At 64.2% G+C, this 230,686-nt stretch carries 190 protein-coding genes, 1 tRNA gene, 1 other RNA gene and 3 pseudogenes (2 of these 195 running past the window's edge); 90 read left to right on the forward strand and 105 right to left on the reverse strand.

Annotated elements, in window-relative coordinates; genetic code table 11:
• The 7 genes from LT988_RS13755 to LT988_RS13785 form a co-directional block, all read left to right on the forward strand.
• On the forward strand, positions 1–1,730 hold the 3' portion of the coding sequence (locus LT988_RS13755) for an OmpA family protein (protein WP_232406138.1). It extends 124 nt beyond the left edge of the window; only the last 1,730 of its 1,854 coding nucleotides appear in the window; the start codon falls outside the window, past its left edge; its stop codon occupies positions 1,728–1,730.
• A gap of 95 nt (positions 1,731–1,825) precedes the next feature.
• Positions 1,826–2,668 (forward strand): urease accessory protein UreD, encoded by an 843-nt coding sequence (locus LT988_RS13760; protein WP_232406139.1) that lies wholly within the window; start codon positions 1,826–1,828, stop codon positions 2,666–2,668.
• Between the two features lie 121 nt (positions 2,669–2,789).
• On the forward strand, positions 2,790–3,092 hold the full coding sequence (gene ureA / locus LT988_RS13765; RefSeq protein WP_093189348.1) for an urease subunit gamma: 303 nt from the start codon (positions 2,790–2,792) through the stop codon (positions 3,090–3,092).
• 217 nt (positions 3,093–3,309) lie between these two features.
• The gene (locus LT988_RS13770; RefSeq protein ID WP_232406140.1) at positions 3,310–3,630 is read left to right on the forward strand and encodes an urease subunit beta; all 321 of its coding nucleotides are present in this window, start codon (positions 3,310–3,312) and stop codon (positions 3,628–3,630) included.
• Positions 3,627–5,330 (forward strand): urease subunit alpha, encoded by a 1,704-nt coding sequence (ureC, locus tag LT988_RS13775; protein WP_232406141.1) that lies wholly within the window; start codon positions 3,627–3,629, stop codon positions 5,328–5,330. Before LT988_RS13770 ends, ureC begins: the two co-directional genes overlap by 4 nt.
• Positions 5,331–5,788: 458 nt before the next feature.
• Complete coding sequence (argS, locus tag LT988_RS13780; RefSeq protein WP_232406142.1) at positions 5,789–7,561, forward strand: arginine--tRNA ligase; 1,773 nt, start codon at positions 5,789–5,791, stop codon at positions 7,559–7,561.
• A 1-nt stretch (position 7,562) separates the two neighbouring features.
• A complete protein-coding gene (locus tag LT988_RS13785) occupies positions 7,563–8,150 on the forward strand; it encodes an SPOR domain-containing protein (RefSeq protein ID WP_232406143.1) in 588 nt (195 codons plus the stop codon).
• A 41-nt stretch (positions 8,151–8,191) separates the two neighbouring features.
• Here the strand turns inward: LT988_RS13785 and phoU are convergent, their stop codons facing one another.
• Complete coding sequence (phoU, locus tag LT988_RS13790; RefSeq protein WP_232406144.1) at positions 8,192–8,857, reverse strand: phosphate signaling complex protein PhoU; 666 nt, start codon at positions 8,855–8,857, stop codon at positions 8,192–8,194.
• Between the two features lie 273 nt (positions 8,858–9,130).
• On the opposite strand from phoU, the gene LT988_RS13795 reads away from it, so the two are divergent.
• Positions 9,131–9,799 (forward strand): histidine phosphatase family protein, encoded by a 669-nt coding sequence (locus tag LT988_RS13795; protein WP_232406145.1) that lies wholly within the window; start codon positions 9,131–9,133, stop codon positions 9,797–9,799.
• A 198-nt stretch (positions 9,800–9,997) separates the two neighbouring features.
• Here the strand turns inward: LT988_RS13795 and LT988_RS13800 are convergent, their stop codons facing one another.
• From LT988_RS13800 to LT988_RS13855, 11 genes and pseudogenes are all read right to left on the reverse strand, one after another.
• Positions 9,998–12,295 (reverse strand): bifunctional diguanylate cyclase/phosphodiesterase, encoded by a 2,298-nt coding sequence (locus LT988_RS13800; protein ID WP_232406146.1) that lies wholly within the window; start codon positions 12,293–12,295, stop codon positions 9,998–10,000.
• Positions 12,296–12,299: 4 nt separating this feature from the next.
• Positions 12,300–15,251, reverse strand: a complete 2,952-nt coding sequence (locus tag LT988_RS13805) for a chemotaxis protein CheB (protein WP_232406147.1) — start codon at positions 15,249–15,251, stop codon at positions 12,300–12,302.
• Between the two features lie 50 nt (positions 15,252–15,301).
• A complete protein-coding gene (locus LT988_RS13810) occupies positions 15,302–15,763 on the reverse strand; it encodes a PAS domain-containing protein (protein ID WP_232406148.1) in 462 nt (153 codons plus the stop codon).
• 78 nt (positions 15,764–15,841) lie between these two features.
• Entirely contained in the window at positions 15,842–17,560 is a 1,719-nt protein-coding gene (locus LT988_RS13815; RefSeq protein WP_232406149.1) for a proton-conducting transporter transmembrane domain-containing protein, read from the reverse strand.
• Positions 17,557–19,056, reverse strand: coding sequence for a complex I subunit 5 family protein (locus LT988_RS13820; protein WP_232406150.1), 1,500 nt, complete (start codon positions 19,054–19,056; stop codon positions 17,557–17,559). Before LT988_RS13820 ends, LT988_RS13815 begins: the two co-directional genes overlap by 4 nt.
• Positions 19,053–20,525 carry a complex I subunit 5 family protein gene (locus LT988_RS13825; protein WP_232406151.1) on the reverse strand — a complete coding sequence of 491 codons (1,473 nt, stop codon included), beginning with the start codon at positions 20,523–20,525 and terminating at the stop codon, positions 19,053–19,055. Before LT988_RS13825 ends, LT988_RS13820 begins: the two co-directional genes overlap by 4 nt.
• A gap of 4 nt (positions 20,526–20,529) precedes the next feature.
• Entirely contained in the window at positions 20,530–20,838 is a 309-nt protein-coding gene (locus tag LT988_RS13830; protein WP_232406152.1) for an NADH-quinone oxidoreductase subunit K, read from the reverse strand.
• Positions 20,835–21,827: pseudogene (locus LT988_RS13835) on the reverse strand (hydrogenase subunit MbhD domain-containing protein). The gene LT988_RS13830 and the pseudogene LT988_RS13835 overlap by 4 nt, the downstream one beginning before the upstream one ends.
• A 38-nt stretch (positions 21,828–21,865) precedes the next feature.
• Positions 21,866–22,162 (reverse strand): monovalent cation/H(+) antiporter subunit G, encoded by a 297-nt coding sequence (gene mnhG, locus LT988_RS13845; RefSeq protein ID WP_232406155.1) that lies wholly within the window; start codon positions 22,160–22,162, stop codon positions 21,866–21,868.
• A complete protein-coding gene (locus LT988_RS13850; protein WP_232406156.1) occupies positions 22,149–22,430 on the reverse strand; it encodes a monovalent cation/H+ antiporter complex subunit F in 282 nt (93 codons plus the stop codon). Before LT988_RS13850 ends, mnhG begins: the two co-directional genes overlap by 14 nt.
• Complete coding sequence (locus LT988_RS13855; RefSeq protein WP_232406157.1) at positions 22,427–22,948, reverse strand: Na+/H+ antiporter subunit E; 522 nt, start codon at positions 22,946–22,948, stop codon at positions 22,427–22,429. Before LT988_RS13855 ends, LT988_RS13850 begins: the two co-directional genes overlap by 4 nt.
• A gap of 201 nt (positions 22,949–23,149) precedes the next feature.
• On the opposite strand from LT988_RS13855, the gene LT988_RS13860 reads away from it, so the two are divergent.
• The 6 genes from LT988_RS13860 (at position 23,150) to LT988_RS13885 (ending at position 34,928) form a co-directional block, all read left to right on the forward strand.
• Positions 23,150–25,765, forward strand: coding sequence for a tetratricopeptide repeat protein (locus LT988_RS13860; protein ID WP_232406158.1), 2,616 nt, complete (start codon positions 23,150–23,152; stop codon positions 25,763–25,765).
• A gap of 150 nt (positions 25,766–25,915) precedes the next feature.
• The gene (locus tag LT988_RS13865) at positions 25,916–26,209 is read left to right on the forward strand and encodes a molecular chaperone DnaJ (RefSeq protein WP_232406159.1); all 294 of its coding nucleotides are present in this window, start codon (positions 25,916–25,918) and stop codon (positions 26,207–26,209) included.
• Positions 26,210–26,212: 3 nt separating this feature from the next.
• A complete protein-coding gene (locus LT988_RS13870) occupies positions 26,213–26,890 on the forward strand; it encodes a nucleotide exchange factor GrpE (protein ID WP_232406160.1) in 678 nt (225 codons plus the stop codon).
• Complete coding sequence (locus LT988_RS13875; RefSeq protein ID WP_232406161.1) at positions 26,887–28,656, forward strand: Hsp70 family protein; 1,770 nt, start codon at positions 26,887–26,889, stop codon at positions 28,654–28,656. Before LT988_RS13870 ends, LT988_RS13875 begins: the two co-directional genes overlap by 4 nt.
• 295 nt (positions 28,657–28,951) lie before the next feature.
• Positions 28,952–30,784 carry a hypothetical protein gene (locus LT988_RS13880; RefSeq protein ID WP_232406162.1) on the forward strand — a complete coding sequence of 611 codons (1,833 nt, stop codon included), beginning with the start codon at positions 28,952–28,954 and terminating at the stop codon, positions 30,782–30,784.
• Positions 30,777–34,928: a DEAD/DEAH box helicase gene (locus LT988_RS13885; protein WP_232406163.1), complete on the forward strand. Its 4,152-nt coding sequence runs from the start codon at positions 30,777–30,779 to the stop codon at positions 34,926–34,928. The genes LT988_RS13880 and LT988_RS13885 overlap by 8 nt, the downstream gene beginning before the upstream one ends.
• Positions 34,929–35,206: 278 nt before the next feature.
• Here LT988_RS13885 and lysM read toward each other — a convergent pair whose 3' ends face one another.
• The 4 genes from lysM to LT988_RS13900 all read right to left on the reverse strand — a co-directional run bounded on the left by lysM (position 35,207) and on the right by LT988_RS13900 (position 36,948).
• Positions 35,207–35,644: a peptidoglycan-binding protein LysM gene (gene lysM / locus LT988_RS13890; protein WP_232406164.1), complete on the reverse strand. Its 438-nt coding sequence runs from the start codon at positions 35,642–35,644 to the stop codon at positions 35,207–35,209.
• A 172-nt stretch (positions 35,645–35,816) separates the two neighbouring features.
• Positions 35,817–36,146 (reverse strand): DUF2845 domain-containing protein, encoded by a 330-nt coding sequence (locus tag LT988_RS13895; protein ID WP_232406165.1) that lies wholly within the window; start codon positions 36,144–36,146, stop codon positions 35,817–35,819.
• 300 nt (positions 36,147–36,446) lie between these two features.
• A complete protein-coding gene (locus LT988_RS25260; protein WP_269752045.1) occupies positions 36,447–36,575 on the reverse strand; it encodes a hypothetical protein in 129 nt (42 codons plus the stop codon).
• A gap of 73 nt (positions 36,576–36,648) precedes the next feature.
• Positions 36,649–36,948 carry a sll1863 family stress response protein gene (locus LT988_RS13900; protein ID WP_232406166.1) on the reverse strand — a complete coding sequence of 100 codons (300 nt, stop codon included), beginning with the start codon at positions 36,946–36,948 and terminating at the stop codon, positions 36,649–36,651.
• A 469-nt stretch (positions 36,949–37,417) separates the two neighbouring features.
• Between LT988_RS13900 and LT988_RS13905 the strand changes: the two genes are divergently transcribed.
• From LT988_RS13905 to LT988_RS13920, 4 genes are all read left to right on the forward strand, one after another.
• Positions 37,418–38,650 (forward strand): cell surface protein, encoded by a 1,233-nt coding sequence (locus LT988_RS13905; RefSeq protein ID WP_232406167.1) that lies wholly within the window; start codon positions 37,418–37,420, stop codon positions 38,648–38,650.
• Entirely contained in the window at positions 38,647–39,603 is a 957-nt protein-coding gene (locus tag LT988_RS13910; RefSeq protein WP_232406168.1) for a DUF6384 family protein, read from the forward strand. The genes LT988_RS13905 and LT988_RS13910 overlap by 4 nt, the downstream gene beginning before the upstream one ends.
• An 85-nt stretch (positions 39,604–39,688) precedes the next feature.
• Positions 39,689–41,176, forward strand: a complete 1,488-nt coding sequence (locus LT988_RS13915) for a coiled-coil domain-containing protein (RefSeq protein ID WP_232406169.1) — start codon at positions 39,689–39,691, stop codon at positions 41,174–41,176.
• Positions 41,177–41,339: 163 nt separating this feature from the next.
• Positions 41,340–42,125 carry an AEC family transporter gene (locus LT988_RS13920; protein ID WP_332460483.1) on the forward strand — a complete coding sequence of 262 codons (786 nt, stop codon included), beginning with the start codon at positions 41,340–41,342 and terminating at the stop codon, positions 42,123–42,125.
• A 408-nt stretch (positions 42,126–42,533) separates the two neighbouring features.
• Here the strand turns inward: LT988_RS13920 and LT988_RS13925 are convergent, their stop codons facing one another.
• Positions 42,534–43,145 (reverse strand): CIA30 family protein, encoded by a 612-nt coding sequence (locus LT988_RS13925; protein ID WP_232406170.1) that lies wholly within the window; start codon positions 43,143–43,145, stop codon positions 42,534–42,536.
• Between the two features lie 52 nt (positions 43,146–43,197).
• On the opposite strand from LT988_RS13925, the gene LT988_RS13930 reads away from it, so the two are divergent.
• A complete protein-coding gene (locus LT988_RS13930) occupies positions 43,198–43,689 on the forward strand; it encodes a DUF192 domain-containing protein (RefSeq protein WP_232406171.1) in 492 nt (163 codons plus the stop codon).
• 83 nt (positions 43,690–43,772) lie between these two features.
• On the opposite strand, the gene LT988_RS13935 is transcribed toward LT988_RS13930, so the two are convergent.
• The 11 genes from LT988_RS13935 to LT988_RS13985 form a co-directional block, all read right to left on the reverse strand.
• The gene (locus LT988_RS13935) at positions 43,773–44,369 is read right to left on the reverse strand and encodes a Uma2 family endonuclease (protein ID WP_232406172.1); all 597 of its coding nucleotides are present in this window, start codon (positions 44,367–44,369) and stop codon (positions 43,773–43,775) included.
• A 41-nt stretch (positions 44,370–44,410) separates the two neighbouring features.
• Entirely contained in the window at positions 44,411–45,487 is a 1,077-nt protein-coding gene (gene hisC / locus LT988_RS13940; protein ID WP_232406173.1) for a histidinol-phosphate transaminase, read from the reverse strand.
• A gap of 18 nt (positions 45,488–45,505) precedes the next feature.
• Positions 45,506–46,834, reverse strand: coding sequence for a histidinol dehydrogenase (gene hisD / locus LT988_RS13945; RefSeq protein ID WP_232406174.1), 1,329 nt, complete (start codon positions 46,832–46,834; stop codon positions 45,506–45,508).
• A gap of 6 nt (positions 46,835–46,840) precedes the next feature.
• Positions 46,841–47,542 carry an ATP phosphoribosyltransferase gene (gene hisG / locus LT988_RS13950; protein ID WP_232406175.1) on the reverse strand — a complete coding sequence of 234 codons (702 nt, stop codon included), beginning with the start codon at positions 47,540–47,542 and terminating at the stop codon, positions 46,841–46,843.
• Between the two features lie 42 nt (positions 47,543–47,584).
• Entirely contained in the window at positions 47,585–48,856 is a 1,272-nt protein-coding gene (gene murA, locus LT988_RS13955) for a UDP-N-acetylglucosamine 1-carboxyvinyltransferase (RefSeq protein ID WP_232406176.1), read from the reverse strand.
• A 260-nt stretch (positions 48,857–49,116) separates the two neighbouring features.
• Complete coding sequence (locus tag LT988_RS13960) at positions 49,117–49,431, reverse strand: STAS domain-containing protein (protein WP_232406177.1); 315 nt, start codon at positions 49,429–49,431, stop codon at positions 49,117–49,119.
• Complete coding sequence (locus LT988_RS13965; RefSeq protein ID WP_232406178.1) at positions 49,428–50,045, reverse strand: MlaC/ttg2D family ABC transporter substrate-binding protein; 618 nt, start codon at positions 50,043–50,045, stop codon at positions 49,428–49,430. Before LT988_RS13965 ends, LT988_RS13960 begins: the two co-directional genes overlap by 4 nt.
• Positions 50,045–50,509 (reverse strand): outer membrane lipid asymmetry maintenance protein MlaD, encoded by a 465-nt coding sequence (gene mlaD, locus LT988_RS13970; protein WP_232406179.1) that lies wholly within the window; start codon positions 50,507–50,509, stop codon positions 50,045–50,047. The genes LT988_RS13965 and mlaD overlap by 1 nt, the downstream gene beginning before the upstream one ends.
• A 5-nt stretch (positions 50,510–50,514) precedes the next feature.
• Positions 50,515–51,297 (reverse strand): lipid asymmetry maintenance ABC transporter permease subunit MlaE, encoded by a 783-nt coding sequence (gene mlaE, locus LT988_RS13975; RefSeq protein ID WP_232406180.1) that lies wholly within the window; start codon positions 51,295–51,297, stop codon positions 50,515–50,517.
• The gene (locus tag LT988_RS13980) at positions 51,297–52,226 is read right to left on the reverse strand and encodes an ABC transporter ATP-binding protein (RefSeq protein ID WP_232406181.1); all 930 of its coding nucleotides are present in this window, start codon (positions 52,224–52,226) and stop codon (positions 51,297–51,299) included. The genes mlaE and LT988_RS13980 overlap by 1 nt, the downstream gene beginning before the upstream one ends.
• Positions 52,227–52,288: 62 nt before the next feature.
• Entirely contained in the window at positions 52,289–52,864 is a 576-nt protein-coding gene (locus LT988_RS13985) for a DUF72 domain-containing protein (protein ID WP_232406182.1), read from the reverse strand.
• Positions 52,865–53,043: 179 nt separating this feature from the next.
• Between LT988_RS13985 and LT988_RS13990 the strand changes: the two genes are divergently transcribed.
• The 13 genes from LT988_RS13990 (at position 53,044) to ptsP (ending at position 63,934) form a co-directional block, all read left to right on the forward strand.
• Positions 53,044–54,063 carry a KpsF/GutQ family sugar-phosphate isomerase gene (locus LT988_RS13990; RefSeq protein WP_232406183.1) on the forward strand — a complete coding sequence of 340 codons (1,020 nt, stop codon included), beginning with the start codon at positions 53,044–53,046 and terminating at the stop codon, positions 54,061–54,063.
• A gap of 123 nt (positions 54,064–54,186) precedes the next feature.
• Complete coding sequence (kdsC, locus tag LT988_RS13995) at positions 54,187–54,708, forward strand: 3-deoxy-manno-octulosonate-8-phosphatase KdsC (protein ID WP_232406184.1); 522 nt, start codon at positions 54,187–54,189, stop codon at positions 54,706–54,708.
• A complete protein-coding gene (lptC, locus tag LT988_RS14000) occupies positions 54,705–55,331 on the forward strand; it encodes an LPS export ABC transporter periplasmic protein LptC (protein ID WP_232406185.1) in 627 nt (208 codons plus the stop codon). The genes kdsC and lptC overlap by 4 nt, the downstream gene beginning before the upstream one ends.
• A complete protein-coding gene (lptA, locus tag LT988_RS14005) occupies positions 55,328–55,846 on the forward strand; it encodes a lipopolysaccharide transport periplasmic protein LptA (RefSeq protein ID WP_232406186.1) in 519 nt (172 codons plus the stop codon). The genes lptC and lptA overlap by 4 nt, the downstream gene beginning before the upstream one ends.
• A gap of 333 nt (positions 55,847–56,179) precedes the next feature.
• Positions 56,180–56,896 (forward strand): LPS export ABC transporter ATP-binding protein, encoded by a 717-nt coding sequence (lptB, locus tag LT988_RS14010; RefSeq protein WP_232410587.1) that lies wholly within the window; start codon positions 56,180–56,182, stop codon positions 56,894–56,896.
• A gap of 182 nt (positions 56,897–57,078) precedes the next feature.
• Positions 57,079–58,563 carry an RNA polymerase factor sigma-54 gene (locus tag LT988_RS14015; RefSeq protein ID WP_232406187.1) on the forward strand — a complete coding sequence of 495 codons (1,485 nt, stop codon included), beginning with the start codon at positions 57,079–57,081 and terminating at the stop codon, positions 58,561–58,563.
• 30 nt (positions 58,564–58,593) lie between these two features.
• The gene (gene hpf / locus LT988_RS14020; RefSeq protein WP_232406188.1) at positions 58,594–58,929 is read left to right on the forward strand and encodes a ribosome hibernation-promoting factor, HPF/YfiA family; all 336 of its coding nucleotides are present in this window, start codon (positions 58,594–58,596) and stop codon (positions 58,927–58,929) included.
• Positions 58,930–59,164: 235 nt separating this feature from the next.
• Complete coding sequence (locus LT988_RS14025) at positions 59,165–59,614, forward strand: PTS sugar transporter subunit IIA (RefSeq protein ID WP_007192274.1); 450 nt, start codon at positions 59,165–59,167, stop codon at positions 59,612–59,614.
• Between the two features lie 22 nt (positions 59,615–59,636).
• Entirely contained in the window at positions 59,637–60,599 is a 963-nt protein-coding gene (gene hprK / locus LT988_RS14030; RefSeq protein ID WP_232406189.1) for an HPr(Ser) kinase/phosphatase, read from the forward strand.
• A gap of 56 nt (positions 60,600–60,655) precedes the next feature.
• Entirely contained in the window at positions 60,656–61,525 is an 870-nt protein-coding gene (rapZ, locus tag LT988_RS14035) for an RNase adapter RapZ (protein WP_232410588.1), read from the forward strand.
• The gene (locus LT988_RS14040; RefSeq protein WP_232406190.1) at positions 61,522–61,929 is read left to right on the forward strand and encodes a PTS sugar transporter subunit IIA; all 408 of its coding nucleotides are present in this window, start codon (positions 61,522–61,524) and stop codon (positions 61,927–61,929) included. The genes rapZ and LT988_RS14040 overlap by 4 nt, the downstream gene beginning before the upstream one ends.
• The gene (locus LT988_RS14045; RefSeq protein ID WP_007192278.1) at positions 61,926–62,195 is read left to right on the forward strand and encodes an HPr family phosphocarrier protein; all 270 of its coding nucleotides are present in this window, start codon (positions 61,926–61,928) and stop codon (positions 62,193–62,195) included. Before LT988_RS14040 ends, LT988_RS14045 begins: the two co-directional genes overlap by 4 nt.
• Positions 62,192–63,934, forward strand: a complete 1,743-nt coding sequence (gene ptsP, locus LT988_RS14050; RefSeq protein ID WP_232406191.1) for a phosphoenolpyruvate--protein phosphotransferase — start codon at positions 62,192–62,194, stop codon at positions 63,932–63,934. Before LT988_RS14045 ends, ptsP begins: the two co-directional genes overlap by 4 nt.
• A 209-nt stretch (positions 63,935–64,143) precedes the next feature.
• Here the strand turns inward: ptsP and LT988_RS14055 are convergent, their stop codons facing one another.
• A complete protein-coding gene (locus LT988_RS14055) occupies positions 64,144–65,631 on the reverse strand; it encodes a phosphomannomutase (RefSeq protein ID WP_232406192.1) in 1,488 nt (495 codons plus the stop codon).
• Between the two features lie 398 nt (positions 65,632–66,029).
• Between LT988_RS14055 and LT988_RS14060 the strand changes: the two genes are divergently transcribed.
• A complete protein-coding gene (locus tag LT988_RS14060) occupies positions 66,030–66,953 on the forward strand; it encodes a DUF1104 domain-containing protein (protein ID WP_232406193.1) in 924 nt (307 codons plus the stop codon).
• Positions 66,954–67,025: 72 nt separating this feature from the next.
• Here the strand turns inward: LT988_RS14060 and yihA are convergent, their stop codons facing one another.
• From yihA to LT988_RS14105, 9 genes are all read right to left on the reverse strand, one after another.
• Positions 67,026–67,670 (reverse strand): ribosome biogenesis GTP-binding protein YihA/YsxC, encoded by a 645-nt coding sequence (gene yihA, locus LT988_RS14065; RefSeq protein WP_232406194.1) that lies wholly within the window; start codon positions 67,668–67,670, stop codon positions 67,026–67,028.
• Positions 67,671–67,713: 43 nt separating this feature from the next.
• Entirely contained in the window at positions 67,714–68,199 is a 486-nt protein-coding gene (locus LT988_RS14070) for a bacteriohemerythrin (RefSeq protein WP_232406195.1), read from the reverse strand.
• 11 nt (positions 68,200–68,210) lie between these two features.
• Entirely contained in the window at positions 68,211–68,756 is a 546-nt protein-coding gene (gene moaC, locus LT988_RS14075) for a cyclic pyranopterin monophosphate synthase MoaC (RefSeq protein WP_232406196.1), read from the reverse strand.
• Positions 68,757–68,893: 137 nt separating this feature from the next.
• The gene (ppa, locus tag LT988_RS14080; RefSeq protein ID WP_007192285.1) at positions 68,894–69,442 is read right to left on the reverse strand and encodes an inorganic diphosphatase; all 549 of its coding nucleotides are present in this window, start codon (positions 69,440–69,442) and stop codon (positions 68,894–68,896) included.
• 215 nt (positions 69,443–69,657) lie between these two features.
• Positions 69,658–70,911: a 6-phosphofructokinase gene (locus tag LT988_RS14085; RefSeq protein ID WP_232406197.1), complete on the reverse strand. Its 1,254-nt coding sequence runs from the start codon at positions 70,909–70,911 to the stop codon at positions 69,658–69,660.
• 513 nt (positions 70,912–71,424) lie between these two features.
• Positions 71,425–72,687, reverse strand: a complete 1,263-nt coding sequence (locus LT988_RS14090) for a UbiH/UbiF/VisC/COQ6 family ubiquinone biosynthesis hydroxylase (RefSeq protein ID WP_232406198.1) — start codon at positions 72,685–72,687, stop codon at positions 71,425–71,427.
• A complete protein-coding gene (ubiH, locus tag LT988_RS14095) occupies positions 72,674–73,912 on the reverse strand; it encodes a 2-octaprenyl-6-methoxyphenyl hydroxylase (RefSeq protein WP_232406199.1) in 1,239 nt (412 codons plus the stop codon). Before ubiH ends, LT988_RS14090 begins: the two co-directional genes overlap by 14 nt.
• A 206-nt stretch (positions 73,913–74,118) precedes the next feature.
• On the reverse strand, positions 74,119–75,426 hold the full coding sequence (gene pepP, locus LT988_RS14100; RefSeq protein WP_232406200.1) for a Xaa-Pro aminopeptidase: 1,308 nt from the start codon (positions 75,424–75,426) through the stop codon (positions 74,119–74,121).
• Complete coding sequence (locus LT988_RS14105) at positions 75,423–76,043, reverse strand: UPF0149 family protein (RefSeq protein WP_232406201.1); 621 nt, start codon at positions 76,041–76,043, stop codon at positions 75,423–75,425. The genes pepP and LT988_RS14105 overlap by 4 nt, the downstream gene beginning before the upstream one ends.
• An 84-nt stretch (positions 76,044–76,127) precedes the next feature.
• Here LT988_RS14105 and LT988_RS14110 point away from each other — a divergent pair, with 84 nt between their 5' ends.
• From LT988_RS14110 to LT988_RS14125, 4 genes are all read left to right on the forward strand, one after another.
• Entirely contained in the window at positions 76,128–76,337 is a 210-nt protein-coding gene (locus tag LT988_RS14110; RefSeq protein ID WP_232406202.1) for a TIGR02449 family protein, read from the forward strand.
• Entirely contained in the window at positions 76,334–76,663 is a 330-nt protein-coding gene (locus LT988_RS14115) for a cell division protein ZapA (protein ID WP_232406203.1), read from the forward strand. The genes LT988_RS14110 and LT988_RS14115 overlap by 4 nt, the downstream gene beginning before the upstream one ends.
• A gap of 14 nt (positions 76,664–76,677) precedes the next feature.
• A non-coding RNA gene (ssrS, locus tag LT988_RS14120) (6S RNA) lies at positions 76,678–76,864 on the forward strand.
• Positions 76,865–76,931: 67 nt separating this feature from the next.
• A complete protein-coding gene (locus LT988_RS14125) occupies positions 76,932–77,540 on the forward strand; it encodes a 5-formyltetrahydrofolate cyclo-ligase (RefSeq protein ID WP_232406204.1) in 609 nt (202 codons plus the stop codon).
• 275 nt (positions 77,541–77,815) lie between these two features.
• Here LT988_RS14125 and ilvA read toward each other — a convergent pair whose 3' ends face one another.
• Positions 77,816–79,348, reverse strand: coding sequence for a threonine ammonia-lyase, biosynthetic (ilvA, locus tag LT988_RS14130; RefSeq protein WP_232406205.1), 1,533 nt, complete (start codon positions 79,346–79,348; stop codon positions 77,816–77,818).
• Between the two features lie 545 nt (positions 79,349–79,893).
• Here ilvA and rpiA point away from each other — a divergent pair.
• Together rpiA and LT988_RS14140 are read left to right on the forward strand one after the other, a co-directional pair.
• Positions 79,894–80,553, forward strand: coding sequence for a ribose-5-phosphate isomerase RpiA (gene rpiA, locus LT988_RS14135; protein ID WP_232406206.1), 660 nt, complete (start codon positions 79,894–79,896; stop codon positions 80,551–80,553).
• A 139-nt stretch (positions 80,554–80,692) separates the two neighbouring features.
• Entirely contained in the window at positions 80,693–81,160 is a 468-nt protein-coding gene (locus LT988_RS14140; RefSeq protein ID WP_232406207.1) for a DUF29 domain-containing protein, read from the forward strand.
• A gap of 209 nt (positions 81,161–81,369) precedes the next feature.
• Here the strand turns inward: LT988_RS14140 and LT988_RS14145 are convergent, their stop codons facing one another.
• The 5 genes from LT988_RS14145 to LT988_RS14165 all read right to left on the reverse strand — a co-directional run bounded on the left by LT988_RS14145 (position 81,370) and on the right by LT988_RS14165 (position 84,893).
• Positions 81,370–82,656: a porin gene (locus LT988_RS14145; protein ID WP_232406208.1), complete on the reverse strand. Its 1,287-nt coding sequence runs from the start codon at positions 82,654–82,656 to the stop codon at positions 81,370–81,372.
• 489 nt (positions 82,657–83,145) lie between these two features.
• Positions 83,146–83,219 (reverse strand) — tRNA-Gln (locus tag LT988_RS14150).
• A gap of 135 nt (positions 83,220–83,354) precedes the next feature.
• Positions 83,355–83,744 carry a 30S ribosomal protein S9 gene (rpsI, locus tag LT988_RS14155; protein WP_120796307.1) on the reverse strand — a complete coding sequence of 130 codons (390 nt, stop codon included), beginning with the start codon at positions 83,742–83,744 and terminating at the stop codon, positions 83,355–83,357.
• 11 nt (positions 83,745–83,755) lie between these two features.
• On the reverse strand, positions 83,756–84,193 hold the full coding sequence (gene rplM / locus LT988_RS14160; RefSeq protein WP_232406209.1) for a 50S ribosomal protein L13: 438 nt from the start codon (positions 84,191–84,193) through the stop codon (positions 83,756–83,758).
• Positions 84,194–84,581: 388 nt separating this feature from the next.
• Positions 84,582–84,893 (reverse strand): (2Fe-2S) ferredoxin domain-containing protein, encoded by a 312-nt coding sequence (locus tag LT988_RS14165; RefSeq protein ID WP_232406210.1) that lies wholly within the window; start codon positions 84,891–84,893, stop codon positions 84,582–84,584.
• A gap of 150 nt (positions 84,894–85,043) precedes the next feature.
• On the opposite strand from LT988_RS14165, the gene LT988_RS14170 reads away from it, so the two are divergent.
• Together LT988_RS14170 and coq7 are read left to right on the forward strand one after the other, a co-directional pair.
• Positions 85,044–86,291, forward strand: coding sequence for a (Fe-S)-binding protein (locus LT988_RS14170; protein ID WP_232406211.1), 1,248 nt, complete (start codon positions 85,044–85,046; stop codon positions 86,289–86,291).
• A gap of 193 nt (positions 86,292–86,484) precedes the next feature.
• The gene (gene coq7, locus LT988_RS14175; RefSeq protein ID WP_232406212.1) at positions 86,485–87,129 is read left to right on the forward strand and encodes a 2-polyprenyl-3-methyl-6-methoxy-1,4-benzoquinone monooxygenase; all 645 of its coding nucleotides are present in this window, start codon (positions 86,485–86,487) and stop codon (positions 87,127–87,129) included.
• Positions 87,130–87,337: 208 nt separating this feature from the next.
• On the opposite strand, the gene speD is transcribed toward coq7, so the two are convergent.
• Both speD and LT988_RS14185 read right to left on the reverse strand, forming a co-directional pair.
• Entirely contained in the window at positions 87,338–88,159 is an 822-nt protein-coding gene (speD, locus tag LT988_RS14180) for an adenosylmethionine decarboxylase (RefSeq protein ID WP_232406213.1), read from the reverse strand.
• 36 nt (positions 88,160–88,195) lie between these two features.
• Complete coding sequence (locus tag LT988_RS14185) at positions 88,196–88,645, reverse strand: OsmC family protein (RefSeq protein ID WP_232406214.1); 450 nt, start codon at positions 88,643–88,645, stop codon at positions 88,196–88,198.
• Positions 88,646–88,807: 162 nt separating this feature from the next.
• Between LT988_RS14185 and crp the strand changes: the two genes are divergently transcribed.
• Positions 88,808–89,464, forward strand: a complete 657-nt coding sequence (gene crp / locus LT988_RS14190; RefSeq protein ID WP_007192305.1) for a cAMP-activated global transcriptional regulator CRP — start codon at positions 88,808–88,810, stop codon at positions 89,462–89,464.
• Between the two features lie 191 nt (positions 89,465–89,655).
• On the opposite strand, the gene trpC is transcribed toward crp, so the two are convergent.
• The 10 genes from trpC to LT988_RS14240 form a co-directional block, all read right to left on the reverse strand.
• The gene (trpC, locus tag LT988_RS14195; RefSeq protein WP_232406215.1) at positions 89,656–90,462 is read right to left on the reverse strand and encodes an indole-3-glycerol phosphate synthase TrpC; all 807 of its coding nucleotides are present in this window, start codon (positions 90,460–90,462) and stop codon (positions 89,656–89,658) included.
• Positions 90,463–90,464: 2 nt separating this feature from the next.
• Complete coding sequence (trpD, locus tag LT988_RS14200; protein ID WP_232406216.1) at positions 90,465–91,505, reverse strand: anthranilate phosphoribosyltransferase; 1,041 nt, start codon at positions 91,503–91,505, stop codon at positions 90,465–90,467.
• 255 nt (positions 91,506–91,760) lie between these two features.
• Positions 91,761–92,378 (reverse strand): aminodeoxychorismate/anthranilate synthase component II, encoded by a 618-nt coding sequence (locus tag LT988_RS14205; protein ID WP_232410589.1) that lies wholly within the window; start codon positions 92,376–92,378, stop codon positions 91,761–91,763.
• A 122-nt stretch (positions 92,379–92,500) separates the two neighbouring features.
• Positions 92,501–92,830: a nucleotidyltransferase domain-containing protein gene (locus LT988_RS14210; protein WP_232406217.1), complete on the reverse strand. Its 330-nt coding sequence runs from the start codon at positions 92,828–92,830 to the stop codon at positions 92,501–92,503.
• Between the two features lie 133 nt (positions 92,831–92,963).
• A complete protein-coding gene (trpE, locus tag LT988_RS14215) occupies positions 92,964–94,457 on the reverse strand; it encodes an anthranilate synthase component I (RefSeq protein ID WP_232406218.1) in 1,494 nt (497 codons plus the stop codon).
• Positions 94,458–94,596: 139 nt separating this feature from the next.
• Positions 94,597–95,271, reverse strand: a complete 675-nt coding sequence (locus LT988_RS14220; protein ID WP_232406219.1) for a phosphoglycolate phosphatase — start codon at positions 95,269–95,271, stop codon at positions 94,597–94,599.
• Positions 95,272–95,445: 174 nt separating this feature from the next.
• Positions 95,446–96,129 carry a ribulose-phosphate 3-epimerase gene (gene rpe / locus LT988_RS14225; RefSeq protein ID WP_232406220.1) on the reverse strand — a complete coding sequence of 228 codons (684 nt, stop codon included), beginning with the start codon at positions 96,127–96,129 and terminating at the stop codon, positions 95,446–95,448.
• 136 nt (positions 96,130–96,265) lie between these two features.
• Positions 96,266–97,087 carry a co-chaperone DjlA gene (djlA, locus tag LT988_RS14230; protein ID WP_232406221.1) on the reverse strand — a complete coding sequence of 274 codons (822 nt, stop codon included), beginning with the start codon at positions 97,085–97,087 and terminating at the stop codon, positions 96,266–96,268.
• Positions 97,088–97,100: 13 nt separating this feature from the next.
• Positions 97,101–97,766: an energy-coupling factor ABC transporter permease gene (locus LT988_RS14235; protein ID WP_232406222.1), complete on the reverse strand. Its 666-nt coding sequence runs from the start codon at positions 97,764–97,766 to the stop codon at positions 97,101–97,103.
• A 269-nt stretch (positions 97,767–98,035) separates the two neighbouring features.
• Complete coding sequence (locus LT988_RS14240; RefSeq protein WP_232406223.1) at positions 98,036–98,473, reverse strand: hemerythrin domain-containing protein; 438 nt, start codon at positions 98,471–98,473, stop codon at positions 98,036–98,038.
• Positions 98,474–98,876: 403 nt separating this feature from the next.
• On the opposite strand from LT988_RS14240, the gene LT988_RS14245 reads away from it, so the two are divergent.
• From LT988_RS14245 to LT988_RS14280, 8 genes and pseudogenes are all read left to right on the forward strand, one after another.
• Positions 98,877–99,629, forward strand: a complete 753-nt coding sequence (locus tag LT988_RS14245) for a transposase (protein ID WP_232406224.1) — start codon at positions 98,877–98,879, stop codon at positions 99,627–99,629.
• Positions 99,630–99,799: 170 nt separating this feature from the next.
• On the forward strand, positions 99,800–101,617 hold the full coding sequence (locus LT988_RS14250) for an LTA synthase family protein (protein WP_232406225.1): 1,818 nt from the start codon (positions 99,800–99,802) through the stop codon (positions 101,615–101,617).
• A gap of 227 nt (positions 101,618–101,844) precedes the next feature.
• Positions 101,845–102,342: pseudogene (locus LT988_RS14255) on the forward strand (IS1634 family transposase); the annotation flags it as partial.
• 247 nt (positions 102,343–102,589) lie between these two features.
• Positions 102,590–104,122: an ATP-binding protein gene (locus LT988_RS14260; protein ID WP_232406227.1), complete on the forward strand. Its 1,533-nt coding sequence runs from the start codon at positions 102,590–102,592 to the stop codon at positions 104,120–104,122.
• Positions 104,123–104,842: a response regulator gene (locus LT988_RS14265; protein ID WP_232406228.1), complete on the forward strand. Its 720-nt coding sequence runs from the start codon at positions 104,123–104,125 to the stop codon at positions 104,840–104,842.
• A 162-nt stretch (positions 104,843–105,004) separates the two neighbouring features.
• Positions 105,005–105,562 carry a Spy/CpxP family protein refolding chaperone gene (locus tag LT988_RS14270; RefSeq protein WP_232406229.1) on the forward strand — a complete coding sequence of 186 codons (558 nt, stop codon included), beginning with the start codon at positions 105,005–105,007 and terminating at the stop codon, positions 105,560–105,562.
• A gap of 214 nt (positions 105,563–105,776) precedes the next feature.
• The gene (locus LT988_RS14275; protein WP_232406230.1) at positions 105,777–106,817 is read left to right on the forward strand and encodes an NADP(H)-dependent aldo-keto reductase; all 1,041 of its coding nucleotides are present in this window, start codon (positions 105,777–105,779) and stop codon (positions 106,815–106,817) included.
• Between the two features lie 55 nt (positions 106,818–106,872).
• The gene (locus tag LT988_RS14280) at positions 106,873–107,724 is read left to right on the forward strand and encodes a DUF429 domain-containing protein (protein ID WP_232406231.1); all 852 of its coding nucleotides are present in this window, start codon (positions 106,873–106,875) and stop codon (positions 107,722–107,724) included.
• An 87-nt stretch (positions 107,725–107,811) separates the two neighbouring features.
• Here LT988_RS14280 and LT988_RS14285 read toward each other — a convergent pair whose 3' ends face one another.
• Positions 107,812–108,738 (reverse strand): PfkB family carbohydrate kinase, encoded by a 927-nt coding sequence (locus tag LT988_RS14285; RefSeq protein ID WP_232406232.1) that lies wholly within the window; start codon positions 108,736–108,738, stop codon positions 107,812–107,814.
• The gene (locus LT988_RS14290; RefSeq protein WP_232406233.1) at positions 108,728–110,143 is read right to left on the reverse strand and encodes a formylglycine-generating enzyme family protein; all 1,416 of its coding nucleotides are present in this window, start codon (positions 110,141–110,143) and stop codon (positions 108,728–108,730) included. Before LT988_RS14290 ends, LT988_RS14285 begins: the two co-directional genes overlap by 11 nt.
• Positions 110,144–110,398: 255 nt before the next feature.
• On the opposite strand from LT988_RS14290, the gene LT988_RS14295 reads away from it, so the two are divergent.
• Positions 110,399–111,946, forward strand: a complete 1,548-nt coding sequence (locus tag LT988_RS14295; protein ID WP_232406234.1) for a gamma-glutamyltransferase family protein — start codon at positions 110,399–110,401, stop codon at positions 111,944–111,946.
• Positions 111,947–112,139: 193 nt separating this feature from the next.
• Here the strand turns inward: LT988_RS14295 and LT988_RS14300 are convergent, their stop codons facing one another.
• The 3 genes from LT988_RS14300 to LT988_RS14310 all read right to left on the reverse strand — a co-directional run bounded on the left by LT988_RS14300 (position 112,140) and on the right by LT988_RS14310 (position 114,451).
• Entirely contained in the window at positions 112,140–112,682 is a 543-nt protein-coding gene (locus LT988_RS14300; RefSeq protein WP_232406235.1) for a retropepsin-like aspartic protease family protein, read from the reverse strand.
• Positions 112,683–112,898: 216 nt separating this feature from the next.
• Complete coding sequence (locus LT988_RS14305) at positions 112,899–113,456, reverse strand: retropepsin-like aspartic protease family protein (protein WP_232406236.1); 558 nt, start codon at positions 113,454–113,456, stop codon at positions 112,899–112,901.
• Positions 113,457–113,710: 254 nt separating this feature from the next.
• Positions 113,711–114,451, reverse strand: coding sequence for an MlaC/ttg2D family ABC transporter substrate-binding protein (locus tag LT988_RS14310; RefSeq protein ID WP_232406237.1), 741 nt, complete (start codon positions 114,449–114,451; stop codon positions 113,711–113,713).
• A gap of 186 nt (positions 114,452–114,637) precedes the next feature.
• Here LT988_RS14310 and LT988_RS14315 point away from each other — a divergent pair, with 186 nt between their 5' ends.
• Both LT988_RS14315 and LT988_RS14320 read left to right on the forward strand, forming a co-directional pair.
• Complete coding sequence (locus LT988_RS14315; RefSeq protein WP_232406238.1) at positions 114,638–114,979, forward strand: hypothetical protein; 342 nt, start codon at positions 114,638–114,640, stop codon at positions 114,977–114,979.
• Positions 114,980–115,052: 73 nt separating this feature from the next.
• A complete protein-coding gene (locus LT988_RS14320) occupies positions 115,053–115,523 on the forward strand; it encodes a hotdog family protein (protein WP_232406239.1) in 471 nt (156 codons plus the stop codon).
• Positions 115,524–115,740: 217 nt separating this feature from the next.
• Here LT988_RS14320 and LT988_RS14325 read toward each other — a convergent pair whose 3' ends face one another.
• Positions 115,741–116,574, reverse strand: coding sequence for an alpha/beta fold hydrolase (locus tag LT988_RS14325; protein ID WP_232406240.1), 834 nt, complete (start codon positions 116,572–116,574; stop codon positions 115,741–115,743).
• Positions 116,575–116,726: 152 nt separating this feature from the next.
• On the reverse strand, positions 116,727–119,258 hold the full coding sequence (locus LT988_RS14330) for a mechanosensitive ion channel domain-containing protein (protein WP_232406241.1): 2,532 nt from the start codon (positions 119,256–119,258) through the stop codon (positions 116,727–116,729).
• 452 nt (positions 119,259–119,710) lie between these two features.
• Between LT988_RS14330 and LT988_RS14335 the strand changes: the two genes are divergently transcribed.
• Complete coding sequence (locus LT988_RS14335) at positions 119,711–120,274, forward strand: cytochrome b (RefSeq protein WP_232406242.1); 564 nt, start codon at positions 119,711–119,713, stop codon at positions 120,272–120,274.
• Positions 120,275–120,645: 371 nt separating this feature from the next.
• Positions 120,646–122,349, forward strand: a complete 1,704-nt coding sequence (locus tag LT988_RS14340) for an FAD-dependent oxidoreductase (protein WP_232406243.1) — start codon at positions 120,646–120,648, stop codon at positions 122,347–122,349.
• On the opposite strand, the gene LT988_RS14345 is transcribed toward LT988_RS14340, so the two are convergent.
• The 10 genes from LT988_RS14345 to LT988_RS14390 form a co-directional block, all read right to left on the reverse strand.
• On the reverse strand, positions 122,331–122,477 hold the full coding sequence (locus LT988_RS14345) for a hypothetical protein (RefSeq protein ID WP_232406244.1): 147 nt from the start codon (positions 122,475–122,477) through the stop codon (positions 122,331–122,333). The two genes, LT988_RS14340 and LT988_RS14345, sit on opposite strands and share 19 nt — an antisense overlap.
• Positions 122,478–122,508: 31 nt before the next feature.
• Positions 122,509–122,859, reverse strand: coding sequence for a hypothetical protein (locus tag LT988_RS14350; protein WP_232406245.1), 351 nt, complete (start codon positions 122,857–122,859; stop codon positions 122,509–122,511).
• An 11-nt stretch (positions 122,860–122,870) separates the two neighbouring features.
• Positions 122,871–123,209, reverse strand: coding sequence for a DUF1538 family protein (locus tag LT988_RS14355; RefSeq protein WP_232406246.1), 339 nt, complete (start codon positions 123,207–123,209; stop codon positions 122,871–122,873).
• 137 nt (positions 123,210–123,346) lie between these two features.
• Positions 123,347–124,384, reverse strand: a complete 1,038-nt coding sequence (locus tag LT988_RS14360; RefSeq protein WP_232406247.1) for an Lnb N-terminal periplasmic domain-containing protein — start codon at positions 124,382–124,384, stop codon at positions 123,347–123,349.
• A gap of 40 nt (positions 124,385–124,424) precedes the next feature.
• Positions 124,425–125,372: a class A beta-lactamase gene (bla, locus tag LT988_RS14365; protein ID WP_232406248.1), complete on the reverse strand. Its 948-nt coding sequence runs from the start codon at positions 125,370–125,372 to the stop codon at positions 124,425–124,427.
• Positions 125,369–125,563 (reverse strand): hypothetical protein, encoded by a 195-nt coding sequence (locus LT988_RS14370; protein ID WP_232406249.1) that lies wholly within the window; start codon positions 125,561–125,563, stop codon positions 125,369–125,371. Before LT988_RS14370 ends, bla begins: the two co-directional genes overlap by 4 nt.
• 131 nt (positions 125,564–125,694) lie before the next feature.
• Positions 125,695–126,207, reverse strand: coding sequence for a hypothetical protein (locus tag LT988_RS14375; protein ID WP_232406250.1), 513 nt, complete (start codon positions 126,205–126,207; stop codon positions 125,695–125,697).
• Positions 126,208–126,931: 724 nt separating this feature from the next.
• Entirely contained in the window at positions 126,932–128,152 is a 1,221-nt protein-coding gene (locus LT988_RS14380) for a vWA domain-containing protein (protein WP_232406251.1), read from the reverse strand.
• 19 nt (positions 128,153–128,171) lie between these two features.
• Positions 128,172–128,735, reverse strand: a complete 564-nt coding sequence (locus tag LT988_RS14385) for a hypothetical protein (protein ID WP_232406252.1) — start codon at positions 128,733–128,735, stop codon at positions 128,172–128,174.
• Entirely contained in the window at positions 128,732–129,265 is a 534-nt protein-coding gene (locus tag LT988_RS14390; RefSeq protein WP_232406253.1) for a PspA/IM30 family protein, read from the reverse strand. Before LT988_RS14390 ends, LT988_RS14385 begins: the two co-directional genes overlap by 4 nt.
• A 153-nt stretch (positions 129,266–129,418) precedes the next feature.
• Between LT988_RS14390 and LT988_RS14395 the strand changes: the two genes are divergently transcribed.
• The gene (locus tag LT988_RS14395) at positions 129,419–130,117 is read left to right on the forward strand and encodes a response regulator transcription factor (RefSeq protein WP_232406254.1); all 699 of its coding nucleotides are present in this window, start codon (positions 129,419–129,421) and stop codon (positions 130,115–130,117) included.
• 1 nt (position 130,118) lies between these two features.
• Positions 130,119–132,221, forward strand: a complete 2,103-nt coding sequence (locus tag LT988_RS14400) for a sensor histidine kinase (RefSeq protein ID WP_232406255.1) — start codon at positions 130,119–130,121, stop codon at positions 132,219–132,221.
• Here the strand turns inward: LT988_RS14400 and LT988_RS14405 are convergent.
• Positions 132,137–135,988, reverse strand: a complete 3,852-nt coding sequence (locus tag LT988_RS14405; RefSeq protein WP_232406256.1) for a zinc metalloprotease — start codon at positions 135,986–135,988, stop codon at positions 132,137–132,139. The two genes, LT988_RS14400 and LT988_RS14405, sit on opposite strands and share 85 nt — an antisense overlap.
• A gap of 698 nt (positions 135,989–136,686) precedes the next feature.
• Positions 136,687–139,002 carry a S8 family serine peptidase gene (locus LT988_RS14410; RefSeq protein ID WP_232406257.1) on the reverse strand — a complete coding sequence of 772 codons (2,316 nt, stop codon included), beginning with the start codon at positions 139,000–139,002 and terminating at the stop codon, positions 136,687–136,689.
• Between the two features lie 431 nt (positions 139,003–139,433).
• Here LT988_RS14410 and LT988_RS14415 point away from each other — a divergent pair, with 431 nt between their 5' ends.
• From LT988_RS14415 to LT988_RS14430, 4 genes are all read left to right on the forward strand, one after another.
• Positions 139,434–139,715, forward strand: coding sequence for a hypothetical protein (locus tag LT988_RS14415; RefSeq protein ID WP_232406258.1), 282 nt, complete (start codon positions 139,434–139,436; stop codon positions 139,713–139,715).
• The gene (locus tag LT988_RS14420; RefSeq protein WP_232406259.1) at positions 139,712–140,317 is read left to right on the forward strand and encodes a D-sedoheptulose-7-phosphate isomerase; all 606 of its coding nucleotides are present in this window, start codon (positions 139,712–139,714) and stop codon (positions 140,315–140,317) included. Before LT988_RS14415 ends, LT988_RS14420 begins: the two co-directional genes overlap by 4 nt.
• A 117-nt stretch (positions 140,318–140,434) precedes the next feature.
• Positions 140,435–140,950: an exosortase H gene (gene xrtH, locus LT988_RS14425; protein ID WP_232406260.1), complete on the forward strand. Its 516-nt coding sequence runs from the start codon at positions 140,435–140,437 to the stop codon at positions 140,948–140,950.
• Entirely contained in the window at positions 140,947–141,564 is a 618-nt protein-coding gene (locus LT988_RS14430; protein ID WP_232406261.1) for an exosortase H-associated membrane protein, read from the forward strand. Before xrtH ends, LT988_RS14430 begins: the two co-directional genes overlap by 4 nt.
• Positions 141,565–141,621: 57 nt before the next feature.
• On the opposite strand, the gene LT988_RS14435 is transcribed toward LT988_RS14430, so the two are convergent.
• Positions 141,622–144,606, reverse strand: coding sequence for a sulfotransferase (locus tag LT988_RS14435; RefSeq protein WP_332460484.1), 2,985 nt, complete (start codon positions 144,604–144,606; stop codon positions 141,622–141,624).
• Between the two features lie 413 nt (positions 144,607–145,019).
• Here LT988_RS14435 and LT988_RS14440 point away from each other — a divergent pair.
• Positions 145,020–145,743, forward strand: a pseudogene (locus tag LT988_RS14440) (IS4/Tn5 family transposase DNA-binding protein).
• Here LT988_RS14440 and LT988_RS14445 read toward each other — a convergent pair.
• Positions 145,712–146,122, reverse strand: a complete 411-nt coding sequence (locus LT988_RS14445; RefSeq protein ID WP_232406262.1) for a glycosyltransferase — start codon at positions 146,120–146,122, stop codon at positions 145,712–145,714. The pseudogene LT988_RS14440 and the gene LT988_RS14445 overlap by 32 nt on opposite strands.
• A 103-nt stretch (positions 146,123–146,225) precedes the next feature.
• Here LT988_RS14445 and LT988_RS14450 point away from each other — a divergent pair, with 103 nt between their 5' ends.
• From LT988_RS14450 to LT988_RS14460, 3 genes are read left to right on the forward strand one after another with little or no spacing between them, the layout of a single operon-like run.
• Positions 146,226–147,017 (forward strand): glycosyltransferase family 2 protein, encoded by a 792-nt coding sequence (locus LT988_RS14450; protein WP_332460485.1) that lies wholly within the window; start codon positions 146,226–146,228, stop codon positions 147,015–147,017.
• Entirely contained in the window at positions 147,014–147,409 is a 396-nt protein-coding gene (locus LT988_RS14455) for a DUF2304 domain-containing protein (protein WP_232406263.1), read from the forward strand. The genes LT988_RS14450 and LT988_RS14455 overlap by 4 nt, the downstream gene beginning before the upstream one ends.
• 5 nt (positions 147,410–147,414) lie before the next feature.
• On the forward strand, positions 147,415–148,593 hold the full coding sequence (locus LT988_RS14460; protein WP_232406264.1) for a glycosyltransferase: 1,179 nt from the start codon (positions 147,415–147,417) through the stop codon (positions 148,591–148,593).
• Here the strand turns inward: LT988_RS14460 and LT988_RS14465 are convergent.
• On the reverse strand, positions 148,590–149,963 hold the full coding sequence (locus LT988_RS14465; protein ID WP_232406265.1) for a hypothetical protein: 1,374 nt from the start codon (positions 149,961–149,963) through the stop codon (positions 148,590–148,592). The genes LT988_RS14460 and LT988_RS14465 overlap by 4 nt on opposite strands.
• A 1,379-nt stretch (positions 149,964–151,342) precedes the next feature.
• Positions 151,343–151,495 carry a hypothetical protein gene (locus LT988_RS14470; protein ID WP_232406266.1) on the reverse strand — a complete coding sequence of 51 codons (153 nt, stop codon included), beginning with the start codon at positions 151,493–151,495 and terminating at the stop codon, positions 151,343–151,345.
• 808 nt (positions 151,496–152,303) lie between these two features.
• Between LT988_RS14470 and LT988_RS14475 the strand changes: the two genes are divergently transcribed.
• Positions 152,304–153,848, forward strand: coding sequence for an FG-GAP repeat domain-containing protein (locus LT988_RS14475; protein WP_232406267.1), 1,545 nt, complete (start codon positions 152,304–152,306; stop codon positions 153,846–153,848).
• Positions 153,849–153,940: 92 nt separating this feature from the next.
• Positions 153,941–154,882: a hypothetical protein gene (locus LT988_RS14480; RefSeq protein ID WP_232406268.1), complete on the forward strand. Its 942-nt coding sequence runs from the start codon at positions 153,941–153,943 to the stop codon at positions 154,880–154,882.
• A 302-nt stretch (positions 154,883–155,184) separates the two neighbouring features.
• On the opposite strand, the gene LT988_RS14485 is transcribed toward LT988_RS14480, so the two are convergent.
• From LT988_RS14485 to LT988_RS14505, 5 genes are all read right to left on the reverse strand, one after another.
• Entirely contained in the window at positions 155,185–156,549 is a 1,365-nt protein-coding gene (locus LT988_RS14485; protein ID WP_232406269.1) for a glycosyltransferase family 4 protein, read from the reverse strand.
• 137 nt (positions 156,550–156,686) lie between these two features.
• Positions 156,687–158,798 carry a hypothetical protein gene (locus LT988_RS14490; RefSeq protein ID WP_232406270.1) on the reverse strand — a complete coding sequence of 704 codons (2,112 nt, stop codon included), beginning with the start codon at positions 158,796–158,798 and terminating at the stop codon, positions 156,687–156,689.
• Between the two features lie 436 nt (positions 158,799–159,234).
• Positions 159,235–160,137 carry a DUF4214 domain-containing protein gene (locus LT988_RS14495; protein WP_269752046.1) on the reverse strand — a complete coding sequence of 301 codons (903 nt, stop codon included), beginning with the start codon at positions 160,135–160,137 and terminating at the stop codon, positions 159,235–159,237.
• A gap of 119 nt (positions 160,138–160,256) precedes the next feature.
• Complete coding sequence (locus LT988_RS14500; RefSeq protein ID WP_232406272.1) at positions 160,257–160,523, reverse strand: hypothetical protein; 267 nt, start codon at positions 160,521–160,523, stop codon at positions 160,257–160,259.
• A gap of 638 nt (positions 160,524–161,161) precedes the next feature.
• On the reverse strand, positions 161,162–162,340 hold the full coding sequence (locus tag LT988_RS14505; protein WP_232406273.1) for a glycosyltransferase: 1,179 nt from the start codon (positions 162,338–162,340) through the stop codon (positions 161,162–161,164).
• A 699-nt stretch (positions 162,341–163,039) separates the two neighbouring features.
• Between LT988_RS14505 and LT988_RS14510 the strand changes: the two genes are divergently transcribed.
• The 8 genes from LT988_RS14510 to LT988_RS14545 all read left to right on the forward strand — a co-directional run bounded on the left by LT988_RS14510 (position 163,040) and on the right by LT988_RS14545 (position 170,547).
• Positions 163,040–163,771 carry a class I SAM-dependent methyltransferase gene (locus tag LT988_RS14510; protein WP_232406274.1) on the forward strand — a complete coding sequence of 244 codons (732 nt, stop codon included), beginning with the start codon at positions 163,040–163,042 and terminating at the stop codon, positions 163,769–163,771.
• A 204-nt stretch (positions 163,772–163,975) separates the two neighbouring features.
• Positions 163,976–165,031: a glycosyltransferase family 2 protein gene (locus tag LT988_RS14515; protein ID WP_232406275.1), complete on the forward strand. Its 1,056-nt coding sequence runs from the start codon at positions 163,976–163,978 to the stop codon at positions 165,029–165,031.
• Positions 165,013–166,257 carry a glycosyltransferase family 4 protein gene (locus LT988_RS14520; protein WP_232406276.1) on the forward strand — a complete coding sequence of 415 codons (1,245 nt, stop codon included), beginning with the start codon at positions 165,013–165,015 and terminating at the stop codon, positions 166,255–166,257. Before LT988_RS14515 ends, LT988_RS14520 begins: the two co-directional genes overlap by 19 nt.
• 70 nt (positions 166,258–166,327) lie before the next feature.
• Positions 166,328–167,191 carry a hypothetical protein gene (locus LT988_RS14525; protein ID WP_232406277.1) on the forward strand — a complete coding sequence of 288 codons (864 nt, stop codon included), beginning with the start codon at positions 166,328–166,330 and terminating at the stop codon, positions 167,189–167,191.
• 3 nt (positions 167,192–167,194) lie between these two features.
• Positions 167,195–168,007: a glycosyltransferase family 2 protein gene (locus LT988_RS14530; RefSeq protein WP_232406278.1), complete on the forward strand. Its 813-nt coding sequence runs from the start codon at positions 167,195–167,197 to the stop codon at positions 168,005–168,007.
• On the forward strand, positions 168,004–168,888 hold the full coding sequence (locus tag LT988_RS14535; RefSeq protein WP_232406279.1) for a glycosyltransferase: 885 nt from the start codon (positions 168,004–168,006) through the stop codon (positions 168,886–168,888). The genes LT988_RS14530 and LT988_RS14535 overlap by 4 nt, the downstream gene beginning before the upstream one ends.
• Positions 168,885–169,634 carry a glycosyltransferase gene (locus tag LT988_RS14540; protein WP_232406280.1) on the forward strand — a complete coding sequence of 250 codons (750 nt, stop codon included), beginning with the start codon at positions 168,885–168,887 and terminating at the stop codon, positions 169,632–169,634. The genes LT988_RS14535 and LT988_RS14540 overlap by 4 nt, the downstream gene beginning before the upstream one ends.
• Positions 169,627–170,547 carry a glycosyltransferase gene (locus LT988_RS14545; protein ID WP_232406281.1) on the forward strand — a complete coding sequence of 307 codons (921 nt, stop codon included), beginning with the start codon at positions 169,627–169,629 and terminating at the stop codon, positions 170,545–170,547. Before LT988_RS14540 ends, LT988_RS14545 begins: the two co-directional genes overlap by 8 nt.
• 153 nt (positions 170,548–170,700) lie before the next feature.
• On the opposite strand, the gene LT988_RS14550 is transcribed toward LT988_RS14545, so the two are convergent.
• Together LT988_RS14550 and LT988_RS14555 are read right to left on the reverse strand one after the other, a co-directional pair.
• Positions 170,701–172,494, reverse strand: coding sequence for an ABC transporter ATP-binding protein (locus LT988_RS14550; protein WP_232406282.1), 1,794 nt, complete (start codon positions 172,492–172,494; stop codon positions 170,701–170,703).
• An 87-nt stretch (positions 172,495–172,581) separates the two neighbouring features.
• Complete coding sequence (locus LT988_RS14555; RefSeq protein WP_232406283.1) at positions 172,582–173,097, reverse strand: LiaF transmembrane domain-containing protein; 516 nt, start codon at positions 173,095–173,097, stop codon at positions 172,582–172,584.
• 624 nt (positions 173,098–173,721) lie between these two features.
• Here LT988_RS14555 and LT988_RS14560 point away from each other — a divergent pair.
• Entirely contained in the window at positions 173,722–174,909 is a 1,188-nt protein-coding gene (locus LT988_RS14560; protein WP_232406284.1) for a glycosyltransferase, read from the forward strand.
• A gap of 41 nt (positions 174,910–174,950) precedes the next feature.
• Here the strand turns inward: LT988_RS14560 and LT988_RS14565 are convergent, their stop codons facing one another.
• Positions 174,951–175,586 carry an FkbM family methyltransferase gene (locus LT988_RS14565; protein ID WP_232406285.1) on the reverse strand — a complete coding sequence of 212 codons (636 nt, stop codon included), beginning with the start codon at positions 175,584–175,586 and terminating at the stop codon, positions 174,951–174,953.
• Positions 175,587–175,783: 197 nt separating this feature from the next.
• On the opposite strand from LT988_RS14565, the gene LT988_RS14570 reads away from it, so the two are divergent.
• A complete protein-coding gene (locus LT988_RS14570; RefSeq protein ID WP_232406286.1) occupies positions 175,784–178,150 on the forward strand; it encodes an O-linked N-acetylglucosamine transferase family protein in 2,367 nt (788 codons plus the stop codon).
• Here the strand turns inward: LT988_RS14570 and LT988_RS14575 are convergent.
• Positions 178,126–178,968 (reverse strand): hypothetical protein, encoded by an 843-nt coding sequence (locus tag LT988_RS14575; protein WP_232406287.1) that lies wholly within the window; start codon positions 178,966–178,968, stop codon positions 178,126–178,128. The genes LT988_RS14570 and LT988_RS14575 overlap by 25 nt on opposite strands.
• A 187-nt stretch (positions 178,969–179,155) precedes the next feature.
• Here LT988_RS14575 and LT988_RS14580 point away from each other — a divergent pair, with 187 nt between their 5' ends.
• From LT988_RS14580 to LT988_RS14615, 8 genes are all read left to right on the forward strand, one after another.
• On the forward strand, positions 179,156–180,376 hold the full coding sequence (locus LT988_RS14580) for a hypothetical protein (RefSeq protein WP_232406288.1): 1,221 nt from the start codon (positions 179,156–179,158) through the stop codon (positions 180,374–180,376).
• Positions 180,377–180,660: 284 nt separating this feature from the next.
• Positions 180,661–180,972 (forward strand): hypothetical protein, encoded by a 312-nt coding sequence (locus LT988_RS14585; protein WP_232406289.1) that lies wholly within the window; start codon positions 180,661–180,663, stop codon positions 180,970–180,972.
• 43 nt (positions 180,973–181,015) lie between these two features.
• A complete protein-coding gene (locus tag LT988_RS14590; RefSeq protein WP_232406290.1) occupies positions 181,016–181,804 on the forward strand; it encodes a hypothetical protein in 789 nt (262 codons plus the stop codon).
• A 248-nt stretch (positions 181,805–182,052) separates the two neighbouring features.
• On the forward strand, positions 182,053–183,288 hold the full coding sequence (locus LT988_RS14595) for an FG-GAP repeat domain-containing protein (RefSeq protein WP_232406291.1): 1,236 nt from the start codon (positions 182,053–182,055) through the stop codon (positions 183,286–183,288).
• 182 nt (positions 183,289–183,470) lie between these two features.
• Positions 183,471–184,403, forward strand: a complete 933-nt coding sequence (locus LT988_RS14600; RefSeq protein ID WP_232406292.1) for a peptidylprolyl isomerase — start codon at positions 183,471–183,473, stop codon at positions 184,401–184,403.
• A gap of 67 nt (positions 184,404–184,470) precedes the next feature.
• Positions 184,471–184,881: a hypothetical protein gene (locus LT988_RS14605; RefSeq protein WP_232406293.1), complete on the forward strand. Its 411-nt coding sequence runs from the start codon at positions 184,471–184,473 to the stop codon at positions 184,879–184,881.
• Positions 184,882–184,905: 24 nt separating this feature from the next.
• Positions 184,906–186,354, forward strand: a complete 1,449-nt coding sequence (locus LT988_RS14610) for a GNAT family N-acetyltransferase (RefSeq protein ID WP_232406294.1) — start codon at positions 184,906–184,908, stop codon at positions 186,352–186,354.
• A gap of 34 nt (positions 186,355–186,388) precedes the next feature.
• Positions 186,389–187,930, forward strand: a complete 1,542-nt coding sequence (locus tag LT988_RS14615; protein ID WP_232406295.1) for a PIG-L family deacetylase — start codon at positions 186,389–186,391, stop codon at positions 187,928–187,930.
• A gap of 128 nt (positions 187,931–188,058) precedes the next feature.
• On the opposite strand, the gene LT988_RS14620 is transcribed toward LT988_RS14615, so the two are convergent.
• The 10 genes from LT988_RS14620 to LT988_RS14665 all read right to left on the reverse strand — a co-directional run bounded on the left by LT988_RS14620 (position 188,059) and on the right by LT988_RS14665 (position 207,286).
• Positions 188,059–189,927, reverse strand: coding sequence for an ABC transporter ATP-binding protein (locus LT988_RS14620; RefSeq protein ID WP_232406296.1), 1,869 nt, complete (start codon positions 189,925–189,927; stop codon positions 188,059–188,061).
• A gap of 75 nt (positions 189,928–190,002) precedes the next feature.
• Positions 190,003–190,788: a glycosyltransferase domain-containing protein gene (locus tag LT988_RS14625; protein WP_232406297.1), complete on the reverse strand. Its 786-nt coding sequence runs from the start codon at positions 190,786–190,788 to the stop codon at positions 190,003–190,005.
• Entirely contained in the window at positions 190,781–198,277 is a 7,497-nt protein-coding gene (locus LT988_RS14630) for a type I polyketide synthase (RefSeq protein ID WP_232406298.1), read from the reverse strand. The genes LT988_RS14625 and LT988_RS14630 overlap by 8 nt, the downstream gene beginning before the upstream one ends.
• A gap of 69 nt (positions 198,278–198,346) precedes the next feature.
• Positions 198,347–198,637, reverse strand: a complete 291-nt coding sequence (locus tag LT988_RS14635; RefSeq protein ID WP_007192413.1) for a hypothetical protein — start codon at positions 198,635–198,637, stop codon at positions 198,347–198,349.
• Entirely contained in the window at positions 198,634–199,830 is a 1,197-nt protein-coding gene (locus LT988_RS14640; protein ID WP_232406299.1) for an aminotransferase class I/II-fold pyridoxal phosphate-dependent enzyme, read from the reverse strand. The genes LT988_RS14635 and LT988_RS14640 overlap by 4 nt, the downstream gene beginning before the upstream one ends.
• Positions 199,831–199,834: 4 nt before the next feature.
• Positions 199,835–200,920 (reverse strand): Gfo/Idh/MocA family protein, encoded by a 1,086-nt coding sequence (locus LT988_RS14645; RefSeq protein WP_232406300.1) that lies wholly within the window; start codon positions 200,918–200,920, stop codon positions 199,835–199,837.
• A 103-nt stretch (positions 200,921–201,023) separates the two neighbouring features.
• Positions 201,024–201,800, reverse strand: a complete 777-nt coding sequence (locus LT988_RS14650; protein ID WP_232406301.1) for a ChbG/HpnK family deacetylase — start codon at positions 201,798–201,800, stop codon at positions 201,024–201,026.
• Entirely contained in the window at positions 201,797–202,921 is a 1,125-nt protein-coding gene (locus tag LT988_RS14655) for a glycosyltransferase (protein WP_232406302.1), read from the reverse strand. Before LT988_RS14655 ends, LT988_RS14650 begins: the two co-directional genes overlap by 4 nt.
• Positions 202,922–202,973: 52 nt before the next feature.
• Entirely contained in the window at positions 202,974–203,285 is a 312-nt protein-coding gene (locus LT988_RS14660; RefSeq protein ID WP_232406303.1) for a hypothetical protein, read from the reverse strand.
• A complete protein-coding gene (locus LT988_RS14665; protein ID WP_232406304.1) occupies positions 203,273–207,286 on the reverse strand; it encodes an acyltransferase domain-containing protein in 4,014 nt (1,337 codons plus the stop codon). Before LT988_RS14665 ends, LT988_RS14660 begins: the two co-directional genes overlap by 13 nt.
• 291 nt (positions 207,287–207,577) lie before the next feature.
• On the opposite strand from LT988_RS14665, the gene LT988_RS25265 reads away from it, so the two are divergent.
• The 5 genes from LT988_RS25265 (at position 207,578) to LT988_RS14700 (ending at position 220,204) form a co-directional block, all read left to right on the forward strand.
• Positions 207,578–213,418 carry a type I polyketide synthase gene (locus LT988_RS25265; RefSeq protein WP_269752047.1) on the forward strand — a complete coding sequence of 1,947 codons (5,841 nt, stop codon included), beginning with the start codon at positions 207,578–207,580 and terminating at the stop codon, positions 213,416–213,418.
• A gap of 5 nt (positions 213,419–213,423) precedes the next feature.
• Entirely contained in the window at positions 213,424–217,590 is a 4,167-nt protein-coding gene (locus LT988_RS14685; RefSeq protein WP_232410593.1) for a non-ribosomal peptide synthetase, read from the forward strand.
• Entirely contained in the window at positions 217,587–218,603 is a 1,017-nt protein-coding gene (locus LT988_RS14690; protein WP_232406305.1) for an acetylserotonin O-methyltransferase, read from the forward strand. The genes LT988_RS14685 and LT988_RS14690 overlap by 4 nt, the downstream gene beginning before the upstream one ends.
• Before the next feature lie 13 nt (positions 218,604–218,616).
• Positions 218,617–219,444, forward strand: a complete 828-nt coding sequence (locus LT988_RS14695) for a 4'-phosphopantetheinyl transferase family protein (RefSeq protein WP_232406306.1) — start codon at positions 218,617–218,619, stop codon at positions 219,442–219,444.
• Positions 219,445–219,553: 109 nt separating this feature from the next.
• Positions 219,554–220,204: a sulfotransferase gene (locus LT988_RS14700; protein ID WP_232406307.1), complete on the forward strand. Its 651-nt coding sequence runs from the start codon at positions 219,554–219,556 to the stop codon at positions 220,202–220,204.
• 142 nt (positions 220,205–220,346) lie between these two features.
• On the opposite strand, the gene LT988_RS14705 is transcribed toward LT988_RS14700, so the two are convergent.
• The 7 genes from LT988_RS14705 to LT988_RS14735 all read right to left on the reverse strand — a co-directional run.
• Positions 220,347–222,704, reverse strand: a complete 2,358-nt coding sequence (locus tag LT988_RS14705; protein ID WP_232406308.1) for a CRTAC1 family protein — start codon at positions 222,702–222,704, stop codon at positions 220,347–220,349.
• A gap of 3 nt (positions 222,705–222,707) precedes the next feature.
• Positions 222,708–223,424: a sulfotransferase family 2 domain-containing protein gene (locus LT988_RS14710; protein ID WP_232406309.1), complete on the reverse strand. Its 717-nt coding sequence runs from the start codon at positions 223,422–223,424 to the stop codon at positions 222,708–222,710.
• 144 nt (positions 223,425–223,568) lie between these two features.
• Positions 223,569–225,491, reverse strand: a complete 1,923-nt coding sequence (locus LT988_RS14715) for a glycosyltransferase (protein ID WP_232406310.1) — start codon at positions 225,489–225,491, stop codon at positions 223,569–223,571.
• Between the two features lie 82 nt (positions 225,492–225,573).
• On the reverse strand, positions 225,574–226,395 hold the full coding sequence (locus tag LT988_RS14720; RefSeq protein ID WP_232406311.1) for a hypothetical protein: 822 nt from the start codon (positions 226,393–226,395) through the stop codon (positions 225,574–225,576).
• Positions 226,396–226,402: 7 nt separating this feature from the next.
• Positions 226,403–227,134, reverse strand: a complete 732-nt coding sequence (locus LT988_RS14725) for a glycosyltransferase family 4 protein (protein ID WP_232406312.1) — start codon at positions 227,132–227,134, stop codon at positions 226,403–226,405.
• Between the two features lie 531 nt (positions 227,135–227,665).
• Positions 227,666–229,012 (reverse strand): IS701 family transposase, encoded by a 1,347-nt coding sequence (locus LT988_RS14730; RefSeq protein ID WP_232406313.1) that lies wholly within the window; start codon positions 229,010–229,012, stop codon positions 227,666–227,668.
• Positions 229,013–229,090: 78 nt separating this feature from the next.
• A protein-coding gene (locus LT988_RS14735) for a PIG-L family deacetylase (RefSeq protein WP_232406314.1) crosses the window boundary here: on the reverse strand, positions 229,091–230,686 show its end. Its footprint extends 1,728 nt past the window's final position; the window shows 1,596 of its 3,324 coding nt (coding positions 1,729–3,324); the start codon falls outside the window, past its right edge; its stop codon occupies positions 229,091–229,093.

Genomic DNA, 230,686 nt, shown 5'->3' on the forward strand with positions numbered 1-230,686 from the left:
ACGCGCAGATCGCGGAAGCGGCCGAGCAGATCAAGGAGCGGGACGTCCGCATCGGCGACATCGGCAAACAAGTGACGCAGCTCGAGGAACGGATCACGGCGCTGACCGAGCAGCACACCGGGGAAAAGCAGCAGCTGGCCGACCTGCATTCGCAAGAGAAGCAGGGCCTGACGGATCGAATCGCGGCCCTCGAGCAGAGTAATGCGAAGCTCGAAGAGGACATCGAGGTGCTGCGACGCACCGACGCGCGCACGCTTGCCGAAGAGCAGGACAAGACCGCCGCGGCGATCGAAGAGCGTGATCGCGGCATCGCCGCCTTCAAGGCCCTGCAAGGCCAGTACGAGATGGCCGTCGCAAAGGCCGAGGACCTTCAAACCGAATTGTCCGGGCTCCAGCAGGTGATCGCCGATTCTGCGATGGAACACCGCGCGCAGATCGAGGAGCTTGAGCGCCACCTCAATGAACGGGTGAAGCTGGCAAAGTCCACCCCGAAGGACAGCGAGTTGGTGCGTGCTGCCCAGAAGGCCGGCTTGCTCCCTGAGGCCGTCGCCTTGGATGATGAGACGGCCGCGTTCTGTACGGATCTGGCCGAGACATCGGCATCGGCCCAGACGGCACTCGAGGCCTTGCAGACCGAGTTTGCGAGCGTTCGCGATGCGCAAGCCGAACGGATTGCCACGTTGGAAAGCGAGTTGGCCGAAGCCCGCGCGACGCTCGCGCAGTCCGGCGAGCAGAGCGAGTCGACGGAAGCGCCGAGCGCGCTTCAAGAGCGGCTTGCGCAGACGGAAGCCGAGCTCGAGACGGCAAGAGCCGAGGCCGCCGCTGCGCTGGAAGAGGCCAAAGCGACCGCCGCCTCCAAGTTGGCCGACGCGCAGGCGCGTATCGAGACCCTTTCCGAGGAATTGGCTCAGTCGGTTGCGCCGGATGCACTGTCTGCTCTGAAGGCGCGGAGCGAAGCCGCCGAGGCAGCGCTGGCGCAGGCGAAGGCGGATCTGGCAGGCCGGATCGAGGATGGGGAGGCTAAGATCGCCGCGCTCGCCGCGCAGCTGCAGGGCGAGCAAGCCGAGACGGCGAAGGTTGCCGAGGAGAAGGACGCGTTGGCCGTCGAGCTCAATGCGGCGCTCGACACCGCACGGTCCGAGCTGGCCGACCTTCAGGCCGAGTTGACGGCGGCACGTGAGTCCGCGACGCAAGCCGGCACCAAGGCGCTGGACGACGCCGAGACCCGGATCGCGGCGCTCGAGGCGTCGCTCGCCGAGGAACGCCGAAAAGCCGATGCGGTGCGCACATCCGTCCAGCAGGAGGCCGGCCGGAAGTTGGCCGAGGTGCGTGACCTTTACAAGCGGTTCTCGGAGCTTAACGCTGCCTACACAGATCGCGGCGTGCTGCTCAAACTCGCCGACACGGAGCTGCTGTTTCAACCCGCGATGGCAACCCTGACCGGCGAGGACCTGCCGACCCTGGATCGCATCGCAGCACTGCTCGAGACCTATCCCGACCTCAGTGTTCGCATCGAGGGACATACCGACAGCCTCGGCGACGCGGCGGCCAATCTCGCGTTGTCGCAAGAACGCGCCGAGGCGGTCGAGCAGGCGCTGATCGAACGGGGCGTCGCGCCTGAGCGCTTGACGGCTCAGGGCATCGGGCCGCAACGCCCGATTGCCGACAACGCGACGCCTGCGGGGCGTGCTCAGAATCGCCGCGTGGAGATCTATGTCAGCGAGGACTGATTCGCACGATTCCAGAGCGAGGCGCCGGCGTGCCCCCGCCGGCTAACCGCACCTCGTCGGGGCGATCGGTCGCTCCGTTCGACGCGGAAGATCCGGTGATCACGGGAGTGCCCGGAACGGCCGCGTGCGCCGGCTGGCAGGCCCGCCTGCAACTCGAGATCGCCTTGCGGCACGGGTACAGTCGAGTCGTCGCCAAGCATCAGCTCGGTCCCTTGGCGATCCAGCGCCCCTTCTATCCCGAGGGTTCGCCCTGCCATCTCTATCTCCTTCATCCGCCCGGCGGGGTCGTCGGCGGCGATGATCTCGAGGTCGACATCCGCGTCGGGAGCGGGGCACATGCCTTGGTCACGTCGCCTGGAGCCACCAAGTTCTATCGAAGCGCCGGGCCCCGAGGTCGGCAGAGACAGCGTTTCGCGATCGCGGGGGACGGTATTCTCGAATGGTTTCCGCACGAGAACATTTTCTTCCCGGGCGCCTTCTGCGCCTTGGACACGCGCATCGAGCTCGCCGAGGACGCCTGCTTCGTCGGATGGGAGATTCAATGTCTCGGCCGGCCGGCGATCGCCGAACGTTTCCGCGAAGGGCGCGCCGACCTCGCGCTGACCCTGCTGCGCAATGCGAAGCCGCTCATGACCGAGCGCCTGCGGGTGGCCGGCAACGCGAGCCTGGACGGCCCGGCCGGCTTGCGCGGTTTCCCGGTCAGCGCGACGTTCCTGGCAACCGGCGCCGACCGAGATGTCTTGGAGATCGCGCGCGGCCGTCTCGCCGACGCTGCGGGCTATCCGGTCGGGGCGACACTCATCGACGACCTCTTGCTGATCCGCGCGCTCGCCCGCGAGGTCGAGCCGGTGAGCCGTCTCTTCGTCGCGTTGTGGTCCGATCTGCGCCCGAGCCTGCTCGGCCTCGGTGCCTGCGCGCCACGGATCTGGGCGACCTGAGACACGCCGGGTAGGCCCCCGATGCAGGAAGGCGCCTGCAAGAAGCGGATCCGCTTGCTTCGGGATGCGGATCGATGCGCGTATCATTGGGCATCCAGACAGCGACGACCAGGAGCCGATCATGGATCTTAGCCCCAGAGAGAAGGACAAGCTGCTGCTATTTACCGCCGGACTGCTCGCCGAGAGGCGCAAGGCAAGAGGCGTGCGGCTGAATTATCCCGAGGCGATCGCCTACATCAGCTGCGCGATCCTGGAGGGCGCGCGCGACGGCCGTACCGTGGCCGAGCTGATGGACTACGGCCGAACCCTCTTGACCCGCGAGGATGTGATGGACGGCATCCCGGAGATGATTGACGACATCCAGGTGGAGGCGACCTTCCCGGACGGAACCAAGCTGGTCACCGTCCACGATCCGATCATCTGATGAACCGCGTCCGGTAGAACATGGCCGGTCCGTGTTCGGGATCGACCTTGAAGCGATTCGCTACCGTCTTAGTTGACGCGGTTCATGTGTTTTTCGGATTCGATATTTTTAATGTCCTAAACCGCGCCGACTCCCACGGTCATAAAGTCTGCCGGGGGCGATCTCATCCAAAAACATCTCATACCGCGCCGGGCGCGGTTTAGTCAGGAGTAGGCCCATGATTCCAGGTGAGATCATCACGGTTCCGGGCGACATCGAGTTGAACGCCGGCCGGCCCGGACTGACCATCAAGGTTGCCAATACCGGTGACCGTCCGATCCAGGTCGGCTCGCACTACCACTTCTACGAGACCAACTCGGCGCTCTCTTTCGATCGGGAGCAGACCCGAGGCTGTCGGCTCGACATCCCCGCCGGCACGGCCGTGCGCTTCGAACCGGGTCAGTCCCGCACCGTGACCCTGATTCCCTATGCCGGCGACCGCATCGTCTACGGCTTCAATGCCCAAGTCATGGGCGCACTCGACGGAGATCAGTCATGAGTAAGATCAGCAGGGCGGCTTATGCCTCCATGTACGGTCCGACCGTCGGTGATCGGGTACGTTTGGGCGACACCGAGCTCTTCATCCAGGTCGAGGAGGATCGCACCCACTACGGCGACGAGGTGACGTTCGGCGGCGGCAAGGTCATCCGCGACGGCATGGGTCAATGCCAGCGCCAGGCCGACGAGGTGGTGGATCTCGTCATCACCAATGCCTTGATTCTGGATCATTGGGGTATCGTCAAGGCCGACATCGGTATCAAGAAGGGCCGCATCGTCGGGATCGGCAAGGCCGGCAATCCGGACACGCAAGTCGGCGTGGACATCCTGGTGGGACCGGGGACCGAGGTGATCGCAGGCGAAGGTCAGATCGTGACCGCAGGCGGCATCGACGCCCACATCCACTTCATCTGCCCCCAGCAGATCGAAGAGGCGCTCATGTCCGGTGTGACGACGATGCTGGGCGGCGGTACGGGGCCGGCGACCGGCACCAATGCCACGACATGCACGCCCGGGCCATGGAATATCCGCCGCATGCTCCAAGCCGCCGAAGCGCTTCCGGTCAATCTCGGTTTCCTCGGCAAGGGCAACGGCAGTCTGCCGAATGCCCTGGAGGAGCAGGTCCGTGCCGGCGCCATGGGGCTGAAGCTGCACGAGGATTGGGGCACGACGCCGGCCGCGATCGACTGCTGTCTCGGCGTCGCCGAAAAGATGGACGTGCAGGTCGCGATCCATACCGACACACTCAACGAGTCCGGCTTCGTCGAGGACACGATCGCCGCCTTCAAGGATCGCTGCATCCACACCTACCATACCGAGGGTGCGGGCGGCGGCCATGCACCGGACATCATCAAGGCCGCCGGCCTGCCGAACGTCCTGCCGTCCTCGACCAACCCAACTCGACCCTATACGGTGAACACGGTCGACGAGCATCTCGACATGCTGATGGTCTGCCATCATCTGTCCCCGTCGATTCCGGAGGATGTCGCCTTCGCCGAGTCGCGCATCCGCCGCGAGACCATCGCTGCCGAGGACATCCTGCACGATCTGGGCGCCTTCTCGATGATCTCCTCGGATTCCCAGGCGATGGGTCGTGTCGGCGAGGTCATCTGCCGCACCTGGCAAACCGCCCACAAGATGAAGGTCCAGCGCGGCTCGCTCCCGGGCGACCCCGCCGAGCACGATAACTTCCGCGCGAAACGCTATATCGCCAAGTACACGATCAACCCCGCGATCACGCACGGCATCGCGCACGAGGTCGGCTCGGTCGAGGTCGGCAAGCTCGCGGATCTGGTGCTCTGGCGGCCCGCCTTCTTCGCGACCAAACCCAGCCTCATCATCAAAGGAGGTCTGATCGCGGCAGCCGCGATGGGCGATCCCAACGCCTCCATCCCCACACCCCAGCCGGTCCATTATCGACCGATGTTCGGTGCCTTCGGCGGTGCCTTGAGCGCGACCTGCATGACCTTTGTCTCGCAATGGGCCTTGGAGGCCGGCGAGCCGCAGCGACTGGACCTCAAGCGCCTGGTCGGGATTACGCGCGACAGTCGCCTGGTGCGCAAGTCCAACATGATCCACAACGATTATCAGCCGACCATCGAGGTGGACCCGCAGACCTATGAGGTCCGGGCCGACGGCCAGCTGTTGACCTGCGAGCCGGCGAAGGTGCTGCCGCTTGCTCAGCGGTACTTTTTGTTTTAAACCGCACCTGGGGCGGTAGGCGATGTTTCTGGATGGGATCGGCCCCGACAGACTTGACGATCGTCGGAGCCGGCGCGGTTTAAGAGATTAAAAAATAAGTTACTTTAGACCGCGGCTCCGCAAAGACCTGTGGATGCGCCAAACGTCGAGCTCACGCGGAAATCAGCATCTCGCTCGGGACGCGGCGAGACCTGGATCCGGTAGTTGAACGGCTCCTGGAGTGCCTCCCGCGCGGTGTCCGGCAAGGCGCAACGCGGCGGTGTAGCAGGCATCGGTGGATTTCGCTCTGGCTCGTCCACCCTACGGGCCGGTCTTGGGAACAACACCGGGTCGGTCGGTCCCTCCGGGGGCTCGATTCGGTTATTCTATCGCCCTGACGACGCGTCCCCTTGCGGCACGCCACCTGCCTTGCCGGCCTTTTCGCCTGCAGATCCGACCGATACTCCAATGAAGTCCCTATGAAACAGGCCATCACCGATCTGATCCGCACGGCACTCGCGAGCCTCGTCGACGCCCCGACGGGCTACGCCGACGGGCTTCCCGCCCCCCAAGTGGATCGAACCAAGGACACATCTCACGGCGATTTCGCGACCAACGTCGCGATGGTGCTCGCCAAGCGTCTGAGCGCCAAGCCGCGCGAGGTCGCGCAACGCCTCTTGGACGCCCTGCCTCCTTCCCCGCTGATCGCGCGTGCAGAGATCGCAGGCCCGGGCTTCATCAACTTCTTTCTGGCCGAGGACGCCTATCGCAGGCTGATCCCCGAGATCCTGAGCGCGGGCCCTGCCTTCGGGCTCAGCCGAATCGGTGCCGGGCGGCGCGTGCAGGTTGAGTTCGTCTCGGCCAACCCGACTGGACCTCTGCACGTCGGGCATGGTCGCGGGGCCGCCTATGGTGCGGTTGTTGCCGATCTGCTCGCGGCGGTCGGGTTCGACGTGCACCGCGAGTATTACGTCAACGACGCCGGACGGCAGATGGACATCCTCGCCAGCTCCGTCTGGCTGAGATATCTCGAGCTGTGCGGCGAGGAGCTGACCTTTCCGAGCAACGGTTACAAGGGCGACTATGTCTGGGATATCGCCGCGACGCTGCATCGCGAGCACGGCGACGCCTATCGGGTGGATGCGCCCACGGTCTTTGCCGGCCTTCCGCCCGATGCGCTGCCCGACGGACAGGGCGGCGGCGATAAGGAGGCGCATATCGACGGGGTCATCGCCGCCGCGAAACAGCTGCTGGGCGACAACCGCTACCGCTATGTCTTCGAGCTGGGGCTGAACACCATCCTGGACGACATTCGCGAGGACCTGGCTCAGTTCGGCGTCGAGTATCAGGAGTGGTACTCGGAACGCACGCTCGCCGAGAGCGGGGCCGTCACCCGGGCGATCGAGCGACTGCGCGAGGCCGGTCATGTCTACGAGCGCAACGGCGCGCTCTGGTTTCGCTCCAGCGCCTTCGGCGACGAGAAGGATCGGGTTGTGGTGCGCGAGAACGGTCAGAGCACCTATTTCGCCTCCGACATCGCCTATCATATGGACAAGCTCGAGCGCGGCTTCGAGCGCGTCATCGACATCTGGGGCGCGGATCACCACGGCTATGTCCCACGTGTAAAGGCGGCGCTCCAGGCGATGGGTGACGACGTCGAGCGCCTCGAGGTCCTCCTGGTGCAGTTCGCGATCCTCTATCGCGGGGGCGAGAAGGCGCAGATGTCGACACGCTCGGGCGAGTTCGTGACCCTGCGCCAGCTGCGCAAGGAGGTCGGGCGCGATGCCGCGCGCTTCTTCTACGTCATGCGCCGTTGCGAGCAGCATCTGGATTTCGACCTGGATCTAGCCAAGTCCGAATCCTCCGACAATCCTGTCTACTACGTCCAATACGCCCACGCCCGAGTGTGCAGCGTGCTGCGGCAGGCCGCGGAAAAGGGCATGCCGGTGGAGCCGAGCCCCGGTGTCGAGAATCTGGAGCGACTGACCGAGTCGCATGAGCTGGCACTGCAGCGTTCCCTGGCGCGCTATCCCGAAGTGGTCGAAGCGGCGGCGCTCAAGGCCGAGCCTCATCTGCTGACCCATTATCTACGCGAGCTGGCGAACGAGCTCCACACCTACTACAACGCCCATCAGTTCCTGGTCGCGGATGCGGGGCTGCGCGACGCACGGATCAAGCTGATCCTGGCGGTGCGCGAGGTACTGCGCAACGGATTGGGTCTGCTCGGCGTCTCCGCTCCGGAGGCCATGTGAGATGAGCAGGGATTATCGGCGGGCGAGCCTCGCGCGGGCGACGCCGCGGCGCGGCAAGCAGGGTCGTTCCTGTCTCTGGTGGTTCTTGTTCGGCGGGATGCTGGGAGCCTTCGGGGTCGGTCTCTATTGGACTCAGAATCCGGACGCCATGCAGACGACACCCGCCGTCGTGCCGGCCAAGATCGAACGACCCGCGGCGGCGCCTCCGAGCTTCGAGTTTCCCAACCTGCTGCGCGATACGGAGGTCGATATCGCGCCGCCGCCACCGCCGCCGCCCGCCGCGCCGCGTCCCGAGCCTCCGGCCACTGCCGACACGGTGCAGCCGACCCCGGCGGTACCGACCTCATCGAACGGCAAAGGCTACCTGGTCCAAGTCGGATCCTTCAGGCGCGCGAGCGATGCCGAGCGACTGAAGGCGGAGCTCGCGCTGCTCGGCATCTCGAGTCGTGTAGAGAAAGCGACCATCCCGAGCGGCGAGACCTATCATCGTGTGCGCACCGGTCCCTACGCCGATCAGGCTGCCCTCGACAAGGTTCGCGCCCTGTTGAAACGCAACGGCAAGGATGCGATGACGATCCCGGTCAAGTGAGCTTGATCGGCGGCGCCGGTGACCGATTCCGCCGCGCGGACCTACCCCAGCTCGAGCGTCTCGCCGGAGGCGACATAGATTGCACGCTCGGCGACGTTGGTCGCCCGATCCGCAACCCGCTCGTAGTTGTGCACGATCCATAGGAGGTAGGTCCCGGTCGCGGCGAAATCCGGATCGGCGCGCATCATGTTCAGCACGCGCTGTATGACGGCTTGCTCGTTGCTGTCGACCTGATCCTCGCGTGCGATGCTCGCCCGGGCACCCTGCTCGTCTTGACCGCAGGTGAAGGCGTCCAATGCCTCGCCGAGCATGGCGATCGCATCCCCGGCGACATCCACGATCGCCTCGACCGATTCGCTCGGGAACCGCGTCTCTCCTGCTCTGCGCAGGATGCGAGCGACATCGGCGGCATAGTCCCCGATCCGCTCAAGCTCCGAGACCAGCTCCATACAAGCGCCGATGGCACGCAAATCCGCGCCGGCCGGCTTGTACGCCGCGAGCGTCACCAGGCATTCCTGCTCAAGCACACGCCGCTGCTGATTGATCTGCGCGTCCCCTTCGATGATGCGCTCGGCCAGCTCGAGGTCATGTCGGCTTAGGCAAGCCACGGATTGGTTCAAGGCGGCGATGACCAGCTTTCCCAGGTCGCCGACCGCGCTCTGCAGCTGCGCGCGGCGGCGCTGCACCAGATTGATGTTCTCGCTCATCCATCGTCCCCTGTGTCTTGTGTCGACGCCGTCGAACGTCCGAGGGTCTCGGCGCCGGGCCTATTCCGAACGCACGCGGGTTTTTTCACCATTGCACGCGCCGCGCACGCCGGGCCGGTGTTGCGTCTCCTCGCCCCCAGAGGCCGTGATGCCTTGTCGGCATACCTCACCACACGCGCTCGGGAAACAGCCTGCGTTTTGGAACGCCGCGCGCGCTCGGTATAACATAAGCACGCCGACCCGCCTAGATTGGAATCCGACGCGCCACCCGATATGACCCTCACGACCGACATGGATTCCGCGTACGCGCCGACGACGATCTGCGTGACCCGTCACGGCGAAACCGACTGGAACATCACCGGGGTTTTGCAGGGATGGATCGATGTCCCACTCAACGAGAACGGCCGACAACAGGCACTCGAAATGGCCGATGCCTTCAGAGGCTCCGCCTTTTCGCGTGTTTGGACAAGCCCCCTGAGCAGGGCGGCCGAGACCGCGCGGATCGTCGCCGAGGTCCTGGAACTGCCCCCGCCGATCCGCTGTGAAGGCTTGAAGGAGCGGAATTTCGGCCGGATCCAGGGAATGACCAAACGGAATCTGTCGATACGGCATCCGGGTCTGCATGCGAACATCCTGCGCAGAGACCCTGACTGTCGATTCGACGACGGCGAGTCGCCGGATGAGTTCGCCGATCGGGTCGTCCGCGCATTGCACGAGATGGCCGGCCGGCATCCCGGCGAACGTGTTCTGGCCGTCACGCACGGTTGGGTCATGGATGTCATCACCCGGTATGTCAGACAATTGCCGCGGACCCTGGTGCTGGATATGAAGCGCAAGAACGGGGAGTCCCTTTGGCTTTTGGTGACGGCGGGATCGGCCTTTACGGTCTCCGATGCCGGTGGCGGTATGCAGGTCTCAAGCGGCTCGGGCGATCGAGTTTGATCGGTGCCGGTGCGCGGATCGATGCTTTTTTGCCCCTGCGACGGGCTCGGTTCGACGGAACCTCAAGCGCGGACGTCCGCCTGGGGAGCGGTCTGAGAATCAGCCAAGCAACTCGACGTGAGAATGACGGTGGGACGGTTGTTGTCATCGACAACGACAACGACTAGCGTGGGAGCTCGACGTACTGTTGGCGCGTGACTAAGTCTTTTCCGAGCGATAGCGGGATGTCAGTTCCTCCGCTCCGACCGCTTTGCCAAAGAAATAACCCTGCGCCTCGTCGCAGCCGCCGCGAATCAGCATCTCGGCCTGCGCGGATGTTTCGACGCCTTCGGCGAGCACGCCCAGTCCCAAACTGCGCGCCAGGCCGATGATCGCGTACACGATGGATTCGTCGTCGCTGCCGGTCAGCAGCCGCTCGATGAAGGAGCGATCGATCTTCAGGCGTCGAATCGCCAAGCGCTTGATGCACGCCAGCGACGAGCAGCCGGTGCCGAAGTCGTCCACCGCCAGTGCGATGCCGAGCCCGCTGAGCTGCTCCAGATTGGCGATCGTGCCTGCGGGGTGATCCATAAGGGATGCCTCGGTCAGATCCAGTTCCAAACGCCGCGGATCGATCCCGGTTCGGGCGAGGATCGATTCGACCTGCACCGCCACGTCGCTGCTCTGAATCCTGTGTGCCGAGAAATTGACGGCGAGTCGCGGTATCGAGAATCCGCATCGACCCCAGGCGGCGAACTGTGCACAGGCGTGCTCGAGGACCCAGAGATCCAGTTGATCGATCAACCCGATGTCGTTTGCCAAGGGCAGGAATTGGGCAGGAGACAGCAGGCCCAGCCTCGGATGGTTCCAACGGCACAGGACCTCGACGCCACACAGCCGGCTGTCCGCCAGGCGGACCTGGGGTTGATATTCGAGCATCAACTCGTCGCGCGGGAGCGCATTCCGCAACTCTTGCTCCAGGCGCAGGCGCTCCGCGGCTCCTTCCGACATCTCCGGATCGAAGAATCTGAAGCCGTTGCGGCCGGCCGCCTTGGCGCGGTACATGGCGATGTCGGCGTGCCTGATCAGGGTGTCGGCATCGGCTCCGTCGAGCGGGTAGATGCCGATGCCGATACTCAAGCTGAGAAAGAGCTCGCGACCTTCCACGTCGAAAGGTGTCGCAAAGAGATCGAGCAGACGTCTGGCGAGGATCGCCGCGTCGTTGGGTTCTTGAACATCCTCGGAGATGACGACGAACTCGTCGCCTCCCAATCGTGCGACGGTATCGCTCGCCCGCACGGCTTGCATCAAGCGTACGGCAACCTGTTTTAGCAGGAGGTCGCCGACGGGATGCCCGAGGGTGTCGTTGACGATCTTGAATCGGTCCAAGTCCAGGAAGAGGAGCGCCGTCTCGCCGCCGCGTCTGATCGTGCGGGGGATCGCCTCCTCCAAGCGCTGGCGGAAGAGGCTCCGGTTCGGGAGTCCGGTGAGTACGTCGTGCTGTGCCAGAAAGTGCAGCTGCTCGCGCGAGCGTTTCAGCTCGGTGATGTCGCGATTCACGCCTCGGCGTCCCAGAAAATCCCCCGATTCGCCGAAGACCGGAGTACAGGAATGCTCGATCCAGGATTCATGCCCATCAAGGTGACGGACACGCAGCTCGAGCGGTGCGATACCGCCCGACGCGTCGCCGAGATGGGCCTTGAGATGTTGTTCCCAGAGGCGGCGATCATCCGGATGAAGCAGGCGACCGAAGAGGTCCGCATCGGCGATGAAGGCCGCCGACGGATAGCCGGTGAGGCGGGTGCAGGCCGGCGACACATATCGATACTGCCCGTCCGGCCCGATCCAGTATTCCCAGTCGGAGCTGAACTCGGCGATCACGCGATAGCGCTCGCGACTCTCGCGCAATGCCTCGCGTTGCACGACAGCCTCGGTGCGGTCGACGACGGCGCAGAGGACGCGCCGCCCTTCGTTCTCGTCGGTCGGCAGCGCGGCCATGTGGAGGTCGCCGATGAAGACCTCGCCGGCCTTGGTGCGGAACTTCAGCTCCTGAAGATCGATCGGCTCCTCCGGGCACAGATGCGCGAGCGCGTGAATAGCCGGGCCGCGGTCGGGCTCCTCGATCAGCCGGACGAAGAAGTACTGGTGATAGACCGTGTCGCGAAGACCGAATAGACGTCTTGCCTCCTCGTTGGCCTCCTTGACGAGCCCCTGTCCGTCGATGACCAGCTCGGCCACGGGCAGGCTATCGAAGAAGGTCATGAAGCGGTTCAGGACGGTCTGGGTCCGATGATGACTGCGCTGCAGCTCCTCGTTTTGGATCTCCAGCTCAGCCTGATAAATGCGCAGGCTCTCCACCAGAGCCGTTTGGTCGACGTCCTTGCCGACAAGGAGTTTTTCGGCCAGATCGAAGTGACCCTGCCGCAGTGCGAGGAGCGCGCGTGTACGCAGCTCCTCGTCGGAAATCTCCAACGGATTGGCGGGGTTCGTTCCTCGGTGATCGGTTGCCGTCGTCATGTCGCTAGCCCTCGTTGCCGGCTTCGGTCCACTGACTGACATTGATATGGCTGACGATCACGCCGCCACCGACGTGTCGAATCGGTGCGACGTGCATGGAGAACCAGCGTTTCTCGTGCGGAGAGTGGCAGGGGTACTCCATTGCAAAACCGTCGCGTCGTCCATCGAGGACCGCGCGGATGCCCTCCAATGCGGTCCGCCCCCCGGGGCTATCGTCGCCCGAGCCGCCATCGCACGCGGTGAGATAGTTGGAGCCGACGCCCGAGACCTTCAGATCGGGGTCGCCGTTGGCGGCAGCGAACTCGCGCCAGGCGCGATTCACCAGCGTGATCACGCCTTTCGGATCCAGCACGGCGACATGCTCCGGGAGTGAATCGAGCACGGCCTGCATGCGCTCGACATCGTAGAGCGTGGTGATGTCGACGAAGGTCGCGACCGCACCGCGCGCCTCGTTCGGACGCACCGCGTAGGGCAAGACGCGCGCGAGATAGACGCGCCCGTTGGCGGCATGGATCTCGCGCTGGAGCATCTCGCCGCTGTCGACGGTGCGATGCAGCTCGTCGATGAAGCTCGGATACTGAAGCAGGTTCGCAAAATCGTCGATGGGCCGCCCCAGATCACCGTTGCGGATCTTGAAGAGGCTGGTCGCCTCGGGCGTGAAACGCGTCAGGCGCAGCGACGAATCGACGAAAACGGTGGCGATGGCTGCGGCCTTGGCCATGCTGTCCAGATCGGCATTGAGCCGATTGAGGATCTCGATCTTCTCCTGGTTCTCGGCGTTGACCGTGTAAAGCTCCTCGTTGACCGATTGAAGCTCCTCGTTCGAGCTTTGAAGCTCCTCGTTGGAGGCCATCAGCTCCTCGTTGGTCGCCTGCAGCTCTTCGTTTGCGGTCTCAAGCTCCTCGATCGTTGCCTGCAAGCTCTCGCGCGTCGCATTCAGCTCGCGCTCGAGCGTCTCCATACGCTGGATCGTCTCGCGATCGATGTTGATCGTCTCCATGCCCGCCGTGCTCGCGAACGTCTCGATCGGAAGCGGCTCGGGCTTAGGCTCGAAGGAGAGCAAAAGATGCGACTCGCCCTGAATCACGTCGAACGGCCGCACCACGAGACGCAGCCGCTGCGAGGAACCGTTCGCGAGTTCGATGGTTAGGATATCCGAGCGCAAGGGAGTGGCGCTGCGCATCGCCTTGTGCAGGAGTGCTTGGGCGACCGGTGCGAGCGGGGCCGCAAGCAGCTTGGCGACATCCAGGGTCGCACTGCCCTCGGCGATGCGTAGATAGTCGCCGACCGCGCCGTAGACGTGGAGCAGCTCGAAGCGATTGCTGAGCAAGAGGCTGGCAGGGGCATAGCCGCGCAGCAGCATCGACTGCCCGGCGTCGATGACTGCGGCATCGCTGGCGAGTTGATGACCGCGCCGCCCGGGCCGACGCCCCGGGGCGCCGGCAACACGCGCTGCGAGCGGTGTATTGGCCAGATCCAGCGGCAGCGACAGATGGCGCAGGATCCGGTAGATCTTGTGCTTGGAGCTCACGGCGGTGAAGTCCGACTGGAGCTCGGCCAAGGTCTCGCTCGGTCCCAGGAAGAGGAAGCCGCCGGGCGCCAACGCATACTGGATGCGGCGCAGCGCCCGCTCCTGGGCCTGGGTGCGGAAATAGATCAGGAGGTTGCGACACGAGACCAGATCCATTCGCGTAAAGGGCGGATCTTCGAGCAAGTTATGCTTGGCGAAGACGATGCTCTGGCGGATCTCGTTTTTGACGACGAAGTGGTTGCCGCGTTTGTAGAAGAAGCGCTCGATGCGCTCCGGGGAGAGCTCCGCCGTGATCGCCTCCGAGAAGACCCCGGCACCCCCGACCTCGACGTTCTGCTGCTCCACGTCGGTTGCGAACAGCTTGAAGTTCGGCCAGCGTCGCGCACGGTCGAAGGCCTCGGCAAACAAGATCGCCAGGCTATAGGCCTCTTCGCCGGTGGAGGCGCCCGCCACCCACACCCGGATCGGTTGGTTCTCGCCCCGTTCCGCAACGATGGTCTTCACGACCGTCTCGGCGAGGATGTCGAAGGTCTCCGGGTCGCGGAAGAAACTGGTCACCGGGATCAACATCTCGCGGCGCAGGACCGCCAGCTCGCCCCGATCGTTGTCGAGCAGCCGGACATAGTTGGCGAGATCCGGGGTGTGGCGGACCTGCATCCGCCGCTCGATTCGGCGCATCACGGTCGCCGGCTTGTATTCCCGAAAGTTGATGCCGCCCTGATGCTGCAACAGGTGCATCGTCTCCTCGAAGGCGTCGTCCTTATCGATGCCCAAGCCGCGATCCTCGGGCCGGACCTTGGCGCGAGGGATCTGATGGATGTGCTCTACGATGCGCGGACCCAGCTCGTCCGGGGGCAGGATGGCGTCGACCAAGCCGGTGGCGATCGCACTGCGCGGCATGCCGTCGAACTTGGCGGACTCCGGCTCTTGGGCGAGCAACAGCCCCCCGGCGTCGTTGATGGCAACAGCTCCGCGTGTGCCGTCGGAGCCGGTACCGGAGAGCACGACGCCGATGGCATGCTTGCCGAACGCCTTGGCCACCGAGGTGAAGAAGAGGTCGATCGGCAGGGTGAGTCCGCGCGGGTTTTTCGGGGTCAGGCGCAATGCATCGCCCGAGACGCTCATCATGCTGGCCGGCGGGATCAGATGGACCCGGTCGGGCAAGATGCGCATGTCGTGCTCGACCGTCACGACCGGCATCGAGGTGTGGCGGCCGAGCAGATTGGCCATCATGCTCTTGTGATCCGGCGAGAGATGCTGGATCACCACGTAGGCGGCGCCCAGATCGGTCGGCAAGGACTGAAAGAAACGTTCCAAGGCATCGAGCCCGCCGGCCGACGCGCCGATCGCCACCACATAGCCGTGGAACTGCCCCGCACGTTTGAGCTCGCCCTGCGGCTGCTCGGTTTCGATCACCTTCGACATGATGGGTATTCCTTTGGCTCCTGCGCTGCCGGGTCACGGATGCCCCGGCCCTAGCCGGTCTCTTGGTCGGCGACACGCAACATCTCCTTGAGCCGTTCCAATTCTTCCCGAGCATGAACCTGCTCGGTGACGTCGTACTGGACGCCGAGGAAATAGATCAGTTTGCCTTGGCGATCGTACAACGGACGAATGGAGAATCGGTTGTAGAAGAGCGCCCCGTCCTTACGATAGTTGCGCAACGTGACCGTGGTCCGCTTGCGCTCGCGAATCGCCTCGCGGACCTTCTCCAGCGCCTCCTGGTCGCGGTCTTGACCCTGGAGGATGCGGCAGTTGTGCCCGACGATCTCCTCGCGGCTGTAACCCGTGATCAACTCGAACGCCTCGTTGGCGTAGACGATCGGGTTATCCTCTTGATCCGGATCGGAGAGTGTGATGCCGTTGATCGAGGTATCGAGGATCTGAGACAACACGAAGGGGATCAGATCCGCATCTTTGTCGGCGACGAAATCCATGGCGTGCTCTCTGCGTTGTTTCGTATCCGCCAGAGGTTAGAGGCTTTCCGTGCGAGCGGCAATGTTTGCACGCCGACCTCAACCACCCAACCACGCCACTGTCGCCCCGAGCAGAACGAACATCGCCAAGGCGACTTCCCAGCGGATCAGCCTTGCCTCGGCCCGACGCGCGAGCGCGCCCGGAGACGCGCTCGACGCGGCTGCCGCAAGGGTGTCCAGGATCGCGTCGCGCCAACCCGGCAGATGGATCTGCGCGATGCGACGCAGCCATCCGCGCAGGGCGCGCATCCGTTCATGCACGGAGTGCAGCGGGTTCGGCCAGGCGTTCGAATCGCGCGCGGGGCGATACCGTGCGCGCAGCGACGCGAGCCAACCGAGCGAGACGCCTCCGGCGAGAGCCGCGACCGCGACAGCCGAGTTCAAGGACCAGTCGGGCGTATCGGCCTGAATCGGCGACCAAAGGCCGGTCGGGGGGTATCCGAGCAGGCTTGTCGCCGCACCCACGGCAGAGGCGACGAGTAGGGCGGCGCCGAGGGTGACTCGGCCGCGCGGAGACCTCGGCCGACTCGCGGTTCCCTTGTGCGAGGCCATCGCCCCGACAAACCGACCGAGCAGAAGCGCCGCCGCGACCGACGGCCACCAGAGCGCAAGTGCGGCAAAGGGCCCGGCATCCATCCACACCGACAAGATCGGCAGTGGTGCGAGCACGACCAGGACGACGGCGAACCAGGACATCGCCGGGCGCAACGCGCGGGGCCGGATCGGGCGGGCGTCGCCCAACAGCACGAGCGCGGCCAGCGCGACGCCTGACTGCAGCGCGAGCATCGGCAAGAGGGCCGCGATGGCGTCACCCGACTCGGGGCGTTGCAGCGCCGCAGCGAGCATCCAGAGCCATTGGGCCGTCAGCGCCATCAGGACGCTGCCTGCACGTGTGCGTTGCCCGGTCTTTGCAAAACCCGAGATGAGGGCATAGACCGCCGTCGCTAACGCCAACCAGCGCAACGCCATGCCTGCGTTGCCCCAGGCGATCTCGCCCAACGGCAGAAGACGCAACCAGCCGAGCAGGCCGGCCGCGGCGACGAAGGCGATCAGCGCGACGCGCACCCCGAGGGTCGTCGACCCGAACGCGGGCAACAGCCACAGATGAACACCGAGCACACCGGCCTTCACGCCGAACCCGAGCGTCATGAGCGTCAGGACGAATGCCGGGCTGTCGGTCGCTGCAACCGCCCCGCGCAGGGCGGTGAAGGAGGTCCCGCCGGCCGCATGGGCGAGGATCAGGAACAGCTCGAACAGCAGCAGATCACTGAGCACGAGCAGAATGACCAGCCGTCGGCCGGCGATGCGCGCCGGTCGTGTCGCCGCTTGCAGGATCAACGCATAGGTCGCATAGCCCGCAAGGGTCCCCGCGGCGAACCACAAGAGTCCGTCGTCCGCCAAGGCGAGAGCGAATCCGGCCCCTGTCGCGAGCAGCGCCGGCACGGCCGAACGCCGTTCGCCGGCATCGGCGCGGCGTTCAAGGGCCATCAGCGTACCCGCGGCCAACCAAAGCAGTGCCGTCGTCGCCAGGAAGACCCGCCCGGTCGCATCGAGCGCCAGCCCGCTTCCCAGCAGGGTCTCGGGCAGCGACAGAGTCAGGTCCGGGACCGACAACGCGACTGCCAGCGCGGGCACCGCCGACCAGGGCAAAAGCCCGATCACCCATGGACGTGCCGCGCGGATCGTCCACGTTGCCGCCGCAACGAAGGGCCAAACCAGGGCGAACAGCACCGCGGATTGAAGGAGTCCCGCACTCACGGTCGCGAGAACTCCTGCTCCGCGATGAAGCGCGCCCACTCCAGCGGACTGAACGGCAGCGCCGCGAAGAGCCCGGCCAATAGGGCGGCCACCGCCGTTACCAGTGGCGGCCACAGGAGCGCGGGTGCGATCTCGCGACGCCCGAATTCACGCTCTTCCGGCCAGGTTGCGGGTGGCTCTCGGAACCAGGCGGCATGGAGTATCGGCAGGAAATAGACTGCATTGAGCAGGCTGCTCCCCGCCAGGACCAACAGCACCCAATGTTGGCCCGCATCCAAGGCACCCAGTCCCAGGTACCACTTGGTGATGAAGCCGGCCACCGGCGGGGCGCCGATCATCCCGAAGGCCGCGACCGTGAAGGCCACCATGGTCCAGGGCATCCGACGGCCCACCCCGTTCATCTCGCTGATCTTGTGGATCCCCAAGGTCTCGGCCAGATTCCCGGCGCAGAAGAACAGTGTGATCTTCATGAGACCCTGGTGCACCAGATGTACCAGACCGCCGACGGTGGCGATGGGGCTGGCGATGGCGACCCCCAGGACGATGTAGGAGACCTGACTGACGGTCGAAAATGCGAGCCGCCGCTTCAGATCATCCTGGAAGACGGCGCGAAGCGATCCGTAAAGGATGGTTGCCGCGGCCAGGATGGCCAGCGGCATCATGACCCCGAGCAGGGCCGCGAACTCGACCCCGAAGACCTCGTAGACCACGCGCACAATCCCGAAGGCGCCGGCCTTGACGACCGCGACCGCATGCAACAGGGCGCTGACCGGCGCCGGCGCGACCATGGCCATCGGCAGCCAGGCGTGCAGCGGGATCAGTGCCGCCTTCACCCCGAGCCCAGTGATTAGGAAGACGAAGATCAGGATCAGGGCCGAATGATGCGACGGGTCCAGCTCGGAGACGAACCCGCGGGGCGTGAACTCCAGCGTCCCGGTCAGGGTGTAGAGCCAGACGATCCCGAGCAGCATCAGGGCACCGCCGCCGATCGTATAGGCCAGATAGACCTGACCGGCCCGGCGCGCGACCTCGGTGCCGCGATGCACCACCAGGGGGTAGGTCGCCAGGGTCAGCATCTCGTAGAAGAGCAGGAAGGTCAGCATGTCGGCGGCCATGGCGACCCCGACGGTTGCGGTCACGCACAGGCTGAAGAACCCGAAGAAGCGGCTGCGGTGCGGCGAGCCCTCGAGATAGCCGATGGCATAGATGGTGGTGACCAACCACAGCAGGCTCGACAGAACCAGGAAAAGAAGTGCCAGCGGCCCTGCGCGCAGGGCCAGATCCAAACCCGGCAGAAAGGTGACGCGGACCTCGTAGGTGTGCCCGTGGGCGACGCCCCAGAGCATGACCCCGACCAGCGCCAGCTTGGTCAAGGCCCCCGCCAGGTTGAGCGTGGTCCGCAGACGCACCCGCGACTCCTCCAGACCGAAGATCAGAAGACCCGGAACCAGAGAGCTGCAGAGGACCAAGAGCGGAACCCAAGCGTCCAACGTCATGGCACCGCAGCCTCCGCCCGGATCCCGAAAGGGTCGCCGATCTCGAGCAAGGCGAGCGGCTGGGAGACGATCAACCCCATCAGCACCGCCCCCACGGCCAGTGCGAAGGCGACCCACTCCATGGTTGCCGGCACCGGCTGCGCCTGATGCGGGTTCTCGGACTGGGTAAAGGCATTGCCGACGACCTTGAAGACATAGGTCGCCGCCAGAACGCCGCCGAGGACGATGACGATCGCCCAGGCCCAGCGACCCTCGGTCAGCGCCGCCTCCAGCAATAACCATTTCCCGATGAAGCCGCCGCTCGGCGGCAACCCCATGATGCTGACCCCGGCCAAGGCAAAGGCCGCCATGCTCAGCGGCAGACGCTGGACGACCCGATCAAGCTCCGCAATCCGATCATGCCCGCCGAAGCGCAGCAGATTCCCGGCGACCAGGAACATCGCCGCCTTCGCCAAGGCATGGGAGAGGGCGAGATAGAGCGCACCGCTCCAGGCCGTGATCCCGGTCCCGACGGCCAGCGGAAAGGCCAGAAACAGATAGCCGATCTGGGCCACCGTCGAATAGGCGATCAGCAGCTTCAGGCGGGTCTGAACCAGGGCCTGGATCGAGCCCCAAAGGATGGCCGCCGCGCCGAGCAGACCCAGCAGCGTCGCGACCCCGCCCGCGAGCTCGCCGAAGAGCGCGATCCAAAGTCGCAGCAGCAGATAGAAAGAGCCCTTCACGACGAGCGCCGAGAGCGCCGCACTGACCGGTGCCGCTGCGCTGGCATGCGCCGGGGGCAGCCAGAAGTGCAGCGGGAAGAGCGCCGTCTTGAGCATCAGGCCGGCGCTCATCAAGCCCATCGCGGCCCACGCGGCCGGCTCCGCGGCGATCCGCTCGGCCAGCAGGGCGATATCGACCGTCCCGTAGGCGTGATAGAGCAGTGCGACACCGAGCAGATAGGCGAGCGATCCGAGCAGGCTGACCAGCAAATAGCGCATGGCTCCGACCAGCGCATCCGCACCGCCCGCAATCGCCGTGAGCGCCACCGCCGAGAGACCCAGGATCTCGAGCGTCACATAGAGATTGAAGATATCGGCCGAGAGGAAGAGCGCATTGAGCGCCGTCAGCAGGAACAGCCAGAGCGGCCAGAATGCCTGCCCGCGGGCGGGAGTGCCCCGGAAATAGGCGGCCGCGTAGAGACTGATCCCGAGCCCGACGACGCCGCTCATGAGCAGCATCGCGATGCTCAACCCGTCCGCATAGAGATCGACGCCCAGTGGCGTACCCCAGCCGCCCACCGCAAGGCGCTGCGGGCCATCGGCAAAGAGGCTCGGGACCTGGAGGATCACGGCTCCGAGGAGTGCAACGACACTGAGCAGGCCGATCGGGGTCGCCCACCGTCGTATGACGAAGGCGAGCAGTGCGCCGATCAGGGGCACCAGGATGGGCGCAGTCAGCCCGCTTTGGAGCAATACAGCCGTATCCACCGGGTCAGCGCTCGGTCTCGTCGGGCAAGCGGGCGTGCCCGGTTGCCCCCGTCACACGCAGCATGAGACTGAGTGCCAGGGCCGTGGCGGCAACCGCCACCACGATCCCGGTAATCACCATCGCGTGGGGCACCGGATCCGGGATCCCCGAGGGCGTGCGCCCTGCCAGGCCGGCCAGGACCAGGAAGACGCCGCTGCCCATCACGTTGAACGCCAGGATCTTACGCAGCAGATGGGCATGCACGATCAAGGCGTGGAGACCGAGCACGAAGAGCCCGAGCCCCGTCAGGGCATAGAGGACCGCAGGTGTCATGGCTGCTCCTCCGGGCGTCCGCCGAGAAAGAGCGCCGCCAGCGTCGCCCCGATGGAGAGACTGGCGGTCGCCTCGATCAGCAGGATGAGCGCGCCGGCCCATTCGAGCGGATAGTCCAGCCAAACCGCGCCGAAGAAGAACGAGACCAGGCCCGCGAGGATGAAGACCGCCACGCCCGCCACCAGGATCAGCCGCAGCGGCCACCCCGCCAAGGCGACCGGCAACCGCCAGCCCGTGAGGGTCAACACCACGCCGGCCGCACCGAGCACCGCACCGGCCTGGAAGGCCCCGCCGGAGGATGCACTCCCGGCCCACAGGAGATAGCCGGCCACCATGAGCATCAGCGGCGCATAGAGCCGGCTCAGCCGGTCCAGCATGGTGCCGGGCCGCCGATCGGCGATGGGAGAGCCCTCGGCCAAGGACCAGACACCGGCCAACGCCAACAGCAAGACGACCATCTCGAGCAGGGTGTCGTAGCCGCGGAAGTCGAGCAGCACGGCCGTAACCGGATGCGTTACCCCGGTGTCGGCCATCGCCGCCTCGACCTGTGCGGAGAGTCCCGGCGCGTCGGACGGGAGCGAGAGGACGGCGAGCGCGAGCCCGCCGAAGATCACGGCCAGGAGCGCGATCAGGAGCAGATGCCCGGCGCGTGAGGCCGACCCCATTGGTTTCACGTCACAACGCCGCATCGGCGCGGGCGGTCATGTCTCGGCATCTCGACGTTCCTTCGATGGCGTGTTTTCTGTTTGGCCCGACTCGGCTCGCATCGACATGGGCAGCCGGGCGAGTGCTGCGAGCAACAAGGCGCCGGTCAAGCCCGCACCGATTGCCGCTTCGGCCAATGCGATGTCCGGGGCGTCGAGCCGGACCCAGACCAGCGCCAGGGTCAGACCGAAGCCGACGAAGAGGACCACGGCCTCCAGCAACCGCGGGCTCGACAGGGCTCGTGCCGCAAGCCAAAGGAGCAGGAGTGCGAGAAGGCCATCGATGGCCCAGGCGACCGGTGCGATCAGTTCCATGGTGCCGATCAGGTCCATGGCCGGATCCCGCGGCGCAGCGCAGCACGCGCGACCAGATGGCAGGCAAAGGCCGAGGCGACCAGGACCAGGAGCCAAATCAGCGCCAACTTGCCCGCCGCTGCCCATGACTCCGCCTGCACCGCAAGCCCGGCCACGATCAACCCAAGCCCCAGGTTGTCCGCCTTGGTCAGGGCATGCAGACGGGTGTAGACATCGGGGAAGCGCAGCAGGCCCACCGTCCCGGCGAGGAAGAAGCCTCCGCCGAGGACCAGCAGGCCGGTCGAGACGACATCAAGGATCGACATGGCTGGCCTCCTCCTCGCCGCTCCAGCTCCGGCGCACGAAGGCCACCATAGTGACGGCGGCCAGGAGGGCAAACACCAGTGCGACATCGCGCACCGCCGGGTGCCCGGAAGCCTCGGCGAGCAGCAGCAGAACCGCGACCGCAGTGGTGCCGAACAACTGGGCCGCGAGCATCCGATCCGCCGGTGTGGGTCCGCGCAGGATGCGCCAAAGCCCGGCGGCCAGCGTGAAGATCAAGACGAGGGCAAGTACGAGATACAAAAGGCTCATGATGTCTCGGCATGGGTGCTCTGCGGCGTGCTTGGCGAAACACGAAAGAGCGCGCCGACCTTGTCTTCCAAAGCCGCCAGATCCGCCTCGCTTGAAGCACGCTGATCCAAAACGTGGACGAAGAGCTCATTCCGAACGATCTCGGCGCTCAAGGTTCCCGGCAGGAGGCTGATGACGGCCGTCATGAAGACACGCGCCCGACCGGGCGGAAGGCGAAACCGATAGGTCAGGATGCCGGGTGCGATGGGCAGAGTCGGCACACAGGCCCGCCAGGCGACATCGACCCCTCCACGCAGCGACCACCAGAGAAAGAAAGGAACGAAGCGGGCAAAACCGACCACGGACCAGGGTACCGGACGCGACAGTGCCAGACTCAAGGCAGTGGCCAGCACAACAAAGAGACTGCCGAGCGGCCAAGAACCCGGCTGCCCCTCGGTCAACACCCACCACAGCAGCGAGAAGAGCGCCAGACGCAGCGCCAGTGTTCGCACAATCGGCAGGGGTCCTTGTAGTCGCATCAGTCGTTCCGAAGGGGGTTGGACGTCTGCATGGTATGAAGGATAACCCTCGGAGTGCATCGTGCGCACCTCCCCCGGGTCTGCGGTGTGGCCATCGCTCGCAATCTCGCGGCGCTCTTTCGAAGCTGAAGGTTGCCGAGGAGTCGATGTATACTGGCAGGCCAGTCGTCCCCTCCTTTCGCCCCCTTAATTCGATTCGATATGGCAAGAAAGCAGAAGCGACCATCGCTCAAGGCTCGCCAGCAGACGTCCGCGGTGACTCCCGAGTCGGCGCGTGCCGATCTCGATGCCGGGCGCTTTCGCGAGGCGATGGCGGCTTTCAAGGAGCTGCTGAAGCAGGCCCCGGAAGGCAACGACAGGGATGCGCTTCGGGGCGGTCTTGCCGATGCCTACGAGGGACGGGCCCGTCAGCTCGGCGCCAAAGGCATGCACAAGGAGGCGCTGGTGATGTGGGAGAACCGCGCCGCGTCGGGGACACTCCCTGTGCATCCGGACCATGTCGTCTGCCTGCTCCGTCTGGGCCGTGTCGCTCAGGTCATGCCGATGCTGGAGGATCCCTCCTTAAAGGCCGATCCGGGATCCGGAGCGCTGCTGCTTGGCCACCTGGCGGCCCAGACGCTCGCCGGCACCGCCGGGATTGCCGAGGCCCTGCCCGCCGAGGATCCCATCCGTGTCCAAGCGACCGTCGCCGAGGAGGCGCTCGACGCCTATTGTGTCGGCAACGATCAGGCGCTCGCGCAGGCGCTGAAGGCGATCCCGTTCCGCTCGCCCTATCGTGATCTCGTCCAGATCCTCAAGGCATTGAGCCGTCTCGACCCCGCCGCGCGCGATCATCGGGGCGACTGGACCGAGGAGGCACGCAACGAGGGGGCCAAGCTCCTGGACCGCGTCGAGGACAACTCGGGCTTCGCCCGACTGCGCGATGCGGCTCGCCTGGCGCTGCTCTCCGAGATCGAGCTGGCACCCAAGCTCCGCGAGGTCGGCCCGGCGACACGCGATCTGGTCTTCTCTCTGCGCGGCTGGCCCGCCGAGCGCGCGATCCTCTGGAACGAGCTGCAGACCCTCGGCGATTCGCCGCAACCGAAAGAGCTTCTGCGTCTGATGTTTCGGCATCGCCGGGTACTCGGCGAGACCTGGGTCCACGAGCGTGGGCTGCGTCTGCTCTTGCCGAAACCGCAGACCGACGCGAAATGGTGGATCGAGGTCAGCGGCAAGCCGCTGCGCAAGATCGACGGCTACCTTCTGGATGCCTGGGAGAGCGAGGCGGATCCCGATCCGTGGAATGTCGTCACCTACTGGCAGGACTATGCGGACCTCCTGTTGGATGCCGCAGAACATCGCGTCGAGCCGGGCAGCGAGACCGCGTTGCGGATCGCGCTCGTTCGTCGTCGCGCCGAAACCCTCTTTCAAATCCTCCAGCGGATGGAGCCGGATTCCGACCCGGAGTCATTGCCGGGAACGATTGCGGCCGAGCTGGAATCCAGCCTCGAGTACGACCCCGACGACCGCGCCACCTATCTCGGGCTGATCGCCTATTACCTGCGCGGCGGCAAGGCGCTCAAGGACGCCCGCCGGATCCTCAAGCGCGCCCAAGACCACTGGCCGACCGACAAGGCGGTTCTGGCCGCCGCCATGGATACCGCCATCGCGAGCGGGGCCTTCAAGAAGGCGGCGACCATCGCGGCCGACATCCTGGCGGTTGATCCGATCAACAGCGGTGTGCGCGAGCGGCTGGTGGAGGCGCATCTCGCCCACGCGCGCAAAAACCTGAGGGATCAGCGGCCCGACTTGGCCATGAGGGCACTGGCCTTGGCCGAGGACTGGAGCCGCACCGAGCGCACGCGTGAACGCTTGGATCTGGTGCGCGGTTTGGCCGAGTTGCTCGCGTTCGATCCGCAGGGCGAGGGACGTCTGCTCGCCCTGGCCGAGGGTCTCGGCAACGGACTGGCTGCACGCCTCATCCTCGTGCTGGAGGCGAGCGCCTGCGGTATTCTCGGGGCCCGGCTGTTGAAGCAGCTCGGGCTCTCCAAGTCACCCACACCCGACGAGGCCGACCTGCGAGCCTTCTTCTCGCGACTTAGGGCGCATCTGGACACGGGTGCCAAGCTCCCGAGCGAGGTCAGTCAACAGCTGAACGACCCGCTCAAACGCGCGGCCCGACTCAAGCTCGATCAGGCCGAGATCGAGTCGATCTGCGAAACCCTGCGACGCACCGAGCTGCACGATGCGCGGCTCGCCTTCGCGGATGCTGCCTTGAAGCGCTGGCGCGGCGAGCCGGTCTTCGAGCTGCATGCGTTCGAGGCCCGTCACCGCGGGGTTGTGCCCTGGAACATCCCGATGCGCGAGACACTGCGTTTGGAGCGGGCGCTCGAGCGCGCGCGCGACAACGGCGACTCGCGGCTGGTGCATCGGATCATCGAGGCCCTGAGCGGACCTTCGTTGCCCTTCGGTGGGCCACCGCGCGGTGGCTTCGGAGGCGGCTTCATCGACGACGTCTGGGATGACGAAGACGACGACATCGACGCCCCGCTCGTCGACGGCGACATGGACGGGAGGTCGATCGCGCTCCTCGCCGACATGGTTCGCACCCTCGGTCCAAGCGGCTTTCGCGCCCTGATGCAGATGCCGGGTCCGGTCGGCGAATCGATGCGCGCGATGGAGCGCGCAATCGGCAAGGACGCATTGGATAGGATGATCAACGCGCTGGCGGCGGACCTCGATCTCGACGATCTGCCCTTCCCGGATTCGGGCATCTTCGACACCGGGCCGTCTCCGAGCACGCGCAAACGCAACCGCGCCAAACGAAAGCGCCGCTGAGCGGGCCGGCGCGGAGAGCCCGGCCAATCCGAACCCTGACCATCTGAACCGCGCCCCTGCCGACCCCGCGGGCCCGCGCGAGATCGAACCCAAACGACAGCGCCGCATGCCCCGCCGGGCGCGGTTCAACAACCACCGGACCCTGATCGCATGACCGACCCCTTTCTCATCCTCGGCGTCCCCTCCGATGCGGACGATGCCGCCATCGAAGCGGCCTATCTCGCCGGTCTGCACCGCGCCTCCCCGGAGCGCGATCCGGCGGGTTTCGAGGCGTTGCGCGCGGCCTACGAGAAGATCCGCACGCGTCGCGATCGGCTCGCCTATACGCTCTTCGATCAGACCCCGCCGACCCCCGCGGACATCCTGGCCAAGGCCGCGCCCCTAGGCGAGCCGAGACGCCCGAAGCGGGCGACGCTGTCCGCGTTGCTGCGCGGCGAGGTCTGACGCATGGAGGACGCAAAGGCGGCGTTGCTCGAGCGGTTCCGGGCCTACCTGGAGGAGGAACCGAACGCACGCGAGGGCTCGGATGCGGGCATCGACGACACGGACGAGACCGACGCGCCCGATCTCTTCACCCTGCTCGCCGAGCTGGCCGCGCTCAAGAACGAGGTCAAGCTCGAGTCACGTCAGGTCAAGACCGCGCTCGAGCAGTTTCGCGACCTCTTCGACAGCCTCCGGCAGGCGAACGAGCATCTGTCGGCCGAACTCTCGCGGCGACAGCAGGATACCCGCGACATCGCCCTGAACGCCGAGCGCGACATCCTGCTCGAGCTCGTCGAGCTGCGCGACCGGCTACGGGACGGCCGCGGTCAGGCCGCCGCCTATCGGCCGAATTGGCTTGCGCACGCCAGCGGTGCAGCCGAGTTCATCACGGGGATGACCCAAGGCTTGAGCATGAACCTGCGCCGGCTCGACGAGACCCTGGATCGGCGCGAGGTGCGTCCGATCGAGACCGTCGGGCGGCCCTTCGATCCGCGGATCATGCGTGCACTCGAGGTCGGGCGCGATCCCGCCCTGCCGATCGGCACGGTTTTGGCGGAGCTGCGCACCGGTTATCGGCACGGCAAGTCGCTCTTGCGTCTCGCCGACGTCATCGTCAACAAATTCGAGGACCATCCCCAGTGAGCGACATCATCATCGGCATCGATCTCGGCACCACCAACTCCGAGGTCGCGGTGGTCGAGGAGGGGCGCGTCCGACTCATCCCGGTCGACGGCAACCCCATCCTGCCCTCCGTGGTCGGGATCGCCGACGACGGCGCCCTCCTGGTCGGTCAGAGCGCACGCAACCAATACGTGCTGGCCCCGGAACGCACCATCCGCTCGGTGAAGCGGCGTATGGGCGAGGACACCGTCATCGCGATGGGCGCGCAACGCTACAGCCCGCAGGAGATCTCGGCGCTCATCCTCGGCCGGCTCAAGCGCGCCGCCGAGTCCGATCTGGGCCAACCGGTGAGCAAGGCCGTCATCACGGTCCCGGCCTACTTCTCCGATGCGCAACGCCAGGCGACCCGCGATGCCGGTCAACTGGCCGGGCTCGAGGTGGTGCGCATCATCAACGAGCCGACCGCTGCGGCGCTGGCCTACGAGGTCGACCACCAGGAGCCCAAGACCATCCTGGTCTACGACCTGGGCGGCGGCACCTTCGACGTCTCGGTCGTGCGTCTCGCCAAGGAGGTGACCGAGGTCCTCTCGAGCCACGGCAACAACCAGCTCGGTGGCGACGACTTCGACGGGAGGATCCTCGATCACCTGGTCGCCCATCTCAAGGATCAGGGCACTGACCCGAGTGCGAACCGCGTCGCGATGGCGCGTCTGACCCGCGCGGCTGAAACCGCGAAGATCGCGCTCAGCGACGCCCCCTTCGTACGGATCGACGAGGAGTATCTGCTCGAGCACCAGGGCAAGCCGGTCAACCTGTCCCTGGAGCTCTCGCGCGACGACTACGAGGCGATGATCGCGCCCTATATCGACGAGACCATGGACGCGGTGCACACCGCGCTCGAGGGGGCCGGTCTGGGCATCGACGACCTTAGTGAGGTGTTGTTGGTCGGCGGCGCGACTCGCACCCCCTTGATCCAGCAGCGTCTCGAAGAGCTGCTGCGGATGCAGCCGCGCAGCGAGGTCGATCCGGATTTGTGCGTGGCGAGCGGCGCGGCCATCCAGGCGGCCGTGATCGGGGGGCAGCGCGTCTCGCGGGTGCTGGTGGACGTCACGCCCTACACCTTCGGGACCAGCGCGTTGGGCGAGCTCAACGGCGAGTTCTACCCCTTTGTCTATGTCCCTTTGATCCGCAAGAATACCCCGATCCCGGTGACCAAGAGCGAGGCCTTCTCCACCATCGAGGACGGCCAGCCCGCGATCGATGTGCGCGTCTACCAAGGTGAGGACCCGGACGCGCTCAACAACACCGAGATCGGCGCCTTCCGCATTGAGGGTCTGAGCGACGCGCCGGCCGGCAACGTCATCGTCACCACCTTTTCGCTCGACGTGAACGGCATCCTCAAGGTGACCTCGCGCGAGAAGCGCACCGGACTCGAGCAGCGCATCGTCATCGACAACGCCACCGCCCGCTTCGAGCAGGACACCATGGCCGCCGCACGCGCTCGCATCGGCGCACTCATCGACGGCGACTTCAGCAGCGAGCCGAGCGATGGGTCTGAGACCCTCGGGGAAAGCGTCGCGGCGAGTGCCGAGCGACGCGACAGCGTTCAGGCCACGGCCCTGATCGAAAAGGCCGAGCGCCTGATGGAGACCGCCAATGCGGAGGACCGCGAAGACCTGGTGAACCTGATCGAGACGCTGCGCGATGCGGTCGCGGCACACGACGATATCGCCATCCACGAGGCGATGGACGGGCTGTCCGATCTGATCTTCTATCTGGAATCCTGAGTCGGGATTTCTTGGTTCCGGCTCTGCCAGGTTAAGGTTATGGACCGTTGCCCCAATTGTCGCGCCCGCGTCGACAGCTCGGAGCAGTGCCGCCGCTGCGGGCTGGAGCTGAAGCTGCTGCAGGCAACCGATCGAGCAAGCGATGAAGCCGTCGCACGCGCCATCCGCCGTCTCGCCGATGACGACAGGGCCGGCGCCATCCGTGATCTGAAGCAGGCGCGGGCCTTGTCGGGGGGCGCGTTCGTCTCCGCCCTCCTCGACTTTGCACGTTCGACACCCTCTCGCGAGTCCGCCCATGACACTACACCAGGCCCTCTGGCTCCTGACTGCCGAGCAACTGAAACAGCGCCGCAACCTGCTGCTGAACGGGAATCGCTCGACCCGCAAAGCGGACATGGTCGAGGCGATCTCGCATGAGCTCTTGTCGGCGGATCTAAGCCAGTACTGGGGGCGGCTCTCCGAGCTCGAGCAGAACGCCGTCGCCGAGAGCGTTCATCGCTGGGGCGGGTTTTTCGATCGTGCAGGCTTCAAGGCACGATACGGCTCGCTTCCGATCGCCTTCGAGCCGCCGGCCTATTCCTATTCGCGGTCCGACCGCGACCGCCGGGAGCGGGGTTCGCTGCTGCCGCTCTTCTTCTACGACGGATCGATCCCCGAGGATCTCTGCAAACGACTGGCGTCGATCGTGGCGGTGCCGACGCCGCTCGAGATTGCGAGCTTCGCCGACGAGGACCTGCCGGCGAGCATTGCCTCGGCAAGCGTCCTGAAGCCCGATGAGGACGTGTCCGAGCCGCTGCGGCGTCTCGCCACCGAGCCCCTGATCCATCACGACCTGCCCGGCGTGTTGCGCCTGATCGGTCAGGGTCGCATCACGGTCGGCGCCAAGACGGGTCTGCCGAGCAGCGCCTCCATGACCAAACTCGAGACCGTCCTGCTCGGCGGTGACTGGTACACCGCGGACGATGACTTGGAGCAGCCCCGCTGGGCCGGTGGTCCGATTCGGCCTATTCGCCCCTTTGCCTGGCCGCTTCTGCTGCAGGCCGGCGGGCTCGCGAAGGCCGACGGCAGCAAGCTGGTCCTGACTGCCCGCGGCAACAAGGCGCTGTCTCAGCCGGTCGAGGAGGTGGTCTCGCACCTGTTCGCGCGCTGGCAACAGAAAGGCACACCCGATGAGCTGCGGCGCGTCGACCTGATCAAGGGTCAGACGGCCAAAGGCGTGCGTCTCAGTGCGGTGTCGGAACGCCGAGCGGTCATCGCCGATGCGATCCGGGACTGCTGTCCGCCGGGTCGCTGGGTGGCCATCGACGAGCTCTTCCGGCAGATGCAGTTCCGGGGTCGCCGTTTCACGGTCACCGAGAACGCCTGGGGGCTGTATTTCGTCGATCAGAACTATGGCAGCCTCGGATACAACGGCGCCGACGGATTCGAGATCCTCCAGGGTCGCTACATCCTCGCCTATCTCTTCGAGTATCTCGCCACACTCGGCATGCTCGATGTCGCCTACACCTCGCCCTACGACGCGCGGTCGGATTACGGCGACGCGTGGGGGGTCGACGAGTTTGCCTTCCTGAGCCGTTACGACGGACTCAGGTACATCCGGCTCAATGCGCTCGGCGCCTACTCTTTGGGGCTTGCCGAGACCTACGAGCCCTTGCTACCGAAACGAGCCCCGCTATGCTCGATCGGCGCCGATCTGCTCCTGACCGTCGAGCGCGAGCCCGAGCCGGCCGAGCGGCTGGTGTTGGAGCAGATCGCCAAGCCGCTCTCGGCGATGCTTTGGCAACTGGATCCCGATGCCCTACTGCGGCAGAGTGCCGACCCCGGCGAGAGAGGACGCATCCGCGCGTTCATCGAGTCGTCGACGGACGCAGGCCTGCCGGCCGAGGTCGGCCAACTGCTCCGCGACGTCGAGGAGCGCGCCAGCGCGCTCGCCGATGCCGGCCCGGCGCGGCTTGTCACATGCCGCGATCCCGCCATCGCGGTCATGCTGACATCGGATCCCGTCACGGCCCCGCACTGCACGCGCGCGGGCGAGCGCCTGGTGTGTGTCCCCGAGCCCAAGCTCGCGGCCTTCCGGAAGGGGCTTGCCAAGCTGGGCTTCGTGCTGCCGGAGACCACCAATGGCTGACGCGCTTGCCGCCTATCGCGCGCTTCCGGCAGACGAGCAGCGGATCCTGCGTGTGCTCTCGGTGATCTGCGAGCCGGTTGCACGAGACCGGCTGCAACAGATTCTGAACGCCTTGGATTGGCGCGATCGGGCAGGCGCGTCTCTGAGTCGGCACGTCGACGAGGCCCTGATCCGGCGCTTGGTCGGGTCCGGCCGGATCCAATCGGAACGCAGCGCGCTCGCCTGTCACCCCGATCTGCTCGAACCCCTAACGCGGGAGACGCTCGCCGACGGCACCTTCGAGGCGATTGTCGCTGCGGCCGAGCGGGTCCTTCCGGTCGTCCCCCCGAACGCCCCGACCTGGCTTGTGCCGAGTCCCGAGCGGCGCTTGCGGATGCTCCGTGTCGCCCTGTACGCCGGGCGTCAGGATGAGGCGCTGCGGATGTTCGCCTTGAGCGATCAGGTGTCGTTGAGCGGATTGTCCGCGGCCCATGTGATGCCGCTGACCCGGGTCATGACGTCCTCGACGGACCTCGCCTGGTTGGAAACACTCGACCCGCGGCTCAAGATCGCCGGTCTGGTTCCGCCGTTGCGCCTGGCGGCCCGCGATATGATCGAGCGCGACGACGTCTACGCCCTCATCGAGCAGCTCTTCGTCCCGCTCCTCGGCACCCATCCCGAGGCCGCCGACGCCCTGATCGAGCAGAGACTGCAGCGCGGCCGGCTTGCCGAGGTTCCGTCCTTGCTGGACGGACGCAGCGATCCTGCGGCGTCGGTTCAGCGCGGTTGGCTGCAGTTCCTGTTCGGCCACTACGAGCAGTCGCTCGACGTCTTCGATGCAGCACGGGAGACCATCCGCAAGGCGACCCGCAAGCGCAAGGTCTATCTCCCCGGGATCCCCGGGGTTCTGGCGCTGCTGACACGTTTGCGGCGCGGCGAGCGGGAGGACTTCGAGTTTGTGCAGCAGCAGGTTGCGATCGCGCTGCGCGCCGACGTGACAGACCCCGTCGAACCCGTGTATCGGCTGCTCGGCGAGTTGTCGGCCGTCTTGGCCGGACAGCGTCGAGTGGACGAGTGCGCCTGGCTGGAGCAGCGTCTGGGGTTGCGCGGCGCCTTTGTGCTCCTGTTCCAGTCCTTGATGCTCCATTGGCTCGGCGAGCGGCCGGCGCCCGAAGCGCTCGACGTGCTCGCCGGGTGGGCTGCGAAGGCGCATCAAGCCGGCTTCCTCTGGTACGCCCACGAGGCATCGGCACTCCTGGATGCCTTCGATTTCGAAGGTGAGCGCCCACAGCTCGGCAAGCCGCCCGCGGGTCTGGTGTCGATGTCTGATCTGCTCGCACGCAAGGCGACCTGGGAGATCGCGCTCGATGCGCTCAAGGGACTCGGCGTCCAGGCTGCGCCCGGTGTCGATGCGCGTGAGGGCGCAGACCGGCGCATGGCCTGGCAGATCCGTTTCATCCAAACGACAGGCATGCTCGAGCCGCGCGAGCAAAAGCGCACGAAGCGCGGCGGTTGGACCAGCGGTCGTGCCGTGTCGATTCAGAAGCTTGTCGAAGAGCCCGACAGCTTCGGCTATCTGACCCCGCAGGACCGCGAGATTTGTGCCTGTATCGTCCGCGAGCAGGGATCGACCTGGTACGGCGGATACGACCGTCTGAGCTATCGCTTCGATGCCGACCGCGCCCTGCTCGCCGCGGTCGGTCACCCGCTGCTGAGCGTTCGCCGGCGTCAGGGCGACAGTGTCACCGAGCTTCCGCTTGAGTTGGTTGTCGGCACGCCTGTCCTCTCGGTGGTTCGGCGTCATCAGGATATCCTGGTCACCATCGAGCCCTTCCCGCCGGAAGGGCGTTCGCTTCTGCCGGTCGATGAAACCCCGAAACGCGTCCGTCTGTTTCAGTTTGAGCTCGCCCATCGCGAGATCGCCCGCATCCTGGGTCCGGAAGGTCTAAAGGTTCCTCAAGGCGCCGAGAAGCGGCTGCTCGAGGGGCTGGCCGCCGTGGCCCCGATGGTCACCGTCCATTCGGATATCGCCGGGGACGACAGCGCCGCCGAGACCATGCCCGCCGACGCCCGGCCCCACCTGCATCTCATTCCCTTCGCGACCGGTCTGAGCCTGGAGCTGCGCATCCACCCGTTCGGCGACAGCGGTCCGCAGCTTCTGCCGGGGGAGGGGAGGGCAACCCTGCTCACCGAGTTCGAGGGGCGCGCCGTACGCTGCTCCCGCGACCTCGAGGGCGAGCGCACCGCGGCCCGCGAGGTGCTCGACGCCTGTCCCGCGCTCCGCGACAACGAGTCTTGGAGCTGGTCGCTCGACGACCTTGAAGTGGCGCTGACCACGCTGGAGCAGCTCCATGCGCTCGGCGAGACGGTTGTTCTGGAGTGGCCCGAGGGCAAGCGGATCGGACTGACTGCCGAGATGCAGATGGCTTCTCTACGCGTCAAGATCGAGCAGGAAGGCGACTGGCTCGACCTGCAGGGCGAGATCCGGCTCGATAGCGGTCGGATCGTCCTCATGCAGGAGCTGCTGGATCTGGCGGCTGCCGCGAAGGGGCGTTTTATCCCGCTCGGCGAGGGTGACTTTCTGGTCCTCAGCCAGGCGTTGCGGCGCAAGCTCGACGGCGTGCGTGGTCTGACCGACAACGGCCGCTTCCACCCGCTTGCCGCACCGGCCATCGCCGAGGCGATCGACGGGATGACGCTTGATGCCGACAAGGTCTGGCAAGCCCTGCTCGATCGCCTCGCCGCCGTCGAGGAGCTGGAGCCGGAGATCCCGTCCACGCTGCAGGCCGAGCTGCGCGACTACCAGGTCGAGGGTTACCGCTGGCTCGCCCGGCTCGCGCATTGGGGCGCCGGTGCCTGTCTCGCCGACGACATGGGTCTTGGCAAAACCCTCCAGGCATTGACCCTGATCCTGTCGCGCGCGCCCAAGGGTCCGACCCTCGTTTTGGCGCCCACCTCGGTCTGCGGCAACTGGGTCGACGAGGCGCAGCGTTTCGCGCCGACCCTGCAGCCGCTGCGCTTCGGCCCCGGTGATCGAGCGGCCATGCTGGACGCCGCCGGTCCCTTCGATCTGATCCTCTGCAGTTACGGCCTCCTGCAAACCGAAGGGGAGCGTCTGGCCGCGGTGTCCTGGGAGACCATCGTCGCGGACGAGGCCCAGGCGTTCAAGAATGCCCTGACGAAACGCTCCCGGGCCATCATGAAGCTCAAGGGCGGCTTCCGGATGATCACCACGGGTACGCCCGTCGAGAACCATCTCGGCGAGCTGTGGAACCTCTTCCGCTTCGTCAATCCGGGTCTGCTCGGCTCGCTGGAAACCTTCAACCGCCGTTTCGCCATCCCGATCGAGCAAAACAAGGACGCGGGCGCGCGGCATCGTCTCCGCCAGCTGCTGCGGCCCTTCATCCTGCGTAGACTCAAGAGCGAGGTCCTGAGCGAGCTGCCGCCGCGCACCGAGATCACCTTGAGGCTGGAGCTGAGCGACGGCGAGCTGGCACTCTACGAGGCGATGCGCCGACAGGCCGTCGAACGCCTGTCCGACCCGGAGGCGGCGGCCAACCCCGGCCAGCAACGCATCCAGCTCCTTGCCGAGATCATGCGTCTACGCCGCGCCTGCTGCCATCCGCGTCTGGCGCTTCCGGACAGCGATCTGTCGAGTGCCAAGCTGGATGCCTTCAATGAGATCCTCGACGAGCTCTTGGAGAACCGCCACAAGGCGCTCGTCTTCAGCCAGTTCGTCGACCATCTCGCACTGATCCGCGCCCATCTCGACGCCCGCGGCATCCGCTACCAATATCTCGACGGCTCCACCCCCGAGCCGCAGCGGCGTGCCGCCGTCGCCGCCTTCCAGGCCGGAGAAGGCGACCTTTTCCTGATCAGCCTGCGCGCCGGCGGCGTCGGTCTGAATCTCACTGCCGCCGACTATGTGATCCACATGGATCCTTGGTGGAACCCGGCCGTCGAGGATCAGGCCTCCGACCGCGCCCACCGGATCGGGCAGCAGCGTCCGGTCACCGTCTATCGGCTGGTCGCCAAGGATACGATCGAGGAGCGGATCCTGGCGTTACATGCCGCAAAGCGCGATTTGGCGGATGGCTTGCTCGAAGGCAGCGAGGGCGGGGGGCGTTTGAGTTATGCGGATATGCTGGCGTTGGTGCGCGGCTAAATCGCGTCTTGCGGTCAATCGCGTGGCTTGAGTAGCGGGCGGGGTCGGAGTAGGGCGATGTCTCGGCGGGGACGCGATTTAGGAGATTAGGATCAGGTTTGTGACTCGCGATTGTCCCGTTTCGGAGTGAGATCGAAAGCGCGTCGGACGCGTTCACCGGGATAGTCGACTTGCAGTCGACTATCCCGGTTGCTTCCCATGTACCGCATCCCGCGACGTGACCGGAGCGCCGGCGCAGGTTTCGGTGGCCTTCGCTCTCGCTCGTCCACCCTACCTGGCTAACCGGCCGACTTGGGAATGCGGATCTTCTGCCCGGGGTAGATGAGGTTGGCGTCTTTGATGACCTCTCGGTTCGCCTCGAAGATGCGCGGATAGGCGTTTGCGTCGCCGTAGTATGTCTTGGCGATGGCCGAGAGCGTGTCGCCTTTCTCGATGACGTAGAAGTCGACCTCGGCGGTCTGGGGCGGTGCGGTGAGCTGATCGGCCTTGACCTCCGCGACTCCCTTCACATTTCCGGCCATGAGCACGGCCTTCTCCATGGCCTCCGGGCTCTCTGCCTCGCCCGTCAGCGAGACAACCCCGTTGTCGTAATTCACGGTCAATCCCTTGACCCCGGGGTTGTCTTGCTCGATCTCCGCTTTGATCTTCTCCCCCGCCTCTGCGTCGTTTCCGAAGAGTTTCTTGCCGATGTCTTTCGCGAAATCGAAGAGTCCCATGATGTGCTCCGATGGTGTGATTCGGTTTAGACTGCGGGTGCCGAATGGCGTCGAAGAGGCTTGCACACGCGACGACTTTCGGCAATCTCGGATCGTTGCAGATCGATGTCGTTGGGGGTCGGAGGCAAAGCCGGACGATATCCTGCGCGCCGCGCCTATTTAGAGCGCATGATCAGAAGCCGCGGCCACCCGTTACGATGGATTTGACAACTCCGCCGCCGATCTTAACGCGCGCAATCAAACGGCGTGGGCCGAAGTTGTAGGTCCATATTTCGTAGGGATCGGCAAGTTGCTCGGTGACGTAGGTTTTGGTGAGACGGTCGTAGCGCTGAACCGCGGATTTGTTTTCGTACCGGTCGATCTGTGTCGGCGCGCCGCAGCGCTGACGCAACAGGAGGGCGGAGTCGCCTTTGGAGACAATATCACTGCCGCAACGAAGGTTTTCGGCCAAGACCGGCGCGGTCACCGCGCAGAGGCAGAGCAACGCGAGCGCACGATACACCTTGAATACCTCCGGGGGATGCTGTTTTCTGCTTGGTTGGACGACACTCCTTGATCAGCCTAGACGACGTCCTCCACTCTGTCCACGCCGCACACCCCGACCGCGTCCGCGCCTGCCGTCGACCAATACTCGTCCCGGCGACGGACGATCGTGGGATCGATCATCTCGGGGACTTGTCCGAATCCCCGATCCCGACCCGGGTCGTATGGCGCATGCCAAGCTGTCTGCCGTAGCGACAACGCCGTTGTCGTAGGTCAAGTTCAATCCCGTGATCCCGGATTGGCCCGCTCGATCTCCTCCTCAGACCCGTTCGCGAGCCTCTCCCTCGTTTCCGAAGACCTTCTTGCCGACGTCCTTCAGGAGAACAAAGAGCCCCACGGTGTTCCTCGCGGTGATCTTCAGTTGTTGCCGTCGATGCGTGTTGTTCATCGGGGTCTGTCGCAAGCACCCCTCGGGCGCTTGCGAGCGCCACAGCGAGCCGAGTTCTCTTTTGGAAAATGCCTCAGCTGAACATCGACTTGATCCGGTCGACGGACTCTTTGACACTGACCTTCAATTCCGCCCACTTGTCTTCAGCCTCGTCCTTGATGTCTTCCCATTTGTCGTCTGCGGCCTCCAGGATCTCTTGGCGACGAGCTGCGCCCTCGTCCCACTTGGCCTTCAGCTCCGCCATCTGCTCTTCGATGGCCGTCTTGACGTCTTCCGAAGCATCCCCCGCCTTGTCGCGCAGATGACCCAGATCGGTCTCCCACTCATCGAGTTGTGCCTTCAACTTGGCCAGATATTCGTCTTTCGTGCTCATCGCATCGACCCTCTTCTAAGTTGGTTTCGGGACGCGCCGCGAATGATTCGCCGGTGGTAGCCGAGACCGGCAGGACATGAGCGTGTCGGCGCGTTTCACGCTCTAAACGCTGCCCGGAGCGCATCGTCTGGGTTCGAACGAACCCTACAATCAGTGTATTCCAAAATCTCTGAGGAGACGCTGCTTCACGCGCCCGATGGGCTGGCTCGGCTTCGCGCCGACGGACCGATCGGCATCGATTCGGGTCGGCGCACGCGTCACCTTCTGCCCGAGACCGGCCATGGGGCGTGCGCTCGGCAACGTCAAGGGATCGGGGCAACCTTGAGTGACGGGTCGTTCGTCACCACGCTCATCCATCGGGGCGAAGCGATCGTCGACTCTCGCCGCGCGCCGTTCGATCTCATAATATCCAGAATACACAGACCGAACCGTCGCCGAGTCGCTCTCGGCGAGCCCACAGGAGGAAGCCATGAGCCAGACCCAATCGATTGCTGCTTCAGCGACGGCGAACGCAGATGCCATCGCGACCGCGACCCCTATGCAATATCTGGACAAGGCCATGAACGGCCTTCACGATCTAGGGCTGCTTCCGAACGAGGGCGACCGCCAAGCCGACCCGATCGTTGCGCTCTTGAATCAGATCTCGACCCTCGATGAAGGTCGCGTGACCGCCATCGCGAGGACACTAAGCCAAGCGTCGCTCTTCAACGACGTCGTGCGTCAACAGGTTCAGGCGATGGAGATCGGTAGTCGGTACGAGGACATCACCAACGCCTTCAACAGTATCCGAGACGATGCCAAGACGATGGTGGATCAGATCGAGGACGGAAAGCTCGACACCTTCGAGCGGATGAGCAACGTCTGGATGAAGGTTACACGCGGTGACATCGCAGCGCGTTTCGACAAAATCAAGAAAAGCTATCTGGATGTGACCGCCGCCACCGACGACCAGATTCAGCGCGAGCATCGGATCCTGGAAGCCTACCAAGATTTTCGCGGTGCTCTGAAGCAGTCAGAGGTGCTGGCGCTCGAGGTCCTTAAGACCGCACAAGGTCGGCTGGACGCGGCGAAGGCGGCGCTGGACGCGTCGATGAAACGGGTCGAGGCGCATACCTCGGGCGAGCCTGCCGAGCGCGCCCGTCTTGAGTTGGCCCGCGACGAACAGGTACGCGCACTGCAGCTCGAAGAGAAGCGCTATCAGATCGCCAAGGATCTGTCCGACAACCTGACCATCTCCTACAACACCTCCGAGGTGGTCATGGCGCGCCTGCTCCAGACAACCAATGCCAAGGAAAGGGTCTATGCTCAGGCCGTGAGCTTCTTCAGCACCAACGAGGTCGTCCTGACCGCGCTCACCGCATCCTTTACCGGGATGTTCGGGCTGCACGAAGGGACGCAGACGGTGGAGGCGATGAAGGAGGGCGTCAGTCAGTCGCTCGAGGTCTTGGCCGATATCGGTGGCAAGGTCCAGGAAGCGGCGGTTCGGGCTGGCTATGGGCCGACCGTGCGCGCCGACGCGGTGAAGAAGCTGGTCGACTCCGTGGTGACCTGGCAGACCCGATCGCACGAGATCATCGAGGAGATGCGCGTCCAAAGCACCCGCAATGCCGAGGAGATCCGCGACGCGGTGGAGGAAGGCAAACGCAAGCTCGCGCGCCTCGCCGAGGAGGGTAACGGGCTTGAGCTCGCAGTCGACGCATGAGCACGGAGACACTCCCGGACACCGGTGCGCGACCCGCCGCCGAAACCGCGCAGCGCGCCATGATCGCCGGCAGCACGCATCCGCTCGACGAGGTTATGCTGGCGATGGACGTCGTGGATACGCTCAGACGTCGCGAGCGCCTCGCCGAGACCGAGCTCGACGACCTGGGTCGCGAGGAGGATCTCAAAGAGCGTTTGCGTAAGATCTACGCGGCTCAAGGAATCGATGTCCCGGACCATGTGATCGCGCAAGGCGTGGCGGCACTCAAGGAAGGACGCTTCACCTACTCCCCGCCGCCACGCTCGCTGGCAACCCGGCTTGCCCGGATCTACGTCAAACGCGGCGACTGGGGAAAATGGGTCGGCGGGATCCTGGGCGTCATGATCCTCGCCGCCGTCATCCAGTATGTCTCGTTCGTGGCCCCGAATGCCGCCTTGCCCGATGATTTGGCGCGCGTTCACACGGAAGCCATCGCGCTGGCCGGAGACGACCAAGCGCGCGAAACCCTCGAACGCTACTTCGGTGCAGGTCTGTCCGCGCTGCGCAACGACGACACCGAAGGCGCCCGGCTTGCACTGCGCGAGCTTGAGACCGCCTTGACGACCTTGGGGCAGGAGTACAGCCTGCGTATCATCAACCGTCCGGGCGAGCAGACCGGTGTTTGGCGCGTTCCTGACCTGAATACGAATGCGCGCAACTATTACATCCTGGTCGAAGCCGTGGATCCGACGGGACGGGTGCTCCGTGTGCCGATCCGCAACGAAGAGACCGGTGAGACCGAGACAGTGGCCGTCTGGGGGCTTCGCGTGGACGAAGAGACCTTCAACAGCGTTGCGCGCGACAAACAGGACGATGGCATCATCGAGCGCGACCGTTTCGGCTACAAGGCACGCGGCGTGTTGGTTCCGCGGTACGACATGCGCACGACCGGCGGGGCCATCACGCGATGGTAAGAGCCGGTCCTGCGCCTGCCGGAGCGCGCCGCGCCGCGGCTCGGTCCAACTTCGCGGCAGGAACCGCTCACTCTGGAGACTGCACATGATGTCCGGCAGACAAGCCCTCGGCGAGATCGATCAGGCTGTCGACGAGGCACGCGCCCGGGTCGCTGCGGTGGAGGCCCAGGTCGAGGCCGCAGAGCAAGAATTGCAGGCGCAACGCCGTGGGCAGCTCGAAGACTACAAGGCGCTCGCACAGTTTCGCGTCGGATTGCTTGCCGACAACGGGTTGCTCGCACACTTGAACCAATCCGAGCAGCAGGTCGGGGCGTTTCTGGACCAACGCGAGACCGCGCTGACGCTGCTGAAAGAACAGATCCAATTTGCGGAGTCCGCGCTCCGAGGCCTGGAATCGGAGCGCAGCGAGCAGGCGAATCGGGTCGACGTCGCGGTTCGGGCGGCGGACGCAGCCGAGGCCCGTACGCAGGCCCGGCTCGCCGGCGACACCGCCTACAAGGCTCGGCTCGAACGGGCGACCGAGGCCGAACGCAAGGCCGCGCACGCCGCCGAGAAGGCAGACGGCAGCAACGAGGAACGCGAATCAAAGGGCGCCTCTTACCGAGAAGATCCGCTCTTCATGTATCTTTGGAAACGCCGATATGGCCAGCCCGACTACAGGTCGTGGGGGCTGACCCGATGGCTCGACGGCAAGGTTGACGGCTTGATCGGCTATGCGGACGCCAGTGCGAACTACTCCCGTTTGAACGAGATCCCCGAACGCCTGCGCGAGCACGCCACTGCGCTCGCGGCCGCCGCCGAATCCGAGATTGCAGCCCTGAAGGCAACCGACGAAGCTGCACGTGTCGAGGACGGGATCCCGGCCCTCGAAGCCGAGATCGTCGAAGCACAGGCGGCGCTCGACGCCGTTGACCAGCGTGTCGCCGAAGCGCAGAGCGACCTCCAGGGTCTGGAGGTGCGCAAAGCCTTCTACGCCGCCGGTCAGGACGAATACAGTGCCAAGGCGCTCGAGCTCATGACGTCCGAGCTGCAGCGCGAAGACCTGATGGAGCTGCGTCGCGAGGCACTGATCACCCCCTTCCCGGAAGACGACCTGATCGTCGCCCGCCTCCTGGAGCGAGAGGACGAGCGGCGTCGACTCGATGGTGCGCTGAAGACGCTGCGGGAGTCGCTCGTGCAGGCCCGCCAGCGGTTCGACGAGCTCGAAACCTTGCGGACGGACTTCAAACGCAACCGATACGACCGTGCCGACTCCCAATTCGGCAACGAGGCCATGATCGCGATGATGCTCGGGCAGTTTCTGAACGGGGTCCTGGACCGACGCAACCTCTGGCGTGTCATGCAGGAGCAACAGCGCTATCGTCCGGAGCGCTCCGATCCCGGTTTCGGCTCCGGCGCCTTCCGTCGCGGTACCGTCTGGAACGGTGGTCTCGGCGATGCACGTCGCCAAGGCGATATCTTCGGCGGTTTGGGCCGCGGCAGCGCCGGGCGCGCCGGCGGCAGGAGCGGGGGCGGGGGTGCCGGGAAGCGCGGCGGGAGCAGCGGCGGCTTTCGCACCGGCGGGGGCTTCTGATGCCATCCCTGCGGCGACGCCTTTAGGTCGCCCGGTATCGCGCCTGTTCCGGTTGTCGTGCTGACGAGATCGTATCCTGCTCGAGCGCATCCTCCTCATCGTCCTGCCGCTGTTCGCCGTCGTCGCGGTCGGGTTTTTCTATGCCCGACGTCACCGCCCGGACATGCGCGCGGCAACCGCGCTCAACATGGATGTCTTCGTACCTGCGCTTGTCTTCTCGGCGCTCGCATCGAAGGACGCCGACCTCGCCGCCTACGGACTACTGGCCTTTGCCGGCGTCGCGCTCGTGCTGGGGTCCGGTCTCATCGCGTGGCCGATCGCCCGACTGAGCGGCATCGCGGTGCGCACCTTCGTTCCGCCCATGATGTTCCTCAACTCGGGCAACATGGGCATCCCCTTGCTTGTGCTCGCCTTCGGCGAGCAGGCGATGCCGGCGGCGGTGGTGCTCTTCCTGATCGAGAACGTTCTGCACTTTTCGCTCGGCACCCGGATGCTCGACCGATATGCGGACATCCTCGGTGTTCTGCGCACCCCGGTGATGCTGGCCTGCATCGCCGGACTCGCCGTCAACCTCTCAGGCGTTTCCCTGCCGGAGGTGATCACCCGGCCGGTGGACATGCTCGGACAGGTCTCGATCCCGCTCATGCTCTTCACCCTGGGCGTGCGTCTCGTCGACGTCAACCTCGCGGACTGGCGTGTCGGACTGCTCGGCGCCGTGATCCGGCCGACCGTCGGCGCCCCGCTGGCCTGGGCGATCGCCCTTGTCCTTGCTCTGCCCCCCGAGCAGGCCAGTATCCTGATCGTGTTCGCTGCACTGCCGCCAGCGGTGCTCAACGCCATCTTCGCAGAGCGCTATGCCCAAGAGCCCGAGCGGGTCGCCTCCATCGTACTCCTCGGCAATGCCGCCGCCCTGATCACGCTTCCGGCTGTCCTGCTGTTGGTGCTCTGAACGTCGTCGTGCTCGCGACGGGCGGTGGTCGTCGGACGGCTCGGATCCAACAGATCCAACCAGAGCGGCAGGCCGTGAGACTAGGCGATCTGCGAGCCTGGCAATCACGTCCCGCTGCGGTCGGGTGTCGAGCAACTCGGCCGGGGTCACCCTCGTGCCGAGCGAAGCGCGAAGGAGTGCGCCGGCGAGACAGGCAACCGAATCCGAATCACCCCGGATCCGCGCGGCCTTCTCGATCCCCAGACCCGGATCCTCCGGCAAGAGCCGAGGCCGAGCTGCAATCGCCGACCGCGACATGGGCCGTCATGAGAAATACATCCCGTTCGGTCGAGTCAACGAGGACAACGGCGCGCTGTAGCTGGCCTTAGGAAGCTCCGCCAACACCAGCGCCCGGGTGTCGAGGTAGGATCAATCGATCTTTCGATGATAGAAACCGACCTCGGCGATACAGACATCCGCATGAAAGACCCGACCGATGCCGAGGATCCCGAGCTTGGTCAGTCGGCGGGTATCCAGCCGCTGGACCAGCCGATGTGGCTCGAAGGAGTCGAAGGGCAGATACACCTCGCGCCATTCGGGTCCGGCGACGAAGGTGGCGCGATAGGATTGCCAGGGCAGCAAGGTCGCCGTGGATTTCAGATGGAGGTTGTAGACCTCCCGATTGCCGTGTACAAGGAGCCGAATCCCGTCGAATGCGCTCGCATCCAGCCCGGTTGCGGGAGCGCCCGGCGGGGTCAGATCCAGGATCGCCTGTACGAAACCACCGTTGTTTGCAAGGCTGACCTCGCCGGCGAGACACAGCGCCTGCCGACCATCGACGACGCGCCGCCCGATGGCGCCTTCGGAGCGCCCGCCCATCACCTGATCGGTCACGGCACGCCAGGGCGTACCCAGTGCCGATAGACCGTCCGGGCGGGTGAAATCGTCGATCAGACCGTCGTCGGCAGAGGATGGATTGAGGATACCGAGCATGAGCAGCAACCCCGCGATGATGGAACCGAGAGAGTGACCTTGATACATTGACCCGTGAAAAGCTAGGTGATTCTTGACATCACCCAACCGGATGGCCCCAATGACCGCCCGACCGAGCTACCTCTACCTCGCTATGCTGTCCGCCGCTGCGGCGCTTTGGTTTTCCATGACGCTCGCGATCGGGGATGCGCCGGCGACCGAGCCCCAATACCTGCCGGTCTCGGCTAAGGCCGAGGTGGGCTCCGCGACCATCCTGCTGGAGGTCGCGCGCACTCCGCAGGAGCGCGCACGGGGCCTCATGTTCAGACCGACCCTTCCGGACGATCGCGGGATGCTCTTCCCCGCCGATCCATCGCGCCCGATCCGGATGTGGATGAAGAATGTTCCGGTTCCGCTCGACCTGATCTTCATCTACCAAGGTCGGGTCGTGGCATTGGCAGAGCAGGTGCCGCCCTGTGTCGAGGCGTCCTGTCCGAGCTACGGCCCCTTCAAGCGAGCGGTCGATCAGGTGCTCGAGCTGCGGGCGGGGCGTGCCGCCGAGTTGGGGCTGCGCGCGGGCGATCCGATTCGAATCACCGACATGGCCCCGTAGGCGAAAAGGGCCGATCTAACGTCGTCCGATCTCCTCGAGGCGTTCGAGCCTTGCGGGGCTGTGTCCGGGCTGGACTGCCGCAGTCAGTCTCCTTCACGCCCCCCATGCTCGAAATCCACCTTATCGTAGATCTCCTGCATCGCGACCCGGCACCCGAGAGAGGCAAAGACCACCTCCGTATCGAGACCCTCGGTCTCGCTCAGCACCCAACGAGCGTCGGGCTGGCGGGTAAAGATCTCGACCAGCGGCTGATCCTGGCTCACCAGTACGTGTTCTTGGAGGCTTGGCAGTCGGCGATAGGTCGCGAACTTGCCGCCGCGATCGTAGGCCTCGGTCGAACCGGACAGGACCTCGACAATCAGCGCGGGGTTCAGCAGCACATCCTGCCGATCGTCATGGAACCGAGGCGGTTCGCAGAGTGCGGTCAGATCCGGATACGTCGCGGCATTCGCCGCTTCGATGCGGACCCGCATGTCGCTCGGCAGCACATGACAGGGTCTGCCCTTCAGCCGGGCGCGCAGCTCGCTTCCCAGATTGAGCACGAGCAGGTTGTGATTGAAGGAGGCGCCCGTCATCGCGAAGACCTCGCCGTTCACATACTCGTGCTTGGCGCCGCGCGCCGCACGCTCGGCAGCGAGGTAGTCCTCGAATCCATACTGCGACTGGGTCTTAATCGTCATCGACCTTGGTCCGTTCGGTTGTCGCCGCCTGATCCTTCAGGCTACAAAAGTCCGGTCAGAGCGCTTAGAAAGGCGGCGTTCTCCTCGGCCCGACCGACTGTCACCCGCAGACATTCATCCAGCGTGGGGTGCGCGCCGTTGAGGTTCTTGATCAGGATACCCTGAGCCTTCAGCCCCTCGAAGAGGATGTCGGCGCGACCCTCGCCGACACGCATCAGGATGAAATTGGCCTCGCTCGGATAGGCGTGGACGCCGTTCAGGGTCGAGAGGGCCGTCTGGAGACGCTGGCGTTCGGCTCGAATCATCCGTGCCTGCTCGTCGAGGAGCGGTTTGTGTCTCAGGGCAAAGGCCGCGGATGCCTGGGTCAAGACGTTGATGTTGTAAGGCAGGCGCACCTTGTCGATCTGCTCGAGCCAGGCCGGCGGACCGACCAGATAACCGAGCCGGATCCCGGCCAGCCCCATCTTCGAGACCGTGCGCATGACCAGGAGGTTCTGCCAGTCGCCGAGTAGACCCAGGAAGCTGCAATCGGTGAAGGGCGCGTAGGCCTCGTCGACGATGACCAGGCCCGGTGCCGCCTCGATGATGCGCACCATGTCGTCTGAATCGAAGCGATTGCCGGTCGGGTTGTTCGGATAGGCCAGATAGATCAACGCCGGCTGCTCGCGCTCGATGGCGTCGAGCATGACCGGAAGATCGATCGAGAAGTCGTCCGAGCGCAAAGGCACGCCGACATAGTCCATGCCGGCGAAGCAGGCGATCATGCGGTACATGACGAAGCCTGGGTCGAGCGACAGGACCTTCCGACCGGGCTGGGCGACCGCGATGGCGAGCATCTGGATCAACTCGTCGGAGCCGTTGCCCAAGAGCAAACCCATGTCCGACGGAATGCCCATCGCTTGGCGCAAGGCCGCTTGGACCGCCGTACCCTGCGGGTCCGGATAGCGGTTCAGGGCGAGGTCGTGCATGCCCTCGAGCCATTCGGCCTTAAGTGTATCCGGCCAACCGTAGGGGTTCTCCATGGCATCGAGCTTGATCAGTCCCGCCGGATCGGGGACATGGTAGGCCGACAGGGCACGAATATCGGGACGAATGAGCTGGGTGATCAGGTCAATCATGGGCGTCTCGCGAAGATCCTAGGATAAACCCGGCTCGGCCGCCGGCTCCACCGCGCCGCGATATTCGGCGGAGCGTGCATGTGCGGTGAGCCCCTCCCCTCGGGCCAAGACCGAAGCCGTCTTGGCCAACTGCGCCGCGCCGGCGGCCGAGGCCATGATGAGGCTGGATCGTTTCTGAAAGTCGTAGACGCCCAGGGGGGATGAAAACCGTGCGGTGCGCGAGGTCGGCAAGACATGGTTCGGCCCGGCGCAATAGTCGCCGATGGCTTCGGCGGTGTAACGCCCCATGAAGATGGCGCCGGCATGTCGGATCCGGCCCACGATGGCCTGTGGGTCTTCGACGGACAGCTCCAGATGCTCTGGTGCGATCCGGTTGGCGACGGCGATGGCATCGTCCAGGTCTCGCGCCAGGATCATCGCACCGCGCCCGCGTAAGGCGGTCGCAATGATGGTCTCGCGCTCCATGCTCGGCAGCAGCCGTTCGATGCTCGCGGCGACCCGATCCAGGAAGTCCGCATCCCAGCTCAACAGGATGGATTGAGCATCCTCGTCGTGCTCAGCTTGCGAGAACAGGTCCATGGCGATCCAGTCCGGATCCGTCGCGCCGTCGCAGACGACCAGGATCTCCGAAGGACCGGCGACCATGTCGATGCCGACCTGCCCGAAGACGGCGCGTTTTGCCGTCGCCACATAGATGTTGCCGGGCCCGACGATCTTGTCGACACCCGGGATGGTCTCGGTCCCGAAGGCGAGTGCGGCGACCGCTTGCGCCCCGCCGACGGCGAAGGCGCGATCCGTTCCGGCGACATGGGCCGCAGCCAGGACCAGCTCGTTGAGCTCCCCATCCGGTGTGGGGACGACCATGATCAGCTCGCCGACACCGGCGACCTTGGCGGGGATGGCGTTCATGAGGACCGAGGAGGGATAGGCGGCCTTGCCGCCCGGCACGTAGAGCCCGACACGATCCAGTGGCGTGACCTGCTGACCCAGCAGGGTCCCGTCGGCCTCGGTGTAGCTCCAGCTTTCGAGCTTCTGGTGCTCGGCGTAGGCACGAATGCGCGCGGCAGCTGTTTCGAGTGCCTCGCGTTGCGCCGCCGGAATGCGCCCCCAGGCCGCTTCCAGTCGCGCCCGCGGGATCTCGAGATCGGCCGCGCACGCCGGTGTCCAGCGGTCGAAGCGCGTCGTGTAGTCGAGCAGTGCGGTATCACCGCGGGTGCGCAGATCACGGATGATGGATGCAACCGTCTCCTGGACCCGGTCGTCCGAGACCGAGTCCCAGGCGAGCAAGCCATCCAAGACGGCGTGGAAGTCAGGGTCCGTCGTCGAGAGACGTCTGATGGTGCTCACGGATGCTCAACTCCCCGGTCCACGCGACCGATCCGAATGGGTTTGGGCCGATTGGTTTGGTGTCGATCGGCCGGCGACGGCCTCGCGCAGCGCGCCCAGCAAGGCCGTCACCGCCCCATGTTTCATCTTCCAGGATGCCTTGTTCACTACCAGGCGCGAGCTGATGTCGGCGATATGCTCGAGCGGGACAAGCCCGTTGGCCTTCAGGGTGTTGCCGCTCTCGACCAGATCGACGATGCGATCCGAGAGCTGGACCAGGGGCGCCAGCTCCATCGAGCCGTAGAGCTTGATGATCTCGACCTGCTCGCCCTTGGAGGCGTAATAGCGCTCGGCGCTCTTCACATATTTGGTTGCGATGCGAAGCCGCCGTGTCGTCGGTGCCGCAACGTCCGGCAGACCGGCGACCATCAGCCGGCAGCGCGCGATACCCAGGTCGAGCGGCTCGTAGAGCCCTTCGCCCCCGTGCTCGAGCAACACATCCTTGCCCGATACGCCCAGATCCGCAGCGCCGTATTGGACATAGGTGGGCACGTCGCTCGCGCGAATAATGAGAAAGCGTACGTGCGCCATGTTGGTCTCGAGGATCAGCTTGCGGCTGGTCTCGGGGTCGTCGAGCGGCTCGATCCCGGCATGGGCCAAGAGCGGCAGGGTCTCGTCGAAGATTCGGCCCTTGGAGAGCGCGATGGTAAGCGGCGTGTCGAGACTCATGATGTCGCTGTCCTTATTGGCGCCTGTGGCCCCTATGGGTTCTTAACCTGCACCTGGTCCCGGGGTCCGGCGAATCGCCGCGCCCAAGGCCGAAAGTTTTGCCTCGATGTTGTCATAACCGCGGTCGAGGTGATAGATGCGGTCGATCAGCGTCTCGCCCGAGGCGACCAAGCCCGCCAGGACCAGACCGGCCGACGCGCGCAGATCGGTCGCCATCACGGGCGCTGCGGTCAGACGCTCCACGCCCCGGCAGATGGCCACATTGCCTTCGATACGAATGTCCGCACCCATGCGCTGCAGCTCCAGCACGTGCATGAAGCGGTTCTCGAAGATGGTTTCCGTGATGGTCCCGACCCCTTCGGCGATGCTGTTCAAGGCGCAGAATTGGGCTTGCATATCGGTCGGAAACGCGGGATGCGGCGCCGTGTGCAGATCGACCGCGCGCGGGCGTCTGCCCTGCATGTCGAGCCGGATCGAATCCGTGCCGACCTCGATCGCGGCGCCGGACTCGCGCAGCTTCTGGAGCACGGCATCCAGACAATCCGGCCGGGTGTGGGTAACGGTGATACAGCCGCCGGTCATGGCCGCGCCGACCAGGAAGGTCCCGGTCTCGATGCGATCGGGCATCACCTCGTAGTGGGCACCGCCGAGACGCTCAACACCCTGCACATGGATCCGGTCTGTTCCGGCACCCTCGATCCGCGCGCCCAGGGCGATCAAAAACTCGGCGAGATCGATCACCTCCGGCTCGCGTGCCGCATTCTCGATCACCGTCTCGCCGTTCGCCAGGCTCGCGGCCATCAGCAGGTTTTCGGTGCCTGTGACCGAGACCAGATCCATGACCAGACGCGCGCCGTGCAGGCGTTGCGCACGGGCGCGGATATAGCCGCCCTCCACATGGATCTCCGCGCCCATGGCGCGCAGTCCGTCGATATGTAGGTTCACCGGTCGCGCCCCGATCGCACAGCCGCCGGGCAAGGAGACATCGGCCTGGCCGTAGCGCGCGAGCAGGGGGCCGAGGACCAGAATCGAGGCGCGCATCGTCTTGACGAGCTCGTAGGGTGCGGCGAAGCTGGTCAGCTCGCGGGGCTGAACCTCAACCCGGCATCCGTCCTCGAGGGACAAGGAGGCCCCCATGCGTCCGAGTAGCTCCAACGTGGTCCTGATATCGCGCAGACGCGGGACGTTGCCGAGCGTCACGGGTGCATCCGCCAAGAGTGTGGCGGCAAGGATCGGCAAGGCGGCGTTCTTCGCGCCGGACGCGCGAACCTGACCCTGCAACGGGGTGCCGCCTGTGATGAGAAGCTTATCCATGAAGGCCTTAAACCGCGCACCGAGCGGTATGCGATGTTTTTGGATGGAATCGGCCCCGACAGACTTGACGACCGCCGGAGTTGGCGCGGTTTAAGATATTAAAAAATATAATCATTTTAAATAGCGTCCCCGCCGAGAGCGATGGATACACAAGATGAAGGCCCAGGAACGTTTGGGTGACGAGCTCGGAGGCGGGATTGCACAACGCGCGTTCTCGGGGCAAAGCCACCCGGCCATCGACCCCGAGCGGCTCCGGAGCCTCAGCGACCGATGGCGGATTCCATCGGCAGGAGTGTGGCGAGGTTCGACACGGCAGCGATTCGCGCCAGCGAATCCGGCAGGTTTCGATAAGTCACCCGGGCGCCGCGCGCACGGGCAACGTCAAGCCACTCCAGCAATAGGGCGAGCCCGGCGCTGTTCGCGGACTCCACGCCGGCGAGATCGATATCGACCGACGCATCACGTTTGAACAAAGCGATCCCGCTGACGGCGATACGATTGACTGTGGAGAAGTCCAAGACGCCGTTGAGAGCGTAACGCCCCTCGCCGAGGGGCGTCAGTCGCGCCTCCTTCATTCTCGCGTCCGTGTGTTCATCTCGCCGAGCTTTGCGATCAGGCCGTCGATCCCGCCTTGGCGGATCTCGTTTGCGAAGCTCGTGCGGTAGTTCCCGACCAGGCTGGCGTTGTTGATGACCACGTCGTACACCTTCCAGTTTCCGGCGTTGTTGTGCATCCGATAGTCGACCGGGATCGGCGCGGAACCGGGCGAGAGGATCTCCGTGGAGACGGTGACGGTGGAGGGCTGGCGACCCGGCTTGATCGGCAGGTAGCGGATCTCCTCACCCGAATAGCTCAGGATCGAGCGCGCATAGGTCCGAATCAGCACCTGTTTGAAGCCGTTGACCAGCGCACGCTGCTGCGCAGGTGTCGCATCGCGCCAGGATTGCCCGACCGCGCCTTGCGTAATGCGCTCGAAATCGAAATGCGGCGCGACCCCGCTCTCGATCATCCCGAAGATCAGCGAAGGATTGCGGTCGACCTCCGAGCGGCGCGCTTCGAGCGTCTTCAGCATAGTCTCGGTGGTCCGTTTGACCAGAGCCGTCGCGTCGTCGGCATAGGCAAATGAGGCGCCCGACCAAAGCACTCCAAGTAAGGTCAAGAGAAAGAGGAAGGAACGTCGAATCGGCATTAGTCGCCTCCGGCTTTACTGAATAGGAATTGTCCGATCATTTGCTCCAAAATCAGGGCCGACTGGGTCTGGGCGATCTCGTCGCCGTCGCGCAGAAACTCCATGCTTCCGCCGGGTTCGAGGGCGACGTACTGCTCCCCGAGCAGTCCGGCGGTGAAGATGTTCGCAAAGGTGTCGTCCGGGATGGTGTCGGTCGCTGCATCGATGCGCATGGTGACCACCGCCTCGTAGGTGTCTTTGTCGAAGCTCACGTCCTCGACACGCCCGACACGCACGCCGGCCATGCTCACCGGCGACCTCGCCTTGAGGCTGCCGACGTTGGAGAAACGTGCGGTCAATCGATAGCCTTCGCTGTTGACTGCCGCGCTCAGGTTGCTGACCTGCATCGCGAGGAAGAACAGGGCCACAAAGCCCACCGCCATGAAGAGGCCGACCAGGATCTCGATGCCGCGTTGTTTTCCCATACCGATCATTCCCCGAACATCAAGGCCGTCAAGACGAAATCGAGTCCCAACACCGCGAGTGCGGCGAGGACCACGGAGCGTGTCGTCGCCCGGCTCACGCCCTCGGACGTCGGAATCGAATCATGTCCCTGAAAGAGTGCAATCCAGGTCACGACGACACCGAAAACGACGCTTTTGATGACACCGTTGACGATATCCTCGTCGAAGTCGACCTTCGACTGCATCTGACTCCAAAAGGATCCCGAATCCACACCGAGCAGACCGACACCGACAAAGTAGCCGCCGAGCACGCCGACCGCGCTGAACATGGCCGCGAGCAGCGGCATCGCAAGGACCCCGCCGAGAAAACGCGGGGTCAGGATTCGGCGCACCGGATCGACCGCCATCATCTCCAGGCCCGAGAGCTGCTCGGTCGCTTTCATGAGACCGATCTCTGCGGTCAGGGCGGAGCCGGCGCGTCCGGCCACCAGTAGCGCCGTGACCACAGGGCCAAGCTCGCGCACCAGTGAGGCCGCGACCATGACGCCGAGGCTTTCCGCCGCCCCGAACTGGGACAGCACGTAATAGCCCTGCAGACCCAGCACCATGCCAACGAATAATCCCGAGACCCCGATGATCAACATCGAGAGCACGCCGATATTGAAGACCTGCGCGACGAGCAGCCCCGGGCGTCGCAGCACCTCGCCGATACCCAACACCATACCGGCGAGCAGCAGGTGCGCGCGCCCGAGTCGCTCCAGCGTGCCGAGCCCGCTGCGTCCAAGCCGTGCCAAGCCGTCAAGAAGCATCAGGCGATTCCCCGCGGCAGCAGATCATCCGTCAAGGGCGGTGCCGGGTAGTGGAAATGCACGGGTCCGTCCGGCAGCCCGTCCATAAACTGACGCACCCAGGCCGAGCGGTCGGCGGCAATCTCCTGCGGTGTTCCCTGCGCGATGACCTCTCCGTGCGAGATCACGTACAGGTGATCCGCGATACTCGCCGTCTCCTCCACGTCGTGGGACACCAATACGCTCGTCAGACCCGCTGCATCGTTGAGCTGTCGGATCAGGGTCACCAGCATCCCCTTGGAGATGGGATCCTGGCCCGTGAAGGGCTCGTCGTAGAGGATCATGTCGGGATCCAGCGCAATTGCGCGAGCCAGTGCCACGCGACGCGCCATCCCGCCCGAGAGCTCACTCGGCATCAGGTCACGCGCGCCGCGCAGACCAACCGCCTCGAGCTTCAGCAGGACGAGCTTGCGCAGCATCGAGGGGCCCAGGTCCGTATGCTCGCGCAGCGGATAAGCGACATTGTCGAAGACATTCAGGTCGGTCAACAGGGCGCCGCTCTGAAACAGCATCCCCATTCGCCGGCGCAGCCGGAACAACGCCGACTTTCCCAGCGTTTGAACGGGCTGGCCGTCGACCTCGATACTGCCGGCGTCCGGGCGCAGCTGTCCGGTGATGAGTTTGAGCAGGGTCGTCTTGCCCGTGCCGCTCGGACCCATGACGGCGGTGACGGCGCCGCGCCGGATATCCATATCGACTCGATCGAGCACGACCTGCGTCCCGCGGCGAAAAGAAAGCCCGCGAATCTTCACCAAAACATCGCCGTCGGGTCGCGAGCGTCTCTCCGGCGAAGGGCCGGAGCTTACAGCATCGGGTTGATCCGCGGGCTCGGGGGAGCCGGGCGCGGAGACTGCGGCGGGGCGCGTCGCTCGGGGGCGTCGACTTCCCATAGATCGTATCGCTGTCGGCGCGGGTGGAAAACACGCCATTCTGGCGGGCTTGCGTCGGAGCGTCAACCGCCGGATCGCCAACCTAGGCCGAGCAACTCCACGAGTGACTGCCAACGACGCACGTCCTCGAATCGCGCCCTGCCCATCAACGCGAGCGCGGGGCGACCCTGGGCCGCCGACGCAAGCTCCTCCAGCCAGCGGCGCGCCGCGCGTAGATCCCGATCGAGCCCGGCGGGTACCGCACAGGCAAGGGCCGATGCGCGAGAATCCGCTGCCGGCAGGGAGTCGAGCAGCAGGTATGCGGGCTCGTAAAGGCTGCCGGCGGCGGCTTGACCCGGACGCAGGAGCCAGCCGCCGAAACGCTCCCCGAGGAGCGCTTGAACCCCGGCAGACGTTGCGAGCACCTCTGCGGAGGGGTCAAGGTGGAGATAGAATGCGAAGGATGCCGGCACGTCGCGGGACCATTGTGCGACGCGTCCCGCATCGGCACGTCTCCAGGCGTCCGTGTCGAGCGCAATCGCGTTGAACGCGTTGGCGAAATAGGTCAACCGCCAATCCTCGGGGAGGTCGTCCGGATAGAAGTCGTCGTCGCCGGGCGACGGATTCCAGCCGGTTCTGACGGGGAGAATGCCACTCATGTTCTCGATGTGACTCCGGTTGGATCGCCTTGGGTCCCGGCGCAGCGCTGCCGTGCCGTGATGCACCCAGCCACCCACCCACGGCGATCGCCCGGCGGGACACCGGGGCGCTCATTGGTGTATTTTGCAACGCGCCGTCGCCGATGCGGATAGGGCACGATGGAGGACCTCGGAGCAGCATGACAGATCCACGCAGACTCGGCAGCCCGCAAGTGCAGCTTGCGCTTGGCGAATCGGCCAAGATCAAGGCGCTCGGGCGCGCCGTCGTCGAGACCGAGGCCGCCGCGGTCACCGCGCTGGCCGAGCGGATCGACGAGGGGTTTGTGGCCGCGTGCCGCTACATGCTGGCCTGCGAGGGCCGCATCGTCGTGCTCGGCATGGGCAAGTCCGGCCATATCGGCGGCAAGATCGCGGCAACCCTGGCAAGCACGGGCAGCCCGGCCTTCTTCGTGCATCCGGGCGAGGCCAGTCACGGGGACCTCGGCATGATTACGCCCCGAGACGTGGTCCTGGCCCTGTCAAACTCGGGCGAAACGGCCGAATTGCTGACGCTGCTGCCCCTGCTCAAACGGCTCGGCGTGCCCCTGATCAGCATGACTGGCAAGCCGAAGTCGACCTTGGCACGAGAGGGTGACGTCCATCTCGACGTGAGCGTCGCAAGCGAGGCCTGTCCGCTCGGGCTCGCCCCGACCTCGAGCACCACCGCAACCCTGGTCATGGGCGATGCCTTGGCTATCGCCCTGCTCGAGAGCCGCGGCTTTACCGCCGAGGACTTCGCCCGCTCCCATCCGGCCGGCAGTCTCGGACGGAGGCTCTTGCTGCATGTCGGAGAGGTCATGCATCGCGACGAGCAATTGCCGTCGGTCCCGTTGGGTACGACCCTGCGCGAGACGCTGGAAGAGATGTCGCGCAAAGGCTTGGGCATGAGCGCCGTCGTCGACGACGCGGGCCGTCTTGCCGGGATCTTCACCGACGGCGATCTGCGACGCGCGCTCGACCGCGGGATCGATGTCCATCGCACCGCCATCGACGCCGTGCTGACCCCCGACTGCATCACGATCAAGGCCGATGCCCTCGCCGCCGAAGCCCTGCGGCTCATGGAGTCGAGGTCCATCAACGCGCTGCTCGTCATCGACGACACCGGCCGACCCGTCGGCGCACTGAACATGCACGATCTACTGCGCGCCGGGGTCATGTGAGAAAACCGCCGGCCGCCAGCCGAAAGTTGATACCCGGAAGCTGAAAGCTGATGGCAGGAGGCTGGAAGCTAGAAACCGAAGGCTCCCCCGCCCCCCGACTCGACACCAAAGAGGACCGATCCCATGCAAGACATCCTCGAACGCGCCGCGCGGATCCGCCTGGTCATCTTCGACGTCGACGGAGTTCTGACCGACGGCAGCCTCTATCTCGGCGACGACGGCCAAGAGTATAAGGCGTTCAACTCGCGTGACGGACACGGTATGGTGATGCTCCAGGAGAGCGGGGTGCAGATCGGAATCATCACGGGCCGAACCTCGCAGGTGGTCAGTATCCGCATGAAGGGCCTCGGAGTAGAGCACCTCTTCCAAGGTTGCCGCGACAAGCTTCCGGCCTACGAGGCGCTCAAGCAGGAGCTGTCCCTCGGCGACGAGGCGATCGCCTATGTCGGAGACGACCTCATGGATCTTCCCGTCATGCGTCGGGTCGGACTCGCCGTTGCGGTCGCCGACGCCCACCATCTGGTGCGCGGTCATGCCCATCTCTGTACTCAAGCGCGCGGTGGTCGTGGGGCTGCCCGCGAGGTCTGCGAGCTGATCATGGAAGCTCAGGGCACGTGGGCGCGGATCATCGCCGGGACGCAATGAGCGGGCGTGTCCGGGTCAGCGATCTACCGGTCTGGTCCGCACGGCAGTGGACGCTCGCCGCCTTCTTCGTGACTTCAGGGCTGCTCGGGTGGTGGCAACTGCGCCCCGAGCCCGAGCCGCCGGCACCTGAAGTCGAGCGTGCTCGGCTGCCGGATTATGTGGTTTCGCGCTTCAACGCCGTAGAGACCGACGACATGGGGAAACCGAGCCGGAGCCTGGTCGCCGACCAGCTGCGCCAGTATGTCGAAGAGGATGTCTCGGAGCTCGATCGCCCGCGCATGACCCTCTATCAGCGCGAGGGCGATACCGCCGTCGAGCCGTGGCGCGCACGCGCCGACACCGGCCTCGTCCTCCCCGGCGGCGAGGAGGTTCTGCTCGAGGGGGCGGTGGAGCTCGAGCGCAAGGGCGACGCGAGCCGGCCCGACACCCACATGGAGACCGAGCTGATGCGTATCTGGCACAAGAAGGCTTTCGCGGAGACGGACCGGCCGGTCCAGGTCACCAGTGCCTTGGATCGGCTGAACGCCACCGGGATGCGCCTCTGGTACGACGAGCCCGTGCGTGCCCAATTCGACGGACGCGCATATCTTTATATTGCGCCCGAGCAGGACGAGGAGCCATGAGCGAGAGAGGATTCTACGACCGGCGGCGGGACACCGTCACGGCCGCGACCCTGGCCTTCGTCATTGGCCTCGCGAGCGCCCCGGCGGCAGCGCTCGAGGACGATGCGAACCAACCCATCTTGATCGAAGCAGACGACGTCGAGGTTCTGGAGGCGGAGAACACCAGCATTTATGTCGGAAACGTTCAAGTCGACCAAGGAAGCATGCGACTCCTCGGAGATCATGTGACCGTTTATCATCGCGACGACCGCCGCCCGCGTTTTATTATCGCACTCGGCGCCCCGGCGAGCTTCAAACAGCTCCTCGACAACGACGAGGGCGAGGTCCTGGCCTTCGCGAAGCGGATGGAATACGACGCCGACAAGGACGAGCTCACCCTCATCGAGGACGCCTTGCTGATTCAGGGGGCCGACCGCGTCGCGAGCGAGCGCATCGTCTACGATCGCGCGCGCGCCCATTTTCGCGCGGGGGGCAGCGGACGGGTCAAGATCACCATCACCCCGGAGGAGGAATGAGGCTAAACCGCGTCCGGGGCAGACGATGACCTTTGATCGGAGACCACCCTTGAACAATCCCGAGAGCCTAGGCGGCGACGCGGTTTAGGATGAGCGATCTTATCGCGGATTCCGACTCGGACTTAAACCGCGCCCGGTGCGGTATGCGTCGTTTGTTGGGGTGGCTTGGCTGCGCCAGCTCCGACAACTGTCTGAGCTGGAACGGTTTACGGTATTCAGAATATTTGATTCCAAACCGCGTCTTCTAAAAGGTCGAAAAAATCCTTGAACCCGACACAACATGAAAACGACGCGTTTCACTCTGGACGCGGTTTAGGGTCGGGCTCGACGACGCTGCGCGCGGAGCATCTGAAGAAGAGCTACCGCGGACGCCAGGTCCTGCGGGACGTCAGCGTCGGTGTGGATGCCGGCGAGGTCGTGGGCCTGCTCGGACCGAACGGCGCGGGCAAGACCACCTGTTTTTATCTGATCGTCGGCCTGATCCCGGCGGACGAGGGCCGTATCGCGCTGAGCGGGCAGGACATCACACTAAAACCGATGCATGCGAGGGCACGCTCCGGCCTGAGCTATCTGGCACAAGAGCCCTCCGTGTTTCGTAAGCTCAGCGCGCGCGACAACATCCTGGCCATCCTGGAAACACGCCGCGATCTATCCCGGGCCGACCGTAACCTGCGCTGCGAGCGCCTCCTCGAAGAGTTGGGAATCGCCCATGTCGGTGGATCGCTTGCGCTGAGCCTCTCCGGCGGGGAGCGGCGCCGCCTGGAGATCGCACGCGCGCTCGCGGTCGACCCCCTGGTGATGCTGCTCGACGAACCCTTCGCCGGGGTCGACCCGATTGCCGTCGGAGACATCAAGGCTATCGTTTCGCATCTGCGCGATCGCGGGATCGGCGTACTGATCACCGACCACAACGTGCGCGAGACGCTCGATATCTGCGACCGCGGTTACATCATCAGCTCGGGGTGCGTCATCGCGGCAGGCACCCCCGCCCAGCTCTTGGCCGATCAACAAGTGCGCGACGTCTACCTGGGCGCAGATTTCTCCATGTGAGCGCAAGCCCGCCACTTCACCGGCACGCGCATCCGTTGGATGCTCTTTCCGAGATGTTGGGTGTAAGATGGCCGGCATGCCTCGGCTGATGACGCCTTCACCGGACTCAAACGGCTGGAATCGAGCAGAATTGGCCATGGCCGCTACCTGATCGAACACATCGAAAAGCGCATCCGCGATCCATGAAGCAATCCATCCAGCTTCGGCTCGGCCAACACCTGACCATGACGCCTCAGTTGCAGCAGGCGATCCGTCTGTTGCAGCTCTCGACACTGGAGCTCCAGAAGGAGATTCAGGAGGCGCTGGACACCAACCTCATGTTGGAGGAGGGCGACGAAGCGGACCGATTCAACGTCGGCGAGCAGCCGCAAACGGGCACCATCCAGAGCGAGGATATCGAAACACCGCGCCTGGCGGTCGAGCAAACCGTCGACCGCGAGATCCACGCCGAATCCAACGAGATGCCCGACGAGCTGCCCGTCGACACGCTCTGGACCGATGTCTTCGACTCCTATCTGCCGAGCACGTCGCACGGATCCGACGACGGCTCGGACTACGATCCCTTTGCCCAACAGAGTCGCCCTCAGACCCTGCTCGACCACCTCGCTTGGCAGCTCAACCTCTGCAGGCTGAGCGAGCGCGACAATATGATCGCCCAAGCGGTTATCGATTCGATCGACGCCGACGGCTATCTGCGCATCGATATCGACGAGCTGCTCCTGACCGTCGACCATCCCGAGATCAGCGCAGAGGAGGTCGAGGCGGTTGTTCACCGCATTCAATCCTTCGACCCCCCGGGCGTGGGTGCGCGCAATCTCCCCGAGTGCCTGCTGATTCAACTGAGCCAGCTGCCTGCCCAAACGCCTTGGCGAAACGCTGCGATGGCGATCTGCCGCGACGGGTTCGAGTATCTGGCGAAGCGCGACGTCGCTTCCCTGGTCCGTCAGCTGAAGGAATCCGAGGAAGCCGTTGCCGGAGCGCTGGCCCTGATCCGACGTCTCAATCCGCGACCCGGAAGCCTGATCGCCGGCGCACCGGCCCAGTATGTCGTTCCCGATATCTTCGTGCGCAAACGCGAGGGCCGATGGTCGGTCGAGCTCAATCCCGAGTCAATGCCTAAACTCAGAGTGAACGCCGAGTATGCGCGCCTGATCCGGCGCGCCGATCAAAGCGCGGACGGCGTCACCTTGAAGAGCCATTTGCAGGAGGCACGCTGGTTCATCAAGAGCCTGGCCAGCCGCAACGACACGGTGCTGCGCGTCGGGGCGAAGATCGTCGAGATGCAGCAGGAGTTCTTCGAGCACGGAGACGAGGCGATGAGACCGATGGTTCTGCGCGATGTCGCCGAGGCTTTGGAGCTTCACGAGTCGACCGTATCGCGAGTGACGACACAGAAATACATGCACACGCCGCGGGGAACCTTTGAATTCAAGTATTTCTTTTCCTCGCACGTCAACACCGCTTCTGGCGGGGAATGCTCGTCGACCGCGATCCGTGCCCTAATCCGCAAGCTGATCGCCGGCGAGTCCGCGAGAAAGCCCATGAGCGACAGCAAGATCGCACAAGAACTCGCCGATCAGGGGATCAATGTCGCGCGGCGAACCGTCGCCAAGTACCGCGAGGCCATGGGGGTTCCACCCTCAAACGAGCGCAAGCGCCTGGATTAGCAGGCACTTTGAACAATAAGGAGTCAGCAGATGCAGATCAATTTGACGGGTCATCACATTGACGTCACCGACGCGCTGAAGGGCTACGTCGACACGAAGTTCGAGCGGCTTGCGCGGCACTTCGACCACGTCATCAACGCGCACGTCATTCTCAGCGTCGAGAAGCTCGCCCAAAAGGCCGAAGCGACACTGCATATCAACGGCAACAAGCTCTTCGCCGACTCGGTCCATGAGGACATGTACGCTGCGATCGACGGTTTGATCGACAAGCTCGATCGCCAAGTGCTTCGCCACAAGGAGAAAAAGAACGATCATCGCGCTACGAGCCCGAAGATCAGCGAGGGCGAAGAACCCGATCAGATCTGATGCACCAGGCGTCGCGAAGGCGCCTCCGAGACCCCCGATGGGCGCTCTTGCCCGTCGGAGGCATGATACGAACGGGATCGGTGAGGGTTGGCAGGCGGAATCGCCGACCCCGTCCAGACATCCGAGGATTCTCAGGATCCATGATCACATATTCTCGCCCGCCATCGCTGCGCGGGCCCCGTTTCAAGAGCCAGCCGAAGCGCCCGTTACCCGCGGCGCACGGGAGCCGATACCGATGCTCAGCCCGGAACTGATCAACGAGGCCCGAATCGGTCAGGGGCTTGAGATTTCCAGCAAGAAGCGCTTGCTCGAGACCCTTGCCGAGCTGCTCGCCAACGACCATCCGCGCTTGAGTACGGAGAACGTCTTCGAGCGCCTCCTCGAGCGCGAACGCCTCGGCAGCACCGGTCTCGGACACGGCGTGGCCCTGCCTCACGCGAGGATCAAAGAGGTCTCGCAGGTGATCGGGGCTTTCGTACAAACGACTCGGGGGGTCGATTACGACGCCGCCGACGGCGAGCCGGTCGATCTGGCCTTCGCGCTCTTGGTTCCGGAGACGGCGACCGAGGAGCACCTCCAACTGCTCGCCTATCTGGCAGGCCGCTTCAGCGAGTCCGCAACGCGGTCGCAACTGCGCGACGCCGACTCGCCCGCGGCGATTCTGGACCTTTTGAAGGCCACCTAGCGGTCAAGCCGGGCCGCCAGCGATGATCGAAAGCCTTCAATCTCTGATCGCTCAGACCGGACCCCGGCTGAAGCTGCGCTGGATCACGCCGGAGCCGACGGCCGCGCGTCCGCTGCGCGGCGACGATCCCGGAACCACCCGGCAGTCGCTCATCGGCTCACTGAACTGCATCCACCCCAATCGGCTGCAGGTGATCGGCAATGCCGAGCTGATCTATCTGGCGCACCTGGGCCGGACCGCCTTCGGCGAGACCGTGGAGAAGCTCTTCGGGGATCATCCGACCGCCGTCATCTTCTCCGACGGTATCGAACCGGAGCCCGCCTTCCGCGAGGCCGCCGAGCAGACACGCACGCCGCTCATCGGCTCCTCCCTGGGCGACGAAGAGCTGATCAACCACCTTCGCTACTTCCTGACCCATGCGCTCGCCGAGCGCCGCACGGTGCACGGCGTCTTCATCGAGGTCTTGGGCATGGGCGTCCTCTTGGTCGGTGATCCGGCCGTCGGCAAGAGCGAGCTGGCACTCGACCTGATCTCGCGCGGCCACCGGCTCATCGCCGACGACGCGCCGCGTTTCGCGCGCATCGCCCCGGAGACCTTGGAGGGGACCTGTCCCGAAGCCCTGCGCGATTTTCTCGAGGTTCGCGGTCTGGGGATCCTCAACATCCGCGCCATGTTCGGCGAGGGCGCCGTCGTGCGCAGCAAGACGCTGAACCTCATTATCGATCTCCAGCCGCTCGACCAGCAGCAGTTGGAGTGCATCGATCGACTCAGCGGCAGCCTCTCGGTACGCAACATTCTCGGGGTCGCCGTCCCCAAGATCACGATGCCGGTTGCGCCTGGCCGCAACCTGGCGATCTTGGTCGAGGCGGCCGTGCGACACCAGATACTGCGCATTCGCGGCTACGATGCCGGTGTCGACTTCGTCGACCGCCAGGCGCGCGCCATCAGTATCGATCGACCCGACCCGCCGAGATCACCGTTATGACCGGACCACCCGCAGAGGAGCACGGGCGCGAACGCGCACAGTCCGTCGGCAAGCCGATGAGGCTGGTCATCCTCAGCGGCCTGTCCGGCTCGGGAAAAAGCGTCGCGCTTCACACCCTGGAGGACGTGGGTTTCTACTGCATCGACAACCTGCCGCTCTTCTTGCTGCAGGATCTCGCTCTCGGACTGCACGAGGGGCTCGACGATGCCTTCACGATGACTGCGGTCGGGATCGACGTGCGGACCAGTCCGGGCAGCGGTCCCGAGGAGCTCCGACACCTTCCCGAGCTGGTTCGCTCGGCACGCGAGCGCGGTATCGGCTGCGACGTCCTCTTCCTCGACGCACAGACCGAAACCCTGATCAAGCGCTTCAGCGAGACCCGTCGCAAGCACCCCTTGACCGGCGGGGACCGCTCGTTGCCGGAGGCGATTGCGCTCGAGCGTCGCCTCCTCGAGCCGATTCGCAGCTGCGCGGATATTCGCATCGACACGACCCAGACCAACGTCCATGAGCTGCGCGATCTCGTGCGCAGCCGCTTGGTCGGCGGCGACTCCCCGAAGGCATCCATCCTGCTTCAGTCCTTCGGCTTCAAGCACGGTGTCCCCCACGATGTGGACTTCGTCTTCGACCTGCGCAGCTTGCCCAATCCGCATTGGCAACCCGAGCTGCGCCGCTTGACCGGACGCGATCGGCCCGTCATCGAGTTCCTCGATTCCGCCGAGGCGTTTTGCAGGATGCGCACCGACATCCAGGGGTTCTTCGACCGCTGGATCCCCAGCTTCGAAACGGACGGGCGCAGCTATCTGACGATCGCGATCGGGTGTACGGGCGGGCAGCACCGCTCGGTCTACATGACCGAATCCCTGCGGCATCATTTCGAGTCCGAGGGTCATCAGGTCATGGTGCGGCATCGGGAGCTACCTTGAGCGTCGGTCTACTCATGATCACCCATCAGCCGTTCGGCGCGGACCTGCTTCGGGTCGCGGCGGCAATCTTAGGCGGACCTCCGCCGGGGATCGAGGCGATGGAGGTCGTCAACGACGTGCCCTGCGAGATCTTGGCGGCGCAAGCCGCCGAGCGCTTGGATCGACTGGACGCGGGCGAGGGCGTCCTAATCCTGACGGATCTCTACGGCTCGACGCCGGCGAATGTCGCGGTATCGCTCCTTGGGATCCATGAGCGGCTCAGAGTGATTGCAGGACTAAATCTGCCCATGTTGTTGCGCGCTCTGACCTACGCCTCGCTCGACCTGGATACCGTCGCCGAGAAGGCGCTGCAGGGCGGGCGCGACGGTGTCGTGCTCTGCTCGCGACGAGACGACCGCACATGATTCGCAAAGAGATCGAGATCCTCAACAAGCTGGGTCTGCATGCCCGTGCGGCGGCCAAGCTCGTGCAATGCGCCGGACGCTTTGCCAGTCACGTCGAGATCGAGCGGCGCGGTCAGAGCGTCAACGGCAAGAGCATTATGGGCGTGATGATGCTGGCTGCGAGCCAGGGGACACGAATCACGGTCGAAGCGTCGGGCGAGGACGAGGATGCCGCCATGGCGGCGATCGAGGCGCTGATCGGCGAGCGCTTCGGAGAGTCCGAATGACCACCTCCTTTCAGGGGATCGGTATCTCGACGAGCCGCTCCCTGGCACTTGGACCGGCCTTCGTGGACGGGCGCGGCGGCCGAAGCGTCTCGCAGTCCTCGATCGCGGCCGACGAGGTCGCCGCCGAGATCGAGCGTCTCGACTTGGCCGTCACGGCAGCGCGCCAGGCCTTGAAGGCTGTGCGCAACCAGATCCCGCGCCACACGCCGTTGAACATCGCCGAGTTCATCGACACTCACTTGTTGATGCTCGAGGATGCCGCCCTGGTCGACGAGGTGCGCCGCATCGTTTCCGACGAGCTCTGCAATGCCGAGTGGGCGTTGCAACGCCAACGCGACACGTTGGTCGCGATTTTCAACGAGATGGACGATCCCTATCTGCGTACGCGCCGCGACGATGTCGAGCATGTCGTACAGCAGATTCAGACCTTCCTGCAGGGCGCAATCGAGCAGAGCGAGCCCTCGGCCCAGGATCTGGACGGTCGCGTCGTGGTGGCGCGCGACCTGACGCCCGCGGATGCGATCCTCCTGCACCATCGCGGTGCAGTCGCATTCGTGACCGAATTCGGCGGGCCCATGTCCCACACGGCCATTCTGGCGCGCAGTCTCGGGGTGCCCGCCGTGATGGGCATCCACAACATCACCCGCTACCTGCGCCAAGGCGAGCTCATCCTGGTGGACGGCGAGACCGGTACGGTCCTTGCCGATGCCGACCCACTCACCCTAACCTTTTTCCGCGGCCGGCTGCGCGCGGCAGAGGCCCGTCAGTTGCGTTTGCGCGGGCTGGTCGGACGCGCCTCCGTCACGCGCGACGGGGTCGACATCGATCTCCTCGCGAATCTCGAGCTTCCCGAAGACGTCGAGCTCGCGACTGCCAACGGAGCCAGCGGGGTCGGACTCTATCGCACCGAGTTCCTCTATATGAATCGCCGCGATCTCCCCGACGAGGAGGAGCATCTGGCGAACTATGCAGAGATCGTCGCAGGGCTCGGCGGGATCCCGGTGACCATTCGCACGTTGGACCTAGGGGTCGAAAAGCGCATCGAGACGGCCTCGGATCCGGGGCCCGGGGTCTCGAACCCCGCGCTCGGACTGCGCGCAATCCGCCTGTGCCTGAAGGAGCCCGACCTTTTTCGCCCGCAATTGCGGGCGATCCTGCGCGCCGCAGCGATCGGCCCGGTGCGGCTGATGTTGCCCCTCGTATCGAACGTCCATGAAGTGGATACGGTTCTCGCGCTGATCCGACAAATCAAGACTCAGCTCGACCGTGACGGGCTCGATTACGACCCGAACCTTCCGATCGGCGCCATGATCGAGGTGCCCGCCGCGGCCCTCTGCGCTCGAGCACTGGCCCGGCGTCTGGATTTTCTCTCGATCGGGACCAACGACCTCATCCAGTACACGCTTGCGATCGACCGACTCGACGACGGCGTCAACTATCTGTTCGATCCCACCCATCCGGCCATCTTGCGGTTGGTGCGCATGACCATCGAGGCCGCGCGCGACCTGAACCGACCGGTCAGCATGTGCGGCGAGATGGCCGGCGATCCACGCTTCACCCGACTCCTTCTGGGAATCGGGCTACGTGAATTCAGCATGCAGCCGGGCGCCATCCTGGACGTCAAAGAGGTCGTGCTGCAGGCCGACACACGCGATCTGAAGCGCCGCACCGCCGCGCTTTTCGCGCGTCTAGACGACATGGATCCTGGCGCCTTGATCGACGAGCTCAACGCCGCTTAAACCGCGCTTAAACCGCGTCCGACGGTCTAAATCGATGTCGGCCTGAGCATGGCGCCCTTGAGTCCACTAAGGGTCTTATCCCTGACGCGGTTTAAGAAAAAGAAAACCCAAAAAACCTCTAAATTTCTTAAACCGCGCGGCGCCGACGGTGGTTGGCAGCTGTGAGGTCGCACAGACAAACAAAGCATGCAGGTCACGCCGAGCGCGGTTTAAGCACGCCAACTGGCGAGGATGTCCATGCAGATCCGGTTCATCTCCTCCGCGCGCTGCGGACTGTCCGCCTCGGTGTAGGCCCGCAGCTCAGGGGCGTTTCCCGATGGGCGCAGGTGTGCGATCTCGCCGCTGGCGAAGGTGATCCTGAGACCGTCGGTGACATCCAGATCGGCGACCGGGCCGAAAGCGGCGCCGAACACGGACTGCGCCGCGGCCTTGTCCCCGGCCGGATCGCCGCGATGGATCTCGCCAAGATGCGCCCGAGCGATCTCGGTCGGAAAATCCTTCAGACGATCGCTCCAGGTGAAGCGGCGCGGGAGATCGGCGGACAGGGCCGACACCGGTTTCCCCTGCTCCACGGCGGCCCGCAGGATGGCGATCGCGACCAAGACCGCGTCTCGTGTCGGCAAGGCCGGCAGGATCCGGCCCTCCTGCTCGAGGTCGGTCGCGAGCAGGAAACCGCCGTTCGCCTCGTAGCCGACCACCCGGTCCAGTCCTCGGTCGACCAGATCCTGCATCCCTTCGATGACGAAGGGCGATCCGATACGGGTGCGCAGCACCGTCTCGAACCAGCCGGATCGCTCGACCGCCGTGTTGCTGCTCACGGGCGTCACCACCCCGCGGGCGCCGAGTTGATGTGCACACAGGATTCCGGCGATGTCCCCGCGCAACCAGTTTCCCGTCTCATCGCCGACCAGCGGACGGTCGCCGTCCCCGTCGGCCGAAACCAGGGCATCGAAGTTCCCCGTGGCGGCCCAGTCGCGCGCAAGCGCGACGTCGTTTGGGCGGATCGCTTCGGTATCGACAGGGACAAAGACCTCCGAGAATCCCAGCTGCGTCACACGTGCGCCGAGCCCTTCCAGCACATCGACATAAGCACCCCGAGCGACGCTCGAGTGCTCATAGACACCGACACGCAGGCCGTCCAGGCTGCCTGACGGGAAGAAGTTGAGATAGCGATCGAGGTAGTCGCGATAGGCAAGGGGATCCTCCTTGGGAAGCGCGGCGGACTGGTCTTCGACGAAGGCGCCGGCCGCATCGAAGAGCGTTTCGGCGACCTGAAGCGGCTGTCCGCGGATGCCCTCCTCGTCGCGTTTGAGGACCTCGCCCGTCGGCAGATTGAACTTGATGCCGTTGCGATCGTCCGGAATGTGGCTGCCGGTGACCATCAAGCTCGGAGCACCGCGGGTCAGTCCCCAGGCGGCAACGGCCGGACTCGGGATACGCCCCAGGTAGCGGGGTCGGCAGCCCAGATCCAGCGTCGCACGGGCGCAGGCGACCAGGATTCTGCTTGTGCTGGGTCTCAGATCGCCGCCCAAGCCGACCTCTGCATCCGGTGTGAGCCCCCCGCTCGCGCGAAGATAGCTGAGAAACCCGGCCGTATAGGCGTAGCACACCCGATCGGTCATCGCCTGCGCCAATCCGCGGGCACCGCTGGTTCCGAACGCCACACCGCTCATGTTCATCAAATCGCCGATCTGCATACACGCTCCTCGCATCGATTCCGGGAAATCGCAGCCCCGCTGCCAATCCTAACCCGGGGAACAGTTGCGTGGCGTGCGTCGGCGCATGGGATCGCTGCACGGCGAGATACGACTCCCGTTCGACTCGGTCACGGAGAATACAGTCCGGGAGGAGGGCCGGAAGGGGGTGTCGCTCGGGGCCACGGATCGGTTAAGCTCGGGGGCGCTGCTGCGTTCGTCTCGGCGCGTCCACCTGCCGCTTAAAACCAAGAACGATGTGACTCCGGACGGGCACGGCAGCAACCGGTGCAGGTTTACGGACAGGGGCTCGGCTACGTCTGACCGGTCAAACGACACCGAGCCGAAGGCGACGGATCCGCCGAACTTCCCTGACGATCACCACTTCGAGGAGTACCTCCATGCCCGACACGTCTCGCATGATCCCGCTCGTCTCGGCGGCAACGCTGGCGCTCGTCATCGGCCAAGGCGCTTTCGCCGAACCGCAGGCGAGCGAATCGAGCCAAACCGCGGTCGAGCCCGCGAACGAAGCGGCACCGGCGGCACCTGCACCGGCGGCACCGGCTGACGTGCCGGCCGATGCGTCCGCCGATGCCTCGACCGCTGCGCCCACACCCCGCGAGGCAGCCCGAGCGAAGGCCGAGGAGCGTCGCGCCGCCATGATGGCGGAGCGCGAGAAGCGCTACGAAGAGCTGCGCGCCCGTGCGGCCGAGATCGGCCTGGCGCTTCCCGAGACGCCGCCGTGGGATTCCACCGATCGGCCGCAGATGCCCGAGCCGCCAGCCCTGCCCGAGCGTCGCGGCATGTCGGCCGAGGACATGGAAGCGATGCGCGAACAACGACGTGTGATGCGTGAGCAGATGCTTTCCATGACCCCCGAAGAACGCCGTGCGATGCGCGATGCGCATTGGCAGCAAATGCGCGCCGATGCGGCGGAGCGCGGGATCGAGATGCCCGAAACGCCGCCATGGGCCGAGGCGGAGGAGCGCCGCAAGGAGATGGAGGAGCGGTTCGAGGCGTATCGCAAGACCGTCGAGGCAATGAGCGAGGAGCAGATCGAGGCGGCCCGCGCCCTGTTTGGAAGCCCTCCCCCCATGCCCGAGATGCCTCGCATGCCGCCTCAAGGCGGCTATGAGCCCCCGAGCTATGGGTACGGCTATGGTCCGCAGGGCGGCTATCCGGGCGGGATGCCCTATCCAAGCGAACGAGGGGGCATGGGGCATCCGCACATGATGCCCGATTACGGGACCCCCGGTTATGGAGCGCCCGGTTATGGCGCCCCGGGTTACGATCAGGGTCCGCCGCAGCCGGGCATGGGTTACTGATCTCGGGCAGCCGGCTCGTGGGCCGACGGGGTGCCGGCGTCGTGCGGCCGGCACCGTCGGTCCAGTTCGGCGTCAGTCGCGTATCCCAGTCTCCGAAGGACCCACGGGCTCGATCGCGGCGTCCACCCGGAGCCATCGATCGAGCAACCGCTGGACGGACTCGACGCCTTGGCGTTTCAAGGCAGAGAAGAGCATCACCTCGACCCGCCCCGCCATATCCGAGACGGCCTGCTCGACCGCATGCTGGGTTGCGCGGGCCGCCCCGGTCTTGAGCTTGTCCGCCTTGGTGAGCAGGACGAGCATCGGCAGATCGGCCCGTCCGGCCCAATGGAGCATCTGGCGATCGAACTCGGCCAGCGGATGCCGGATATCCATGACGACGACGAGACCGCCAAGCGAGCGGCGCTGCTCGAGATACCCGGCCATGTGCTGCTGCCAGTCGCGCTTGACCACATCCGGAACCTTGGCATATCCGTAGCCGGGTAGATCGACAAGGCGACGCATCTCGTCCAGCCCGAAAAAGATGAGCTGCTGCGTACGTCCGGGCGTCTTGCTCGTGCGCGCGAGCGCGTTCTGGTGACAGAGTGCATTGATCGCGCTGGACTTGCCGGCATTCGAACGCCCCGCGAATGCAACTTCGCGACCCTCGTCCGCGGGGCATTGATCGACACGCGCGGCGGCGGTCAGGAAATGAGCGCGTTGGTAGAATGGATTCATCGTAGCGGGTACCGGGGCCGAAGCCGCCGTTTCCGGACGCGGTTCAGCTCCAGCACTTGGAGCCGCAGAAGTATAAGTGGTCCCACATCCGGGTCGCCCAGGACGACTTTTGGTGTCGCGACAGTGCACCTGCGGCGAGAAAAAAACGACTGTAATCCTGATCGCTTTGCAGGATGTGATCGAGCAGCCAATGCTTGAGGTGCCGCATCAGTCCTTCGTCGATCGGTGCCTGTTCCAGGGCAAGTCGACGCTGCAAGTCCACCATGCTGCGGACGAGCCCCTCATGCTGCCCTTTGTGGCGTTCGTAATCCGGATAGCCGAAGATGCGCATCAGGCCCTCCTCGACGGCGAAATGGATCTTGGTGTACTCGGCCAGCCGGCCGAGCGCATCGAGCTGGCGCTCCCGTTCGAGTCCCCCGACGACGGCGTCCTGCACCTCGTTGATCAGGTCGATCAGGGCTTGATGCTGCGCGTCGATCTCGTCGATCCCGACGCTGAGCGCGGCGGACCACTCCACGAATTGAGTCATCGCTTTTTCCATTAGACGACGGCCTCGTTCGGGCCATCTCGGAGGGGACCGTTTGCACCGGCATTGCAGTCACCCGCAGGCGCAGCGCTACGGACCCAATGGCCGGATCGCCCTCCCTCCTTTTCGAGTAAGCGTACATCCTCGATACTCATGCCCCGATCCACCGCCTTGCACATGTCGTAAATGGTCAAGAGGCTGATCTGCACCGCACAGAGCGCCTCCATCTCGACTCCGGTCGAGCCCTTGGTCTCGACCGTGGCCGAACAATAGACGGTCGAGGTCTCGACGCGCGGCTCCAGCTCGACAGCGACCCGAGTCAAACTCAGCGGATGACACAAGGGCACCAGATCGGCGGTGCGCTTGGCACCCATGATCCCGGCGATCCGCGCGATCCCGAGCACATCGCCCTTGTGGTGCTCGCCGCCGAGGATCAGCGCAAGGGTCGATGCCTCCATCCGGATACTCCCCTCTGCGACGGCCCGACGTTTGGTGACTTCCTTGTCTCCCACATCCACCATATGGGCCGCACCCTTCTTGTCGAAATGTGTGAACGGCATCTACGATCCGCGGAGTGGAAGGTCTTAAGGAGTCGGCGAGGGCGCCGACATGGCGAGACAACAAGAGCCTCGGGGAAGGATCCGACCGAGACGCCATGTCGCTCGCTCGCCCCGAGAAAGGGCAAGCGACGGGGTCATCAGAATGCCGGCTTCTCCGGTGCCTCTTCGAACATCTTCACGCTGTTCATGATCTCTTCGCGTGCGTCTTCGCGGCCGCCCCAGCCCATGACGCGGACCCACTTTCCTTCATCCAGGTCCTTGTAATGCTCGAAGAAGTGGGAGATCTGATCGAGCAGATGGGCAGGCATGTCGCGGAAACTCTCGATCTCACGGTAGCCCTTGAAGAGCTTGTCGATCGGTAGCGCCAGGATCTTGGCATCATCCCCGGATTCGTCCGTCATCTTGAGCACACCGATCGGACGGCACTTGATGACGGATCCCGAGATCAGCGGATAAGGTGTCACCACGATCACGTCGACCGGGTCGCCATCCGCGGACAAGGTGTTCGGCACATAGCCGTAGTTGCAGGGATAGTGCATTGCCGTGGACATGAAGCGATCGACGAACATGGCGCCGGTCGCCTTGTCCATCTCGTATTTTACCGGTTCGGCATGCGACGGTATCTCGATGATAACGTTGATTTCACTCGGGATATTATCGCCGCGTGGGACGCGCTTCGGATCCATGGGTCAGCCTCTGTGGTTCGGATGGAATTGCCGAGACGCGACCGAATCGCCGATGCACGGCGAGTCGCGTTGGCGGGATCAGGTCGAATACGCCCGATTGTAGCCCATCCGGTACCGGGAAATCCCAATGATCGCGCGCGGACTGAACCGCGGCCGGCGCCGCGCCCGAGATCGTCGCGGCAGGAAGCCGGGGGCTGATTCGCCCCCGGGCCTTCTCAGATCTCGAATGCCGGCAACCGCTTCTCGACCGCGACGTTCTTGAGCGTGACGTACTTGGGCAGCCCCTTCTCGAATGGCGGATAGTCCTCGCCTTGGATCAGCGGGATCAGGTACTCCTTGCAGACCGGCGTGATCCCGAAACCGTCTTCCGAGATGAATTCGCGGGGCATGAACTTCTCGACGTTGGCGACCTCGGACAGGGGCGCCTCACCGACCTCCCAGCGGTAGGGATCCTGGCTGACCCGCTTGATGGTCGGCATGATGGCGTTGTGCCCCTCGAGGGCGAACTGAACGGCGGCCCGTCCCATCGCGTAGGCCTGCTCGACGTCGGTCTTGGAGGCCAGATGACGGGCCGCGCGCTGGAGATAATCGGCCACCGCCCAATGGAATTTATAGCCGGTGGCATCCTTGATCATATTGGCCACGACCGGCGCCGCTCCGCCCAGCTGCGCATGGCCGAAGGCATCGCGCGTGCCCTGCTCGGCGAGAAAACGTCCGTCGGGATACTTCGCGCCCTCGGAGACGACGATCGTGCAATAGCCGTGCTGCTCGACCTTCTGCTTGACCGCAGCGAGGAAGCGCTCCTGGTCGAACTCGATCTCCGGAAAGAGGATGATCACAGGGATGTCGTGGTCTTCGACCAATCCACCTGCTGCGGCGATCCAGCCCGCATGCCGACCCATGACCTCGAGCACGAAGATCTTGGTCGAGGTCTTCGCCATCGAGCGCACGTCGAACGAGGCCTCCAGGGTCGAGGTGGCGATGTATTTGGCGACCGATCCGAAGCCCGGGCAGTTGTCGGTGATCGGCAGATCGTTGTCGACCGTTTTGGGGACATGGACGGCCTGCACCGGGTAACCCATGGTTTCGGAGAGCTGGGAGATCTTGTAGCAGGTGTCGGCGGAGTCGCCGCCGCCGTTGTAGAAGAAATAGCCGATGTCGTGGGCCTTGAAGACCTCGATCAGACGTTCGTACTCGCGCTTATTGGCCTCCAGGCTCTTGAGCTTGTAGCGGCAGGAGCCGAATGCGCCCGAGGGCGTGTAGCGCAGCGCGGCGATCGCCTCGTCGGACTCGCGGCTGGTGTCAATCAGATCTTCGGTCAGGGCCCCGATGATGCCGTTGCGTCCGGCGTAGACCTTGCCGATCCGCACCGAGTGAAGACGCGCGGTCTCGATCACGCCGCAAGCCGAGGCGTTGATGACGGCGGTCACGCCGCCGGATTGTGCGTAAAACGCGTTCTTGGCTGTCATGTCTGTCCCCTTGTTTTTAGGATGCTTGTCGTTAGGTGCCGGCGCTTGTGCGACGATGCGGTCAGTGGGTGTCCGCTTTGTGCTCAGTGCTTGCGGCCAGGTAGGTCCCCGCGCTGCCCCGCGACGGCACACTCGGGCTAAGCCGTGTCACCGGCAACACGCGGGCCTTGTTGGTTGCGCAGCGCCGTGCGATCGTGGAGATCGTGCCCGGCGCGGCTTCGAATTAAGAATAACACCGATAACTGAAGTCAAGTCATTCGAACCGCTTCCGAGTGTTGCGAATCCGAGAGACTGGATGGCTAAATGCCTGTCGTTCGAACCTGGTCTAAACCGCGTCCAGAGCGAGATGCTGAATTTCGAGTGAACTCGACGTTTGATGCCCCCATGTCCCTTTGCGCGATACGGATTAAGCTTTTTATTTCTCAATACATTAAACCGCGCGGACTCCAGCGGCCGTCAAGTTTGCCAGGGCCAATCCCATCCAAAAGCATCGCATACCGCGCTGGGCGCGGTTTAAATCGGACGCGCCAGCGGCGGCAGGTCGCTCCCTAGACCGAGCGCACGCTCCATGAAGAGCGCCTTGATGGGGCCGATTCGGTCGGTCAAGGTCAATCCCAGGCTGCGTGCCGCAGCCAAAGGCGGGACGTCGTTGCTGAAGGTGCGCTTGATCAGGTCCATGGCGGCGAGCATGGCGGTGTTGTCGCCGCGACGCGCCCGCTCGTAATGGCGCAGCGCCCACAGACCGGCGATGTCGCGTCCCCGTTCCAGCGCGAGATCGATCGCCGCGGCCAGCTCGGCGGCGTCGAGGAACCCCAGGTTCACGCCCTGTCCGGCGAGCGGATGGACCGCATGGGCGGCATCGCCGACCAGGGCCAACCCGGGCAGGACGTACTGCTTGGCATGCTGGAGCCGCAGCGGAAAGGCTGCGCGCGGGCCCTCGACGACGAGCGCACCGAGCCGCGCCTCGGAGGCATCCGTCAGGGCGGCCGAGAAGGCGGCATCGCCCATCGCCAGCAACTCGGCGGCACGCTCTTCGGTGGCGGACCACACGATCGAGCAGCGCCCGTCCGCCAGCGGCAGCAATGCCAGCGGTCCGGTCGGCAGGAAGCGCTGCCAAGCGGTCTCTTGGTGCCATTCCTGCGGTCGGACGTTGGCTACGATCGCCCGCTGGTCGTAGTCCCGGCCTTCGGTCTCGATGCCCGAGAGCTCGCGCACCAGGGAATCACGCCCGTCCGCGGCGACCAGCAGGCGACCCGCAATGACCTGCCCGTCACCGAGCACCACCCGCGACTCGGTCTCCGTGCGTTCGATCTCGACGATGGATGCGGGGCAGACGAGCCGGATGTCGGGTGAGGACTCGAGCGTCTCCCACAGCGCGAGCTGGATGACGCGGTTCTCGACGATGTGTCCGAGATCGGGTTCGCCGAGCGATTGGGCATCGAAATGGATGCTCCCGCCGCCGAGTGCATCCCAGACACACATCTTGCGATAGGGGTTGGCGCCGAGGGCCGCGATGCGCTCCCACGCGCCGAGGCGCGCGAGGATCCGCTGACTGGCCCGACTCAAGGCCGAGACACGCAAGTCGATCTCGCCCGCGGGCCAATCGCGCCGCGGTTCGCGGGTCTCGATGACCGCGATCTGCAGGCCTTTGCCGGAACAGGCGCGGGCGAGCGCGGCCCCCACCATTCCGCCACCGACCACGACGAGATCGAACGCAGACCCCTCGGACGCAGTCGCTTCCGGCTCGATCGGCGACAGTAAATCAGCTTCGGGCATCGGCCTTCTCCAAAGGAACCCCGCAGGCGAGGCGAGGCAGGCGCCCGCCCACGCCCATGAAGCGCTGCGCTACGCGGTGGCGCGCCGGGGGGATGAGATCCAGACCCAACATGGCCGCGTTGCGGGCGAGCCGCAGCGGCGTCCACGGGTTGACGAAGACGCGGGCGAGCAGATCGGTCAGTCGTGCGGTGCTCGGCTGATCCGATCCACGCCAGTTGCGATAGTCCGAGAGGGCGGCCGGACCGCCGAGGTCGGCGCCGGCGCGAGCGCTCTGGGCGATGACCTCGGCAAGCGCAGCGACATCGCGCAGACCCAGATTGAAGCCTTGGCCCGCGACGGGATGGAGGGTATGTGCCGCATTGCCGATGAGCACGACACGCGGTTGCACCGGGTTGCGCGTGAGCACCAGCTTCAGGGGGTAGGCGCGACGTGGACTCACCTGCTGAAAACGCCCGAGTCGGTAGCCGAATCGGGCCTGCAGGCGCTCGAGAAAGGCGTCGTCCGAAAGCGCGAGCAGTGCGCTCGTCTCCTCGCCGCGACAGGTCCAGACCACCGAGTAGCGGCCGCCCGTCATCGGCAGAAGGGCGAGCGGCCCCGTGTCGGTGAAGCGCTCGAAGGCGACGCCGGTGCGGGGGCGATCGGGCGAAACCGTCGTGATGATGGCGTCTTGCGCGTAGCGCTCGTCGCGGGTCTCGAGGTCGAGTCGTTGGCGCACCGCCGAGTCGCCGCCGTCGGCCGCGACCAGTAGGGGGGTGGTCAGACGCAGGTGCTCGTCGCCGTGCTGCACCTCGATATCGACCCGGTCGGCCGCGACGCGATACTCCGAGAGCCGCGCAGGACAGAGCAGCTCCACATCGGGAGACAGCGCGAGCGCGGAGCGAATGGCCGCCCCCATCACGCGCGCCGGAGCGACATAGCCGAGGGCTTCCACACCGGCATCGCCCGGACCGAGCCGCGTGAACCCGCAATGCCCGCGATCGGAGACATGGACTTGGCGAATCGGCTCTGCCTCCGGGGAGATGTCCGGCCAGACGCCGATCGCTTCGAGGATGCGTCGACTGCCCCAGGACAAGGCAATGACGCGCTCGTCGTAGCTCGGCTGGTGCTCGGCGGAGGCAGGAACCGCCTCCACGACCGCGATCCGCAAACCGCAGCCGGAGAGGGCACACGCCAGACTCCCGCCCACCAAGCCTCCGCCGATAATGACCAGATCGTATTCGTGCATGCTTGCCTTTAAACCGCGCCCGGTGCGGTATGCGGTATGCGTGATGTGTTTGAGTGGTTTGGCCGCAGCAGCTCCGACGATTGTCGGAGCCGGCGCAGTTTAAAGTACTATAAAATATTAAATTCTAAACCGCGTCTCACCGAGATCGTGGACATCTCCAAAGCCAAACGCAAAATGAATATGACGCATGTCGCTCCGGACGCGGTTTAGTTGTCCGCCATGAGGGATTCGATTGCATCGGGTTCCTTTGGTGCCGCAGCAGAGAGGATCTCGTTGCCCGACTCCGTGATCAGCACATCGTCCTCGATGCGGATCCCGATCTGTCGGAAGGGTTCGGGGATCGCATCCGAATCGGCCAGATAGAGTCCCGGTTCCACCGTCAACACCATTCCGGGTTCGAAGGGCCGCCACCCACCTCCTTGTTTATAGCTTCCGACGTCGTGGACATCCATCCCCAGCCAATGTCCGGTGCGGTGCATGTAGTAGGGCTTGTGCGCTTCGTCCTTGAGTAGCTTGGCGAGCTTGCCCTTGAGCACGCCGAGATGGATCAGGCCCTTGGTCAAGACCTTGACCGCTTCGTCGTGCGGCTCGTTCCAGAGATTGCCGGGCCTGGCCTTGGCGATCGCCGCCGTCTGAGCCTCGAGCACCAGCTCGTAGAGCTCGCGCTGGGGCGCACTGAAGCGCCCGTTCACGGGAAAGGTGCGGGTGATGTCGGAGGCATACCCCTCGAGCTCGCATCCGGCATCGATCAGGACGAGATCCCCGTCGCGCAGAGGCGCTCGGTTCTCGACATAATGCAGGGTGCAGGCATTGGCTCCGCCGCCGACGATGGGCGAGTAGGCCTGGTCGCGCGCACCCGAAGCGGCGCAGACGTGGTGGAACTCGGTCTCGAGCCGCGACTCGTTCATGCCGGGCTCGCAGATCTGCATCAGCCGCCGGTGGGCCGCGGCCGAGATCTCCGCGGCTCGGCGCATCTGTTTGATCTCGGACGTGCTCTTGCGCAGCCGCATCTCGTGCAGGACCGACTCGATGGTCACGAAGGTCTCGGGCGCGGAGGCACCGGCGCGGATGTTCGCGCGAACCCGGTTGATCCAGCCCATGACCCGAGCGTCGAGCGCCGCATCGCTGCCGATCGAAAAATACAGCCGCTCGCGACCGTCGATCAGGGTCGGCATGACCGTATCGATCTCGCCCAGCGGATACGCCTGATCGGCCCCGAAATCCGCCGTCGCACCCTCGACACCGGCGCGCCGGCCATCCCACTGCTCGCGCTCCGGATCGCGAGGTCGACAAAACAACACGTACTCGCCGTCTTTGCGTTTCGGCGCAATCACGGCAAAGGCCTCGGGTTCGGCAAAGCCGGTCAGGTAGACGAAGTCGCTATTCTGGCGAAAGGGGTAATGCACATCGCGGTTGCGCACGACCTCGCGCGCGGCCGGAACGATTGCGATGCCGTTCGGGCCGATCGCTTTAGCCAGGGCGCGGCGGCGTCGTTTGTACTCGGCCGCCGTCATGATTCGGGCTGACGAGCGCGCGCGAGGACGCGCTCCAGATAGATCGTCATCGCCGCAACCCGGATGAATTCACTCACTTCGGTCAATGCCTCTTCGTTTTGCTCGTCGTCGTCGAGTCGGTCGAGATCCATTCGGGTCACGTCCGTAAAATCACGCAGAATCTCGTTCGTCTCGGCAGAGGGCTGCGCTGCGGCAGGGTCGAGCGTGCCCCAGGCGTACAGAAACCCGCGAACCCAGTCATAGAGGGCCGTCGCCCGTTCTGCAAGGGGTCGACTGTCGTCGGGCAAGAACAGCGTGAGGCCGAATTCGGACGCCTCGAGCTCCTCGCGTGTCAGTCTTGCCAGCTCCGATAGGGCCTCGCGCCCCCCGTCGATCTGCAGGTCGTCCGCCTCGGGGGCGAGCGAGAGCTGCTGCAACCAAGTAGACTCGGGGTCGGCATCGCCGCCGCACATCAGGCCACAGAGGATGCCATGTGCCTCGCTGGGCGTTGCGCAGAGTGCACCCGCCGCCAAATAACGGGCAAGCCGATCGTCGTCGATATTCGTGGCGACCTCCTCTTGAGAAAACAGGGCGGTGAACGGGGACGAGAGCCGGGAGAGCGAGCGCCCGAACGGCATTCGATAATAACATGCGGTCCCTTGCGATTGACCGCCCTCCGCACGCCTTCTATAGTGCGACGAAATTCAACGGAGTCGTGGACTTTGGCACATTTCGACCTCGACCAATTGGAGCAACAGGTGGAGGCGTTGATCCGCCTCAACCAGCGCCTGCGCGATGAAAACAAATCCCTGCGTTCTCGCCAAGAGAGCCTGGTTGCGGAGCGCGGCGAGCTGATCGAAAAGACCGAGCAAGCACGCAGCCGAGTCGAGGCCATGTTGTCGCGGTTGCGCGCGATGGAGGAGAGTCTGTGAGCGACGAGCCGATTCAGGTCAACATCAGGATCCTCGACAAGGACTACCGCATCGCTTGCGCGCCGCACGAAGAAGACGGGCTGCGCGAATCGGCACGGATGCTCGACGGCAAGATGCGCGAAATCCGCAAAACCGGTCGCGTCATCGGTACCGATCGCATCGCCGTGATGGCGGCCCTGAATATCGCCCACGATCTGTTTCAGCTTCAGAAAGCCCGCGGTGTCGATAGCGGCGAGCTTGACCCGCGGCTCGCGCTCCTGCAGGAGCGAGTCGCGCAAGCGCTGGCAGGCGAACAGGCGCTGGACGCGTCAGGCGAAAGGGTATAGCCTTCTGTCTCAGACATCCCCTGCAGTGTCCGATCGTGGCCTGGGTATTTTCTTGAGCCTAATCGCTGCCCTGGGGACATAGAAGCGAGGCCGTTGTGCATGTCCGTCTTCGAGCGGGTAGCCTGAAGCCGAGCCGAGTGTTCCCACTTGAACCTCTTGGTTCAAGAACAAAAGGCCTGCAACGGCACAGGCGGGGGGTGTCCCTTCCATTCCCGCCATGACCCACCCGAAACATCTTCGCCAAGACTTGCGCGCGAGTCGGCGAGCATTGTGCCGCCAGACCCAGCGTGAGCATGCGCATCTCGTTGCTCGACTGCTTCGTCGCGAACATCGCTACCGACGCGCCCGCCGAATCGCGGCTTATTGGCCGGCCGACGGCGAGCTCGACCCAGGCCCCTTGCTGAACGACGCACGCGAGGGCGGAAAAGCGGTCTATCTTCCGGTCTTGAGCGGAAGCATCGGGCACCGATCCAGCATCAAACTTCGCTTTGTGCGTTGGATCATCGGCGAGACGATGCGCTCGAATCGTTTCGGCATCCCCGAACCGACGCGGCGCGGCCGCCACATCCGCCCGGCTCGCCATCTCGACCTGATCCTGGTTCCGCTGGTGGGATTCGACAGCGCCTGCAATCGTATCGGCATGGGCGGCGGCTACTACGACCGCACCCTGGCCTATCTGAAGCCCCCGCGATCCTGGCGACGGCCCCGACTGATCGGTTTGGCCCATGAGTGCCAGCGCATCGAGAGGATCGAGCCTCACCCCTGGGATGTCCCGCTCGACGCCGTCGTGACCGAACGGCGAATCTATTTTAAATCGCGTTTAAATCGCGACCCGAGCGATAAATCGGGTGTGGAGATCCGCTCGGTTTCTTCTTGAGCCTGCCCCCTTTGCGCGGCGCGATTTAAAGTGAGTTCAGGAAGCAGGAGGTTGGGCACGCTGCGCTTTGCCCAACCGACGGGTATCGCCATTTCCGGGTAACCCCTTAAACCGCGCCCGGTGCAGTGTGCGTAATGAGTTGGAGTGAATTGGCCGCGCCAGCTCCGACCACCGTCGGAGCTGGCGCGGTTTAGATGGCCTTTTCATCATCTAAACCGCGCCCCGCCGAGTCCGTTGTTCGCGAAGATGCAGTGCTCATGCCGTAACCTCGCACATCACTCCGAGCGCGGTTTAGATCCGGCAAACAGCCGATAGGCCGGATTCTCGGTCTCTTCCCAGTACTGATAACCCAGGGTATCGAGCGCCTCGCGGAAGGCATCCGTTTCGTGCGGCGGAATCTGCGCGCCCATCAGGACCCGTCCGTAGGCAGCGCCGTGGTTGCGGTAGTGAAACAGGGTGATGTTCCAACGCTTCCCGAGGGCCGAGAGAAAATCCAGCAGCGCGCCCGGGCGCTCCGGAAACTCGAACCGCACCAGCGTTTCGCTCTCGATCCCTTCGGCGTGCCCGCCCACCATGTATCGGATGTGCAGCTTCGCCGTCTCGTTCTCGGTCATGTCGAGCACGCCGAAGCCTTTCTCCACGAGGCGGCCGATCAGCTCGGCGCGTTCCTCGTCGGCGCGCGCTAGCTCGACACCGACGAAGACCTGCGCCCGTACCGCATCCGAATAGCGATAGTTGAACTCGGTGATCTGGCGCCGCCCGATCACGCGGCAGAAGGCCAGAAAGCTGCCGGGACGCTCGGGGATCTCGACGGCAAGCAGGGCTTCACGCCGCTCGCCGAGCTCGGCCCGCTCGGCGATATGACGCAGTCGATCGAAGTTGACGTTGGCGCCGCTCTCGATCGCAATCAGATGCTCGCCCTTGATCTTGTGTGTCTCGACATACCGCTTCATGCCGGCAACCGCAAGCGCACCGGCCGGCTCGGCGATCCCGCGGGTGTCGTCGAAGATGTCTTTGACCGCGGCGCAGATCTCGTCGGTGCTTACGAGAACCACCTCGTCGACACGCTCTCGGGCGACGCGAAAGGTCTCCTCGCCGATGAGCTTCACGGCCACGCCGTCGGCGAACAGTCCGACCTGGGCAAGCTCCACGCGCCGCCCCGCGGCGAGCGCCGCGTGCAGCGTGGGCGCATCCTGCGGCTCCACGCCGATGATGCGCACCTCCGGCATCAGCCATTTGACGTAGGCCGCCACGCCCGCGATCAGTCCGCCGCCGCCCACCGGGACGAAGATCGCGTAGGGCGGGACCGGATGCTGGCGCAGGATCTCCATCCCGATCGTCCCCTGACCGGCAATGACGTCGGGGTCATCGAAGGGGTGCAGGAAGGTCAGTCCTTTCTCCTCGACCAAGGTCATCGCATGGGCAAAGGCCTCGTCGTAGGAGTCTCCATGCAGAACGGCCTTGCCGCCGAGACGACGCACCGCGCGTACCTTGATGGCCGGCGTTGTCCGCGGCATGACGATGGTGGCCGGCACCCCCAGCTTGGCTGCACCGAGCGCAACCCCTTGTGCGTGATTGCCTGCACTGGCCGCGATTACGCCGCGCGCGCGCACCTCCGGATCCAGATGGATCAGCTTGTTGTACGCCCCGCGCAGCTTGAACGAGAACACGGGCTGCAAGTCCTCGCGCTTGAGAAAGACCGCGTTGTCGAGCCGCGCGGAGAGCTGCGGCGCGTGAGTGAGGGGTGTCTCGTGCGCGACATCGTAGACGCGAGCACGCAGGATCCGTTCGATATAGGCGTCGGGCATCTAAACCGCGTCCGGAGTGATATGCATTGTTCTTGGATTGGAGTCGTGTTGAGTGAATACAGGAGCGTCGGAGCCGACGCGGTTTAGAACTTCAAGAATACGAACCTTTATACCGTATCTCCACCGAGGGCCGGAGGGACACTCGGCATTGGACGCACTCGAAACGAAGCATCTCACTCTCAGCGCGGTGTCACGCCGGACGGATCTGTGGGGTTTCTGGGCTCTGGTATGATACTGCCGGAGCGGCAAAAGGGCAGGTTTTACCGATCCGCGCAAGGCACAACCAACGGTCGGCGCTGAGCCGACGGCGGCTGGAAGCTAAACCGCGTCCAGCGCGAGATGCTCGTTTGCGAGCGTGTTCGACGATCGCTGCATCTACGGCCCTTAACGGGGACGCGGTTTGAAATAGTAAATTTTTTAATCTCTTAAACCGCGCCGACTCCGGCGGCCGTCAAGCCTGCCGGGACCGATCCCATCCAAATACATCGCACGCCGCTCCGAGCGCGGTTTAACGCCTCACACTAGACCAACACACCGGAGTACACATGAACACACAAGACGCCATGAAAAAACAGGCCGCCGAGGCTGCACTTGCCTATGTCGAGGACGGCATTATCGGGGTCGGTACGGGCTCGACCGTGAATCACTTCATCGATGCGCTCGCCGGCATCAAGGGGCGCATCGAGGGTGCTGTGTCCAGCTCGGTCGCCTCGACCGAACGACTCAAGGGGCACGGGATCCCGGTCTACGACCTCAACGCCGTCGGCGAGCTCTCGCTCTATGTCGACGGGGCGGACGAGTCCAACGCGCAGCTCCAGTTGATCAAGGGCGGCGGCGGTGCGCTCACCCGCGAAAAGATCGTCGCTGCGGCGAGCCGGCAGTTCGTCTGTATTGCCGACGAGAGCAAGCTGGTCAGAGTCCTGGGTGCCTTCCCGCTGCCTGTCGAGGTGATTCCGATGGCGCGCAGCTATGTTGCGCGTGAGCTGGTCCAACTGGGCGGTACCCCGGTCTGGCGCGACGGTTTCGTGACCGACAACGGCAACCTGATCCTGGACGTGCAGCATCTGGAGATCATGGAGCCCGCCAAACTGGAACAAACCATCAACAATATCGCGGGCGTGGTCACCGTCGGGATCTTTGCCCTGCGTCCGGCCGATGTGTTGATTTTGGGAACCCCGGGCGGGCCCAAGACGCTGCGGGCCTAACTAAACCGCGTCCGGAGCGGCGTGAGTCGTTCTTGGATTGGAGCTGCCTCGGTCGGAACCTGGAAACTCCGAGCTGACGCGGTTTAGGATTCTGAAAGAGAACTTTATCTCGGAGTCAACAAGAGGAGAGGCGACCGCGATGGCGCGCCAACGAAATCTGAAGTCGGCTCATGAACCCGAAGCGCCCGTATACGGGGAGGACCTCGTCGCTTGGGCGTTCGCGAATGCGCGCTTGTTGAGGGAAAGACGTTTCGACAGCCTGGACGTGGAGAACATCGCCGAGGAGCTGGAGGATATGGGAAGGAGTGAAAAACGTGCACTTGCGAGCCATCTGCGCGTCTTGCTCCTGCACCTCCTGACATGGCAAGAGCAACCGGCCAGACGCGGCCCTTCATGGCGGCGCTCGATCCGGAACGCCCGTCAAGAGATCGAAGACATCCTCGCGGAGAGCCCGAGTCTTGCGCAGCGAATCCCCGAGATGATCGAGCAGGCGTACCCCAAGGCGTTGGAATCGGCGATCGACGAGACCGGCTTGCCTTCGAGCAGCTTTCCGCCTCGATGCCTCTTTCGACAGGATGAGCTTCTGAGCTCGGCCTTCTGGCCCTAAACCGCGTCCAGAGCGACATGCGTCGTTTTTAGTGTGCGTTTGGCTTCGGAGATGTCCTCGCTCTCGGTGAGACGCGGTTTAGAATTTGATATTTTTTAATAGCTTGAACCGCGCCAGCTCCGACGGTCGTCGGAGCTGGCGCGGTTCAAGCCACAAAAAAACGGGGCCCGAAGGCCCCGTCGTGCGTTCCATGCCAAGCCGATATCGGCTTAGAAGCTGTGCATCATACCCAGCGAGAAGCCGTCCCACTGCGCGCCGTTGATCACGTCCGCGTCGTCGCTGTCGACCTGCGTGTACAGCACGTAGGCCTTGGTCCGCTTGCTGAAGTTGTGATCGAAGCCGATCGCCCAGGTGTAATAATCGCCTTCAAGCGAATTCTTGAAGGTATCGACGTTGTCGAAGCTCGCTTCGAAGTCGTTGTCGTTGTTGCCGCTGCCGTACATGGCCTTGACCATGTTGTTGCCGAAGGCGTAGCCGGCTTGGACCTGCCACAGCTCCTTCTGCTCCGGAACAGGAAAACCGACGCCGCCATTCTGAGCCCACAATTGGCCGGCCGGGAGGTTGTCCTGATTCTCGTAGATGGCGGTCAACGTGAAGCCGTTCCAGTCGAGCAAGCCCAGACCGATACGCCACTTGCTGAAATCGTCGCCGACGAAGTTCGGGTTGGCGATCGGGTCACCCGTGACCGGATCGATGGCGATCGGGTCGCCGAGCAGGACCGTGGTGGAGTCCATATAGAGGTCGTTGCCCAACGCCTCGTAAGCGGCCGAGAGATAGAACGGGCCGTTGCTGTAGATACCGGCAATCGAGTAGCCTTCAGCGATGCTGTCGGCGAAGATATTTCCGTTCGACGAGATGACGGTCGAGCCGCCGCCCGCATGCACCGCACCCATCAGCTGGAAGCCTGCGAGGCTCGGGCTGATATAGGCAATCGCGTTATCCACACGCAGATCCTGGAAGCCGACAGTGCCGTTGTAGTCGGCCATGGTGTCGGAGAAGAGGTCCAGCTTGGCGGTGGAGATCTTCAGCGGGGTATCGTGACGGCCGACCAGGAAGGTACCCCAGTCGCCGGCCAGACCCAGGAAGCTGTTACGCATGGTCGGCGAGTTGTTGGCGCCGGTGGCGGCCAGTTGACGCGTCTCTTCGGTCATCTGGATGCCGAACTCGACTTGGTAGATCGCCTTCAGGCCGTTGCCGAGATCCTCGGAGCCCTTGATACCGATGCGGTTGGCGCGACCTTCGCCGGGGATGTAACCGCCGCCGTTCAAGCCCCAGCCCTGGAAGTTTTGATCGCGATCAGGGATCGGGGGGCGGGTCTGGAAACCGGTTTCGGGGTCAATGGTGCCGGGGAACACGGAGCCCTGGGAGATGACGTTGGTCACGTCGGCCCAGTCGATGGACATGTTCAGCTTGCCGTACAGGATAGCTTCGGCCATTGCGGCGCCCGGGGCGACCAGCGCGGCAGCGACCGCGAGGCTAAGGATCTTCTTGTTCATACTCTTCTCCGCTGTTGTGAATTTGTCAGGTAGACTGCAGAAACCGACGCAATCATGCTTTGCGCACTGAACTATAGTGTAAGGCGGAGTGTTTTGCAACAGAGTGGGGCAAAAAAAGACACACATGTTTAAAGTGTTGCTTTTTAGCATCGAAAGGGGTTCGGTTCAGGTCGCTTGTGGCCTGTGTGCAGGTCCAGCCGTTCGGCAAAGTTGCCGTTTTTCCACAACGAACGTCACGTAAATCCTCGATGATCGGCGACCGCCTTGCTTGAGTGTCGCGCCGAAGCGTTCTTGATCCGGCGACCGAAACGGCACAGATGATTCGCCACACCGGATCCTTCCGGAAACCGAGGCACGCCGGGTGCTGGATTGGCGTCGATGATGTCGATGCGACAATGATTGGACGTCGCGCCGGGTGTACAGCGGGGGTCGGTTTCGGGTAATCGACAAGCCGGGGCTGGCGTGGAGGGGGTGGTGACGTGCGGGGTGTGGCTGGGGGACTAGGATTCGAACCTAGGTTGACGGAGTCAGAGTCCGCTGTCCTACCACTAGACGATCCCCCAAAATCGGATCGTGCCGCCGGCATCGGTGACGAATGATGCTCGGCGAACCGGTCGCGGCGTGAGCGTGTGTTCGCTGCGGAACCTGAGGAAGGTGGCTCGGGTGTGCCGAGTCCGCAGCCGGGCGCGACCGAGTTCTTAACGCTTCGAGAACTGAGGACGTTTACGGGCCTTGTGGAGACCGACCTTTTTGCGCTCGACCTCGCGGGCGTCGCGGGTCAGAAACCCGGCGCGCCGCATCGGCGAGCGTAGGTTCTCGTCGAAAAGCACGAGCGCACGGGCGATGCCGTGTCGAATTGCGCCGGCTTGTCCCGTATTTCCACCGCCGACGACGGTGGCCTTGATGTCCACGCGATCGAGCAATCCGGCGGTCTCGAGCGGCTGGCGCACGACCATTCGAGCCGTCTCGCGGCCGAAGAACTGATCAAGTGGGCGATCGTTGACCGTGATGTTTCCCGACCCGAGGGTCAGGAAGATCCGGGCGGCGGACGTCTTGCGTCGACCGATGGCGTGTTGTCTCTCGGACATGCGTCTGATTCCTAAACGTTGAGCTCAAGGACTTGCGGCTGTTGCGCCTGATGACCGTGTTCCGGCCCGGCGTAGACACGCAGCTTCTTGAACATGGCCCGCCCGAGCGGTCCGCGCGGCAGCATCCCCTTCACGGCGATCTCGATGGCGCGCTCGGGTTTGGACTCGAGCAGCTTGGCGAGATTCGTCGACTTGAGATTGCCGACGTAGCCGGTGTGGCGGTAATACATCTTGTCTTCGCGCTTGTTTCCGGTGACCCGGACCTTCTCGGCATTGACGACAACCATATAGTCGCCGGTGTCGACGTGAGGGGTGTACTGCGGCTTGTGCTTGCCACGCAGGCGAAGGGCCAACTCGCTCGCGAGCCGCCCGAGGGTCTTGCCGTCGGCATCGACCAGATACCAGGCTCGGCGGACTTCCGCCGGTTTTGCACTCACAGTCGTCGTCATGTCCTTCGCTCCGGGATGCCGTGCTCGCGTTGTCTCGACATCGACCAATCTGCACGGCATTGTGCCGGTGCGATTCGAGTGCCGAGGCGCGCGCGGGCCGTCGATTTCATTTTCTGTGTCGAGAAAGACCGCGAAGTCTACGTGACGAAATCGTCGCACGCAACCCGAAATTTAAGCCGCGATTCAGGCCGGTAACCTTAAACCGCGCCCGGCGCGGTATGCGACGTTTCTGGATGGGATCGGCCCCGGCAGATTTGACGAGCGTTCGAACCAGCGCGGTTTAAGGCATTAAAAACATAGTATGTTAAAACTCCGTCCCCGCCAGAGACTCTGGATGCACCGGACGTCGAGCTCACTCGAAAATTCAGCATCTCGCTATGAACGCGGTTCAGGGCAGCCGCAGTCGATTTACGACCCGTCCGCCGATGAGGTGCTCTTGGAGGATCTCCTCCAGGTCCTCGCTGTCGACGTAGGTGTACCAGGTGTCCTCTGGATAGACCACGATCACGGGTCCTTCGGCGCAACGGTCGAGACAGCCGGCGGTATTGATGCGCACCCCGCCACGTCCCGTCAGCCCCAGCTCCTTGGTGCGGCGCTTTAGGAAATCCCGCATCGCCGTCGCCCCGCACTGGTTGCAGCATTGGCTGCCGTCCTCGCGCTGGTTGGTGCAGAAGAAGACATGGTAGCGATAGTACGACATCTTAAATGACCTGAATTGAACGCAAGGCGACCGAGGAAGGGTAACATAATCAAGGTCCGCAGCGACCGAGCGCCACGTCCGAGGCAATAGGTTCGCCGGCATGGACGCACCCCGAACGAACCGACCGAGCCAGTGGACGACACCCCGCGATTGAAGACCTCGACTGGAGACCCGCGCAGCCTTTCGCAGACCGGCGCAATCCATGAGCTGCTGCAGCTTGCCGATCAGTGCGTCAAATGCGGGCTGTGCCTGCCCCACTGCCCGACGTTTCAGCAGGCACGCCAAGAGGCGGATTCGCCGCGTGGGCGGATCGCCTTGATCCAGGGATGGGCAGGCGGGGATCTGGCGATGACCGCGACCCTCGCCGGGCATCTCGACGGCTGCCTGGGCTGCCTGAACTGCCAGCGCGTCTGCCCCTCGGAGGTCGCCTACGGGCGTATCCTCGACCAGGCGAATGCACTGCGCACTGCCGCTTCACCGGCACCATGGCGGAACCTCAAGCGGCTCGCGCTCGGCGTCTTGTCCAGCGCCCGGTTGATGGGCCGATTTGCCGTGCTTCCTCGTCTGTACCGTTGTTTCGGTCTGGCCCGAGCGGTGGAGCTGATGCGGTTCGACCGGCTCCCCGCACTGCGGCCGTATCATCGCATGGCGACTGCGATGGGGGCCGTCGCGCGACCGATCGCCCCGCTGAATCTCGAGGGGCCCGAGGGCGCGGACTGCGATCTCTTCCTCGGCTGCATGGGCTCCGCCGCGGAGGGGCGTGCCGTCGAGGCGACCTTGAAGGTCGCGGCTCGACTGAATCTGCGCCTTCGCATCGTTTCGCCCGACACCTGCTGCGGGGCCATGCTCAGACACAACGGATTGCCCGCGCAGGCCGACGCACAGCGCGAGGCTTGCGTACGCATCCATGGCGACCGCCCGCTTGTCGGATTGGCGAGCGCCTGTGTGGCCGAGCTTCGAGGCGATCCGGCGTTGGGCGACACTCGGGAGCTGTGCGCCTTCCTGGATGGGGTCGCGTGGCCCGGGTCCTTGCGGATCCGACCCGATCGGCGTCGCGTCCTGGTCCACGAGCCCTGCTCGCATCGCAATCAGCTCGGCGGAAATGCAGCCGTTTATCGTCTGCTCGGGCGGATCCCCGGTCTCGCGGTCACGCCGATGCCGCCGGGTCAGGGATGCTGCGGTGCCGCCGGGACCTATCTATTCCAGCACCCGGTCATGGCCGAGGCCCTGCTTGCCGACCTGCTGGCACCGGTGCGCCTCGATCCCCCGGACGTGATCGTCACCACCAATCCGGGGTGCGCCCTGCATCTGGCCGCAGGGGTTCGCGAGGCCGGGTTGGAGATCGCGGTCCTGCATCCCGTCGAGTTGATCGCCGCTGCACTCGACCCCGCGCCTTAGAGGCCCTCTGATGGCGCCTGTTGTCGTCATCGACAACAACAACGACTGGATTCGGTGCTCCTCTAATTTCCGGCTCGTGACGTCAGAGTCGAGAAGCGCGATGGAACCGGGCCCAGCTGACCGCATACTCGTCACACGGCGGGGAATCCCCGATACTGACCGCAACGCAACACCCTTCGACCGGAGCAACCGAATGACGACACGCCGTTTGACGCCCATCGACCAGGTCCTCATCAACGCCGATCATGCCTTGCGAACCCTGTTCGGGCGCCCTCAGACCACCGAACGACCTAACCCGGCAGAGGACATCCCGGAGGCGGATCTCACCGACGAGCAGCGTCGGCATGTCGCCCGCCTGATGCGGATCAACCACACCGGCGAGGTGTGTGCCCAAGCCCTTTATCAGGGCCAGGCGCTGACCGCCAAGCTGCCGGATACGCGCAAACGCCTGGAGCGCTCCGCCAAGGAAGAGAACGATCACCTCGCCTGGTGTGCCGCGCGCCTGGAAGACCTTGGAGACCGCAAGAGCCTCTTGAACCCGCTTTGGTACGCGGGCTCCTTCGCGATGGGCGCGGCGGCCGGGCTGGCCGGCGACAAATGGAGCCTCGGATTCGTCGTCGAGACCGAACGCCAGGTCGAAGACCACCTCGACGAGCATCTGGAACAGATCCCGATCGACGACGAGAAGACACGCACGATTCTTGAGCAGATGAAGGCCGACGAGGTCCACCATGCGCAGATTGCCCATGCCGCAGGGGGTGCCGAGCTGCCGGCACCGATTCGGTCGACGATGCGTCTGACGTCGAAGGTGATGACGGGGACGGTCTACTGGGTCTGAACCGCGCTCTCAGGTGCATGAGCTTTCCGAACGATCTCGAGTCTCGGGGCCGCCAATCACCGTCGGCGCGGCGCGGTTCAGGAAATTTGGATTTTTCGGGGCGTCCAGCGACCGGGATGAGCGAGCACATCACGAACCGTGCGAGCGCCCTGGATCTGCACGACCGCACCCGATCCCAAAATCATCCTGAATTCCGCACTAGCGGAATTCAGCCTGTGAACTCGAGGTTGCGCCCCAGGTTACGTCCGTAAAAGATCTCGGTGAGCTCGCGGCGCAGCAGCTTCTGGATCCGTTGGTGCTCACGCTCCGACAGATCCTTGGCCTCGACGCAGAAGAGATAGTCGTCGAGCCGGAAGTGCTTGATGACCATCTTGGTGTGGAAGAGGTTCTCTTGGTAGACGTTCACGTCGACCATCTGATAGCGGTTCTTGGTGTCGCGCGACAGATAGTTTTGGATCGAGCTGATGTTGTGGTCGATGAAGTGCTTGCGACCGCCGACATCGCGCGTGAAGCCGCGCACCCGGTAGTCCATGATGACCACGTCGGACTCCAGCGCGTGGATCAAATAGTTCAAGGCCCGCAGCGGCGAGATCCGCCCGCAGGTCGACACATCGATATCCGCGCGAAAGGTGCTGATCCCGGTTTGAGGATTGCTTTCCGGGTAGGTGTGGACCGTGATGTGGCTCTTGTCCAGATGGGCGACGACGGCATCGGGCAAGGGGCCGGGCGAGGCGGTGTTGGAGATCTGTCCGGCCGCGATCGGCTCCTCGGAGATCAGCATCGTGACCGACGCACCCTGGGGGTCGTAGTCCTGGTGTGCCACGTTGAGAATGGTCGCGCCGATGATCTCCGCAACATCCGTCAGAATCGCAGTGAGCCGTTCCGCGTTGTAGGCCTCGTCGATATACTGGATGTAGGCCTCGCGCTGCTCGTCCGAGTCCGCATAACAGACATCGTAGATGTTGAAGCTGAGCGTCTTGGTGAGGTTGTTGAACCCCTCCAGACGCAGCTTTTTCAGAGTCATGGGCATCGGCGTGAGACCTCCTGGACAACGAGAGCGCGCACGCTACCGTTCCGGTTCCACGGATGCAAGGGCGGCATCGAGGTCGCGGATCTCGAAGTCGTGCGTGACGGTTGCGGTCGCGCCGAGCATGATGGACGCCGAGCAGTATTTTTCGGCACTGAGCTTGATCGCTCGCTCGACCCGTTGCGGGTCGAGCCCGCGTCCGGTCACGATGAAATGGACATGGATGTCGGTAAAGACCTTGGGGTCGGTCTCCGCGCGCTCCGCCGTCAACTCGACCACGCAGTCCGTCACCGCCTGCCGCGCCTTGCGCAGGATGAGCAGCACGTCGAACTGGGTGCAACCGCCCAAGCCGATCAGCAGCATCTCCATCGGGCGCACACCCATGTTCCGACCCCCAAGATCGGGTGGACCGTCCATGACGATCGCATGACCCGAGCCGGCCTCTCCGAGCATCGCGGCCCCTTCGATCCATTTCACACGCGCCTTCATGTCGAGTCTCCGCCGTCGTTCATACAAAAAAAGAAAGGTCCGACACGCAACCTGCAACCTGCAAAGCGCTTGCGCTCGGGGTTCGACCCCTCGGTGTTCGACAAGGGGCAAACGCACGCCTAGAATCCAGGCCATGTCCGCGACAGACAGGCACAGCGATCCATGACCATTCTGACGCCGCCCAAACAAGATCCCCGTTGGTTGGAGCCCTTGCTGCGTTACTGTCATGCCAAGAGCTACGACAAGAACGTGGACTTCATCCGTCAAGGCGAGGCGGCCGATACTTTGTATTATCTCATCGAAGGTTCGGTTGCCGCGATGATCGACGACCCCGAGGAGCGTCGCGAGCTGCTGCTCGCCTACATCAACAAGGGCGAGTTCATCGGCGAGATGGGGCTTTTCGTCCCTCAAAAGACACGTAGCGTGATCATCCGCACCCGGACCAAGTGCAAGGTAGCGGAGATCAGCTACCAACGGCTCGATCGCCTGCTCGACGTCGAGCTCAAAGAGTACGCGAAGGATTTTCTTTACAGCGTCGGACTCCAGCTTTCCCAGCGCCTGCGCCAGACCAGTCGCAAGGTCGGTCACCTGGCGTTCTTGGACGTCACGGGGCGGATCGCCGGCACCCTGCTGGACCTCTGCAAACAACCCGATGCCATGACCCATCCCGACGGGATGCAGATCCGTGTCACCCGACAGGAGCTCTCCCGCAACGTCGGCTGCTCGCGCGAGATGGCCGGGCGGGTGCTCAAAAGCCTGGAGGAGCAGGGACTGGTCAGCGTCAAGGGAAAGACGATCGTGGTGTTCGGGACGCGGTAGGGGCTCGCTAGCCTTGTGTTGGGCAAAGCGAAGCGTGTGCAACCTGCGCCGGCATCACAGGGAATCTTTTGGCGCCCTGCGTTTTGCTCAACCGAGCCTTCTTTGCGATGGCCTCGAGTTGCGCTCGATTCGCTGGCCGTCGGGGAGGCCGAAGAGTCGACTGCAAGTCGACGATCCCGGGGGAATCGAGCTCAGGACGCCCCGAAGAACAGCCGCGCCAACTCATCGCCCGGATCATCGGCACGCATAAAGGCTTCGCCGACGAGGAAGGCGTTCACACCGCTTGCACGCATCCGGCCGACATCGTCCGGGTTCAGGATGCCGCTCTCGGTGACGAGGAGCCGGTCGCTCGGGACCCGATCCAGCAGTCCAAGCGTCGTGTCCAGGGTCACCTCGAAGGTCCGCAGATTGCGGTTGTTGATCCCGATCAGATGCCCCGGGACCGCCAGCGCTCGCTCCAGCTCTTCCGCGTCGTGGACCTCGACCAGCACGTCCAGCCCAAGCTTTCCGGCCAGGTCACTCAGCTCGGCGAGCCGGGCATCGTCCAGGCAGGCCGCGATCAACAGAATGCAGTCCGCCCCCAAGGTTCGAGCCTCGTAGACCTGATAAGGGTCGACGATAAAGTCCTTGCGGATTACCGGAAGCGCACAGGCCACGCGCGCGACCTTAAGGTCCTCGTCGCTCCCCTGGAAAAAATCCCGGTCGGTCAACACGGAGAGACAGGCCGCACCATTGCGGGCATAGCTCTGCGCGATCTCGGCGGGCCGAAAATCCGGGCGCAGCACACCCTTGCTTGGACTGGCTTTTTTGATCTCGGAGATCACTGCAGGGGCGCCGGCCTCGACCTTGGCCAGAAGCGCGCGCGCAAATCCGCGCGGCGGATCGATCCCGTCTAATCGGGCAACGAGTCGATCGAGCGGAACACGGGCCGACCGTGCAGAGACCTCTTCGACCTTCCGATGAATGATCTTTTTGAGGATGTCGGGCGTATCGCGCATGGTCAAGCCCCGTCCTTTGCGCGATCGAAGCTCGTCGTGAGGGCGATCAAACGCTCGAGCCGACGCTGCGCCTCGCCGCTGGAGATAGCGAAGTCGGCGCGCGCCAGTCCGGCGGCGAGACTCTCGGCACGGCCGGCGGCATAGATGGCCGCGCCGGCATTCAGCTGAACGATATCCCGTGCCGGCCCCGGCCGGTTGGCGAGCACGCCGCGCAGCATCACCAGACTTTCGGACGGATCCCCGACGCGGATTGCATCCAGATCCGCTCGCACGAGACCGAAGTCCTCGGGATGAATGGCGTAGCGGTGGATCACGCCGTCCTTCAGCTCGGCCACGTCGGTGATGTCGCCGATGCTGATCTCGTCCAGTCCGTCTCGAGCATGGACCACCAGCACATGACGACTGCCGAGACGCTGCAGCACCAGTGCCAGCGGCTCGAGCAGATCCTCGCTGAAGACACCCAGGACCTGATTTGGCGCACCGGCCGGATTGGTCAGCGGACCCAGGACGTTGAAGATGGTCCGCACGCCCAGCTCCTTGCGCGGACCGATCGCATGCTTCATGGCGCTGTGGTGTCCCGGCGCGAACATGAAGCCGACGCCCACCTCACGCACGCAGCGCGCGACCTGCTCGGAGGTCAGATCCAGGCGCACCCCCGCCTCTTCGAGCACGTCGGCCGCACCGGAGCGACTCGAGACGGAACGGTTGCCGTGCTTGGCGACATGACAACCCGCTGCCGCCGCGACGAACATGCTGGTCGTCGAGACGTTGAAGGTGCCGGATGAATCGCCGCCGGTGCCGACGATGTCGACCACATGATCGAGCCCGCCGATATCGACGCCGGTCGCCAGTTCACGCATCACGGCAGCCGCCGCCGCGATCTCGGGCACCGCCTCGCCCTTCATGCGCAGCGCGATCAGGAAGCCCGCGATCTGTGCCGAGGTCGCCCCGCCGGTCATGATGGTACGCATGACCGAGGTCATCTCCTCGCCGGTCAGATCACGGTGGTCCAGGCAGCGGTTGATCGCCTCTTTCAGCTCCATGGTTAAAACGCGCTCTTCGGTTTCTGCGAGGTTTTCATGTGGGGTTGACCTTATCAGGCTCATTGATCGCCGGTGCGGCGCGTTTTAAGTGATTATTTTTTATTCTTTAAACATCCTAAACCGCGTCTCGCCAGCCCGCTGGTGGACTTCGGCGTTGACGTCGCCGCCGAGACCAGTTGTCGGGATGGAGGCGGTTTAGCGCCGTCCACCAGCGCCGCAGCGGGATTCGGTGGACTTCTCTCTCGCTCGTCCACCCTACCCGTCGGACCGGGGGCCGCGATCACCGTCAATAGGCGCGGTCTGCAAAAAGTTGCGAAGCAGATCGTGCCCGTGCTTTGTCAGGATCGATTCCGGATGGAACTGCACGCCTTCGACCGCAAGCTCGCGATGTCGCACGCCCATGATGGCCTCGCGCTCGCCCTCGGCGGTCTCGGTCCAGGCCGTGATCTCCAAACACTCCGGCAGGGTCTCCTGCTCGATCACCAACGAGTGGTATCGGGTCGCCTCGAAGGGGTTATCCAGTCCCTTGAATACACCGACACCCGTATGGTGGATCGCCGAGGTCTTTCCATGCATCACGCTCGGCGCCTTGACGATGTGTCCGCCGAACGCCTGCCCGATGGATTGATGGCCCAGGCAGACACCGAGGATGGGTACCCGCCCGGCCATCGCCTTGATGAGCGGGACCGAGATCCCGGCCTCGTTCGGCGTGCAGGGTCCCGGCGAGATCACGATCCGCTCGGGCGCCAGCGCAATCGCCTCGTCGAGACTCAGCTCGTCGTTGCGCACCACGCTCACCTCCGCACCCAGCTCTCCCAGGTATTGCACCAGGTTGTAGGTGAAGGAGTCGTAGTTGTCGATCATCAGGAGCATAATGAATGCCACGCACTCTTCAGAAACGGAAATACCATCATCCGCGGCCTAGCTCGGGGGCGCCAATAACAGCCGTGCCGAGACGAGCGCCCGCCGTGCCTTATTAAGGCCGGCATCGGGGGTCATAAGGGAATTCCGTCACGCCGAATGGTCTCGATCAGACCTTGATTGGCAAACCCCGCGGGGTGCTTCCACTCCTCCAGCCAGATCGGCAGAGGGTCGACCAGAATACCCGTGTCCAGCATGAGATCGAAGGCGATGCCTGCCATGTCCACCGCCGCATCGGCGCGATTCCCTTGCGGACCTCCGAGAAGCACCGCAAGGTCCACGTCGCTCAAATCGTCGGCATCCCCACGGGCGCGGCTGCCATAGAGCACGGCACCGGCAACGTCGTACCGCGCACGCAACCGATCGACGAATCGTCGGGCAGCGCTTTCCACGTTCGTATTCATCCAAAACCTCGCCGGCGTTTACGGGTTGCGCAATCGCTTCGACCATGCTCTGGTCAAGATTCCTGACGACGAGATTGGCCATGAGTCTGCTCCGGCGAACCAGAATGCGTGTGCGATGATCGCAAGCCGAGGTTCAAACGACCCGCCCGGCGCCGCGTTCGATCCCCGCCTCCGCCAAGGCCACGGCGCGAAACACCGCGCGGCCCTTGCTCATGGTCTCCTTCCACTCGGCGTCCGGGACCGAGTCGGCCACGATGCCGGCGCCGGCCTGTATGTGGAGCACACCGTCCTTGATCACGGCGGTGCGGATCGCGATCGCCGTGTCCATATTGCCGTTCCAGGAGAGATAACCGACCGCGCCCGAGTAGATACCGCGTTTGACGGGTTCCAGCTCGTCGATGATCTCCATCGCGCGGATCTTGGGTGCGCCCGAGACGGTCCCGGCCGGGAAGGTCGCACGCAGCACGTCGATGGCGTTCATGCCCTCGCGCAGATCACCGACCACGTTGGAGACGATGTGCATCACGTGGGAGTAGCGCTCGACGATCATCTTGTCGGTCACGCGCACGCTGCCGATCGCGGCTACGCGCCCGGCGTCGTTGCGTCCCAGGTCGATCAGCATCAGGTGCTCGGCCAGCTCCTTGGGGTCGTCCAGCAGCTCGGCTTCGAGTGCCTGGTCCTCCGCCTCGGTCTCGCCGCGGCGGCGGGTACCGGCGATCGGGCGGACCGTGAGCACGCCGTCCTCGAGCCGGGTCAGGATCTCGGGCGAAGAGCCCACGATGTGAAAATCGCCCAGGTCGAGGAAATACATGTAGGGGGACGGATTCAGTCCGCGCAGCGCCCGATAGAGATCCAGCGGCGGCGCCTGGAAGGGGATGGAGAGACGCTGCGAGATGACCACCTGCATGCAGTCGCCGGCCAGGATGTAGTCCTTGATGCGCTCGACCGCGTGTTTGAAGCCGTCTTCGGTGAAGCCGGAGACGAAGTCGGTCTCGCTCACCGTGCGTCCCTGCTCCGCGGAGCGTCGCGGCGCACCGCAGCGCATTCGTTCGCACAGCGCGTCGATGCGCGCCTCCCCGGCCTCCAGGGTATCGCCTGCGCTCGGGTCGAGGTTGAGAATGATGTACATCCGTCCGCTGAGATTGTCGAAGACGACCACCTCGTCGGAGACCATCAGCAGGACGTCCGGCGTCTGCAGCTGATCCGGGTTGGGGCAGGTCGCCAGACGCGGCTCGATATAGCGGATGGTGTCGTAGCCGAAATAGCCGACCAGACCGCCGGTGAAACGCGGCAGACAGGCGAGATCGGCAACCTTGAAACGCTGCTGGTAGGCACCGATCCAGGCCAGCGGGTCCGCCGTCTCGACCGACTCGATGACCTCGCCGTCACGCTCGACACGGATCTCTTGGCCGCTTACCCGCAGCAGGGTGCGGCAGGGCAGGCCGATGATGGAATAACGCCCCCACTTCTCCCCGCCCTGCACGGATTCGAGCAGATAGGAATAAGGCCCCTCGGCGAGCTTGAGATAGACGCTGAGCGGGGTGTCGAGGTCGGCAAGGACCTCGCGCAGGATCGGAATACGGTTGTGTCCCTGGTCGGCCAGGGCGCGAAAGGCAGCGGGGGTCATCGGGGTCTCCGGGCAATGGGATTCAAGGCAGGTCGGAACGCGGTCTCAACCTCACCATCGCCACCCGGTCATCGCTCGCCTCGTCCCGTTTCTCATGTTCTTCGTTGATTCCGGATGCCGCCATGTCGGCGTAGCCCAATTATGCCTCGGCCGCCAACAGGCCCTTGAGCTCGACCATGGAGTCGATCACCGCGTTCGGCTTGGCCTCGCGGATGTCTTGTCCGTGGTTGTAGCCATAGCTCATGCAGATGATTCCGAAGCCCGCGGCACGCGCGGCTTTCACGTCGCTCACCGAGTCGCCGATCATGAGCGCATCAGCGGGTTCCACACCGAAGTGTTTCGCCGCGTGTAGCAACGGCATCGGATCCGGCTTCTTTTTCGGTAGCGTATCACCACTGACCACCAGGCCGAAATTCTCACGGATTCCCAGATCACGCAACAGCGGTTCGGTGAATTGTGCGGCCTTGTTGGTCACGCATCCGAGCTGATACCCCGCGCCTTTCATGAAGGCGATACCCTCGATCACGCCCGGATAGAGCACCGAGCGCTTGGAGGTATTCTCCGCATAGAGTTCCAGAAAGATCGGGAGCGCCGCCTCGAAATCCGCCTCGTCGGGTTCGCCGTCGAGCTGGCCGATCAGCGCCCGGCGCACCAGCCGCTCCACTCCGTTCCCCACCCAGTTACGCACGGCCTCCTCGCCTCGGGGCGGACGGCCGAGCCGTTCCATCATGGCATCGACACAAAAGGCCAGATCCGGGACGCTGTCCACGAGCGTGCCGTCCACATCGATCAGGATCATCTTCGGTCGCAGCATGCGGGTACAACTCCACCAATCATCAATAGAGAACGCCCGTAGGCCGGATAAGCGAAGCGCAATACGGCAACCGACTCAGGCCCTTAAACACCTAAACCGCGTCGACTCAAAGCGCTGTGGGACGCTCGGACGTATCGACCAAACTCGAGTCCAGACCTTAACCCCGGACGCGGTTCAGCGCGCCATCTGCTCGCGCATCTCCCGGATAATGCTGTCGTAGCGATGCGGATCGCTCTCGCGGCCCTTTCCGAAGATCCCTGAGCCGGAGACGAAGGTGTCCGCGCCAGCCGCCTTGATCTCGCCGATGTTGTCCGCCTTCACGCCGCCGTCGATCTCGAGCCGGATGTCGAATCCGGAGGCATCGATCCTCTTGCGCGCCGCACGCAGCTTTTCCAGGGTCGCCGGGATGAAGCTCTGACCGCCGAAACCGGGGTTGACCGACATCAGGAGGATCATGTCGATCTTGTCCATCACGTAGTCGAGATAGCTCAGCGACGTCGCCGGGTTGAACACCAGACCGGCCTTGCAGCCCTCGTTGCGGATCAACTGAAGGGTGCGGTCGATGTGTTCGCTCGCCTCCGGGTGGAAGGTGATATAGGTCGCGCCTGCGGCGGCGAAGTCCGGGATGATCCGATCGACCGGCTTGACCATCAGATGCACGTCGATCGGCGCCGTCACGCCATGCTTGCGCAGCGCCTCGCAGACCAGCGGACCGATGGTGAGGTTCGGCACGTAATGGTTGTCCATCACGTCGAAGTGCACGATGTCCGCGCCGGCGGCGAGGACGTTGTCGACCTCTTCGCCGAGCCGGGCGAAATCTGCCGAGAGGATGGACGGTGCGATCAGATCAGGCGTCATGCTCTTGTCCTCTGCGATCTCGCGGACCGCGGCACACCTGCCTCGGCCCGGATCGGTTTCGATGTGGAAAGTGAGGAACTCTAACCGAAGCGGACCGGATTTTCACTCGGCGTGAGGCGGGAGCGCACGCCGACGTCTAGGCCGCTCGGGCCTCCGTGATGGTCTCGTAGGCACGCCGGATCTCCTGCGTCTTCTGCGAGGCCATCCGCATCGCCTCCTCCGGCAGACCCTTAGCCATCAGCTTGTCCGGGTGATGCTGACTCATCAGACGCCGATACGCCTTCTTGATCTCAGCATCGCTTGCCTTGGGGCCGACCCCCAGCGTCGCGTAGGCGCTGGCGAGCGGCGGCGGTCGTGTCGCCGTCGAGGACCTGCCGCGGCCGGCCTGCCCGGTCGCGCCCGCATACATTCGCTGCTGAAGCACCAAGAGGTTTTCCAGCTGTCGATAGGCGAAGGCCGAGACGTTGAGCCCGCGCCGAATGGTCTCGAGCGCGCGCCGCTGGTCCGGTGTCGGGGCGCCGTCGACGTAGGCGGTCAGGAGCTGCACCTCGAGGAACAGGTGAATCAAGGTTCCTTGGCCTGTACAGACCGCCTTGAGTGCGGCGATGGTGCCCGCCAGATCGAAGTCGGGCGACTTGCCTTTGTTGAAGAGGTCGATCGCCACCCGTCGCTGGTCGGGGCCCAATGACATCCGATCCATGACGGAGCGCGCCAGGGCGACCTCCGCCTCGCTGACGCGCCCGTCGGCCTTGGCGACATGGCCCATGACCAGGAAGGTCGTCTCGAAGAAACGCGCCTGGACCCGTGCCCGCTGCGCACCGGTCAAGGCCGGACGCCGAGCGCCGCCGATCCAGCCCCGATCCACGCCCTGACCCAAGGCCGCACCGAACACCGCGCCGACCGGACCTCCCACGACCAGACCGATGGCGCCGCCGACGGCTGTGCCGACCCAACCCATGTCGAGAACTCCCTTATTTTCCTTTCAGATATTGTTCATCGCTGAAGGAGTAGACCCACTGCGGTTTGAAGGCCACCAGCACGGCCAAGATCCAACCGTTCAGAAAGGCCTCCGGCATGAACATCAAGGGGAAGAAGGGTAGCACCGTTTCACTGAGATCCGCGAAGCTGTAAGCGCCGCTGAAGACCAGCAACCAGGCGGCCAGGTAGCCCGTCAGTACGCCCACCAGACCGGCGGTCAGAAACCCGTTCACCAGCACATAGACGAAGAACTGCTTGGGCAGATACCAACGAATCAGGATCAAGGCGACCTGGGTCAAGGTCGCCGGCACGACACCCGTGAGGAGCGCATTGATCGCAAATCCGTCCCACCCCGTTCCCGCGTTCAGGACCACCCCCAGCAGCGCCAACGCCGCCCCGATCACCGCCAAGGACCATCCGAACATCAGGGTCATGGCCGTCACCCCGAGTAGATGAAACGACAACCCGGACTGTACCTGAACGTCCATATGCCAGAGCACCAACAGCGCAACGACCGACCCGAGAAAGACGTTCAGCTGCTCCATGTCGCGAAACTTCCGCCAAGGCGTCAATCTCAGGGCGAGCAGGAGGATCAATGCAAAGAGAACGTTGACGGCCCAAAGCAGGGCTGGAGAGAACAGCGTACCGTCGATCGTCATGTCGAGCCTGTCGGAGGTGGCTTGGTCGGGGTGACCTCATCCCTCAGAAATTAGGTAGGTTTTCGGGAGGATCAACCGTGCGGCTGCGATGTCGGTCTTCGGAGAGGGCGGCGTCGGGGCATCCGAGCGTCAGTCTAAGCGTTTCAAGGGAGGAAGGTTGCGGTCGGGTCGGCAAGTGTCGCCGGCGCGATGAGCACGGTGATCGTCGAGATGACGGCCGCGTGACCGTGCGTGGTTGGCGTAGAACTCGCGAGGGTAAGCGCACCGACTCAAAGATCCGTCATCATGGCAGCCATCTCCTCCGCTCGCTCCGGCAGTGCACCGTCGGCCATCGGGTAGATGATGCCCTCTTCTTTGTAGTTGTGCTGCTGAACCAGGAAATGCAGCGTCTCGAGGATGCCGAGAAACCCGTCCTTCTGGCGCGCATCGACCGTCTCGCCGAGCTCGGCGAGGAGCTGTCGCATCTGCGCATGCTCGCTGCACATGATCTCGATCGGATTTTCCGCGACGAGAAAGACCCGGGCGAGTGCGGGGAAGACGATGTCTTCCTCAAGCGCGAAATGACGGTCCATCGCGGCGACGAGTGCGGCGGCAGCAGCGCCGATGGCAGACCAATCCGAGCCGCCGGCACTGGCTTCGGCGGCTGCGAGAAGCCGGTCGCAGCGGTGGTGATCCTCTGTGAAGGTGTTGGTGATGGCCGTCATCATTACGCTATTTTTCCCGTGCTGAATCTTGAGGTGCGGTCATTCTCTGGCGCGTTGGAGGTCGACGCCTCGACGTGAGTCAGACGACAGGCGCGGGAAAAGGGTTGTTTGTCAGATAGGTTCCGCCAACGGGTGTTCAGTGCGGATCTCGGGATCGTCGAGTGGATCTCGACGCAGCTGGCCTGACGGCCCGCTGGACTTGGAGACGCCCCTGGGGTCGCACCCGGCGAGTCGGCGCGGGCGACAGGCACCGGGCATCCGTGGGTTCTGGTGGATGGGACACGAAATCCGCGGGGCGCCACTAAAACGCATCTATGTTCAAGGAAGTTAGGCTCAGGTCTCTCATTGCACATCGGGGGGCACTGGACTATCGTTTCTCCGGGCGATCACACCCCGGAACCGGAAAATGGCCAGACCTCTGCGGCTTGAGTTTTCCGGTGCGCTCTGTCATGTCACGTTGCGAGGGAACGAGCGCTGCAGCATCTTTCTCGGAGAAGTCGACAAGGTCCGGGCGGCGTTACTCGACGTCGTTGCGGGGACCTGTAAGCGCTTCAGCTGGATCTGCCATGCCTATTGCTTCATGTCCGACCACCACCCCTTGTTGGTGGAGATGCCAGATGCCGCTCCGTCGAAGGTCATGCGACAGCTGAACGGCATCTATACCCAGCACGTCAACCCCACCCACGGCCGTGTCCGCCATCTCTTTCAGGGGAGATTCAAAGCCATATTGGTCGAGCGGGAAAGCTACCTGCTGGAACTGGCCAGCTACGCGGTACTGAACTTGGTTCGGGCCGGGATGGTGCGAACCCCCGGCGAGTGGCCCTGGAGCGGCTACCTGGCGACGGCCGGGGAAACGCCAGCCCCAGAGTTCGTGGCCACAGATCGGCTGTTGCGGGCGTTCGCCGAGACCCGGGACGATGCGGTTGTTCGGTACCGACGGTTTGTCGCCGAAGGGATCGGCGCCGCTGGTCGTCGGATGGACTTTAAAGGCCAGATCTACCTAGGTTCCGAGCCTTTCGTCGCACTCGTGCAGGCGTTGATCGATCCCAACCGACAGTTGCAGGAAATCCCGAAATGCCAGCTGCGCGCGCAGCCGCAACCCTTGGACGAATACGTCTCATGCTACCCGGATCGAGAACGCCCGCTTGCCGAAGCCTAACGCACGGGAGCTTACAGCATGCAGACACTGGCGGAGCATTGCGGCATCAGTCGCATGACTGTGAGTCGGGCGGTGCGATACAACGAGCGGACCTCCATTGGCCCGGATGCCACATGCAGTGGCTCGATGGGTTTTGGCTCACCGATCGATCTCGATAACGGGGAATAGCCGTGGAAACACCATCACGAGCCTTTCTCCGCTCTTGGCAAGCGCTGAGTCTGGCCTTCTGCACCTTCCTGCTTGGTGCATTCGTGGCCCGCGCCTGGTTGCTTCAGGATCTAGCGGGCCAATTCATGAATTGTCGGCTGTGCATTCTTCCGGGGGTCGTGAAGGCGGACGCCCCCTTTCTGACGGTGCTCGCCTGGATCTTTCTAATCGCGTTGGCAAGGGCAACGATCTGGTGGTCCCTCCCATTGCGCGCCCTCGCGGTCGCGGGCCTGCTGATCTACCTAGCAGATCTCACGGTGATGTCGCAATTCTTCACGCGACTGACCGTTCCTGATCTGCGCATCTATCTTGCGCAACCCGAGATCGTGTTACGACATCTAACCGCCTTTTCATTACATCAATTGATTGTAGGGATCCTCATTCTCGTGTCACTCGCGACCTTGACTTTTCGGCGACTGGCGACACGACCTTCTCGTCGTCATCTCCAGATCTGGACGATCTCTATCCTTGTCTTGATCTCGCTCAATGAGTTCGCGATCCCAGCGCCGAATCTCGTTCATGAGTGGGCCATTCGGAACGTCCTGCTAGTTAACCAATCATCCGGCGTGTCACGCGATTACAGTGACGACACTCGCCAGCGGCAACACGAGATCGCCATGGCCGCCGCGCAAAATCAGAGATGCCGGGAGGGGCGTCATCGTCGAGACACTATCGTCATCCTGATCCTCGAATCCTGGTCCACCTACCATAGCGCTTACTGGTCTGGATTCAATGATTGGACGCCTCGATTGGACGAGCTCGCCAAAACTGGCTTAAATTTCTCCCGATTTCATGCAGGTGGGCCGAACACGAACGAAGGGCTAATCGCGATTTTGACCGGACGCGACTTCTCGTTGCCGATCTCCAGACCCCATGAGGTTCAACCATTCGAGACGGCTTGGGGGCTTATCGAAACACTGCCACGCCAGATCGGAAAACAGGGTTACCACACCGCCTTCTTGACCTCCGCGAACCTCGCGTTTACCCGGAAGGGGGAATGGCTTCGTGACATCGGCTTCGAGTATGTCGAGGGTCATGAGTATTCGGGCTACGCCGGCATCCCTCGGCATCATTTCGATTCCGTACCCGACGCTCGATTGCTGCGTCGCGCCAGGGACTATATCGCTCAATCAAGGGACAATCAGCGACCACTTTTTTTGGTCATCGAAACAGTAAGCTCCCATCATCCCTTTGTCCACCCCGACACGCGGGAGCGCAGCGAAGAGGCCGTGTTTCGTTATGTGGATGCCTCGGCCGCAACCTTTATCGATGATCTCCGGGCCGGCGGATTCTTCGACGATGGTGTGTTGATCGTGACCAGTGACCATCGCGCCATGACCATCTTGCCGGCACGAGAGCAACATGCCTTCGGGCGTTCCGCCGCGTCACTGATCCCCATGTTCATTCTGACGGGCGCTGCTACGGGCGAGCGTATCGACGATCTGTTCCACCAAGCCGACATCATGCCCACACTGCTCGCGCATGTGAGCGCCGAGATCTGTCACGAGGGGCCGGCGCGCGATCTTCTTGCGCCCCTGTTGCATCCTGGGCTCACGGAGCCGCGCTGCGTCTTCCATGCTCGGGGCGACCGCCGAGATCAGGTGGATGTCTTATGCGAGGACGGTAGTGGCACGGTACGTGTGAACGGGGATGCGAGCCAGTTCATTCAGGTCGAGGGGATTGAGCCGCCAGCTCAAGATGCATTGCTGGACGCGATCGCGCGGGAGCGGATCCGGGCTAGCGCAGGCTTGAATCCCTCGTCGACGAGTCGGTCGCACTGAGCATCCGTTCGGGTGCGCCCGGTAAGGATCGCGACCTCAGGGTTTCGAGTAGACCTGGCGCTTTCCGGATGCTAGCCCATCTTTGACGTGGTCGGGGCCGATTTCATGCCGGCGGGCCATCCATGCCATTGTTTCATATGTACACGACGGCCCCAATCCGAAAAGTAGTGCCGTATTATTTCTGCCTACCCTTAGGTGCCCGGCGGCGCATGGGCTGGCGTACGGGCATCTACATCCGTCGCACGCACACCCGCAACAGCGCCACCGGCGAGCGCTATCACACCCACCGCCTGGTGCGCTCCACGCGCGTCCGCAGCAAGGTTCGGCAGATCACGATTTTGAACCTGGGGCGCCATTTCGCGGTGCCGCCGGGGGAGGGGCCGACGCTGTGCGTGCGCCTGGAGGAGTTGCTCGGCGGGCAGGGCGTGCTGCCGGAGGGGGCGCCCTCGTTCTCGGTCGAGCGCACGGCGGTCCTCGGGGCGATGATCGCCCGGATGGCCGCGCCGGGCTCCGAGCGTGCCACCCGGAGCTGGTTTGTGGAGACCAGCGGGTTGGGCGAGTCGCTGGACATCGACTTCGAGGCCATGAATCTGAAGCGGTTCTACCGCGCATCGGATGCCCTGCTGCGCCACCGTGCCACGCTCGAGAAGATGCTGTTCGCCCGGGGCAGCGAGTTCTTCGGGTTGGATTGGACGGTCACGCTCTACTTCGATGCGGAGGCGGCGATATCGATCCAGACGGCCGAGCGCGCCGAGGGACATCTGTTCATCTGGCACTCCGAAATGTGGAGGGAAGGCGCCGGGTACAATTCGTTCCTTTTGTTGGTGCATCGTCGCCTGCTATCGTTGTTCCATCCATCGAGAACGGATGCTGCCCGACGACGTTGAGCTCACCGAGCGTCGTCAACCCCGCCCGCTGCCGACTCAAGGTTCATGGGCCGCTCATGCCGAGGCGTCCCGAGCTGCCCTCAAGATGTCACTCTCCATCCACACCAAGGTCTTCCTCATGCTCTTGCTCGCCTGCGTTCTGGTGTTGTCGGGCACCCAGGCGTTCGTGCACTGGTCGCTCCAACGCGGATTGGTCGAGCTGGCCGAGGCGCGCGAGCAAGCGCGAATCGAGGTCATCGGCGAGCGTCTCACCGAGATCTATGCCCGAGAGGAGAGTTGGGCTGCGTTGCGGGCGTCGCCGCGGCTGTGGCTCGGTGCGCTGCTGGGGCGCGATTGGCCGCCCGAGGGGCGACGTGGCCGACCGGGTGAGATCTCGCGCCCGCCGCCCTGGGCGCGCCGCTTCATCGGGCCGCATCACGAGGCGGACGGCGGCGATCGCTTCGTTTGGCCACCGGCGCCGACGTTGCGAGACGAGCGACGGGACCAAGGTGCACCGATCGAGCAGCGTCTGATGCTGCTCGACGCCGAGGGCACCTTGATCTACGGACGACCCGAGTTGTTGGCCGACACTCGGCGTTTCCCATTGCATCTCGACGGTACGCCCATCGGCGAGCTTGCGGTGATCGCGGGTCCCCCGGTCGCGGAGCTCGCCGATCTGCATTTCGTCGAGCGTCAGGGCGGGCGACTCTGGCTGATCGTCGCGGCGATGCTGGCACTCGCGGCCGCCTTGGCCTATCCCTTGTCCAGTCGACTCATCCGGCCGGTGAACGAGTTCCAGCGGACCGCTCGCCGACTGGCGGCCGGGGACTATGACGCACGCGTCGCGATCCGAGGCGGAGACGAGATCGCCCGCTTGGGCCGGGACATCAACGCCCTGGCGGATGCCCTGGGGCGCAACGACCGTGCGCGTCGTCAGTGGGTCGCGGACATCTCCCATGAGCTGCGCACGCCGATCTCTCTGTTGCGAGCGCATCTGGAAGCGATGCAGGACGGCGTGAGGCCGCTGGAGCGCGCGCAGATCGATCGCCTGCACGGGGACGTGCTGCGTCTCTCTCGCCTGGTCGAAGACCTGAACGACCTCGCGACGACGGATCTCGGCGCACTCGCCTACCGCATGCAGGAGATCGACCTTGCCGAGCTCCTCCGCGAGCATATCGAGGCCTTCAGGACGCGTTTCGAGGCCGCGGGGCTCGACTTGGTGTTCGACAATCGGCTTGCCGGTGGGCGTGACCCGGATCCGGCCGTTGGTGCTCCGCTGTGCGCGGACGCGGGCCGTATCTCCCAACTCTTCGGTAATCTGCTTCACAATAGCCTGAGCTACACCGATTCGGGCGGGGGCCTGACGGTGACCTTGGACGCAGCGCCGCTCGGCGGCTATCGGATCACCTTCGAGGATACGGCGCCTGGCGTCCCGACCGAAGATCTGCCGCGGCTCTTCGAGCGTCTGTATCGCGTCGATGCCTCGCGCAGCCGCCACACGGGCGGCGCCGGACTGGGTCTTGCGATCGCGAAGAACGTGGTGCTGGCTCATGGCGGCACCATCGAGGCACAAGCAGCAGACGCGGGCGGCTGTGCGATCCGGATCGAGCTGCCGGCAGACCGAGGAACGAGGATTTAGATGAGCCAAATCGCACTGCCGTTGATTCTCATCGTCGAGGACGAGGAGCGCTTGGCCGACGTGGTCGGCGATTATCTGCGTGCGGCCGGCTTCCGGGTCCAGCATCTGGCGACCGGCACGGGTGCAGTCGCCTGGATCGAGCGGGAAGGACCGGATCTGATCTTGCTCGACCTGATGTTGCCGGGTCAGGACGGGTTGAGCATCTGTCGCGAGGTGCGCAGCCGCAGTCAGGTGCCCGTCATCATGACGACGGCACGGGTCGAGGAGATCGATCGTCTCCTCGGGCTTGAGCTGGGTGCCGACGACTATGTCTGTAAGCCCTACAGCCCGCGGGAGTTGGTGGCCCGCGTCAAGGCCGTCCTGAGACGCACGAGCAGGGCGCTCGAGCCGCGCCGGACAGGTTTCTTGACGCTTGAGCCGGAGCGATTGCAGGTCTCGCACGACGGCAAGGTCATCACGCTGACCGCCGTGGAGCTCGCATTGCTCGCCGCGCTCCATCAGGCCGCAGGTCGAATCCTCTCGCGCGACCACCTCATGGACCGGATTTACCCGGACAACCGGGTCGTTTCCGATCGCACCATCGACAGCCATATCAAGAAGCTCCGGCGCCGACTCGCCGAGCTGGTGCCCGAGGTCGAGCTGATCCACTCGGTTTACGGCGTCGGTTATCGGTATGAGGAGCCCGACCCGAAAGATCCCGTCTCGCGGGGACCGAGCTGAGCCTCGACCGGTTGGCTCGGCTCAGTCCGCTTCCACGAAATCTGCACGATTGCTGCTCAGCTCCTGCACCCTCGTCACCTAACCTACAGTGGGTCGGGGATCGACTCGACATCGCATCGGGACCCTCCCGAGACGCAACGAAGACATCAAAGGTGACGCATTATGAATACAGGCAACAGCTTTGGCATCGCAGCCTTGGCAATAGCCGTCACGGCACTTTTCGCCACCACCTCGGCCTTCGCCGAACCAGGCGGCCACGGCCAGGAGCCAAGCGCGTTCGCGAGCCAACGCATGGAACGGATGACCCGAACCCTGGATCTGACACCCGAGCAGCAGACCGAGATCCGAACCATCCTGGAGGAGCAACGCGCACGGGAGCTGCAAGAGCGCCAGGACCTGCAAGCACGTATCGACGCCGTTCTCACGTCCGAACAACGCGAGCGCATCGAGGAGCAGCGCGAGACCCGGATTAAAAAACGTCTCGATGGGCTCGCCGAGCGACTCGACCTGAGCGAGGATCAGGTCGCCCAAGTACGCTCCATCATGGCGACCGATAACGACGACTCGGGCATGACCCGAGACGAGATCAGAGAGCAGATCAAGACCGTCCTGACGGAGGATCAGCTCAAGCGGTTCGAGGCCCGCGGACCGGGTTCCAAGCGCGGAGCCTCGGGTGAACCCTGTGAGTCGGGCAAGACGGGCAGCGGGCCGGAGTCCTGATGCCGTGAGCCCCGGCCGATGGCGGCTTGATTGCGCTGCGGCCGGAACGCCCGGCGAGCGGGACGAGCGCATGGAAATCGCCGTACCGTACCCGTGTCGAGTCCGTTACCCCATATCCGCAGCGGTTGCTTCTTCGATAGACTGCGGGCGATTCTTCGCTTGATCATGTGCTTGGGCGTTTCGGTCCATCATCGACACGATTAAGGAGGACGCAATGGAGCTCAGACCACTCGGCCGCACGGACATCCGAGTCAGTGCACTTTGCCTCGGCACCATGACCTTCGGCGAGCAGAACACCGAGGCCGATGCACATGCCCAGCTCGACCGCGCGCTCGCCGCGGGCATCAACTTCATCGACACGGCCGAGATGTATCCGGTGCCGCCGCGCGCGGAGACCATCGGCCGTACCGAAGCCTACATCGGGACCTGGTTCGCGTCGCGCGGCTGCCGTGACCGGGTGGTTCTGGCGTCCAAGGTGGCGGGGCCGGGCGCTTGGCTGCCGCATCTTCGCGGCGGCAAGTCGCGGCTGGACCGCGCCAACATCGTGACGGCATTGGACGGCAGCTTGAAGCGATTGCAGACCGACTGGATCGACCTCTATCAGCTCCATTGGCCGGACCGTGAGACCAATTACTTCGGCAAGCTCGGCTATTCGCCGGTGGATGACGCGTACAGCGTTCCCTTGCTGGAGACACTCGAGGTCCTCGCCGATCAGGTCCGGGCCGGCAAGATCCGCCACATCGGCGTCTCCAACGAAACCCCCTGGGGCCTAATGCGCTTTCTCGCGCTCGCGCAGGAGCATGGCCTGCCGCGCATGGTCAGCATCCAGAACCCCTACAGCCTGCTGAACCGGACCTTCGAGGTCGGCCTCGCCGAGGTCGCCGTTCGGGAGGACTGCGGTCTCCTGGCTTACTCGCCGCTCGGCTTCGGCGTGCTCTCGGGGAAGTATCTGAACGGCGCACGCCCGTCCCGTGCCCGCGTCACCCTCTTCGAGCGCTTCAGCCGCTATTCCAATCCGCAGGCCGAGCTCGCCACGTCCGAGTATGTCGCACTCGCCCGCCGCCACGGACTCGACCCGGCGCAGATGGCACTCGCCTGGGTGACGAGTCGCCCCTTCGTCACCTCAAACATCATCGGTGCGACGGCGCTGGAGCAGTTGGAGGCCAACCTCGCCAGCGCAGATCTCAGGCTCTCGGACGATGTGATCGCGGAGATCGAGGCAATCCATACGCTGCAGCCGAATCCGGCGCCTTAAACCGGGCTGGTAGGTGCGATTTCCTTCGCGCGCCGCACCCCGCCGATGCGAATCAATGCGCACCGACGCCGGACCTCGCGCCCATGAAGGTCTCATGAAGGTCTACGGCATCGACTTCACCAGTCGACCGAGTCGCCGCAAGCCCATCACCTGCCTGGAGTGCGGTTTCGACGGCCTGCGACTCAAGGCGGGCGAGCTGACCGAATGGCGAGACTTCGAGGGTTTCGAGACCGCTTTGCTCCGACCCGGGCCCTGGATCGCCGGGATCGATTGCCCCTTCGGTCAATCACGCACCTTTATCGAAAACATCGGCTGGCCAGACACCTGGGACGGCTATGTGAATCATGCGGCAGGGCTCGGCCGGGACGGCTTCCGCGCTGCGCTGGATGGGTATCGCGCGGTCCGTCCGCCGGGCGACAGAGAGCATCGCCGTGCGACGGACCGTGCGACCGGGGCGATCAGCCCGCAGAAGCTCTACGGCACGCCGGTCGGACTCATGTTCTTCGAGGGCGCGCCGCGGCTACGCAAGGCCGGCGTGAGGATTCCAGGGCTCCAAGACGGCGACCCCGAGCGGCTGGTCGTCGAAGCCTATCCCGGCGTCCTCGCCCGTCGGCTCATCGGCAAGGCGAGCTACAAACAGGACACGCGGTCCAAACAGACAGCGCAGCGGGACGACACCAGGAGAAGGCTCCTCGCGCTGATTCTCGACGGCAAGACTCAACCCATCTATGGCCTGAAGGTCGAGGCGGATCCGAACCTTGCCGAGGATCCGAGCGGTGACCGACTCGACGCCCTGCTGTGCGCCATCCAGGCGGCTTGGGCCTGGACGCAACGAGAGAAGGGGTTCGGGATGCCCGACGCGATCGACCCTCTGGAAGGTGCGATCGCGGACCCTGCCGGACGCTGAAGCGACGATGCGCCAGCGATCGAAACGGACCTGATTGCGCGTCGGCCGGGATTCCGATGCCCGGAGATCACCTCATCGAGCAGCCGATCAGTCGGAGAGCCGGGGCGATGCGTGCGCCATCACCACACCCGGATGTCCGCATTTGAGTCCGGCCAGCTTGACCGCCTGCATGACCGTCTCGCCGGCGGGCAGTCCGTGCAGCAGACCGTGGATCACCCCGGCGTTGAAGACATCGCCGGCGCCCAGCGTATCGACGACTCGCGTCGGGACATAGGCCGGCACCCGCTGGACCCGGCCCCCGCGCGCCAGAAAGGCCGCGCCTTGCGCACCGAGGGCAACAACGCAAAGCCGTGCATCGCTGTGTACGAGGAGATCCGCCAGGAAATCATCCGGATCCTCGAATCCGCAGGCGCCCGCAAAGCCGCGACTCGCCAGCAACACCTGCGGGCCATGGAGCAGCGCCTCGATCCCGGGACGGTGTTTCTCGAGCTCGACCGAGATCGGTACATCCGGGGCCTCGTCGCGGACACGGCAAATCATCCGTGCTGTCTCCCGGGGGTTTCGCCCTTCGAAATGGACCCAAGCGAGTCCATCGAGTGAGACCCGGCCGAAATCCTCCGCACTCAGCTCCGGTAGGTCCCGAAAATGCACAATCGTCCGGCTGCCGCCGGCGCGGCTGAGCAGGATCGAAGAGGTCGGGGTGGTCCCGCCGGGTACGCGCACGGCATCGCGTACCTCGATGCCGCGACCGGCAAGGTCGTCGAGGATGAGGTCGGCCGCCGCGTCGTCGCCCAAGGTGCCGACCCAACGGCAGCGGTGTCCAAGTTGCGACAGGACGGCGAGGCTGTTGGTGACGTTGCCGCCGCGTACCCTGCGCATGGCCAGAGCACGGATCTCGTCGTCTTCGGCCGGATAGACCTCGAGCTCGTTGACGAGGTCGAGCACGGCGATCCCGACACCCAGCACGGATCCGGTGGCACGCGTCCGGACGGACTCTGCTGGATCAGAGATCACGTGCAACGCGAAACCCCAGCATATCCAGACGCGTGCCCGGAACAAAGCGTGCGCGAACATAGGTCCGCATCGAGGCCGACGGCTTGTTGAACGCACCGCCCCGGGCAACACGATAGGTGCAAGGACCGTCCGTGCGGGCGCGCCCGTCGCGTGGTGCGTCGTCGTAGCCCGGCTGATAACAGTCCGCGACCCACTCCATGACATTCCCGGCCGTGTCGTGTAGACCGAAGGGGCTCGATTCAAAGCTCCCCACGGGCGCCGTCGATCGGTTGTCCCAGGCGCTGCCGCAATCGAAACAGACCGCGCGATTCTCCTCCAGCCCGAATCCCCACCAGTAGGATCCGCGTCCGCCGGCGCGCGCCGCATACTCCCATTCAGCCTCGCTGGGCAGCCGGTAGCTGCGTCCGGTCTCGCGAGACAGCCAGGAGGTGTAGCCTCGGGCATCGTCCCAGCTCACCCCGACCACCGGGCGGTTGCCTCGGCCCCAGCCGAAGTCCTTGGGAAGTCCCCGGCCGGTGGCCCGGGCGAAACGATCGTATTCCCCGAAGGTAACCTCGTAGACACCCATCAGGAAGGGCGCGATCTCGACCTCGCGCGCCGGCCCGAAATCGCTTGCGACCGTGAGATTCCGGCCCATCCGGAAACGCCCTCCGGGGAGCCTCGCGAGCGTCGGGCCATACCCGCCGTCGCGCAGCCGATCACGCTGGGTCGGGATCGAAACGATTGATGGCGCCGCGGGATCGGGCGTCGACGCGTAGCCTGGCAGCAGCGCACCTTCGGCGGTCGCGGTCTCCGGTCCCGAGTATTCCGGAAGGACGGTTTGCGGCGCCGCCGGGGCCGGCGCGCGATCGGCACGCAGCCACACGACGATGACGAGCAACGCGAGCACCGGGAGAAGAAGCAGCGGCCAGAGACCAAGGCGGATTGCGCGGCGTCGGGTCCGAGGTGCCTCGGCCGCGGGCCTGCCCGGCGATGTCGGATCAAGCACCGGCGGCTCGCTTCCCTGCGCCTGCAGATCGAGCAGGGCTTGTCTCAAGCGGCCGACCTCGTCTTGGGCGGCCTTCAAGGAGAGGTCGCGACGCTCGACCTCTTTGCGCAGGCCGTCGAAGACCAGATGCTGATCCTCCAACACGTCTTCGAGGCGTCGGCATTCCTCGGTGATCGCGTCGAGGGCCTGTTCTTTCCCGCCGAGAGTCCGCTGAAGGCCCTCGAGCTCCTGACGAAGGGCGAGTTGCTCCGCGGCCGAGGCTGCTCCGACCTCGGTCGCGGAACGCTCAGCCAACTGGCGATTGATGCGCACGACCTCCTGCTGGGCCTCGCGACGCACTTCGCCGAGGGCCTGGCGCAGTGACTCGGTCTCGGTGCGATCGCGTTGCGGAGGCTGTAGGTTCGTTTTGTCGACCATTCAGGAGGGTATCGAGTTGGTTGAGCGTCGGACGACATCGTCGGATCATGCTGCCAGCGAGTACCGGTCCGACGCGTAAGATTCGCATGATCGGCCGTTGGTTGCACCCCAAGGCTGAACCGAAACAGCCGCCTCGGGCAACACCGAGTGCGACACATCGCGCACGAGCGGCCGCGACCGTCTCGCCCCGGAACACGCCATCGGCATCGAAGAGGTCGGCAATGCATTCGATATCCCATCCGGACAGAGGCTCACATGACCATCCTCGGTAGCGTGGCGGCCGGCCATCCCTTGACTGCCGAGGCGGCCGCCGAGACCCTGCGTGCCGGCGGCAATGCGTTCGATGCGGCGCTCGCGGCTCTCTGCGTGGCCTGCATCGCCGAGCCGGTACTGGCCTCGCTCGGCGGTGGCGGGTTTCTGCTCGCCCGACCCGCCGACTCGGCGCCCGAGCTCTTCGACTTCTTCGCGCAGACCCCGCGACGACACCGCCCGGAGCAGGAGCTGGATTTCTATCCGATCCTCGCCGACTTCGGCGACGCCACACAGGAATTCCACATCGGGCAAGGATCGATCGCGACACCGGGGGCGATCGCCGGTCTTGTCGCGATCCATCGCGAGCACTGTCGGCTCCCTCTCGACGTCATCGTCGCGCCGGCCCGCCGCCTCGCCCGGGACGGCGTGATCGTGAATCGCGTCCAGCGGGATATCGCCGAGATCGTCGCACCGATCCTGCACGCGAGCCCGGCGGCACTCGCGCTCTATGCCGACCCGGAGCAACCCGATCGGCTTGCTCCGGTCGGTGCGCGGCTGCGCAATCCTCAGTTCGCCGAGGCGCTCGAGAGGATCGCCCGCGAAGGCGCGGACCCGTTCTATCGGGGCGACTTAGGAGCGCGCTTAGTGCGCGATTGCGCCGAGCACGGAGGACATCTGAGCGCCGCGGATCTCGCCGACTACCGGGTGGAGCGACGCGCACCGCTCGTCCACCCCTATCGCGGGGCGCGCCTCTACACCAATCCGCCACCCTCGCAGGGCGGCTTCCTGCTCGGCGTCACCCTGGGCCTGCTCGGCGCCGTCGAGCCGGCCCGCCTCGGACGCGGCAGCCCCGAGCATCTTCACGCGCTCGCCCTTGCCCAAGAGCTGACCCAGCGCCTGCGTCGCGCGCAGCCGGCTGCACATGCCGAGCCACTGTCCGCGCTCGAGCCGGGCATCCTGGATGGCTATCGCAGGCTCATGGAAGATACGGCGACCTTTAGCCGCGGGACCACGCAGATCAGCGTTGCCGACCGCGAAGGCAACCTCGCCAGCGTGACCCTCTCCAACGGCGAGGGTGCCGGCTATGTGCTGCCCGGCACCGGCATCATGCTGAACAATATGCTGGGCGAAGAGGACATCAACCCGCACGGCTTCCATCGCTGGCCGACCAATCGGCGGATCAGCTCGATGATGGCGCCGAGCCTGCTGGCACGGGCGGATGGGGGTTGGGTTGTGACCGGCTCGTCCGGATCCAACCGGATCCGCAGCGCCATCCTGCAGGTGGTCTCCAATCTGATCGACTTCGGGCTCGATCTGGAGGCTGCCGTGTCCTCTCCCAGGATGCATTACGAAGACGGGGTGCTGAATCTCGAGCCGCCGATCACGGCCGAAACGATCGCCGTGCTCGGTACGCACTGGCCGGGGCTCAAGGTCTGGAATCGGGGAAGTGTCTTCTTCGGCGGCGCCCATAGCGTGGCCGTCGCCCCGGACGGCAGCACGCACGGCGCGGGCGATCCGCGGCGCGGCGGGGTTGCGCTGCAGGTCCGTTAAACCTAAACCGCGCACGGCGCCGTATGTGGTGTTTTTGGATAGGAACAGCCTTGGCAAACTCGACGATCGTTGGAGGTGGCGCGGTTTAAAGTTCTAAAAAATATCGACTTTTAAACTGCGTCTCCACCAGAGATGGTGAAATCCCCAAGGCCGAATACAACGTGAAGATGACGAATGTCGCTCTGGACGCGGTTTAGTTGCTCGAATAGGGGCGCAGGATCATCTCCCCGCCGCGCAGCAGAAGCTCCATGCGCCTGAGGTAGGCCATGCCCAGCAACACCTGATCGCCCTGCATGTTGGGGAGGATGGTCGCGCTGAGGTCGTAGGCGATCAGCCCGCCGACATCGACGGTATCCAACCGCGCGACCCAGGTGCGCACATCGCCGTTTCCGGTCTTGCTGACCCCGCCGGGTTGGAGCGTCAAGCCGAGCGTCTGCGCGACCATGTAGGGCATCGCGACATCAACGGCCCCGGTATCGACCAAAAACTCGATGGGGGTCCCGTTGATCCGACCGGTGGTCACGTATTGACTCACCTGATTCTCTTTGAGGACCACCTCGGGCACGTCGCCGGCACCGAGATAGGCGACCGGGTTCGGATTCGGATTCTCCCGCCGCGCAGCCAGATCGCGCGCCAGCAGGATCACCAGCAGACTCGCGAGCAGAAACACGGGGATCGGCAATTTGCGTCTGAGCCAAGCGACTGTGTTGTCTCGGATCCGGTGCAGTCTGATCATCGTTCGTCGGGGTGCGTCGATACCATTGAAGCGCCGTCGGCGTTGACTCCGAGCCCGATTGCAGGGCGGGATCGCCGCAGGCCGCGCGCCCGGCATGACGCTCGAGCCGTCGCGCCGATGCACGGGTTGGGCTGAGCTTAAACCGAAACCACAAGGATGACGAGGTTGTGTCGTCGAGAGTCGGGCCGGCACGAGAGGCCGGCGCCGCGACGCGGATCAAGATGATCCGAGGTGAGGACGCAGGGTCAGCACACCGCCCCGCTGGATCAGCTCGAGATGTCTCAGATAACTCATGCCCAGAAGGACTTCGTCTCCCGGCATGTTCGGCAAGACCGTGGCGCGGACATTGTGCGCGACCAATCCGCCGAGATCGACGGTGTCGAGCCGCGTCGTCCAGGTCCGCACCATGCCGTTTGCGGTCTTGCTCATTCCGCCGGGTCTGAGCGGCAGCGACAGGCGCTCGGCCAAGGACAGGGGCAAGGCCACGTCGGTGGCGCCGGTGTCGATCAGAAAGCGTACCGGCGCGCCGTTGATCCGACCGCCGGCGACATAGTGCCCGGCGCGGTTGCGTTCGAGTCGAATCTCGGGGACCCCGCTGCCGCTGTGCAGCGCAACCGGATCCGGGTTGGGATTGTCGCGGCCGGTGATGATGCCGTCGAAGAACATTGCCAGCAGCGCCAACCCGACGATCCATGCCGCGAACAACATTGCCCGCCCGACCTTCGAAGGCATGTCGTCGGCGCCCGGCGGCGCGCTGTTCGTCGGTCCATCCATACTCGGCTCCTTCGGGGGCGAAATGATCGCCGGTTGCGACCTTTCGCAAAGCCCAATCTATGGCCTTTGGCGACTTCTCCTTCAAGTGGTTCACTTGGATCGGGGCAGGCGGCGGATGCCGGCCCCGGAGGTGTCCATGTATCCGCACACCTGAACGACGGCGTGCACATCAGTCCGTGCGAATCGATTCGCACCGGCGCCCCGACCGAGCCGCTCCGACCGGGCTGTGCCGGAACAAGCGGATGGGTCGAAGATTAACGCGCGGGCACTGCCCCTTGTCCGGCCATGCGCTGAAACTGCACCCGATAATAGGCGGCCGCGCTTTGTCCGTTCGCCACCACATCGTAGACGCGCCAACCCGTCTGCGATTTGTACATCCGAAACTCGAGCTTGGAGGGATAGCCCTGCGCGCCCAGCAGCGCCACGTTGACGCTGACGTCGCCGCGCGGGCCCGTGCGCGGCGGCAACATGCGGATCTGCTGCCCCTGATAGTCCATCAACCGTGATGCCAGTGTGCCGAGGAAATCCGCCTCCAAGCGCGCGGCCATCGCCTTCTTTTCCTCTGCACTCATGCCCTCGGCCCCCCGACCGGCCACCCATTTGGCCATGTATTCGAAGTCGAAATACGGGGCGATCTCGCGGTCGAGGAAGGCGGCGACCTGGAGCCGATTCGGCACCTCTTCGCGGGCGAGAAATTCGAGGAGCTTATCCATGCCCTCTTTGAGCGTCGCGCTGGCCTCGGCTGCGGGCCCCTTAGGCATCTGCGCCCCCCGGGCTGCGGCTTCGGGGGACTCCGGACGCGTCGGGCGAGCCGGCGCAGCGGGCATTTCCGGCATGGCGGGCATGGCCGGATAAGCGCCCCCGTAGGGCATCTGCGTCGGGCCGTAGCCGTAGGCGTCCGGCATGGGTGGGGGAGCGTAGCCGTAAGGCTGGGCGGAAGCGCCCGCGGCGGCTCCCAGTAAAACGAGGAGCGGCACCAAAGAACGAGACTTCATCGAATTCCTCCTAAACATAAACATATTGTTTTTTCGTCGTCCGCCAAACGCCAGGCTGTTGCCCGGCTCGCTCGGAGCGTGCCAACGGGCTCGGCGAAAAGCAAGCCGCTCGGTATAAACTATCAAGCATCGACAGGACTCGGAAACGCCCGAATCCGGCACACACCACGAGAGAGCAAACACGCCATGCCCCTATCGCGCGTACACTACCGAGTTGTCGGACAAGACGACTATGCGCTGGAGATCACCCTGGAGCCCACGGGTGCGTATCGGGTCGATTGCGGCGACCACACCAGCCATAAACCACGACAAGGCGCGCTCGACGAGCGTCAGACCCGCGAGATCGCCGCGCTGATCGGCGCCTTGGGCGAGCCCCGAGAGCACCCGGCACCCGCGGGAGCGACCGGATTCATCGCCGAGCTGACCCTCGGCTCCCCGCCCGACGTACGCGTCTATCGCGTCTGGGAAGGCGAGCTGGCGGAAGAGCCGGACGTGATGGCGCTGATCCGCGCGCTGGAAGTCATTTGAACGGCGTGGCGATCGCCGCGAAGGCCGCGGATCCCCGTTACGGGCACGGCTGGACAGCTGGGAGACCCCACCCATGACACCAACCCGCTGCTTGACCGCCGCGATGCTCGAGGTCGGCATGCGCCACGAGGCGCGCCTGAGCTTTAGCCGCGAGGAGGTCGACCGCTACTGCGCCCTGGTCGGCGATCACAACGCGATCCATCGCGACCTCGACGCGGCGCGGGTGCGGTTCCCGGATGCCCGCGACATCATCGTTCCGGGTGGACTCGTCCAGACCCGCATCTCCGCGCTCTTCGGAACCGAGTTTCCCGGCGACGGGACACTGGGCCTGACCTTCTCGCCCGAGCGCCTGCGCCGCCCACTGTATCCGGGCGACGAGCTGATCGTCACGTTGGAGGTCGCGCGGCTGATCCGCGGCGGAATCGTCGAGATGCAGATCGGCATCATCGATCCCGAAGGGAACCGCATCAGCGAGGCCACGGCCAAGGTGGTGGCGCCGGACGCGGCCTATCGGGCTTGGTGGGAGGCGAACATCGGCGGCTGAGGGTGAAGGTTCCGGGCTCAAGTGATTCCCGGACAAACGACGATCTTGTGGGGGCGATGCAGCGGTGAAGGGCGACTTTAGTCGCCCGAAGCGAACCGAGCAAAAACAAGACACACAACCGACGAGAGAATACCTTTTCCACGATCGGCGTTCTCGATGACGACAACGAATCGTGCTTTGTTTTGCAGTGCTCCCGATCCGCTGTCGGGAAATCGTTTCAGAAGCCTCCGGGGTTTGGGGTGACGCGTTCCCCGTCGAGGAAGGCGGCAAGATAGCGGGCGGTCTGTTCGGGTGCCTGATAAAAGAAGCCGTGTCCGCCGCCCTTGATCTGAATCACCGAGGCGTCGGGGATGCGCTCGCCGATGATCCATGCATTGCGCGGGGGGATGACAACATCCTCGGTGCCCGTCATCAGCAGTGTCGGGGCGGCGATCTCGGACAGTCGTGGACAGACTCCGGGCCAGGCGCCGAGTGACTCGGCTTGACGCATCAGATTCGCGTCGTCGATCGGTGCCGTGATGGGAGGGAAGATCTGCATCGGGTCCGGGATCTCCCGCAGCCAGTCGGGCGGGAAGAGGTTCTCGAACATCCGCCGGATGCGCTCCTCCAAGGTTCCGGACATGTCCACCAGTCTTCGCCAGACCGCCTCGTCCGGCCAGATCGCCTCCGCACCGCCGCAGGATGCGGACAGGAGGACGAGCTGCTCGACACGCTCCGGATGCGCGAGGGCCAGCTCCTGCGCGATATAGGATCCCATGGACCAGCCCAGGACGTGAGCGCGGTCGATGTGCAGCGCCTGCAGCAACAGATGGCTATCTTTGGCGAAGCGCGCGATCGAGTAGTCTTGATCCGAGGAGGTGCTGTAACCCATGCCCCGATTGTCGAAGACGATGACCGGGCGGGTCCGGGCCAGCGTCTCGAGGATCGTCGGGGGCCACATCTCCATCAGCCCGCCGTAGCCCATGATCATGAGCACGGGGACACCGTCTCCCGATGGCCCGAAGATGCGGTAGGCGATCTCGATGTCGTCGATGGACGCGCGTTCGATCATGCTGTCGATTCCGTTGATGTCTGCCGATCCCGAAGCGGGGCTCGGGCTCTCGAATCCAGGTCGGTCAACTCCGGGCTACTCGGCTCCGGAGTGGACAGCCGCAGCGGCCCAGAGCACGCCGACTGCGGCGAGAAAACACAAGCCCCGCGACCTCAAGCCGCCGCTCGGCCAAGCCCGCCCGGGGGGCGGCGCACGATCAGTTCTTGAGTCGGATAGGCGAACTGGATACCTTCTTCCTGGAACTTGCGGTAGATCGCGAGGTTGATGGCCTGTTGGATGTCCATGTAGAGCGTGAAATCCGCACCGATGACATAGTAGACCACCTCGAAGTCCAGCGAGAAATCACCGTAGGCGGCGAAGTGGGCACGATCGAAACGGGCGAACCGCTGGGCGCGGATGATCTCCTCGATCATCTTCGGGATGCGCTCGAGCCGATCCGGCGGGGTCTCGTAGACGACGCCCAGCTTGAAGACCACGCGACGCTCGCGCATGTGTTTGTAGTTGCGCAGCGTGCTGTTGAGCAGATTGGTGTTGGACATGACCACCATCTCGCCTGAAAGGCTGCGGATGCGCGTGGTCTTCACGCCGATGCTGTCGACGACGCCCAGGGTTTCACCGGCGATGACGAAATCTCCGACCTTGAAGGGTTTGTCCAGGATGATGGCCATGGAATGGAAAACGTCGGAGAGGATGTTCTGCACCGCAAAGGCCACGGCGATACCGCCGACACCCAGCGCACCGATCAGACCGGCGATCGGATACTTGAAGTGGGCCATGACCGAGACCACGACCACGATCCACACCCCGACCCGCAGAAAGAACAACAGAAGCCCATAGCCCGTGACGGCCGAAGGGTCTTGCCGCTCCTTCTTGCTGCGCTGTCGCTGCACGAATTCCACCAGGCCCGCGGTCGCCCAGATCCCGAACTGCACGTAGACGGCGACCACCAAGAGCGTCCACAGCCAGAGCTTCACCTGACCTTGAGCTAGGCCGGACACGGTCATCGCCGCGTAGAAGGCGACGATCAGGACGAACACCTGGCTGGTATTGCGGATCAGGGCCAAGACGGCAGCGCGCGCGGTCTTGCGCTCCGTCTCCGGACCCTCGACCAGCTTGGGCAGGACGTTGCGCCGCAGCAGGGTGCGCAGGAAGGACACGAGCATCAGGACCAAGGTGAAGATCACTGCTCCGGTGACCAGATCGCGTGCATAGATCCCTTGATCCTGGATGACGAAGAGCTCCTTGTTCCACCAAGACTCCAATTGGAGCTTGGCCGCGTCCAGGCGCTGATGGAGCGAACGCGCGCTCACCGAGGGTTCGAGCTGGTCGCGCAGGCGCTGGGCAAGCGACTGCACCTGATCCTTCACGAGCAGCATCTCCCGCGCGCGCTCCTCCTGCGCCTCGAGCGCCCCGACACGCTCTCGGATCGCCTGCTCGACCCCGGCGGCGAGATCCGCACGGGCGAGACGGCGGGCGAGCGCGAGCTGCCTGGTCCGCAAGGCGTCGAGCTCGGCCTGCGCGAAGGCGCCCTCATCGGCCATGTCTCTGATCAGCGACTGTGTCTCGCGCAGCCAGGTCGGCCAGAGTGCGCTCTCCTCGCCCTGCAAAAGCGCGTAACGTCGCTCGTAAAGGGTCCGCGCGGAACCAGCGAGGCCCACCGCTTGATGCAGGTATTCGACGCCTTTACGCGCTGCCGCGAGCTCCGCTTCGCGCGTGAGCACCTGCTCCTGCGCGCGATCGCGGTCCGCGGCATCGGACGTCATAAGCCCCAAGCGGCGCCGCGCCTGGAACAGCGCCAGCTCTGCAGCATCGCCGGCCTCTACGAGAGAGGCGATATCGGCACGCGCCGCCTCTTCTCGGGCCTGTATCTCGGCAAGCCGTTCGTCCAATGCCTCGCGCGTGAAGACGACATCGCCGGCGACATGGGCAATCAGGGTCTGTAGCCGGACGAGCCGCGCTGCAGCCAAGGCATCCTCGCGCTCGGCCAAGGCTGCGCCGACCAGAGCGGCCTGGCGCTCCTGAAGGGTCACAAGAACCGCCAGTCGGGCAACCTCCAGATCCCGTTCGAGCGTCGCAATGTCGAGCCGTTCCGAGGCCTGCCCGTTGGCCTGATCCCGAGCGGCCGCTAAGCGATCTCGGGCGAGGCGTCGCTCGCGCACCGCCGCTTCATGTTTTCGATCGGCTGCGGCGACCCGCCGATCGGCCTGGCTGCGCAAACGCGCGGCGTCTTCCTGCGCGTGCTCGGCAAGATTGCGCTTGGCCCGAAGCTCGTCCAGCAATCGCAGCGGATAGGGCGGCTCGACGCCGAGATCCGGCGCCTCGGCTGTCTCGTCCGCCGCCTGCGACTCGGCCAGCGTTTCAATCAACTCGCGGAGCCGCGCGGCAAGGACGGACTCGCGCTGGACCGCGGTACGGAGCTCGCCGAGCAGGGCGATGCGTGCATCCTCCGCCAAACCGTCGAGCCGCTCCGGGGCGTCGTCCTGCTCGGGACCCTGATCCACCGTCGTCAACTCCGAGATGCGCGCGTCGATCAGCGACAAGATCTCGGCATAGTCATCCGCGGTCGTGCGTGGCTCGGTAAACCCCGGTAGTCCGACCTGCGCCGGATCGAAGGCGATTCCGGGTTCATCAGGGCCTCGTCCGCGGGTTTGCTCCGGGACTTGATCCGGGGCTTCGGAGAGCACCGACGTTCCCGCATCGACGGCGCTGACATCAGCGGAACCGGACTGATCGGATCGGGAGGGCCGGGATTCGGCGTGGGCGTTCAGGGATGAGCCAAGGAGGGCGAGGGCAAAGATCGAAACCTGTACGAGGCTGGCATTCGTCAAACGGTCACCTGTTTGATGGTTATCGCCAGGACGGCATTTCGCGACAGTTTAACGTGGATCGAAGGAGGGATGCGAAGACCGCCCAGTCGTGCGATCGACAGGGCTGGGCTGATGCCGGCTGACCCGACTCGGGGCCACTGTGACTCGATGCCGAGATGGGTCCGGTCGGGACATCCCGGACCACTCCCGGATCGGTGCACGATTGCAAACCCGGCAAACTGTAATGATACTCGCCGTTTCGAACGATCCGACCGACGGATCGTGACTCAACCCCATCGAATTCAATGCAGGCGGAAAGGAGTCTTCTCATGAACGACACGCAATCCATCGAACGTTACGGCATCGTTGCCCAACTTTTTCACTGGGTGGTCGCTGCCCTGCTCTTTGCCATGCTCGGCACGAATCTTCTGCGCGAGATGGCCGAGAAAGGCTCGGATGCGCGGACCGAGTGGCTGAATCTGCACATGTCGCTCGGTATCCTGCTGTTCGTGATCGTGATCCTGCGTTTGGTTTGGACCAAGAAGACGCGCCAGCCTGCGCCCCTGCCCGGTTCGTGGATCACCCGCATGCTCGCCAAGGCGGCTCATGTGCTGCTGAATCTGGCGACCCTCCTGGTGCCGATCGGCGGCTATCTGCGCATCGCCTCCAAGGACGTTCCGGCGGATTTCTTCGGGACCCCGATCCCATCGATCGTCGGCGACATGCCTTGGCTACACGACATCGCCAAGATCGGACACGGGACCTACATGGAATATTTCTTCTACATCCTGATCAGCCTGCATATCCTGGCGGCGCTTTGGCATCAGTACGTGCGCAAAGACGGCGCCATCGATCGAATGGTCCCTTGGGGGAAGACGACGGCCGTCAGCTGAAGCGATTTCCGGGAATCATGCCCGGAACACCTGTCGGGGCAGGATGTCCGTAGAGCTGAAGGGGGCGACGTGAGTCTCCCCCTTTCGGTTAAAACCTTTCCGAAAATCACCCGACGACCCTCGAATAACGGCGTCGGTCTGCTTGGCCCGCTCCGCACTCCCGGCTTCTCGCCCGGGCTTGATCCGGATCAGTCTCGTCTCGCGGACTTTTGCGGATCCGCAATTCCGACGGCAGCGGAATCGCTCACACTGCCCGTGCTGGACCGCTCGACCGAGAACGCCCTATCAATCGACTCCGCCGCATTGCTCGATTGCGCATCCGGCCGGCCGCGCCTGCTCACCCGTTTCCGCTCAACCGAGAGACCTGATCTATGTCATCGCAACCCCTGCGTATCGTCGTCGTCGGCGGATCCGCCGCCGGCCCCAAGGCCGCCGCCAAGGCCCGCCGGATGGACGAGCATGCCGAGATCACGCTGATCCAGCGCGAGCCCGATCTGTCTATGGCGTCCTGCGGCTTCCCCTACTATGTCGGCGGTACCTTCGACGACCGCAACATGCTTGTCTGCACGCCTGCGGGAATCGTCCGAGACCCGGCCTTTTACGGCAAGGCCAAACGCATCCACGCCTTGGTGCGCACCGAGGCGACCGAGATCGACCGGGTCTCGAAGACCGTGACCTATCGGGATCTACCCACCGGCGAGCAGTCCACGATCCCTTACGATCGACTGGTCATCGCAACGGGCGCGACGCCGCTTCGCCCCTCCGTGCCGGGAATCGAGCTCGATGGGGTCACGACGCTGCATTCGATGGCCGATGCCGACGCCTTGCGGGCGGTCCGCGACGAGAAGAAGACGACCAAGGCCGTGGTCGTCGGCGGCGGACTCATCGGGTTCGAGGTCTGCGAGGCGCTGCGGCTCGCCGGGATTCACACGACCGTGATCGAGAAGACCCCGAAGATCCTGCCTTTCCTCGATCCCGACCTATCCAAGCTTGTTGAAAACCACGTCCGTGCGCACGGCCCCGACATCATTGTCGGCAACGGCGTTGCTGAGCTGCTCGGGGAGAACGGCAAGCTCGTCGGCGTCAAGCTCGACAACGGCACCGAGCTGCCCTGCGAGGTGGCCGTCATCGCCGTCGGGGTCAGACCCAACGTCAAGCTCGCCGAAAACGCCGGGATCGAGATCGGCCCGGTCGGAGGCATCCGCGTCAACCAATACATGCAGACCTCCGACCCGGACGTCTATGCCGTCGGAGACTGCGTCGAATGCACCTCGCTGGTTAGCGGCAAAGCGGTGCGCGCGCCCTATGGAGACCTCGCCAACCTACAGGGACGCGTCGCCGGTCAGAACCTGGTGAGGGAAGGCAGCGCCCGCTTCCCCGGCATCATCCAGACGGGTATCTGCAAGATCTTCGACTACACGGTCGGATTCACGGGACTCTCGGCCAAGGATGCCCGCGAGTCGGGATTCGACGACATCGAAACGGCGATCATCTCCGGGCTCGACATCCCCGGCTACATGAGCGGCAAGCTGCTGATCAGCAAGTTGGTTGCCGACCGCAAGACCGGTCGCATCCTCGGTTTCCAGTGCATCGGCCCCGGCGATGTCAGCAAGCGTGTGGCGACGGTTGCGATGGCGATCCGCGGCAAGCTGACCGTCGAGGACATGGTCAACGCCGATCTGCCCTACGCCCCGCCTTACTCGCTCGCCATCGATCATGTGATCAGCGCAGCGCAGGTGATGGACAACAAGCTCCAGGGTCGCATGCAGGGTCTCTCGGCAAGCGAGGTCAAACAGCGCATCGACTCCGGCGCCGACTGCTTCATCCTGGACACCCGCAGCCCCCAGGAATTCGAGGAGACCCGCCTGGGCATCGGCGAGACCCTCATCCCGCTCGGTGCATTACGCGATCGATTGGGCGAGCTGCCGCAGGACAAATCCAAGGAGATTATCCTCTACTGCAAGATCTCGCTCCGCGGCTACGAAGGCGCGGCCATTCTCAACGCGCATGGCTGGCACAACGTGAAGGTGATGGAAGGCGGCGTCGTGGCCTGGCCTTACGCGAAGGAAAAGTAGCCGGATCGCTGTTTGCCGACGACATCGTAGGGCCGCGGTCGACTCCCGGGCGAGAGAACGCAATCGGGTCGATTCGGTGCCTTCTCGGCCTTCTTCACGGCGATCCGGTCGAGCATGGGGGAATGCATGCGGATTTCCTCCAGAGGCTCACCGGGCTCATTAGCGATGTCCGCCGGGAGTGCGAACGGGGTGGCGAAGGTGAGCGGCGTCATCATCATCAAGCCGCCGTCCGGGCGATGGATCGCCGCTTGTTCTATAGACGCGATCGAACAGCGCATCGGCCTCGTCCGCGGCGCCGTAGACCGCTTCGAACACGGCGTCCTGGTAGTCGCTGGCCACCAGGATGCTGACGACATCCTTGTCCGCCTCGATCGCGATGCCCGGCAGTCCGAGCCGCTCGCGCGCGCCGATGCCGCGGGCGTGGTAGACCAGCGCGCCGGTGGCCCCCATCGCTTGTGCGGCCTTGATGACGGCGTCGCCGCGCCCGGCCGAGACGATGCAGCTGATCATGGCCACATCGGTCAGATAGGTGATCTTCTCGTCCTTCGTACCTGTGTTTGAATCTCCTGCTCGTGGTGGATGGCCGGCGCATGCCGCGCGGCCCGCTCCCGCAGTTTGGCCCGCATGCCTGCCCAAAGGCCGGTCAACAGCACGCTGATGATCGGGCCGATGGAGGCCATACAGAGGATCCCGAAGCCTTCGACGGCCTGGGTCGCGTTTCCGAACCCGAGCCCCATCGCCAGCCCCAGCGGCACCACCGCCTTGACCTGGTCCAGGAACCGGACCGACACATAGGGACGCAGCAGTGCCGCGACCTCGTCCGGCTGCAGTCGGATAGGTCCGGGTGCAGGGGGCGGCAACGGGCGCCCTTGCGCGTCTCGGTGCAGCGGCGGCAGGAGGGCGTTTTAGCTGACCTGCCGCCGCCCGGCACCGACGGTTCGCAGAGAGTCGCCGTATCGAATCGCGCGCTTCATGCAGTGTTCCCGTGAAACAAGGGTCAGCGTGCCGGCGGGACAGCATTCGCGGCGCCGAGATCACGCCGAGGCGGCAATCCCTCGCGGATGGCCATGGAAAACGCCTCCGGGTCGCCGGTCGTCCGGGCGCGCGCTGTGATATCGCTGCGGCGCTTCAGCTCGTCGAGCCCGAGGTCGGTGTTGACCGTCCCGCGATCGTAGGCAAGGTCGACGAGGTAGCCGTTCGCCAGCAACCGCCAGTCGAGTGCAGGGCCGGTACCGATCGCCTTCGTGTGGTGCCAGATGGTCGTGGTGCAATTCTGGGTCAGGGCGTTGTACCAGCGCGGTCGCTCGGCAATGGCGTTGATCTCTTTGACGTAGTCGAGCAGCAGCGCACGGGCCGTGCTCGGCGCGCCTCCCAATGGATGAAGGTAGACCGTCTCACCGCGTTGGTTTGCCCGAACCCCGATGACGTCGCGCTCCTCGGCGACGACGTAGTAGAGCTCGTATTGACGGAAAAAGCCCCGCAGGGCCGAGTACTCCTCGCCGATCTCTTTGCGCGTCTCGATCGAGACCGCGAGATGGCGCCCGTCGGCGAACTCCCAGCTCGCAATGGTGTGACCATAGGCTGTCGGCCCCCAAAACGAGATGAACAGGTCGAAGCCGACGAGGGTGTCGAGGTCGTAGGTGCGGGTCTCCCAACGCTCGGTGAACGCCTGATCGCCGCGGTACGCGAAGTTGCGGACGTTATGTAGGGTCAGCATGGAGCCATCGACGGTCGCTGTCGGCAGCCGCGCGACATCCGGTTGCCAATCACGCTGGTTGCTCGGCGCGAGCGTCAGCCACCAGCCAAGCACGATCGCGAAGGGCACGAAGACCGCGACGCCGGCCCGCAGCCAGGGACGGACCATCAGCGCCGCGGTGACGGCGGTCAGGATCAGGCCGCCCGCGAGCATGCCGGCGAGCGCGCGGGACTCGGGGCCGTCGATCCACAGCGCAGCGGCGGCCCATAGGATGGCGATCGCGAGTGCCAGCGAAACGGCGATGCGCAGGACGACGCTGTTCAGGCGCAAGATAAGCATGGTGTTACTCGGCTGCCGCATCCAGGTCGTTGAGGGATCCTCAGGACAGGGTCATGTCGCGCACCAGCCGCCCAACCTCCGCAATGCAGGCATCCTTGCGCTGATTGCTCGCCGGGCTGTCGGCGAGGTACGCGGCGACCAGCAGCGGTGCGCGCTCGGGCGGCCAGACGATGCCGATGTCGTTGGCATCGGTGCGGCTGGTGCCGGTCTTGTCGCCGATTGCCCAGTCGGCCGGCAGGCCGGCCTTGAGCCGGTTTCTGCCGGTGGTGTTGCGCAGTAACCAGCGATTGAGCAGGGTGCGGGACGGCGCCGAGAGCGCATCGCCCAGCAGGACCTGATGCATGCTGCCGACCATCGCTCGCGGCGACGTGGTGTCTAAGTGATCATCGCTGACCCTCGTGTTCAGATCGGGTTCGATACGGTCCAGGCGCGTGACCTGGTCGCCGAGCCCTCGCGCATAGTTGGTCAGCGCGACGGGTCCCCCGTAGCTGGACAGCATCAGGTTGGCCGCGGTGTTGTCGCTTGTGGTGATGGTGGCCTCGCACAACTCGGCCAAGGTCATGCCGTTGCCATCGGCGTGTTGTTCCGTCACCGGAGACCACGTGATCAGGTCCTGCCACGTATATGGAATGCGCCGCTGCAGCGACTCCACCCCCGCGTCGACCCGGTGTAGGACCAGTGCGCATGCCAACAGCTTGAACGAGCTCAGCAGCATGAAGCGCTCGTCCGAACGGTAGCCGTACTCCTGACCCGTGGCTGTATCGAGAACATGTACACCGAGACGTCCCCCGGCGGCGGATTCAAGGTCGCGGAGGCGATCGTCAAATGCCGCGTCGCGCGGGTTGGTGGCCGCAGGCGCGGCCGAAAGGAGCCTGGTCGGGATGACATTGCCGCCAAGCAGCGCAGTGGCCGCAACCGACGCGATAAAATGTCTCCTGTTCAATAGGGTTATCTCGGGTGTGCGCGTCGCCGGGCCGATGCCGCTCAACGCCCGCTGAACACCAGGGCCTTGATCGGGAGCAGCAATGCGTGGATGCGCAGGATCACCGCGTGCACGATGCCGACCACGGCGAACAGCACGAAAAAGGCCGTGACGATGCAGAGTACGTCGGTCTCGCCCGGCGCGGTGACGAACGGGGGCACGTGGTGGATCGCGGCCGGGTGTAGCGGCTCCGGCATCTGCAAATCTCCGAGTCGATCGTGTTGAGGTCCGCGGTCCGTCGGCGAGCCGAAGCAGCCCCAAGAGTAACCGCTGGTGGCGTGGCGTCAATCGTGATGGTGTCGGTCGGATCGAGGGTGTCGGTGGGCTTTCAGTACGGGTCGCGCTGTGCCGCGGTGACGAAATCCTCGCGCGGCGGCAGCTCCGCCGGGACGATTGCGATGGGCAGCATGACGGCAGTGCGGCCCTGGGCATTGCGCAATTCCTGAAACACGAGCGGGCGAGCGGATGGGTCCCGTGCATCGCGCTGGATGTTCATCGGATCCAGATAGAGGGTGATCTCATCCCTTCGCAGCTGGTCATCCGCCTCCCCAAGGAGCTCGGCGACCATCCCCAGATGTGCCCGCAGGACGCCGGCGTCCGAGCCGATGGCGCCCAACTGCGCCGTGATGGCGTCCAACTCGGTCGTCAGTGCGGCGGGGTCGGGTTGCTCGCCCTCCTGCACATCGAAGCCCCAGCCGCCGCGTTTGAGCGCCGTCAGCTTGCGGTGCAGCAGATCGCGCTGGCGGGTGAGATCGGCGCGCTCCACGCACGCCTCGGCGATGCGGCTCAGCGCCAGGCTCAGCAGGTGGTCGAAGGCGCGCCGCATGAGTTGGCGCCGCATGTCCTCTTCGCTGGTCTTGGGATCGAGCAGTCGGTGTCCGGTGAAACTGATCGAGACCTGCCGTACATCCTGCCGAACCTAGATCCGGCAGTTGAACGGCTTTAGGCGTCGTAGCGGCCATCACCCGGCGGGTGAGGCGTCAGATGACCAAGATGCTCAACAACGTCAAACCCTTGCATGCGGCACGAAGCGGTCAACTGCCGGGTCTAGGTTGAACGAATTGTGCCGATCGATCGGAAACGCCAGCGTGCCGCCAAGGCGCCGATTCTGCTGTCGATCGTCTTTCAGTTCACCGTCGATGGTCGTGCGGCCGCCCGTGAACCAAGTCGCGCCCAGCGATGCCCAGATGCCCGAGCGAAAGCCGTAGATCGATCTTCTGCCCCTGTGCGACCTGCACTCCGGACAGAAGCACACCGGCGGTCAGCGCGACCAGCAGACATGGCAAGGATTGGACCCGTCGCATACACAAAAACCTGGTTCGAAGCACATCCGACTCCGGAGGAGCCATGACGGATCGCCGAAAAGCAAGACACCACGGTCCCGCTCCTACCGAGCGCCGATTCTATAAGGACGGCGTCACGGCGGTTCAGGAAAGCACCTCGCAGTCCTCGGCGAGCAACGCTTCCAAATTGCGGTCTCGGAGGGTCCCGGTTGGGTGATTGGCACCTCTCCACCACAAGGGCGCCCGGCTCGGGAGGCCGGGCAGGCGTGTCTCGAGAATCGCCTAATAGGCCGGGCCGTCTCCCTCGTAGCGAAGTCCCTTCGCGCCGGCCTGCTCACGGATGGCATCGTAGAGTCGATGATCCAGCGAGTCCTTCGCGCCGCCTCGCGCCGCGACCTGCTCTTTGAGATAGGTGTCGCGCTGCACCGCCAGCGAGTCGATTTCCTCGGACAATGCCTTGCGCCGCTCCGCCGTCTCCGCGATCAGTGCTTGTTGAGCGGCGGGCGCCAGCGTCTGCAGCGGTTCCGGGAGCGCCGCCGGGGCGATGGTCGACAGATCCACCCGTCCGCTGGCGACATCCTCGACCAGATCCTTGTCGCCGAGCAGGTTGGATTTCCCGGTATCCGTTGCGTTGAATGCGGCGCGACGCGCTCGGGACGCGACGGAAGAGCCCATGTGGAGCTTGTCCGTTGCGGCCTCTTTGCGTGCCTGCGCCTCCTTCTCCTCGGCCGTGCCGTAGTAGAGCCGCGTCGCGTCGAGGGTCGCCGAGAGCTCGGCGAGCTTGCGGTCGAAGGGCGTTGCGATGGCGACGGCGCCGCCCGCTTGGTCGACGCGGAAATAGGTGCCGCCGCCAAGCTGGGCGATGCGCTGCCATTGCGCGGTGGTGCCGGTATCCTCGCCGCATTGAATGGCGTTAACGGCAATGCCCTTGTGTTGCGCGACAGCGATGGATTGAGCGTATTGAACGTCGTCCTGATAATCGAGGTGCGGCGGTGCATCGCCGACCAGGAACACCACCTTGTAGGCATCGGGATCCTCACTCCAGGAGATCCGATGGATCGCCTCGTCGAGCGCTTGGTTGACGCTCTCCGGGCCGTCCCCGCCGCCGGCTGCCTCGAAATCCATCAAGCTCGCCTGGATCGAGTCGATATCCCGCGACAGATCGACGACCTGCGTCACGTAGGCGTCGCCGCGATCTCGGTAGGCCACCAGGCCGATACGGATCTCGGGCGCGGGCTGCGCGGATGCCATGGTCGAGGCGATGGACCAGATCTTGTCCTTGGCGGTCTGGATGAGGCCGCCCATGCTGCCGGTGGTGTCGAGCAGGAACACCACCTCCACGAGGGGGCGTTCGTTGGTCAGGAGATCCAGGGGCGGAAGGGGAACTTGTGTCGGATCGTCCGGCGGGATGTCGACGGCGATCGCCCCACGCTCGGTCGGATAGAGCGCGACCGTGCCTGCGGTGGCCGCGAAGAGTGCGAGTGCGATGAGCTTGGTCTTCATGGTGAGGTCTCCGGTTGGATCAGATGGGCGAGGTGTGCTTGCGCAACGCCGCCTCGGCGATGCGGTGGGCGTGCTCGAAGGCGTCTTCTTGGTCAGGCCGGCGCCCGGGATGTCGCGCTGCCGGGCTGGGCGGGATCGCGACAAATCCGGCCTGCACGAGAAAGAAGCACCAGATGCCGAGCAGCAGACTCCCCGTCTGCACCAATGCCCAGATGCCCGCGGCGAGGGCGAGGAGGGCGAGTGCGAGATCTGCGAGTGCCGAGACGAGGCTCGAATGGAAGAAGAGCGTGCGGATCAGCCAGAGCATTCCGACATGCAGCAGCAGATAGAGCACGAGCGGCGGCGCAGCGACCCAGAGCCCGACCGCCGCGAGGCACCACGCCAGAAAGGCCGTGATGCGCCCGACGCGCACCGGCGTGCGGATGAGCAGATAGATCACGTAGCCGAGCGCGAGAGCGGCGATGACCGGGCGCAAGATGCCGCTGCCGCCGGTCAATGCGGAGAGCGTCGTGTACGCGGCCGCGCCCGCGAGGCTTGCCCCAAGGGCGACGCCGACGCCTTCCAGAAAGGTCGGGCGGTTCATGAGCCTGTCCTCCGGCTCTTCTCGCGTAGGAAGGCCACCTCAACATCGGCGTCACGCACGGTGACCGATGTGGTCGTCCAGCCATCGTCGGCATCCTCGCCAGGTTCCTCCGTGACCCGCTCGGCCCTGCGCCGGGCCTCCGCGAGCCGCTGTCGATTCTCGACGATGCGGTTCCGCAGCTCGGTCAGGGTGCGCGAGAGGCCTTCGAGTCGATCCGTCGCCAGTCGTTGAGACTGCTCGGCCTCGAGCCGACGGCGAATGAGCGAGCGGGCCAGGTCTTCACGGTTCGATCCGAAACAGAGGTCGAGCTGCTCGTCGATCTCGCGCAGGGTGCGCTCGAGGTCCGTCAGACGGCGCGTCTGCCCCTGCTGCTCGGACTCCAGACGTCGCGTGCGCTGTTCGTCGCGGGTAAGCGCCTCCTCCATGTCGCTGACGGCTTGACGCAGCAGGGCGGCGGGTTCCTCGATGCGGTCGAGGATCGCGTTGACATCGGCTCGCAACAGCCGGGACATTCGGGTGACGAGTGTCATGATGGCCTCCTTTCGGGACTGAGTTGATCGACAACTGCAGTCTAGGAAGGCGACCGGCCCGGCCATAGGCGCGGTTCGGTAAAGATCGTGGCGTCGGATTTACATGGATTTTACGTGCCGCCGGCGGGCCGCCTTGCTACCCTGCGGCCTGACATGGACACCAAGTTCAGCCTTCTGATCGTCGAGGACGAGCCGGCCATCCGCACCGGGCTCGAGGATCTGTTCGTCTATCACGGCTATGCGGTCGACTCGGCCGCCGACGGACCTACGGGATTACGCAAGGCGCTGACCGGGCGGTTCGATCTGATCCTGCTCGACGTCATGCTGCCGGGCGTGAACGGGTTCGACATCTGCGAACGTATCCGCGCCGCCGACCGCGAGCAGCCGATCATCATGCTCACGGCCAAGACCGCCGACGAGGACATCGTCCAGGGCCTTCGCCTGGGTGCCGACGACTATGTCGGCAAGCCCTTCTCGGTCACCCAGTTGGTCGCAAGGGTGGAGGCCGTGCTGCGTCGTGCGCGTCTCGGGATCGACCGGGAGCGTCTCGCGCTCGGGGAGGAGGTCGAGATCGACGTGCGCAACCTCGCCGGTCGCCGCGGCACCGCTACGATCGCCTTCACGCGACGCGAGATGGAGGTCCTGCAGTATCTCGGCGCCAATCCGGACCGAGCGGTCTCGCGCGAGGAGCTGCTGAACAAGGTCTGGGGCTATGCGCGCGGCCTGGACATCGAGACGCGGACCGTCGACATCCACATCGCCAAGCTGAGGCGCAAGCTCGAATCCGACCCGGCACAGCCGCGCTATCTGGTCACGGTGCGCGGCGCCGGCTACCGCCTGCTGAGCAGCTGAGATGCGCGGGACCGGCCTCGCCGGCTGGAACCCGAGGCGGCTGCGTCTGGTGCTCGGCCTCTTCTTCGTCGCGCTCGCGATCCCGGCCGGCCTGCTCATTCACCAAGCCTTCGGGCACCTGAAATGGGCGGCCTTCCGGCAACATCAGTTGCTCGCCGAGGAGTTGGCCGCACGCATCGACACGCGTCTTCGGGACATCGTGCAAGCCGAAGAGGCGCGCGCCGTCGTGGACTACGGGTTTCTCATCGCGACGGGGGACGGGGCGGGCACCGTTCCGCAGCGCTCGTCGCTGGCTCGGTACCCGGTCTCCACGGCGCTTCCCGGGCTCGTCGGTTATTTCCAGGTGGATGCCGCCGGCGCCTTGACCACGCCCCTCGTTCCGCCGCGCGACGGCGATGCACGCGCGCTCGGGATCGCGCCGGGCGAGCTCGCCGCGCGGGAAGCGCTGGACGAGCGCATCCGCGGGATCCTCACGGACAACCGACTGGTCCAGGGGGCCCGGATCGAGGCCGACGCACTGCCCGAGGTTCCGATGCCCGCGGGTCGTCGCGACAAGGACCGCCTCGGACTCGCCGACAGTGACCGGCAGCGCGCGGCGCCCGCGGAGGAGCAGGTGCGGCCGCAGGCGGCATTCGACCGACTCGCCGAGATCGACACCTCCCCGATGCGGGAGCAGAAGACCCAAGCGCGCAGCAGGCTCGGCCGCATCGAGGATCTGAATCTCGATGAGCGCTTTCAGCAGGCGACACCGGCCGCGCCGGCCCTCGACAATGCATTCCGTACGTCTGAGTTGCAGGGCGACGGTGCACCCGAGCAGGGCCTCCAGCGAAAGGAAAGCCGCGTTCCGGCCCTGGCGGGTGCGATCGCGCCGGAGTCGGTCGGCGTGTCCGACCCGGAGGCGGAGGCTGCAGGACCTGCGATCAGTCTCTTCGAGACCGAGGTCGAGCCGTTTCGGATGAGCCTGCTCGACAGCGGGCATTTCGTGCTCTTTCGTCAGGTCCGGCAGGACGGCCAGCGTCTGATCCAAGGCGTGCTCGTGGAGCAGACGCCGTTCCTGCGCGGCGGCATCGAGGACGTCTTCCGGCAAACGCTCCTGTCGCAGACGACGGATCTCGTCGTCGCGTGGGACGGCGACGTCCTGGCCGCCTACCCGAGCCAAGCCTCGCGCGGTTACCTCTCGCGCGCCGACGAGCTGCGCGGGGCCTTGTTGTTGCGCACCCGCTTGTCCGCGCCGCTCCAGGGGATGGAGCTGCTGTTCAGTGTCGGTCGGCTGCCGACCGCTCCGGGCGCGCATCTCGTGTATTGGATCGCCGCGGTCCTCGTCGCGATCCTCTGCGGCGGTATCTTTCTCATCTACCGGCTCGGACTGCGCCAGATCGCGCTTGCCCGCCAGCAGCAGGACTTCGTCTCGGCCGTGAGCCACGAGCTGAAGACCCCCTTGACCTCGATCCGCATGTACGGCGAGCTCCTGCGCGAGGGCTGGGTGCCGGAAGAGAGGCGCACGTCCTACTACGCCTACATCCACGACGAGAGCGAGCGCCTGTCGCGTCTCATCGAGAACGTCCTGCAGCTCGCGCGCATGACGCGCAACGACCTGCGTCTGCATCTGCGAGCGGTGTCGGCGGGCGAGCTGATGGAGCTGATCCGATCCAAGGTGACATCGCGGATCGAACGCGCCGGCTTTACGCTGAACATCGATTGCGGCGCGCAGGCCGCCGCGGCCGTCGTCTCGGTCGACGAGGATGCCTTCAGCCAGATCCTGATCAACCTCGTCGACAATGCCGTGAAGTTCTCGGCCGGTGCGGAGCGCAAACAGGTCGACATCGGCTGCCGGCTCGCCGATCCGGGCACGCTGGTCTTTTGGGTCCGTGACTACGGCCCCGGGGTGCCGCCGGCGCAGATGCGCAAGATCTTTCGCCTCTTCTATCGGGTCGAGGGCGGACTTACGCGCGAAACAGCCGGGACCGGCATCGGGCTCGCGCTGGTGCGCCAGCTCGCCGAGGCGATGGGCGGCACCGTTCATGTCGCGAATCGAGAGCCGGGGGCGGAGCTGTGCCTCTGCGTTCCGGTCTCCACCGGCGCGGCGAAGCTCTCGGATGCGTAGGGCACGACACCGAGACGGCGCAGGCGGTGCGTCTGAACCGCGGCGTTGCGCTCCTTCGCGGTCAGATAATCCCGTGGATTTTGCGTGATGGCCGGAACCGGGGCGGCGGTCGTCGCGATTCGGGTACCGCTCTGAGTCCGGGCGAGATCCCAATAGCCGAAGCTGGGTCTGACACGGCCGAGCGTGAGCAATCGCACGGTCCAGAACACCGGCGTCCAGAGGAGATTGGCCAGCGGAACCAGGGCGTTCATGAGGTTGCGTGTGCTCGCGGCAGCGGTGTGGAAGATGACGTATCCCGCCATGAGACGCTCGAAGGCGGCGAAACGCGACTCCTGTAGATCGCGGGCCAGCTCGGACCAGCCGCCGCGGAGGACGCGGGGCATGTCCCCCAACGGGTGATCGCAGGCGCCGAGGCGCACGAATCGGTCGACCTTCGCGGCGGATACCGCGTTGTGGCCGACGCCGACGACGAGCGCTCCGCCCCCCATGTTGCGCACACCGCGCGCTTGGCTCGAGGTCATGCAGACGGCGGCCTCGGCGCGCTCCCGGCCCGGCCAGCGGCCGTCCGGCAGCCCCAGAAACAGCACGAGTCCGCGCGTGATGCGATGGCCGTAGAGATGCAGGAGCTCGCCGGAGCGGGAGTCCGCCGCGTGGATGCCGACGAATCCCGCGAATTCGTAGGCGAGCGAGAACAATTTGCTCACATACTGGGCGAGGAGATTCTTCACGTACGGCTCCTCGCCGATCACGAGTGTTCGCCCGACGAAGACCCGATCCCACAGAGGGCGTCGCTGAAGCACGCGCAAGATCAGGGTAAAGAGCACCGCTGCGAAGAGGAAATAGGCGGTTTGCAGTCCCGCCAGGATCATCTCGCCGATCGGGCTGCCGAGGTCGAGGACCGACCAACCGAGGGTGCTTCGCAACAGTGCGTCCCCGCCGAGCACGGGGTTCCAGCCGAGCCACAGCATCACGAAGAGGTGAACCGCCGTTGCGATGAACACGAGGGCGGGCTCCGTGAGGAGACTGGCGAGATACCGCCCTTCCCCTTTCAAGCCGGCCCGCTCCTCGGTCTCCACATCCCAGCCCTCGGTCGTTCGGCCGAAGATAGCTTCGGCGCGGCGGACCGTGAGCTGGTCCAAGGCCTCCAACTTCTCCAGATCGTCGTTGCGCACCGCAAAGCCGAAGGGTCGGACGGTCTCGTTGGAGCGCGTTAGCACGTCACGCGCCAATCGAAGCAGCAGCTGGGTCAGGGTGGCATGGGTCGCCGCCGCGCTCACGGTGGCCGGCTCCGCGGATCGCCATCCCGCGCTTGTGATGAGCACGCGCTCCACCCACGGCGCATCGGCCTTCACGACTTGGCCCACGGCGGCCCCCATCAGGGTATCGGCCTCTCCGGTCATGACGAACACCGGGCCGGCCTTCCCCGCCGCGTGGAGTGCCTGAATAAACCGAACGGCGTCGAGGGTGTTGAAGGTTTGCCCGGAGTGGCTGATCGCGAGCGTGATCGTGGTCGGGCCGACGTCATGGCGCTGCGGATCATCGCAGTAGCGCACCGAATCCACCGCCCCGGCATTCAGGTAAGGGAAGATGCGACGCAGGTCCTCGATGAAGCGCTCGCCCACGTAGAGGTTGTTCTCCACGCCCAGGACCAGGAGATCCAGCTCGGAATGCACGCTCGGCACGGCCTGGCCCTGCTGCTGCTCGGCCCAGTGCGATGCGCTGTCCAGAAACCGGGTCGAAAAGGCGCGCGCGGTGCGACGGTTGAGCGAAGCCGGGTCGCTCCAGTCGCGTCGAATCCGCTCCAAGACCGACGGGATGTCCGTCATCTCGTCCAGCACACGGTCCCGACCGGGCGGCGTCGGTCTGGTCTCGAGATAGGGATTGTCCGACACGGCGATCCAAACATGCGGCTCCTCGGCCCGTGCGGATTCGTCCAACGAGCGGGCGGTGATCCGCTCGATGGTCGGTGCCTCGTGCCTGTGCCGATTCATCCGGGTAATGGTGTTGTCCGCCGTGTCTTCGCGCACTTGCAGCAGAACGAGATCGCCGTCGCTGAGGTCGTAACGGTAGGGTAGAGGCGCCCCGTCCGGGTTCGGCCCGCAGGCCACCGTCAGGGCGGCGGCCTCCGAGGCATAGATGAGCATACCTGTCTCCGGATCGGCGCCGATGAAGAGGGGTTGCCGCTCCGCGGCCAGGGCGACTGCGCCGGGTTGAAGGCTCGTCGTCGTCACAAGGCCGAAGGTCCCTTCGGCCCGCTCCATGAAGAGCATCGTGGCCGTGTAGAGATCGTTGTGAAAGAACGCATGCACGGCCCGGCCGACGATGCGCTGCCGGAACTTCTTGGCATCGTCCGGCCAATCGCGGGTCACCGACAGGGATGCCTGCCGAAGCGCGTCGACCAGTCGCCGGGTGGCCTCGGCATTGCGCGCGAACACCTCCGCCAGAGAGGCGCAGCCGACCACGAGGGGGCGGGCGCCGTCGTCCCGGTGGGCGACATCCAGACCGACGGCCCAACGGGTAAAGACCTCATCGAAGATCGCGGTCAGCGCCGCCAGATCCTGTCGTGGAAGCGCTCGGCCCGTCAGCAAGGCGTAGCCGAGCCGCAGGGAGGCATCCCAGCGTCCTTGGGTGAGCAGAAGATCGAGCATCCCGGCGATCTTCGGAGAGTCGCCTCGCGCCGCGTTCGATTTCCCCAAGACCTCGGTCAGCCACTGTCCCAGAGCCGGATTGGATACACGGCCCCAAGGGGCGATCCAGGCATCGAAGTCGCCGTTGTGCGTGATGAGGTTCTCGATGACACGACGGCGGCAGACCAAGTCCTGTCCATCCACGGACCAGACCGGCGCCGTGCGGGGACGCGCCCAGCGGTGCCAGTGCGTCTCGATCTCAGCGGGGCAGCTCGAGGTGCCGTAGCGATAGTGGCCGACGAGGTGGAAGATCTCGCGCAGGGGCTTACGACCGATCAGTCGCTGCCCGGCGGCACGTCGGCGGAAGGCGCGCAGCAGATCGCGGGTCAGATCGCCTCGCTTGCCGTTGACGATCTTCCGGCCCACGAAGCGCCCTTTTGCGCCCAGCACCGCAATGCCGCCGGCTTGCTGTCCGCGAACATCCGTGGCCTGTCCCAGCCGCTCGGTCAGGCGCCTGAAGCGAGGCGGCAGGAAGCCGCGCTCGCCCGGATCCCGTTTCGACAGGATGCCGAAATTGCCGCAGAAGACAGCGCGGCCCGCCCCGGAGATCAGTGTGGCGTAGTCTGTCCAAGAGGTCAGGAGAATCCAAGCGTTTGCACTGACGAGCAGGAGCAGGACCCACTGCGATGGCCCCGACGAGGGCCCAAGTGCGGCGAGCGTGGCCGTCGCCGCGCAGAGGGCAACCAGGCTCGCCGCAGGTCCGGCGAGGGCGATCCGGCGCCGTCGTGTCGGCGACAGTCCGTCCAGAGTGAATCGAGGCGCCCGCGTCGGGTGACTCAGACCGGGGATGAATAGCGGACCAAAGGGGAGAAGACCGCACGGCGGCAGAGCGCGCACATAGTCGACGAATCGACCGACACCGACGGGGCCCGCAGCGAGCGCATGCCCCAGACCATGCAGCGCGACAGAGCCCATCAAAGCCGTCCGCATCAACACGGGCAACAACAGGATCAGCCACGGAGCCAACCAGGCAGTGGTATCTCCGGCAACGATCAGCGCGGCAACGATCAGGGCTGTGGCGATTTCGGGCAAGAGCCGTCCGAGATCGTGCCTGCCAGTCGAGCGTTGTTCGCCGGGCATCGATCCGCTCGGCGCGTGCGCGGTGGGTTGTCCCAAACCGAGGAGACCATTGGCGCGGCCGGCGATCGAGATCACCGATGACCGACCGACTGAATGGCCGAGCTTGGCGGATGTCGCATCGGCGCCTGATCTGCAGGCCTTGGCCCGCACCCTGCCCTTGGGCCGGTTGGAAGACGGGCCGTTCGGCCGAGGGTGTGACTGTGGCGCTACTTTGGATGGCATTCTGCTGCTCCTCCCCGGTTCGAGACCTGGGCTCTTCCGGGTCATGGCGAATCGCCCCGCGTTGGCGGCACCTGGTGAGGAGACTGTATGCCTTTGGAATCAATAGGAGAGGGTGATCATAGACATCCGGGGTGTGGACTATTCACGGGGACATCGGGCGCGCGAGGCGGGCTCGACGAACGATCGGAGCCTGCAGGGCCTCGGACCCTTTTGCGAAGGTCAAAGAGCGCTTGCGCACCGAAGTGGCGCGAACCAAGGTCTATCGACTCAAGTGGATCGTCCCCTTGATGCTCGGCCAGGTTGCCTTGATCGCGGCCTTCGTGAAACTGCTTTGGACCGCGCGCGGCATGCCCGATGCGAAGCTCCGGACCGAGAAACGGGGGCTTGCCTGCAGCGCTGCCGCGGAGCCGGTGCTTCGTCCCGGTTTGCCTCTTCAATGTGCCCGCGAGTCTTTCGTTAGAGTCCGAAATGTCGGACTATATCGGCGTTACGATCACCTTTGTCTCAGAATCGAGGCTGGTTCCGGCCGAGTTGTAGGCCCTCAGGCGAACGTAGTAGGTCTTCCCCGCCCTGAGCCCGGTCACCGAGTATTCCGTGCCATTGCCGACATTCAAATCCTTATAGCCATTCACATACCTTCGGAAGCTGCTTTTGGTGGCAACGTCGAGTCGATACCCGGTGGCCCCGCTGACAGGGTTCCAGTCGACGGTGAAACTCCTCCGGTCGATGCTGATTACCGAGTTCAAGGCCGGGACTTGAGGAATGGCCTCCTTCGTTGTCACGCTGCGTGTGCTCGAGCTCAAGCCAGCTCCTCCGGCGTTGGACGCACGCACGCGATAATAGTAGGTCGTGCCTGGACTCAGGCCGGTCACCGCCAATTTGCGCACATTGCCGACCTTGCGATCCTGGTATCCGGTGACGTACCCGTTGAAGGCGCTGTTGGTCGAGACATCCAAACGATAGCCGGTGGCACCGGTCACTCTTCGCCAGCTCGCAGTGAAGCCGTTAGCGGTAATGCCTGAAGGGCTGGTCAACGTCGGTGCCGCGGGCGGAGCGACCGTGGTCGTTGCGTTGGCGACGTTCGAGCTCGGACTGGCTCCGCTGCCGTTGTAGGCGCGCACGCGGTAGTAGTAGTTCGTGCCGCTGGCGAGTCCCGAGATCGTCCGCGCCGTGGCGGTTGCGACATCCAGATTCTGATGGCCGCTTAGGAAGCTGGAGAATGTGCTGCTGGTCGAGACATCCAGACGATAGCCGGTGGCATCAGCGACGCCGGTCCAGTTCGCCTGAAAGCCGTTGATCGTGATTTGACTTGCGGCCAGGGCGCTCGGCGCGACCGGGCTGGGGCTTGGCGCGCCCTCCAGTGCGGCCACCGCGTCCGCAACCTCGATGCGCGGCTTCGACAGATTGTTCCGCGAATCGAGAACCGGTTGTCCCGTGCTCTTCAGTGCGGCGAGCACCTCTTCGACGCCGGCCGTCGACTTCGCCGACTTCAATACCGCCCAAGCCCCTGTGACATGAGGCGCAGCCATCGAAGTCCCGTTCCAGGTCGCATAGCTGCTGCCGGGGACCGACGAATTGATCGAGCTTCCGGGTGCCAAGAGATCCAAGAAGGCGGCGCTGTTGGAGAAGGACGAGACGGCATCGGACTTGGTGGTACTGCCGACGGTGACCGCGGTCGAGATACAGCCCGGGGCACTAATGGCATTGATGTAGCTGTTATTGCCGCTGGCGATGACGGTAGCGATCCCGGCTGCGTGCAGCTTATCGATCACGGGCTTGGTCGGGTCACTGTCGCAGGCGTTGGTGTATCCGCCGCCGCCTAGACTGAGATTTGCAGCGGCAATCGCGTAGCTCGCTCGTAGCGCGTGAACGCGCTCTAATCCTTTGATGATATCGGATGTATAGGCCATCACACAGGGGGCTCCGCCGCAGGAGCTGCTCGGAAACCGGCTGAATACCTGAATCGCGAGGATGCGAGCGTCGCGCGCGACGCCGGAAAAATTGCTGCCCTTGCCGGCCGCGATTCCCGCGACATGTGTCCCGTGTTGGCATCCGTTGACAGATGTATCGCAATTGAGTGCCGAGCCGACCGCGGTCGAGGCGGTAACCCCGCCGGGGCATAGAGAATAGACGCCGGATGACGTGTAATTCGAGGAATAGCATGCCTCGGAGACGACCTTGCCGCTCAGGAAGGGGTGGCTCTTGTCCACGCCGGTGTCGAGGACCGCGATCACCTGCCCTTCTCCGCTGTATCCTTCGAAGGTGCCCCCGAGGGCGCCGACGAGCGACACGCTGGTGGAGAGCGCAGGTGGATAGGCGATGTCTTCCACGACATCCAGCACCTCGGGATCGTCCGCCAGATCCATCAAATCGATCGCGTCCGCCTGCATGGCCAAGGCCGGCACCTCGCTGAAGCGCTTGATTGGTGCCCCTAAACGGTCTCGTCCGCCGCCGAGTCCGATCCGTTGAAGCATGCCCTTCTGAGCGGCCGACAGCGCTGCGCGGCGCTGTGCCCTGCCGGACCCTGTCTGCTGCTCATCCGAGATCCTCAGCTGCACGATGACCGGGACCGAGCCTTCCGTCATCGCACGCTCCAGAAGGGCTGACTGTCGCTCGCCCCGCGTTACGCCGGCATTCGCTCGCATCGTTTGCGAAGCCGCTGCCGCGACCGCCGCGGCGAAGTCCGCATCGATGTCGTCGGCAGGTACCCCCGCCTGTGCGGAGACGGCGATCATAAGGGCAATCGCAGGCAGGAATCTGCGCTGAAAGTGCTGCCCGGGATACTTGCTCATAGTGGATATCCCAAGTGATGACGTCGAAGGGCGCCTGCTAAATCAGACGAAGGGACGAGCCTAACCCTGGCTCTCCCGTCTGATATTGGTCTAATCTTCTCGTTGAAACCGAGAAACACCTCGCATTCTTGCCATCGTTTGAGTGATGCGTCACGGATCGACGAGCTTCTTGCCCCGGTGCACTTTGGGTGGCACATTAGGGCGGCGTCCCCCAGCGTTGACCTTTGCGAAGCCCTGAACACCTTGCCGGACAACCGCACCGGGGCCCCTATGTCGCCGAGACTTACGAGCAGGACTCAGCGCGTCGGTGATCGCAGTAGGTATGCTTTAAGTGTCTGAAGTGGCGATTTAAAACGTGTCCAGGTACCGCCGTCTCGAAGCTTGCGATCGAAACGCCAGTGTCCACCCCGAACGCGGTTTACGGGAACAACATGAACGACACCAAACCCGATCGTCCCTTTCTCGATATCCGCTTTTTCGGTGCCGTCATGCCCATTGCGACGCTGGTGGAGACCAAAATCCAATTCCGCTCCCTCAGGCCAGCCCGCTTCGGCGAACGCACCGGCCAAGAGGTCGCCGATGCCCGGAATCAACGCGGCACGCAGCGCAAAGCGGCCCGGGACGTCCGCAAACTGATGGAGATCGAGGGCCGTCTCTCGACGGATGGCCGGAAGTACGCCGAAGGCGCCGACGGGGCCGGTGCCGACAAATGAACGAGGAACGTTCGCTTCAAGATCTCTCCGCCATGCTGGCTCAACGGCTCGACGCGACGGCAGCGCTTGTCGAATCAGTCCGTGGCGACGTCGATCTGCTCGCCGCGACGGTCGATGCCGCGGTGCGCACGGCCGAGTCCATCCGCAACGGCGGCACGCTTTTCATCTGCGGAAACGGCGGCAGTGCCGGCGAGGCCACCCACCTTAGCGGCGAGCTGATCGGTCCCTTTCTGAATAAGACACGTCGTCCCATCCCGGCTGTTGCATTGGGCTTCGATACCAGCGCCTTGACCGCAGTCGCGAACGATTTCTCCTTTGACGAGATCTTCTCGCGCCCGCTCACCGCGCTGGCCCGGCCTGGCGACGTGCTCTGGGCGCTTTCCACCAGCGGTCGCTCGCCCAACATCGTCCGGGTTCTCGAAGCCGCCGCCGATCGCCGGGTCCTCAGCGTTCTGTTGACCGGTGCCCGACATGCCGATCTCGTTGCGCCCAGGGATCTTCTTTTGTCGGTCCCGTCTCGCGAGACGCCCAGGATTCAGGAGCTCCACCTAGTTCTGGGGCATTTCTTATGCGAGGCTGTCGAGGCGTTGGCGGGCTCGTGAGGGGCTGAAGTTCAAGCCCGTCTTGTCGGCAATTTTGCTGCTTTTCCGAAAGAGTTCGAATCCAACGGGGTTGTGGCCACAGGCGGGCATTCGTCTCGCAATTTGGAGTCGGTTTGCGTGTATCGATTTATCGTGCTGTTTCTTGTGATCGTCAGCGTCCTATTCATCGCAGAGCTGACCCCTCCGGTTCAAAACGCCGTTGTGCTGCCCTTCACGGCAGCGGTGACCCACGTCAGTGCGGCGATCATGCAGTTGTTCGATGATCAGGTGAGGGCTCAGGGCAAGGTGATCTGGGATCAAACGTCGGGCTTCGCGGTGTCCATCGAGGCTGGATGCAACGGCGTGGAGGCCGGCATTATCCTTTTCGCTGCAATGTTTGCCTTCCCCGCATCATGGCAGCAAAAGCTGATCGGAATCCTGGTCGGGCTGGTGACGGTCCAGGCACTGAACCTGATTCGGATCATCAGTCTCTTCTACATCGGTCAATGGAATCAGACGCTCTTCGAGTGGGCCCATCTCTATGTCTGGCAGGCGTTGATCATGCTTGACGTGCTGTTGGTTTTTTTGTTCTGGCTGCGTTGGATTTCACTCCGAAGCGCATCGTCTAGGGCAGCACCCGGGGCGCCTGCATGAGTCCGGTCGGTCGGTTTGCGATCAAGGTCGGGCTTTGGCTGCCGATCTGCTATGCGATTTGGTACTTCTCCTCGATATTATCCGTCATTCCGTTGGCATCCGTCCTCGATATGCTGATGACCTGGTTTTTACCGAACCTGATCGGTGGGATTGAAGCTGCCGGGAATCAGCTGTTGGTCACTACTCAATTGAGTGTGCCGCATCCCGACGCGACCTCTACGGTGGTTGGGCTCATACGCTTTGAAACCCAACCTTTGGATTACGGGTACTGTGTGCCTCTGTATACGGCGTTGGTTCTTGCATCGCCGGGGGAGGATCGCAGGAAGGTTTTTCTCTGGCTGGTCGGTATGGCGATCCTCTTCGTCGTCCAGCTCTTCGGAGTGACTACGGGAATCATGAAGATCTTGGCCTTCCACATCGATGGGGCTGCCCGCGAACGGCTGGCGTTCTCGCCCGCCGGCTACGAGATCCTTGCGCTGGCATTCAAGTTCGGGTATCTCATATTTCCGCCGATCTCACCCGTTTTGATTTGGCTCGTTCAATTCCGCTCCTTCTTATCGGATTTAACGGGGAATGATTCTACAGGTCAGCCGTCGGAGCGGTTCCGCACCTGACGAGTATCCCGCGGTGATCTTCGGCTCGAAATCGAGCGCCATCGACTTCCTATTTCTTCAAGGAAGATCGATGCGAACCTCTTCTTCGCCATGAGAAAGAAAATGGATGAGCGGATTGACTCCGGTGGCGATAATCTCCGGATGTTCCGTTAGGTATTTCGATATTTGGAAAGACGGATGGGGGTCGCGTTGCTCCTTCGCGCCTGCTTCGAGAAAATGCATTAGCGGGTTGACTTCCGACTGCGCCACATCAGGGTTTTTTTCAAGGTACCAGCTCGACGAAAAACAGGGGTGCGGATCGCGTCCTTCGAAAGCGCCCTGCGCACAGTAGTGCAGTAGCGGATCGATTCCAGCAGCGTCTACGTCCCGATTATTTTCGAGATACCACCGCGTTTTGAAAAGCGGATTGGGCTCTAAACCGTGCCTCCAGCCGATCAGCGACCAGTGAGCCGCCGCATGATGTCCTGATGCCAGGATCTCTGGATACGAGCTGACATACCAGGCTTCGTCGAAGAGTCCGCACGCACGGAGTCGGCGAACCTCGGAACGTAGGCGAAACCGATCCGACGCGCGCATCGTCAGGAACCAGAGGGCCCATTTTGGCGCCGCGAGCACAGAGCGCATCATCCTTGGAAAGCGTTGCTCGGCCGCGAGCACGTAGCGTCCCAACTGCCAGGACGCGGTGCTCTGGAATGCATTGACTCGAAAAGCCATTGCGTCGCGCTGTCGCGTTAAGGTTTCGATCCGGCGTTGACTTGTTCCAAGACTGGTTTCCAGGTGTCGATTCCGTAAACGCTGCTCGACCGCTGTCATCCTGTCTTTCTGTCCGCCGATCTCAAGCTCCGTGATCTTGCGCCGGAGGTCTTCGATCAGGGAGCGATTGTGCATGACGACCGAATCAAGCTCGGATACTCGGCTTTCCGACGCGAGGATCTCGGAGCGGAGTGCCTCTGTTTCCAATTGATGGAGCAGCACGGTTGATTCCAATTCGAGGAGTCGGGACGTTCTTTGATCGGACCGCGGTTTACCTGTTTCGATGTTCGGTGTCGGACGTTCTTCGTCGATCTCGCCAAGACGAACGGTCGGTCCTATTGCCTGCGTCGCCTTATCGAGCTCGGCCCTGACGCCGTCGAGCACGGACAGAGCGCTCGGAGAGTCGGGACGATGACTGAGCTCGAGCATCGAGCGAAAAGTGGCCTTCACCCAATCGGGAACGTTCTGATCGTCGTAGAGCTCATGATCGCTCGCCCGGTTATGTCTTAAGCCATCCTGAAGGAAGGCATCGATGGCGGCGGCGCTTGACGCCTGCGGTATACGGGGCCAAGTCACCCCTAGATGCACTTTGATATCGGTCACGCATGTTCGCCAATCGGACATCAGTCGCTGGAAGGTTGTGATGGAGCGACGGGATCCGCGGGTGGCGACCTCAGCATCGAGCGTGTGTCTGAGCCACAGCAAATAGGCCTTGGCGGGATCGAAACCGTCGCGTCTGCGAAGCGAAGCGGCGACCTCGAGCGGGTTGCGCACCGGCAGGAGGTGAAGGACATCCATCTCCATCTCTCGGAAGACCTCGCGCCAGAAAGGCACGAGCCGACAGATCCGTGGATCTTTGACAATGATAAAGGCATCGTCCTGGAAGGCTTCGCGGACGACGTCGATCGCTCGCTCTTTGAACCCGTTGGAGATTGCAGAGTGCAGCCAGTCGCTCGGGAGTGCTCGCCAGTCGTCCCAGCGGGTCCCGGCGTGCTTCAAGATCAGATCATCCAACTCATAGATCCCCATCGACTCCCAAAAGCCGGTTTCATTGTTGTTCTTTACGGGAGGCATGAGGTCTCGAGGGAGTGCTCCGCCGAGCAGTCCGGAGACCCGGGTGAAGGCCGAGGTGCCGCTGCGGTGCATGCCGAGGACGAGGAGTGCCGTGCGACGGTCGCCCGGCAAACGCTGCGATGGGTCGGACCGATCGCGATGCGTGTTCAGCACTCTAGGGGATCTATCCACGGCGTCGACCGATCCGACCCGTCCCGATTCATGAAATGGTGCGCCGTTGGTCTCAGGCGCAATTGCCTTCGGCCGAGTGGCCATTGGATGTTGCCGATCCAAGAACAGCCCGATGTCGGACCCGCTCAACGTGCCCGAGGTTCCTTTAGAGGACTCGCTGCGCTGGTTCGATGAGACGACAAAACCTCCTAATTGCTCTCCGACCGGAAAGCCGAGATTGGCCACGAAGCGAACGTCCTCCGGGTCGAATAGGGAAGAGTCGTGAGTCCTGAAACGGCCGATCGACGCGGGCGGACGAATCACCGGGGTTAACGCTTCAATGCGTTCCAGGCTGGGGTCGACCTCAATAAAACGCAACATCGGCACGAGGCTTTGCAATGGCTCTGCGCAGAGTGCGTCGAAATTCAGCATGAGACCTCGTCCGGGGAAGCGCTCGAACACGCCGAGGAGACGCTCGTGGACGCGACACCAATACTTCAACGCGTGCCTCGGGTCGACGGGAACGGGGTCCATGCCCAGGAAGCTGGGTCCCCAGAGTCGCAGCTGGTTCTGGTTTCGGCTATACGCCATATCCAGGCCATTGCGAAAGACATGGACATACTTGAGCTCGGGCATCGCTTCCATGAGGCGATCCAACACGACGTGGGTGTTCGGCTCTTTCCAGCCCCATCGGAGTCCCGAAGCCGTAGTAGTCACCGGGCCGCGGAACGAGACCACTCGGTCTTTAAGCCAGCGTGAATCGTGCTGGGCTCGGTCCGCGCTGGCCAAACGTCGGAGCAGTGCATCGGCGGCCGGGCCGAAGTCCGAACAGCCCTGCATGCGTTTCGTGAAGAGGTCGACACAGGTTTGAAATTCCAGGTCCGAGCAGCCACGAATCTCGGCCCGCTTGAACAAGAGCGTGAACCAAAGATTGTCCAGCGATTCATTGAGGTCGGCTCCGGCGAAGAACCCGAGCCGTAACAACAGCTCCGCGGCTAAGCGCGTGTCGCTTCCGCCAACGCCTCCGATGGCTATCGGGGGCCCGATTGTGCTCTTCGACACCATAGATTCGCTGAAACGGTTCGGGACGATAGAGACTCGGGCTCCTTGTCAGCACAGTTCGCAAGGGCCGCGGACGATGTTATCGCGTTAACGCGGGCGGAATCAGCCCGCGGCAGGATCTCGATACGGCCGACTTGGACGCGGTGTGCGTTCGGTACCGGGATAAGCGAAACGATCCTTGGGCCAATTGGAGCCCAAGACGGGCGGCGCTGTCGAGTCCGGTGCCGGCGGACATGTCGCGGGGTTATCGTCTGCGTCGACCCGCTCTCTTGCCAACAAACGGCACAAGGTGAAAACACTATTGGATTTTTTGTGTCAACAGGCTGCCTTGCTCGTAGGTTTACCCCCATCCCATTACGCAACACTTTAGGTGTGCAGTCTAAGGTATCGCTTTTGGATACTTTCCTGGGGCTTCGATGGGCTGGGCAGAAGCGGAATTTCAAGGACTTGCTCTGGGCGATGCGCGCCGCGAGCGCCGTGCAGTGCAGTTGATCGAGCGCTTGGCGGAGCGCCCGACGGCGAGCATCCCCGAGGCCTGCCGGGGCTGGGGCGAGACGCAGGCGGCGTATCGGTTTCTCGGCTCCGAGGCGCACGACTGGATGGACATCCTCGAGCCGCATCGTCGGTGCACCCGCACGCGCATGGCGGCGCACCCGGTGGTGTTGTGTCTGCAGGACACCACGGAGCTGGACTTCAACGGCCAAGGGATCGCCGGGCTCGGGCCGTTGAGCTACGAAGCGCAACGCGGGATGTACCTGCATCCGACCTATGCCGTGAGCCCGGCGCGCGAGCCGCTGGGCGTGCTCGATGCCTGGATGTGGGCACGCCAACCGAAAAGGGCCGGACGGGACCCGTGCCGGGGAAAAGGAAAGCATCCGCTGGCTCGAGGGGTATGCGCGCGTCGCCGAGCTGTTCTTCGCACCCGAGGAATGGCAGGCCGCCTACCTGTTGTCCGAGAAGCCTCTTCCGAAGAAGCCTCCGCGCCTCAATACCGTCGTCCGCCTGATCGCCGGCCTCGGCGGATTTCTCGGGGGCAAGGGCGACGGCGAGCCCGGCGTGAAGACGATTTGGCTCGGTCTGCAACGCATTACGGACTTCGCCGCGGGGCTCAGATATGCGCGACAGCTTCATGAGTTATGAGATGTGTGTAATGGGATGCGTGATAGCCTTGTACATCGACATCCCCGAGTACCTCTTGAATCGTTTGGAAAGGCGGTGGAGGGAGCCGGATCTCATCGGCATCGACATGCATGAACCAATCGTGACCGGATGTCTGCGCGATCTCGACCTTGCGCTGAAGGATCCGCTCCCAACGGTAGAATCCGTCGCGTGGTAGCGACTCGATTGCGATCAGGCCACGGCCAACATACTGCCGGGCGATCTCGACGGTCCCATCCGTCGATTCGTTGTCGAGGAGGTAGGTCTCGAACCCTTGACGAGTCAGGTTCTCGATGCACGCGCGCACAAACCGTCGCTCGTTGTAGGTTGCGAGGATAGCAAGAGCGGTGAGCTTGGCCACGATGATTCCTTCCGCGTTGTGGGCGCGACCTGACGCCCAAGGGATCGAGCGCCGATTCCGGGGGCCTTCGACTGGGCGATGCGTCTCGAAATACGGCTTCGTTTTGTTGTATCGTGTTGGCTATCCGAGCTCGTTCGAGCTCATCCGGGGCGGGCGCTTTAGGGACGGCCACCTCCTGACCCTCGGCAAGCTTATGATCCTGATCCCGGCGCACAACGAGGCCGCAACGATCGAGCGGATCGTGACCGAAGCGAGTGATCGCGTGGATCGTCCGGTGGTCGTCATCGATGACAACAGCAGCGACGACACGGCCGACCGCGCGCTTGCGGCCGGTGCCATCGTACTTCCGCTTGCGCTCCAGCTCGGCGCCTGGGGAGCTACTCAGGCCGGCCTTCGGTTTGCAGCGCGTCACGGCTGGCCGATCGCCGTCACGCTCGATGCCGACGGCCAACACGAGCCGGCCCTGATACCGGAATTGATCGCGCCCATCCGCGCCGGTGTGGCCGATGTCGTCATCGGGGCCTGCCCTTCGCGCGCGAGCGTAGGTCGCCGAATCGCCTGGCGCTACTTTCGCGCTCTGACCGGTATCGCCTTGGACGATATCACCTCCGGCTTTCGCGCCTATAATCGCCCGGCGATCGAGCGACTCTCATGTCCTGACGCCAGCTTGCTCGACTACCAAGACGTTGGCGTGCTGTTGATCTTGCGTCGTCAAGGTCTCCGCATCCAGGAGGTTCAAGTGCCGATGCAGTCACGCGGCGATGGCCGCTCGAGAATCTTCGATTCCTGGTGGACGGTCGGCCGATACATGATCCAAACAAGCCTGCTGTGTGTCGCCCGCATCGGCCACGGTCCGGCGCACCCTCAACCGGATGAGCCCAGGTCTCCCCTATGACCTATCAGTTGACGTCGATGGCCATCGGGTTGGCCGTTGCCGGCATCATCCTATGGCTGGTGCGGCGCGACCACCTTCACGGCCCTTACGCACTCTGGTGGATGGGCGCGGCTGCTGCGGTAGTCGTTTTGGGTTTCTGGCCACGGTCTTTCGATGTTCTGGCATTCTACCTGGGTGTCAGTTATCCGCCTATACTGGCGCTGATTCTGGGATTTGCCCTCCTGCTCATCAAGGTTCTGACGATGGACTTGGAACGATCGCGACAGGAGCGGCAGATTCGGAGACTGGCTCAAAGACTAGCGATGCTCGAGGCGCGTGACCCACACCTCGAGTCTTCCGGATGCGTCGCAGACGTTCGAAGCGAGGCTCCGGACTCCCTATCCGACTCCTGACAGCAATGCGGGTCCTGCACGTCGGCAAGTTCTATCCGCCGTTCGCCGGCGGCATGGAGTACTTTCTTTTCGATTTGATCGGCGCGCTGCGGGAGGGCGGCGTTGATGTTGCCGCCTTGGTGCATCACGAACGATTCGGTTGGACAGGAATCCGCCCCAACCCCTCGGAATCGGCCTCCGTCTACCGCGCCCCGACCTTCGGTCGATTGCTCTATGTCCCCCTAAGCCCAGCCTTTCCCTTCTGGTTAGATCGGGCGATTCGGGAGTTTGAGCCTGATCTGCTGCACCTCCATTTGCCCAACAGTTCGGCGCTCTTCGCGATGGCTCTGAGGCGAGCGCGACGCCTACCCTGGGTGGTTCATTGGCATGCCGACCTCGTCGCCTCCACGATCGATCGCCGTTTGGCATTGGCGTATCGAGCATATCGGCCGCTGGAGCAGAGGCTTCTGAGCCGGTCCGATGCTGTCGTGGCGACGTCTCCGACCTATTTGGTGGCGAGCGAACCTCTCAGGCCTTGGCGATCCCGCTGTACCACGATCCCTTTGGGGCTGGACCCAAGGCGGCTCTCCGATCCCGATCCGGATGATCTGGCGGAGATCACACCTCTTTGGGGGGCAGCGCCATTGCGCATACTGGCGATTGGTCGGTTGACCTACTACAAGGGTCATGAGGTCCTCATTCGGGCAATCTCGCGGTTACCCGAGGTCGGATGTCTCATCGTCGGTGCTGGAGAGAAACGCTCTTCGCTGCTGGACCTGACCCGTTCGCTCGAAGTCACCGATCGAGTACAACTGCTCGGATTTCGGTCCGAGCGAGTGCTTCGGGCGTTGCTCGCCAGCTGCGATCTGGTGTGCTTGCCCTCCCTGGAGCGCACGGAGGCGTTCGGTCTCGTGCTCCTCGAGGCCATGCGATTCTCGAAACCGGTCGTGGTCAGCGACATCCCGGGCTCAGGCACCGGTTGGCTGGTCCGCCGAGCCGGTCACGGTCTACTGACACCGCCGGGTGATGCGCAGGCGTTGGCGAACGCCTTGAGTCAGCTCAAGGCAGATCCGCAACAGCGGCGGGCGCTCGGGGTGCGAGGGGCCGCCGCACTTGTCGGTGAGTTCGGAATCGACGCGGTCTGCAGGCAGGTTCGTTCCTTGTATGAGGAGATTCTTGCCCGAACGAGCCAGGCTCGAGATTAAGACGCGGGGACCTCGTCGCGAGTTTGCAGCGACATCCAAACCGTCATCAGCCAGAAGATCAGGCCAGGGACGAAATGCAGAAACACCCGATTGATGCTGGTCGAGTCGGAAGCCCACGCGGCCGCATCGGTCCAGGCGAAAAGGCCAAAGAACGCGAAGAGGGAGGTCAGGACCCAAGTCAACCCCGCCCTTTGCCATGCTTCCGAACGACTTAAGGTGAGTTTGAATAGGCTCAAGGCGACCGCGATCGCCAAGAGGTAGGACAAAAGGTGCCAGTTTCCGTATAGGAGAAAGTGCCTAAGCATTGGCTCCCATGACTGGAGAGCGCTTAAGTTGAATTGGCCGAGATAGGGCAGCTCGATCCGATCGGGTCCAAGCTGTGCGAGACCCATGAACGGTATCTCGAAATCGATCCCTCCGGACATCCAAACCGCGAGCGCCAGGATCCCAATCAATGCCGCTGTTGCGATCAGCCAGCGTCCGCGGACCTTGGTGGCGAGCAGGGCAGGAAGAAACAGCAGCGCCCAAATCAGACCTTCGACTTTTATCGATAGGCTGACGGCCAGCAACATGACCGATAGTAATCCCTGTCGTCGATCGCCGTCGCGGCTCCAGTGAAGGAAAGACATGAACGCGAAGCCGAGCGTTGTCGCCAACCAGAGATCGGCATAGCCTGCAAGCGCGACGTGGGAGTTGAGCAAGGGGAGCGAGAGCAAGAGCCAGGTGAAGACGATCGCCGTTGGAGCGGGCGCCCCCCAAAAACGCACCTGTCCGTAAAAGCCGAGCGCCAACGCCAGGATGCAGCCCACCCAGGGCAGATTGGCGGCGGTCTCGTTCCACTGGCCAAAGGCCAAAACAGACCAGGTCGCAATCAAGGACACGGTCGTTGGATAGCGCCAGGCGGCGATCGTCTGGGCACGTCCGGAGTCATCCGCGAGCCAGTCGGAGGGTGCGATGAAAGGAACAAGCTCGCGTAATTCCGACCAGACGCGCGCGCGCAGCCCCCAGGTTGTCCAAGCGTCCCAGGGAAACAAAGGCTCCCACCATACCTCAAGTGCGAGTCCGGCAATACGCAGCACCAACCAGAGCAAGATCGCCCCGAGAAGGATTCGTTGCCCGACCGACAGGCGTTGCGCCGCCGTACCATATTCCGACCGAGCTACGGTCGCCGTAGCTCGGGATCGGAAGAGGTGAAACGCCAAGAGGGACATCAGTCCGAGGACAAGCAGCACGGGATAGACGGTCAACTCCGAGCCGAGTCGCCCCCAAAGGCCCAACAGCAGTGCTATCGCCGTCAAACCCAGGAGGTACCCGTATCCGATGAGCAATGGCCAGCGGCCGGGTTTCGGGACAGGCCAAAGCAGTCTCAACCATAAACACCCGGTGACCCCAGGCAAGGCAAGAGCGATTGCAACGCCGGGCCAGCCCATCGTTACGTTCCGACCCGCACTCGAAACAAGCTCCCGATCCGCGGTGCCTTCTCGATCAAATCGGCAGGAATCTCCTTCTTGCGTTCGACCAAGACACGCCGGCTTCGGTCGTAACGGACGCTCTTCAGCGAATCCATAACCAGTATGTAATCGCCCGGGCGCGTTAGCTTTCGGTTGGGTAGACCGGACAAGCCGGCATATGCCCTGTGCGGGGCGAGATGGTAGCGCAGCCGGGCCGGTGTGGCGCTGGTCGGGTCTGCACTCAGAATCATAATTCTCGCCGGATCCGAAGACAGACGAGCCAGCAAGGGTTGCAAGGCCCTGATAAGCCGCGCGTCCGGAGCCGCCTGAGCTCGCTCGGTTGTCGCCAACTCACCGTACCGACCCTGTGCCGCAATCAGCCTCTCGCCGAGTTCCCACTGCCAGCGCGCGTCCAGAGCAAACCATCCGATCAAAACAAACACGGCGAGACCGCTCGTCATTGCGACTTGAGAGGTCCGTCGAAACAGGATTCCGTAACATAGCAAACTAAGACCAATCCAGAGCGCTATCGTCGCGACAGGAGATATTGTCGAGCCCGCCGAGCGTGCGCGGTAGAAATTGATCGACTTCCCGCTCCAGGGTTCGAAAAAAGTCCAGGGTGCTGCGAGTTTCGAGAGCGAATCCGAAAAGGATGGTAGCCTAGATTCTAGTCTCAGCTCACGCACCGTCACGGTTTCCGCGATCGGCCCTCGAAGCATCAGCCCGAGCCCGACGATTTCGCCTTGCCACCGCGGCTCCGTGTCGAGTCGAACGCGCGCTTGATCAAGCTCCGCAGGAGTCAGCACCCGCGTCTTTCCCGCACGGGGATTGTCGCGCGTAGACCAAAATACAGTGGCCTCCTGCGCGCTTGCGAGGCCCGCGACGTTCCATGAGAGGACTCCGTAGCGACTCGAAGGAAAGCCATCCGATCGGCTCAGGACAGCCGCGGTATCGTCTGTACCGAGGTTGATGATCTTCCAACCCTCCGCGGTCTGTTCGCCTTGGCCGCGAACCAGATCCAGGTCGCTACTCGATAGGATTCGCGCCGGCGTTCTCGGGGCAAGGAGCAGCTGCTGGGAAAGCCAGAAACCGAACGCGACGAGCATCGCTCCCAGTAGAAAAGCCAACGCCAGCCGCGCTGGGATGCCGGTAGGGAGCGCTCTTTCCGCAATTCGGTCCTGCCCGCTCTGCCTCGGAAAATGGAACTCTTTCATACCTATTGCTCCGTGCTCGCGGTCTGCAATCCGATAAACCGTGCGCCGAGGAATTGCTGCTATGCTTTGCGCCTCGATCGAGGTCTAGATGCCGCTGCCGGTCCCCTCGCTGATGGCCCCGGCTTCGCCGTCATCGGGCGCACTGCGCCATCCGGAGGGCTGATGCCGCCAGCGTTCGGTCACGATCGGGGTTTCGTCATCCAAACCACCGGCCATGACAAACAGTTCGACAGGCATATCTTGCTCGAAGATCGAACGCAGTGCGTCGTCCAGGAATCGACCTCTTCAAAGGATGGTACCGCAATCGTGATCAATGGGTTCGAATCCATCAGGCATCCTCTTCTTGTCACCTCGCCCTCACGGCCGATCACCGCGACACTTCGGAGTTGTTAGGTGATTTCCGGGAAAAGATCTACCGGCAGAGCGGAACCAAGAAAAGCGTTCGAAGGCTCTGCTCGCTGTCGTCGCCGTTGTCGTGGTCGTGGTCGTGGTCGTCCGGAATCCGATAACGATAACGACGACGACGACAACGAAAAAGTGCGCCGGGGGTTGCTCGAGACTTGCGACCTTAGGGGCTGGATGCCGTCTGGGCATGCGCAGTCGGGATGCCGATTCTCGGAAATCGCCTTAGTGTTTCTTCTTAGAGCCCCGGCAGCTGAGTCGCGCTGGCCTCTCAGCCAAACCTTTTCGCTTGACTCTTCGAGCATGCCTTCAGCGAGTCGCGTTGGGTTGGGTTCGCGGCTAATCGCTGCAGTTCCAGCAGATTGCGTCGTGCCTCGATGCCCTCGGGTCAGCCACCAGGTTCGATCTCGCTCGTGCCGGCCCCGGCATCGGTCTTGGCTCGCTTCAGGGTTTCGCGGAGTTGGGTGCCGCGTCGGTGTCCGCCGTGTGGTGAGTCATGCCTCGATACCGCGCCTCCCTCACGACCCCGAGTTGTTCCGCGCGACGACAACGCTTGGATTGGCTTTAGGCCTCCAACTGGTCTAGAGTCGCCGTCGGCCCGCAGCAGGCGCATCGGGTATTGGCGTAAACGGAGAACCGTCGAATGACTTCGATTCCACCACCTGTGGTAAGAAATAGTAATGACGTGAACGGCCCGCGAGTCATGGGTAGGCAGTCCTCAGGGGTGATGGTATCGATCATCGTCACTTCCCTTGTGATTGCCATACCAATGACATCCGATGTGCGGATTGCGCGCGCAGACTCTGAGGTTGGCGCCGAGGTGCCAGTCCCGCTCGCCGGTAAGAATTCCTCGCCCGATGTTGTGGGTGAGCCATCAGAACTCGAACCGCTGGCGCCGGCCGCGTTGCAGCCATGGGTCACCGTTGTGGAGTCGGCTCCCGCCAGAAGGGTTATCGGTTCCGTGTCGATGCCGGAGGGATCGCCTTGGTGTGATGGCAAGCCAACCTACTGGTTGGTAGGTCATGACAACACGCCGGAGACACCCTGGTGTCAGCAGTCGGACGGCAGTTGGACGCAGCCTGGCATCGCAGTGTTGGACACAACCGATTCGCTTAATGCTATCGACGGTCCGGATAATATTGATCGGCATGACTGCGCCTCCCTCGACATTAATGACGACGCTTTTCCGGATCTCGTTTGCGTTGTTGGAGCCAATAAAGGAGAGGGGCTAGGCTTCAATGAGGTGTATGTTACCAAAGCAGACGGCGGCCTGAGCAAAATCTTGGAAGGCCATGGATTGCATAAATACCCAAGCATGAGAACACGTTTCGTCGTCCCGCTGGATGCCGCGGATGGCGGAAAACTGCTGTTCATTGCCAACCGTGGAGCGCCTCGCGCCGACGGGAAGACAAATGCGCATCGCCTTTTTCGGCTGGACCGGGAAAGCAAAGATGGGACCCCTGCTCCTTATTTCCACGAGGTCGATTCTCTCGGACCCTGGGTGCTCGAATATAAGGTGAGCTTTGCCTTGGCGGCGGACATCAGTCATGACGGGATCGCTGATCTCGTTGTCGGGGATGAGAACGGATCAGCCCGATTTTTTATTCAGTCAGGGGACATGCGTTGGCGCGCCATCAATCTCGGGGACATGAGAAAAACGACCACGAAATGGAATAACGCCCGAGTAGCCGATGTAACCAATGATGGCGTCGCGGATCTCATTGTGGTCGGGTCAACCCATTCAAAGCGAGCAGAGCCGTATCTACGCATATACGCCGGCAATCCGGACTTGCCTTATCTCTTTGATTTCGATAATCCTGTGTTCGAGTATCGCCCCAAATTTGATGCTGTGGATTTGGCGGTCTTGGACGTAAACCGCGACGGCCTTCTTGATGTCTACGTGGTTCAGAATGATCAATCAAAAGGCACCTATTGCGGCCCCCGCTTTAACCCGCGGGATTGGTGGGGTCGCGGTCCTCAACCACCTAAGGTCTTCGTTCCGCCCATCGATAAAGCGCAAGACCTGCTCTTTCTTGGGGAAAGTGTTTCTTCGAGCTACACTCCTCTGCGGTTGGAGCACGCCTTTCCCGGATGTGGTGGAATCGTCGAAGAATGGAACCAGCATTCGCTGATTCTCGCGCAGGGCAACTTCGCCAAACCCGGAGACAATTTGTTGCTGGAATGGTGAAGCTATCAGTTTCGACATTCAAACTCTGAGGCCGCAGGGTTCTCCTTGGGGCCGATTCACGACTTGGACCGACACGAAGTGAGTCAACCGTCATGACCAGGGTCAGGGATTTTCCTAGACTGCTCGCCGAGGTGCTGCCGGCGGATTGGAGAGCCGTACTCGCTTTCTATTTCGGATATGCTATCTCGGCGCTTGCATTGATTGTTTCGCTTTATCTTTTTCTCCCCATTCTCCGCAACACCAATGCGGCGGTGACACCTCTGATTGATTACGAGCTGAGTTTGGTGTCTGTTACGTTTCGATTTTCGTTGTCTTGGTGGGTGCCGTTCGGGCTCGTCGTCCTCTCAGCGGTTTTGTTGGCGATGAGTAAGCGACTCGAGTACCGAATCTGGAGCTTTGCGTATAACGAGTTCTGGCAACGATACCGCAGAGTCTTTGCCGTCGGCGCGGGGAAGACCATAAGGCCTCGCCGCCTGGAAAGAGCTGCCAGGGCTCGGGCAATGGCCTTGCGATGGTTGGCGCTGCTTGGGCTGGATCTGCTCAAGGCCATCGCATTGCTGTCGCTGCTGTTGATGCTGGAGCCGCGCGTTCTGCCCGTCGTTATGGTCGTTCTCTGCGTGCTGATGATCGTCTTTTATGGCGCGATCTGGGGCGAGGAAGCCGAGGCGAAAGCGGACTTGGAACCTGGAGCCCGAAACCTCGAAGACTTGGTCCGCCATCGGGTGCGCTTGGTCAATGCTCGGCAGGTTCTCTTTGCGTTGATGCCGATCACGATCCTGTCAATGCTGCTGCTATCTCGCCTAGGTGTCGGGATCCGCTTGGATCTTGCCGGTCTCTTGTTTCTCTCCTTTCTAATTTCGGCGCTTGGCAACACTCTTGGCGATGCCGTTCAGACACTCATTCGGGTGCAACAACTCGACGAATCCTTGCTCGCCAGCTGGGGTCCGTTAAGCCGAGGCGAGCAAGCAGCCTTTGTCGATGCCTTAGGCCGAGGGCCGATCGCGGCGACAAATGATGACTGTGATGATGACTGAATATCCCAGGTGTCACCGTATCGGCGTGGGGTTCACATAGGTTGATTGAGTCGGGAACGCCCGTTTTCATCGCCGTGGAGGTCAGCCTAATGACCTCGGATCCCAGCGGCCTCGGCCGTTACCTGCGGGCGTTATTGCCACCTCTTGTCGATCTAGCGGGTCTGCGTGCGGAGAGAGGTGCCTTTAAAGGCGTATAAATTGACATTGCTGCCTCGCTGTACGCGACACGCTTTCCAACCGGCCCGTTGACAGCCGGACTCGCTCCTGCGACAACGCGGCGGAAGAGAGGCGGCTTGTTCTGCTTATGGCAGACGGCTCGTTGCGCGGGGCCGAATAAGATCTGTTGTTTCAGCAGCGAGCCCGAGAGCGACATCGCGGAACTGACGAGCACTTTCTGACCATGATGGGCACAAATCATTGATGTCCACTCGATTGTCGATCTGATTCGGAAACTCTTGAGCGACGGCGATGATCTGTTCGGCAAGCGCCCCGGGATCATCCAAGGGGAAGTACTTGCACGCATTGCCGCCGATCTCTCTAAATACGGCGATATCGCTTGCAAGGATCGGCAGGCCATGAACCAGGCCCTCGACGATCGGTAAGCCAAACCCTTCTGCCCGGGAAGGGCAGACCAGACAGTCTGCGCGACGAAACGCATCCAGCAATTCGTCATCATCGGCATTCTCGAGGTGAAGCAGGCGACTTCCCTGGAGCGGGTGCTCGGCAAGGCGCTCCATGAAGCCCAGGTTTTCCCAGCCTGGTTTGCCTACGATAAGGAGCGAGAAGCTTCCTTTGTCCCATACTCTATCCATGGCATCGAGGAGCAGCGGATAGTTCTTGCGTGGCTCGATGGTGCCGACGGCGAGCACCACGAACCCAGGAAGAGCCTGGACGACCCGGCTTGGTGTCGTCGCGCGTTGCAGCCTGGACCGACCGAGATCCGAGCCTAGCCGGAAGCTGGCGCTGCGCCAGGGATGACCTCGCAGGGGTGGATGTTCGCGAAGGTAGCAATCCAGCGTTTGCCTTGTGGCCTCGGAGTTGGTGATGAAAAAGTCGGCCCGCTCAGCAATGGTGCGGAACCAGGCGACATAGCCATCGATGGTTTGTTGCTGACAGACCTCCGGAATGGTCAATGGAAAGAGATCATGAATCATGACGCCGAGGTGGAGACCGCTCCGTTGCTGCGCAGAAAAAAGAGCGGACAGCATGGCGCTGGAGTCCCAGGTCGAGTCGACAAGGACGACCACATCGCCGGGCCGGAAACGGACTCGGGTCGCCAACAGGACGCCGATCGGTAGTGTCAATAAACCGAATGCCCGGTAGAAGAAATCCGGGTTGTCTTTCCGCCTCAAATTGCCGTGAAGGCGATACCAAAGTCCGGAGAGCGCACGTCCAAGGGAATCCCGCAAGTAGCTCAAACGTCTCAGCAGCACCCGTGTCGAGGAATGGATGCCTAACGGGATAGGCAGTTTCTCGGCATGCGCCAAGACCCAACGCACGGCTGTGATGCACCGACCGAGAAGGCAGGCGAAGAATGCCACGAGAATGTTGACGGCGCGCAAGAATTGGTGCCGAAACTCCAGGATTCGCACCAGCGGATGCCTGGCATCGGTAAGTGGACGTCTCGGGCTAAAGAATCCGATACCTCCCCACACCAGGGGAGCCATCGTCACCTCTCTGTTCGACGCTGCCCTGCGCTGATTCGCCAAGCTTCGCGCAACCCGCCGTATGCCGCTAGTTCCTCCAGCAAGATAGGTGTGCGTACACTCAACAAAAAGTCGCCGGGGTGTAGACCTACGACCGATCACAACGGATAACCGTGCCGCTCGAGGTCGATTTTAAAGGTGTCTGCAATCCAGCGGTTCACCGCACGACTACGTTTGGCGATGTAGGCTTTCTGGTCGGCGTTCAGGTGCACTTGGTACTTCTCACCGCTCCCTTCCGACCTTAAGGCATCGAGTTGATTTTTGCGCTCCTTTCGGGGCAGTGCCCACCACCGCGCAAGGTCGTCCGAGGATGCTTGGACGCTTTCCAGCAGTGCAACCTGCTCGACCGTTAATGCGGTGTTGAAGTACTGTTGCTCCTGCGCGCGGGCCTCCTCGATGTCGATACCTAGAAAGCCTGCGATGTTTTGGAAAAAACCTTTCGAATCTTCCTGCAGGTCTTCGAGTAGAAAGACGCCGGTCCGGTCGACGCCAAGATGCTTCACGGCCAACTTGAGATTTTCGCCGAAGTCGAAGCGGTAATCATGCCCGTCCTTGGACTGTTTGCCATGCAGCCAGTCCTCGAACGACAGGAAGCTTGCGCCCTTTGGCATGGAATAATGTTTACCTTTGTGGGCACAGCCTTTAAGCGCCTGAAGATAAGCTGAGGGGAGCCGGGTCAGCGTATTGCGCAGCGTGAAGATGATGCGAAGACCCCCGAAAGCCGCTTCGGTGTTCACGAGAACGCGTTCGAAGCGCGCTCGCCGCTGTTGGCCAAGGCCCTCCCAGGAGCCAACGAGTCTTCTGTCACCGACATCCGCGAGACCGTCGAGCAGTTTAGCTCGTATCTGTCCTGGACTGAGCTCACCGCTAAGGTCATCCCAAAGGAGTGGACGGAGTGCCTCGTAGATTTGCGTGGAACGGCACCCGCGGGACTGATCGTAGCTTCCGCTTTTCCCAAGATAATAGATCCCCGAATGGTGGGTGAAGAGCGTGTTTTGTAGCGTCGTCGTTGCGGTCTTGGGAAGGCCGACATGCAGAAACAGCGGCGGCAGGTCTTTTGTTTTCCTAAATCGGACCGAAAACAGCCGCGAGGCGCGCGCGCTTAGGGTGCCGTGAATCTTTCCGGCTGACGATGCGGTCACGCCTGGAGGCGTCTCGCCGGCTTTTGGCCGATTGTCGACAGTTGTCCATTCATTGATCATGTCCCGGACGGTGCTTGCCATCTTTTCATGACGCGTGTTGACCCTGGCGGGATAATCAGAAAAGTCGTCCGGGAACAGGGGGCGCCGGCGGTCTGGAAACGCCAGTTTCGCGAGCTTCTCGTTGCTGTCGCGAAAACGACCGAAGAAGTCGAGAGCCTCTTGGCGAGAGGCTGGATAGATTTTTCCGCGATGTTGCTTGCTGATCAACGCGACCAGTCTCTCGCGGGCTGGGTTGCGGGGACTCGTCTCCGGCTGTGGCCATTGCCTGTTGAGCTCACGAAAAAGTTGAACGCCGCGGTCACTCAAAGACGAGTTGATTCTGCCGGGACGTTCCTTGCCTTCTATACTCAGCCCAGCCTTGGCACAGAAATCACTGATCAGGTCCCCCTGTTCAAGCTCTTCACGCTCGAACAGCCCCGGTGCCATGGCCTTTGTACCGAAGACTTCGGCCCAATTTTCGTATATCCGCCCGTAGTCGTAATAGTAGGGTAGCGTTGTCATGTCATCGTGCGGGAACACTGTCGGGTCAGGGTCACCGGACTTCAGCTTTGTCGAGTAGTGGCCGACCGCGACCCGGTCCTGTCGTCGGAAGTAGACGATGACGCGAAAGTCATGTGTCCAGCGGCCGAGCAGGTCTTTCAAGTCATGGATCAGCGCTTGGGACCTAAGTCGACTGTGGAAGTGTTCGCTCGACACCAATAATGTGTGCGCTTCATGGCAACGAGTCAGCTCCTCGTCGATGGCCTCGATGAGGCGTTCGCGGTAGTTGCGGGCATCAGTGCTGTTGTAGATATCGAGTTTCGCGCCGATGCCGGATTTCCATGGTCGTTCTGCAACGGCAGCGACGAAGCCCCATTGGCTTCCACCCTGCGTACCTGTGAAGCTTGGATAGATCACGCCCTGCTCCGCTAGGGCGGATCGATTCATCGATAGGAAATGTTGGATGCTGCTCGTTCCGGTCTTTTCTGTGCCGATGTGTAAAATACATCGTTGAATTTTTGGAATCATAGCTGTGTCGACTAGCGTAGGTGTTTTGCTAGGCATAATCACTCCAAAGCGGTGCCCGCTCCCACATGCCGTTCAGGGCCCTGGCTATTGTTAGGTTAGGATGCGCGCGGCATCGCGCACACTCAAGCCCGACCAAAACCGATTCCGGTCTCCTCCGACAGGTCCGAGGGCGTGTTGCGGCTGCCCGACCATCGAGGACAGAAGCGCGGGTAACGTCTGCCTTAATCGGAACGATGAGTGCCGCCTGATCCTGCGCGGACAAGTGTTGCTCAACGACCATCGACTCGGGCGCTCCAATGCAGCGCAGATCGGACCACTGCGGCCGAGTCTCTCGCGGGTTCAACCCATGCGCCGCTACCTGAGTCGGCGATCGAGCGTCTGCCCTATCAGTCGGGTTGTGAGGCGAGTCGATTTTCATAAGGACCGATAGAAAATGCTATGAAGACTTCCGCGCCAGTGCCCTACCCGGCAGAGATCGAGCGCGATCGTAGAGAATATAGTCGATGGCGTTCATTTCACGAAGACGATCGGCAACTTCAGGCGCAAGTTCTCGCAAGGGCCTATTGTAGCCGCTGTTTTCCACACCAAGATCATCAATTCGGGGCAATTTCCATGCAACAGCGAGTCGATCCAGGAACGTGTCGACGTCTTCGAGAACGCCGATCACATCGATCGCCTCAAGGTTTTGTTCGGCGGCGTGTAGAAGGTCATGATCATTTTTCGGCCAGGAGATATCGTGAATCTCGTGCGGGAGCAAGTAGCGCCCGAAGTCGAGTGCCGCGAGAAACTTGGCTTGGAAGTTTTCGAGGTAGCCACGCGCCGACGAATCGTTTATGACGTGCTCGAGCGAGCGGCCTTTGATGATTGCGTGAAGCGGCAGATTGGGATCTCGAGCTCCGTGCGCATGGTGCGAAATCACGCGCTGGACAGGATCTCGGAGTAGGGTTGCGCTCCGTATAGGCCGGCGCAAATAGGGCGCGAGGAAACCACCGAAATGGCCTGCGAAATGGCTGTAGCTGCGAGCGTCCTCGAAGTTGAAGAGGTCTTCCATGAACGCCCCCGGGAACAGCCGGCCTCCGGTCGCTTCGGCGCCGCGGGCAATCCAACGTTTGACGCTCATGCCGGCGGTTTTAGGGATGTGTACAAAATACGAGGCGATTTCCGTCTTCCCCTCCGCGTTTTGCTTTAGTCTGCACTGCCGGACTGAAAACTCGTCCGAGCGAAGAAAAGCATCGAGGACGTCACGTTCCGATGCTCCAGCCATCATCGCATCAACGTGATGCTTGAGTTCGGGAGGGTTAGGCCGACGTCCGAGCATTGACTCGTAGCATGACCTCACAAAGCGTTCCCGTGGCCATCGCCACCGTAAGAAATTTGTTGCCAAGATCTTGAAAATAGCGCGTGCAGCCGTCTGGAGGGGGTGAGGAGGTAGGTTGTCAGCACTCAGGGCTACGAAATTCAAGGCCTCAGTCTACCTCCATTCAAGGGAAAAGGCCACGCAATGGCAGTGGGGTCGGGTGAGCAATGCGCGGGTGGCTTGAGCTGGGCCGACTGGGAACGACACCGGCCCCGGTTGGGATTAACACACAATGCAACCTGCTTGCCGCCGAGCGGCGGACGTGCAATGGCTGTTTGGTGATTGATCCCCCACAACAAACACGTCTTCGAGTTGAAGCCGCTCGTGCCGTCGATGAAGAACAGGTCATTGTCGTCGATGTCAGTCATGGCCCCAAAGCTCCACTCGCCCCGGTCCACGAGGGCGCTCGTTTGTTGGCTCCCCGATGGAAAAGTGGCTCGCGATCGGACCGAATTCAGGTGTCGACTGCGCCGTCGTCTGAGCGCACCGTTGCTCGCACGGTTTAATCGCGCATTCCGGCCAGTGTCCAAAGCCCGCGGAGAGGCTCCTTCGAATATGTGAACAAATTCGACGTAACTATACTCAGCGAATGTGAGATCCTCGGGCTTTCACTCGTCGACAGTCGCGAAGTTCTCAGTCAACAATGAGCGCATCGGATCACGATAGAGATGCGAGTTGTTGAAGAACCCTTCCCAAGCCGACGCGTCGAAATAGCGACTCATCAGAAATGCGCGCGTGTCCGCGTTTCACCGACGAATCGACCGGCATCTGCGTCGACATGCATGGGATGCCCACCGACGAAGTGGAGCAGCCCGGCCGTATCGAATTGCGACGACCGGGCAGCGGGCAGCGGGTGCGGCCACGATGCACGCGCTCGCAACACCGCGCCGCTTGTTGACGACGTGCACGCTTGCTTCACTTTGAACCAGCCCGGCAGACAAGCGGGCCTTCGCCGCCTCCACCCTAACCAACCGGCGGAACGTCGGTTGGTGGTCATGCCTGGGCCTCAGCGCGTCGAGATCGTGGAACCGATCGCGGTCAGAAACGCCTCCCTCGAGAACAATGCCGCTCGCTTCTCGCAGGCTGCGCGCAAGGCTTTTGCTTTGGCCGCGGTCATCGACCGGACAGCGATTTTGATATCGTCGACGGTGAAACTCGGTGATAGGAGGTGGCCGGTCTCATCGTGTACAAGGGTCTCGAGCAATCCCCCTTCAGCGACCCCGATGACGGGTTTTCCGGCGGCCATCGATTCCACGGGCGATATGCCGAAATCTTCGTCTTGTGCGAGATAGATCGACGCACGGCAGCTCCCGATCAAACGGCTGAGCTCGTCATCGGCGAGCCAGCCGGTGAAGTGAATGTTGGATGCGTTTGCGGCGAGCCTACGCAATGCCTTCGACTGGCCTCCGCCCGAGGCTACGACCAGCTTCTGATCGGGCATCTGCGTAAAGGCCTCGATAATCGGCGCGACTCGCTTTAATGGTTCCAGTCGAGCCGTGGAAACAAAATAGTCGTCTTGCCCGAACCACCGAAAACGCGCAATCTCGACCGGCGGATAGACGACCTGGGATTCGACGTTGAGGTAGTGCTTCAGTCGGTGTTTTACGTTGAGAGAGTTTGCAAGGACGACATCCATTCTGCTGATGGATGCCTCATACCTGGATTTGAACCAAGCTTGGAGTGCGAGCAGCAGTGGTCTTTGCAGTGGCGAAAGGCTGCTCAGATAGTAATGTTCAAGATCGTAAAGGAACCGTGGAGGGGTGTGACAATAGTAGATGGATCGACCGAAGTGATCGGGTGAGGAAGCGAGCACGGAGTAAGAGCCCGAATAGATCCGATTGGGGTATCTGGCGACCAGTCCGGCAATGCGTTGAAACCTCGCAAGAAGGTAGATCAGCTCGAGCGCACGAAAGTAGCTGTGTGCTCGAAGGTCGATCAATCGATCCGGGTCGACCGCGCCGCCGTACGCCTCTTGACCGACAAAGCCGACGCAGACATCAGCGTCCAGCGCGCTATAGAGCGTCATCAGGACGTGCTCGGCACCGCCACGGATTGCGAGTGAATCATATAGCAGTAATAAGGATGCCGGTGGTCGCTTCTTGCTCGTCATCTGCGTGTCGGAGCCGTTCCTTGATAATCCTAAATGCCGAAGTGATCCACCGGCGGCTGTCGAGACGCCGAGCAATCGTTGCGGGATCAGACTCCGCAAAATCGGCAGACGGGTATGACAGCCTTAGGTGGCGACCGGCACATGGTGTCGTGCCGAGGGCTGTGTTGGCAAGTGACCTACCGGGATGCGGTTTGGCTCGGAACGCTCGCGGAAAGTTATCCTTGGCCAAGTCGATCCCGCTTGGATCCGTTGCGGTGTACTCAGCGCTTTCGGCACCGTCTAGGTTCTCCCTCTGGTTGACAGTCGCGCGGTCTTCGAGAATGCTCCCGACCGGAGGCTGGGCCAAGCGTAGTACCTCGTTCCACCCTATTTTGCATGCTCAGAGCCCCCCCCAAAGGCGTCAGGGCAAGGCACAGACCGCGGGGAATAGTGGGTGCTATTTCCAAGGGCTGCAACGCTGCCCTGGCGCCTTTGGGGGGGCTCCCGAAGGGCGAGGCGAGAAGCCTTCAGCGCCGTTGTTGCGCGAGCTTGAAAGAGGGTTACTCTTCCTTCACTCGCGTGCCTAGCCGCTGAACGCTTCTCGCCTCGCTGAGCACGCAAAATAAGGTGGAACGAGGTACTAGCGCCGCTGTTGAGCTGATGGCCCCCGAGGAGTTGTTCGTTCGGAAACAGGTTTCTTGCAAGCGGAGAGACTTCCTTGCCGGGGAGGCCGCGCCGGGGTCGCCCGGTGCGCGTCGAGTGTCATTGCAGGATGATTAACGGGCGATTGTCGTTGTGAAACCACTCTACCGAGATCGCCTTTACGCGGTCTATTCCGATCTGCATCCACGGCCCGATGTCGAATCGGATCCCGCTATCGCCGATTTGGTCGTCAGGGAATGGCTCGATCGCATGGCGGGCTGGCTGCCGATCGACAAGGATGCCGAATGCCTCGATGTGGCCTGCGGAAACGGTAGCTTGATGTTGGCCCTCAAGCGATCGGGTTATTCCAGGATCCGCGGTGTTGAGCTCGGCGAGCGGCAGGTTGAAACTGCACGTCGGGTTGCGGGGAACGTCGTTCAGGCGGATGCGGTGGATTATCTTGAAGGCCGTCCGCTTTCCTTCGATTTTATTACTGCGATGGACATCATCGAGCATTTCGACAAGAAGGATGTTTTCGCGTTTGTCGATGCTTTGTATCGGGCGCTCAGGCCCGGAGGGCGACTGATCGTACACACGCCAAACGCGGAATCTCCCTGGTTCGGTGTGGTTCGCTACGGCGACCTCACTCATGAGTTGGCTTTTTCACCGCAGAGCCTATCTCATGTTCTGAGCGTGGCGGGCTTCGAATCCTTCGAGGCCCGTGAGTGTCCGCCGTTCGTGCACGACCTGCGGAGCTGCCTGCGCCGGATTTTCTGGCGCGTACTTCGCAACTTTCTCTTGTTTTGGAGTGTCGTCGAAACGGATAGTACGGGCTCGGGCGTGCTGACGAGAGTCTTCATTGCGAAAGCAGACAAGCCGGGCTAGGCGTTTCGTCTTTTACTCTGAATCGATGTCGCGGTGCCGGGGCGTCTCAAGAGGGGCTCGGCAAGAGCGGCATCCCAGGGCGAAGGGCAGGCAGCGCGGCCTATCGTGATGTTCACTCAGGATTGTTAAGGGAGCTTGAGCGCGGATGACGACCGGGGTGCAGAGGAGGCTCTCGTGGTGCGGTCGCTTGAGAGTAATTTGTTCATGACGGCCGACTCCGAGCGCCGGCCGGATGCTTGTCCCGTCGTCTGCACCATCGTCCTCAATTGGAATCGCCCCGATGAGACCTTGGTCTGTCTCAATGCGCTGCTGCCGTCGGTTCTCGGCGGGGTAACCGCGCTGATCATCTGCGACAACGGATCGGATGATGACTCGGTTCCGCGGTTCCGGGATTGGGTGGCGCGTGCCATCGTGCCGGACCGTGACGACCGATCCCCGTCCGATTGGGACGTGCTGCTGATCCATTCGCCCCGGAATCTCGGCTACGCGGGCGGTAACAACCCAGGCATCCTTCGGGCCCTGTCCCGCGGCTTTCGGTATATCTGGATCCTGAACAACGACATCGAAGTGGCTCCGGGGGCACTCGATGCTTTGGTCGACTGTGCCGACCGGGACGCGTCGGCGATGATTTTCGGAAGTACAGTGCTGGATTTTACCGCACGTGAGAAGGTTCAGTATGCCGGGGGCGCCCGCTACTTGGCGCCGCTGACGATGGTTCGAAATCCTTACCGCGGCATGCCTGTGGATCTTGTGCGTGCGGCGTCGAGGCCCCCCAAGTCCCCGAAGCTCGATTACGTGTCGGGGTGTGCCATGTTTTGCCGTGCCGAGCTTTTCCGGTCCTACGGGTTGTTGGACGAGCGCTTTTTTCTCTACTTCGAGGAGCTGGACCTGGCGCATCGGCTACCGGACCCGACGTCTCAATTGAAGTGGTGCCCTGAGAGTCTTGTCTTCCATCACGAGGGCCATTCGACAGGAGGGCGATCCGCCTGCAACGGAACCGAGTCGGTTCGAAGCAGTTATCACGAGAACTTGAGTGCCCTGCGTCTCACGAGAAAGCATTGGCCCGGTTATCTGCCGATCGCGATGCTTGCGAGGCTTTGCGGCAAGTCGCTCGCTGCGGTTTTGAATGGGCGATGGCATCTGTTGAGGCCTTTGATTCTTGCCTTCCTGGATTTCCTGAAGGATCCGGACGGACGCCATGGCGGGCGGAGCGAACCCCCGATCACGGAGGAGATCCTCGCTTGCCGGAATCGCTCGTGACGGGACAGATCGCGCGGCCTCGAGCCGGGCGCTCGGCCGGGGCCGAGATGGATGCCGATTCGAGGACCGCTGCTCCGCCTCCGGGGGCGCTCTTGGTCGGCCTGCATATCGATCGACGGGGCGGCCTTGAGGGCTATACCGTCGATCTGGGTCACGGCTTGCAGCGTCTCGGTTGGAAGGTCGAGGCCGTGAGTGTCCTCACGCCGGACCAAGGGGCCTGCGAGGGGCTCCCGACGCAGGGACTGATGCCGGAGTGGATGTCAGAGTCCCTCTTTGCACGTTTCTGGCAACGGGCCCTGGGTTTCCATCTCAAGCGCAGGCGTCGGCATCCCGACGTCGTCATCGCGGTCCACCCCTATACGCTAGCGCTGGTCGGCCGGTACGCGCGACGGGTCGGGGTGCCTTATGTCGGCATCTTTCACGGGCTCGAGGCCTGGGCGGATTGGTCACACGCCTTCGCACGCGGGATTCAGGCCTCTCCGGTTCTCGCCGCGGTCAGCCGGTTTACGGCACAGTCGGTTGAGCGTCGATTGACCCGAGCGGAACCCGGGGTGTTCTGCTTACCGCCGTACGTCGATACCACGCGCTTCGTTCCCGGCCCATCGCCCGAACGCCGTGACGACGTCGCGGTTCTCTTGACCGTGAGTCGGCTGTCGGCCTGGGACAGATATAAAGGGCATGACTTGGTGTTAGCCTCCATGCCTGACGTGCAGGCGCGGCTCGGTCGCCCGGTTCACTATTGGGTCGTCGGGGACGGCGACGATCGATCGCGGCTTGAGCTGGAGGCCCGTCGACGAGGCCTCGCGGACCGCACGCATTTCCGGGGGCGGGTGAGCGCGTCGGAACTTTTGGACCTCTATCGGGCGGCCGATGTCTTCGTGATGCCGAGTGCCGTTGAGAAGCGCTCTGACGGAACTTGGACCGGAGAGGGTTTCGGCATCGTCTACATCGAGGCCGCGGCTTGCGGTTTGCCGGTGGTGGCTCTGGATCAAGGTGGTGCTCGGGAGGCCGTTGCGCACGGCGAGACCGGCTTGCTCGTCGATCGAACAGAGGCCGCCGTCGGCGCCGCGATGCTGCGCCTGCTCGGCGATCGTTCGCTGGGTCGTCGGATGGGCATGGCGGGCCGCGGGCGTGTGTGCCGTGAGTTCTCGGCCGATGCCTTCGATCGCCGCCTCGCGGAGTTAATGCAGAGGACCCTGTCCAGCGCGATTCCGGAGCCTGCGTGATGATCCCGAGCCGCATTCTAGAACCCTGCGATTCGCCCCCTAAACCGACGCCCCTAGGGATTCGTCTCGCATGAGCGCTCGCGTCTGTGTCGTGAGCCTCGTGCTCGGCCGCGATGCCTACTATCGCAGCGCGCGGGAGTCCATCGCATCGGTCTTGACGAAGACACCCTTTGATCTCTGTGTCGTTTCGGATCGGGATGTCGAGGGGCTGCCGGACGCTGGTGATCGGGTCATCCGCAGGTACCTGTCTGCCGCGGTTCGGGACGACTGCCGCGCAGCTCCATTCCTGAAGAAATTCGAGGCGATACAGCTCGCGTCGGCTGCAACCCCGGCGCCCGTTCTGGTGCTCCTCGACGCCGACGCCCTATTTTTGCGCGCGACTGGCGAGGCCGACGTGACGCGCGCCCTGGGCGATGCGGAGCTCGCGATGGTGGAGCAGCCGACCGTCACCGGCTCGGGAATGACGTGTGCGGATTTCTTCGACCATTACCGCAACCACACACTGGCTTGGTTCGGTGAGGATCCCGGCGCCGTGCTCGACCCGGAGGGTTTCCGCTTTTTCAATTCTGGCGTGGTCGCGGGGCGTCGAGCGGCATTCGAGTCGCTGGCCGGTTGGGCGTCGACGACGATTGCCGGGCGCGACAGCCTGCACCGGGTCGGCAAGCATATGATTGCGGATCAGGACTACATCCAATACTGGTGCCATCGCGTCAGGCCCGGACGCTGCGCGACCCTGTCCTGGGACTGGAATCATTGCGAGCATTGGGACGAGGGGTTTCCTAGGCCCGGCGCCCGGATCGCGCATTTCAGCAACTTCTGCCACGGTCCGTCCCGCGTGCAGGTCCGGCGCATGCGGATTCTCGCGCGACGGGGACGGCTCTACGGCCTTGAAGGGCGTCTGCTGGGTTGGATTTCGCGGATTCTTCGCGGCTGACCCATGCGTGCGACCATCGACGTTGTCTTGGTGACGTACAACTCCGGGCAGATGCTCCCGCGCTGTCTCGAGACCCTGTGCGCCTCGGACGTTTGCCGTCTGCGAGTCGTCGACAACGGGTCGAGCGACGAGACGCTCCGCTATCTCGACGCACAGGGTATCGAGCCGCTCGTGCTGAGCTCCAACCCCGGCTACGCGGTTGCCGCCAACCGAGGGGCTTCACTCGGAAGCGCGGACTATCTCGCATTCGTCAACCCCGATTGCCTCGTCCCTCCGGATTTTTGGCACAACGCCCTGCGGCTGCTCGCCGACCATCCGTCTGCCTGCGTCGTTCCGCGCCGCTTGATCAAACCGGGTATGGTCCAGCTTGGCCGCCAGCCCGGTTACGCGGCGCTTAAGCTCCTCGGAGACATCCTCTTCGACAATTACTTCAACCTCGGCTTGAGGCGACTTCTACGGCGACTCCCGCGATACCATGATCCTGATTGGTTCTGGCCTCACGGCGCCTGTCTAGTCATGTCGAGGCGGTGGTTCGACGCGCTGGGAGGTATGGATGAATCCTTTCCCATGTACATGGGCGATGTGGTCCTCGGGCGACGCATGTGCGAGCTCGGAGGCGTCATCCTCGAGTCCGACATCGATGTCGTCCATCTCGAGGGCGAGGGCGCGGCTGTGAGCTCCTCGCAGCGTCTGGCCCTGTTGAACGCCGGACGCACCGCCTACGCGGAACGGTTCCACGGGGCGGCGCTGGCGCGGGCCATGCGCCTGCTCGCCTGGCCCGGATTCACGCTGCGTCGGCTCTTGGTCTCCCGATGATCTATTACTTTCTGCCGGATTCCGGCCATTTCGGCGGCGTGAAGGTCGCCTGTCAGTTCGTGGAGATGCTGAACACGCTCGGGATTTCGGCGGTCGTCTGCATGCGCGACGGGTTCGCGCCTCAGTGGTTCGCCGGGCGGTTCGGGGTCCTCTCCGAGGCCGATGTGATCCCGCGCATCACCGAGCGCGACATCGTCATGATCACTTGGCCGCCGGATCATCGGCGACTGGCCCATCTGCCCGGGCGTCGCGTCTGCCATGCGCAGGGGACGGATCCGCTGATGGATCCGATTTTCGCCGACTCGGACGTTCTCATTCTCACCTGCTGGGACCAGGCGACCGACTATGTGCTTACCGTGCATGGACGCGAGTCGGTTCAGGTCGGCATCTCGATCAGCGACTGCTTCTATTTCAGCTGCGGGCTCAAGCTCGACAACCAGGTGGCCTATATGCCGAGGCGGGGGTTCCGCATCCTGCTCCGCTGTCTCCTGCGGGTGCGCGCCTTCGATTTCACTCCGATCGACGGGCTCGCAGAGGCCGAGGTGGCGCGTCGTCTTCAGCGTGCAGGCGTCTTTCTGGCGAGCGCACTCGGCGAGCAGTTCGGCCTTCCTGCCTTGGAGGCGATGGCCGCGGCCTGTGTCGTGGTCAGCGTGCCGGTGAAAGGCGGCATGGAGTACTTGCGTCACGGCGAGAACTGCCTGATCGCCGAGCCCGAGAATCTGCCGGACGCCCTGGATCGGTTGGCGCACCCGAGTCAGGCGAGCGAGCGCGCACGCCTGCGTCATCGTGCCGTGGAGACGGCGCTGGCGTATCGGCCGCAGGTGCAGCGCGAGCAGCTACGTCGTCTCCTCGAAACCGGCTTGGCCGAGCAGCTGACATGAGCGCCCGGGCCCTGACCTGTATCCTGGTCTCGCGCGGGCTCGATGGATTGCTCGCCGTCTGCACGGCCCATCTGGAGACGGCGTTGGCGATCGCGGGGGTCGCCGATGAGTCCAGCGTGGTGATCGTCGACAACGCCTCTCCGACCCCCTACCGAGAGGCCATTTGGTCGAAACCGGGTCGACACCTGATCCGACTCGACCGCCACCAAGCCTTCGCCTCCGCGAACAACCTGGCGGCACGGCGCTATCCGAATCCCTACCTTCTCTTGCTCAACAACGATGTCCTGCTGCACCCGAACACCCTGGGGGGCATGTTCGATCTGATGGAGGCCGATCCTCGCATCGGGATCTGCGGGGCGCGCTTGCTCTTTCCGGACGGATCGCTACAGCACGGCGGCGTGGTCTTCGGCGCTGGACGGCGTGGCCCCTATCATCTGGATCGCTGTCGTCCCGCCGATCTCGTGCCGATGCGTGACCGCGAATTCCAGGCCGTGACCGGGGCCTGTCTGATGGTTCGGCATGCCCTCTGGTCTGCACTCGGCGGTCTGGACGAGGAGTATGCCTTCGGGCTCGAAGATGTCGATTTCTGTCTGCGTGCGCGCGATTTGGGCTGGCGAGTCTGGTGCTATCATGGCGCGGATTCCTTGCATTTCGAGTCCATGACCCCTGGGCGCGTGCGTCTCGATGTCGGTTCACGGAGGCTTTTCATGCAGCGTTGGCAAGGCCGTTACAGCATCGATGGATAGACCCGCGATCACGGCCATCGTCCACACGCGCAATTCGGCAGAGACACTTGCGAAGGCGCTGGCCTCGTTGCGTTGGGCGGACGAGCTCATCGTGGCGGATATGGACAGCCGGGACGAGACGCTCGAGATCGCGCGTCGCTACGACGCGCGCATCATTCCTTTAGATCCTGCTCCGCGCGTCGATGGGGTCAGGGATCGGGTGACCGGCATGGCCACCCACCCCTGGATCCTCGTCCTGGATTCGGACGAGTGGCTGGCCGAAGATGCCGAGTCGGCCGTCGCCTCGCTGATCGCGGAGCAGGGCGATCGGTTCGATGCCTTCGCACTGCCGCGCTACAACTACGTCGGTGAGCAGTGGCTGCGTGCCCAGCCATGGTATCCGGACAATCAGGTTCGTTTGTTTCGCCGCGGCACGGTGACCTGGCCGGACGCCATCCATGTCTCACCGCGCATGACCACCGGTTGGCAGCGGCTGAAGGAGTTGCAGCCACCCGGGTGCCTCCACATCCACCACCGCAACTACCGCGATCTGCGCGACTTCGTGCGTCGTCAGCTCGACTATGCCTTGAGCGAGCCGTACGACGATCGCCCGGAGCGATTCGACTTCGGCGATCACGTGGCGAAGGCCTACGAGCAGCTCGCGCTAAGGCAGGCGCCCGATCGGGACGGCGATCTTTCCCAAGCGTTGGCGCTGCTCCTCGCCTGGGACGCCGTTGTGCGCGGCGTCCTGCATTGGGATTCGCTCGATCCGCGTCCGCCGCTCGGGGCGATTCAGGCGCTGCCCATCGCGTCCTGCCGGGTTCCGCGTTGGTTGGTCTTTCTGCGACGCTGGTCGGGCGCGCGCCTGCCTTGGCTTTTTCTGTTCCGCACGGCGCGTCGGATGACCGACGAGTGGCGCAGCCGACGCGCGTGAGCGACGTCGAGGGTTAGGGCGATTTCCGCGAAACCGCATACCCGCCGTGGGTCGGGCTTCAGCCTTACAAGAGCGCCGCAGGATGGCTATACCGCCGGGTCGGACCCAAATTCGACACAGAGCGCGTCGGGGACACGATTCTCCGGAAATCGCCTAGGAACTGTTCTGTTCAAAGAGCGTTCGGTAGAGCGGGGAGTCGCGCAGCAACGCCGTGTGGGTGCCTTGCGCAAGCAGGCGGCCCTGATCCATGACCAGAATGGTGTCGGCGTGCCGGATGGTCGAGAGGCGATGCGCGATCACGATCACCGTGATGCGTCCGGAGAGCGCGGCCAGCGTGGCCTGAATGGCACGCTCCGATTCGGAATCCAGTGCCGCGGTCGGCTCGTCCATGATAAGCAGCGTCGGGTCGATCAGCAGGGCGTGAGCGATCGCCAGACGCTGGCGTTGGCCTTCGGAGAAGCGAGCGCCGTGGGAGCCGACACCGGTCTCCAAGCCGTCGGGAAGGCCGGCGACGAAGTCGGCACAGTGACACAAACGCAGGGCCTCGTGGATTCGATCCTCCGAGGGCGCGGGGTCGATGCCGAAGGTTAGATTCTCCCGCAGCGAGGTGCCGAAAAAGAAGGGTTTCTGGGCCACGACACCGATGCGGCGGCGCAGCGCCGCTCGGTCGATCTCCTGCAAAGGCGTATCGTCGAAGACAATGACCCCTTCGGTTGGACGATAGCAACCCGTCAACAAGCGGATCAATGTCGTCTTGCCGGCCCCGGAGCGCCCGACGACAGCCGTGGTGCGACGGGCCGGGATCGCCAACGACAGGCCTGCGAGCGCCGCCCCGCGCGTGTCGCTGTTCGAGTACCGAAATCCGACCGCGTCGAGCCGAATCGCTGTGTGCAGATCCGTGAAGGGCCGGTCTCCGCAAGCCGCTTCCCGATGCGCGCCCGCGTCGGCTAGGAAGGTGCGCAGACGCTCGAGACTCCCGTTGTAGACCTGCATCTGCGCCCACTGTTGAGACATGGCGAGCGTTTGGGGCACCAATCTCGTGATCACCAGCAAGAAGATCCCGAGTGCGGCAAAGCCCATGCCGACCTTTGCGATCGCGAGATAGACGATCACGAAGACCGACATGACCAAGAGCGGCTCGGTGCGCACCTGAATCAAGGCGCGGAGCCGATCGCCCTGTTTCATGTTGCGCGCGATGCGGTCGGTCACCCCGGTCAGCTCCGCGATCGCGTCGTCCTCGCGCGCACGGAGCTTGATACGCTCGATCCCGAAGATCCCGTCGCTCAGTTGCTCGCCGAGTGCCGTGTTCTGCTCGCTGAGTCGACGACTCGTGCGGTCGGCCTTTCGGCCGTGATGCCGCAGGAGCAGGCCTGTCAGCGCGAAGACGGGGGCGGCGTAGAGCGCGAGCTGCGGCGATACGACCACGAGCAGGACGGAATAGGTGATGCTCAGTGCGCTCGCCGTCAGGAAGGCCACCTTGCCCGCGACGGCCTCCACCGCACGATCGGCTTCGACGGTGACCAAGGCTTGCAGCTCGCCTTGCGAGCGGTTGCCCAGGAATCCGAGGTCGGCCTGCATCAGCGCCGTGATGAGCCGCCGGCGGACAGTGCGGCTGATCTCTTCCTTGAGAGCTGCCAGATGGATCTCGCGGCGGTAGAAGAGCCAGACGCGCAGGCCAAACGGCACGGCGGCCATCAAGAGCAATCCGGCGAGGATCAGGTCCGCATCCGAGGTACCGAGGAATCCGCTCAAGAGCGCCTCGAGATCCTTCATGATGCCGGTTCCGCCCGCGTCGCGGCCCATTCCGCTCGCGTAGGCGGCTATCGGGACCAGCATCCCGAGCCCGACGCCCTCCGAGACGGCAAACAGGAGCGTCAAGACCGTCAAACGGGTGATCGTTGCCCTGGAAACGCCGAGCCCGGCGAGGTCGTCGAGGATGCGAGGCATCAGGATCCGCGCCGCAATCGCAGGGCGGGTGTTGCGGATGGATCCGGGCAGCTTAGCGGGCGCGTCTGAGACACGTCGCCGATCGACCTATCCCTTTGCGGCATCCGTCTCTTGCCGGCCCTTCCAAATCATCCAGGCACCAACCGCGATGATGGGCAGCGGCCAGAGCTGTTCGACGGAGTCAAACCCCTTGAACACGCCCCATGCGATCAGGAATAGGATCGCGCCCAGCGTGATCGTGCGCGCACTCCGGCGAAGCCCACGCCGAAGATCGCCGCGCAGTGCGTCGGTGAAGAGGACGCCTAATCCGGCGAGAATCGGATACAGCGCCCAGAGATACGACCAGCTCCCCCAATCCCCGGTGCTGTTTTGATAGAGCAGGATCAAACCCGTGCCGACAAGCAGGATGCCCGGCGTCGCGATGCGGCGTGCGGAGAGGAGTCCGATCCCCAGCGAAACAACCCCGAGGGCGACGATGACGAGCGGCCAGCGGTCGGCGAGGTCGAGCCAAGGTGTGATTCCTGGGATAAGCTGCGCGGCTCCGGCGACGAGTCCGACCGCGATCAGCGTTGCTCCGATCAAGACGTTTGAGGGTCGTTCCATTGCGCAAGAGTTCCTTGGGAGAAAGGAAGGGCCGATCCGGAATCGTTTGCGGGACCAAAAGGCCTGAAACCGGGGCGTCGATCATCGTAGCGACCGTGCCGCCGCGGGACAAGCCCGGCCGAGGCGTCCCGGTCACGATGCCGAGGGCAATCGCACCGCATCTGCGGCAATGTCGGCACTCGCTTCCGGCAGGGAATGCGGACGCGCTGCACTTGGGCGATTTCCGAGAGAGGAACTGCTCTTCAGTGACGACCGCTCGGGCGGCGACCTCTGATGACGCGCGCCAACTGGCCGGGAAGCTGGTTGGTCATTTCGGCCATCGTGGCACGTGGCGCGGAGCGCCATGGGGAATGCGTGACACCTCGGAGCGGATGTCACGAGCTCTTGTTGATGTCATGAACCTCCGTTGGTTGCATGAGTTTTGCTCAACGTTCGGTGGCCGGCCTAATGAGCCGGGCATGGCGAGCCCGCGGTCCTCTTCGTTGACACTGATTTGCGGCGAATGCTAGGTTCGTCGCGCTCGCGCGGGACGGCCGCATAACGGTCCCGCGTGTTGCGTCCTGCAATAGAGAATCTCCGCGGAGCCGCTATGAGAGTCGCTACACCGACGCGTTTTCCTGCGTCATGCTGAAAAAGCCGCGTGTCGGTTTGATCGGGGAATTCGGAGATTTCGGCGGCACGACGGTATCTTCCGGACATCTATCGGAACTCTTGAGCGACTCCCTCGAGATGGTCCCGATCCGCTTTGCAATGTCGGGCGCCGAGGAGGACTGGGCCGGAAGGGTCGAGGTCCGGGAACGTCCCGGTCGCAGCCCGGCGTATGTCGTCTTTGCCGCGGACTTCAATATCGAGCGCATCCTCGTCCCCGAGCTCGGCGACCAGATGCTCAACAAGGAGCTGCGGGTACGCTCTTGGGCGGAGCAAGCCCTAAGCATTGCCCGGCGCGAGCGCCTCGACGCCATCCATGTCTACGGCGGATACGGCGAGCTGGCCTTCATCGGGGCCTATGTCTCTGCACTCATCGACAAACCCTTGGTGCTGACCTTTTGCGGCCAGGACCTTGAGCGGCGCATCTTCGGCGCGGCCTACCCCCATCTCAAGGCAGCCGCGGAGCAGGCTGTGTTGGTGACCTGCAAGTCCGAAAAGGCACAGCGCATCGTCGAGCGCTTGCTGCGGCCCGCGGCGCCGATCCGGATCATCCGCAATCACGTCGCCGAGGCGGATTTCGACCTTGAGGCGGTCGTGGAGCGCCGGGGCGATGACCCGGTCATCGGATGTTTCGGCGAGTTTCGGCGTGTGGTCGGTCTCGACGTCCTCTTGTGTGCCTACGGGACGCTGGTGACGCAACGCCCGCTGACCCTCGCGCTCGGCGGTCCGATTCGAGCGACCGAAGCGGCCTACTTCAATCGACGGATCGAGGCCCTGCCGGAACAGGCCCGGGTTTGGCGGATGGGCCGAATACCGCACGCGCGGATGCTGGCCGCTTGCCGCGCCTGCGATCTGATCGTTGCGCCCTCCTATGCGGACACCTCGCCGTTCAAGGTGCTCGAGGCGATGCTCGCAGGTGTCCCGCTGGTCACGACCACCGCGGGCGGCATCCCGGAGCTGGTTACCCCCGAGCACGAGGCGCTGTTGATCGAGCCTGGCGATGCCGAGGGACTTGCGCAGGCCATCGCCCGGATTCTCGATGATCCGGAGCTCGGCAGATCTCTAGCCGAGCGGGCGCGTGCGCGCGTTCTTTCCGAATTCACGCGGGAGCGCGAACGCGGCGACTGGCTCGCAGCATACCGGGCTTCGGAGATCTTGGCTTAGCGTCACCTGACGCGCGGAGGTACACAGGCGCAACCCGGCCTTCAGGCCTGCGCAAGCTCATGCAGACAAAAGATGTCGTCCGTGCCGAGTCGCGCGATCTTCGTGTAACCACGGTCGTTCATCAGGTCGTCGATCGCGTAGTTGTCGAAGTTGTTCTCGATACAGAATACAGAGACCCGAACGCGCTCCCAGGGGAAGGCCCGCATGATCTTCGCCTCGGTCCCCTCGGTATCGATGCTCATGAAATCGACCTGATCGAGCGGATGGCGATCGAGCAGCCACGCCAAGTCACGCACCTCGACCTCGATCTCGTGCACGGATTCCTGCGGGAGATGACCTTGAATCCTTTCGCGATGCTGTGGCTCGATGTCCGCGGCGATGCCGGACCAGCCGAGAAACCCGCCGATGATCTGAACGAACGGCATCCGCCCGTGGCAGTCGGAGAGGGCGACGTTCTCCTTAATCGCATCGGGGCGATTCTTGACGAGCCGTGCGAAGGCGACCGGATTCGGCTCGATCAGGATCCCGTTCCAGCCAAGCTCGCGCTCGAAAAACAGGGTATTGCTGTCGATGACCCCGTCGAGTGCGCCGAACTCGATGAAAGTCCCCGATCTGTGGTCCTTGAAAAAACGCTCGTGGATGAACTGATCTTGGCCGTGTTGCGAGTGGTAGCTCATCGGATCTTCTCTGGATGTCGATGTCCCGTGCATCAGTCTTGTCGATCGACCGAAACCCCGTGGATCCGCGGCCGGCGCGGCATACAAGGCTCTCCGCGACTCCGGTCGGCGTCGAGGTTTTGGGTTTGCGACGTCGGTTGGTCACATTTCGAATGCGGCGCCATAATAGCGCGGATGACGTAATCTAGGTTCACCGAATGAAATCGCGTGTATCCAAAAGCCTGATGGCGCCCCAGCCGCCGCGTGACGATGTGCGAAGGCGCTTTATGCAGGCGCGCGAGCATTACGGGGCCGGGCGGCTCGACGAGGCCGAGCGTGCACTTCGCAAGGTCCTCAAGCGGGCACCGAAGGCCCCGCAGGCGCTTGCTCTGATGGGCCAGATCGCCGCTCGGCGCGGCTCGTTGGAGGAGGCCGAGCAATGGCTGCGGCAATGCACGGTCGCAGCCCCGGATCATCTGCCGGCACGGATCAATCTCGGCAATCTGCTCCTGTCGCGCGGGGATCCGGCGGCAGCCGAGGCCTGCTATACGGCCGCGATCCGTCTCGAGCCACGCCATCCGGTCGCACATTACAACCGGGGGTGTTGTCTCAGTGCGCTCGGTCGCCTGCAGGATGCGATGGATGCCTATCGCGAATCCATCCGGTTGAAGCCGGACTTCGCCGAGCCCGCGATCAACCTCGCGTCCGTGCTCTGCGAGTGCGAGCGCTATGCCGAGGCGGAGGCGATCTATCGCGATCTCATTCGCACGCATCCGGGGCGTGCCGACGTCCGTTTGCAGCTCGGCAAGGTCTGCCACCTCACGGGGCGTTTCGGCGAGGCGCGCGAGCATTACGAGGCGATCCTCCGCGCGAGCCCCAACAACGCCGGTGCCCGGCTCGCCTTGGCTTCGGCCTTGTTGGTCGATCATCGCGTCGCGGAGGCGGGGGAGTTGATCAAACAGGCCGGGTCATCGGGAGGTGCCCGCAAGACCGAGCTCTTGATCGCACTTGCCTCGCTGCGAGCCGCGCAAGGCGATCCGCGTTCGGCCATCAAACACCTGACGGACGCGATCGAGGCGGGCGCGGCCGCGCCGCAGCATTTCCTGACCCTGGCGGGTTGGTACGGGGAGATCAGGGATCGCGCGAAGGCTGTCGCGGTGCTCGAGCAGAGCCTCGCGCGCTTCGGCGAGCGGCCCGCCGGGCTGCTGCCCGCGCTCGTCGTCAACCAGCGCTATCTCTGCGACTGGCGGGGGTCCGAAGAGCGTCTCGGGCGTCTGCTCGAGCAGCTGCGGGGTCCGTCCCCGCCGCCCATCTCGGCGTTTGCCGCGCTCTTTCTCCCCGGCTTGACCGCCTCGGATCTGCAGCGGTTGACAAGGGCCGAGGCGCGGCGCTTCGATGCGAGTGCTGCATCCGTGCTCCCGGCGCGCTCGTCCGTCGCCCCGTCCCCGCGGCGTCTGCGCATCGGTTATCTCTCGGCGGACCTGCACGAGCATGCAACGGCCTATCTCACGGCCTCCGTCTTCGAGGCGCACGATCGCGAGCGCTTCGAGGTCTTCGCCTACTCCTACGGGCCCGATGATCAAAGTGCGACGCGCCGCCGTTTGATCGATGCCTTCGAGCACTTCGTCGATATCCGCGAGCTCGGCCATACGCAGGCCGCGACGCGGATCAGGGACGACGAGATCGACATCCTCGTCGACCTGAAAGGCTATACCCGCGGGGCGCGCACCGAGATCCTCGCCCTGCGGCCGGCCCCGATTCAGGTCAACTGGCTGGGATATCCGGGGACGATGGCCGTGCCCTTCATGGACTATTTGATTGCCGATCCTGTGGTGATTCCGCCCGAGCAGGCCTCGAGCTACGACGAGGCGCTGGCCTATCTGCCGGATGCCTATGCGCCTGTCGATCCGCACCGCCACATCGCGGAGACACCCCGCCGTGCCGCCGCGGGTTTGCCGGATGATGGCTTCGTCTTCTGCTGCTTCAACAACCCGCGCAAGATCACACCTGAGGTCTTCGAGCGCTGGTGCCGTTTACTGCAAGCGGTGCCCGGATCTCTGCTGTGGTTGTTCGCGTCCCAGGACGCGGCGATCGATAACCTAAAACAAGAGGCCGAGCGCCGCGGGATTGATCCGCGGCGTTTGGTGCTCGCGCAGCGAGTCCCGCAGCCGGAACATCTGGCCCGGTTGGCCTTGGCGGATCTGATGCTCGATACACTGCCCTACAACGCCCACACGACGGCATCGGATGCACTCTGGATGGGGGTGCCCGTGCTGACCTGCGTCGGCGACACCTTTGCGTCGCGGGTCGCGGCAAGCCTGCTGCACGCAGCGGGGCTGCCCGAGCTGATCACCTCGAGCCTGGACGCTTACGAAGCGAAGGCACTGCGCCTGGCGACGGATCCGCTCGCCTTGGCCGAGGTGCGGCAGCGCCTGGCGCTCGCCCGGGAGACCGCCCCCTATTTCGACCCCTCGGGTTTTGCGCGACACCTCGAAGCACTCTACGTGCGGATGCACGAGCGCCTGGCCGCCGGACTGGTCCCGCAGATGCTCGTGCCCGATCAGGGCCAGGCCAGCGGGGTTTGACGCCGTTTGTTCACCGTTCTGAGGACATACCCGGTGCAATGCTCAGGAGGAATACTCGGATTCGGCGCCAGGTCCCAAGCGTCGCGGTAGCCGTAGTGCGCCATATAGTCTCGGAAGAACGGCTCGAACAACGCCACATCCGTCTCGGTAAGCCAGTGCCGCCAGTTTCCATATCCCAATGTTCGGGGGACGTGGTCGATCTTGGTGGGCACTTGGGCGGAGCCGGTGAGCGGGAATCCGAGGTACGACTCCAGATCGGCCAGACGACCGTCGATGAAATCTTCGTAACGCACGACCAGGTGATCGCCGATCTCGGTCTCGAATAGCGGTAGCCAACGGAATTGGTCCCGCATCCAGTCTAGCTCTCGACGATACTCGTGATGATCGCTCAGCTCCAAGACGCGTTCGAGCAGGCTCGCCAGCGGGGTGCCCGCGGGGTCGGTCTCTTTCGCGTGCAGGCGCGCGAGGATGTCGACCATCTTGCCGTCGTCCTCGTAGATCGACGGTTCTTGCTGGACGATGAAGAGTACGGCGCTGACGATCCAGTCGCGGGGGTCGCGCACCAGGACGATCTTGCGGTCGAAGCCGAGAAAGCTCGCGTATTTCTCGGCGGTGGTGCGCCCGTCGAACCAGGCGATGGTCTTGGCCAGCACCCATTGGTTGGCGTCTGCGTCTTCGGGCGTGTAGCTCGGTTTTTCGAAGATGCTCCTGAGCGGTCCCGAAACCGAGTTGGCGATCTTGGCATGGAGGCCCGACGTACCGGTCTTGTAGGGGCCGAAGATAACGATCTTCAAGGGTGATGTCGGCGTGGTCGACATGTGTAAGGTCCTGAGTTGGCTTGGCCCGGAGCGGACCATCGTGCGACCCGCCCAGGGTCGGGGAGGTCGTTTCTTTCACTGGGCGTTGGATCTCGATCGGTTTTGTTCTGTATCCTTGCGGTTCCCGAGCCCTCCCGACCTCGTTGCCGAAGCAGCCCGCCAGAACCGCGGAGTTTAATGGAGAAGTATGCGCGTCGTCGTCTCGCTCACCACCATCCCCGGCCGGGAGGCGATGCTGAGCCGAGCCGTTGATTCGATTCTGCGCCAGACCAGTCCCCCCGATGCGATCTACCTGTGGCTGCCCGAGGAGCGTTTCGGGCCAACGGCTCGCCTTCCGAGCTTTCCCGGCGTCGTCGTGCGTGCCGGTCTCGATCTCGGGCCGGCGATGAAGCTCCTGCCGACGTTGGAGGTCGAGACCGATCCCGAGACCCTGCTGATCCCCGTCGACGACGATATCGAGTATCCGCCCGAGCTGATCGAGAAGCTGGTCGCGACCTCGACGCTTCTGCCCGAGCATGCGATCGGGTTCACGGGCTGGAGCTTGGAGGAGCGGCCTGACGGACCCGCGATTCGGCACTGGAACGAGCAGGAGCCTTCGGCCGGGATGCTGCAGCCGGTCCAGGTGTTGGAGGGCTATCGGGGGGTGCTGTACCGCAGACGCTTCTTCCAAAGCGACATCCGGGCGCATCTCGAAGCACTCGATGCCTTCCGGTACCACGACGATATCCTATTCAGCGGTTATCTCGCGAGCTGCGGCATCGCTCGCGTCGCTCAGTGGTTCGGATCCGTGTCGAGATCCGCCGACCGACTGTGGCTGCTGCATGGTCAAGATACCGGGCTGCATACTCGGCCGGACTGGTATGCGCGTGGCCGCGAGTGTCTCGCCTATTGGGCGCAGCGGGCCCCCGAGCTCATGGATCCGATTGCGGGACCGGCCGAGGGGACACGTCTTCAACTCGAGACGGGCGATCTCGCCCGCGTCGCATTTCTGCATCACGCCTCTTCGGCCTTGGACATCCCGGTTGAGATCGTACACGATACGTTTGATATGCCCTGGCCTTGGTCCGAGAGCACCTTTTCCGAGATCCTTATCCTCGACCCCGATCGCCTTGCGACGGCCCGGCAGGAGCAGTGGCTGACCGAATGTCGGAGGATTCTCGAGCCCGGCGGTCTTCTACGGGTCTTTTGGCCTGCATCGCCGGTTTCGTGCGAGACCGATACAGCGGGGTGCGAGAGCATGCGCTCCGAGTTCGATGCGGGGACGACATTGGCCCGCTTTCGAAGTCTGGCCGCCGATCAAGGCTGGCGAGCGGCCTGGACGACCGGCCGGGAAGGCGTGACGGCGACCCTGATCTCTGCATGCCGGGGTTCGAATCACGCCCTTCCAACCCAGGTCGTCACGCGGTGAAACCCGTCGGATCAGTGTGTCATTTTGCCGACGATCATGCCTCGCCGATCGGGCCATCTGTCCGGGGCGTGTCCGCCACACTGCGGGGCGGTGAAAATGTGACAGATGCACGGTTGCAACAAAAAAGGCCCGCTTGAGGTTGACTTTCGGCAACGATGCGGCATACTTTGCATGCACCGCGAAGAGGTATTGCCGCAACTGTGTGGAACTCCTCGATCGACCGCCAGGGGGGCCAAACAATTGGGGTCGGCGCGGTCAGTCGGTCATCACATGTGAACTTGACAATGGAAGAGAGGCAAGTTATGAGCTCAAACTTTAAAAAGCTGGCTATCGCGGCCGGTGTTTCGGCAGGCTTGGCAGTGGTCAGTGCGCCGTCCTATGCGGTCATCGCCGGCCCCGTCGGCGAAGCCCTGTTGATCCCGCTCGTTGCGCACGGCGGCGACCAGCCGCTGGCATCCAACACTATCATCCAGGTGACGATCCCGGGAACGGTCGGTTTCGACGGCATCCCGAACAACTTCACCGCTCCGCACACCACCCCGACCAACCCGGGCCCGACACTTTATCCCGAACGACCAAGACCTGGTTCCCGGTAACTTCATCCACTGGTACTGGTTCGACAAGGAAAGCGTCCATCGCTTGAACCGTATCGTCCCGGTCACGGCCGATGACGTCGTCGTTATCGACTGGTTGCAGGCCTCCGGCGGTGCCCGCGCGGGCGAGGAAGGCTACATGGTGATCGGTACCGAGACCGCTCGCACCGGTGCGGCGGCAGACTTCGCCATGTTCGGCGAGGCTTGGTTCGAGCTGTATGATCCGGAAACCGGCGTAGGCACTCTGGCTCCGATCCCGGTTCTGCCGATGAGCGACGGTGCCGATGGCGCGTTCGACAGCCCGGTTTCTGTGGCCGACAACGTTAAGTACAACTCGCAGGGTATCCCGCGCGCGGTCTCCCCGCTGATCAGCGGCATGCGTACTAACCGGTCCGACGGCATCCTGAACGACACGACCGTGTTCAACCTGGCGCTGTCCGATCGCAACTTCCCGAGCATCCATGTCGTGTGGCTTGACGTGAATCTCGGTAACGACGGCGTTGGCCTCGGCGTCGACGTCTTCGACAGCGACGAGCTCAGCTGCTCCAGCTCCGTCGATCTCCCGTACGAACTGAACGTGATCTATGTTCCCGAGGCGTTTGGCGATACCGACGGCAATGAGTTCGTAGATGACACGAATGCATTCTGCTTGCCGACCGCGGCTGCAGCGACCGAGGTCGGTTTCGTGACCTACTACATCCCCGAGTACATCGACACGAACATCAACCAAGCTGAGTCCGCCGGCGTGGCCTTCAGCATCTTGATGGACTGGGATGCGATCGACAACCTGAGGTTCACCACCTCGCTGGGCCAAGAGCGCGGCACCTACAAGTAAGCCGTTCTTCTTGCCCTGAAGAGACGATGCGCAGCAATGTGCATCGTCTTTTTTTTTTGCTCGATTACGGCCGAAGTTTCCACGGGCTGGCCGACGCGCGGTCTCCGCCGCATGTCGAGCACAGTCGCTCCGACGTCACTCGACCGCGATTTCCTCCGTTTGAGTTTTGGAAACGAGTTTGCCGAGTCCCTCGGCAATTGCTCGAGTGGTATCATATTCGGCCCGCGGTCGAACGGATCAACAGGCCCATGTCTCTCTCACGTCCTTTCGGAAAAGCCTTTTCCTACCCGATACTCTTTTCCCTGCTCGGGGGGCTCGCCGGCTGTGATTCCGAGCCGCCTCCCCAAGCGGCGGCCGAGTCGCCGGCACAGAGGCTTCCCTTCAACGCCATCGCTTTCGACGTCCTTGCCGACGACATCGACGGCAACGGGCTGCTCGATCTCGCCTTCACCACCCATCATGCGAGCTACACCCAGGTCTTTCTCCAAACGAGTCCGCGTGTCTTCGCGCCCGGACCGAAGATCGAGGAGGTCGGGTTCCATCCCGGCGACCTGATGCGCCTGCCCGGAGAGGATCCGCGTCTCTATCTCATGAACGCCGAGGGGGTGAATGCGTTGCGTGTGTTCGAGCCGGGCCCCGGCGGCTCTTTGGGGCTCGTCGCACAAATGAATGCGCCCGCACCGCGCGTCTCAGCCTTCTTTCGTTGGCCGGACGCGGGTCTTGGGCTCGCCGTCGCGCCTTTCGCACAGAGTACCCTGCTGCTGATCAAGGACTTCAAAGGGGCAACGGCGGCACGCGGTCTCGCCTACGGACTCCAGCTGGATTCTCAGCTCTCGCAGATCCACCAGGTCGCGGCGGCCGATCTCGACGGTGACGGCAGCGACGAGATCCTCTTTCCCGAGCCGAGGTCCCATCGCCTGAATGTCGTGCGGGCGCCGAGCGGCGATGATGTGCCGACGATCGAGGTCCTCTGGACCTTCGAGCAAGGCGGGATGCCCCGACACATCGTGGTTGCCGACGCCGACGGCAACGGTACGCCGGATCTGTTGGTGCCGGACGAGGTCGCGACGCCCTCGCGGCGTGCACAGGTGAATGTGCTCCTGAACGACGGGACCGGTCAACTGACGCCTGTATCGATCCCGTTTCCGTCGACTGGCGAAAACGCCAAAGGCGTCAAAGGGATCCGGTCGATCGCTTTCGGGCAGGATGAGGACGGGGCCGGCTATCTCCTGGCGGCCGCGGAGACGCATCTGGCGTTGATGCGAATCCCGCAGGGTTGGTCGGGCGAAGCGCTCGAGTCTCGTATTCTGCCGTTCGCGCCCGTCGGGGTGATCCGCAAGATGCTGCTCGTCGACCTGGACGGTGACGGCGCACTCGACGCGGTGCTGGGGCGCACAGGCAGTTCCGACTCGGGATACATCCTTTACGGTCCGCTTTGGGACACCTTCGAGTCGATGACCGCAGCCGGGGTTCCTATCGATTGAGGCGGCCCGCGGGGCCTGATCGGGTTGCCGGAGCATTCGATAGCCGCGGCTCGTGCCGGCGACTAAACATGCCTCGTGAGCGCATTGGCTCCTTTTCCGGACATCGACAAGGCAGGCCACGTCTGCTCTGGCCCGAGACCCTTGCTTCGACCTTGTACGCTTGATTTGTTATCGGAGTTCTTATGCGATTTTTGTCCTACTCACTTGCACTCTGCATTTGCCTGCTGATCGGGCCCGGTCTCGCTCCGGCAGAGCCCGTCGCCCAGGCCCCGGAAAAGGCCCAGGCCCCCGAAAAGCAGGTTACCCCGGTGGTGATGGCACGCGTGGGTGAACGCGACATCACGGTCGAGCAGTTCATGCAGTTCCTGACCAAGAACCCCGGCCGCGTCCACGAGGCGACGACGCCCGAAGGCAAGGGCCAGCTCCTGCGCACGCTGGTGGAGGCCGAGCTGATGCGCCAAGCGATGCTCGATGCGGGCTCGATCACCGAGACATCAACCCCCGAAGAGCAGCAGGTCGCCTTCGCCCAGCTTGCCGCGGCGAAGTTCCCCGCGCCTCCCGCGCCGGACGAAGAGGCCCTGCGTGACTACTATGAGCACAACAAGGACATGTTCGGGATTCCGGCATCCGTGCGACTGAGCCAGATCCAGCTTCGCGTGCCGGAAGGTGCGAGTGAGGAGGAAAAAGCGGCCGTGCGTGCACGGGCCGAGGCCGTCTTGGAGCGTCTCAAGGCGGGCGAGTCCTTCGCGGATTTGGCCTCGGCGCTGACCGAGAATCCCCGCGAGAAGGGAACCGACGGCGACCTCGGCTTCGTCTGGCGCGACGGACATGAATGGCTGGAGTCCGCACTCGAGGGTGTCGAGGTCGGTCAGCATACTGCTGTGTTGGAGTCGCCGGTCGGCTTCGATATCCTCATGCTGACCGAAGAGCGCGAGGCGGTCATCACACCCTTCGAGCAGGCCCGCGACAGCGTGGTCCAGCGCATGCAGGCCGATGGGCAGGAGAGGGCTAGACAGGCCTATGCCGCGTCGCTGGCAAAGTCGACGAAGGTCGAGCTGCTCGTCGAAGATCTCAAGGCAGCCTACCCGAACGGCCTTTTCGAGGCATCCGAGTGATGCCGATCACCCCCGCGCAACCCCTGTATTCGGGCGCATCTCCCCATTGAACAAAGAGTATCGGCCCATGGATATCAAAACACTGCTAGTCCTCCTGGCTGCCGTGCTAGTCACGATCGCGCCCGCGACCGTGTTATCGGGCGAGCAGCCCGAGCGCGCGCGTTTGGACGAGCGGGTCGCGGCCTATTGGGATGCGATCCGGATCCGCGATCTCGCGACCGCCTATACCCTGGAGCTGGGCTCGGTGGACGGATCCCTGACCGCGGATGCCTTTCGTCGGCGTTCTGACAAGAACGTCTGGGACGTGGTCGAGTACAAGACCACGGCGGTCGAGATCGACGGCGACGAGGCACGGCTGTATCTCGAGATGGTCGTGAGGGCCCCGCAGATCGCTAAGCCTCTGAAGCGGACCCGCTCGGACCGCTGGGTGTTTTCCAAGGGGGACTGGTTTCGCGCGCCCGCCGCCCCTGCTCCTTAGACGATCGACGAGGCACGGTTGGCCATGGAGACCTGGTCGGTTGCCGTGTTCCCGGAGGAGTCCCCCGGCGATGTCCTCGTGCTGGGGTCCGATCGGACGGACACGGCATCCGTTCTAACGGCGCTCGGCTACGGCGTCTCGAGGTGCGGCTCCTCCGCGTCCGGGTCTGCCGCGGCGGACGTCGGTGCGAGCGGGGTCGGTTCGCTTGGCTCTGCGGAGTCGAGGGATGTGCTGCAGCTCGTGCATGTCGTCCTGATCGGATATCGGCTTTCCGAACCGCCGCTGGCGCTGTTCAACGGCTTGCGCGAGCGGCTTGCGCCCGGCGGGCGCGCGAACCTGATTGTGTCCCGGCAGTCCAATGACGATCTCGAATCGGCTGCCTACGCGCGTCGAATCGGTTATCTGAGGGCAATCGCGGCGCGATGCGGCTTCGTGTCGGATCGCGAACCGGAGGCGAGGTCGCATCCGCAATCGGCGCAGCGGCGGTGTCTGTCGTTCGTGCGGGCCGACCGAGATCCACGTTGGCGCGTCATGGTCTTGCCCGAGCGCGACGTCCCCCGCTTCGTCGGCCTCTTTAAGAGCGCCTTTAATCAGGATATCGACGTCGCACTCTGGCGTTGGAAATACGGGGACGGTCGTGGCGACGCCATCATCGCCGAAACCGGTGGGCGTCTGGTCGCACACTATGGTTGCACGCGACGCCGGGTTCGGTTCTTCGGCGAGCCGATCGTCACGGTGCAGATCTGCGATGTCATGGTCGATCCCCGCGAGCGCGGCATCATGACCAAGTCCGGTGCCATGTTCCTCACGGCGGCCACCTTTGCCGAGATCTTTCTCGGGCTGCAGGGCGTTCCACTCGGGTATGGCTTCCCGAGCCGACGCCACGAGCGTCTCGCCGAGACCCTTGGACTCTATGCCGAGGTTGGGCGGCTAATGGAGGTACGCTGGCCGGGCGGCGATACGCGCGCTCGTCTCGCGAGTCGCGTGCGCCATCTCGATCCCGAACAGGCAGGAGATCGCCGCGCCGTGGAGCGTCTCTGGTCGGCGATGGCCCGGGATTTCGAGGACGGGGTCCTCGCGATCCGGGATTGGTCTTACATCGCCTATCGGTACGCCGCGCATCCGCTGAACCACTACGAGCTCTTGCTGGTGACGTCGCGTCTGACCGGTCGTCCGCTCGGACTCCTGGTGTTGCGAAAGGGGAATGATGCGGTCGAGCTCGTCGATCTCGTCGCGCCTCGCTCCAATCTGCCGGTCCTCGTCGATCAAGCCCGTCGGCTGACGGCCCTCTGGGGACTGCCGTCGGTTTTCTGTTGGATCACGCAACAGCATGTCTCGGCTCTCGGCGGGCCCGACGGAGAGGTCAAGGACCTGGACATCAGTATTCCGACGAGTGTTTGGGTCGACGGACCGGCGCCCGAGCGGCTCCGCGACCGCTGGTGGTTGATGTCCGGTGACACCGATTTCCATTAGGCGGCATCCGAGAAACATCGGGGATACGCCAGTCATGAGCTTCGTCGAGCAGCATTTCGTTCCCTATCGTGCCGAGCAGTCGCTTGGGCCGGGGCGCGCATTGGTGTTCGCGCCCCATCCGGACGACGAGGTCCTCGGGTGCGGGGGGGCGATCATGCGGCACGTCGCCGCCGGCGATCCGCTCGCGGTCGTGATCGTCACCGATGGCGGTGCGGCAAGCGGCGCCGGGAGCGAATATGCACCTGTCCGCGAGCAGGAGTCACGGTGTGCCGCGGAGATCCTCGGCTATGGCGAGCCGCTGTGCTGGAGGATGCCGGATCGCGGGATCGCCTACGGAGAGGCCCTGATCGAGCGGATGATGGATGCGATCCGCGAGCAGCAGGCCGACCTGGTCTACGTACCCTCCTGGTGGGAGATGCACCCGGATCACTACGCGGTCGCCTTGACGGGCGCGGAGGCCGTGCGGCGCAGTGGGGGCGACATCGCCTTGGTGATGTACGAGGTCGGAGTCCCCCTGCACCCGAATCGTTTGCTGGACATCACCGACCTTGTGCAGCGCAAACAGGCGGCCGTCGATTGTTTTGCGAGTCAGCTGGCGCAGCAGGACTACGGGCGACACATCGGTGCCCTGAACGTCTATCGCACCTACACCCTGCCCGCCATCGTGCTCGCCGCGGAAGCCTATCGGATCGTTCGGGGCGATGCGCTTCGGCTGGATCCGTCGCTGGCCGTCCGCCCCGGGGTCTACTACACGCAACGCCAAGCGGAGGTGGTTGCGCCGCCCTTGGTCTCGGCGATCCTGATCGGAGCGGACAGCGGATCCGGCCGAGAGGCACTCGACTCGGTGTTTCACCAGACCTATCCGAGCCTGGAGGTGGTCGCTCTCGCGGAGCGCTCCGACGCGGCTCGATCACTGCCGCGCCCCCCGGAAGGGGGTGCGCGTTTTCCGATCCGATGGGTCGAGTGCGATCCGAACACACCGCGCGGCGAGGCAGCGAATACGGGGATGATGCAGGCCACCGGGACCTATCTGCTCATCCTGGACGAGGCGACCCTGCTCGACCCGGATCATGTCGCGTCCTTGATGACGCGGCTCTCTCTCGACGGGCAGGCGCGCTTGGCGCGGTCCGGCGCGGTGCTCGAGGAGCTGCTCGACGGACGGTTGATGCGCCGAGTGGAGCTGAGCGGGGATCCCAATCTAGCCCGGATCGATTCCGGGCAGGTGTACCCGCTTGCGAGCCTCCTGTTCGAGCGCGCCTTGTTTCTCGACGGGTGTCGGTTCGACGATGCCGCGTCCGACGACACGGACTTTCTGAAAGGCATCCTGGCTAGCGCCGATCCGCTGCCTGTCGATCGTAACAGCGTTCGTCACCGGCATCGCCTATCCTCCGGTGTGCCTGACCCTTGGCCCCCGCGGGAACCCTCGGATCCGCTCGGTGAGGATCGGGACCCCGTGTCTCCGCTCGATGCGCGGATCCATACGCTGGAACAAGAGGTCGAGGCGCTGAGACGCTCCACCTCTTGGCGGTTGACCGCCCCAATGCGTGCCTTCTCGCGGCTCCTGCGGCGGCGTTGAGACGCGCGGCCGATGCGATGCGTTTGGCATCGGCATCTTGGTCGTAGCGATGGTCGATGACGACAACGACAACGACAACGACAACGAACCGTCTCAACACATCTGCCGTGCTGCACTCGGTTGATCGGTCAGCGCTGAGTGCCATAGAGGGTGGCGTAGTGGCCGACCTCGTCGATCAGATCCTCGTGACGCCCTTCCTGACTGATGCGTCCCTGCTCCATGACGACCACGCGGTCGGCTTGGAGGACCGCGGTCAGGCGGTGGGCGATGATGATGGTGGTTCGACCGGACAGGAATCCGGTCATGGCCCGATGCAGGCGCTCTTCCGTCCCGGTGTCGAGCGCGGAGGTCGCCTCGTCGAGGATCACGACCTTGGGATCGGCCAGCACCATCCGTGCGACCGCCAGGCGCTGGCGTTGGCCGCCGGACAGCCGGACGCCGTCTCGGCCGAGCACGGCATCGAGCCCTTCGCTTAACCCTTCCACCACGTCCTTGAGCTGGGCGATCTCGAGTGCATGCCAGAGACGCGCGTCGGGGATGTCGCGTCCGAGGGTCAGGTTCATGCGCAGGCTGTCGTTGAAGAGCGACGGATCCTGCAGGACCGTGGCGACATGGTCTCTGACGACGTCCAATCCGATCTCCTCGACCGGGATTCCGTCGAAGAGGATGCGGCCGTGACGGATCGGGTAGAGCCCGAGGATCACCTGCACCAACGTCGTCTTGCCGGCGCCGCTCGCGCCGACCACCGCGACCTTCTCGCCCGCCGCGATGCTCAACGTCACACCGTTCAACACGGGTTCTCCGCCTCCGTAGTCGAAGCGCACGTCTCTCAGATCGATCGCGACCGTCTCCTTGCCGGCGAAGGGGTCTGTTCGATGAGGGTACTTGGGCTCCAGCCCCATCCCGAGCAGTCGATTGATGCGTTCCAGGGCGGCCTGTGCGCTGTGGTAGTCGTATTGGACGTCGAGCATCGTTTGCAGGGGGTTCATCATGAACCATAGATAGGCAAAGACGGCCAGCATTTGACCGATCGATAGATCCGAGAAGACCACCATGAGCATGGCCGCTACGCGGAAGATATCGAAGCCGACGATGAAGATCAGGAACGACAGCCGGTTGGCGGCGTCCGCCTTCCATCGGTACTCGAACGAGGTGTCGCGAATCCGGCGGGCACTCTCGACGCTGCGCCCCACGTAAAAGCCTTCCCGATTGCTGGCCCGAATCTGCCGAATCGCGTCGAGCGTCTCGGAGATCGACTCCTGAAACCCCTGAAATGCACGGTTTTCCTGCCGTTTCAACGCCTTGACGCGCCGCCCGAACCGGGTCGTGATGTAGATCACGACAGGGTTGAGCAGCAGGATGAAGAGCCCGAGCTGCCAATGCATCCAGAGCAGGACGGCGGCGGTGCCGAGGATGGTGAGCGTGGCGACCAAGAAACGACTGACCGCGGAGGAGACCAGGTCATCGATCGCGTTCATGTCCGTCACGAGATGAGAGGCGACCGTGCCCCCGGCGAGGGTCTCGTACTCGGCCATCGAGACGCGCTCGAGCCGATGCAGCAGATCGCCGCGCATGCGAAAGACGACATCCTGGGCGATGCGGCCGAAGAGACGTGTCTCGACGATGCTCAGTCCGACGTTCGCGAATCTCAGCACAAGCGTTGCGAGCAAGGCCGCGAGCAGATACCACATGGGGCCTTGCCAGCTCGCGGGCGAGATGTGGTCGATGAAGGCGACCATGGCCCCGGGGTCGTCGAGCAGGACCTCGTCGACCATCAGGGACAGGATCAAGGGCATCGGAATCGCGGCGAGTGCGGCCAGGATGGCCACCAGGTTTGCAAGGATCAGCTCACGGCGATGGCGCAGCACCATGTCGGCCAAGACACGCCAATCGTATCGGCCCGGCGATGCATCGGCGCGGGCCGACGAGCGCTGCTCGACGCGATCGGTGACGCGATCGGCGGATTGATCTGCGACTTGATCGGCGGGCAAGGTCATCGGCGGGGGCTCGGGGGCTGGTCGAGATGTTCGCGCCGGTGCGGGGTGAGTCGATCGTGTCTCATCTCGGCCCGATCATGTGTCATCCGTGGTGTGCCCGGTGTCGATGCGGAAGATCGGCGCAGCGACAAAGCCGATGTTTTGGAACATGCGGCAACGGTAATCGAGGGCGATGTCCGAGGGCCTCTCCATCCAGAGGGTGCGCAGGATTCCCTGCTCGGAATCGGGGGCCTCGGGGGCGGCGGGAATCTCGAGCGCGGCGGCGAAGAGGTCGCGACAAAACGCGGTCCGGCCGATCCAGGTCCCCCCGTTGAGGTAGTGGCAATCACCCGGCTGCCCGGCGGCCATCGCGCGCTCGAAACGCTTGAACCGCGGCAGCGGAGGCCAGCTCAGACGATCGGCCCCGAAGACGATACCGGTCGCGAAGTGGTCCTCGAACCGATCCACGAGGATCTCGGGGTTGCCAAGGATCAGGGCGTCCCGCGAGTCTGCGTAGAGGACGTAAGGGGTGTCGATCGTATCGAGCAAGGCGCGAATCGTCCGCGGTTTGTCGCGCGCGTTGACCCAGTCGCGAACACCTTGCCCGCCGACCCGATAGGGCACGCCCAAATGCTCGAGCCCCCGTTCGAGCAGTCCCATGGCCTGCGCGCCGTTGTTGCAGGTGATGACGGTGACACGCGCGGAGGGACCGATCGTTGCCGGGGCCGAACGGAAGAAGGCGTCGCGAATCGGAGGCCAATGGGGATGGTTGCGATGGTGGCCGTGCGCGTGGACCACTAAGGGCTCGGTGCCGAGCTGCTCGTTGACGAGCCGCAGCCCGACCGGTTCCGCCGGCACCCGCGCCGACGGGGTACTAGACATTTGCACCCTCGCCGAGCCTTACCTCGGAGGCTCCGTGATCCGTCGCCTGTCGGGTCTTGCCCGCGATGCCCCACGGACCGTCTCCCGCGATGACCTCGCAGACATCCGACGCCCCGGCGGCCAGCTCCGCGATCAAGAAGCGCGCGCCGGCTTCGGGCGTGATGACCGGAATGCCCTGCCGAGCAAATCGCTCCTGGACCTTCGCATCCGCCATCCCGACCCCCGTCCAGGGCCCCCAATTGATCGCCAGGATACGGGTCTGCGGCCACTTCGCCCGCATCATCCAAGCCAATCGATTGAGCGTCTCGTTGGCAGCGGCATAATCGCTCTGGCCGCGGTTTCCGAAACGCCCGGCGGTCGAGGCGAAGAGCACCAGGGTTCCCAGTCGCTCGGGGTCCAGGCGGGCCATCAGCGTATGTGCGGACTTGGCCTTGGTTTCGAAGACACGGGCGATGGAGTCCGGTGTCTTGTCTACGAGCAGTCGGTCTTCGATCACGCCTGCCCCGTGCAGCAGGAGATCGATACGCCCGAGCCGCGTCTGGAGCGCCTCGATCAGGGCGCCGAATGCACGCGAGTCGCGAACGTCGCAGGCGTGATACTCGACCTGAATCCCGGACGCGCGTAACCGTCGGAGCGTCGCGACGGCCTCTTGGTGCCGGACGACGGCGCCGACCTCGCGCTCGATGACGGCCGGAGGGCGCGATCGTCCGGCGGCGCGATCCGCATGGATGAGCCTCGTGCGGATCTCCGCCGGGGTTTCTTCTTCGCCGCCGTCGCTCGCCGAGGCATCTTCGAGCGCTTGTCGGCCGATCAAGACCACACGCATGCCCGGACGCGCCAGCGCGCAGACCAGCGACGCGGTGATGCCTCGGGCACCGCCCGTGGCTAGGATGACGGCATCCTGGGGAAGCTCGGCGCCGTCCGTGTCGGTGTGGGCGAGGGGTGCCGGACGCGGGGAATACGACCAGCGTTCACCTTGCAGGTAACCGACCTCAGTCGCACCGCCCGGAGAGAGGAGCTCGTTGACGAGTGTATCCGCGACGGCGAGGGGCGGCCGATCCCGCTCGAAGTCCAGGCAACGGGTGTGAAGCGACGGCCATTCATGCTCGAGGCTTCGTAAGATCCCGAGCGGTGCGGCTGCGACAGGCGATCCCGCAAGCAGCCTTCCGTCTCGGCCGAAGCGTCCGCCCAGAGCGGACGCCGACAGAATCCATCGCGTTTCAGTGCGATCCGAGCGGGCGAAGTCGCTGCGAACCGCTTGGAGGAGCCGGAAGAGGTCCAGCACGCTGCGCCTGCAGGCATCGGCCCAATCGACGTGATCTCCCTGATCCAGCCCGGCGAGATGCACAATGCCCTGAACGGGGCCATAGGCCGAGCGCAGCGCGGCGAGCGTGTCATCGAGGTCGTCGCCGGCCTCGACCAGTCCGGCATAGGCGCCCCGCAGCTCGAGGAGGGCTGCGAGCTCCTCGGCAACGCCCAGTCGGTCGCGCGTGACGATGTAGAGTCCGCTCAGGCGCGCATCGCTCGACGTCGAGAGGGGCTGTTCTACAGGCGCCATGACATAGCGTGGACAGGCATCGACGGTACTTCGCGGCGGTGCTGCAGAGGGCGCCTTCGACGGGGTGGTCGGCTGCGTCGTTTCTTTGGCCCGGGAGAGTCGAGAGACCCATTCCCCGAGATGTCGAAGCCGGGTCAAGTCCTCCGAGAAGGCGTGGATGTCGACATCGGCGCGCCCCGCAATCTCTTCTCGGAGGCGGTCCGCCATCTCGATGCGTTTCAACGAATCGATGCCCAGGTCGGCCTCGATATCCTGTGTCAGATCGAGCATGTCGGCCGGATACCCGGTGACCTCGGACGCGACACGCAGGATGGCCTCGGCCCAATCGATGGTGTTCCCTGTACTGACGTCGGCTCGGACGGGCCGATCGGCTACGCGGACGCCGGTTGTCTGCGCGCCGCCGGGCGGCATGCTTACGGGCGGCACGGATTCGGCGGATTCGAGCCACCCCCGCAAGGTGCGGATACGGGCTAGCCTATCGACGTCGAGGTTGCCCGTGCCGGCCCCCGGCAGCGCGCGCGCAAAGGATTCGAGGATCTCGAGCCGCTTGAGCGAGTCGATGCCCAGCTCGGCCTCCATGTCGTCGTCCAAGCTCAACATGTCCTCCGGGTAGCCGGTGACCCGGGAGACCGTCTCCATCAGGATCCGTGTCGGATCCAGCGACGGCGGTGCGCTCGGCGCAGGCGGCGCCGAGGTCGGCGCCGGGCGGGGCTCGACGGGCACCGATTCGCGAGACGGCTCTGAAGCCGGTGTGACCGACGGTCGGGCGACCGCCCCGGGGATCGAAGCAGGTTGCGAGAGGCTCGCCGGGGCGGGCAGATCGCCGCCGACGAGTGCGCTGAAGATACGCTCCTGGCTGGCGATGAAGGCCTGCACCGTTTCGGCGTAAGCCTGATAAATGCCCGCAACCCCGGCGTCGTCACCGACCGCCGGCAATGGCGAGCGGCTTGGCTGAAGGCGCGCGGATTCGGTTGCTTCACGCGCCCGTTCGGCCTGTTCGCGTGCGAGCGAATCGGTGTCGTAGAGGGGCTTGAGCGCACGCCATCGCGAGGTCTCTGAAGAGCCGTCGCCGTTCTCCGAGACCGGCCAGGCCATGTGCCCGTCGACCATCCAGGAGGTGGGTCGGACGGGTGGCGCCAAGGCGGCCCGGCACACCTCGTCGATGCCGCGAATCCGCTCGACCCGTCCGTCGAACAGGCGCGCGAGATCGATGGGCCGACCGGCGCGCCAGAGTGCGGCGAGCCCTTTGAGGAAACCGGGCATCCCCTGTTTGCCGGGGTCGAGCGCGACGATACGGACATCCTCCGGAAGGTCCATCGTCCCGAGTAGACCGGCCAATGTCTCCATCGGACCCACATCGACGAAGACGCGTGCCCCCGCGTCCATCATCCGCCGCACCATCGCGACGAACTCGACCGGCGCAGTCAGATGGCTGTTCAGATGGGCGGCGACGTTTGGGCCCTCCAAGCGCCGGCCGTCGATATTGGAGTAGGCCGCGATCCGGGCGGGACTTGGGGAGATGCGTGAAAGGTCATGGGCGAAGGCATCGCTCGCCTCTGCCATCAAGGGCGAATGGAAGGCCGTCGACACCCGCAGTCTCATGACGCGCCAGCCCTTGTCGGCCAATCCGGCGCAGGCGGCCTCGAGCTGCGGGGCAGGGCCGGAGATCACCACCTGCTTGTCGCTGTTGTGATTGGCGAGCACGATCCCCGGGTATCGGCGGAGCTCGCTCTCGACGGCCTCGCGCTCGGCAAAGACCGCAGCCATTCCACCGGGGCGGTTGACCGCCGCCATCAAGCCACCTCGCGCGGTCGCGAGGTCGATGAAGTCGTCGAGTGACAGCACGCCTGCGGCATGCAGTGCGGTCAGCTCGCCGAAGCTGTGACCGGCGACCATGTCCGGGATCACGCCCAAATGCTGCAGATAGGCGACCGAGGCCGCCGAGACGGCGCCGATAGCGGGTTGTGCCACACGGGTGTCGATCAATCGCTCGTCGAGGCGAGCGCGGTCGGACGCATTGAAGACCGACGGCGGAAAGAGGTAGTCGTCCAACGCAAGCGGGAGCTTGCCCTCCAAGCGCGCGCGTACATGCGATAAGACCGCTCGGGCAGGCGGGGCATGAAGGGCCAGTGCCCGTCCCATACCGACGTACTGGGCGCCTTGGCCGGGGAACAGAAAGGCGACGGTGTCGACGCCGTCGGTCGAGCGTTGCTCCAAGCCCAGCTCGCTCGGCAGGCGGCGTGCGGGTTCGTCCAGCGCATCCATCAGGCCGGCGAGGGCGTCGGCGAGTCGCCCCAGGTCGGGGACCACGGCGGTTGCGACCCAGCCCGTGCGCGGATCGCCTGCAGCCTGCGCGCAGGCTGCCGCCAGGGTGCGCAGAGGCGGCTTTGCGCCGCGGGCGAGCCAGTCCTGCAGATGGGTGAGCTGCGCCCTCAACCGCGCGCGATCAGGCCCGTGAAACACAAACAGCTCGGCGGGCCAGCGGTGGCCGCCGCACGGTGCGGGCGGGCCGCCGAGTGCGCGATATTCTTCCAAGACGACGTGACTGTTGGTGCCGCCGAAGCCGAAGGCGCTGACGGCGGCGCGATGCGGATGGGACTGTCGATCGAGCCAGGGACGGGGTGCGTCCAGCAATCGCAGGGGCGACCCCGAGCGCGCCAACGCCGGAATCGGGTCGGTGACGCCGTAATGCGGGGGTAGAACCCCATGGTAAAGGGCCAAGGTCGTCTTGGCCAAACCCAACAAGCCGGCCGCTGTCTTGGCGTGGCCGAGGATCGATTTGAGCGACCCGAGGGTGCAGCTTTCGGCTCCCACGCCGCCCGTATCCAGCAGCCCGCTGTAGGCTTCGATCTCGGATTGGTCGCCGACCCGAGTCCCCGTGCCGTGAGCCTCGTACAACTCGATGCTCGACAGCGGGATCGCCGCTTTGAGGTAGGCACGGCGCATCGCCCGCAGTTGGCCTTCCGTGCGAGGCGCCGTCATTCCCATCGCGCGCCCGTCGCTCGAGGCGCCGACCGCCTTGACCACGGCGTAGATCCGGTCCCCGTCGCGCTCTGCGTCCGCAAGACGCTTGAGCACCATCACGATTGCGGCTTCGCTCGGCACGAAGCCGTTGGCGGACGCGTCGAATGCGTGCTCGGTACCCGTGGGAGAGAGTGCGCCGGTGCGCGTAAATCCCGTGTATGACCCCGGACTTTGGCCGACGTCCACGGCGCCCACAAGGGCGAGATTGGTACGACCGGACTCCAGCGATTGAACGGCGATGTCCAAGGCTGTCAGCCCCGATGCGCAGGCGGCATCGACCGTTAGATTCGGGCCGCCGCAATCGAAGCGGTTCGCGACCCGACCCGCGACGACACTGGTGAGGCCGCCTGCAAAGGTCTCGTCCGCCAGCTCGGGCGTGCGCGCCTTGATCTCGGCGGCATGCGGGCCGGCAACGACGGGCGCCATGGCGCGGGCACGAATGGCGTCCCCGGTGAACCCGGCGGCATCCGCGGCGCCGAAGATCACGGCGGTTTCCTCCCGATCGAAATCGCCGTCGGGGTATCCGGCATCCAGGAGGGCACGTCGCGTCATCTCCAGCATGAGGAGTTGGGCGGGGATGATGTTGCCGACCGATTTCGGCGGGATGCCGAACAGCAGTGGATCGAACAGGACGGGGTCGAAGAAGCCGCCCCAGCGGCATACGCTCGCATCAGGGTCACGGCCCTCGGGGTCGTGGTAGAGCCGCCAGTCCCAGCGCCCTGCCGGAATCTCGCGGGTCCGCGGTTGTGCGGCGAGAATGACGTCCCAAAGCGCTTCGACGTCGGCCGCGCCCGGCGCGAGCATCCCGATGCCGATGATGGCGATATCGCTCGGCTTCGCCTCCCGAGCGGAATCCGCACCGCGCAGCGCCGTCGCCTCGGCCGCGCTGGCCTCGAGCCATCGTGCCGCATCCTCGGTGACGCTGCGATGAAGGCGGGTGATGTCGGTCAGCTCGTCCTTCACGACGGCACAGTCCCCGATCATGAACATGCCGTCTCGCTGCTGTTGCTCCGAAGGGGCTTCGATCAGCCGCTCCCCTTCCCGAGCAATCCCCTTTGTCGCAATGCGCAGCCGTCCGAGCAGGAGTGCATCGAGTTGCTCGCGGGTCTCGTCGATCGAGCGCTGAGCCTGCAGAAGCGTCCGGCGATTGGCCAAGAAGAGGTCGACGAAGGGCGTGTCGATGCAGCGATTGGCGTGCCCAGGCGCGCTTTCGATCGTGACGGTGCGGCGGCACGCCAAGGCGGCATGCTGGAAACCCGCAACCACGGCACCGCGATCCACGGCCTCCCGGGTGTAGAGATAGGCGGTTCCCATGAGCATCCCCCAGGCTGCTCCGCGCGCGACCAGCGGAGCGGCGACGGTGGCCGCCATGGCTGCGCTGGCCGCGTCGTGGATTCCGCCCGCGAACAGGACCTCAAGGTCCTTGATGTCCGCCCCCTTGGACGCGAGGATACGCTCGACCGCCATCTCCCACAGCGGCAGGGATCCGATCGGCCCGACATGTCCTCCGCACTCGCGGCCTTCGAAGATCAGGCGACGCACGCCCTCGCCGAGAAAACGCTCGAGAAGCGCCGGTGTCGGTACATGGACGAAGGTCTTGAGTCCGATAGCCTCCAGCGCCTTGGCTTGATCCGGGCGGCCGCCCGCAAGGACGACGTAGCTCGGCGCGATCCGTCGCAGGCATTCGATCTGGGCCTCCAGGAGGCTCGGCTCGATGAAACCGAGCAGGCCCACGCCCCAGGCCCTGCCGGCGAGCCGCTCGCGGCAGCGTCCGAGGAGCGCGGAGATCTCGCTCGGGCGCATGACACCCAGCGCGAGTGTCGGCAGAGCGCCGCCGCCGGCAACCGCGTCGGCGAATTCGGCGGTATCGCTGACGCGGGTCATCGGGCCTTGGACGACCGGGTCGGCCACGCCGAGGCGCCCCGCCATGGTGCTGCCGCGGCGTGTTGCTCCCTGGGTCGCCGCAGTCTCGATCATCCGCGGGATCGCGTTTTCGATGGCCCGCAGCAGCCGCCCGAGGGTGCGATACTCGCGTGCGAACCGCTCCGCGAAGCCGAGCCCCTGTCCGACCGGCCACAATGCGGTTTCGGGCGATCCGAATCCGAGCCGCTCCCCGATCGATCGACGCCATTCGGCGCGTGCCTGCTCCGGTCCGATGTCCTGGCCCTCCAACGCGATCGCCAGATCGCGTGCCGGCTTCGTTTGCCGAAAACGCGACTGCTGCAAGACGCGGCAGGGGGCCTTCAGAGAGGAGCCGAGGAGCAGGCTGGCTTCCACGCTCTGGGTTTCGAGCCAACCGCGATGCTCGGGGCCGAGCGGCGATTCGCGCAGGAGCAGGAGCTGGTCGTCCAAGACGACGCCGGCCGCACCGGCAGCCCGGCAGGCGGCCATGCCGCCGATGCCGAGACCGCCGTAAACGATCACTGGCCCGATCCCGACCGCGAGAGCCGCCTGAAGGAGGACCGGTGCGCCGGTTTCGCCGCACCAGCCGGCGCTCTCCTGGCCGCGCACGATGAGGCCCTCCGGGCGCAGATCGGAGGCTCGAACGGCGTCCAGGATCGCCACCGACGGGATCTCGATCCAGACCGCTCCGCCGCTTTTGCAGGCCACGCGGGCGGCATCGATCAAACGGTCCGCGCAGACAAGATCGGCGTCGGCGATCAGAAGCGGTCGTCCCTGCACACTGGCCTCTCGGACGACGCTCTCGACCTGCTCCGGGCGCAGGCGTAGACCCGCCGACGGCGGTGCATCCGCGACGGCACGCGTGAAGGCGGCGTGGCCGCAACGGGTGAGGTCGAGGACGCCGAGGTGCCCCGCACGGGCCGCCGCCGGCAGGATGGAGCCGCCGGGAAGCTCGGCGGGATTCAGGCACAGGCAGACGAACGCCTGCTCGATCGGATGCTTCATGACGTCTCCAACGGAGGGGTTGCGCGCGGTCATCCGAACACGCAGCGAAACGGGTCGGGCACGGGCGTCTTAGAGCCCCTTGTAGTCGGCAAGGCCTTCCAGGAAGACATCCGCATCGACGATCGGGATGACCTCGACATGACTAGCCTTGAAGTAGGGGTTCATCCGCACCTTGAGCAGCAGATCGCGTGAGTTGTCCGCGCTCGTCACAAAGGCCCCGCCGCCGGCGACGAAAGCATAGGCGGCCTCCACGTCGCCGCTGCTCAGCGCGGCTCGAACCTCGCCGGCGTATTGGCGGACCTGCTCGGATTCGATCTGATAGGGTTGCCCATTGGGGCGCATGATGACGAGGAACTTCATGGGGGAGTCTCTCCGGTTGAAACGGGGGAGGTCGTGCGTGTGTCGTCGCCCGCGAGCACAGCGGTCAGGCATTCGCGAAGACGTTCCAGTGCGTCGGCCGGGGGTTGTACCCGGGCCGGAAGGGTGAGGAGGCGCGGGGCGATCCGTGCCGCGACGGGACAGTGACGGCGTCTGATACCTGCGCGGTGGTCCTCCCAGTCAAACAAGCTTTGATGCTGGAGGGTCGGCCAGTAGTGGTTCGGCTCGATCGCCACGCCGGCTCGGCGCAGACGCTCGGCGATGGCCGCGACCTCCTCGGGTGTGGCTGCGAGGCCCTCCGGGACGCCGAGGACGATGCGCCAATAGACGCGTTCGGCATCGCAGCAGGGTTGCAGAGGGACCAGACCGAGATCGCCTGCGATCGCCTCGACGCCACGCGCGTACGCACGCTGCAGCGCCTGCTTCTCCGGGTAGCGCTTGAGCTGACCGAGCGCCAGCACCAAGGCGACCGGATGGGGTCGCAGCTTCAAGCCGACCGCCGATCCGGCCCAGTCGAGGGTCTTCAGGTCGCCCGGGACGCGGTTGACGTGGCCGTAGACCAGCATCCGCTCGTGCAGCTCCGGGTCACGGGTCACGGCGCATCCGAGCTCCCCGCCTGAGACGAGTTTTCCCCGCCCGAGCGAGAAGCAGGCGATGTCGGCATGGGCCGCCAGGGGCTCGCCGCGATAGAGCGCGCCGTGGGCGTGCGAGGCATCCGCGACCAGCGGGATCCCAGGTGCTGCGGCGCGCAATGCGGTGTAGTCGGCGGGAACCCCCCAAGGGTTGTGGACCAGTATCGCGGCTGTCCGCTCGGAGACGGCTCGGGCCAGATCCTGCGGATCCAGCGTCAGGCCGAGCGGTTCCGCATCGACCGGCACCATCACGGCGCCGAGTGATCGCACGGCGGCCGCCATGCCGTGGAAGCCGTAATCGCAGACCGCGACCTCATGGCCCGAGCGCACGCCTACCGCCCAGAGCGCGGCATGGATCGCCGCGGTTCCGTTGTTCGTCGCCACCGCGTGCCGTCCACCGGCGAAGGCGGCGAACTGTTTCTCGAAACGGGCCAGATGTCCGCCGCTGACGATCGAGATCTCGCCGCGTCGAAGCAGGCGAGCGACCGCCTCGATGTCGCTCTCGTGGACATCTTGCCAGTTCTCCGAGGGCTCGATCGTCATGAGGTCAGGCCCGCGCATAGAGCGGCGATGTCGCGGTCGACCCAAGCTCGCCTCGGGCGGACGCATAGATCGCTTGGATCACCCGTACCGCCTCGGCGGCCTGCTCCAGGGTCGCGGCGCGCGGATCCGGCGTGCCCTCCACCGCGCCCGTCAGGGCCCGGAATTGGTCCCGGTGCGACACCCCGTAATACGACACGCCCAACGGGATCTCGTTGGTCTTCTGCGCCTCGGCGAACGCGGAGCGCCAGTGTTTGAGCGCCTTCTTGGATGTCAGCTCCAAACGGTGAAGACGCGCGGGGGTCGACAGATCGAAGGCCACGATGCCGCGATCGCCCATCAGTTCGATGACGTTGCTCCAGGCGGATCCGGCGGCACCGGTAATGGCCACCGTGCCGAGTGCACCGTTTTCGAGTTGCAGTGCGGCGACAAGACTGTCCTCGGTCTCCATCACCTCGCGATTCCCCAGCGTGTCCATCATCGCCTCGACATGAATGACCGGGCCGGCCAACCACATCAACATGTCGATGAAATGGTAGCCCTGGTTCATGAGAACCGAGCCGCCCTCGCGCGCCCAGGTTCCGCGCCAGTCGCTCGCGCCGTAGTAGGCGGGGTCACGCACGCATTCCAACGAGACCCGGACCATGCGCAGTGCACCGAGATGTCCTTCGGCGATGAGCTCTCGCACCAGGGTTACGAGCGGGTCGAAACGGTGCTGCGTGATCGGAAAGACCAATCGGTCAGCCGAACGCGCCGCCGCGGCGAGCGCGAGCACGCCAGACGGGTCGAGCGTGGGCGGCTTCTCCAGGAGGACATGTTTGCCGGCGCTCAACGCCTGCAACGCCAGATCCGGGTGCGTATCGTGCGGCGTGCAGATCGAGACCGAGCGCACCGCGGCATCCGCCATCACCTGGTCCAATTCGGCGGGCGCCAGACCCCAGCGAGCCGCGAACGCGCCGGCGATCTCGGGATCCATGTCCACGGCGTAGGCCAATCGCAGGGGTGCCGCATATCCGGCCGCGTCTACATGGGTCGGCGCGACGCGCCCGCAGCCGATCAGGGCGTGTAGCCACTCGTTGGATGGGTTCAACATGCGTGATTCGATCTCGTTGATCTCACAAATTGCGCCGGCGCCGGATGCGTTGGTCGCGGGCTCGGCAAGGTTGGTCGAGCAGGCCGTAGGGCTCTCGGGGCCTTCAGGTGCCGAGGGCCGCGAAGCCGACAACCTGGATGCCCTCGCTGTCCAGCGCCTCGCGCAGCTCCGCGGAGCAGAGCAGCCGCGTCTCTTCGACGCGCGCCTCGACGTAGCTGGAGATCGCCGCGAGTGCCGAATCCTGCGGAGATCCCGGATGGCAACCCAGCTCGACGATCGATCCGGGGCCGGCCATTCTCAGCGCAAGCCTGAGTCGTCCCATGACCAATGCCGTGGTCAGCGGCCGCACGCCGGAGAGCATGAGCAAGTCGGACGGTGTCTTGACCCCGAGTTCTCTTAGACGCCGCGCCTCTCCCGTGCCGCACGCGCGCCCGGGAAGTCCATGGCGGGCCGCCACCTCGGCAAACGGCGGGATCAGCTCGCGCCGGCAATGCACATGGTGGTGGCTGTCCAGATGGGTCGGCTCGATCCCCCAACTGTGCAAGCGCGCGATCTGAGCGTCCCACTCCCGAACGACCTCATCCGGATGACAGGCACCGAGTCCGCTTCGATGATCGGGAAATTGCCCGTCGGGCCCCACCAACGACGGGATCTCGCGCGGATCGAGACAGGGTCGGCCTCCGGTCAGCTGGAGGTGACAACCGATCCGCCCCGCGAGCCTGTCGGCGACCCTGCGCAGCCGACCCTCGGCCCCGGGGACACAGACCATTGCGGTAGTCGAAGACAGGACGCCGCGGGTCGCGGTCTCCAGGGTCGCCTCGGTGACCAGATCGGTCAGGGCGAGGTCGTCGGCGTTGATGATGACGCGTGGGCGGATCATAGCGTAATTCGTCTCTTTGCAAGGGAGGCAAGCACGTGGGCCGCCCGTTCGGCACCGTCGCAATCCAGTGATTCGGCACGGCCCGTAGGGCGAACGCCCAGACCCTCATCGATCCGGGCTGCGAGGGACGCCGCACCCGCCTGCTCGTCGAAGGTCCACACGCCCTCGAGGCGTCCGAGCGCGGCGGCACGGTCGATCTGGTCGCTGCCGGTTCCCGCATAGGGGCAGAAGACGATCGGCAAGCTGATTCTCAGCAGCGCGTACGCGGTGTTGTAACCGCAGCGCGAGACCACGAGGGACGCTCCGTCCAGCGCTTGCCGCAAGGGTGACCGGGTCAGCACCTGGATCCGGGAGGCGTCGATGCAGGATGCCGAGGGGTCGCCCAAAGGCCCCGCGACGATGCGCAAGCGGATCTCGCCGCGATCGAGCCGGGTGCGCAGGGCCGATTCGAGCAAGCGGAAGAGACCGACACCGGTGCTTCCACCTCCCGCGAGGCCGACCACTAGGGGCGGCGATCCCGGCGGTGCGGGTACGAACGCGGGCTCCACGACATACCCGACGTCGTGGCGCTCCTCGGGCAGCAGGTAGCCCTGTCGCTCGAAGGCCTCGGCTGGACGTTCGTGACGCGCATCGACATAGCAGAGTGCGAGGTCGTAGCGACCGATGGCGCGCCGCACGCCGGGGTTCCGGGGGCCGCGCATCGTGGGCCGGGGTCCGTACGGGACGCCGATGGCGAAGAGCGGCGCGTCTGGATTGCGCGGTGTCGATGCGAGCACCGGAGCGAGCTCTCCGCCGAGCCCGAGAAAGAGATGGTCCACGAGCACCGCATGCGGGAGAAAGACCCGAAAGGCCTCCGCGATCCGGTCGGCGCGCTCGCGCACGCGCGCCGGACCTCCGCGGTCGTCGGCCGCCGGCCAGTCCGGCAGCGTCGCGATGTGCAGATCGGACGGGAGATCGAGACCGTCGAGCCCTTTCCGGCACGCCAGCAGCATGCAGGCCGCGCCCTGTTGCTCCATCAGGGCCGCCGCGATCAGCAGGCTGCGTTGCACATGGCCTACGCCGAGCTGGGCATGGGCGTAGAGGAGAATCCGCGGAGTCGAAGGGCTCTGCGTCGGGGTCACCGCTTTAGGATCCGGCCGCCGTCGATGCGCGTTCGATCGTCGCTCATCGGGCTTACATCGCCTGTGGGCGCGGTGCGGGGGCGCCCTGATGCGCGAACGCGAACTCGACAAGCTCCCCGACGGTGAGCTCGTCGCGATACTGACCGTCGGCCATGACCAGGGCCTCGTAGGGCAGACGCAGGCTCAGACGCAGGTCGAGCATGGCGAAGAGCTCCATCGCCTCGACGGAGGTTAGACAAAGGTCGGTGTTCAGCATGGTGGACGCACCGAGAGGCTCCTCGAGCTCGAGGTCGGTGTCGGCCAGGATGTCCTGGATGCATTGGAGCACTGCGTCTTGAATCTGTGCCGGTGTCAGGCTGTCCATTCGATCCTCGTTTCACGTGTGGTGGATTGTTGATGCTCGATGTCGTTCGAGGCGTTCCGCTCCAGGTCCACGACCGCCCGGATCCGCCCGCCGGTCGTCTGGATCCTGACGGGTGGAAGCCTCCCGCGGAGCCGTTCGACCCAGTCGCCGAAGGGGCGCACGCGGGCGAGATGCCATTGCGTTTCAGCCTCCTCGGTCAGCTCCACGCAAAGGTCGAGGTGATCGGGCGAGTGACCCTCGTGCTCCCTCAGCCAGACGATGGCGGCCTCTTTGGCCGCGAGACGCATCAGCAGATCGGTGCGTTTCGTGTCGCCGCGTGCCGGCAGCCCGTCCTCTGTTTTAGCCCCGGTCTGGTGCTCGGTTTCCACGAGGATCAGACGCGCGAGTGCCGCGACGAAGATTCCGCCCGCGAGGTCCAGGTCCTTGACGAGTTGATCCGGGCATTCACGCACGAGCCTTCGATCGTTCGTCTCGGATCCGCCGGTTGTCAACAGCGGTTGACTCTCGCGCCAATAGAGGCGCGAGAGCATCGGTTGAAAGGGGTAATAGACCATGAGGCGCATCCCGTCCACGCGGGCAAAGACGGGTCCGTGCGGTCGCGCAAAACTGGCGTCCGCGACCAGCGCATCGCCTTGCTGCCGGACCCGGACCGCGCAGGCGACCCGATCGCCTGATTCGGGGATGTCTCCGGTCTGGCGATACCGATCGATCCCGACCGGGAATGCCGTAAACCAGCGGGTTCCGCGCGCGAGGAGCCAGAAGGCCACAGCCTGGCCGACGGCGTCGAGCAAGGCGGCGGGTGTTGCCGCCTCGCCATGGCGTTGTGGTCCGAAGAGCCGGTCGCGCTGCGGCGCGACCGCCGTCAACTCCAACCCGTCCTCGCGCAGAGCGATCAGACGATCGAGACAGCGAAACGCCGGTCCGTGAAAGAGCGCCAGGCGGTTGAAGTCGGCCATGCTCCACGCGGTCGCGAGCGGTTCGCCCCAGGTCTCGACCGGTTCCAACCGGATGCTTTCGGTGCCGAGCACCACCTGTGCGGTTACCGCCTCCCGAACCGCATCGCCGTCCTGCGTCGGCGGGGTAAAGAGTGCGACGGAGATGCGCTCGAGCCCGTCGGCGTCGCGATGCCGTCGCTGTAGGTGGATGCACAGACGCGATTGCCGCTGCGGAACACTGATCCAGCGTTTCCCAAGGAGACCGTCCACGCCCGAAAAGGAGAACCGTTCGCCGCGACCCCCGCCCACCAGCTCGCGTGCGGCCTGGGCCATAACCTCGAGGGCCATCACCATCGCCATGACGGGTAAGGGCCGTTCGGGCCGCGACTCTTCGCCGGCCGGGACACGACCGAGACGGTGATGGTCCAGATGGGTATCCCGATCCGGCTCCAACAGCAGGCCGAGCTCGATCGCGTCGGCGACCTTACGGGCAGGGCCGTCGAAGAGCCCGTCGGAAGTTGCTCGCCATGTGCGCTCCGGTAGCGCGACCTGCGGCGGTCGCCGGGCTCGGGCGGCGGCGATTAACCCGAGCGCAACCCGTTCCTGAGTCTCGATGAACTGCCGCGTGAGCGCCAGCTGCCGATGCATGAGGGCGATACGCTCTGGGGTGAGCCCCTGCGGGGGCCCGTGTGCGAATCCGCTCGCGTTTCCGGGTGAATCCGGTGCTCGAGTGTCCTCGGCGGGATCCTGCTCGCCCCACGCCTCGGGTGGACTTGCCTGCGCCCATTCGGTGAGGTTCCGCTCGTCGGCGTCGGGCTCGGGAACGATCCCCCAATCCATCCGGTGCGCGGGGCCCGGCCGCAACCGGCTCAGGTCGATGCGCACGCCCGCCACGAACAAGGTGGCGAGGGCATCCAGTACGATCCGGGCGCCGTCTCCGCCTTCCCGATCGAGGCCGACCAAGGTGGCCGGCCGACGCCGCAGCACATCCTTGGTGTAGCCGACCAGTTGGCTGCGCCCGCCGATCTCCACGAAGGTCCGAAGCCCTCGCGCGTAAAGCGACTCGATCGCTTCGCGAAACCGCACGGTCCCCGTCAGGGCCTGCTTGACGACTGCCGGGAAGCGCTGCGGATCGGACGGGTAGGGCGCGTTTGCGGCACAACTCCAGATCCGTGTTTCCGGCTTGCGATAACCCAGCTGGGCCAGCAGGCGTTCCAAGGGCTCGAGCTCGTCGCGATAGAGCGGGGTGTGGAACGGCCGGTCGAACGGCAGGTGCAGGCAGATATTGGCGTCCTCGTCGAGTGCGGCGATGACCGCATCGATCTCGGGCGCGAGACCGAACAGAACCACGTGTTTCGGCGAGGCGTCGATCGCGAGAAAGACACGACCGGTATAGCACTCCAGCAGCTCGGCGAGACGCTTTCGACCCTGATCGACGAGGTGAACGGCCACCATGCGTCCGGTTCGAATCAGACCGTCGGAGCGTCGGCTCCTGCCCGAGGCCGCGGTATCCCAGATCAGCCGTTCCCTGGACATCCCGGGCGGCGGTTGCATGGCGCCGGCGAGCAGCAGGGCGGCCATCTCGCCGTTGCTGAAGCCGAGCAAGGTGTCGGGCTCGACTCCGGCTCGGGCGAGGAGTCCCGCCGATGCCATGACGGCCATGGATCCGACGGCGCCGCTCCAATCGAAATCGTTCCAGGCGGCAGAAGCGGGACTGTCTTGTCGATAGAGACGGGCGCAAAGATCCCCGGCCGGACCGGGCCACGCGGTTGCGAAGTCGTCCAAGGTGTCCATCACGGGCGGGAAGCTCAGGGCTTGACCGCGCAGGATGCCCGGATAGGCCGAGCCGATCCCGGGCGCCATGAAGGCGACGGAGGGCGGCCCCTGCATCCCTGCCTGTGTGGGGTCCGGGAGCGAGAGATGGACGCCGATGCGCTTTGCACGCATCGGGCTGCCGACGCCGTCGAGGAGGTCGGCCGCGACCCGCAGTCGGTCCGCGAGCTCCTGCCGGTCGGCTGCGACGAATCCCAGGCGGGCAGCCCCCTCGGCGCAATAAACGGATTCGGCGAGCGCGGTCATCGAGAAGATCGAGGGGGCTGCCATGAGCCGTTCGGCGAGATTCGCGATCTCGGCACGCAGGGCGGGGGCCGATCCCGCGGCGATCAGGAACGGCTCGGCCGGCCAGGCGGTGACCGATGCCTGTAGCAGCACGCCGGTCTCGTCCGCCGCCCTCACTCGGACAATCTGCTCCGAGCCATCGGTGCGCAGCACAATATCGGCACGGCGCGGACCCGAATCGAATCCGTGGACCCAGGGCGTTGCACCGGTCGATCTCGTCCCCGACTGGGGCGGCCCGTAGGGCGGGATGATGCGCTCGCGCAAGGCGAGGGCGGCGACCGCCAGCGGCAGCACACTGGTGAAGGTCTGCGACAGGTGGAGCCCGTACTCGGGAGACCACCACCAAGGTGCGGGGCGTTCTCCCGCCGAATACGAGCCGAGCTCGGTTTTTGCCGGCGGGCTCTCCGACCCCAGTCGCAGGACGGCCGGCTGAACCGCGCCCCGGTCGATCACCGCGAAGACCGGGGTGCTCGTGGACACCGCGGCGGATAGCGGCATAAGCCCGACGACGGCGCCGCGGTCGAGCTCGCACGCGGCGATCATGACCTGGGAAAAGCCCTCGCGCATGAGCTCGCCTGCACGATCGAGCGCCCGCGCGCAGGCCTCGGAGCCGCCGCCCTGCGACCAGACGCGGAGATCGACCGACGTGGACGAGGTGAGCGTCGCCTCCAGGTCGCGACGGCGTACCGGTGCACCCGGAGCGGAGCTGTCGCAGATGACGATCGCAAGGCTTCCGGGCATCTCGGGCGTGGCGAGGCCGCGCAGGACGGATGAGAGAAACCTGACTTGATCGAGCGTCGCCGTCGTGGATTCCAGCGGGCGCCCGGCCAAAAGCCCGTTCCAAACCGCCGAGACGTCGGCTAAACGGCCGACCTGAAGGCTCAGGTCGGTGATCGCGATCGGCCGGCGGTCGTGCCCGGAATCGGTCTGGTGACTGCGCTCGGACATCAGAGTTCCAGGGGCGTGAGCGGCGAGGCTTGTGGTTCGGGACAGGGTCCCGCGGGCGTCGCGATCCCGCTGGGTTCACAAAAGCGGTGACCTGCTGCGCAGGTTGGAGGCGGCTGGATGTCTTGGCGTGACACGCGCGGCAGTATATTGTTCCCTCCGACCGCCTTCAAATCGAAATACCGTTGAACGATCCGAGTCGGCTGTCGCATCCGAGTCAGAGCCCGTAGCACCTATGCGTCTGTCGCGGGGCGGCGCATCCACCGAAACCTTCCCATTGGTAGCCATCTCCCTGTGAAGAGCGCACAAGACCGCGCGGCCGATGTGGGTCATCCGCCCGTCGGCACTCGAACGTCCCGGCTCCATCTGCTCTGCGCGCCCGCTCGGGCCGATCTGTGCCGTGCGCTGCGCGGGGCTCTGGAGCACGGGGCCGATACGTTCGAGCCTCCGGCGTCCGGCGCTCCCCCCGAGAGCCACCGACTGGCCATCGTCACTACGGACACGGCCGACTTTGCCGGTGCCGTTGCCCGTGCACTCGATGCGCTCGAAACGCGCTCGAGTGCGCGCTTCAATCTGGGAAACCGAATCTACTATCGCGACGCGACCGGGTACGAGGAGCCGGGCCGCGTTGCGGTGCTGTTTCCGGGCTTCGGTCATCGCGATACCGGGCTTGCACGGCAGCTGGGCGGCCTCTCGCCTGCGGTCGACGCCTGGAACGCCGCCGTCGCGGGGCCTCGTCCGTTAGGGCTCGTATCCGGGGAGTCGGGTTCGGAGCTTGCGGGCATGCTCGACGACGTGTTGATGGCCGATCTGGCCATGTGGGTCTTGATGAGGGATCTCGGCCTAAGCAGCGATCTGCTGGTCGGTCATAGCTTCGGCGAGCACGTCGCCCTGGTGGCGTCTGGGATGGTGCCGAGCCTGGCCGATTTGAGCCCGCTCTTCGCGTCGGTCGCGAACCTCGACGCCGCCGGTGATCCGCTCGGGATGCTGGCGATCACGGAGGCCGCCGTCGATCTCATCGCACCCGAGCTGGAGCGCGACCCGCCGTCGGTGTTCATGGCGCTGGACAATTGTCGACAGCAAAAGGTCTTCTGGGGTCCGTCCGCGGTGCTGGGGCGGGTCGAAGCGCGGGTCAAGGCGCAAGGCCTGCTGGCGTACCGTCTGACGGGTTTGGCGTGTCCGGTGCACACGCCGGCCTTCCCGGTTTCCGGGGAGCTGCTGCGCCGAGGTTATGCGGCACTCGCACTCTCGCCGCCGCGGATCTCGGTTTGGAGTTGCAGCCGGCTGCGTCCTCTGCCCGAAGAACGCGCAGCGGCCATCGAGGTGCTTGCCGCGCAATGGCATGAGCCGGTGCGGTTCCGCGAAAGCATCCTTGCGCTCTTCGACGCCGGTTTCCGGACCTTCGTCGAGGTCGGCCCCGGCGAGCGGCTCTCCGGGTTCGTGCGCGAGACCCTTCGCGGCAAGGGCGTGTTGGCGGTGCCGACGCATCGCGAGGGTCACCCGCCCCTGCAAACGATTCAAGTCGCCTTGGCTCAGCTTTATCTCCTCGGCCAGACGATCGACCCGGATCGCCTGAGCCCGCAGCCGAGCGTGTCCGAGGAGCGATTCGACGGTGGCGGGATCGCGTCGAGCAGTCCGCCGGAGACGCCCGGCGATACCGGGCTGCGACCGGCTGTGCAGCAACCCGCCTCGACGGATCGACACCGGTTCCGCGATCTCGTTGGGATGATTCAGGGCGAGGTCGCGGGATTGTTGGATCTCGCGGACCCCGAGTCGCTCGACTCCGACACCGGGTTTTTCGATCTCGGGCTCGGCTCCCTGGGTTGCGTAGAGCTCAGCGAGCGTCTCGGGCGGTTGCTCGGGAGACCTCTGCCGCAAACACTCGCATTCGATTACCCGGACATCGCTCGGCTGGCGCGGGCCTTGGCGAGCGCCCCGGGGACGTCTCCCGAGTGCGCCGACAGCGACCCGGGGCGCGCAACTTCAGCGCCCGAACCCGCGTCCGGGAACGAGCCGATTGCGATCGTCGGGATCGGTTGCCGCTTTCCGGGCGGGGTCGATTCGCCCGATGCATTCTGGCAACTGCTCCGAGAGGGCCGTGATGCGATCTCCGAGGTCCCGCCCGCGCGTTGGGATCCGAGGGCCTACGAGGCTTGGATCGATGCCGACCAGCGTGAAGCCGCCCGAAACGGCGGGTTTCTTGCCGACGCCTTGGGCTTCGATGCCGATTTCTTCGGTATCTCGCCCCGTGAAGCCAAGACACTGGATCCGCAGCAGCGCATGCTTTTGGAGGTCAGCTGGGAATCGCTCGAAGACGCCTGCATCGATCCCAAAGGTCTCGGGGGTTCCCGCAGCGGCGTCTTCATCGGCATCAGCAGTGCCGATTATGTTCAGCGGCTCTCGCCCGCGCAGCGTCTGGAGGTCGGAGGCTATCTCGCCACGGGCAATGCGGCCAGCACGGCAGCCGGGCGAATCGCGTTTGCATTGGGCCTGAACGGCCCGGCGATGGCGGTCGATACGGCCTGCTCGTCGTCACTCGTCGCGGTTCATCTGGCCTGCGATAGCCTAAGACGCGGCGAGAGCGATTTGGCGTTGGCCGGGGGTGTCAATCTGATGCTGAATCCGGAGACGACCGTCTTTTTGGCCAACGCGCATGCCCTCTCGAAGGGCGGGCGATGCAAGACCTTCGATGCGAGCGCCGACGGCTATGTGCGCGCCGAGGGCTGCGGCGTCGTGGTGCTGAAGCGACTCTCGGATGCGCTGGCTGCAGGGGATGCGGTCGTCGCCGTCGTCTTGGGTTCGGCCGTCAATCACGACGGCCGCACCTCCGGCTTGACGGTCCCGAGCGGTCCCGCCCAGAGCGCCTTGATCCGCGACTGTCTGCGTACGGCGGGGATCGTGCCATCCGATGTCGGCTACCTCGAGGCCCACGGAACCGGGACCCCCTTGGGTGATCCGATCGAGCTGCAGGCCCTTGGGGAGGTCTTTCGCTCGGCGCGGGCGGCGCCCCTGAGACTCGGATCGGTGAAGACCAATATCGGCCACCTCGAGGCGGCGGCCGGGATCGCCGGGCTGATCAAGGCCGCGCTGCAACTGCGCCGCCGTCGGCTGGTGCCGAGCCTGCATTTCCGGACACCCAACCCGCGCAGCGACTGGGCGTCGCTGCCGTTCGAGGTCAACCGGGACGATCGGGATTGGGACTCTGCTGGGCGGCGGATCGCCGGGGTCAGCTCCTTCGGCATCAGCGGAACCAACGCCCATGTGATCCTTGCCGAGGCGCAGTCAACGGGTTCGGCGACCGAGCCGAATGCGGAGTCGGATGGGGCCGACACGGGTCGCGCGCATCTGCTGGTTCTGTCGGCCCGAACCCCCGAGGCACTGCGCACCGCGGCGCTGCGGATGGTTGATCGCCTGGAGGAGAGACCGGTAGGTCGCTCGGTGGATCGCCCGATGGATCCTGGGGTCGTCGAGCCGGGTGCGTTCACAACGCTGGTTGGTTGCGCTGTGCCGAGGCTGGTGGACTGCGCTTCGCTTGTCCACCCTACACCGCTTATCCACCCTACGCCGCTTGTCCACCCTGACGCTACGATGAGGGATGGTGCCGGGTTTATCGGCGACGCCGTCGAGCCCCTGTCGGCACTGTGCCGGACCAGTTGGCTCGGACGTCACCACTGGCGCTACCGCATTGGGGTGGTCGCACGCAGCCGCTCGGAGGCACGCGATCGACTGCGCGAGCGTGCGGCCTCCGCGGCTTTCGACCATGCCGGTGCCGAGGGGCGTGCGCCGCGTATCGCCTTTCTGTTCACCGGTCAGGGCTCGCACGAGCCGGGGATGGGGCGTGAGCTCTATGCGACCGAGCCGGTGTTTCGCAGGGCATTCGATCGCTGTTGCGAGGGGCTCGCCCCCGATCTGGATGCGCCGCTTGCCGAGGTGGTTCTGGATCCTCGCGATCGGCGTTTGGAACAAACGGCTTGGGCCCAACCCGGACTCTTCGCGCTCGAATACGCCTTGGTGGAGATTTGGCGCAGCCGTGGAATCCTCCCGGACGTGGTGATGGGACACAGCCTGGGCGAGTACGTCGCGGCATGCGTGGCGGGCGTGATGTCGCTCGAGGATGCCCTGCGACTGGTCGCCGCGCGTGCACGTTTGATGCAGTCCTTGCCGACGGGTGGCGGCATGCTGAGCGTCGCGGCCTCTCCCGAGGGGCTGGAGTCCGTCGTCTCGCTCGCGTCGCTCGGGCTGGACCTGGCCGCGGTGAACGGCCCCGCGAGTCTTGTGGTCGCGGGGCCGGTCGGCGCCCTCGATCGCGCGGAGCGTCGGCTCATGGAGGCCGGGATCGGTTGTCGTCGTCTGCCCGTCTCGCATGCCTTTCACTCGCGCCTGGTCGAGCCGATCCTGGCCGAATTCGGTGCACAAGTGGTGGGGTGTCGGCTCTCGGAGCCGCGGATCGAGATGGTGTCCAATCTCACCGGGCAGAGGGTGCGACATGAGGTCACGGATCCCGCGTACTGGGTCGAGCACCTTCGAAGCACGGTTCGATTCGAGGCCGGGATGCGGACGCTCTCGACGCTTGGCTGCGATGCCTATGTCGAGATCGGCCCGAAGCCCGTGCTGATCGCGCTCGGCCGCGAGGCGGCAGGCGACGCTCGAAGCGCGCTCTGGCTTGCGAGCATGCAGCCGCCGGTCGATCCGAGCATTACCCTGTTGAATACCTTGGGCCAGCTCTACGAGCGAGGCGCCGACCCGAATTGGACGGGGTTGGAGCCCGCCGCCGGGACGCGGCCGCGGGCCCGGCTGCCGACCACGCCCTTCGAACGCCGGACCTTCTGGATCGAGCTCGCCGAAGGGCGTCATGTCGCCGCTGCTCCGTCGGATTCGCTGCCGCCGCGTTTGCCGGGGCGTCTGTTGGATCTCCCCGGCGAAACCGGTGCTTTGCGCTTCGAGACCCGTATGTCCATCGGCACGACGCCGGAGCTCGAAGGCTATCCGGGGCTCGCCGAGTATGCCCTCCCGCCCGCTGTTCTGCTCTATGCGGCGTTGCAGGCGGTACGTCGGGCCGCTCCCGGCGGGCGCCTGTGGTTGGAGGATCTGCGGCTCGTCGGTGTCCAGCGGCTCGCGGACCCCGGCGTGATCCTGCACACCTTGGTCAAGATGCCGAGCGCCGAGTCTGGCGTCGTCGAGATCCATAGTCGCGCCGAAGGTTCGGAGGATGAGCCTTGGAGCCTGCTCATGCAGGCGCGGGTGCACGCCGCATCGGAATCGCCCGTGCCCCATCCGGAGCTCCGGCGCATGTCAGGACGGACTCGGGATGCGGACGAATCGCTGCTCGAGCGTCTTCGCTCGGAGTATTCCGCGATCGAGAAGGCCGCTTTTTATCGCGCGGGGGAGCAGCTCGGATTCCGATACGGTCCCGATCTGCAGGTGCTGCGCGAGATCCGCCTTGGCATCGACGCGGCGAGCGCCGTTCTGGATCTGCAGATCGATAGCGGCGTCGCCCCGTCGCCCCTACCCGATCTGCCGCTGGCGGCGATCGAAGGCGGGCTGCAGCTCTTGGGCGGACTTGATGCCGGTGCGACACCGCCGCGGCTCGGACAGCTGCGCGCGATCGAGCGTGTCGAGATCCCGACTGCGCTCCCGCGTGAGGTCTTGGTCTTGGTCTTGGTTTGGCGGACGGAGGATCACGCTGCCGCGTCGATTCGGCTCCTCGATGCGCGGTCCCTGTTGTTGTGTGCAGAGCTTTCCGGGATTCAGGCCGACGAGATGGAGGTCTCCCGGGTCTCGGCGGCGGAGGGCGAGATTCGAGACAGGCTCGAGCGCGCGCCTCGCGAGGACTGGCCGTCGCTCATCGTCGGCTTCGTGAACCGCATCGCCGGTCTGATCATCGATGGGAGCGCCGATTATCGCATCGACCCGCGCCGACCGCTCACCGAGCTCGGCCTGGATTCGCTGATGGCGCTGCGGATCGCCATCGAGCTGAAGGCCGATCTCGGCGTCGAGGTCCCGGTCTCGCGGATCGTCGCCGGAGCCACGATCGAGACCCTGGCGGCCTCGTGCGTGGAGCAGGTCATGGGCGGCGATCAGGTGGTGCAGGGCTCGCAGAGGCTCGACGGATTCTTCCAGGAGGGCGAGCTGTGAGCGGCATGGAGCCGTTCGAGAACCTGGTGCTCGCCGGATGGCGATTCTGGCTGGACGGGGACCGGCTGCGTTATCGCGCTCCGAAATCGGGTCTCGACGCGGAGGTCTTGGAGCGGTTGCGAGCCGATCGGGCGCGATTGATCGACGTGCTGCAGCGGGATCCCGGGTGCTTGGATCTTGCCCCTCTCTCGCATGGGCAAAGGGCGCTCTGGCTGCTGCAACAGCTCGAACCCGGGTCTGTCGCATACAACCAGTCGATGCTGCTCAATCCGGGTCCCGCGGCCGATGCAGCGCATTGGCGCGCGGCTTGCCGACACCTCCTGAAGCGGCATCCCGTCTTGGGTGCGACTTTCGCGCTGCGGGACGGAGAACCGGTCCAGCGCTTCGGCGTGTGGGCCGAACCACCGGATTGGGCGGAGATCCGACTGCCGTCCGAGACCTCGGGCCTGACGGAGACACTGCAACGCCTTCAAGCGGAGCCCTTCGATTTGGAACGCGGGCCCGTCGCCCGGTTTCGGTGGATCCTCGCCGAGACGGGGCCGACCTTGGCGATCCTCATCCACCATATCGCCTGCGATGGCTGGTCTTTCGAGATCATGCGGCGCGAGCTGCTCGCGCTGTGCGATCGGGCGGACGCGGACGGGGATCCGGCGCAAAGCCTCCCCGAGCTCCGCTACGATTATCGCGATTTCGTGCTGTGGCAGCGGGAGATGTTGGCGAGCGCACGGGGCGAGCAACTTTGGGATTTTTGGAAGACTGTGCTCGCCGGCCCGATTGCGCCGCTTGAGCTTCCGAGAGATTTCGCGCGATCGCCGAAGCCATTGCGTTGCGCGGGCACCGTCGAGAGCGTCCTCGACGCCGAGGCGGCTGCGCGGCTCGGCGTGTTGGCCAAGGCCCGAGGGGTGACCCTCAATGTCCTCATGCTGGCGGGATTCCTGGCCCTTCTGCACCGCTGGACGCGGCATACGGATCTTCTCGTCGGGGTGCCGACGGCAGGTCGCGGACTCCCCGAATGGCAGGGGGTGGTCGGTTACTTTGTCGACCCCGTTGGGATCCGCGCCGGGGTCGATCCGGACGACGCCTTCGATACCTTGCTCGAGCAGGTGCGCTCGCGCTTTCTGGCTGCCCTCGAGCATCGGGATCTCCCCTTCGCCTTGATCGTCGAACGCCTGGGTGGGCAACGCGATCCCGAGCGCTCGCCGCTCTTCGATGTCCTGTTCAATTTCATCGGCCTTCGGGGCGCGGAGCCGCTCGCGGAGATCGCGGCGGTCGACGCGAAGTTCGAGCTCACGCTCACCGTCGTCGAGCTCGACGCAGGTCTTCGGTTGAGCTTCGGGTTTCGCACCGATCTTTTCGAGGCGGCAACGATCGAGCAGCTCGCAGCCGGTTTCAAGCGGTTGCTCGCCGCCATCTGCGACGATTCGAGCCGCCCGCTGGCTCACTTGCCCCTCTTAGCCGATGCTGTTCCCGCCCCTGCGATTCGCGGCCGCACGCTCGACTCGGCGACACTCGCGCCGGTCCACGTCTTGATCCGGGAGGCCGGTCGTCGCTGTCCCGATGCCGTGGCGTTGGCCGATCGGCCCGAGGTCGACATGAGCGCGGTACGATCATTGACCTATCGCGCCCTGTCGAGCGAGATCGATCGCATCGCCGGCGGGCTCCTGTCTGCCGGCTGCGTCAGGGGATCGCGGATCGGTCTGTGTTGCGAGCGCGGCTCCGATGCCGTTGTCGGTCTGCTTGCGGTCCTCGCCGCAGGCGGGGCCTACGTTCCTCTGGACCCGGACGATCCGCCGCACCTGATGCGCGAGATGCTGGCCCGGGCCGCGGTCTCTCTGCTGTTGACCCAAGGTGTGCTTGCGGAACGTCTCCGAACCTTGGGCGCGCCGATACTACTCTTGGAGGACATGCAGGCGCCGACGCCCGGACGGAAGCCCCCCGATCCCGGGGTCGGTCCGGACGACCTCGCCTGTGTCATCTTCACCTCGGGCTCCACCGGCCGACCCAAAGGGGTCGCTGTCGAGCATCGTGGTCTGACGAACTACGTGGCCAGCATGACGGAGGACCTCGGGATCCAGCCGGGATCCAGCTTCGCGTTGGTTTCCTCGCTCACCGCGGATCTCGGTAACACCGCCATCTTCCTCGCGTTGACGAGCGGGGGAACCCTGCATGTCCTGCCGAAGGCAATGACGACGGAGCCGGCCGGCTTTCGGGACGCCCTCGCGCACGGGATCGATTACTTGAAGATCGCACCCTCGCATCTTGCTGCCCTCGGGATCGGCGGGCCGCGGGCATTGCCGCGCAAGGGGCTGATTCTCGGCGGCGAGTCGAGCCCATCCGACTGGGTCCAGGGGCTGCTCGGGGAGGGCGGGTGTCGAATCTTCAACCATTACGGTCCGACCGAGGCGACGATCGGCGTCTTGATACACGAGGTGCGTCGCGAGGACCGAGGATCCGGCCCGACCTTGCCTTTGACCCGGGCGGTCGCGAACTGCGCCGTATTCCTGCTGGATCCGAGTCGGCAGCCTGTGCCGAGGGGGTTTCCGGGAGAGATCTGGATCGCCGGGCCTTGTTTGGCACGAGGATACGTCGGCGAAATGGCCGACGGCGTACCGGGTTTCGCGGTGCTCCCGGGCATCGGGCGGGCCTACCGGACCGGTGATCTGGCGCGGCAAGGTTCAGACGGAGGGTTGCGGATCCTGGGGCGGGTGGATCGGCAAGTGAATCTCCACGGACATCGTATCGAGCTGGTGCAGATCGAGCAGGCGCTGGTGGCGCATGGCGAGGTCGATCAGGCGCTCGTGCTGCCCGATGTCGACGGGCTGCAGGCGTCGCGACTGATCGCATGGGTTGTGGTGTCCGAGGCCGGAGGCGCGGCATTGTCGGGGGAGACGCTGCGCGGCTTTCTTGCTGCGCAGCTGCCGGCTCACCTGATTCCGAGTCGGTTCAACCTCGTTGATCGCATCCTTCTGACCCCGAACGGCAAGGTCGATGCCCGAGCCATGCGCGCACTGCAGCCGGCGGAGATGCCCGGCGAACGGCACCCCACCATCACGGATGCGACCCAGTTGCGCCTGTGCGTGATCTTCTCGGAGGTCTTGCGCGTCGAGCAGGTGAGCGCGCGGGACGATTTCTTTGCGCTCGGCGGGCATTCGCTTTTGGCGGTCCAGCTGGCCGGGCGGATTTTCCGAGAGTTCGGCAAGCGCTTGCCGCTTGCCGTCTTCTTCACACATCGCACGGTCGAGGCACTCGCCGAGGTGCTTCGGGAGTCGGGCGATCCTGCCGAGCGGGACTCCATTCTCGTGCCGATCCGCCGAAGCGGGGACGGCGCGCCGATCGTCCTCTTTCCCGGAGCTGGCGGCAGCATTCTTTACTTCGAGGCATTGGCGGTCGCCTTGGGCGGCGTGGCCCCGATCTGGGGTGCGCAGGGCTCGAGGGGTGACATTGCGACGATGGCCTTGCGATACCATGAGGCGATTCTTGATCGCCTCGGGCCTCGGCCCTGCCATCTGATCGGTCATTCCTTTGGTGCATTGGTCGCCTTCGAGCTTGCGCGCTTGCGTGAAGGCTGCGGCCATCCAACCGGATCGCTCTGGGTCTTGGACAATCCGGCCCCGCGGGCGGCGAGTGAGGAACGATACCGTCACTGGAGCCTCTCCGATTGGTATGCCCATATCGCCCGACGGATCGCCCGACTTTATGATGTCCCTTTGGCCCTCGATCGCGACGCGTTGGAAGGTAAGACAGACTCCGAGCAGGCCGAGCTCTTCGCCGGGTACCTGGTCGAGGCTGGTGCACTGCCGCGAGGGACGCCTCGGGAGCAGCTCGACGATTTTGTCGTGACCTATCGCGAGAACGTCATTGCAGGGGAGCGCTACGCTCGACCGAGTGCGCCTCTGCGCGTGCCGATTCACCTCGTCAAGGCGTGCGATCGGGACGTTCTAATCGCATCCGAGGATGGTCCGGAGGATCTACTGTCGGGTTGGGAGGCATGCAGCCTGTATCCGATCCGGTCGTTCGAGGTTCCCGGAACCCACATCACGATGCTGCTGCGGCCCCACGCCGATCATCTCGCCGAGTGCATCCGATCGCTGATCGCGGCGTCATCCGAGTCAGCCGAGTCGGCCGAGTCGGCCGAGTCGGCCGAGATGGATCACGAGGTACTGTCCCGATGAATGCGGCCTTTCTCGCCTGCGGCGGTATGCTGGCCTGCGCGGTCGGAGCCGCAGCCCGTCTTGGGATTGCCGACCTTCTCGCTGACGAGCGGTTGTCGGCGGATGCCTTGGCTGAACGAACCGGGACCCTTCCCGACGTTCTCGAAGCCGTCCTGGACCTGCTTTGTACCCAAGGGGTGTTTTGTCGCGATGAAGCGGGTCGCTTCTCCAACACGCCGGACTCCGAGCCTTTGCGCTCCGCTCATCCGCGATCGATGCGCCATTTCTGCATGTTGGCGTCCGCCGAGTATCAGCAGGCCTTCGGGGCGCTGATGGTGACCCTCTCGACCGGCGAATCCGGGTTCCGCGCGACCTTCAACGGCTCGATTTACGACTATATGACCCAGAATCCGGAGGCCGGTCGCGTCTATGATCTGGCGATGGAGGATTTGTCGCGTCCCTTGTCCTCGACGCTTGCGAGCGAGTGGGTCTTCGCGGAGTCCACGACCCTGTTGGATCTCGGAGGCGGACACGGCGTCTTGCTCCGCGGTCTTCTGCGCGCGCGACCGGATGTGCTGGGCATCTGCTTCGATCGCCCGGATGTCTGCGCGCGGGGTGAGCTCGATCTTCGGGAGACCGCCTCGGATCTGCTCGGACGCCTGCGTTTCATGGCCGGTGACTTCTTCTCCGACGTTCTGCCGGATGCCGATGTCTACCTGCTGAAGAACGTCATCCACAATTGGACGGACGAGAGCGCGATCCGGCTTCTCTCGAACGTTGCGGACGCGCTGAGCCGGCGCTCGAATGCACGATTGTTGGTGATCGAATCGCTCACGGATGGCGGATTCTCCGACACCTATCGTGCGATCGATAAGATACTTGCTCGTGTACTCTGCGAATCCGGGACACGTCTGCGCGACCTGAATACATTGAGCCGTTTGATCGAGCGTAGCCGCCTCGTGTTGTTGCGGACACATGGGCTGTCGACCGGGCATACCCTTCTGGAATGCAGAGGCGTATCGATTGAATCGTGAGGATCGACGTGCAATGCCGCCGAGGCGTGGCGATCAGCAACCGAAGAGTCCCGTCGCCGGGACCTGTGCGGCCCTCCCGCCGAGCCGATTCTCCCGCCTCGTCGAGCGACCGCTTCCTCCGCTCGACGACGAGGTTCATCTCTACACTTGGGATTTGGACCGGCGCGCCCTGCAGATCGAGGACGATTGGATGTCGCACGACGAGCGCGTCCGCGCCGAGAGGTTCCGGTTTGAGCGAGACCGGCGCCGATTTCGTGCGACGCGGCAGACGCTGCGTTGGATCCTCGGGTCGTATTGCGGATGCTCCCCCGAGTCGATCCGATTCGGCTACGGCCGAGCAGGCAAGCCGCACCTCGTCGGCAGCGAACTGGGTTTCAATCTCTCCCACTCGGGAGGGCGGGCACTCCTGGCGGTCGTATCGCGCGGTGCCGTCGGGGTCGACCTCGAGGAAGTCAGGCCTATTGGGGGTCCGCTCGGAATTGCCGAGCACTTTTTCTCGCCGATCGAAGTAGCCGAGCTCAAGCGGATTTCCCTTCAATCCCCCTCGCTCCTGCTGCAGGCATTCTTCCAGTGTTGGACACGTAAAGAGGCCTATTTGAAGGCATCCGGCGCGGGGCTGTCGGAAGAGGCTCTTCGCGCCTTCGCAGTCTCCTGTCACCCGGACGAGACGCGGCGTCTTTTGACTGACGATAGTCGCCTTGGGGCTCATTCGGGATGGTCCTTTACCGACGTCGTGCCCCACGACGGTTTTGTCGGCGCCGTGGCGGTGTCCGAAGAGTGTAGGCGTTGGTCGGTATGGGCATTCGAGCTCGATTCGCAGATGGGAGATTTCGGGCCCTAGCCATCGGCTACCCGCGAATCAGAACGTTTGAAGGCGATCAATCGCGATCGACGAGGTTTTCATGGCGGTACGACCGAGTATGTGTCGGCTTTTCCGATGAGGATGTGGCGTGATCGAGAAATACGTATTTATCGTAACCTATGGCCGTTCCGGATCAACCTTGCTGCAGGCCGTATTGAATTCGATTCAAGGCTATTGTATTCGCGGCGAAAACAATTTAGCGATACTCCCTCTCTATCGGAGTACGCAGCGGCTTCTTAAGGCCAAGCAGGACTATCGCGTAAAGCCGATTCCATCGAATCATCCTTGGTACGGTTTGGACAACATCGATCTCGATCGGTATACGCGGTCGTTGGTCGATGCCTTCGTGACCAACGTTCTTATACCTCCGGCAGATTGTCGTGTCTGCGGCTTCAAGGAGATCCGCTACTACGCAGCCGAGGAGATCACTGAATTGCTGGATTTCTTCCGGACGGCTTTTACTGACTCCCGAATCGTCTTCAACACCAGGGACGCCCTCGCGGTAGCCCGGTCGCGTTGGAATGCAAAGATGGATCAGGCGGCCGTCGTCGAGAGCGTTCACCGTATGGATGCGGTCTTCGCTGATTACCAGGCGAAACATCCCGAGCAGACATATTTGGTCTTATATGACCAATATGCGAAGGATCCTTCCAAGCTAGAGGGTCTGTTCGATTTCTTGGGTGAGGCTTTCGACCCCGTCATTGTCGGCCGTGTCTTGTCCGAGAAACTGATGCACTAGTCCTGGCCGGATCTCGCCTCCTCATCGGAGCCTAGCGTCGGCAACAAGATCTTCCGAGCCGAGAAGAAGCTCACGCATGTCGGAATGGAGGGTCGCTGCCGGCAATCCGCACAAGGCGTTCGGTAAATGCCCTGGTCAGTGATTAACGCGCGCCGACCACTGTCACGTTCGTGCGCACCGATACGCTTGTTCCGTCTGGTTTGGCCAACATGGCCTCGATGACGTAGCTTCCGGAATCGTCGAAGCGCCTGACCATGACATTCCCGCTCGCGTTCTCTAGGGGCTCACCGTCGATCCGCCATGTGATCCGTTCCGGCGGTGTCGAATTAGGGTCCAGCAGCAGAAAACGACCGGTGCGATGTTGTTCAATGAGTGTTCGCGCGACGAGTAGTTGCGGTTCGGTGACTCGGGTGCCTTTGCCCTCTCGGCAGGTGAACAGCGCGTCGATCGAAGGTTCGGAAAAGCGCTCTAAGGTGCCGCTGGGCCACTCGACCAAGAGGTCTTCCACTGTCTCTGATGCGCCGAGACCGAAATGGAGTGTCGGCTCGTCTTGGGCCGTCATTCGAATCCCGCCCGAAGCGGTGCGCATCTGCCACCGATCTCCGGCATACAGAAAAGCCCGAGATCCGAAGGCGTCGGACGCGCTTTCGGTGCCCCTGAGCTCGACACGGAACCAATGGTTCGAGTTAGCTCGGTTGCGGAACAGCGTCAGCGGGCCATGTTCTGCCATGACCTCAGCCTGTCCCCGAGTGACGAGGATATCGAGAAAGCCGTCGTTGTCGAAATCCGCGGCAGAGACGGAGTCGATCATGCCTGTTTGGTATTGCTCTTCTGTCCCGGAAGGCTGGCTGGCTGAGAAGTGGGTTTCATGGTTCTCGTAAAGCAGGTACGGACGGGATCTCAGGTCATCGGCACAACCCAGGAAAATGTCCATGTCCATGTCATTGTCGAAGTCGCCTGCGACGGCCGACACGCAACTGGTCTTTATTGCCGATAGGCCATAATCGCCCGGTGTGCGTTGCCAAGTTTTATCGCCTTGAACATAGAATACGTCGCTCGAGCCATCGCCTATCGGTTCCGTGGGCGGGATCTCGCCCACGAGGTCGATCCGGTTGTTTCCGATGATCTCCAAAAAGAAAGGAATGCTTTCCTCTTTCTTGACAGTGAGCGACCAGATATGGGTTTCGGGGTCATAGCCCAAATAGAAACCTGTAGCCGAGATGTCCGGGCTTACGTGCCCGTGAAATCGGGTGTCGCCACTGTCGAGCTCGAATTGGTGGTCACTCGAATTCGCACCGGAGCCGCCTAGGAAGATGCGCTGTTGGCTCGAATCGATCCAGGTCTTGGGTCCCGATGCGGGCCGCACGATGACCATGGCCTCGCCTTCGAATTTAAAATTGAGACCCGTGATGACTTCTCGTCCGGGCAGACCGATCGTGACCTGTTTGAGGTTCGTCTTGCGGATGAAAGCCCCGCCTGCTTTCGTCGGACCAAAATAGTCCAGACTTAGATCTCCCGTGAAATCCGCCAACACCAGGTCATAAGTATGCCGAGCCCCGAGCGCCTCATCGGGCGGAACCTCATTAAAAGAACAGGGGCCGACGGCATTCTCGCGGTAAAGCTTGCCAGGTGCGCCGCTGAATTGAAGGTATCTGGCCTGGTCTCGGAAGCCCCGAAATTGGATCACCGCACCTGAGGAATCGTCAGGTCCTAAGCCCGGGAGAGCCTGAGTGCAGGGTTCGAAATGCCCAGATTGGTCTTGAAGGTAGATGACGCCGCGGGGATCCCGCGGGCTCGCCAGGGCAAAAATCACGTCCAGTTGCCCGTCGAGGTCGATGTCGAACCACGACGCGCGCCGCCCTCGTTGCCACGGAAGGGCTAAGCCTCTTTCCTCTGATTGATCGACGAAGCGCCCGTTTGATTGCATGAAGAGGATGTTCGTATTCCGCAGTCGATCCACGTTTGTGATCGGTCCCGCTTTCAACAGCCCGGACGCGCCGCCTCGCGCGACGAACAGGTCCGACTCGCCGTTGTTGTCGACGTCGGCCCAGGAGGCGCCGTGCCAATCCCCGGGGATCGATCCGAGAGCAATGGACCCTTGATCGGAGAACCGCACTCCGCCTTCATTACGATAGAGCGATGCTGGAGACTTGGCAGCCGGGGCGAATTTGAACGGTGTTGGATAGGTGAAGTGATGGGAGACAAAGATGTCGACGAAGCCGTCATTGTCGAAATCGCGCCATGATGCCCCCCAAGTCTGGCCACGGTAATCCAGCCCGGCTTGCCCGGACCAGTCCGTGAATCCGATGGCGGTCCCGGAATCAACTCCCGCCAGCCCTTGCGATGTCGCCGCAAGCAGGAGCACCGCCGCCAGCGAAATGGGTACGAAAGGACGACATGCATGACGCTTCAACTCCACTTGCTTCGTCGCTTGACTTGTAGAAGACGGTCCGTAGGTCCAGCGCCTCTCGTCCGCAGTCGGTATGGTCGATTGGTTCACAAACTAAGACCTCGGGCGTCGCAGATCCACTTCGGCATCTTCAAGCGAGTAACCGAAGATCTCGAAATCCGAACGGTAATTCTCGTATACAACGGCCAAATCGTCTTCCGATGAATAGAATTGGTGAAGACGCTGTAGCTCGTTCGATGAGGTGTTGCGCGGTGAGATGCATTCGGGCGGAGGCAGCCCGATACGCTGAAAGACCTCCACGATGTCTCTATCGAAATGCTCGACCCGGCCGACGTAGTCGACGAGCAATCTGAATGACTCGCCATAAGGCTCCGCTAATAGCTTCGTCATGGAAGGCTCGACGAAGGCCGAATGCCGGATGAATTCGGAGAAATCGGCGCTTTCACGGAATGCCTTCGAGATGGGCCAGGTATCGATGATCTCCTTATTCGCTCCGACGACCGTTCGATGAAGCTTCGTGATGAATGTATAAAACGAGATTACCCGAAAAAACGGGTTTCGGACAAAGCCGAACTTAAAATAGGCTCTGAAGGTTTCATCGCCGAGCACATTGCGAACGTCGCGAGCGGCGGAATGTTTCCAGAGTCCAAAACGCTGCTGATAAACGCCCTGAAGTGTTTCGCCCAGGGTCGAGACGCCGAGCTCGATGTCGTTCCAACAGCTGTAGGGACTGAGAAGATCCGTGATCGTCGAGCCGGCGCATTTGTGAGTGTGGATAAAGATGAAGTCTTTGCTATTGGATATGATCATAAGATCGAGTCCGCGAATGATTGGGGTACGTATAGGGTCTTTCTTGGCCGGGCGGGAACTGCATGGATACCCGCTGCCCAGTGTCTGAATCGGCTGGACGAAACGACGATCACTACCGTTGCGCTTCGGGTCATGGAGCGCCGGTCATGGGGACGCTGCTTTTCTTCCGAGAAACAACAGCTGCGCCGGCCCGAGATGACCGAGAACGGTTGAGTGATAGAAGACACCCGACGAGCCGACAAAGCCCGCAGCGTCGAGGTCGTCGATGAGATCCCATCCGAAGTGATAGAAAGCCAAGCAGCCGTCGGGTCGTAGGGGATCGCCGTGATACTCGGGCTCCGTCAGGTGCAGGATCGATCCATCGTCGAGCACTCGCGCACGGATGAGTGTCTCGGCGGCGTTCGGTCGGAACGGGACGCTCAGCAGGAGTTGGCCGCCGGGTCTCAGGACCCTGTAAAACTCCCTCAACGCAGCACGATATTCGGGCACGTGCTCGAGAACGTCAAAAGACAATAGATAGTCTAAGCTGGCGTCCGCGAAGGTCAGGCGCGTCACGTCTTCGTTGCGGATTCCGCGGTCGTCGACCGCCCCCGAAGGACGGTCGCTGCCGAGAAACTCGCTGCCGACGACGCCGGGGTAGCGGTTGCGCAGCAATGCATAAAATCCGGTGGCCTGCTCGGTGATATAGATGTCGGCCTGCGGTCCGGGCCGGCATTCATCCTCGAAGACGTTGATGGCGCCCCGCATTCGGTTGTTGAGGCCGCAGCTCGGGCAGGTCACCGTTTCGCGCCAATTCGGCGTCAGCTTGCCGTCGAGCAGGTAGGCGTGCGCAAAAGCGACCTTGAACCTGACATTCTTGTCGCACACATGGCAGAAGCCCTCGATCTCGGCGGCTTGGCCCCTGTCGATGATGGGCGCTTCGAGCGCTGACCGCTCCGCGGTCAAGGGTTCCGCGGACGACGCCAATGCGCGATATTCGTCGAGGCTTGCGCAACGTGTGATCGACAGGATTGGGCTCGTGTTGCGGTGCGCTCGGGCGCCTTGCGAAACCGCTTCTCTCAAGGGTGAGGGTTGCGCTGGTGTGCTGCCGAGCTTGCGCTCGACTGTCCCGCGAATGCGATTGGCGCGAAACGCGGCCGCATAAAATTGGTGTAGAAGCTCGGTCGTGACCGGGTCGATGGAGAGATCCATCCGCGCGCGCGCTTGGGCGAATCGATCCAGATCTCCCGCTGCCTTCATGAGATCGTCAAAGCGTGTGGTGATCTGCGCCCATTCCTGCTCCGCATGACCGATCTGAGCCCAAGCCTGAATAGCGGGGTCGGGATGAAGTTGGCTGAAGGCCCAATTGGACTGGCCTTGCAGGCGACATCGTCTGCAGAAGTCGTCGAAGGTCAGGGTCCGAATCATGGAGCTGATCGCTGCCGCGTTGTAGACGACGCGAAGGCCGACCTTTGCGAGACGGAAACCCAGCTCGATGTCTTCGGCGCCAAAACGAAAGATCGGGTTGAAGACCCCGTATTCGAGGAGAAAGCCGCGTTTGCACGAGGAGCGACCGCCCCAGAAATAGGTGAAGTCCAGGATCGACTCATGTGCGATGTGTGGATAGGAAAAAAGCTGACAGCCGACAACCGTGACATAGCGCATCAGCGGTGAGCGCGCCGGTTCCTCAGCCAGTCCGGTGTAGCCCAGCACGGCGAAATGTGGCTGCGCAAAGCGCTCATGGGTCTTGTGGTGCTCTTCGAGGCAATGGGGATCCAGCACATCGTCATCGTCGAGAAACGCGACGATCGGTGCCCTCGACAGGAAGAGTCCGTGGTTCTTCCCGCTGGCGAGCCCGGAATTCGCCTGATAGGCGTAACGGAGACGGAGCATACCGGAGAAACTTTCGGCGACCTCGCGCGTATCGTCAGTCGAGCCGTCGTCGACGACGATAACCTCGAAACGCTCCAGCCCGATCGTTTGCGTGCAGAGCGCGCCCAACGCCCGCCGAAGCAGCGGCGCTCGGTTATAGGTGCAGATGACCGCGCTGATGAGCGGCTCAGGGAAGGGTGGGGCAAGCTGTTTCACGGTCGTTCGTGCCCTAGTCTGTGCTTCCGTGGCAAAGCGCGCAAACGGAGCGCGCTTGGCGCGCCAGTAGATGAGGCGATCGTCAAGGCGTTCCCGATCGATTGCCGGCTTGATGAGCTTGCTCGGACGCGCGAAGCGGATAGGTCTCGAGCGCGACGAACGCCGCGGCATGACTTAGGTGTGCGCGATCGTTCAGGAACTGCTCCATGGCGGTATTTGTTTCCGTGTAGTCATATGTGCTGACGGGCTTACGGAGCGCATGCCGCACGGGCGAGGCATCGATGACGCCGAGGCGACAACCGTGCGCGTCGAGCTGGACTGGCCAGACGAAGTCGAGCCCCCACCCCATCGGGGCTTCCTCGTCGAAAGGAAGCAGGTGCGCAAAACCGTCCCGGCGTAGGGAGAAGACGGGACCGATCTCGACGAAGCGCGTCTGCCGCGCCTCAACCCCAAGGAGTTGGGCCACGAAATAGTGGTCGATATAGCTGTCGTGCGTTCGAGCGGGCTGGGCCAAGGTCAGGTCGTGTGCTGTTTGATAGGCGAGAAAGCGGTCGAGAAAGCCTGATTCCAGCTCGATATCGTCGTCGACGACGACTAAGAACCGATATGGGGCGAGGTCGATCTCGGCCAGCAGTCGATTAAGGATTCGGAATTTGGGCACCCGTTCGGTCAACCTTAGCACCGTGAGTGCGCGAAGTCCGTCGGGGATGCCTCCTTCTCCGACAGCTGCCCATCGTAGATCGATCTGCCATAGGTTCCCGGCGAGTAGATCCGCCGAGATCCGCGCTGCGTGATTCGCAACGGACGGCAAATAGATGCCGAGGACCAGAACGCGATTGTCGTTCGGCTCCGGTTTGGACTCCGGGGGACGACGGATCGAAGTTGAGGGATCGGGCAGCGTCATGATGTCTTCAGGCCAGCAGAGACATGAGTATGGGCGAAACCGCGTCCTTGGAGTATCGCTGCGCGATCAGGTCCTGTCCCGCGGCGGACACGCGATGCCAGAGAACGTCGTCCGTGTAGAGGCGCAAGACGGCATTGGCAAAAGCAGTCGGGTCGTCGGCAATCAGGGCGTCAACACCATCCACGAGACCCATGCCTTCGGCGCCAACATGTGTGGTGACGACCGGCAATCCATAGCTGAGGCTCTGTCCTATTTTGCCTTTCATCCCTGCGCCGTGGCGCAGCGGAGAGACGAAGACCCGGCTGTTCTCGAACCAGGACGCGACATCCGGGACATAGCCCACTGGATTGACCAGCGGGGACGCGAGAGCATGGATGCTATCGGGCATGTCGCTGCCGACGATGTTGAATCGGATATCGCTTTGCTGAGCATGAACGAGCGGCAATATGTTCTGCACGAAAAAGAGAACTGCATCGACGTTCGGCGTGTGCTGAAAACCGCCGATGAAAAAGAGGTCCCGCCGCGATGATGCCGGTGCGACCATAGTGCAGATACGATGCACGTTGGGCACGACATCGACCACGAGTCCCGGATCCTCTTCGAGGAGTGCATGCTTTTCTTCTTCCGTGATCGCGATGGTCAAGTCTGCGCCGATGGCGTTCGACAGTTCAATGCGTCGGTAATGTTCAGCCAGGGACCGCAACCGATCGGGTTCCGAATCGAAGGCGGCCCCGCGCATGAAGCGGATCCAATGCAGGTCGACCGTGTCGTAGATGACCCGCGCGGCGACTGCGAACGCGCGAACCATGGAAAGATAGGATTCTGCGAGCTCGGGTCGCGAGATCCAGGCGATACGATAGCTCCCGCCCCTCGTCCTGAGGTGCTCGAGGGCAGCTTGTCGGCCGATCACAAGCTCGATACCTTGCTCGGCGAGTGCTCTGGAGTACCGTGAGTCCTCGGCAGGCCGATCTGCAATGAAATCGACGGTATGACCTGCGTCGAGAAGGATCTCGAGAATCATCTGCATGCGGAAGGATCCGGAGTCGCGGTCCGGCGTCGGGGGTTTCCAGTCGATCATCAAGATCCGGGCGGGTGACGGATCAGGTCGCGGAAAGAGCGACGCCCAGTCCCCGTCCCAATCGTGAATCAGTCTATCGGAGACCTGACCGAGCTCGCCCGACCTTCCTTCGGGATTCATGGGTAAACGTCCTTCGGACGCGCCAGCCAGCACGTAATGGATCAGGGGATTGAGTGCTCGACTTTGGCCAATCTAGGCGGTCGCCGCGAGCTGTTCCAGCAGGCGATCGAGTCGCTTGGACGAAATTAGGACCATCTCCCCCTCGGACCGTGAGTAGGCGTAATTCTCCTCGGCCCAGATGGTGCGCCGCACCAGGGCCAGGCAATCGGAGAAGGTGGCGTGGGACTTCAGATACCAGGCCGTGGAGCGCGGCAGGGCGTCCCAGCGCTCGCGCCACCGGTAGACCATGAGACAGACGAGCGAGAACAGCGCCATCAGCATCGGCGTGGTGCGTGCGATCGCCAGGTCGTTCCACTGGCGCTGGGTCTCGACGCCGAGGTGGCGACGGACTTCCTCGAAGGTGACCTCGAGCGACCAGCGCTGGACGAACAGCTCCACGACGCGGGCCGGCGCCATGTTCAGGTCGGTGGTGAAGAAGGCTTGCGTCGGCAGCCGGCCCTCGGGATCGACCACGAGCACCCAGCGAATCGGCAACGGCGGCCATCCCGCGGTGTGCCACAGACACACCTCGCTGAGCAGGCGCAGCGTTTTGGGCTGTCCGTACCATTGAATCGCGACCTCCTCGCCTCGGGTGTGCGCCGCTTCCTCGCGTGTGGCGAGCTTGGCCAGTACGCCGCCTTTCTTCGGCTTGGGGCCGCGCCGCCCGGCGGGCACCGGCTCGGGAAAGGCGAACAGGCGTGCATCCAGGCGCAGGCGCGTGATCAGGGTCGCTTGCGCAGCCAGCACTTCCCACCCCAGCTGGATGCAGGAGTAGCTGCCGTCGCCGAGCAGGATCCAGCGGCGTTGCTGCAGCCAGCGCGAGACCAGCCAGACCATCCCGATGGTGAGCTCCACGACCGTGCGATGGTGCCGCGCGGCCGCCTCGTCGGCCCGTTTCGACGGCGCCAAGCGGGTGAGAAAGGGCAGCGCCCAAGGCCGCGTGCTCCACGGCACGGGCACCAACAACGCCATGCAGATCCACTCCAGCCCCAAACAGGTCACCACCTTGCCGCGCGAGGAGCGCACCGCATCGCGATACATCCCCTTCGCTCGAATGCGCGCGCCCTTGCGCCGTTCCAGCGTCTCGTCGACCGCCACCACGATCGGCACCTGCGCCGGCAACATCCCGAGCAACAACCCCAGCAGAATCCGCGCCCCTTGGCGCGACGACCAACGCGCCCGATTCAGCACCCGGTGGTAACGCTCGAAGCGCCGCTCCGCGCTCAGCCCCATCGCCCGCAGTGCCGCCGTCACCGTGCGTGGTCCTTGCGCCAGCAGCGTTCCCGTGAGCAAGACGTGCAGATGCGCCAGGGTCGGCGCGGTGAACAGGCAGGCAAAGGGCTGCAGAACAGATACAATCGAGGCTGGCAGAGGGAACATCCGCGGGCAGGTCCGAGGTTTTGGTCGACATCGGACGATACCGTCCGCGGCCCTCTGCCGCCACATCAATCGGGTCTGTCACCGTCGCTCCCGGCGCCTCGCGGCGCTTCCGCCGAGGCCCGGAAATGGCCAAAGTCGAGTGAGTGCTCGGGTGTCTGGATACCTGGACCAATACCAGCCGGTGTCGAATTCCGAACTCGGGTTGCAGCCTTGCTCCGCGCCGAACAACAGAAAGTCGACGAGAGGATTGCGTCCACTGTCGGACACGTCCGGGTAGTTGTCGAGATACCAGGACGAATCGAAGAGGGGGTGGGGGTCACGGCCCTCGTAGGCTCCCGCGGTCAGATAGTGGTGAAGCGGATTGGCGTCGAGGATGTCTGGATTTTGCTCGCGATACCAATCGGTGTCGAACAGCGGACTCGGATCCCGGCCTTCGAAAGCCCCGGATACCACATAGTGCCGCAACGGGTCGATCCCTGCGGCGAGTACATCCGCGCCGTGCTCGAGATACCACGTCGTATCGAAAAGTGGATGAGGGGAGCGGTGTTCGATCCATCCTTGCCGGATGTAGTGAAGGAAGGGGTGTAACCCAGTGTCGGCCACGTCCGGGTTGACTGCCAGGTACCAGGGGCCGTCGAATAGCCCATGCGGTCCCTCGTTGGTTCTCGTGCCGTAGGTCAGAAAATGAATCAGGGGGTTAGTCTCCGATCCTTGAAGCTCGGGATTGTCTGCAACATACCAATCCAACCGGAACAGGGGGTGCGGATGCCGTCCTTCTCGAACACCTTGCTCGATGAAATGGACAAGCGGGTTCCTCCCGGCTTCGGCGACATCCGGGTTCTGTTCGAGATACCACGAAGCGTCGAAAAGCGGGTGAGGGTTTCTGCCTTCGTTGATGCCCGCAGTGATGAAATGCACGAGCGGGTTGATACCCGTCTCGGCCACATCGGGATTGCTGGCGAGGTACCAATCCGTATCGAACAAGGGATGCGGGTCTAGGCCTGCGCCGGCTCCCGTGTCCAGATAATGAATAAGCGGATCGATTTCGCTAGCGACCGCGTCCGGACATTGCGCGAGATACCATGCCGTATCGAACAAAGGATGAGGGTTGCGGCGCTCTCGGGCCCCCACAGTGAGCCAATGGAGTATCGGGCGGTAACCGGCGAGCAAGATGTCGGGATACCGTTGGGTATACCAGGCTTCCTCGAACAAACCCGACGCGAGGATACGTCGTGCGCGCGATCGTCTAAGGATTGCGGAGGGCAGCGTGAAGGTCGCCGACCACCATGCGACCTTCGCCGCTGCCGAGAAAGGACGCGTGAAAGCCCACTGCCCGTGCTCAAGCCGGAGGAGCTTTGCCGCCAAGGGCCAAAACGCGCTCGCATACATTGAGTTCAGGCGATCGGCGAGCAGATCCCGCTGTGCCGCGCTTGACCGCGCCAACTCGAGCGCCGACGTCAGCTCGCTTTCCAAAGACTGTGCCTTCGTCACGCGGGCAGCGGCGATTTCCTCGAGCGCAGCGACCTGCAGGCGCTCTGCATCGAGCGCCGAGCGAAGGGCGTGCATTTCGGAGACGGAGGCGCTGAGGGAGGATTCAATCTCCTGGGATTTTTCGACTTCTTGGGAGAGAGCGTCCTCCAGGGTGTCGATCCGCGCCGATTTTTCGATACCTTC

The sequence above is a fragment of the Thiocapsa bogorovii genome (genome assembly GCF_021228795.1).
Taxonomy (GTDB): domain Bacteria; phylum Pseudomonadota; class Gammaproteobacteria; order Chromatiales; family Chromatiaceae; genus Thiocapsa; species Thiocapsa bogorovii.

Bases quoted from the DNA above. Each gene is read 5' to 3' on its own strand.
- ureA (WP_093189348.1), top strand. From the start codon at position 2,790: ATGGATCTTAGCCCCAGAGAGAAGGACAAGCTGCTGCTATTTACCGCC.
- LT988_RS13770 (WP_232406140.1), top strand. From the start codon at position 3,310: ATGATTCCAGGTGAGATCATCACGGTTCCGGGCGACATCGAGTTGAAC.
- ureC (WP_232406141.1), top strand. From the start codon at position 3,627: ATGAGTAAGATCAGCAGGGCGGCTTATGCCTCCATGTACGGTCCGACC.
- argS (WP_232406142.1), top strand. From the start codon at position 5,789: ATGAAACAGGCCATCACCGATCTGATCCGCACGGCACTCGCGAGCCTC.
- LT988_RS13785 (WP_232406143.1), top strand. From the start codon at position 7,563: ATGAGCAGGGATTATCGGCGGGCGAGCCTCGCGCGGGCGACGCCGCGG.
- phoU (WP_232406144.1), bottom strand. From the start codon at position 8,857: ATGAGCGAGAACATCAATCTGGTGCAGCGCCGCCGCGCGCAGCTGCAG.
- LT988_RS13795 (WP_232406145.1), top strand. From the start codon at position 9,131: ATGACCCTCACGACCGACATGGATTCCGCGTACGCGCCGACGACGATC.
- LT988_RS13800 (WP_232406146.1), bottom strand. From the start codon at position 12,295: ATGACGACGGCAACCGATCACCGAGGAACGAACCCCGCCAATCCGTTG.
- LT988_RS13805 (WP_232406147.1), bottom strand. From the start codon at position 15,251: ATGTCGAAGGTGATCGAAACCGAGCAGCCGCAGGGCGAGCTCAAACGT.
- LT988_RS13810 (WP_232406148.1), bottom strand. From the start codon at position 15,763: ATGGATTTCGTCGCCGACAAAGATGCGGATCTGATCCCCTTCGTGTTG.
- LT988_RS13820 (WP_232406150.1), bottom strand. From the start codon at position 19,056: ATGACGTTGGACGCTTGGGTTCCGCTCTTGGTCCTCTGCAGCTCTCTG.
- LT988_RS13830 (WP_232406152.1), bottom strand. From the start codon at position 20,838: ATGACACCTGCGGTCCTCTATGCCCTGACGGGGCTCGGGCTCTTCGTG.
- mnhG (WP_232406155.1), bottom strand. From the start codon at position 22,162: ATGTCGATCCTTGATGTCGTCTCGACCGGCCTGCTGGTCCTCGGCGGA.
- LT988_RS13850 (WP_232406156.1), bottom strand. From the start codon at position 22,430: ATGAGCCTTTTGTATCTCGTACTTGCCCTCGTCTTGATCTTCACGCTG.
- LT988_RS13855 (WP_232406157.1), bottom strand. From the start codon at position 22,948: ATGCGACTACAAGGACCCCTGCCGATTGTGCGAACACTGGCGCTGCGT.
- LT988_RS13860 (WP_232406158.1), top strand. From the start codon at position 23,150: ATGGCAAGAAAGCAGAAGCGACCATCGCTCAAGGCTCGCCAGCAGACG.
- LT988_RS13865 (WP_232406159.1), top strand. From the start codon at position 25,916: ATGACCGACCCCTTTCTCATCCTCGGCGTCCCCTCCGATGCGGACGAT.
- LT988_RS13870 (WP_232406160.1), top strand. From the start codon at position 26,213: ATGGAGGACGCAAAGGCGGCGTTGCTCGAGCGGTTCCGGGCCTACCTG.
- LT988_RS13880 (WP_232406162.1), top strand. From the start codon at position 28,952: ATGACACTACACCAGGCCCTCTGGCTCCTGACTGCCGAGCAACTGAAA.
- LT988_RS13885 (WP_232406163.1), top strand. From the start codon at position 30,777: ATGGCTGACGCGCTTGCCGCCTATCGCGCGCTTCCGGCAGACGAGCAG.
- lysM (WP_232406164.1), bottom strand. From the start codon at position 35,644: ATGGGACTCTTCGATTTCGCGAAAGACATCGGCAAGAAACTCTTCGGA.
- LT988_RS25260 (WP_269752045.1), bottom strand. From the start codon at position 36,575: ATGAACAACACGCATCGACGGCAACAACTGAAGATCACCGCGAGGAAC.
- LT988_RS13900 (WP_232406166.1), bottom strand. From the start codon at position 36,948: ATGAGCACGAAAGACGAATATCTGGCCAAGTTGAAGGCACAACTCGAT.
- LT988_RS13905 (WP_232406167.1), top strand. From the start codon at position 37,418: ATGAGCCAGACCCAATCGATTGCTGCTTCAGCGACGGCGAACGCAGAT.
- LT988_RS13910 (WP_232406168.1), top strand. From the start codon at position 38,647: ATGAGCACGGAGACACTCCCGGACACCGGTGCGCGACCCGCCGCCGAA.
- LT988_RS13915 (WP_232406169.1), top strand. From the start codon at position 39,689: ATGATGTCCGGCAGACAAGCCCTCGGCGAGATCGATCAGGCTGTCGAC.
- LT988_RS13920 (WP_332460483.1), top strand. From the start codon at position 41,340: ATGCGCGCGGCAACCGCGCTCAACATGGATGTCTTCGTACCTGCGCTT.
- LT988_RS13925 (WP_232406170.1), bottom strand. From the start codon at position 43,145: ATGTATCAAGGTCACTCTCTCGGTTCCATCATCGCGGGGTTGCTGCTC.
- LT988_RS13930 (WP_232406171.1), top strand. From the start codon at position 43,198: ATGACCGCCCGACCGAGCTACCTCTACCTCGCTATGCTGTCCGCCGCT.
- LT988_RS13935 (WP_232406172.1), bottom strand. From the start codon at position 44,369: ATGACGATTAAGACCCAGTCGCAGTATGGATTCGAGGACTACCTCGCT.
- hisC (WP_232406173.1), bottom strand. From the start codon at position 45,487: ATGATTGACCTGATCACCCAGCTCATTCGTCCCGATATTCGTGCCCTG.
- hisG (WP_232406175.1), bottom strand. From the start codon at position 47,542: ATGAGTCTCGACACGCCGCTTACCATCGCGCTCTCCAAGGGCCGAATC.
- murA (WP_232406176.1), bottom strand. From the start codon at position 48,856: ATGGATAAGCTTCTCATCACAGGCGGCACCCCGTTGCAGGGTCAGGTT.
- LT988_RS13960 (WP_232406177.1), bottom strand. From the start codon at position 49,431: ATGAAGGAGGCGCGACTGACGCCCCTCGGCGAGGGGCGTTACGCTCTC.
- LT988_RS13965 (WP_232406178.1), bottom strand. From the start codon at position 50,045: ATGCCGATTCGACGTTCCTTCCTCTTTCTCTTGACCTTACTTGGAGTG.
- mlaD (WP_232406179.1), bottom strand. From the start codon at position 50,509: ATGGGAAAACAACGCGGCATCGAGATCCTGGTCGGCCTCTTCATGGCG.
- mlaE (WP_232406180.1), bottom strand. From the start codon at position 51,297: ATGCTTCTTGACGGCTTGGCACGGCTTGGACGCAGCGGGCTCGGCACG.
- LT988_RS13980 (WP_232406181.1), bottom strand. From the start codon at position 52,226: ATGGGAAGTCGACGCCCCCGAGCGACGCGCCCCGCCGCAGTCTCCGCG.
- LT988_RS13985 (WP_232406182.1), bottom strand. From the start codon at position 52,864: ATGAGTGGCATTCTCCCCGTCAGAACCGGCTGGAATCCGTCGCCCGGC.
- LT988_RS13990 (WP_232406183.1), top strand. From the start codon at position 53,044: ATGACAGATCCACGCAGACTCGGCAGCCCGCAAGTGCAGCTTGCGCTT.
- kdsC (WP_232406184.1), top strand. From the start codon at position 54,187: ATGCAAGACATCCTCGAACGCGCCGCGCGGATCCGCCTGGTCATCTTC.
- lptC (WP_232406185.1), top strand. From the start codon at position 54,705: ATGAGCGGGCGTGTCCGGGTCAGCGATCTACCGGTCTGGTCCGCACGG.
- lptA (WP_232406186.1), top strand. From the start codon at position 55,328: ATGAGCGAGAGAGGATTCTACGACCGGCGGCGGGACACCGTCACGGCC.
- LT988_RS14015 (WP_232406187.1), top strand. From the start codon at position 57,079: ATGAAGCAATCCATCCAGCTTCGGCTCGGCCAACACCTGACCATGACG.
- hpf (WP_232406188.1), top strand. From the start codon at position 58,594: ATGCAGATCAATTTGACGGGTCATCACATTGACGTCACCGACGCGCTG.
- LT988_RS14025 (WP_007192274.1), top strand. From the start codon at position 59,165: ATGCTCAGCCCGGAACTGATCAACGAGGCCCGAATCGGTCAGGGGCTT.
- hprK (WP_232406189.1), top strand. From the start codon at position 59,637: ATGATCGAAAGCCTTCAATCTCTGATCGCTCAGACCGGACCCCGGCTG.
- rapZ (WP_232410588.1), top strand. From the start codon at position 60,656: ATGAGGCTGGTCATCCTCAGCGGCCTGTCCGGCTCGGGAAAAAGCGTC.
- LT988_RS14045 (WP_007192278.1), top strand. From the start codon at position 61,926: ATGATTCGCAAAGAGATCGAGATCCTCAACAAGCTGGGTCTGCATGCC.
- ptsP (WP_232406191.1), top strand. From the start codon at position 62,192: ATGACCACCTCCTTTCAGGGGATCGGTATCTCGACGAGCCGCTCCCTG.
- LT988_RS14055 (WP_232406192.1), bottom strand. From the start codon at position 65,631: ATGCAGATCGGCGATTTGATGAACATGAGCGGTGTGGCGTTCGGAACC.
- LT988_RS14060 (WP_232406193.1), top strand. From the start codon at position 66,030: ATGCCCGACACGTCTCGCATGATCCCGCTCGTCTCGGCGGCAACGCTG.
- yihA (WP_232406194.1), bottom strand. From the start codon at position 67,670: ATGAATCCATTCTACCAACGCGCTCATTTCCTGACCGCCGCCGCGCGT.
- LT988_RS14070 (WP_232406195.1), bottom strand. From the start codon at position 68,199: ATGACTCAATTCGTGGAGTGGTCCGCCGCGCTCAGCGTCGGGATCGAC.
- moaC (WP_232406196.1), bottom strand. From the start codon at position 68,756: ATGCCGTTCACACATTTCGACAAGAAGGGTGCGGCCCATATGGTGGAT.
- ppa (WP_007192285.1), bottom strand. From the start codon at position 69,442: ATGGATCCGAAGCGCGTCCCACGCGGCGATAATATCCCGAGTGAAATC.
- LT988_RS14085 (WP_232406197.1), bottom strand. From the start codon at position 70,911: ATGACAGCCAAGAACGCGTTTTACGCACAATCCGGCGGCGTGACCGCC.
- LT988_RS14090 (WP_232406198.1), bottom strand. From the start codon at position 72,687: ATGCCCGAAGCTGATTTACTGTCGCCGATCGAGCCGGAAGCGACTGCG.
- ubiH (WP_232406199.1), bottom strand. From the start codon at position 73,912: ATGCACGAATACGATCTGGTCATTATCGGCGGAGGCTTGGTGGGCGGG.
- pepP (WP_232406200.1), bottom strand. From the start codon at position 75,426: ATGACGGCGGCCGAGTACAAACGACGCCGCCGCGCCCTGGCTAAAGCG.
- LT988_RS14105 (WP_232406201.1), bottom strand. From the start codon at position 76,043: ATGCCGTTCGGGCGCTCGCTCTCCCGGCTCTCGTCCCCGTTCACCGCC.
- ilvA (WP_232406205.1), bottom strand. From the start codon at position 79,348: ATGCCCGACGCCTATATCGAACGGATCCTGCGTGCTCGCGTCTACGAT.
- rpiA (WP_232406206.1), top strand. From the start codon at position 79,894: ATGAACACACAAGACGCCATGAAAAAACAGGCCGCCGAGGCTGCACTT.
- LT988_RS14140 (WP_232406207.1), top strand. From the start codon at position 80,693: ATGGCGCGCCAACGAAATCTGAAGTCGGCTCATGAACCCGAAGCGCCC.
- LT988_RS14145 (WP_232406208.1), bottom strand. From the start codon at position 82,656: ATGAACAAGAAGATCCTTAGCCTCGCGGTCGCTGCCGCGCTGGTCGCC.
- rpsI (WP_120796307.1), bottom strand. From the start codon at position 83,744: ATGTCCGAGAGACAACACGCCATCGGTCGACGCAAGACGTCCGCCGCC.
- rplM (WP_232406209.1), bottom strand. From the start codon at position 84,193: ATGACGACGACTGTGAGTGCAAAACCGGCGGAAGTCCGCCGAGCCTGG.
- LT988_RS14165 (WP_232406210.1), bottom strand. From the start codon at position 84,893: ATGTCGTACTATCGCTACCATGTCTTCTTCTGCACCAACCAGCGCGAG.
- coq7 (WP_232406212.1), top strand. From the start codon at position 86,485: ATGACGACACGCCGTTTGACGCCCATCGACCAGGTCCTCATCAACGCC.
- speD (WP_232406213.1), bottom strand. From the start codon at position 88,159: ATGCCCATGACTCTGAAAAAGCTGCGTCTGGAGGGGTTCAACAACCTC.
- LT988_RS14185 (WP_232406214.1), bottom strand. From the start codon at position 88,645: ATGAAGGCGCGTGTGAAATGGATCGAAGGGGCCGCGATGCTCGGAGAG.
- crp (WP_007192305.1), top strand. From the start codon at position 88,808: ATGACCATTCTGACGCCGCCCAAACAAGATCCCCGTTGGTTGGAGCCC.
- trpC (WP_232406215.1), bottom strand. From the start codon at position 90,462: ATGCGCGATACGCCCGACATCCTCAAAAAGATCATTCATCGGAAGGTC.
- trpD (WP_232406216.1), bottom strand. From the start codon at position 91,505: ATGGAGCTGAAAGAGGCGATCAACCGCTGCCTGGACCACCGTGATCTG.
- LT988_RS14205 (WP_232410589.1), bottom strand. From the start codon at position 92,378: ATGCTCCTGATGATCGACAACTACGACTCCTTCACCTACAACCTGGTG.
- LT988_RS14210 (WP_232406217.1), bottom strand. From the start codon at position 92,830: ATGAATACGAACGTGGAAAGCGCTGCCCGACGATTCGTCGATCGGTTG.
- trpE (WP_232406218.1), bottom strand. From the start codon at position 94,457: ATGACCCCCGCTGCCTTTCGCGCCCTGGCCGACCAGGGACACAACCGT.
- LT988_RS14220 (WP_232406219.1), bottom strand. From the start codon at position 95,271: ATGCTGCGACCGAAGATGATCCTGATCGATGTGGACGGCACGCTCGTG.
- rpe (WP_232406220.1), bottom strand. From the start codon at position 96,129: ATGACGCCTGATCTGATCGCACCGTCCATCCTCTCGGCAGATTTCGCC.
- djlA (WP_232406221.1), bottom strand. From the start codon at position 97,087: ATGGGTTGGGTCGGCACAGCCGTCGGCGGCGCCATCGGTCTGGTCGTG.
- LT988_RS14235 (WP_232406222.1), bottom strand. From the start codon at position 97,766: ATGACGATCGACGGTACGCTGTTCTCTCCAGCCCTGCTTTGGGCCGTC.
- LT988_RS14240 (WP_232406223.1), bottom strand. From the start codon at position 98,473: ATGATGACGGCCATCACCAACACCTTCACAGAGGATCACCACCGCTGC.
- LT988_RS14245 (WP_232406224.1), top strand. From the start codon at position 98,877: ATGGCCAGACCTCTGCGGCTTGAGTTTTCCGGTGCGCTCTGTCATGTC.
- LT988_RS14260 (WP_232406227.1), top strand. From the start codon at position 102,590: ATGTCACTCTCCATCCACACCAAGGTCTTCCTCATGCTCTTGCTCGCC.
- LT988_RS14265 (WP_232406228.1), top strand. From the start codon at position 104,123: ATGAGCCAAATCGCACTGCCGTTGATTCTCATCGTCGAGGACGAGGAG.
- LT988_RS14270 (WP_232406229.1), top strand. From the start codon at position 105,005: ATGAATACAGGCAACAGCTTTGGCATCGCAGCCTTGGCAATAGCCGTC.
- LT988_RS14275 (WP_232406230.1), top strand. From the start codon at position 105,777: ATGGAGCTCAGACCACTCGGCCGCACGGACATCCGAGTCAGTGCACTT.
- LT988_RS14280 (WP_232406231.1), top strand. From the start codon at position 106,873: ATGCGCACCGACGCCGGACCTCGCGCCCATGAAGGTCTCATGAAGGTC.
- LT988_RS14290 (WP_232406233.1), bottom strand. From the start codon at position 110,143: ATGGTCGACAAAACGAACCTACAGCCTCCGCAACGCGATCGCACCGAG.
- LT988_RS14295 (WP_232406234.1), top strand. From the start codon at position 110,399: ATGACCATCCTCGGTAGCGTGGCGGCCGGCCATCCCTTGACTGCCGAG.
- LT988_RS14300 (WP_232406235.1), bottom strand. From the start codon at position 112,682: ATGATCAGACTGCACCGGATCCGAGACAACACAGTCGCTTGGCTCAGA.
- LT988_RS14305 (WP_232406236.1), bottom strand. From the start codon at position 113,456: ATGGATGGACCGACGAACAGCGCGCCGCCGGGCGCCGACGACATGCCT.
- LT988_RS14310 (WP_232406237.1), bottom strand. From the start codon at position 114,451: ATGAAGTCTCGTTCTTTGGTGCCGCTCCTCGTTTTACTGGGAGCCGCC.
- LT988_RS14315 (WP_232406238.1), top strand. From the start codon at position 114,638: ATGCCCCTATCGCGCGTACACTACCGAGTTGTCGGACAAGACGACTAT.
- LT988_RS14320 (WP_232406239.1), top strand. From the start codon at position 115,053: ATGACACCAACCCGCTGCTTGACCGCCGCGATGCTCGAGGTCGGCATG.
- LT988_RS14325 (WP_232406240.1), bottom strand. From the start codon at position 116,574: ATGATCGAACGCGCGTCCATCGACGACATCGAGATCGCCTACCGCATC.
- LT988_RS14335 (WP_232406242.1), top strand. From the start codon at position 119,711: ATGAACGACACGCAATCCATCGAACGTTACGGCATCGTTGCCCAACTT.
- LT988_RS14340 (WP_232406243.1), top strand. From the start codon at position 120,646: ATGTCATCGCAACCCCTGCGTATCGTCGTCGTCGGCGGATCCGCCGCC.
- LT988_RS14345 (WP_232406244.1), bottom strand. From the start codon at position 122,477: ATGCATTCCCCCATGCTCGACCGGATCGCCGTGAAGAAGGCCGAGAAG.
- LT988_RS14350 (WP_232406245.1), bottom strand. From the start codon at position 122,859: ATGATCAGCTGCATCGTCTCGGCCGGGCGCGGCGACGCCGTCATCAAG.
- LT988_RS14360 (WP_232406247.1), bottom strand. From the start codon at position 124,384: ATGCTTATCTTGCGCCTGAACAGCGTCGTCCTGCGCATCGCCGTTTCG.
- LT988_RS14370 (WP_232406249.1), bottom strand. From the start codon at position 125,563: ATGCCGGAGCCGCTACACCCGGCCGCGATCCACCACGTGCCCCCGTTC.
- LT988_RS14375 (WP_232406250.1), bottom strand. From the start codon at position 126,207: ATGCGGCGCCAACTCATGCGGCGCGCCTTCGACCACCTGCTGAGCCTG.
- LT988_RS14380 (WP_232406251.1), bottom strand. From the start codon at position 128,152: ATGAAGACCAAGCTCATCGCACTCGCACTCTTCGCGGCCACCGCAGGC.
- LT988_RS14385 (WP_232406252.1), bottom strand. From the start codon at position 128,735: ATGAACCGCCCGACCTTTCTGGAAGGCGTCGGCGTCGCCCTTGGGGCA.
- LT988_RS14390 (WP_232406253.1), bottom strand. From the start codon at position 129,265: ATGACACTCGTCACCCGAATGTCCCGGCTGTTGCGAGCCGATGTCAAC.
- LT988_RS14395 (WP_232406254.1), top strand. From the start codon at position 129,419: ATGGACACCAAGTTCAGCCTTCTGATCGTCGAGGACGAGCCGGCCATC.
- LT988_RS14400 (WP_232406255.1), top strand. From the start codon at position 130,119: ATGCGCGGGACCGGCCTCGCCGGCTGGAACCCGAGGCGGCTGCGTCTG.
- LT988_RS14405 (WP_232406256.1), bottom strand. From the start codon at position 135,988: ATGCCCGGCGAACAACGCTCGACTGGCAGGCACGATCTCGGACGGCTC.
- LT988_RS14410 (WP_232406257.1), bottom strand. From the start codon at position 139,002: ATGAGCAAGTATCCCGGGCAGCACTTTCAGCGCAGATTCCTGCCTGCG.
- LT988_RS14415 (WP_232406258.1), top strand. From the start codon at position 139,434: ATGAACGACACCAAACCCGATCGTCCCTTTCTCGATATCCGCTTTTTC.
- LT988_RS14420 (WP_232406259.1), top strand. From the start codon at position 139,712: ATGAACGAGGAACGTTCGCTTCAAGATCTCTCCGCCATGCTGGCTCAA.
- LT988_RS14430 (WP_232406261.1), top strand. From the start codon at position 140,947: ATGAGTCCGGTCGGTCGGTTTGCGATCAAGGTCGGGCTTTGGCTGCCG.
- LT988_RS14435 (WP_332460484.1), bottom strand. From the start codon at position 144,606: ATGGTGTCGAAGAGCACAATCGGGCCCCCGATAGCCATCGGAGGCGTT.
- LT988_RS14455 (WP_232406263.1), top strand. From the start codon at position 147,014: ATGACCTATCAGTTGACGTCGATGGCCATCGGGTTGGCCGTTGCCGGC.
- LT988_RS14460 (WP_232406264.1), top strand. From the start codon at position 147,415: ATGCGGGTCCTGCACGTCGGCAAGTTCTATCCGCCGTTCGCCGGCGGC.
- LT988_RS14470 (WP_232406266.1), bottom strand. From the start codon at position 151,495: ATGCCTGTCGAACTGTTTGTCATGGCCGGTGGTTTGGATGACGAAACC.
- LT988_RS14475 (WP_232406267.1), top strand. From the start codon at position 152,304: ATGACTTCGATTCCACCACCTGTGGTAAGAAATAGTAATGACGTGAAC.
- LT988_RS14480 (WP_232406268.1), top strand. From the start codon at position 153,941: ATGACCAGGGTCAGGGATTTTCCTAGACTGCTCGCCGAGGTGCTGCCG.
- LT988_RS14485 (WP_232406269.1), bottom strand. From the start codon at position 156,549: ATGGCTCCCCTGGTGTGGGGAGGTATCGGATTCTTTAGCCCGAGACGT.
- LT988_RS14490 (WP_232406270.1), bottom strand. From the start codon at position 158,798: ATGATTCCAAAAATTCAACGATGTATTTTACACATCGGCACAGAAAAG.
- LT988_RS14500 (WP_232406272.1), bottom strand. From the start codon at position 160,523: ATGACTGACATCGACGACAATGACCTGTTCTTCATCGACGGCACGAGC.
- LT988_RS14515 (WP_232406275.1), top strand. From the start codon at position 163,976: ATGACGGCCGACTCCGAGCGCCGGCCGGATGCTTGTCCCGTCGTCTGC.
- LT988_RS14525 (WP_232406277.1), top strand. From the start codon at position 166,328: ATGAGCGCTCGCGTCTGTGTCGTGAGCCTCGTGCTCGGCCGCGATGCC.
- LT988_RS14530 (WP_232406278.1), top strand. From the start codon at position 167,195: ATGCGTGCGACCATCGACGTTGTCTTGGTGACGTACAACTCCGGGCAG.
- LT988_RS14535 (WP_232406279.1), top strand. From the start codon at position 168,004: ATGATCTATTACTTTCTGCCGGATTCCGGCCATTTCGGCGGCGTGAAG.
- LT988_RS14540 (WP_232406280.1), top strand. From the start codon at position 168,885: ATGAGCGCCCGGGCCCTGACCTGTATCCTGGTCTCGCGCGGGCTCGAT.
- LT988_RS14545 (WP_232406281.1), top strand. From the start codon at position 169,627: ATGGATAGACCCGCGATCACGGCCATCGTCCACACGCGCAATTCGGCA.
- LT988_RS14550 (WP_232406282.1), bottom strand. From the start codon at position 172,494: ATGCCTCGCATCCTCGACGACCTCGCCGGGCTCGGCGTTTCCAGGGCA.
- LT988_RS14555 (WP_232406283.1), bottom strand. From the start codon at position 173,097: ATGGAACGACCCTCAAACGTCTTGATCGGAGCAACGCTGATCGCGGTC.
- LT988_RS14560 (WP_232406284.1), top strand. From the start codon at position 173,722: ATGCTGAAAAAGCCGCGTGTCGGTTTGATCGGGGAATTCGGAGATTTC.
- LT988_RS14565 (WP_232406285.1), bottom strand. From the start codon at position 175,586: ATGAGCTACCACTCGCAACACGGCCAAGATCAGTTCATCCACGAGCGT.
- LT988_RS14570 (WP_232406286.1), top strand. From the start codon at position 175,784: ATGAAATCGCGTGTATCCAAAAGCCTGATGGCGCCCCAGCCGCCGCGT.
- LT988_RS14575 (WP_232406287.1), bottom strand. From the start codon at position 178,968: ATGTCGACCACGCCGACATCACCCTTGAAGATCGTTATCTTCGGCCCC.
- LT988_RS14580 (WP_232406288.1), top strand. From the start codon at position 179,156: ATGCGCGTCGTCGTCTCGCTCACCACCATCCCCGGCCGGGAGGCGATG.
- LT988_RS14585 (WP_232406289.1), top strand. From the start codon at position 180,661: ATGGAAGAGAGGCAAGTTATGAGCTCAAACTTTAAAAAGCTGGCTATC.
- LT988_RS14595 (WP_232406291.1), top strand. From the start codon at position 182,053: ATGTCTCTCTCACGTCCTTTCGGAAAAGCCTTTTCCTACCCGATACTC.
- LT988_RS14600 (WP_232406292.1), top strand. From the start codon at position 183,471: ATGCGATTTTTGTCCTACTCACTTGCACTCTGCATTTGCCTGCTGATC.
- LT988_RS14605 (WP_232406293.1), top strand. From the start codon at position 184,471: ATGGATATCAAAACACTGCTAGTCCTCCTGGCTGCCGTGCTAGTCACG.
- LT988_RS14610 (WP_232406294.1), top strand. From the start codon at position 184,906: ATGGAGACCTGGTCGGTTGCCGTGTTCCCGGAGGAGTCCCCCGGCGAT.
- LT988_RS14615 (WP_232406295.1), top strand. From the start codon at position 186,389: ATGAGCTTCGTCGAGCAGCATTTCGTTCCCTATCGTGCCGAGCAGTCG.
- LT988_RS14620 (WP_232406296.1), bottom strand. From the start codon at position 189,927: ATGACCTTGCCCGCCGATCAAGTCGCAGATCAATCCGCCGATCGCGTC.
- LT988_RS14625 (WP_232406297.1), bottom strand. From the start codon at position 190,788: ATGTCTAGTACCCCGTCGGCGCGGGTGCCGGCGGAACCGGTCGGGCTG.
- LT988_RS14630 (WP_232406298.1), bottom strand. From the start codon at position 198,277: ATGAAGCATCCGATCGAGCAGGCGTTCGTCTGCCTGTGCCTGAATCCC.
- LT988_RS14635 (WP_007192413.1), bottom strand. From the start codon at position 198,637: ATGAAGTTCCTCGTCATCATGCGCCCCAATGGGCAACCCTATCAGATC.
- LT988_RS14640 (WP_232406299.1), bottom strand. From the start codon at position 199,830: ATGACGATCGAGCCCTCGGAGAACTGGCAAGATGTCCACGAGAGCGAC.
- LT988_RS14645 (WP_232406300.1), bottom strand. From the start codon at position 200,920: ATGTTGAACCCATCCAACGAGTGGCTACACGCCCTGATCGGCTGCGGG.
- LT988_RS14650 (WP_232406301.1), bottom strand. From the start codon at position 201,800: ATGATCCGCCCACGCGTCATCATCAACGCCGACGACCTCGCCCTGACC.
- LT988_RS14660 (WP_232406303.1), bottom strand. From the start codon at position 203,285: ATGGACAGCCTGACACCGGCACAGATTCAAGACGCAGTGCTCCAATGC.
- LT988_RS14665 (WP_232406304.1), bottom strand. From the start codon at position 207,286: ATGTCCGAGCGCAGTCACCAGACCGATTCCGGGCACGACCGCCGGCCG.
- LT988_RS14685 (WP_232410593.1), top strand. From the start codon at position 213,424: ATGGAGCCGTTCGAGAACCTGGTGCTCGCCGGATGGCGATTCTGGCTG.
- LT988_RS14690 (WP_232406305.1), top strand. From the start codon at position 217,587: ATGAATGCGGCCTTTCTCGCCTGCGGCGGTATGCTGGCCTGCGCGGTC.
- LT988_RS14695 (WP_232406306.1), top strand. From the start codon at position 218,617: ATGCCGCCGAGGCGTGGCGATCAGCAACCGAAGAGTCCCGTCGCCGGG.
- LT988_RS14710 (WP_232406309.1), bottom strand. From the start codon at position 223,424: ATGATCATATCCAATAGCAAAGACTTCATCTTTATCCACACTCACAAA.
- LT988_RS14720 (WP_232406311.1), bottom strand. From the start codon at position 226,395: ATGACGCTGCCCGATCCCTCAACTTCGATCCGTCGTCCCCCGGAGTCC.
- LT988_RS14725 (WP_232406312.1), bottom strand. From the start codon at position 227,134: ATGCGCGGGGCCGCCTTCGATTCGGAACCCGATCGGTTGCGGTCCCTG.
- LT988_RS14730 (WP_232406313.1), bottom strand. From the start codon at position 229,012: ATGTTCCCTCTGCCAGCCTCGATTGTATCTGTTCTGCAGCCCTTTGCC.